The following is a 228,883-nucleotide window of genomic DNA, read 5'->3' as shown; positions in this document are numbered from 1 at the left end:
ACGTGCAACGGCTGCGCCAGCAGGTGGAAGCGCTGGACGATCAGATCCAGAGTCCGGCCGACCTGCTGCGGATCCCGCAGTTCCAACAAGGGGTGACGCTGCTGGCAAGCCTGGAGTTCTCCGACCAGGCGGTGATCGAAGCGCTCGGCAGCCCGGGCTACGCGCTGCCGTCGATGGCCGCGGTGGCCCTGCCACGCCGCCGCCGCAGCGATCCGGACGCGGTGCTGGAACTGCTGCCGCATCTGGGCTCGTATCCGCTCAACTTCGTGCTCGACTACCTGCAGGCGCTGCCGGACGCGGACCATCTGCATGTCCTGCTGCGCCAGGCGCGCGACTGGTGGTGGGGCTTCGTGCCGTTCCGGCAGCGCCTGCGCGACTACCTGCACTGGGCCGCGGGCAAGGCGCCGGCGGACCGCGCGGTGGAGTTCGATGGACTGGACGACGATGCGCTGGCCAAGCTGGCCGACACCCTGGGCCAGTTCAAGGAACCGGTGCTGGAGCCGTTCCTGCAACGCTTGCAGGACGCGCGCCGCGCGCACCGCGAGCAGCGCGTGCTGGGCGGTTTCGGCCGGGTCGTCGCCACGCTGCCGCCGCGCCTGCGCCTGCGCCATCCCGCGCTGGACGCAGCGCTGCAGCGCGCCTACGAACAGCTGGTGGCCACGCCGCCGCAACCGGTGCTGCTGGTCGGCGAACACGGCGTCGGCAAGAGCGTGCTGATCGATCTGCTCAGCGAACGCCTGCTGGCTGAGGGCTGGCGCGTGTTCGAGGCGTCGGCGGCCGAGATCCTCGCCGGGCAGAGCTACATCGGCGAACTGGAAGGACGTATCCGCGAGATGCTGGCAGTGCTGCATCGCGAACGCGCGCTGTGGCGCGCGCCGGATTTCTACGACCTGCTGCACAAGGGTTCGCACTCGCGCGACCCGCGCGGCATTCTCGACCTGGTGCTGCCGGCGCTGGAGCGCGGCGAACTGCGCCTGATCGGCGAGATCACACCGCGGCAACTGGCGCAGTTGCAGGTGGCGCGGCCGGCGACGCGCTCGCGCTTCGAAGTGGTCACGCTGGCGCCGGCCGCGCCCGCCGCGCTGGCGCAGATCGGCCAACAGTGGGCGCAGGCGCAGCGGCAGGCGCTGCAGGCGGAAGTGATCGATGCGCGCGCGCTGGCCGAGGCCGAACGCATGGCCGCGCAGTATTTCCCCGAGCAACACGAGCCGGGGCGGCTGCTGCAGCTGCTGGACGAGACCCTGCAGGCCGCCACAGGCGGCGAGGCGCCGCGCCTGCCGCTCGACGACGATGCCTTGCTGCAGGCCGTGGCCAAGCGCAGCGGCCTGCCGCTGGAGGTGATCGACGATCGCCAGCGGCTGGAACTGGACGCGCTGCGCCGCTTCTTCCGCCAGCGCGTGCTCGGCCAGGACGAGGCGGTGGAGACCCTGGTCGACCGCATTGCCATGCTCAAGGCCGGGCTGATCGACAGCCATCGCCCGATCGGCGTGTTCCTGTTCGCCGGCCCCACCGGCACCGGCAAGACCGAACTGGCCAAGGCGCTGGGCGAGCTGCTGTTCGGCACCCCCGAGCGCCTGCTGCGCCTGGACATGAGCGAATTCCAGGGCGAGGACGCGCTGGCGCGGCTCACCGGCGACGACAGCGCCGGTCAGCGCACGCTGATCGCGCGGATCCGCGAACAGCCGTTCTCGGTGGTGCTGCTGGACGAGTTCGAGAAGGCCCACCCCAAGGTCTGGGACCTGTTCCTGCAGGTGTTCGACGACGCGCGGCTGAGCGACCGCAACGGCAACACCGCCGACTTCCGCCACAGCATCATCATCCTGACCAGCAACGTCGGCGCTACCCTCGCCCGCGGCGCGGGTCCCGGCTTCGCCACCGTCGCCGGCGGCTATTCGCGCAGCGCGGTGGAGAAAGCGGTATACGAAACCTTCCGCCGCGAGTTCATCAACCGCCTCGACCGCGTGGTGCTGTTCAACCCGCTGGACCGCGCGCTGATGCGCGAGATCCTGCACAAGGAACTGGACCGCACGCTGACCCGGCGCGGCCTGCGCAACCGCGCCTGGGCGGTGGAATGGGAACCGTCGGCGATCGAATTCCTGCTCGACCGCGGCTTCACCCCGGACCTGGGCGCGCGCCCGCTGCGCCGCGCGATCGAACAGCATCTGCTCGCGCCGCTGGCGCGCAGCATCGTCGAACAGCGCGCGCCGGAAGGCGACCAGTTCCTGTTCGTGCGCGGCGCCGGCGATCGCCTGGACGTGCGTTTCATCGCCCCCGACGCACCCGTGCCGGCACTCGCACCGGGCGCCGACGCCGATCCGGCAGCGCCGGCGGACCTGCGCGACATCGTCTATGCGTCCAGCGCCAGCGACGCGGTGCTGCCGCGCCTGGATGCGGCCCTGCACCTCCTGCACCAGACGCATGCCGCGAGCGCGTGGCGGCTGGCGCGGGAGGCGGACTTCGCCGGCATGGGCGAAGCCGACTTCTGGTCGCAGCCCGGCCGCTTCCAGGTGCTGGACCGGATCGAACGCCGCGACCGCATCGAGAGCGCGCTGGACAGCGCCGTGCGCATGCGCGCGCGACTGCACGGCGCGCAGCGCGACGGCGAGTTCGTCGCGCGCCTGGCGCAACTGCTGTGGCTGCTGCAACTGGCCAGCGATGCGCTGCAGGAACAACGCGCGCAGGACGCGCTGTTGGACCTGCGCATCGGCGCCAGCGAATTGCACCGCCATCCCGCCGACGCGCGGCGCTGGTGGCAGCAACTGCTGCAGATGTATCTGGCCTGGGCCACGCAACGCAACATGCGGGTGGAAGTACTGCTGCAGGATCCCGAACAGGGCCGGGCCTGGCTAGCGATCGCCGGCTTCGGCGCGCTGGACCTGCTGCTGCCGGAAACCGGCCTGCACGTGCAGGAACAGGATGCCGACGAACCGGCGCTGCGCCGGCTCACGGCGCAGGTTCGGGTCGTGCCTGACCTGCCCGGACAGGCCCGGCGGGCACCGGCCGTCGACGAGGAACTGCGCGTGTGCCGACGCTATCGCATCGCCCCGGCACCGCTGGTGCGCGACAGCGTGCGCGGTTGGCGCAGCGGCCGGCTGGAGCGCGTGCTGGGCGGCGATTTCGATGTGATGCCCAACGCCTGAACCGCGCGGTCGTAGCTGCGCACGCCCTTCCCAGACAGCGTGCGCGGCATGCCGCACGCTCGGCACGACGCCGGGCTTCCGATTGCCACACGCTATCGGATCGGTTCAATCAATCAATTTTATAAAGAAAGCGGCGGTCGATAGTCTGCACCTACTGAACCCCAGACCGGGCCACACCCCAGCGCGACGCTTGCCTGTCCTGCCTGCGCCGACACCCACAGCCGCAAACCGCTTTCCACATCCATCTCCATCCCGGCACCGCCCGCCCCACCGGGTGTGCCCCTTGCGCACGTACGAAGGTCCAGACCGATGAACACCGAAGCCAAATGCCCGTTCCACAGCGCCGCCAGCAGCGGCACCACCAACAAGGATTGGTGGCCGCAGCAATTGCGCGTGGACCTGCTCAGCCAGCATTCGTCCAAATCCAACCCGCTGGGCGAGGCGTTCGATTACGCCAAGGCCTTCAACGGTCTCGACCTGCAGGCGCTGAAGCAGGACCTGCATGCGCTGATGACCGAGTCGCAGGACTGGTGGCCGGCCGACTTCGGCCACTACGGCCCGCTGTTCGTGCGCATGGCCTGGCATAGCGCCGGCACCTACCGCACCGGCGACGGCCGTGGCGGCGGCGGTCGCGGCCAGCAACGCTTCGCCCCGCTCAACAGCTGGCCGGACAACGTGAGCCTGGACAAGGCGCGGCGCCTGCTGTGGCCGATCAAGCAGAAGTACGGGCAGGCCATCTCCTGGGCCGACCTGCTGATCCTCACCGGCAACGTCGCGCTGGAATCGATGGGCTTCAAGACCTTCGGTTTCGCCGGCGGCCGCGAAGACACCTGGGAGCCGGACCAGGACGTGTACTGGGGCCGCGAGACCACCTGGCTGGGCGGCGACGTGCGCTATGCGCACGGCTCCGAAGGCGTGGAGAAGGCCGGCGGCGTGCTGGTGTCCGACGACGACGCCGATGGCGACGTGCACACGCGCAACCTGGAAAACCCGCTGGCCGCGGTGCAGATGGGGCTGATCTACGTCAATCCGGAAGGCCCGGACGGCAATCCCGATCCGCTGCTCGCCGCCAAGGACATCCGCGACACCTTCGCGCGCATGGCGATGAACGACGAGGAGACGGTCGCGCTGATCGCCGGCGGCCATACCTTCGGCAAGACCCATGGCGCCGGCCCGGCCGACCACGTCGGCGCCGAGCCGGAGGGCAGCGACCTGGAAGCGCAGGGCCTGGGCTGGCACAACAGCTTCGGCAGCGGCAAGGGCGGCGACACCATCACCAGCGGCCTGGAGGTCACCTGGACCACCACGCCGGCGCAGTGGGGCCACGATTTCTTCGAGCACCTGTTCAAGTTCGAGTGGGAGCTGAGCAAGAGCCCGGCCGGCGCGCACCAGTGGGTGGCGAAGAACGCGCAGGCGCTGATCCCGGACGCGCACGATCCGTCGAAGACGCACCTGCCGACCATGCTCACCACCGACCTGGCGCTGCGCTTCGATCCGGCCTACGCCGCGATCTCGCGCCGTTTCCTGGAGCACCCGGAGCAGTTCGCCGACGCCTTCGCCCGCGCCTGGTTCAAGCTGACCCACCGCGACATGGGCCCGCGCGCGCGCTACCTCGGCCCGGACGTGCCGGCCGAAGTGCTGCTCTGGCAGGACCCGATTCCCGCGCTGGACCATCCGCTGGTCGATGCGCAGGACATCGCCGCGCTCAAGCAACGCATTCTCGACTCCGGTTTGAGCGTCGCGCAGTTGGTGTCGACCGCGTGGGCGTCGGCCTCCACCTTCCGCGGCTCGGACAAGCGCGGCGGCGCCAACGGCGCGCGCATCCGCCTGGCGCCGCAGAAGGACTGGGAAGCGAACCAGCCCGAGCAGCTGGCGCAGGTGCTGGCCACGCTGGAGGACATCCAGGCGCAGTTCAACCGCGCCCAGACCGGCGGCAAGAAGATCTCGCTGGCCGACCTGATCGTGCTGGGCGGCGCCGCCGCGGTCGAGCAGGCGGCGAAGAACGCCGGGCAGACGCTGAGCGTGCCGTTCGCGCCCGGACGCATGGACGCGGCGCAGGAACAGACCGACGTCGACGCGTTCGCGGTGCTGGAACCGGTGGCCGACGGCTTCCGCAACTACCGCAAGCGCCGCTACGCGGTGCCGGCCGAGGCGCTGCTGATCGACAAGGCGCAGTTGCTGACCCTGACCGCGCCGGAGATGACCGTGCTGGTCGGCGGGCTGCGCGTGCTCGGAGCCAACGTCGGGCAATCGGCGCATGGCGTGTTCACCCAACGCCGGGACACGTTGAGCAACGACTTCTTCGTCCATCTGCTGGACATGCGCACGGCATGGACGGCCACGTCCCCGGCCCGCGACGTATTCGAAGGCCGCGACCGCGCCACCGGCGCGCTGCTGTGGACCGCCACCCGCGCCGACCTGGTGTTCGGCTCCAACGCGATCTTGCGTGCGCTGGCCGAGGTGTATGCGGGCGCAGACGCGCAGCAGAAGTTCGTGCAGGACTTCGTCGCCGCGTGGAGCAAGGTGATGGAGCTGGACCGCTTCGATCTGGCGGCGTGAGGTCGATGGCCTGCCCAGTGCATTGGGCAGACTGCTGATCGGTCGAGCCTGCCCAGATGATCTGGGGCAGGTCGGCAGAGACTGCTTCTGCGCTTTGTGACACGCGAAAAACGCCCTGGCTTGCCGGGGCGTTTTTGCGTGAGCGTCGTGGCAGGGATATCCCGACGGTAAGACTGATGCGAAGCTGGATTGTGGAAGTGATTCGGGATGGCCTCAAACCACCTGTCCCGACACTCTCCGATCCCGATCGGTTCACCGCTTCGTTCGTCGCGGCTGAAGCCGCTCCTACAGGGTCTTGCGCGTGCTGGCTGGGTGCATGGTAAGAAGGACTTCAGTTCCGACACGTTCCAACGCCGACAGTCTCACTGCTTCGTCGTCGCGACTGAAGTCGCTCCCACAGGGGATTTGCGATGCACCGACTGGATGCACTGCAGGAGGGGCTTCAGCCCCGACTCTGCCCAAAGCCATTACTCCACCGCCTCGCTTTCCGCGCCCGAAGTCACTTCCATGGCGCAACCGGCGAGCGAAGAGCACCTGGCTTGTTGTGGGAGGAACTGCAGTCCCGACTGCATGCTGATCGGAAGCCCATCGCTTCGCTCGTCGCGACTGAAGTCGCTTCTACCGAGGCGCTCCTGCACGACGGAGCTGCGCGGCTTTTTGTGGGAGGGACTTCAGTCCCGACTGCAGGGTGGCGCTGCGTGCGCCTACAGCGCGTCCAGATCGCCCAGGGCGCGGATCAGGCGCCGCGCGCGCTTGTCCGGTTTGCCGTCGGGGGCCTGGTAGCCGTTGCGTTCGGCGCTGCGTTGCGCGCGCTGTTGCGCGCGCCGTTCGCGCGAGGCCTCGCTTTCCTGATACAGCGTCTGCGCGACGCTGGCCGGGCCGCGGTTGTCGCTGAGCGCCAGCACCTGGATCTCGAACACCTCTTCGCCGCGCTCCACGCGCAACTGCTCGCCCACGCGCACCGCGCGCGAGGATTTCGGGCGCTGCCCAGCCACGTCGACCTTGCCGGTTTCCACCGCCTGCTTGGCCAGGCTGCGGGTCTTGAAGAAGCGTGCGGCCCACAGCCAGACGTCCAGCCTGACCACACTCGGTTGCGCTAGCGGTTCATTCATCGTGCTTACGGGCATCCATCTGTATCTGTCGTTCGTCGGGTCGCTCGCCGGATCACTGCAGCGACGGCGGCGGATGGCAGTGCTGCGGCGCTGGCTGGCCGCCAGGCCGTCGGCGCGCGACGCGAGTGCGCTGGCATCCTCGCCGACCAGGCAATCCAGGCGTTCGCCCGGCCGCAGGTCGGCTTCGTCCCAACGCGCGTTGTCGGCGCACCGGCCAATGCCAATGCCAACGCGCTGCATCCGATTCACTGCAGATTGCGGCGCGGGGGTCGCATTGCAAGCCTCCGAGACGCGGTCGGTGTCGACGGCACCTGCGCCCAGCCTGCACATCCACCACCAGTCCAGGGATCTGCATCCACGCCTACCAGTCTAAGATCTTCGCGGCCGCGCCACATCTGCCACGCGTCGCCTCCCCCAGCCTCGTGCGCAAGTGCTAGTGTGCGCGGCTTCCCGCCCCCTGCAGGCATGCGATGCCCAAGTCCGCCGCGCTCACCGAAGGCCCGATCGGCCGGCAGTTGCTGCTGTTCGCGCTGCCGATCCTGGCCGGCAACATCGCGCAGTCGCTCAATGGCTCGGTCAATGCGATCTGGGTCGGGCGCTACCTCGGCGAGGCGGCGGCGACCGCGGCGGCCAACGCCAACAGCATCATGTTCTTCCTGATCGGCTCGGTGTTCGGCATCGGCATGGCCGCCACCATCCTGATCGGCCAGGCGATGGGCCGCGGCGACGTGGTCCAGGCGCGGCGGGTGCTGGGCACCAGCGCGACCTTCTTCATCGGCATCTCGGTGCTGATCGCGGCCAGCGGCTGGTGGCTGGCGCGGCACCTGCTGGCGGCGATGGGCACGCCTGCCGCCTCGTTGCCGCTGGCCGAGGCCTACCTGCGGGTGATCTTCCTGGCGATGCCGCTGCTGTACGCGTTCGCGTTCCTGTCGGCGGCGCTGCGCGGCGCCGGCGACTCGCGCACGCCGTTCCGCTTCCTGCTGCTGGCGGTGGTGCTGGACATCGGCTTCAATCCGCTGCTGCTGTTCGGATTGGGGCCGTTTCCGAAGCTGGGCATCGCCGGCGCCGCCTGGGCCACGCTGATCGCCCAGGCCATCGCCCTGGCCGGCCTGCTGCTGTACCTGCGGCACAAGCGCCATGTGCTGTGGCTGGGCCGGCAGGACGCGCGGCTGTTCCGCATCGACCCGACCATCCTGCGCGCGCTGGTGGTCAAGGGCGTGCCGATGGGCCTGCAGATGGTGCTGATCTCGCTGGCGATGATCGTGATGATCTCGATGGTCAACGGCTACGGCACCGATACCGCGGCCGCCTACGGCGCGGCGATGCAGCTGTGGACCTACGTGCAGATGCCGGCGATGGCGATCGGCGCGGCCTGTTCGTCGATGGCCGCGCAGAACGTCGGCGCGCAGCGCTGGGACCGGGTCGCGGCGACCGCGCGCCAGGGCGTGCTGTTCAACTTCCTGCTGACCGGCGCGCTGATCGCGCCGCTGATCCTGCTCGACCGCTGGACCCTGGCGCTGTTCCTGCCGCCGCTCAGCCCCGCGCTGGAGATCGCGCGCCACCTCAACCACATCGCGGTGTGGTCGTTCCTGTTCTTCGGCGTGACCTTCGTGATCTCCGGCGTGGTCCGCGCCACCGGCGCGGTGCTCCCGCCGCTGCTGATCCTGGCGCTGGCGCTGTGGGGCATCCGCGTGCCGTTCGCGCAGCTGCTGCAACCGCAATTCGGCGCCGATGCGGTGTGGTGGAGCTTCCCGACCAGTTCGATCTGCGCGATGGCGTTGTCGCTGGCCTATTACCGCTGGGGCAACTGGCGCAAGGCGCAGATGCTGAGCCAGCCGCGCCCGGAGGAAATGGCCCACCCCGCGGAAGTGCCCGCGGCGCCGCCGGCGGCGGTCGCCGATGTGCCGATCGCGCAGGATCCGGCGCGCTGAGCGCTGGCAGTCGCGTTTCGGTCCAGGCGACATCGCCTGTGGATGCATCTTCAGTCGCGGCAGGCCTTCTCGGTAAAGCACGTCGCGACTGAAGTCGCTCCCACATACAGCCTGCGGCAACTCCGGGAAAGCGCTCTCGCTCGCCTCGACCGAAGCGGCATCGAAGAATGCGGTCGGCGCTGGAGCTCGACGCTCTAGCCGCGCGGATGGGTCCGCGGCTTCGCTCGGTCGCGGTTGAAACCGCTCCTACAGGGACTTGCGGCGAGCTGGCTGGGGGCACTGTAGGAGGGGCTTCAGCCCCGACCGGAACCTCCAGCACACATAATGTCCAGCGCAAGCACGGCACATCGAGCGCGCCGCAGCCACCGCGAAATCACCGCATCCGGTCCCACAAACGCAAACGGCCGCCCGAAGGCGGCCGTTGCGGCAGCGACCGAAGTCGCCGGAGTGTTACTCGGCCTTGGCGGCGGCCGCAGCGGCCTGGCGCGCGACCTTGGCCTGCGCAGCGGCGGCCAGATCTTCCTTGATGCGGGCGGCCTTGCCTTCCAGGCCACGCAGGTAGTACAGCTTGCCGGCGCGGACCTTGCCGCGGCGCTTCACTTCGACCGAGTCGATGATGGCGCTGTGGCTCTGGAACACGCGCTCCACGCCGAAGCCGTGGGAGATCTTGCGCACGGTGAACGAGGAGTTCAGGCCGGCGTTCTTGGTGCCGATCACCACGCCTTCGTAGGCCTGGACGCGCTCGCGGTTGCCTTCCTTCACCTTGACGTTGACGACGATGGTGTCGCCCTGGTTGAACTCCGGCAGCTTGCGCTGGATCTGGGCGGCTTCGAAGTCGGCCAGGATGGTCTTGTTGAGCTTGCTCATGGTGGGCACCGCTTGTGTCTGGTGAGGTGGTCCGGCAGTCGCCGCACGGCGATTGCGCGATATACGGATGGGCCGAGCGCAGATGGCTAGGCCGGAAAGCCGGGCATTTTAACCCAGTCGTGCCGCCGTGGCTAGGGCTTGGACGGATTTTCCTGCACGGGCGCCGGATCGGCCTGCAGGCCCTGGCGGAACTCCTCCAGCAGGCGGCGGTCGGCCGTGCTCAGCGCCGCCTCGTCCAGCAGCTCCGGGCGCCGCAGCCAGGTCCGGCCCAGCGCCTGCATGCGCCGCCAGCGCGCGATCGCGGCGTGGTTGCCGGAGCGCAGGATGGCCGGCACCTCGCCCAGCGCGTGCTCGCGCGGATGGGTGTAGTGCGGGCAGTCGAGCAGGCCGTCCGGGCCTTCGAAGCTGTCCTGGGCGGCGGACTCGGCGTCGTTCAGCGCGCCCTCCTGCAGCCGGGTGACCGCATCGACCAGCACCGCCGCGGCCAGCTCGCCGCCGGACAGCACGTAGTCGCCGATCGAGATCTCCTCGTCCACCGCGGCGGCGACGAAGCGCTCGTCCACGCCCTCGTAGCGCCCGCACAGCAGCACCAGCCGCGGCAGCGCCGCCAGCTGACGGGCCTTGGCCTGGGTCAGCGGCACGCCCTGCGGGCTCAGGTAGATCACCGGCGCCGGCTGCGGATCGGCGTCGCGCACCGCCTGCAGGCAGGCCTGCAGCGGCTCGATCATCATCACCATGCCCGGGCCGCCGCCGAACGGGCGGTCGTCCACCTTGCGGTAGCCGCCCGTGGCGTAATCGCGCGGGTTCCAGCCGTGCAGGGCCAGCAGCGCGCGCTCCTGCGCACGGCCGACCACGCCGAACGCGGCGCACTGGGCGACGAATTCGGGGAACAGGCTGATGACGTCGATGCGCATGGTTGGATCGGGACTCGGGACTCGGGACTCGGAGAGCCTAGGCGGCGGTCGGGCCGGCGCAAGCCCCCGGCACCCTCAGAATTCCGGGTCCCAGTCGACCACGATCAGGTTGGCGTCGAAATCCACCGACTTGACGTAGTCCGGCTGCACGAACGGCAGCAGCCGCTCGCGGTCGCCGCGCACCACCAGCACGTCGTTGGCGCCGTTGGAGAACAGGTGCGAGACCTGCCCCAGGGCCACGCCGTCGACAGTGCGCACGTCCAGGCCTTCCAGGTCCACCCAGTAGTATTCGTCGGGCTTGGGCGGCGGCAGGGTGTCGCGCGCCACGTAGATCTCGGTGCCGCGCAGCGCCTCGACCGCATCGCGATCGGTGACGTCGGGCAAGGTGACGACGAGATGCTTGCTGGATTCGCGGCCGCGCACGCCGCTGAGGCTGCTTTCGCTGCCGTCGGGCTTGCGCACGATCCAGGGCTGATAGCGAAAAATGGCGAGGCGCGGCTCGGTCCACGACTCGAGCTTGGCCTCGCCACGTACGCCGAAGGCGCCCAGGATCCTGCCCAGCAGGATACGGCGCTGGCTGTCTTTCATAGGTGCAGAAAACCGAAGGGCCGCGCCGGAGGCGCGGCCCGCAGGATCAGGCCGCGGTGGCCTGGGCCTTGGTCGCTTCGCGGTACAGGTTGCGCACCTTGTCGGTCAGCTGCGCGCCGTTGGAGACCCAATGGTCCACGCGCGGCAGGTCGAGCACGATGCGCGGCTCGGCACCCTGCGCGACCGGGTTGTAGTAGCCCAGGCGCTCGATGTTGCGGCCGTCGCGCGCGCTGCGCACGTCGGTGACGATGATGTGGTAGAAGGGGCGCTTCTTGGCGCCGCCACGGGTAAGGCGAATCTTGACCATGGTTGAGTTTCCGGTGTTGCCCAGTCGCCAGGATGGCGCGGTAAGCCGGCGATTATAGCGGGCGTCCGGAACGCTGCCAAGTCGTCCCTTGTCCCATCAGATCGCTTGCCAGGGCTGCGTCTCGGCGGCTTCGTTCAGCATCCGCAACAACTCGGCGGCCGGCCGCAGCGCCTGCCCGTCGATGGCGGCCAGGGCCTGCTGGCCGCGCGAATTGCAGGCGAATACGGCGTAGTCCCCGGCCAGCAATTCCTGCAGGTGCAGCGGCCGCAGCCGTTGCGCGACGCCGAGCGCGGCCAGGCCGGCCTGCAGCAGCCGCTCCTGGGTGCCGCGCAAGGCCGGCGCCTGCGGCCACACCACGCCCTGCCCGTCCCATGCGCCCAGGTTCCAGATCGAGCCCTCGGCGACCAGGCCCTGCGCGTCGACGAACAGCGCATCGTCGAAGCCGGCCTGCAAGGCCAGCCGTCGCTGATGGAACAGGGCGAAGCTGCCGGCGTGCTTGATCTGCGGCAGCTCGCGCGCGAACGCCACGCTGCGCACCCGCAGCGGCACGGCGTCCGGCAGCGCGGGCGCGGCCAGCGATACCAGCAGCTCCGGCGTACACGCCGCATCGGCGCGACGGACATCGAAATCGCGCGCGAACACGCTGGCCCGCAACGAGGCATCGCCGCTGCCGAACGCGGCCAGCGCCGCGCGTAGCTCGGCACGCACGCGCTCTGCCGGCAGTTCGCTGCCGAACAGCGTGCGCGTGGCGGCGTCGAGCCGCTGCAGATGCAGGTCGAACCCGCGCACCGCGCCGGCGCGGACCTGCATCGTGCTGAAGTGGCCGTAGTTGACCAGCGCCGGCACGGCCAGCGTGGCGGCGCTCGCCGGCCGGCCGTCGCAGAACAGCTGCGCGCTCACAGCAGCGCCTGCGCCTGATCCCACCACGCCCCGACCAATGCCGCCGCCGGCTGCGCCGGCGCCATCCACGCCGACTGCCCGGCCCAGGCCTGCATCGCCGCCAGCCGGTCTTCGCGCACGGCGGCCTGACGCATCGGCGCGGTCAGCCCGCGCTGTACCGGGTACGGGCGCGGTGGCGGCGCGGTCGGTGCGGCCGCGGCGCGCACGTAGTCGGTGGCCAGCCCGCGACCGAGGCGGCCGGAGAAGGCGCGGGTCAACACAGTCTGCTCCGGCTCGGTGCGCGCCAGCGCGTCGGCCCAGGCCGGCGCGAGCGCGGCCTCCGGCGTGCGCAGGAACGCGGTGCCGATCTGCACCGCGCTGGCGCCCAGGGTCAACGCGGCGGCGATGCCGCGGCCATCGGCGATGCCGCCGGCGGCGATCACCGGCACCTCGAGCCGGTCGGCCAGCCGCGGCAGCAGCGCGAACAGGCCGGTCAGCTGCCGCTCGGCACGGGAGGCATCGAACGCGCCGCGGTGGCCGCCGGCCTCCGCGCCCTGCGCGACCACCGCATCGGCGCCGGCCGCCTGCGCCGCCAGCGCCTCGTCCAGGGTGGTGGCGCAGGCGAACCAGGCGATGCCGACCTGCTGCAACTGCGCGACGAAGGCCGGCGGGAACAGGCCCATGATCGACGAGGCCACCGCCGGGCGCGCGGCGAGCACGGCGGCGCATTGCGCGGCGAAATCGGCCGGACCGGCGTCGCCGGCGGCGGCGTCGACCGGCGGCCCCCACTGCGCCAGAAAATCGCGCGTGGCGGCCTCGCCCGCGGCATCGCGCAGCGGCGGCGGATCGGGCACCCACAGGTTGACCTGCGCCGGCCCGGGACTGCCCTGACGGAACGCGTCCATCCAGTCGCCGATGTCCGCGGCCGCCGACAGCACCGCGCCCATCGCGCCCATGCCGCCGGCCTGCGCGACCGCCACCGACAGCGGCACCGGGCAGGCGCCGGCCATCGGCGCCAGCAGGATCGGCGCGCGCAGGCCGAAGCGCTGGCAGAAGTCCGATGCCCGCGCGCGTGTCGCCGAGGACTCCACCGAGCGCCTCACGTCAGGCCACCTGTTGCAGCAGTTGCATGATCCGCGGCCACTGCATCTGCTGCGCCAGGTCCAGCGCCGTGCGTCCCAGCGGGTTGCGCAGCGACGGGTCCGCGCCGTGCTGCAACAGCATCGCCACCGGCTGATAGTTGCCGGCCAGCGCGTCGCGCTGCAGCAGCGTCCAGCCCTGCTCGTCGAGCACGTGCACCGCATCGGGACGGCCGCGCAGGTCTTCGTCGATGCGCGGACCCATGTTCTCGCTCATCGGGTGCTCGCGCAGCGACAGCGCTGCGGCATCGTCCCCGTCGCCGTCGTTGCGGCCGAGCATGCCGGCGAACAGCCCGCGCTTGGGCGCCGGCACCAGCCGCACCTGCCCAGGCGTGCCGAATTCCAGGCCCCAGGCGGCGTCGTGCTCGGCGCGCTCGGCCGCCGACATGCCGCGACGCATCGCGTCGATGGTATAGCCGCCATAGACCTTGCCATCGATGACGTACATCCAGTCCTCCAGCTCCGCGACCGGCGCGGCGACCGCGGCGCCGGCCTGCAACGCAGCGATGTGGTCCGGATCGTTGAGCAGCGTGCCGGAGACGGTGTCCCCGTCGAACTGCACGTCGCCGACCCACATGTGTTCGACCGGCGGCGCGTCGTGGCCGGCGGCATCGGTCGCGAACGCCAGCTTCACCGCCGCCATGTCCAGTCCCGGCACGATGCGCCGGTATTCCCAGGACATCTCGCGCCAGAAGAACTTGAAGGTACCGCGCGCGGCGACGTACGCCGCCTGCATCGCGGCGTCTTCGCCGCCCACGAAATAGGCCGAATCCTCACTCATCGCACTGGTTTCCTCGTTGAGAACAGATCGCCGTCGACGCGGTCGCGGCGCAGCAACGGTTCGCCACGACGCGCCGGGCGCGGGAGCGCAAGGCGCGCAAGGCGCGACCGGGGGCGGAGCGCTGCGCGCATGCGCGCAGCAGGCCAGGCTCAGCGGAACGGCAGGCCGCCGCGGCCGCCCATGCCACCCATCATGCCCTTCATGCCGCGCATCAGGCCCTTCATGCCGCCGCCGGCCATCTTCGACATCATCTTTTCCATTTGCTGGTACTGCTTCATCAGCTTGTTGACGTCGGCCGGCTGGGTGCCGGAGCCGCGCGCGATGCGGGCGCGGCGCGAGCCGTTGAGCAGGGTCGGGTTGCGCCGCTCCTTCTTGGTCATCGAACCGATGATCGCGATCATCCGCGGCACGTCCTTGTTGCCGGCGACCTGCTGCTTGAGGTGCTCGGGGATCTGGCCCATGCCCGGCAGCTTGTCCATCAGCCCGGAAATGCCGCCCATGTTCTGCATCTGCTCGAGCTGGTCGCGCATGTCGTTGAGGTCGAACTTCTTGCCCTTGGCGACCTTCTCGGCGAGCTTCTGCGCCTTGTCCTTGTCGACCTGGTGTTCGACCTGCTCGACCAGCGACAGCACGTCGCCCATGTCCAGGATGCGGCTGGCCAGGCGGTCGGGATGGAACACGTCCAGGCCGTCGGGCTTCTCGCCCACGCCGATGAACTTGATCGGCTTGCCGGTGATGTAGCGCACGCTCAGCGCGGCGCCGCCGCGGGCGTCGCCGTCGGTCTTGGTCAGCACCACGCCGGTCAGCGGCAGCGCTTCGCTGAACGCCTTGGCGGTGTTGGCCGCGTCCTGGCCGGTCATCGCATCGACCACGAACAGGGTTTCGGCCGGATTGATCGCGGCGTGCAGCGCCTTGATCTCGGTCATCATCGCTGCGTCGATGGCGAGGCGGCCGGCGGTGTCGACCAGCAGCACGTCGACGAAGGACTTGCGCGCATCGGCGATTGCGGCACGGACGATGTCCACCGGCTGCTGCGAGGCCTCGGACGGGAAGAACAGCACCCCGACCTGCTCGGCCAGGGTCTTCAGCTGCTCGATCGCCGCCGGACGGTAGACGTCGGCCGAGACCACCATCACTTTCTTCTTGCGCTTTTCCTTCAGGTGCTTGGCCAGCTTGCCGACCGTGGTGGTCTTGCCCGCGCCCTGCAGGCCGGCCATCAGCACGATCGCCGGCGCCGGCACGTTGAGGTTGAGGTCGCTGGCGGCCGAGCCCATCACCGTGGTCAGCTCGTCGCGCACGACCTTGATCAGCGCCTGGCCCGGGGTCAGGCTCTTGAGCACTTCCTGGCCGACCGCGCGCACCTTGATGCGCTCGATCAGCGCCTGCACCACCGGCAGCGCGACGTCGGCCTCGAGCAGCGCGATGCGCACTTCGCGGGTGGCTTCGCGGATGTTCTCCTCGGTCAGGCGGCCGCGGCCGCGCAGGCGCTGCATGGTGCCGGAGAGGCGTTGGGTGAGGGATTCGAACATGCGGGCGGGTCGCAGACGGGAAACGGTCGTCGATTATAGCCGCGCCGGCCGGCGATCCCGGAGACGGCGGCCCGCCCCGGCGCCGGCGCGCCAGGCCGGCGCCCGACCTGGCGCCACTGGCCGAAGGCGCCCTCTTCGTGACGCCGATGCCGCAGGCGCGCAGCGCACGCCGTGGACGCGGCGCCGGCAGGCGCGTCCAGCCAACCGGCCGCAAACACCAGCCCTGGCCCGATATGCGAAACTGGCGCGATGCTCCTGGTCCTCGTCGCCACCCTGCTGTACCTCACCGCCACCGGCCTGCTGGTCGGCTCGGTGGTGCGCGATCGGGTCGAGCGCAGCCGCGGCTGGCTGTGGGCGGCGTTGCCGGCGGTGGCGCTGCATGCCGGCTACCACGTGCAGGTGGCGCTGCACACCGCTGGCGGGCCGGACATGCACTTCTTCGCCGCGCTGTCGCTGGTCAGCCTGGGCATGGCGCTGATGACCGCGCTGGTCGGCGCCAGCGGACGCATGGCGGCACTGGGCGTGGTGGTGTTCCCGCTGTCGGCGGCGCTGCTGCTGGCCTACCACTCGCACGGCCACGAACCGGCGCCGATGCTGGACTGGCGGCTGCAGCTGCATGCGTGGATGGCGCTGCTGGCCTACGCCACGCTGGGCATCGCCGCGCTGCTGGCGGTGATGCTGTGGCTGCAGGAGCGCGCGCTGCGGCGACGCGACTTCCACCCGTGGCTGCGCGCGCTGCCGCCGCTAACCGCGCTGGAGACGCTGCTGTTCCGTACCATCGTGGTCGGCTTCATCCTGCTGACCCTGACCCTGCTGACCGGGGTGCTGTTCGTGCAGGATTTCCTGGCACAGCGGCTGGTGCAGAAGACCGTGCTCAGCGTGCTGTCGTGGATCGTGTTCGGCGCGCTGCTGTTCGGCCGCTGGCGCTACGGCTGGCGCGGGATCAAGGCGGTGCACTGGACCCTGGCGGCGATGCTGTTGCTGCTGCTGGCGTTCTTCGGCAGCAAGTTCGTGATCGAACTGGTGCTCGGGCATCCGCAGTAACGATTGCGGGTTGGCCTTCGCGATGCCAATGCATCCCCTGTAGGAGCGGCTTCAGCCGCGACACCGGCGCCGAGGAAATGTCGGCTGCGGAAACACTCTGTCGCGGCTGAAGCCGCTCCTACAGGAATCGCGATTCTGCCGGAGCCCTGTATCGCTCAATCGGCCAGCGCCGCCTCCACCGCGTCCCAGTCGGCATCCGCGCCGACCTCGGCGAAGCGGTATTCGATGCGGTGCCGGTAGACCTGCCCGGGACGCAGGATGGTGTCGGGGAAGCCGGGCTGGTTCGGTGCGTCCGGATAGCCTTGCGGCTCCAGGCACACGCCGCGGCCCAGGCCCGGATGCTGGCGGTCCAGCCAGTGCCCTTCGTACAGCTGCAGCGCAGGCATCGCACTGGCGATGCGCATGGCCACGCCGCTGTGCGGCGAATACAGCACGGCGCTGCAGTCGCGCGGCTCGGCCAGCACCAGACAATGGTCGTAGCCGCCGCTCAGGCGCAGCTGCGGATCGGCCGCGTTGTCCTTGTCGGCGACCGCGCGCGGCGCGCGGAAGTCGAACGGCGTGCCGGCCACGCTGGCGATCTCGCCGCTCGGCAGCAGCGCCGCGTCGCTCACCGGCAGGTAGCGATCCGCCGGCACCCGCAGCCGCTGTGCGGCGGCAGCCACGCCGCGGTCGCCGGCCAGGTTGAAGTACGGATGGTGGGTGAGATTGAGCGGGGTCGGCGCGTCGGTCTGCGCGGCGAACTGCAGCTCCAGGGTGCGGCCGTGCAGGGTGAACTCGGCGCTGACCCGCACGGTGCCCGGATAGCCCTCCTCGCCGGCCGGCGAGTCGTACCCCAGCTGCAGGCTGTTCTCAGACTGCGCCTGGACCGACCACACCCGGCGCCCGAATCCGAGCGCGCCGCCATGCAGGTGGTTGGCGCCCTCGTTGGCGGTGACCGCGTAGCGCTGGCCGTCGACGTTGAACGCCGACCCGGCGATGCGGTTGCCGAAGCGGCCGACCAGCACCCCCAGGTAGGCCGGATCGTGCAGGTAGGCGTCCAGCGTCGGCAGCCCGAGCACCAGTTCGGTGCGGCCTTGCGCGGTGTCCAGGCTGAGGCTGCGCAGCACGCCGCCGTAGGTCAGCAATTCCGCGCGCAGGCCTTCGCCGCTGTCCAGGACCAGGCGGTGGATGGCGGTACCGTCGGGAAGCTGGCCGAAGATCGATGACATGCGGGAAGTCCTGGTTGGGTGCGGTGGGCGGATGCGTTTTTCGCACGGGCCGCGCAGCATAACCAGCGCAGCCGGTCGCAAGCCATCGCCGCGAAGCACCGCAGCGATGCACTACCAAGCCACGCTGCGCTCACGATTGCACGATGCCGCGAAGAGCGTGCCGTGCAACACAGAATGCCTGGATCTGCGGCATCGCATCATTGCAATCCCCGTATCGATTCGCCCATTTAAATCATTGGTCGGCCATCCGCCCCTCCCCTATCTTCGATCTGCGCATCGGGGAGCGCCACGGCAGCAGCAATGCGCATCGGCTATAGCAGCGAGGATTTACGTCATTGGTCGTACCGCACCGGCCCGCCTATGCTCGAACCGATACCGGGACCCGCGATCGGCCGCCGTGCCACTGCATCCCCACCGATCACAAGGACTGCGATCTGCGCCGATACCGCCACCTGCCGCGCCCCGCTACCGGCGATGCCGCTGGTGGCCATGTTCGTACCACCTTGCGACGTCCCGCCGCCGCATGCGGTCATGCTCGCTCCCACCGACACGGTGCCTGTACCCGCGCCGTCATCCCATCCGCCTAGGAGACCCTCGATGCTCTCGACCCGCTCACTGAAGAACGCCGCACTGCGCTGGCGGCACCGCCTGCCGCTGGCAGTCGCCGTGGCCGCGCTGACGCTCGGCGCCGGCCTGGCGCAGGCCGCCGACGTCGAGGTGCGGGGCACGCTGCGTGCCGACCAGCCGGGCCCGCAAGTCTCGCGCAACCTGTTCGGCCAGTTCGCCGAACACCTGGGCACCGGCATCTACGGCGGCGTATGGGTCGGGCCGGACTCGAAGATCCCCAACACCCGCGGCTACCGCAACGACGTGGTCGCGGCGCTGAAGGCGCTGGAGGTACCCAACATCCGCTGGCCCGGCGGCTGCTTCGCCGACGAATACCACTGGCGCGACGGCATCGGCCCGCGCGCCAAGCGCCCGATCAGCATCAACAGCCACTGGGGCGGCGTCGAGGAGCCCAACAGCTTCGGCACCCACGAATTCATGGACTTCACCGAGCTGGTCGGCACCCAGGCCTACGTGGCCGGCAACGTCGGCGACGCCGCGCCGGACGAAATGGCGCAGTGGGTCGAGTACATGACCGCGCCGACCAAGTCCACGCTGGCCAACCAGCGCCGCGGCAACGGCCGCGATGCGCCGTGGAAGGTGCCGTTCTTCGGCGTCGGCAACGAACTGTGGGGCTGCGGCGGCAACATGCGCGTGGAATACGCCGCCGACGTGTATCGCCGCTACCAGACCTTCGTCAAGGCGCCGGCCGGGCAGAAGATCATGAAGATCGCGCCCGGCCCCAGCGATGCCGACTACCACTGGACCGAGGTGATGATGCGCGAGGCCACCAAGTTCATGGACGGGCTGAGCATGCACTACTACACCATCCCCGGCGGCTGGCCGCCGCGCGCCTCCTCCACCGATTTCGACGAGACCGCGTGGATCGAGACGCTGTCGCGCACGCTGCTGATGGACGAACTGATCAGCAAGCACAGCGCGATCATGGACAAGTACGACCCGGACAAGAGGGTCGCGCTGGTGGTCGACGAATGGGGCACTTGGTACAGCGGCCTGCCCAACGTCAACCCGGGCTTCCTGCGCCAGCAGAACACGCTGCGCGACGCGCTGGTGGCCTCGCTCAACCTGGACATCTTCGTCCAGCACGCCGAGCGCGTGCGCATGGCCAACATCGCGCAGATGATCAACGTGCTGCAGGCGATGATCCTCACCGACGGCGACAAGATGCTGCTGACCCCGACCTACCACGTGTTCGCGATGTACAAGCCGTACCAGGACGCGACCGCGCTGCCACTGCAGATCAAGACGCCCGACTACAAGCACGGCGAGTACACGGTGCCGTCGGTGCACGGCTCGGCGGTCAAGGCGAAGGACGGCCACGTCTACGTGGCGCTGACCAACCTCGATCCGAGCCGCGCCGCGGACGTCGAGGTCAAGGTGGATGGCGTCCAGGCTGGCAGCGTCAGCGGCCATATCCTCACCGCGCCGAAGATCACCGCGCTCAACACCTTCGAACAGCCGCAGGCGGTGAAGCCGGCCGCGTTCGGCGGCGCCAGCCTGCAGGGCGGCACGCTGAAGGTGGCGCTGCCGGCCAAGGCGATCGTGATGCTGAAACTGCAATAGTCGGCGGACGCCGTCGCGCCATCCCCTCCCGCTGCAGGCGCGGGCAGGTCGTCCGCACCACGCCGACGCAGGTCGGCGTGGTTTTTTTGCGCCTGCGCCCGCTAGTCCCGCGCTTCGGACAGCAGCGCGAACAGCGAGTCGCCGTCCGGCGAGATCAGGTCGCTGACCGCCCAGCAGCCGTTGCCGCGGCGCCGCAGTTCGATCTTCAGCGAACCCGGCTCGCTAGCCGCGCCCAGTGCCAGCCGGTAGTCCACGCGGACCTCGAGCACGGTGGCCAGCGAGCCGCCGGACACCAGGGTGAAGCGCGGCTTGCCCTGGATGTCGCCGTCCTGCGCATTGGTCCAGGGGTCGTAGTCCAGGCGGCAGATGCCCTCGCGCTCGGCGCAGGCGATCTCGGCCTTGACCGCGTGGGCGAAGGCCGGCGTCAGCAACCCGTCGAGGTTCTGCGGCCGCCAATAGAAATCGCGTGCCTGGTACAGCCGCTCGGCCACCTGCAGCGGCGTCGCGCACGGCGGCGCCTGCGCCGCGGCGAGCGCCGGCAGCACGGCGAGAATGGCAACGGCAACGAGTCGGCGCATGCACGATTCCTGGATCGGAGGGCGCCTATGAAGCCCGGATCGCGGCCCGCGCGCAAGCGCCGGGCAAAAAAAAGGAGCCGGCGAACCGGCTCCTCGATCACGTGCAATGCCTTCCGCTGGCGGGCGGTCTACGCCGCCCTGACCGCTTCGTAGCCGTCGAAGGTCATGCTCGCCGACGCGCGTCCCTGGGTCAGCGAACGCAACGCGGTGGTGTAGGCCTGCAACTGCGCCAGCGGCGCATGCGCAACCACGTCCGCGCGCGTGCCGTGCTCGGCGATCGCCACGACGCGTCCGTCGCGCCGCTGCAGGTCGCCGAGCACGTCGCCGACGCTGGCCGCCGGGGTGTCGATCGCCAGCGCCATCACCGGCTCCAGCAGCAGCGTGCCGGCCTGCGCCAGCGCCGCCTTCACCGCCTCCGACGCCGCGCGCTGGAACGCCATGTCCGACGAGTCCACCGCATGCGCCTGGCCATCGACCAGCGCGACCTCCACGCCGACCACCGGGTAGCCGAGCGGGCCTTGCGCCAGCGCCGCGCGCACGCCCTTCTCGGTCGCGGCGACGAAGGCCTTCGGCACCACGCCGCCGCGGCTGCGGTCCACGAACACGACCTCGCCGTCCGCGCGCGGCACCAGGTCCAGCACCACCTGCGCGAACTGGCCATGGCCGCCGTTCTGCTTGGACAGCCGCCCGACCACGCCGGCCGCCGCCGCACGCAGCGTTTCCTGGTAGGCGACGCGCGGCGCGCCGGTGCGCACGTCCACGTGCCACTCGCTGCGCAGGCGCTCCACCATCACCTCCAGGTGCAGCTCGCCCATGCCCCAGACCAGGGTTTCGCCGGTCTCGGCATCGCTGTCGACGCGGAACGAGGGATCCTCCTGCGCCAGCCGCGCCAGTCCCTGCCCCATCCGCACCAGTTCCGCGGCATTGGTCGCGCCCAGCCGCCACGCCAGCACCGGCGGCTGCGTGCGGATGCTTTCCAGCACCCAGCGCGCATCGCCGCCGCTGAGCGTTTCGCCGCTGGCCGCGTCCTTCCAGCCGAGGATGGCCACGATCTCGCCGGCAACCGCCTGCGTCACGTCGTGGGTGCGCTGCGCCTGCACCACCGCCAGCCGCCCGACCCGGCGCATGCGCCGCGCCTGCGACGTCCACACCGTGTCGCCGACGCGCAAGCTGCCCGCATACACGCGCACGAACGCCAGCGGCCCCTGCGCGGTATGCGCGACCTTGAACACCAGCGCCGCCAGCGGGCCGGACGGATCCGGCGCCAGTTGCGTGGCGTGCGCGGCATCCGTGCCACTGGCGTCGTCGATGTCGCGCGTCGCCGGCACCGGCGGGCGGTCCAGCGGCGACGGCAGCCAGTCGACGATCGCGTCCAGCAACGGCTCGATGCCCTTGCTCTTGAACGCCGAGCCGGCCAGTACCGGCACGCCGGCACCGGCCAGGGTGGCGCGACGCAGCGCGGCGCGCAGCGTGTCGTCGTCGATCGCCTGCTCTTCCAGATAGGCCTGGGCCAGCGCGTCGTCGTGGTCGGCGACCGCGGCGATCAACTGCTCGCGCGCCTCGGCGAACGCGGCAGCGTCGTCCGTCGTCCACGCACGCGCGGACATGCGTCCATCGCCGTCCCACACCAGCACGCGGCGGCCGACCAGGTCGACCCAGCCGTCGAGGCCGGACTCGCCCGGCAGCGGCACGCCGACCGCCCACACCGTGGCGTCGAGCTTGCTGCGCAGTTGTGCCAGCACGCCCTCGAACGAGGCACCGGCGCGGTCCATCTTGTTGACGAACGCGAGCAGCGGCACGCCGTGCCGGCGCGCCTGGCGCCACACGGTTTCCGATTGCGGCTGCACGCCGTCGACCGCGGAGAACACCGCGACCGCGCCGTCGAGCACGCGCAGCGAGCGTTCCACCTCGATCGCGAAATCGATGTGCCCGGGGGTGTCGATCAGGGTCAACCGATGCGCCGGCTGCCCGCGCGCGGACCACTGCGCCTGCACCGCGGCCGCGCCGATGGTGATGCCGCGGGCGCGTTCGATGTCGGAGAAGTCGGTGGTGGCGGCACCGTCGTGGACTTCGCCGACGCGATGGATCGCGCCGGTGGCCCACAGCAGGCGTTCGGTGAGGGTGGTCTTGCCGGCGTCGATGTGGGCGATGATGCCGAGGTTGCGCCAGCGGGAAAGGGTTTGGGTGTTCATGAGATGTTCCAGTGCCAACAAGGGGGAGGCCGCATGCCCCGGTTGGCGCGTGGGCATGCGGCTAGGGTTTCGGTTCGGCGGCGTAGTGCATGGCACGTTCTCCTTCGCGTTTCGGAGGTGGGACAGCTGGAAAAAGGCAATAAAAAAGCACCCATCGGGTGCTTGTCTGCGCGGATCGGCGGCGGCGGAGCGCTACGGCTCGGCGTTGTCCATCCCATCAGGCAGGCGCACCCGGCCTGCGCTGGTGCGCAGGGCGTTGGTCGGCAATATCAGCAGCGGCGCGTGCGACATGGGAGGGCGGGCGATACGGTGGATGAGGGCGCAAGTCTGGACCTGCACCGCAGGCGGGTCAATGCATTCGGCGCCACGCCGCTGGAACACTCCGGCGCGGCGCGTGCAACGACGCGCCTGCCGCTTGCCAGTATTGCCGCGGCGCGCGTCAGGCGGCCATGATCGGCCGGCTGCGCTGGCGGCGGTCCTCGATCAGAACGCAGCATGTCGATGTCCATCCCCGCCCTTGTCGGCCAACGCGCATGTCGCGGTCGCGCTTGCTGCCCGGATGCGCGAACACCGCGCTGCAGCCGGCATGGGCGACAGCCGTAAGGGAAAGAGTTCCGGCCCCTTGCTTCCCTTCTTGGCAGAAAATGAAGGAAGATCGACCTTTAAGCCAAGCGTGAATCCCGAGACAGTGGGACCCCGACCACACCGGATCTCACCATGTCGCAACATCCCCGTCTCCGCTTCGGCATCGCCCTTCTCGCCGTCGCCGGCCTCTTCGCTGTGTGCGGGTCGATTGCCGCCGCCGGTTCCCCGGCGACACCGCAGCCAGAGAATGCTCGGGTGACGGGCTTGCCTATCGTCCACATCCGCAAGCATCCGGACGCGCTCCCCGTGGTGGCCGTGGTCGCCCAGGACACGACCGTGCTGTCGGACTTCGTCGTGCCATACGGCGTGCTCGCGCAATCCGGCGCGGCAACCGTGATCGCCCTGAACATGACGGACCACCCGTTGAAGGCTGGCCCGCTCACGCTGTTGCCCGACATGACCGTTGCCGCGTTCGACAAGGCCTACCCCGAGGGCGCCGACTACGTGATCGTACCGGCGACAGCGGACAAGCACGCCGAGGAAACGATCTGGTTGCGGGCGCAACGCACGCACGGCGCCGCATTGGTGTCGATCTGCGACGGCGTCGAGCTGCTGGCGGAGATCGGCGCGCTCGACGGTCGCCACGCCACGGGCCACTGGGCCTCGCTGGGCGATCGTCGCAAGCATTACCCGCAGGTCACCTGGCTGACGAACCTGCGCTATGTGGCCGACGGCGACGTCGCCTCGAGCGCCGGGGTCTCTGCCGCGCTGCCGATCAGCCTTGCGCTGGTCGAGACGATCGCGGGGCCGCAAACGGCGCGCGCGACCGCCGACCGCCTGGGCGTTGCGTCATGGGAAGCCGCACACGACAGCGACATGTTCAAGGTTCTGCCGACGGACCGGGCGACGCACCGCGCCAACATGCGCGTCAAGCGCGAAGATGTGGTGGCGCTGCAGGTGCGAGACGGTGACGACGAGGTGGCGCTGTCGCTGCACGCCGAGGCATGGTCGCGCACGATGCGCAACGAAGTAAGCCTTGTCTCAGACACGGCCGGCACGGTACAGCTGCGCGGCGGCCTGCGCGTGCAGGCACAGGCGACGTCGTCCTCGACTCCGGACGTGCGCATCGTAGTGGCCGAGGCTGCCTCTGCCGGCACCGCGCTCCCTGCCGCGTTTGATCTGATCGCCCAGCGCTATGGCAGCGGCACCGCGCGTCTGTCCGCGCTCGGCATGGAGTATCCGTGGGGCGACCTGAAGGCAGCACGGTGACCTTCGCGCTCCCCTCCCTTGGCGCTATCCAGTCCAGGGCACACAGTGGCCAAATGCCGCGATCGGACGATAGCCCATGACCTCTTTGCCAGCTCGGTGTGTTCCAGCTTCCCTGGATGGAAAGCCCATCGGCATCGATCGCGCGCGACAGCCGCCGGGACCGCTGTGCGTGGTGCTTCTGGCCTACGACGGAATGAACCTGCTTGACCTCGCTGGTCCGTTGCAGGCGCTGGCCACGGCCAACCGGAGCGCGGAACCGGGGGCACCGGCACGGTATGACCCGATCGTGGCATCGGCACAGGGCGGCCCGATCGTCACCGGGTCGGGCTTGCCCGTGGTCACCGTCGCGGTCTCCGCGCTGGCGAACGTCGCGATCGACACGTTGATCGCACCGGGCGGCTGTGCGGGCGAGGAGTTCGAGGTCACGCCCGCGTTACGCGATTTCATCGCCGCGCGCGCCGGATCGGTGCGCAGGCTCTGCTCCGTCTGTACGGGCGCGTTCCTTCTGGCAGCCGCCGGCCAGCTCGACGGCCGGCGCGTGGCGACGCACTGGGCCTGGCTCGATAAATTGAAGCGCCGGCATCCCGAACTGGACGTAGATCCGGACAGCATCTTCATCCGCGATGGCAATCTCTGGACCTCGGCCGGGGTGAGTTCGGGAATCGATCTCGCATTGGCGCTGATAGAGCAGGACTATGGCCCGCGTGTCGCGATCGATGCGGCCAGGCACCTGGTGGTGTTCATGAAGCGCGCAGGCGGGCAATCGCAGTTCAGCGTGCCGTTGGCGGCGCAGACGCGGGATCATGCCTTCGTCGAGCTGCACGCGTGGATGGCTGCGAATCTGGGCGCGGACCTGTCGGTCCCGCGGCTCGCCGAGCATGCAAACATGGCGCCGCGAACCTTCGCGCGCATCTACGCTGCCAAGGTAGGGCGCACACCTGCCAAGACGGTCGAGCTGATGCGACTGGAGGCGGCGTGCCGCATGCTGGAGGAAACCGAGCTGCCCTTGAAGAGCATCGCCTTGCACGTGGGCTATGGCGACGAACAGAAGCTGCGACGCGCGTTTCGACGCCAGTTCGGCACCAATCCAGGCACGCATCGCTCGCGCTTCTCAACGCATCTCGTCGGCATCGCAGCGGAGGAACGCGGCAGTTCTGAGGAACGGTGAAAGCAGGCAAGAAAGCCTGAAAGACGGCACATGCCTAGCAGCGCGCGTCAGGCCACCCAGATCTCGCCGAACACCCGGTCGAAGTTCAGCCCCAGCACCTTCTCGGCCACCCGTGCGCCGTAGCCATGGCGCAGCAGCGCATCGGCCACGCGTTCGAGCTTGCGCGGGGTGTTGACGTCGGGCAGGTACGGCGTGCGGTTCTCGCCCGGCGCGCCGACGCCGTCGCGGCGGCGCTGCTGCATCAGCAGGTCCATGTCGCGCACGTCCTGCGCGGTGACCGGGAAGAACAGCGAATCGGTGCCGATGCCGACGTGATCCTCGCCGCACACGTCCAGCGCATGCCGCATGTGCTGGATGTAGTCGGCCAGCTGCGGCTGGCGGCGCTCCTCGGTCAGGAACGGCAGCATGTAGATGCCCATCACCCCGCCCTTGTCGGCGAGCGCGCGCATGTCGCGGTCGCGCTTGTTGCGCGGATGCGCGAACACCGCGCTGCAGCCGGCGTGGGTGATCACCGGCGGGCGCTGCGACAGCGCGATCCCATCGCGGGTGGTCTGCGCATTGGCGTGGCTCAGGTCCAGTGCCACGCCGAGCCGGTTCATCCGCGCGATCGCCTCGCGCCCGAGCGCGGTGACGCCGCCGGTATCGCCGTCCAGGCAGCCGGTGCCGAACGGCGAGGCGCGGTTGTAGGACAGCTGCATCACGCGCACGCCGAGCTGGCGGAAAAGGTCGATGCGCTCGGGCTTGTCCTCCAGCATCGATGCCGATTCGAAGGAAAAGATCAGCGCGATCCGGCCCTCGCGCTTGGCCCGCTGCAGGTCGTTGTGCTGCACCACCTTCAGGAAGTGCTGCGGCTGGTTCTCGACCAGCGCCTGCGCGGCGGCGATGTCGCGCACTGCCGCCTCGAAGTCGCCGTCGGCGTCGCCCAGCGTGGTCTTCAGCGCGCTCACCCCGGACTCGCGCAACTGGCGCAGCCGCGCGGCGTCGTCCGCGTTGCCGAACACCTGGCCGATCGAAGCCAGGGTATTGGCGTCGAGCACCAGCGCGCGCCGGTACAGCGCCGCGGCCTCGCTCGCGTCCTCGTCCTTCGCCGCGGGTGGCGCGGCCGAGGCCGCAACCCGGCCCGCCGGCGCCGTGCCGGGCAGCAACCCGGCGAGCAAGGCGCTGCCGGAGAGCCCCAACCATCGCCGCCGCGTCCATGCCTCGCTCATCGCTCTCTCCTGCAATCGGGGGGTGGGTGAGTCGCCCTGCGGCCGCCACGGCCGGATGCGCCTGCGCGCATAGCACTGCATCCGACGCGCCGCGATCAGTGCCGAAAGTACCGCCGCCGCCCGCCTGGACGCCCGCGCCGGCCCGCGGCCGCGCCAGCCGGCGTGCGGAGGGGGGCCGGCATGCGTGGATTTCCTGGCGCCGCGCTCCTATCATCCGCCGACCTATCAAGGATGTGCGCCCATGACCACCCCGCAGATGTCGGTGTATTTCTTTCTGCAGGCGGCGGCGATCCTGCTGGTGTGCCGGCTGGTGGGGCTGCTCGCCAAGCGCGTGGGCCAGCCGCAGGTGGTGGGCGAGATGATCGCCGGCGTGGCCCTGGGGCCGTCGCTGTTCGGCCTGGTGCTGCCGGACGTGCAGCAGGCCCTGTTCCCCAAACAGACCCTGGACATGCTGTACGTGGCCGCGCAACTTGGCGTGGGCCTGTACATGTTCCTGGTCGGCACCGACTTCCGCGGCGACCATTTCCGCGCCCGCTACCGCAGCGCGATGACCGTATCGCTGGCCGGCATCGCGGTGCCGTTCGTGCTCGCGTTCGCGCTGGTGCCGTGGCTGCTGCACACCCCCGGCCTGTTCTCGGCCAAGGCCAAGGTCCTGGAAGCCTCGCTGTTCCTGGGCGCGGCCATCGCCATCACCGCCTTCCCGATGCTGGCGCGGATCATCCACGAGCGCGGCCTCACCGGCAGTCCGCTCGGCACCCTGGCGCTCACCGCCGGCGCGGTCGACGACGCCGCGGCCTGGTGCATCCTGGCCATCGTGCTGGCTAGCTTCGGCGGCAGCTGGAACAGCGCCTATCTGGCGATCGGCGGCGGCGTGGGCTACGCGCTGTTCATGATGCTGGTCGGCCGCCACTGGCTGCGGCGCCTGGCCGACCACGTGCGTCCCGACCAGCCGCTCAGCGCCAGCGTGCTGGCGGTGGTGCTGATGCTGTTCTGCCTCAGCGCCTGGGCGATGGACGCGATCGGCATCCACGCGGTGTTCGGCGGCTTCCTGCTCGGCGCCTGCCTGCCCAAGGGCGCGCTGACCGAGAAACTGCGCGAACAGCTGCAGCCGTTCGTGGTGGTGTTCCTGCTGCCGATGTTCTTCACTTTCTCCGGGCTCAAGACCCAGCTCAGCGTACTGCTGGACCCGCAGATCCTGATCGCGGCGGTGGCGATCCTGCTGGCCTCGTTCCTGGGCAAGGGCATCGCCTGCTGGGCCGCGGCGCGCGCCAGCGGCGAGAACAACCGCGACGCGATGGCGATCGGCGCGCTGATGAACGCACGCGGGCTGATGGAGCTGATCATCATCAACATCGGCCTGCAGGCCGGGGTCATCGAACAGGGCCTGTTCTCGATCCTGGTGCTGATGGCGATCGTGTCCACGCTGATGGCCACACCGCTGTTCAACTGGGTGATGCGCCGCGCCGCGGCGCGCGAGGCGGCCACCGCCGTGGCCGGCACACCGGGATAAGCGGCACCCAGCGCCGTCCTTGGAGGACGAAGAGTTGCGGGCGCGGCAACCCAGCCGCCGATGCTCCCGAACGCCGGCTAGCGGCCCGAACAACAGTTGCCCGGACCCTCCGCTTCGCTGCGACGTCGGCGCAGGAAATCAGCTCAACGCAAACGTGCGACGGCACGGCCGGGGCACCATTTCACTTCCTTTGAAACACCGAAATGTAGATCGTGCCATTGGCATCGCCCCCGAGTACCGTGTGGGCGTCCGAAAAACTGTCCCTGAACCAGGCATCGCCATACGCCGAGGTGACAAGCGTCTGCCAGTCGGCATTGGCGGCCTTGGGCGACACGCCAGGCTTCACCACGGCGCTCATGTAGCACAAGGTCTTGCTGCAGTTCGGCGCCGATACCTCCAGCCCGCCATATGCGGCTGCCTTCGACCGCAAATGGGTGTCGAGATTCGCTTCGACACGGGACGACCAGTCCTCGTCGCGCCCTTCCATCTCATGGAGCGCGTGGAGGTCCTTGAACAGCGACTCGCCCGTGCCCAGGTCGGCCTGCATCGCGCTAACGCGCTTCATGTTGGCTTCGCTGATGGCCGACATGGTCGGAGAACCGCGCACCGTCGCCGGGTCGGCCGGCAGGTGCAGCGCGTCTCCACTCTGTATCATCGGCACGGTGCCGCGGACGCCACCCGCCACGCCAGCGGAGGCTCCCGCACTCCCGGGCGCGACCGCCACGGAAACCGCATTTGCCGCAGGCCGCGCATTCGCAGCGCCGGAGCGGGCGTCGGCGTGCGGCGGCTGCCCGAAGTAGAGATATCCGCCGGCCAACGCCGCAACGATCAAGATTCCAGTGACTGCGAGCAGTGGTTTGCGCATGGAAACTCCCTTGGAACGGAGCATCGGATCTCAACGCCCCATCGGCTCGATTCGATACGACAGCCAGAATTCGGCTGCGCCGCGATGGATCGCAACGTTCGCCGCCTGCTCCACTCGGCCGCGAAGTTGCCTGGATCGGCACCATCGTAATGGCTTTGGCGGCCGCATGTCCGACACGGGCAGAGGCCACGCCAACCCTACGCGCCCCGATCGGTTTCCATGGACAGATCGCGCCCAACAGGGAGTACAACGGCAACGCGCCCAGTCACGGCGGCCGCCGGCCTGCTCATCCAGCGCTCGCCACGCGCCATGCCGGCGGCAGGCCGGCGACGATGTGGTCCTGCAAGGCACGCACCTTGGGAGTGAAATCGCGGCGATCGGCGACGCACAGGTACAGCCGCATCGGCTCGGGCGCGGCGTTGACCGCGCCGGCGGCGTCGTACTCGAACAGGGCGCGCAGCGCGCCGCGCTGCAGGTAGGGCTGCGCCACGAACGCGGCCAGCCGGGTGATGCCGCCGCCGGCCGCGGCCATGCCGGCGAGCGCGTCGATGTCGTCGCCGACCAGCGCCGGCGTCACCTCCGCGTCGAACCGCACGCCGTCGCGGACGAAGCCCCAGCGCAGGTAGCGGCCGTCCACCGCCCAGCGCAGCAGCAGGCAGGCGTGGCCCTTCAGTTGCTCCGGCGTCGTCGGCGTGCCGGCGCGCGCCAGATAGTCGGGCGCGGCGCAGAACACGAACGGCACCGCCGCGATGCAGCGCGCGACCAGGCCATCCTGCAGCTGCGGCGCGATGCGGATGCTGACGTCCACGCCTTCCTGCGCATGGTCGACGCGGTGATCGGCGCTCAGCAGCTCGATCGACAGGCGCGGATGGCGCGCCGCCAGCGCCGGCAACAGCGGCGCCAGCACATGCCGGCCGAACGCGGCGGTGCTGGCCACGCGCAGGCGCCCTTCCGGCTCGGCATGCGGGTCGGCGACCGATTGCCGCGCGCGCTCCAGATCCTGCTCCACCTGCCTGACCTGCTCCAGGTACAGCGCGCCGCGCTCGGTCAGCGCCAGGCTGCGCGTGCTGCGGTTGAGCAGGCGCACGCCCAGGTGCGCCTCCAGCCGCGCGATGTTCTGGCTTACCGCCGCCGCGCTCACGCCCAGCGTCTTGGCGCCGCCGGCGACGCTGCCGGCCTCCACGGTGTGGATGAAGCTGCGGATGGACTGAAGAAGATTCACTGCGAGAGCCGATATACGCGATGCATTCGTAAGTTGCAGTTTACAAAGTCGCAAGCCGCCCTCGCCTACTGGCGCTGCGATCGGCTTGCTAACGTGCCGCCTCCCGAGCCGTTCGGCCGCAACGACCACCGAGGTATCGCCCATGCAGGATGTCGACATCGCCGCGCCACGCCGCCCGAAACTGGGCGTGCGCACCACCCCGTTCGTGTTCGCGTTCTACATGGCCACGATCATGGCCATGCTGATGTGCCTGGTGATCACCGCGGCCAACGCCGGGCTGGGCGATGGCTATCTGCAGCGCGTGCTCGGCGCGTACCGCCTGGCGATGCCGACTGCGTTCTGCTGCATCCTGGTGGTGCGGCCGCTGGTGATGCGGCTGGTGGCGGCGACGGTGCATCCGCCACGCTGAGGGTTTCGGGTGCTATAGCGCGTGATGCAGCAATGGTGGCGCTGGGCTCCCTGTCGCGGCTGAAGCCGCTCCTACAGGAGGGCGTGTGCACGGAGGCGAAGGCGCCGGCTCACAACGGCGTCAGCCGCCATAGCCCGTAGGGATTGGCGAACAGGTCGCCGGGTTGGAACTGGGCGCTGGGTTCGGCCTCGAGCCGATAGCGCGGCGCATCCTCCGCGACGGCGAAGGTGTGGCCCTCGCGTATCGGAGGCGCTTCGGTGAACAGATACCAGGTGAAGGTGTGCAGCAGCGCCACCGGGTCGTCTGCCGCCTGCGCAGCGACGATCGCGTCCTTCATGCCGAAATGGTGCATGCCGCAGGAATGCACCTGCTCGCCGGTGAGGTTCAACACATAGGCACGATGGGCGCTGAAAAAGCCAAGGTCCGCGCACAGCTGGCGCCATGCCCCTGGGCCGTGCGCGACGCCGCTGCTCTCGACCTTCACTCCGAGGCCGCCGGCGTCCAGCAGCGCCGCGGCCGCCAGCATCATCGCCTCGGCGCGCACCCTGGAACCGCCATCGCCGATCAGGTACACCACCGAGACATGCGCGTGGATGCGCGCCATCTCCTCGGAATCGAGCCAATGCGGCCCGGCGGCGACGAACGCCGCGGCCATGCGCGGGTCGTGCGGCTCGTATTGCAGCTCGAACGCGTCGCCGCTTTGCGTATGCAGCAGGACCCGCCCGGCGAACAGATACCCGCCGCTGTCGCGGACGATGCGCGCGACCAGATCCGAGCGGTCCTGCCACGGACCGGGAATGCACAACACGATTTTCGGGGTTTCGATCAAGCTGGCGGCTCCTTGCCGTCGGATGTCGGGAGTGCGCGACCGGAACGGCCGCCGCCGCGAACACGGCGCGGCGCGGCGGCCGCGGACGAGGCCATGCTCAGGTCAGCGGCGTCATCACGCCCTTGCGGTAGGCCGCACGCTGTTGCAGGCGCGCGTACCAGTCCTGCAGATGCGGCAGCGCGGGCCGCTCGATCGGCATCTCGAACCAGGCGTAGACGAAACTGCCCAGCGGAATGTCGCCCATCGCGAACTGCGCGCCCGACAGCCACGGCTGCTGCGCCAGCGCCGCATCGGCGAGCGCCAGCAGTTCGCCCGAGCGCGCCAATGCGGCGGCGATCCTGGCTTCGTCGCGCGCTTCGGGCGCGGTGCGCAGCGTGCCCCAGAACAGATCGCGGAACGGGCCGGCGAAGGTCGAGGTGGTCCAGTCCATCCATCTGTCGCCGAGCGCGCGCGCGGCCGGATCGCCGGGGTACAGCGTGCCCGAGGCATAGCGCGCGGCCAGGTAGCGCACGATGGCGTTGGATTCCCACAGCGCCAGGCCGTCGTCCTCGATCGCCGGCACCAGGCCGTTGGGATTCATCGCGCGGTAGTGCGGATCGTCGGTCCCGCCGAACGCGCCGCCGACCTGGATCGACTCATAGGGCACCCCGGCTTCCTCGGCGCACCACAGCACCTTGCGCACGTTGCTCGAATTGTGTCGTCCCCAGATCTTCAGCATGGCAGCGCTCCTGTCACGAGCGCCAATTCTATGCTGCCGCCTGCGCGCAGCGACGCCGATGCGTGCGATTGCGGCTGCGGCTGCGATGGCGCCAGCGCAACGGCGCCGATCCAGTCCGGGACCGGGCCGCATCGACAGCGGGCATCCCTATCGGCAGCGCCAGGCGCCATTGCCGCCGTGCCCGCACGCAGATCGCCGGAGATTCCGGAATGCGCCGCTGCCGTGCACGGCAGCGGCGTGCACGCTCAGTCGAACTGCAGCACGAAGCCGCCGCGCGCGGGCAACTGCAGTTCGACGGTCTGCGCCGGCGGCAGTTCGATGCGACGACTGATCAGGCCCAGCGGGCCGTCGCCATCGACGATCAGGCGTGCGCCGCGGCCGGCCACGCCCAGCTCCGCCAGGTTCAGGCGCAACGTGCGCGGTTGCGCGTCGGCATTGATGCCGGCCACGTACCAGCGCGCGCCACCGCGCCGCGCGAACACCGCGAAGCGCCCGGGGTAGCCGTCCACATAGCGGCTGTCGTCCCACACCGACGGCAGTTCGCGCAGCAGCGCGCGCACCTCCGGCGCCGCCTTTTGCAGATTCTCAGGCGTCTCGGCGTAATGCTGGATGCCGGACACGAACAGCACCGTCTCGGCCAGTTCGAAGCCCGGCGTGGTGCGGCGCTGCACCTTGTCGTTGAGCTTGACCAGCGCCAGCGGGGTGAAGTCCATCGGGTCGAACACGTTGCGCGCGAACGGCAGCATCGCCGCATGCGCCGGCACCTGGTCGGCATTGGATTGCTCGAAGGTGGCGAATTCCAGGCCGCGCACCGCCTCCATCGTCATCAGGTCCGGCCAGGTGCGCTGCCAGCCGCGCGGCAAGGTGGCGCCGTGGAAGTTGAGCATCAGCCCGTATGGCGCGGCGTCTTCCATGATGTCCAGGTAATAGCCGATCATCGACTCCCCGTCGCCGCCGAAGAAGTCGATCTTCATGCCGGCCACGCCCATGGCCTTGAGCCGCGCGAACTCGCGCACACGGCTGGCGTGGGTCAGCATGCGGTCGCGCGGGGTCTGCGGCGCTTCGTTCCAGCTGCCGGCCGAGTTGTACCAGAGCAGGATCGCGACCTGCTTGCCGCGCGCGTAGGCGATCAGTTCGCGCAGCTTGTCCTCGCCGATCTGCGTGTCCCACAGGGCGTCGATCAGGGTGTAGCGCCAGCCCATGCGCGCGGCGAAGTCGATGTAGCGCTTCTGCACCTCGAAGGTGGTGGCGCCGTCGCCGAGCAGCGGCCAGCTCCACGACGCCTTGCCCGGTTGCGGCGGCGCGATGGGCGGCGCCGCGGGCGGATCGGCCAGGTCGGTGCCGATCGTGGACTCGGCGATGGTCTTCAGGCTGCCGACCGCGACGATGCGCCACGGCGAGCGCCACGGCAGCGCGAAGCGCGGATTGGCGGCGCCGCCGGGCAGCACCTCGCGCGGATCGGGCATGCCGATCGCGTACGCGCCGGGCGCGTCGGCGACATCGCGCAGGCGGCTGCCGGCGTGGCCGCGGCCGAGCGAGCCCTCGCTGAGCAGGACCCAGTCCGCCTCATGGCGGAACAGGGCCGGATACACCCAGCCGGCCGCGAGCGGCGACGGCGTGCCGACGCCGATGTCCTGCAGGTAGTACTCCTCGTACGAAGGATTGGTCCTGCCGAAGCCAGTCTTCGCCGGCGACATCGGCTGCAGCCAGGCGCGCGTGGCGGCGGCGAAGTGGAACGTGGTGGCGTCCTCGCGCAGCTCGCGGATTTTAGGGTCGCGCTGCGGGAAGTCGTAGCGGAACGCGACGCCGTCGTCGGAGACCTGGAATTCGATCTGCAGGCGTTCGCCGTTGGCGCCGCGCCAGGAGAACACGCGGCGGTTGGCGCGGTAGTCGTTGATGCGCCGCTTGCCGGTCAGCAGCTCGTAGCGATCGTGCACCGGCTCGACCGGCGACACCGCGAGCAGGCGCAGGCCCTTGGAGAAATCGGCATCGTCGCGGACCAGGCCCAGCCGCGAGGGCAGCAGTACCTCGCGGCCTTCGCGCAGCACGCGGTAGTGGGCGGTGCCGGCCGCGTCCACGCTCACTTGCGCGCGCAGCGTGGCGTCCGGGCTGAGCACTTCGCCGACCATGCGCTCGGCGGCCAACGTCGGCAGCGCGCACAGCAGCAGCACGCACGCTGCCGCGATTGCGGCCGACGACAGGCGCCAGCGGCTCAGAACTGCGGGTTCTTTTCCCATACCGGCCTCGCTCGGCAATAGACCGCGTAGCGCTCGTGGGCGATGCGGTAGAACGGCAGCAGGGTGATCGGGCCCTGGATGCCATCGGCCTCGAACACCTGCTCCTGGCCCTGGCCCTCGCGCTTGCGCGCCCACAGCTGGTCCGGCGCGAAGTAGACCGCCGGCAACTGGCGGCCGACGATCCGGTTCAACGACGGCCGCTGATCGGACACGTGCAGCTGCGCCGGATCGATGCCGTCGCTGCCCAGCTGCGCGGCCAGCACCAGCGGGCCGTACATCATCGCCTGCAGGCTGGGTTCGTCGGGCAGCGGCGCGGCGTGCAGCGCCATCGGCAGGTCCAGTTCGATGCGGTCGCCGTCGGCGAAGCGGCGCTCCAACACCAGGTAGCTGCCCGGCGTCGCCTCCACCGCCTGCGCCTTGCCGTTGATGCGCAGGCGCACGCCCTGCGTGGCCCAGTATGGGATGCGCAGGCGCAGCGTCATCTGCTGCGTGCGCTTGCACTGGAACTCCAGCGCGGTGCCTTCCTGTTGCGGGAACCGTGTGCGCTGCACGACGCGCAGGCCGCGCTCGGGCCAGTCCAGCTGCGAGGCGATGAACAGGTTGACGGTAAGGCCGGCATCGTCGCGGAAGTAGATGCTGTCGTTGCTCTTGGCGAACTCCTCCACGCCGGTGCCGGTGCAGCACCAGAACGAGGCGAACGGGGTGTTGTAGAGCTTCCAGTAGCCGGCATCCATCGGCACGAAGTACATCAGCATGCCGGCTTCGTCCTGGGTGCCCAGGCGCGCGTTGAACAGCACGCGCTCGTAGTAGTCCATCAGCGCCGCGTTCGGCTGCCAGGTGTACAGGTGCCGGGTCAGCTTGAGCATGTTGTAGCTGCAGCAGCACTCGTGGCTGTGCCCGCTCAGGCGCCCGGCGAAGTGGTCCGGCTTGCCGAACAGTTCGAAATCGCTGGTGCCGCCGGTGCAGTAGGCGTGGTGGCCGCTGACCGTGCGCCAGAAGAATTCGGCGACCTGGCGCTGGCGCGGCTCGCCGTCGATCTCGTAGGCGCGCGCGGCGGCGACGATCTTGGGGATCTGGGTATTGGCATGTAGCCCGGCCAGCGCGTCGCGGCCCTGCGCCAGCGGCTCGAGCAGCGAGGCCTGTTCGTAGCGCGCGGCCCAGCGCCGGTATTTGGCGTCGCCGCTGAGCAGGTACAGCTCCAGCAGCGACTCGTGCACGCCGCCGAACTCCACGCCGAGGATGCGCTGCCACTGCGCGTCGTCGAAACCGTCCATCCACGCGCCCAGCCAGTCGGCGAAGCGCTGCGCGGTGCGCAGCGCCTGCGCGTTGCCGGCATGGCGGGCCATGTCCAGGTGCCCGGCCAGGATCTTGTGCGCGGTGTAGATCGGCACCCACACCTCCTCGCGGCGGCCGAGCCGGTCGTAGAACGAGGACGGGTACGCGCCGATGTAGCCGTCCGCGCGCTGGCAGCGCGCCAGGTCGGCGACCAGCGCATCGGCCTTGTCCTTCAGCGCGGCGTCGCCGGTAGCTGCGTACAGCAGCGCGCAGGCGGACAGGTAGTGGCCGCCGGCGAAATGCCCGCGAATCTCGCAGTGCGGCGACTCCCAGCCGCCCAGCGGCTCGGCCTGCGAATCCAAGCCCGCGGTGAGCCGGAAACTGTGCAGCAGGCGCGCGTTGGGAATCGACATCAGGTAACGGCGGTCGCGCTCGCGCGCCTGCAGGAATGGGCCGTCGAGCAATTGCACCTGGCCCAGCGCGAACGGCTGCTCGCGCAGTTGCACGGACGGCAGCCGTCTCGCGGCCGCTGCTACCGCCGCAGGTGGCGCGGCCAGCGCCTCGCCCTGCGCCAGCACACCCAGCGCGGCCAGCGAGGCGCCGCCGTACTGGAGGAAATCGCGGCGTGTGCAGGCCAGGCCTGGATCTTCATGTTCCATCATGCGTCCGCTCCCGATTCCGGCAGGCGCCGGGTCAACAGGCGCTGCAGCAGGCAGAACACCAGCAGCAGCGCGCCGATCACGATGCGTGTCCACCACGAGCTGAGCGTGCCGTCGAACACGATCAGGGTCTGGATCACGCCCAGGATCAGCACGCCGAACAGCGTGCCGATCACGTAGCCGCTGCCGCCGGCCAGCAGCGTGCCGCCGATCACCACCGCGGCGATCGCGTCCAGCTCCAGGCCCAGCGCATGCAGGCTGTAGCCGGACAGCATGTAGAACGTGCACACCACCCCGGCCAGCGCCGAGCAGAACCCGCTGAAGGCATAGACCTTGACATGGGTGGCGGCCACCGGCAGGCCCATCAGCCGCGCCGAGGCTTCGCTGCCGCCCAGCGCGTACACGCAACGGCCGAAGCGCGTGCTGTGCGCCAGCCACATGCCCAGCGCCACCGTCACCAGTGCGATCAGCGCGCCGATCGACAGCGAGGCGCCGGCGCCGATCGGCACCCGCACCTGGGCGATGGCCACGTACAGCGCATCGTCGATCGGAATCGAATCGACGCTGATCAGGTAGCTGGCGCCGCGCGCCAGGAACATGCCGGCCAGGGTCACCACGAACGGCTGCAGCCGGTAGCGCTGGATCAGCATGCCCATGAACGCACCGAACAGCGCACCGAGCAGCAGCACCAGCGGGATCGCCGCCAGCGGCGACCAGCCGTGGCGCTGCACCAGCGAGGCCGACAGCACCGTGGTGAAGGCGATCACCGCGCCCACCGACAGGTCGATGCCGCCGCTGAGGATCACGAACGTCATGCCGACCGCGGCGATGCACAGGAAGGCGTTGTCGATCAGCAGATTGGCGAACACCTGCGGCGACAGGAAGCCGTCGTAGAGTACACCGCCGGCGCCGGCCATGGCCACGAACAGGGCCACGGTGATCGCCAGCGGCAGGCGCGCGCCGTGCAGCAGCGCGCCGGCGCGGCGCAGGCCGCGCGCGTTCTGGATCGGCACGCCGGCCGCGCTCATCGTCCCGCTCCCGGATCCGGGCGCCGCACCCAGCCGCGCACGCTGGCGCGGAACTGCGGCGATTGCAGCAGCATCACCGCGAACACCAGCAGCGCCTTGATCAGCATGTTGACCTGCGCCGGCACGCCGATCGCATAGATCGTCGCGGTCAGGGTCTGGATGATCAGCGCGCCGATCAGGCTGCCGGCCAGGCTGAAGCGTCCGCCGTCGAGCAGCGTGCCGCCGAGGGTCACCGCCAGGATCGCGTCCAGTTCCATCAGCTGGCCGGCGTTGTTGGCGTCGGCGCTCTTGACGTTGGAGCTGATCAACAGCCCGGCCAGGCCGGCGCTGAACGCGCAGAACACGTACAGCAGCACCGCGATCAGCCGCGCCTTGACCCCGGCCACGCGCGCCGCGCGCGGGTTGTGCCCGATCGCGCGCACGAACAGGCCCAGCGCGGTGCGCCCGAGCAGCAGCTGCAATACCACGAACACCGCCGCGACCACGAACAGCGCGAACGGCAGGCCGAGCAGGAAGCCGTTGCCCAGATAGAAATACGGCGGGTAGTAGATGGTCAGGATCTGGCCGTCGCCGATCAGCTGCGCGACGCCGCGCCCGGCCACCATCAGGATCAGCGTGGCGATGATCGGCTGCATGCCGACCTTGACCACCAGCAGCCCATTCCACAACCCGCACGCGGCGGCGACCAGCAACGGCGCCACGATCACCGCCCACAGCGGGAAGCGGCTGTGCTCGCCGCCGCCGATCATCCACGCCGCCACGGTCGCGGCGATCGCCACCACCGCGCCGACCGAGATGTCCAGGCCGCGCACCGCGATCACCAGGGTCATGCCCATTGCGACCAGCGCCAACGGCGCGGCGCGGTTGCCGATGTCGACCAGGTTGCCGTACAGATGCCCGTCGCGCCATTGCAGCGCCAGGAAGCCGGGATTCCATAGGCCGTTGCCGAGCAGCAGCAGCGCCAGCGTCGCCAGCGGCCAGAACAGCGGGTGGGCGACGATGCGCGCCGGCAGCCGCGGCGCGGTCGAAGACGGCGTGGCCGCCGCGCTCATGCCGCCGCACTCCCGGCGATCAGTTCGAACACCGCGCGCTCGCCGCATCCACCCGGCAGTTCGCCGACCAGGCGGCGTTCGCGCAGCACCGCGATGCGGTCGGCGATGCGCTCGATCTCGGCGACCTCGGCGGAAATGAACAACACCGCCATGCCCTCGCGGGCCAGCGCCAGAATCCGGGTCATGATGTCCTGCTTGGCGGCGATGTCGATGCCGCGGGTGGGTTCGTCGAGGATCAGCAGCCGCGGCCGCGTCGCCAGCCAGCGCGCCAGCACCACTTTCTGCTGGTTGCCGCCGGACAGCAGGCCGACCGGCGTTTCCACGCTGGCGGTCTTGATGCCCAGCACGTCCACGTAGCCCTGCGCGATGCGCAGCTGCTCGGCCAGCGGCAGGAAGCGGCGCAGGCCCATGCGCGCCTGCAGCGCCAGCACGATGTTCTCGCGCACCGACAGCTCGGCGACGATGCCGTCGGTCTTGCGCTCTTCCGGGCACAGCGCCAGGCCGTGGCGGATCGCGTCGGGCGGGCCGCGCAGCGCGATCTCGTGGCCGTCGATGGACACATGGCCGCAATCGGCGCGGTCCAGGCCGAACAGCAGCCGCGCCAGCTCGGTGCGGCCGGCGCCGAGCAGGCCGGCCAGGCCCAGCACCTGGCCGCGGCGCAACTGCAGGTCGACCGGATGCAGCTGGCCGCGGCGGCCCAGGCCCTGCGCCTGCAGCAGCACCGGCGCGTGTTCCGGCGCCGCGACGTGCACCGCGGCGGCCGCGGCCGCGGCCACGTCCAGTTCGCGCCCGACCATCGCCGCGATCAGTCGCGGCGCCGGCAACTCCGCCGCCAGGTATTCGCCGACCAGGCGCCCGTTACGCAGCACGCTGATGCGGTCGGAGACCGCGTACACCTGGTCGAGGAAGTGGGTCACGAACAGGATCGCCATGCCCTGCTCGCGCAGCGCGCGCATGACCCGGAACAGTTCGGCGACCTCGCCCTCGTCGAGGCTGGAGGTCGGCTCGTCGAGGATCAGCACCCGCGCCGACACGCTCAGCGCGCGCGCGATCGCCACCATCTGCTGCACCGCCACCGGGTAGCTGGACAGCGCGCGGCGCACGTCGATGTCCACCCCCAGGCGCTGCAGGCCCTCGTGCGCCTCGCGCTCGACGCGGCGCCAGTCGATGCGCCGCGGCCAACCCTTCAACGGATAGCGGCCGGCGAAGATGTTCTCGGCCACCGACAGGTTCGGGCACAGGTTCACTTCCTGGTACACCGTGCTGATGCCCAGCTGCTGCGCCTGCAACGGCGAGCTCGGCGCGATCGCGTCGCCGCCTAGCGCCATGCGCCCGGCATCGGCCGCGACCACGCCGGTCAGCAGCTTGATCAGGGTCGACTTGCCGGCGCCGTTCTGGCCCATCAGCGCATGGATCTCGCCGCGGCGCAGGCACAGCGCCACGTCGTCCAGCGCGGCGACGCCGGCGTAGGCCTTGCTCAGGCCCTGCGCGTGCAGCACGACCGGGTTCATCGGCGGCGCTCCGTCAGTACTTGCGATTGGGCAGCTCGGCGGCGGCCTGCTCCTGGGTGTACACCGATTCCTCGACCACGATGCGCTTGGGCAACGGCTTGCCGGCCTTGACGTCGCGGATCGCCTGCACCAGCTGCGGGCCGAGCAGCGGATTGCATTCGACGGTGACGTTGAGCTTGCCGGCCTGCATCGCCTCGAACGCGCCCTTCACCCCGTCGATCGAGATCACCAGGATGTCCTTGCCGGGCTTCAGCCCGGCTTCCTCGATCGCCTGGATCGCGCCGATCGCCATGTCGTCGTTGTGCGCGTAGAGCACGTCGATGTTGCGCCCCTCCGACTTCAGGAACGCCTCCATCACTTCCTTGCCCTTGGCGCGGGTGAAGTCGCCGCTCTGCGAGCGCACCACCTGGAAGCGCGGGTTGGCGGCGATGATCTCCTTGAAGCCTTTCATGCGGTCGATCGCCGGCGCCGAGCCGACGGTGCCCTGCAGCTCGACGATGCGCACCGGCGTGTCGCCGTCCTTCAGCGGCGACTGCTCGAGCAGCCAACGCCCGGCCTTGCGCCCTTCCTCGACGAAGTCCGAGCCGATCAGCGTGGTGTACAGCGTATCGTCGGAGACCTTGACCGCGCGGTCGGTCAGCACCACCGGGATGTTCGCCGCCTTGGCCTCGCGCAGTACGGTTTCCCAGCCGGATTCGACCACCGGCGAGAACGCGATCACGTCCACGCGCTGGGCGATGAACGAGCGCAGCGCCTTGATCTGGTTCTCCTGCTTCTGCTGCGCATCGGAGAACTTCAGTTTCATCCCCGCCTGCTCGATCGCCTGCTTGACCGAGGCGGTGTTGGCGGTGCGCCACTCGCTCTCGGCGCCGACCTGGCTGAAACCCACCGTGATCTGGCCCGGCTTGCCGGCCGCGTCCTTGCCGCCGCCGGAACACGCGCTCAACGCCGCGCCCAGCAGCACCGCCATCCCCAGTACCGCCGCACGCACTGCCGACTTCTGCATAACCCTTCCTCGTTCGTTGCACGCTGGCGGTCGCGCGGCGCTCTGGCCGCGGCGGCCGCCCACCCTCCCAGGCAGGCGCGCGAGTGGATCGATCAGTTCATCCCGCGAATGTATAGGCCGTCTTGACCGTCGTATAGAACTCCACCGCATAGCGGCCCTGCTCGCGCGGGCCGTAGCTGGAGGCCTTGCGCCCGCCGAACGGCACGTGCGGATCGACCCCGGCGGTGGGCAGGTTGACCATCACCATGCCGGCCTGCGCATGCCGCTTGAAATGCGTGGCGTGCTTCAGCGAGCGCGTGGCGATGCCGGCGCACAGGCCGAATTCGGTGTCGTTGGCCAGCGCCAGCGCATGCTCGTAGTCGTCGGCGGGCATCACCGCCGCGACCGGCCCGAACACTTCCTCGCGCGCGATGCGGTGCTGCGGCTGCGCGGCGATCAGTGCCGGACGCATGTAGTGGCCCTGGTGCTCGCATTCCAGCGCGTCGCCGCCGTACACCAGCTCGGCGCCCTCTTCCTGCGCGATGCGCACGTAGTCGCGGTCCTGTTCGAACTGGCTGGCGCTGGCGACCGGGCCGATGTCGATGCCCGGGGTCAGCGCATGGCCGATCTTCAGCGTGGCCAGGCGCTTGCTGACCCGCGCGACGAACTCGTCGTACACCGCACGCTCGACGATCAGCCTGCTGGAGGCGGTGCAGCGCTGGCCGGTGGAGAAGTACGCGCCATTGACTGCGATCTCCACCGCCAGGTCCAGGTCCGCATCGGCCAGCACCACCAGCGGATTCTTGCCACCCATTTCCAGCTGGATCTTCAGCCCGCGCGCGGCGGCCTGCTTGAGCAGATGGTTGCCGGTAGGCACCGAGCCGGTGAAGCTCAGCGCATCGATGCCACGGTCCTCGACCAGCGCCTGGCCGACGCTGCGGCCGCTGCCGATCACCAGGTTGAACGCGCCGCTGGGCAGGCCGGCGCGGCTGAGGATCTCGGCCAGCGCCCAGGCGCAGCCGGGCACGATCTCGGCCGGCTTGAACACCACGGTGTTGCCGTAAGCCAGCGCCGGGGCGATCTTCCACGCCGGGATCGCCAGCGGGAAATTCCACGGCGCGATGATGCCGACCGTGCCGACCGGCTCGCGGGTGATCTCCACGTCCACGCCGGGACGGGTGGAGGCGAGTTTCTCGCCGGGAATGCGCAGCGCCTCGCCGGCGAAGAACTTGAAGATCTGCCCGGCGCGCGCGGCCTCGCCGATGCTCTCCGGCAGGGTCTTGCCTTCTTCGGAAGCCAGCAGCGTGCCCAGCTCCTGCTTGCGCGCCAGGATCTCGCTGCCGACGAAGTCCAGCGCGTCGGCGCGCTGCTGCGGCGTGCTCGCCGCCCACTTGGCCTGCGCCGCGTTGGCCGCGGCGATCGCGCCGCGCACCGCGTCGGCATCGACGCTGCCGACCTCGCCCACCGGTGCGGACAGGTCGGACGGATTCTCGTCCGGCGCGATGTCGCTGCCGGCCACCCACTGGCCGTCGATATAGCTCTGGAAACGCTGGCTCATGTCGTCCTCCTGTTCGGTTACAGCGCGCGCACGCCGCCCAGTGCGAACCCGGCCGACACCCGCTGCAGCGGATTGACCAGGGCCGCGCCCAGCTCCGGCAGTTCGATCTCGAAACGGTCGCCCGGCTCGGCCTGCACGCCGTCGGCGAAGCTCAGCGTGGCGGTGCCGAAGAAGTGCAGGTGCACGTCGCCGGGCACGCGATGCGCAGCGTACTTGAAGTGGTGGTATTCCAGATTGGCCAGCGAGTGGCACATGTTGGCCTCGCCGGTGACGAACGGCTTCTCCCAGATCACCGCCTCGCCGCGGCGGATGCGGCTGCTGCCGCGCAGGTCGCGCGGCAGCTCGCCGCTACGCAACTCCGGGCCGACCGCGCAGGCGCGCAGCTTGGAATGGGCCAGGTACAGGTAGTTCTGGCGCTCGGTGACGTGGTCGGAGAACTCGTTGCCGAGCGCGAAGCCGAGCCGGTACGGCACGCCGTCGGCGCCGATCACGTACAGCCCGACCAGCTCCGGCTCCTCGCCGCCGTCCAGCGCGAAGTCCGGCGACGGCAGCGGCGCGCCCGGCGCGACCAGGATGCTGCCATCGCCCTTGTAGAACCATTCCGGCTGCGCACCGGGCTGGCCGTCGCACGGAATGCCGCCTTCCACGCCGAGCTGGAAGATCTTCATCGAATCGGTGAGCGTGCCCTGGTCGGCCTGCTGCTGCAGGTTCTGGTGCATCGCGTCGCGGGTGGCGGCGCTGCCCAGGTGGGTCAGGCCGGTGCCGGTGACGCGGCAATGCGCCGGGTCCGGATGGGTCAGCGGCGACAGCACGCGGCCGTTCGCCAGCAGCTCGGCGTAGTCGAGCACGATGTCGCCGAGTTGATGCGTGGCGTAGTCGTCCAGCGTGGTGCCGGCGGCGAGCGCGGCGTTGGCCAGCGCATAGGTCGAGTCGACTTCGCGCAGCAGGCGCACCTGGGTGCCGGCCACGTCCACCACGCCCACGCTGGGGTTGCCGGACTCGTCGAGCAGTTGGATCAATCGCATGAATCGGTCGCCTGTCGGAATACGAAACAGCGGCGCGGCGGCAGGGAACGCCGACGCGGCGAATGCGGGTTCCATTCTGGCCGGGCGACCCATATGCAACAAATATCGTTTTTGGCTTAATGTATACGAACATTCATATGCATTGGGCCGCCATGCCTGCCGCCACGCCCTGGTTCGTCCGCGCCCGCCTGAAGACCCGGCAATTGATGCTGCTGCTGGCGATCGAGGAGGAAGGCAACATCCACCGCGCCGCCGAGACCTTGAACATGTCGCAGCCGGCGGCGTCGAAGCTGCTCAAGGACCTGGAGGACATGATGGCGGTGCCGCTGTTCGAGCGCCTGCCGCGCGGCATGCGCCCGACCTGGTACGGCGAGGCGATGATCCGCCATGCGCGCATCGCCCTGTCCAGCCTGGGCGAGGCCGGCGCCGAGATCGAGGCGCTGAAGGCCGGCTATTTCGGCAGCGTCAGCGTCGGCGCGATCGCCGGGCCGGCGATGACCCTGCTGCCGGCCGCGCTGGCCCAGGTCACCGAGCAGCATCCGCTGCTGCGCGTGGCCTTGCGCGTGGACGGCAGCGACGTGCTGCTGGAGCATCTGGCGCAGAACAAGCTGGACATCGTGGTGGCGCGGCTGTTCGCGCGCCACGACAAGCGCAACCTGCACTACCAGGCGCTGGCCGAGGAAGAGGTGTGCGCGATCGCCCGCCCCGGCCACCCGCTGCTGGCGATGCCGCGACCGGCACTGCGCGAACTGGCCGCCGCCGGCTGGATCGTGCCGCCGGACGGCAGCGTGCTGCGCCATCGCTTCGAACTGATGTTCCAGAACGCAGGATTGGAGCCGCCGAAGCGGGTGGTGGAGACCTCGGCGCTGGTGGTGCTGCCGCAGCTGCTGCGCCACGGCGACTACCTGGCGGTGGTGCCGGTGGACGTGGCCCGGCATTTCGCCGACCACGGCAGCGTGGCGATCGTGCCGGTGGAACTGTCGTGCCGGATGGACGCGTTCGGCATCGTCACCCGCACCGACTGGCTGCTGTCGCCGGGCGCCCGGATCATGCTGCAGGCGCTGCGCGATGCGGCCGGCCCGGCGTACGGCTATGTCGCACCGGCCGAGGAAGCGCTGGCGCCGGCGGATGCGCAAACCGAAGGATGAGGTCGGGGCTGAAGCCGCGACCGAACGCAGCGACAAACGTTCCGTCTTCGGACACCACTGGCGCTGATGCCCCACCCAAAGTGCACCCAGCCAGGCAACCGCAAGCCCCTTGTAGGAGCGGCTTCAGCCGCGACCGAACGCAGCGATGCGGTTGCTGACACTGGATACAGTCGGCGCTGAAGCCTCCCACAAGAGCATCCGGACAACTCGCCGTAAGTCCCTGTGGGAGCGACTTCAGTCGCGACGAGCGAAGCCGCGAGCCACGCACACGGCCAAAGCATCGGCGCCCAAACCCTCCTGCATATCAGCGCCGCACCCGCCGCTCACGTCCACCCCGCATCCACCACAAATTCCTGCGCCGTGATCGCGCGCGCCTCGTCCGAGGCCAGGAACAGCGCCATGCGCGCGATGTCCTCGGGCATCACCTTGTCCGGCAGGCACTGGTTGCGCGCCAGCTCGCGCTCACCGGCCTCGTCCAGCCACAGCGTGACCTGGCGTTCGGTCATCACCCAGCCCGGGGTCAGCACGTTGACCCGGATCCGCGCCGCGCCCAGTTCGCGCGCCAGGCCGCGGGTCAGCCCGTTCACCGACGACTTGGCGGTGGCGTAGACCGGGTAGCCGCCGGTCTTGCTCTGCCAACCGGTGGAGCCGAGGTTGACGATCGCACCGCCGCCAAGCCGCTTCATGCCCGGCACCACCGCCTGGATGGCGAAGAACGCGGCGCGCTGGTTGATCGCCACGCAGCGCTCCCAGTATTCAGGGGTCACCGCATCCAGCGCATGCCGGTCGTCGCTGCCGACGTTGTTCAGCAGCACGTGGAAATCGCCCAGCTCGGCGGCGGCCTCGCCCAGCGCCGCCTGCAGCGCGGCCACGTCGGTGACGTCGCAGCGGCGCCACCACGGCCTGGCCAGGCCGGCCGCGGCCAAGCGCTCGGCCAGCGCCGCGCTGGCCTCGGCCGCCACGTCGACGAAAGCGACCTGCGCGCCCTGCCCGGCGAACGCCTCGACCAGGGCCGCTCCGATGCCCGACCCGCCGCCGGTGATGAAGACGCGGCGCCCGTGCAGGCTGCCGTAGGTTGCGTTGCCGGTATTCGGAGCCGCCGCGCTTGCCGTGTTGTCCATGCCGTTTCGCTCTAGGTGGATGAGATTTTGATATATGAAAACAAATATCCATAGTCAGATATTTGTTATTTTTCATGTATCAATATGCCCGCTAGCATCGCCGACGTAAAGCACCCGGGCGACGCCGCGCAGGCACCGCTCCGGGCCGATCAGGTCTCGAGGATTCCGCCAGCATGGGCTCACCCACCAAACCGGTCCGCCGCAGCCAGGCGTGGTTCGGTCGCGAAGGCAAGCAGGGTTTCTACTACCGCAGCTGGCTCAAGAGCGCGGGCCACCCGCACGACATGTTCGACGGACGCCCGGTGATCGGCATCTGCAACACCTGGTCGGAACTGACCCCGTGCAACGGCCACCTGCGCGAACTGGCCGAGCACGTCAAACGCGGCGTCTACGAGGCCGGCGGCTTCCCGCTGGAATTCCCGGTGATGTCGCTGGGCGAGACGCAGATGCTGCCTACCGCGATGCTGTTCCGCAATCTGGCCAGCATGGACGTGGAGGAGTCGATCCGCGCCAATCCGCTGGACGGCGTGGTGCTGCTGATGGGCTGCGACAAGACCACCCCGTCGCTGCTGATGGGCGCGGCCAGCGTGGACCTGCCGACCATCGGCCTGTCCGGCGGCCCATCGCTGTCGGGCAACTGGCGCGGGCAGCCGCTGGGCTCGGGCACCGGCGTGATCCAGATGTCGGAGATGGTCCGCGCCGGTACCTTGAGCCAGGACGAGTTCGTCGAGGCCGAGGCCTGCATGCAGCGCTCCAAGGGCAGCTGCATGACCATGGGCACCGCCTCGACGATGGCCAGCATGGTCGAGGCGCTGGGCATCTCGCTGCCGGAGAACGCCGCGATTCCGGCCGTCGATGCGCGCCGCGCGCGGCTGGCGCGGCTCAGCGGCCGGCGCATCGTGCAGATGGTCGAGGAAGACCTGCGCATGTCGCAGGTGCTGACCCGGCACGCGTTCGAGAACGCGATCAAGGTCAACGCGGCGATCGGCGGCTCCACCAACGCGGTGATCCACCTGCTCGCCATCGCCGGGCGCCTGGGCGTGCAACTGAGCCTGGACGACTGGGACCAACTGGGCTCGCGGCTGCCGTGCCTGGTCAACCTGAAACCGTCCGGCCAGTACCTGATGGAAGACTTCTACTACGCCGGCGGACTGCCGGCGGTGATGCGCGAACTCGGCGAGGAGCTGAACCTGGACGCCCTCACCGTCAATGGCCGCACCCTCGGCGAGAACGTGGCCGATGCGCCGTGCTGGAACCGCGAGGTGATCCACGCGCTGGACACGCCGTTCCGCGAGCAAGCCGGCATCGCCGTGCTGCGCGGCAACCTGGCGCCGGACGGCGCGGTGATCAAGCCGTCCGCCGCCTCGCCGCACCTGCTGCGGCATCGCGGCCGCGCGGTGGTGTTCGAAAGCATCGAGGACATGAAGGCGCGCATCGACGACGAAGCCCTGGACATCGACGCCGACTGCATCATGGTGCTGAAGAACTGCGGTCCGCGCGGCTACCCGGGCATGGCCGAGGTCGGCAACATGCCGCTGCCGCCGAAACTGCTGCGCGCCGGCGTCACCGACATGGTGCGCATCTCCGATGCGCGCATGAGCGGCACCGCCTACGGCACCGTGGTCCTGCACGCCTCGCCCGAGGCCGCCACCGGCGGCACCCTGGCGCTGGTGCGCGACGGCGACATCATCGAACTGGACGTGCCCGGGCGCTCGCTGCACCTGGAGGTCAGCGACGAGGAACTGCTGCGCCGGCGCAGCGAATGGACCCCGCTGCCGACCCCGCTGCGCGGCTGGAGCAAGCTGTACGTGGAACACGTGCAGCAGGCGCACCTGGGCGCGGACCTGGATTTCCTGGTCGGCGGCAGCGGCGCCGACGTGGCGCGCGACTCGCACTGAGCGTCTTCCACTCGGCAAACCACCAAGCGCCGCTGCAAAACCTCCCTGTAGGAGCGACTTCAGTCGCGACGAACGAAGCGGTGAGCTCAACGGCCTCGGACAGCGTCGGGACTGAAGTCCCTCCCACAATGCACCCAGCCAGCTCGCCGCAAGCCCACTGTGGGAACGACTTCAGTCGCGACGAACGAAGTGGTGAATTCAACGGCTTCGGACAGCGTCGGGACTGAAGTCCCTCCCACAATGCACCCAGCCAACTCGCCGCAAGCCCCCTGTGGGAGCGACTTCAGTCGCGACGAACGAAGCGGTGAGCTCCACGGCTCGGGCAGCGTCGGGACTGAGTCCTTCCCACAGTGCACCCAGCCAGCTCGCCGCAAGCCCACTGTGGGAACGACTTCAGTCGCGACGAGCGAAGTGGTGAACTCAACGGCTTCGGACAAGTGCGAGACCGAAATCCCCCCGCAGTGCACCCAGCCAGCTCGCCGCAAGCCCACTGTGGGAGCGACTTCAGTCGCGACGAGCGAAGCGGTGAGCTCAACGGCTTCGGACAAGTGCGAGACCGAAATCCCCCGCAGTGCACTCAGCCAACTCGCCGCCAGCCCCCTGTGGGAGCGACTTCGGTCGCGACGAACGAAGCGGCGAGCTCAACGGCTCGGGCAGCGTCGGGATTGAAGCTTTCCGCGATGCGCCAGTTAGCAAGCCGCAAAAGCCCTGCATTTCCGCGCGCAGGCGCAAAAACGGCGCTCATGCAAGGAGCGCCGTCTAGGCCATCCGGGTTGCCTGGCCCCTGCACGGCGCCAGCTTGCGCGCCGATGCGTCGGCAGCAGCCGGGCACGGGGCCCGGCTGCTGCACATTCGGATCGCGCCTCAGACCTGCTTCGGATCCGGACCGTAGGCGTTGGCGCCCCTGGTGCCTTCCATGAACATGAAGACCAGGATCACGACGCCACCGAGCCAGGGAATCAGGCCCAGCAGCACATACCAGCCGGACTTGCCCTGGTCGTGGAAGCGGCGCACCTGCACCGCGATCGACGGCACCAGCACCGCCAGCGAGTACAGGCCCAGCAGCACGACCGCCACCAGCGACAGCGTCCCGGTGCCGTTCTGGCCGCCGACGCCGCCGCCGACACCCATCAACACCATCAGCACGGTGATCACCACGATGTTCAACAGCGTGAACATCCAGTACTCCTTGCGCCGCGAACGCCCGGAAAAATCCGCGTAGCGCTTGAGCGGCATCAACATCCATTCCATTGTGTTTCCCTTTTTTCTTGAACCGCTGCCTCACTGCAGCGGGCGGCATGGTGGCATAAACGCCGCCGCATGGAAACGCTTACATGCACACCTGCCGGCGGTCGTGGAGCGGTTATGCGCTCGCCGCCTCCAGCGCCTGCGCCAGGCGCTCCACCGCGATCACTTCCATGCCCTTGACCACGCCGGTCTTGGGCGCATTGGCCTTGGGCACGATGGCGCGCTTGAAGCCATGCGTGGCCGCCTCGCGCAGCCGGTCCTCGCCGTTGGGCACCGGCCGGATCTCGCCGGACAGGCCGACCTCGCCGAAGGCGATGGTCTTCTCCGCCAGCGGCCGGTCGCGCAGCGAGGACAGCACCGCCAGCAGCACCGGCAGGTCGGCCGCGGTCTCCTGCACGCGGATGCCACCGACCACGTTGACGAACACGTCCTGGTCGCCGACCACGATGCCGCCGTGCCGGTGCAGCACCGCCAGCAGCATCGCCAGCCGGTTCTGCTCCAGGCCCACCGCCACCCGCCGCGGATTGGACAGCGGCGAAGCATCGACCAGCGCCTGCACCTCCACCATCAGCGGCCGCGTGCCCTCGCGCGTGACCATCACGCAGCTGCCGGGCTGGTTGGCGCTGCTGCCGGACAGGAAGATCGCCGACGGATTGGACACTTCCTTCAGCCCCTTCTCGCCCATCGCGAACACGCCCAGTTCGTTGACCGCGCCGAAGCGGTTCTTGAACGCGCGCAGCAGGCGGAAGCGGCTGCCGCTCTCGCCTTCGAAATACAGCACCGCATCGACCATGTGCTCGAGCACGCGCGGGCCGGCGATGCCGCCTTCCTTGGTCACGTGGCCGACCAGGAACACCGCGGTACCGGTCTCCTTGGCGTAGCGCACCAGCCGCGCCGCGCTCTCGCGCACCTGACTCACCGAGCCGGGCGCGGCGGTCAGCGACTCGGTCCACAGGGTCTGCACCGAATCGGCCACGATTAGCTTGGGCCGCGCCGCGCTGGCGTGCTGCAGGATCTGCTCGATGCCGGTCTCGGCCAGCGCGTTGAGGCCCTCCAGCGGCAGGTCCAGTCGCACCGCGCGGCCGGCGACCTGGGCCAGCGATTCCTCGCCGGTCACGTACAGCACCGGCAGCGTGCCGGCCATCTTCGCCAGCGCCTGCAGCAGCAGGGTCGACTTGCCGATGCCCGGGTCGCCGCCGATCAGCACCACCGCGCCTTCGACCAGGCCGCCGCCGAGCACCCGGTCGAACTCGCCGATGCCGGTGGACACGCGCGCCTGGTCGCGATGCTCCACGTCCTTGAGCGCGGTGATCTTCGGCGTCTCGGCCTTGCCGGCCCAGCCGCTGCGCCGCGCCGCGGCCGGCGCCTTGGCCGCCGACGCGCTTTCCAGCACGATCTCGCTCAGCGAATTCCATGCCCCGCACTCGGTGCACTGGCCTTGCCACTTGGTGTATTCGGCGCCGCAGTCGCCGCACACATAGGCCGTTCTCGCCTTCGCCATCTCGCTGTTTCCGCTTGCCAGGATGCGCCAGCATAGTGGCTGGCGGTCTCAGGTTGCGCGACAGGGTGCGGCTGCGGCCAACATTGCCCGCAGCGACGCGCGCACAGCGGCAGGCCAAGCCCGCTTTTGATGCCGACGCGGCTTGGCATCCCGATGCCGCAACGACACCCGGCCTGCGAAGGCGGCGAATGCGGCGCGCCCGCGCGTCCGGCGCAGCGCGCCTGACGCCTCGCGGCACCGGCTGCAAGGGCGCAGGCGGCATCGGCCTTATCGATCGGCGCAGAAATCGCATCGGACGCGCCCCAGGATGCCCTGCCCCGCACCGCGATCCGCATGTCCTCGGCAACCGTTGCGTCGATAGCGCTCTTTCACGCGACGCTGAACCCACCGCTTTAGCATCGGCCCTGGATCGGTGGTGACGTCACTGGATCGTGTCGGCATCGGCGCAAGGCACTGCCGCTCCGCTTCGCTCGCGTACCGTGAGCGCTGCATCGCACCTACCCCAACGGACGAGGCCACCCATGCGATATCCCACTCTGATGCTGTTCACCTTGCTCGCGCTCTGCTACGCGGGCGCCGCGCGTGCGGACGGGTGCGGCGGCAATCTCATCGATCACAAGCCAGTCCGCATCGGCGGCGAGAAAGTCGGCGAGTTGCAGCTGTACTACAACAGCGGCAACGGCAAGAACTGCGCGGTGTTCGCGCACGCCGGCCCGACCTGGGGCAAGGCCCTGACCACCAGCGTGGAGGTCTACGTCTGCAAGCCCAACAAGAACAACTGCGGCGTGTGGCAATGGGCTCCGTGGTGGGCCCGCGACGACGACACGTACTCCTATCAGGCCGGCCCGGTGCGCATCGATGGCCGCAACAAATGCGTGCAGTCGATCGGCTACATCGACTACAAGGGCCAGACCGGCATCGCCGTGTCGGATGTGCATTGCCGCTAGCGGGCTTCCCGAATACTGGACCGTTCGCGCCCCCTGTAGGAGCGGCTTCAGCCGCGACGTGCGTTACCGATAGTGCCTGTCGCGGCTGAAGCCGCTCCTACAAAAAAAGCAGTGCGCGCACATCAGCGCTTTTTTTCTCGCCACGTTTGAGCGGCGGCTGCGCGTTGCGATCGCGCGCAGCCGCTGCAGCCACGACGGCTCAACGCGCCTTGTACAGCTCGCTCAGCTGGTCCGGCTTGCCGGCGATGCGCTCCAGGTGCGGATACTGCAGGCCGCCGTGGTAGTCGATGCGCAGCGTGTCGTAGCGGTTGCCGCGCTTGACCAGCAGTTCGATCGGCGCGGTGCCGCCCTTCGCCGCGGTGATCGCGTCCTTGATGACGTCGGCGCTGTATTCGCGACCGTTGACCGCGACGATGCTGTTGCCGGCGATGATGCCGGCGGCGAACGCCGCGCCGTCCCACAGCACGTCCTGCACCGCGCCCTTGTCGTCCAGGCTCAGGCCCAGCGAATAGGTCAGGCCGACGCCCTTCTTGGTCGCCTCGTAGGCCTTGATCGCCTCGTTCGGCTGGTCGCTGTAGACCAGCTTCCAGCCGCTGGCCTCGATGCCGCCGACCAGCGGCCCGTGGCCGTCGACGCGGCTGCGCAGGAAGCTCGCCCAGTCGTACTTGGCGACGCCGTCGAGCGTGGCGACGATGTCGTCGAAGGTGTAGGGATTCACGTCCCAGGCGCCGTCGTGCATGCCGAAGAAGGCCTTGGCGAAGTCGTCGATCGAACGCTTGTTGCCGCTGAGCTCGCGCAGCTTGGCATCGGTCTCCAGCCACAGCATCTGCCCGCCGGAATAGTAGTCCTCGCTCATCTGGTAGCTGCGGTAGGCCCGCGGCCGGCGCATCGACATGGTCGGATCGTTGGTGGTGTCCTGCAGCGTGCGCCAGACCATGCCGGGGCGGCCGCGCTGGTAGGTCGCGGCGACCTCGGCGAGCATGTCGCGCGCCTGTACCTGGGTCCACAGACCCGAACGCGCGGCCAGCACTTCGCCGAAGAACTGGGTCTGGCCTTCGTACAGCCACAGCAGGCTGTCGCCCATCGGCACGTTGAAGCTCGGCGTGGCCAGGTCGGCGCCGCGGCGGTACTTGCCGTTCCAGGAATGATTGAACTCGTGCGCGAGCAGGTCGCGTCCCGCCCAGCTCTTGTCCCACTCGGTGAAGTAGTTGGGCGGGCCGCTGTTCTCGCTGGAACGGTGATGCTCCAGGCCGATGCCGCCGAGCTTCTCGGTCAACGCCAGCAGGAACTCGTAGTGGTCGAAATGGCGCGCGCCGTACAGCTTGTCCATCTGCTGCACCAGCGCCGCATGCGCCTTGATCTGCTCGGGCTTGGCCTCCAGCGACTTGGCCTCGTCGGCGAACACGTTCAAATACACCGGCGCCTTGCCGCCGGCATCCAGCGCGACGCGCTTGTAGTACTTGCCCGCGAACATCGGCGAATCGACCAGGTCGTCGAAATCGATCGGCTTGAACGTCACCGTGTCGCCGACCCGGCCGGCGGTCTCCAGCGCGGTGGCGTAGCTCCAGCCCGGCGGCAAGGTCACGCTGGCCTGGGCCTTGATGTTGCGCGCGTAGTAGCCGGCCGGATACAGCGCGGCGGTGTTCCACTGCAGGTTGAGCATCTCTGGGGTCATCATCACCCGGCCCTGGCCGTCGCCCTGCGAGGACAGGAACTGGTACTCGGCGACGATCTCGCTCGCGCCTTGCGGCACCTCGACCTTGAACGCGAACACGTCGAACTGGTCGCGCGTCCACGGCAGCACCTGGCCGTTGGCCTTGACCACCAGCCCGGCCAGCTTGTCGATCGGCCCGGTCGGCGAATGGTTGCCGGGAATCCACTGCGGATACAGCAGGGTCATCGGCCCGGGCGTGGCCGGGATCGTGGTGCGCACGCGGAAGATGCGGCGCGCCAGGTCGGTCGCGTCGACATCGATCTTCAGCGTGCCGGCGAACGGCACGTCCTGCGGCGGCGCGGTCTGTGCCGTGGCCTGGAAGGCGGCGACCAGCAACAACGGCGCCATCCAGGCGGTGGACTTGTTCATGGGGTCTCCAGTGGGGGATACGGCGAGCGAGCAAACGTCGATGCTATGCCCACCACGCCGCAGCGCTCTATGCCATTGGTCATGCTCCGGCGCCGGGCGCGCCGATGCCTGCGCGCCCTGCAGAAGCGGTGCATGTTTCAGCGCCGGGAGCGGCCAGCTACCGCAGCACGTAGCGCCACGCCGGTGCTGCCAGCAGCCGGCGATCCCTCCGCATGCGGATCACGCGCTGCGGACAAGGGCACAGACCATCCCGAGCCGCCCGCAGACGCCGCCTCGGACACGCGGCGGCAAATCAGCGGTTCCCTCGCGCGCGCTCGGCGGCGCTTCAAGGGCGATTGAACTTCCTGAGCAGGCCGACCAGCTGCGCCAGTTCGGCGGCGTCCCAATGCGCCAGGCGCGCGAGGAAGGCCTCGGTCTTGACCGCATCGGCGGCCTGCAGGCGCCGGCTGCCGGCATCGGTCAGGCGGTATACGGTTCCCCGTCCGTCGTCGGGATCGGCCGCAGCCTCCACCAACCGCTGCTCGATCAGCGACTTCGCCAGCCTGCTGACGGCGCTCTTGTCCATGCCGAGCGTCTCGGCCAGGTGCCCGGTCTTGCTGGGGCCATGGCGCGCGAGCGCGGCGGCGACCTGATACGCGGCAGGCTGCAGATCGGGGTGGAAACGCGCGGCCGACGCGGCCATGACCGCGCGCGACGCCGCCAGCAAGGCACCCAGTTCGCTACCCAGTTTCCCGACAAGTGCCGCACGACGTCTGCCCATGTGTTCTCCGCCTGTCTCCAAAGTACGCATGGACAGCGCGCGGCATTCGTGATTTAGTTGATATATATCAACTAAATCACTGCCTGCGCCATGCCCACTCCTCCCACCATCCTCATCACCGGCGCGACCGACGGCATCGGCCAGCTGGCGGCCCTGGCGCTGGCGCGCCGCGGGGCACGCCTGGTGCTCACCGCGCGCAGCCAGACCAAGGCGGACCAGACCCGCGCCGCCATCCTGGTCGCCGCTCCGGCCACGCGGATCGATGTGCATTATGTGGATTTTTCGGACCTTTCGGCGGTCGCCGCGACCGGCCGGGCCATCGCCAGGCAGCATCCGCGCATCGACGTGCTGATCAACAACGCCGGCCTGCATGCCTTCCGACAGCGCGTCAGCACGGACGGCTACGCGGAAATGATCGCGGTCAACTACTTCGCCCCGTGGCTGCTGACCCATGTCCTGCAGGCGACGCTGCTCCGTTCCGCTCCGTCGCGCATCGTCACCGTCGGCTCGCAAGCCTCGCGCCAAAGCGGAGGCCTGGCCATCGCAGACGACCTGCGCGATGTCGCCCCTTTCAGCGCGCGCGGATCGTCGCGGATCTACGGCCGCAGCAAGCTGCTGGACATCATGTTTTCGCTGGAACTGGCGCGCCGGCTCGGCGGCAGCGGGGTTTCGGCCAACTGCCTGTGCCCCGGCTTCAACGTCACCGGCCTCGGCCGGGAACTGGGCTTCGCGCGTCCCCTCGCCCGGCTGCTGCAGGGGCTGGACATCGGCAACCCGCAGCGCGGCGCCGACGGCATCGTGCGGCTTGCGGTCGACTCGGTGTTCGGCAGCCAGACCGGCGCCTACGTGACGGCGAATGCGCACCCGCTGGTTCCGTGGGGACCGGCGAACAACGACGCTGCGCGGCGACAACTGTGGGATGCGACGGCCGAGATCCTCTCCCGGTTCATCGCACCCGCTCCAGCGAACTGAAGCCTATGACTATGATCGATGTTGCGCGATCGACGCCGGCCTCGGCGCCGCAGGCTCGCGAACGAATGCGGGCAGGTGCGCAACAGGAAAGCCACCCGCAGGTGGCCTTCGCGAGTGTTTGCTCGTGCCAGGGGCCGGCGGCAGTTTCGTCCGTGTGCCGGCTTACCTACTCTTCATGCCGGGACGTTCGCGACCCACCCGCGAAACGAAAAGGCGGCATAGAACAGGGCGACATCCACGAAGCCGGCTTCGCGCAGCAGCGCTTCCTCCTCGGCCGGCGTCAGCAGCGGCAGGCGTTCGAGCAGCATCGCGGCGGTGGCCATCGCCTTGGCGGGTCCCGCGTCGGTGCGATCGCCGAAGGCCGCCGAGCGCGCCATCCAGCGCGCACGGTCGTCGCCGGGCGGCGCATGCTGCGCCAGCACGATGCGTGCGCCCGGGACGAGACGGCGGCGAATTTCCCGCAGCGTGCGCAGCCGCTCGCTTCGATCGAGAAAATGCAGGGTGAGCAGGCAGGTCGCGCCGTCGAACGGGCCGGCCGGCGCCTGGTCGATCGTCCCTGCGCGCAGATCGACGCGCCCGGCGAAAGGCAAGACCGCCTGCCGCGCCAGCTCGAGCATGGGCGGCGCCGGATCGACGCCGGTGAAGCGCCAGTGCGGCCGCGCCTCGGCCATGGCCTTCAGTTCCAGCCCGCCGCCGGCGCCGACCACGAGGATGTGGGCCGCGCCGGCCGCGTACTCGTCGAGCAGCAGCGTCGCCATGCGATGCAGGTCGGCCAGGCCCGGTACCCTGCGCAGCGCGTCCGCCGCATAGGAAGCGACGGCAGCCGGGTCGGCGAACGGGGATGGCGTGTGCTGCATCATGGGTGTGCTCCGAACAACGCAGCGCGATGTGCTACTGCCGCGTCCGTTGCGTTCAGGCGGAACGGCAAAGGAGGCAGCGGTCGCATGCCGCAGGCGACGCCAGCGTGGCAAAGCAGGAGCATCGGCATGAAGCCCTCGGACGTGGAGCGGATCGAGCGACATCGCAGGATGCGACTCATGTAACTTCAAATGTTACGAATAGCGACCCAACCTGTCAACGCGGCCGGATCCTGGCCCGCGCGGCAAGTCAGACTGGCGGGATACTCACCCTTGCGCCCATCTGCATCGCCTTGATCCGCTCCAACGGCTGACAGCGGCACCAGAAACCAGGCAACGACGATCTGCCACCTCGGCGGCATCCGCGCCAATCGCGAGCGCAAACGAAAAAGGCCGCCCGAAGGCGGCCTCTCTCTCGGGCGCGGCAGACCGCGCCCTGCCTCAATGCATCATGTTGACGTTGAGGTTGTGCATGACCCACAGCGAGCCGATCACCACGATGCCGATGATCAGCAGCGAGAACAGGCCCACGTGCACGTTGGAGCGCTGCTCGGCGGAGCGGTCCATGTGCAGGAAGTAGATCAGGTGCACCAGCATCTGCACCGCGGCCAGCACCGCGATGACGATGACGGTCACGCCCTTCGGGAACGCGCCGCTCATGACCATGCCGAACGGGATCACGGTGAGGATCACCGCCATCACGAAGCCGATCAGGTACGACTTCAGGCCGCCGCCGTGCGAGGCCTCGGCGTGTGCGTCGGAAGAATGGTGGTTGGCCATTACAGCGCTCCCAGCAGGTAGACGATGGTGAACACGCCGATCCAGATCACGTCCAGGAAGTGCCAGAACAGGCTCAGGCACGCCAGGCGCGTGGCGTTGCGCGGGGTCAGGCCGTTCTTGGCGATCTGGATCACCAGCACCGCCATCCACAGCAGGCCCGAGGCCACGTGCAGGCCGTGGGTGCCGACCAGGGTGAAGAACGCGGACAGGAACGCGCTGCGGCCGGGACCGGCACCTTCGTGGATCAGGTGGTGGAACTCGTAGATTTCCATGCCCAGGAAGCCCAGGCCGAGCGCGGCGGTGACCGCCAGCCAGCCGTACAGGCCGCCCAGGTTGCGCTTGTGCGCGGAGATCATCGCCAGGCCGAAGCTCAGGCTGCTGAACAGCAGCAGGAAGGTTTCCACCAGCACGAACTTCAGGTCGAACAGTTCCTTGGCGGTCGGGCCGTCCACCGTCGCGCCGGCCAGCACCGCGTAGGTCGCGAACAGGCCGGCGAAGATGAGGCAGTCGCTCATCAGGTAGACCCAGAACCCGAACACGGTGTTGCCGCCGCTGTCGTGGTGCGCGTGGTCGTCGTGGCCGTCCGCGTGGACGGCGTGGTTCTCAATGGTCGTGGTGGACATGGTTCAGACCGCCTTTGCGGCATGCGCCGCCTGTTGCTGCTCCAGCAGGGCGAAACGCGCGTTCTCGATGCGCTCCACTTCCTCCGCCGGGACCCAGTAGTCGACGTCGTCGTCGAACGAACGCGCGATGAAGCTGCCGATCATGCCGACCAGGCCGATGATCGCCATCCACCAGATGTGCCAGATCAGGCCGAAACCCAGGACCACGCTGAACGCGCCGATCCAGAACCCGGCCGCGGTGTTGCGCGGCATGTGGATCGCTTCGTACTTGGCCGGACGCGGCCAGCCCTTGCCCTTGAGCTTGTCTTCCCAGAACTGGTCGCGGTCGTCGACGTGCGGCAGCACGGCGAAGTTGTAGAACGGCGGCGGCGAGGACGTGGCCCACTCCAGCGTACGGCCGTCCCACGGGTCGCCGGTCAGGTCCAGGTTGTCCTTGCGCTTCCAGATGCTGTAGCCGATCTGCACCAGGTTCAGGAAGATGCCGATGCCGATGATCGCCGCACCCACCGCGGCCACCATCAGCCACGGCGCCCACTCCGGGTGGTTGTAGCTGTTCATGCGCCGGGTCATGCCCATGAAGCCGAGCACGTACAGCGGCATGAAGGCGACGAAGAAGCCGATGATCCAGCACCAGAACGAGGCCTTGCCCAGCGTCTCGTTGAGCTTGAAGCCGAACGCCTTCGGGAACCAGTAGGTCAGACCGGCCAGGTAGCCGAACACCACGCCGCCGATGATCACGTTGTGGAAGTGCGCGATCAGGAACAGGCTGTTATGCAGCACGAAGTCCACCGCCGGGATCGCCAGCATCACCCCGGTCATGCCGCCGATGGTGAAGGTGATGATGAAGCCGATCGTCCACAGCACCGGCGAGGTCATGTGCACGCGGCCGCGGAACATGGTGAACAGCCAGTTGAAGATCTTCACCCCGGTGGGGATGGAGATGATCATCGTGGTGATGCCGAAGAACGCGTTGACGTTGGCGCCCGAGCCCATGGTGAAGAAGTGGTGCAGCCACACGATGAACGACAGCACGCCGATGCACGAGGTGGCGTAGACCATCGAGGTGTAGCCGAACAGGCGCTTGCGGCTGTACGTGGCGATCAGCTCGGAGAAGATGCCGAACGCCGGCAGGATCAGGATGTAGACCTCCGGATGGCCCCAGATCCAGATCAGGTTGACGTACATCATGGCGTTGCCGCCACCGTCGTTGGTGAAGAAGTGCGTGCCCAGGTAGCGGTCGGCGCCCAGCAGCGCCAGCGCCACGGTCAGGATCGGGAACGCGGCGATGATCAGGATGTTGGTGATCAGCGCGGTCCAGGTGAAGATCGGCATGCGCATCAGGGTCATGCCCGGCGTGCGCATGCGCATGATCGTCACGAAGAAGTTGATGCCGGTCAGCAAGGTGCCCAGGCCGGATATCTGTAGCGCCCAGATGTAGTAGTCGACGCCCACCCCGGGACTGTATTCGAGCCCCGACAACGGCGGATACGCCAGCCAGCCGGTCTGCGCGAACTCGCCCACGCCCAGCGAGATGTTGATCAGCGCCGCGCCGGCCACGAACAGCCAGAAGCTCAGCGAGTTCAGGAACGGGAACGCCACGTCGCGCGCGCCGATCTGCAGCGGCACGATCAGGTTCAGCAGGCCGGTCATGAACGGCATGGCCATGAAGAAGATCATGATCACGCCGTGCGCGGTGAAGATCTGGTCGTAGTGGTGCGGCGGCAGGATGCCCTCGCTGCCGCCGTGCGCGATGGCCTGCTGGGTGCGCATCATCGCCGCGTCGGCGAAGCCGCGCAGCAGCATCACCAGCGCCACGACGATGTACATCACGCCGATGCGCTTGTGGTCGACCGAGGTCAGCCACTCGTGCCACAGGTAGCCCCACTTCTTGTACTTGGTGATCGCCGCCATGATCAGCAGGCCGATCAGGCCGGCGCCGGCCAGCGCGCCCATGACGATCGGCTCGTGGTACGGAATCGCCTCGAGCGTGAGTTTGCCTAGCATCACTTGTCTCCAGAAGTGCACATGGCGACCGGCTCAGCAGCCGATGCCGGATGGTCGTCGTGGCCTTGCATGTGGTGGCCCTTGCCCATCATGTATTTGTCGACCAACGACTTGAACATGCCGTCCTGCACCGACGAGTAGTAGGTCACCGGGTACTGCGCCTTGTCGTTGCGGTTCGCCGCCAGGACCTGGAACTCGGCCTGGTCCAGCGCCTTCGGCGCGGCCTTGACCTTGGCCACCCAGGCATCGAAGCCGGCCTGGTCGGTGGCGTGCGCGGTGAAGGCCATCTTCGAGAAGCCATGGCCGCTGTAGTTCGCCGACAGGCCGAAGTAGTCGCCCGGCTCGTTGGCGATCAGGTGCAGCTTGGTCTCCATGCCGGCCATCGCGTAGATCTGCGTGCCCAGGTGCGGGATGAAGAACGAGTTCATCACCGTGTCGGAGGTGATCTTGAAGTTCAGCGGCGTATCCACCGGGAACGCGATCTCGTTGACCGTGGCGATGCCCTGCTCCGGATAGATGAACATCCACTTCCAGTCCAGCGCCACCGCCTCGATGGTGATCGGCTTGACGTCCGACTCCAGCGGCTTGTACGGGTCCAGCGCGTGCGAGGAGCGCCAGGTCAGCACCGCCAGCACCAGGATGATCATGCACGGGATCGACCACACCACCACCTCGATCGCGGTGGAGTGCGACCAATTCGGCTCGTAGCGGGCCTTGGTGTTGGACGCGCGATAGCGCCAGGCGAAGGCCAGGGTCATCACGATGACCGGGATCACCACCAGCAGCATCAGCACCACCGAGGTGATCAGCAACGTCTTTTCGTCGTGGCCGATCTGTCCCTTGGGGTTGAGGATGGCCGAGTCGCACCCGGCCAGCAGCAACGCGGGCAGGAGCAACAGACCGGAGCGCAGCGAGCGCCGGAGTTGTTTCAACGGAATCATCGAACGATCCAATTGCGTAGGGGATGCGGACCGCGCAGTGGCGAACGGGGGGCGGCGCAGACGGGCCTTTCCACGTTTCCTGCGGCATCCTGGCCGGCATGCGCGATCGACCACGCATTTTATGCTGCCGTGCGGCATCTCCGAAAGCCATTGACAAGGCCGAGCGTGCGCACGGGCGTGTTTTTGTGTGCGACACATTGCCGCACCTGCGTGCGACGGATCGCCGCAGCCGGCCTGCCGCGCGCGGAACACGCCCCTGGCTCGCCGTCATTGGGATGTAACGGAGAGGCGGGCCGCTGTCGACGGGACCTGCGCAACAGCCGGACGACACGCCCCTGGCGAGCGGCGACATCGCGCGCGGCAGGGGGCCGACAGGCCCCTGCGCTACCGCGCCGCCGCCTTCTTCTGCTTGATCTGCTCGATGTAGTTGTAGATGGTGAAGCGGCTGACCCCCAGGGCCGCCGCCACCTGCTCCACGCTGTTGCGGATCAGGAACAGGCCGCGATGCATCATCGCCTCCACCGCGTACATCTTCTCTTCCTTGTTCATCAGCGCCGGCGGCTTCATGAAGCGCTTGACCGCATCGTCGATGATCTCCTGCATCATCGCCTCCAGGCCGACCTCGCCGGCCGGCGCCTCGCTGCGCGGCGGCTTGGGCTTGCGGTGCAGCATCTGTTCCAGCCAGCCGTGGGCCATCTCGAACACGGTCATGTCGGCATTGAGGCACAGCGCGGCCACCGGCTGGCCGGCGCCGTCGCGGAACAGCAAGGTCGCCGAGCGCAGGTGGCGGCCGGCGGCATTGGTGGTCTGGTACTCGTCGACGATCGACCAGCTGATCGCGCCGGTGCCCTCGACGTCGCGGTAGAGCTCGCTGAAGCCGGCGTCCTCGCGCGGGCCGCTGAGGATCGGGTCGCCGAGATTGCGCCCGGACACATGGCCGTTGGCGATCGCCCGCACCGACGCATCGGGCGCGGACAGGTCGTGCAGCACCACCTCGATGTTCTCGCCGATCACCGCGCCGAGCAGGGTCACCACCGGCTCGAGCAGCGCGAACAGGTCGCGCACCTGCACCCCCGCCCCCAGTCCTTGCGCAGGTGCCGCCTGGCCGCGCTTGCGCTTGGCGGCGGGCGCCGCGCCCTTTTTCGCTGTTGCCATTGAATCGTCCGTCCGAGGAAAGCCTGGCGAATGCGCACCGGCCATCTTGCCGGCTGCGCCCGCGGGCGTCGAGACAGCGGCGCATCGACGCAGACCGGCGCACAGGATCGTGACGCGGCCTTGACATACAAATTATTTTTCTATATCAACAAACTGTTGAAGCGACATCGCGCCGCGGCCAGGGGGGCCGCCGCCGCCCATGCATCGGGCGCCCAACCACGCGTCACCAGGGGAAAACCGAACTGCCATGCCGACGTCCATGCCGTCCGCCAGATCGTGCTGTCGCGCCACTGCCTGGCTGCGCCCGTTCGGGGCCGCGGCGGCGCTGTGGTTGGCCGCCGTCGCCGGCGCGCCGGCGGCGGCGCCGGTGCATGCCGACGTGCAGGTGCATTCGGCCGGCAGCGTCGCCGTCGCAGGCCATGGCACGCTCCGCTACGCCGCCGAGGCCGGGCTGCTGCCGATCCACGACGATCCGACCGGGCGGCTGATGGCGTCGGTGTTCTTCGTCGGCTACAGCGCCGCGGCCAATGCCGGCGCCGCGCGGCCGCTGACCTTCCTGTGGAACGGCGGCCCCGGCTCCAACTCGGCGCAACTGCACCTGGGTGTCGGCCCGCGCCGTCTGGACACCGCCGATCGCCTGCCGGACTGGATCGTGGCGCAGAGCGAGCGGCCGCTGGTCGACAACGCCGACAGCTGGCTGGGCGCCAGCGATCTGGTGTTCGTCGATCCGCTGGGCACCGGCTACAGCCGCGCGGTCGAGGCCAAGGACCTGCCGACGCTGTACACCGCGCATGGCGATGCGGAAACCATCGCCGAAGCGATCCGGGTCTACCTGACCCGCCACGACGCCTGGGACCGCCCGCTGTACCTGGCCGGCGAAAGCTACGGCGTGACCCGCGCGATGCTGGTCGCCGCGGCGCTGCAGCGGCGCGGCATGCCGGTGCGCGGCGTGGTGCTGGTGTCCTACGACTTCGACCTGGGCACGCCGCCGGCGGCGTACCCGGAAGACGCGTTGAACCTGCCGCAGTTCACCGCCGCGGCGCACTACCACCGGCGCCTGGACGCGGCGCTGCAAGCACTCGACGAAACGGCGGCGGTGGCCCAAGCGCAGGCGTGGATGCAGCAGGACTACCTGCCGTTCCTGGCCTCCCCCGCGACGCAGACGCCGCAATCGCGGCGCCGGATCCTGGCCGGGCTGGCGCGCTTCAGCGGCCTGCGCGAGCAGGACATCGATGCCAAGCAACTGACTATTTCCACCGCCGATTTCGCCGATCGCCTGCTGGCCGCGCAGGGCCTGGAACTGGGCCGCTACGACCTGCGCATGACCGCGCCGCGTCGCGCCAAGGACGTTCCCTGGATGCCGGGGATCGACCCGAGCCTGAAGCCGATGGCCGGCCTGATGAACGGCACCTCGCGCGTGTTCAACCGCTATCTGCGCCAGCAGCTCGGCTTCGAGAGCGACCTGCTGTATCGCGGCCCGTTCGGCAACGCCTTCCATCCATCGCCGCGCTACACCGACCCGAAGACCGGCATGCCGGACGACTGGATGGCGCAACTGTGGGATTTCTCGCAGAAGGTTCCCGAAGGCGCCGATGCGCCGCTGCGCAAGGCGATGGACCAGGACCCGCAGCTGCGCGTGCTGAGCCTGCGCGGCCGCTACGACGGCTGGCCCTGCGAAAGCTCGGTGGAGACCGCCCGCGCCGCCGGCCCGCGCTACGCCGTGCGGGTGACCACCCTGTGCCTGCAGGGCGGGCACATGTGGTACTCCGAACGCGCCAGCCGTGCCCAGGGCCGCCGCGCATTCGAGGCCTTCCTCGCCGCCGCTTCCTCTCTTCCCAGCACGGACTAGCCCATGCGCTCCACGACCGCACGTCCCGGCCCCGTGCCGCCGAAGACCCGATTGTTGCAGCCGCTGCTGGCACTGGCCCTGGCGACGGCATTGCCCGCCGGCAGCATGCACGCCGCGGAGCTGGGCTTCGTCGATCCGGCCACGCTGGACCAGGTGACGCTGCCGACGCCGGTGACCACGCAACACCGCGGCGTGTTCAACGGCCAGCGCATCGACTACGCCGCGACGGTGGAGACCTACGCCACCAGTGGCGCCGACGGGCGCCCGGCCGCGCGGCTGGTCGCCACCGCCTACGTCGCCACGTCCGCCGACAGCGCCCGCCCGCTGATCTTCGCCTTCAACGGCGGCCCGATCGCCGCCAGCACGCCGCTGCATTTCGGCCTGCTCGGCCCGCAGCGGCTGGCCGTGCCCGACGACCTGCACGCCAACGCCGCCGGCTTCAAGCTGGTGGACAACCGCTACTCGCCGCTGGACGCAGCCGACATCGTCATCTTCGATCCGGCCAGCACCGGCTACAGCCGCGTCGCCGACGGCGTGGCGCCGGCCAGCCAGTTCTCCACCCGCGCCGATGCGCGCCAGCTCGCGCAGCTGGTGGCGGCGTGGCTGGACCGGCACGGCCGCCGCGGCTCGCCGGTGTACCTGCTGGGCGAGAGCTACGGCACCTTGCGCGCACCGGAAGCGGCCACGCAACTGAAGGCTGCCGGCATCGCGGTGGACGGCATCGTCCTGCTCGGCCAGGCCGCCAACATCCTCGAATACGCGCAGCGGCGCGACAACATCGTCAGCTACGCCGTATCGCTGCCGACCCTGGCCGCGCTCGGCTGGTACCACGGCAAGGTCGATCGCAAGGGCCGCAGCCTGGCGCAATTCGTCGACGACGCCTCCGCCTACGGCCGCGACCGTTATCTGACCACGCTGTTCCTCGGCAACCGCGCCAGCGCGCAGCAACGCGAGGAGGTGGCGCAGGCGCTGCAGGGTTTCACCGGCCTGCCGGCGCAGGCCTGGCTGAAGGCCGACCTGAAGGTCTCCAAGGTCGCCTACGCGCGGCAGCTGTTCTCCGGGCAGATCCTGTCGGCCAGCGACGGCCGCTACCTGCTCGATGCGCAGGGCAACTCGCGCAGCATGCCCGACTACAACGCCGTGGCCGAACGCTATTACCGGCAGGTACTGAAGGTACCCGCGCAGGCCGGCCGCTACTCCACCGCGCTGCCGACCTCCGGCGATTTCAACGCCTGGGACTGGGACGCGAACAAGTCGCCGTTCGGCGACTACCCGTGGGTCGGGCAGCTGCGCGAACTGCTGGTCTCCAACCCGCGCTGCCGGCTGCTGGTCGGCAACGGCTACTACGACAGCCAGACCACGATCGGCGCGATGGACTATCTCGCCGCGCAGTCCGGCTTGCCGATGGACCAGGTGCGCACCCGCTACTACGAGGGCGGACACATGATGTACACGGTCGAGCGCAGCGCCGCCGACCTCGCCCAGGACATCCGCCAGATGGTCCGCCGCACCTGGTGACAGTTCGCACTTCCCGCAGCACCCGCCGTTCGCGCTCCACCCACCCCACCCCGCCCACGCCAGCCAGCGAGTCCCGCCCATGTCATCCGTTGCCCGCAACCGTCTTTCCCAGGTCATTTCGCGCGTGCTGTGCTGCCCGGCCAGCGCGTTGTTGCTGTTGCCGTCCATCGCCCTCGCCCAGCAGGACGACGGCGCCACCGCCGCCAAGCAGCTGGACACCATCACCGTGACCGCGCAGAAGCGCAGCGAGCGCCTGCAGGACGTGCCGATGTCGGTGCAGGTGCTCAACACCGAGAAGATGAGCAGCGAAGGCAACTACAAGCTGGCCGACTACTTCGCCCAGTTGCCCGGCCTGTCCTACATCCAGTCGCCGATGAGCAGCAACATCGTGCTGCGCGGCATCGCCACCGACTCCGGCCTCGGCAGCCGCCCGACCTCGGGCATCGTCATCGACGACGTGCCGTACGGTTCGGCGCTCAGCACCGGCGCGATTCCCGACCTGGATCCGTCCGACCTGCAGCAGATCGAAGTGCTGCGCGGCCCGCAGGGCACGCTGTACGGCGCCAGCAGCATGGGCGGGCTGATCAAGTACGTGATGGCCGATGCCGACACCGGCGCGACCTTCGGCCACGTCGAGGCCGGCGGCTCCAGCGCCGCGCACGGCGGCTCCGGCTACAACGCGCGCACCTCGGTGAACCTGCCGTTCTCCGAGCGCTTCGCGCTGCGGCTCAGCGTGTTCCAGCGCCAGGACCCGGACTTCATCCACAACACCAACGGCGGCGACGAGAACGACAGCCAGGTGCGCGGCGGCCGCGTCTCGGCGCTGTGGAACGTCACCGACACGGTGACGGTGCGCTCCTCGGCGCTGTTCCAGGACACCGAGACCGGCTCCAGCTCGGTGGTCGACACCGATCCCGAGCTGCATCCGCTGTTCGGCCAGTACAGCCACGACCGCATCCGCGGCGGCGATACCTTCAAGGGCCAGGTGCGCTTCTACACCACCAAGGTCAGCTGGGACCTGGGCTGGGCCACGCTGGACAGCATCAGCGGCTACGCCCAGCACCGCAGCCGCGCCTATCAGGACGTGGGCTACACCAGCATCGGCCGGCTCGCGCCGGTGTTCGCCGGCCTCTTCGGCCTGGACAGCGACAACCCCAGCTCGCTGATCGACAACCGCTACAACACCGACCGCACCACCCAGGAAGTGCGGCTGGTCTCGCAGGGCGAACGCGCGCTGGACTGGCAGGCCGGCGCGTTCTACAGCGACGAGGAAGCCAAGAGCACGCAGAACTTCTACATCGCCGACAAGACCAGCGGCACCATCTATCGCGACTTCCCGCTGCTGGTCTCGCTGGGCGACAGCAGCTACCGCGAAAAGGCCGTGTACGCCGATGCCACCTACCACTTCACCCCGCAGTTCGACATCCAGTTCGGCGCCCGCTACGCGCGCAACAGCCTGCGCGAGAACAGCGACACCGGCGGCCTGCTGCAGGATCCGAACCAGAGCTTCGACAGCAACAAGGACAGCGCCACCACCTACCTGTTCTCGCCGCGCTACCGCTTCAACGACGAGCTGATGGCCTACCTGCGCGTGGCCTCCGGCTACCGCGCCGGCGGCAGCAACGGCACGCTGGTGGCCAACATCCCGTTCTCCTACGACTCCGACAGCCTGTGGAGCTACGAGCTGGGCCTGAAGACGCAACTGCTGGACCGCTCGCTCAGCCTGGACGCGGCGCTGTTCTACATCGACTGGAGCGACCTGCAGATCTCGCAGGTCGAACCGACCCTGGGCAGCAGCTACACCACCAACGCCGGCAAGGCGACCAGCCAGGGCCTGGAGCTGTCCGCCACCTGGGTGCCGTCGGCCGACTGGAAACTCACCGCCAGCTACGCCTACACCGACGCCACCCTGGCCGAGGACATCCCCGGCTACACCGAGGGTTCCTCCGCCTACGGCAAGGACGGCAATCGCCTGCCGTACTCGGCGCGCAACAGCGCTTCGGCCTCGCTCAAGCGCTATGTCGCGCTGGGCAACGACCTGGAAGGCTTCGTCGGGGCCGACGTGGCCTACATGGGCGCGCGCGACATGGAGTTCACCACCTCGGCCAGCATCCCGCGCATCCACCTGCCCAGCTACACCACGCTCGGCCTCAGCGCCGGCGTGCAGGGCCAGGCCTGGAGCGCCACGCTGTACGTGCGCAACCTCACCGACGAGGTCGGCTACATCAACGCCAACCGCCGCGGTTCGCTGGCCAGCTCGACGCTCGGCGCCACGCTGATCCAGCCGCGCACGGTCGGCCTGACCCTGGCCTGGGACTATTGATGTGCGCTGCCGGCCGCCGCACGGCGGCCGGCCCTTGCCCCCGTTGCGGAATGTCCCGATGAACTGGATGCATGGCCTGGCCCTGCTGCTGGCGGTGGCGCTGCCGTTCGCCGCGGCCGCCGACGACGCGGCGCCGCTCGCCCACCCGACCTTGCTGTCCAGCCCGAAGCAGGCCCGTATCGGCGAGCAGCGGCTACGCTATCGGGTCGGCTTCGACCAGCTCGATCTGGTCGGCGCCGACGGCGAACCGGACGCCTCGATCAGCGCCATCGGCTATCTGGCCGAGCGCGCCGACGCCGCCGCGCGCCCGGTGCTGTTCGCCTTCAATGGTGGACCTGGCGCATCGTCGGTGCTGCAGGTCGAAGGCCTCGGCCCGCTGCTGCGCGTGCGCAACGGCACGCGGCAGACCCTGGTCGTCAATCCGCACAGCATTCTCGACGCCGCCGACCTGGTGTTCCTCGATCCGCCCGGCACCGGCTTCAGCCGGGCGCCTGCCGATGCCGCCGCACGCGAGCGCTATTGGTCCGACCATGGCGACGCCAAGGCGGTGGCGGCGATGATCCGGCACTGGCTCAAGACCCACCGGCGCGAACGCGCGCCGCTGTACATCGCCGGCGAAAGCTACGGCGGCTACCGTCTCGCGCTGCTCGCCGCAGACATCGGCGACCTGCGTCCGGCCGGGGTGCTGCTGGTGTCGCCGCTGCTCGATGCCACCAGCAGCGACGACAGCGCCGGCAACGATCTGCGCGCGGTGTTCGACCTGCCCTCGCTGATCGTCGCCGCCGCCGCCCACGGCAAGGGCGAACTGGCCGGGCAACCGGTCGAACAGGTCTATGCGCAGGCGCGGGCGTTCGCGCTCGGCGACTACGCGCAGGCACTGTTGCAGGGCAGCGCGCTGCCGGCCGACGCACGCAATCGCATGGCCGCGCGCCTGGCCGCGCTGCTGGGCCTGCCGCCGCAAGCGCTGCTGGCGGCCGACCTGCGTCCGGATGTCGAAACCTTCCGGCTCGGCGTGCTGGCCGCCGATGGCCAGCAGATGGGCCGGCTCGACAGCCGCATCGTCGCGCCGCTGCCGCCACCACACGCGGATGACAACGGCCGGCCCTCGGCCGCCAACGATCCGGCGCTTGGGCTCGGCCGCAGCAACCGGATCAACTCCGCGGTGATGGCCGACTACCTGCACGGCCTGTTCGGCGCTGTGTTGCCGCAGGACTACGTGAGCCTGGACATCGACATCGCCATGGCCTGGCGCTTCGCCGCCGACGATGGCGCCGGCCCGCGCCCGGTCGGCAGCGCGATGCGCTTCAATCCCACGCCGAACCTGGCAAGGCTGGCGCAGGCCAATCCCCGCTTCCGGGTGCTGGCGCTCAACGGCTATTACGACCTCGCCGTGCCCGCGCTCGGGCCCTGGTATGCGCTGCACCACAGCGGCTTGGATCCGGCGCGCATCGATTTCCGCATCCTGCCCGGCGGCCATGCCGTGTTCGCCGAAGAGGCGCTGCGGCCGCAGCTGCACACCCTGCTGAAGGACTTCCTGAAATGACCCGCACCCTGCTGCTGGCCACTGCCCTGGCCGCTGCCTGCGCGTTCGCCGGCCACGCCGCGCCCGCCGCGACCCCGCCGCAATCGCTGGTGCTGATCGCCAACGGCGAGAACGTCGGTTACCTGAAGGCATCCGCCAACGGCGACACCTACGAGGTCGACTACCACGTCGACAACAACGGCCGCGGCCCCAAACACCACGAGACCATCGTGCTCGGCGAGCACGCGCTGCCGCTGGCCTGGTCGGTCGCCGGCACCTCGCTGATGGGCGGCCAGGTCGCCGAGCGCTACCAGTGGCGCGACGGCGTCGCCGAATGGAGCAGCCAGGCCGACAGCGGACGCAAGCAGCTGCCGCAACCGAAGCTGTACATCACCAACGACAGCAGCCCGTGGGCGATGTGGACCTACGCCAAGGCCTTGCTGGCCGCACCCGACCATGCCCTGGACGTGCTGCCCAGCGGCCGCATGCGCTTGGAACTGGTCGGCACGCTGGCGCTAGACGGCCAGGCCGGCGCGCCGCCGCTGCAGGCGCGGCTGCTGCGGCTGTCCGGGCTGGACCTGGAACCGCACTACCTCGCCGTCGATGCCGACGACGCCCTGCTGGCCGACCTCGACGACGACGCCGTGGCGATCCGCGAGGGCTACCAGGCGCAGGTGGCGAAGCTGACCGATGCGGTGAAGGCGCAGCAGTTCGCGCATGCGCAGGCCTTGCAGCGCCAGCTCGCGCATCCGCTGGAGCGCGACCTGTGGCTGCGCAACGTGCATGTGTTCGATCCGGTCAACGGGCTGCGCAGCGACGCGGTGAACCTGCACGTCGCCGACGGGCACATCGTCTCGATGGACGCGCAATGGCGGCCGGCGCCCGGCGACCGCGTCTACGACGGCAATGGCGGCACGGTGATCCCCGGCCTGCACGACATGCATTCGCACAGCACCCTGTCTTCGGGGCTGTGGTACCTGGCCGCGGGCGTCACCAACACCCGCGACATGGGCAACGACAACGCGTTCCTGCTCGACCTCGTCGCGCGCATCGACCGCGGCGAGATCGCCGGCCCGCGCATCGTGTACAACGGCTTCCTCGAAGGCCGCAGCGCGTTTTCGGCGCGCAACGGCTTCGTCGTCGACACGCTCGACGAGGCGCTGAAGGACGTCGCCTGGTACAAGGACCACGGCTACTGGCAGATCAAGCTGTACAACTCGATGAACCCGGCCTGGGTGGCGCCGATCGCCGAACGCGCGCATGCGCTGGGCATGGGCGTCACCGGCCACATCCCGGCCTTCACCAACGCCGACGCGATGATCGCCGCCGGCTACGACGAGATCACCCACATCAACCAGCTGATGCTCGGCTGGGTGCTGGCCCCCGAAGAGGACACGCGCACGCCGCTGCGGCTGACCGCGATGCAGCGTGTGGCCGATCTCGACCTGGACGCGCCGCAGGTGCGCCGCACGCTGGAGCTGATGCGCCAGCGCGACATCGCCCTGGACACCACCGAGGTGATCCTGGAGCGGCTGATGCTGAGCCGCGCCGGCAGCGTGCTGCCGGCCGATGCGCCGTACCTGTCGCACATGCCGATCGCCTACCAACGCTACCGCCAGCGCACCTTCGTGCCCGACCTCAACCCGCAGGCCGACGCCCGCTACCGCCAGGCGCTGGACAAGACCCTGCAACTGATCGGCCGCCTGCACCGGCAGGGCACCGTGCTGCTGCCCGGCACCGACGACACAACCGGCTTCACCGTGCACCGCGAACTGGAGCTGTACGTCGCCGCCGGGCTGACCCCGCAGCAGGCGCTGAGCGCCGGCACCTGGCAGAGCGAGCAACATTTCGGCCGCACCGATCGCCTCGGCAGCGTGCACCCGGGCAAGCAGGCCGACTTCGTGCTGCTGCCCGGCGATCCGACCACCGACATCGCCGCGATCCGCCAGCCCTCGCTGGTGGTCAAGGACCGCCAGCTGTACCTGCCCGCCGAGATCTATCGCGCCCTGGGCGTGACCCCGTTCGCGCCGGCCCCCAAGAGCCTTCAATGAACCCGATCCCCCATCCCATGCAGACCCCGCACGTCCTCCCCTCCGACACCGTGAGCGCGCGCCTGCGTGCGCTCGGCCTGGTGTTGCCGCCGCCGCTGCGCGTGCCCGACGGGGTGATCCTGCCGTTCGCCCCGGTGCACGTGATCGGCACCCGCGTGCTGATCTCCGGCCACGGCCCGCAACACCCGGACGGCAGCATGGCCGCCGGCGGCCGCATCGGCGACGACCTGGACGAGGCGCAGGGCTACGCCGCCGCGCGGCAGACGGCGCTGTCGATGCTGGCCAGCCTGGAACGCAGCCTGGGCAGCCTGGACCGCGTCAAGCGTTGGGTGCGCGTGTTCGGCATGGTCCGCTGCGCGCCCGGCTTCCAGCGCCTGCCGAACGTGATCAACGGCTGCTCGGACCTGCTGCTGGCGCTGTGGGGGCCGGAACTGGGCCAACATGCGCGCAGCGCGGTCGGCATGGCCGAGCTTCCATTCGGCATCCCGGTCGAGATCGAAGCCGAAGCCGAACTGCACTGAACCGACCGTCGCCTGCCGGAACGCTCCCATGGACACTCGCTCGCCCCGTTTCGATCCCACCCGCCGGCAACTGCTGGCGGCGGCCGGCGCACTGCCGCTGTCCGCCGCGCTGTCTGGCCTCGCCGGCGCCACCAACGCTGCCACGGCCGCCACGTCCACGCCCGCACGCGGCCTGCAAGGCCTCGGCAGTGCCTTCGAGATCGCCGGCTGCTATCTCAACGGCGCCTACATGCATCCGATCGCCCGCGCCGCCGCGCAGGCGCAGCGCGGCTTCCTCGACGCGCGGCTGATGAACGGCAACGCCGACAAGGTCGACATGGGCGGCGACCGCGAGCGCGCGATGGCCGCGCTGGGCCGGCTGCTGCATGCCGACCGCGACGAACTGGCGTGGATTCCCAGCACCATGTTCGGCGAGAACCTGGTGTTGAACGGCCTCGGCATCCCGCACAGCCGCCAGCGCGTGGTCACCGACGCCTACCACTTCAACGGCTCACTGTTCATGTACATGGAACTGGCCAAGCGCGGCCTCGACGTGCAGGTGGTGCGCCCGCACGACAACCGCATCCGCCTGGAGGACCTGGACAAGGCGATCACCCCGGGCACGCGCCTGGTCGCACTGACCCTGGTGTCCAGCGTCAACGGCTTCCAGCACGACCTCAAGGCGGTCTGCGAGCTGGCCCACAGCCGCGGCGCGCTGGTCTACGCCGACCTGATCCAGGCTGCCGGCAACACCCCGATCGACCTGCACGGCAGCGGCGTGGATTTCGCCGCCAGCTCCACCTACAAGTGGCTGATGGGCGACTTCGGCCTGGGCGTGCTGTACGCGCGCCGCGCCAGCCAGGAGGCGCTGCGGCAGACCGTGTGGGGCTACCGCCAGGAAGGCGAGACGGTCTCGCACATCCTGCCGTTCGACCCGCCCGGTGAACCGCCGCTGGAGACGCAGGCGATCGGCGGCCTGGCCGGCAAGATCGAAGTCGGCACGCTCAACAACGCGGCGGCGGCCGCGCTGGCGACGTCGCTGGAACTGATCGAACGCATCGGCGTCGATGCCATCGCGCAATGGCGGCAACCGCTGCTGGCGCGCCTGCACGACGCGATCCCGCGGCTGGGCTTCGAACCGATGACCCCGCCCGACTCCCGCTCCGCGCTGGTGTCCTTCGCCCAGCGCGACGTCGGCAAGCGCCTGGCGCCGAAGCTGAAGGCCGCCGGCGTCGCCGTCACCCTGTACCGCAACTACGTTCGCGTCTCGCCGTCGTTCTACAACGACAGCGACGATGTCGAACGCCTGATCGAGGCCCTGTCATGAAACGACTCCCGCTGCTGCTGTGCGCCCTGCTGCCGTGGACCGCGCAGGCCGCACCCGCGCCGCTGCGCCACTACGGCACCGCACCCGGCGCGCCGTTCTCGGCCGCGGTGCGCGCCGGCGACACGCTCTACGTCTCCGGCCAGATCGGCAGCGCCGCAAAGGGCGGGTTGCCCGAGGAATTCAGCGCCCAGGCCAACAACGCGCTGGACAATGTCGCCAGTGCGCTGGCCCTGGCCGGTGCCGGCATGGACGACATCGCCAAGTGCACGGTGATGCTGACCGACATGGCGCAATGGCCCGCGTTCAACGCCCTGTACATGCGCCGCTTCAAACCAGGCCACCTGCCCGCGCGCAGTGCTTTCGGCGCCAGCGCCCTGGCACTGGGCGCCAAGGTGGAAATCGAATGCATCGCCTACCTGCCCCAGGCCCGACCATGAGCGCACGCACCTCCCGCTGGTTGCACTTCGTCCAGTTCCCCCTCGCCCTGCTCCTGGCACCGGCCTGCGCCGCGCTCGCCGCCGAACCAGCTGCCGCTCCGGTCCCGCTGGACGTGGTGCTCACGCCCAAGGCCCACGCCGGCCGGATCGACACGCTGCAGGTGCACCTGCACCTGCCCGCGCCCAAGGTCGCTGCCGGCGCGCCGTTGCTGCGCATGCCGGTGGAACTGGTGTCCACCCCGACCGCCGCCTACAGCGCCGAACAGATCAACGTGCGCGACGCGCGCGGCGCCTTGCCGCTGCGCGCCGTCGACGAAGCGCCGGACCCGTCCGGCAAGTACCGCAACTACCTCGCCACTCGCGCCAGCGTCGGCGACGTCGACGTGGACTACGCCACGCCGCCGCGCGCGGTGGATGCCGACACCCGCAACGGCCCGCTGTTCGACCTGCGCGCGCAGGACGGCGGCCTGATGGGCGCCGGCGTCTACTTCATGGCGCTGCCGCCGGGGGAAGCGCCGCGCCAGATCCACCTGCGCTGGGACCTCAGCGCGCTGCCGGCCGGCGCGCGCGGCGTGTGGAGCGTCGGCGAAGGCGAGCAGCGCACCACCGCGCCGAGCGACCTGTTGCGCTTCTCCTACTACGCCGTCGGCACGATGCAGCGCGTGCCGGAAAACGACGACGACGTCTTCCACTTCTACTGGATGGACACCCCACCGTTCGACGCGCAGCTGCTGGCCACGCAGACTGGCCAGCTGTACCGCTACATGGCGCGCTTCTTCGGCGACGACGGCTCGGCCTATCGCGCCTTCGCCCGCCGCAACCCGTATCCGGCCGGCGGCGGCACCGGCCTGGCGCACTCCTTCATGTTCGGCTACGGGCCGCAGGGCCAGACCATCGCCGAGGGCCCGCAGGCACTGCTGGCGCACGAGATGGCCCACACCTGGCCCAAGCTCGACGGCGAACAGCACGCGCTCACCGCCTGGTACACCGAAGGCACGGCCGAGTTCTACTCGCTGCTGCTGTCGCTGCGCGCCGGCGTCTATGACAAGAACGCCTTCCTGCAGGCGATCAACCATCGCGCCGACGGCTACTACGACAACCCGTTCCGCGCGCTCGACAACGCCGCCGCCGGCGAACGCTTCTGGAAGGACGCGCGCGCTCAGCGCGTGCCGTACGGCCGCGGCTTCATGTACCTGGTGAGCGTCGATGCGCAGCTGCGCCAGCATGGCCGGCAGGCGCATTCGGTGGACGCCCTGGTGCTGGAAGTGCTCAAGCGCCAGCGCGCCGGCGAAACCATCGGCGTATCCGAATGGCGCGCGATGGTGGTGCGCGAACTGGGCGCCGCCGCCGGCAGCGACTTCGACGCGATGGTCGCCGGCAAGCTGATCGTGCCGCCCGCGCCGGCGTTCGGCTGCTACCGCGTGGTACCCGCGCCGCACCAGCCGTTCGAACTCGGCTTCGATCGCATGCGCATGGGCGTGGTCAAGAACCTGCTGCCCGACTCCGCCGCCGCCCGTGCCGGCGTGCAGGAAAACGACCGCATCGTCGAATACACACCGCTGGAACGAGCCATGGCCGACGAACACACCCGCATGCAGCTGAAACTGGAGCGCGACGGCAAGCCGGTGCAGGTGGAGTACCTGCCGCGCAGCGCGCGCGTGGACGCCTGGCGCTTCGCCGTCGACCCGGCCCTGGCCGCACGCTGCTCGCCCTGACCTCCTACCCTGCCGCGCCCCATGCCGATGAAAATGCCACGCCACCTCCCGCTGTTCCTGGCCCTCGCCGCGTCCCCGGCCCTGGCCGCGACCGATACGCCGTACGCGATCACCATCCACGCGCAGGCGAACGCTGCCGATAGCCGGATCGAGGCGCTGCTGGTGGACGAAACGATCCCGCTGCAGCCCACGCCGGCCGGCAGCGTCCTGCTGGCGATGCCGCACGTGACCAGCAACGTGCCCACCATCGCCGCCAGCGTCGGCGAACTGGCCGCGCGCGACGACCGCGGTCCCGTGCAGCTGCGCTATCGCGACCAGGGCGAAGGCCCGGCCCGGCAGCGCGAATGGTTCGCCGACCGCGCCGTCGCCGGCACCCTGGGTTTTTCCTATCGCGCGACGATGACCGAAGCGCTGGCCGCGCGCGGCGCCGCGCCGCCGATCGAACTGCGCAGCGAGGAAGGCGCCTTCTCCGGCGCCGGCGCCACCTTCCTGCTGCATCCGCCCAGCGGCCGCCACGACATCGCCCTGCAATGGGACCTGTCCGCGCTGGGCGCAGGCGCGCATGCCGTGAGCAGCCTGCAGGACCGCAACGCCCATGACGTGGACATGGAAGCGCTGGACAGCAGCTACTTCATGGCCGGCAAGATCGGCCTGTACCCGCCCGCGCCCGACGCCACCGGCTTCTTCTCCGCCTGGCAGGGCCACACCCCGTTCGACGCGGAAAAGCTGCTGGCCTGGACCCGGCAACTGCGCCAGCACTACCAGGCGTTCTTCGCCGTGCCGGCCACACCGTACGGCGTGTTCCTGCGCCGCAACCGGGTCAACCCCGGCGGCGGCATGGGCATGTACAACTCCTTCGTCGTCACCTACGACGACGACCGCGGCAACGACCCGGAACAGCTGGAACTCACCCTCGCCCACGAGATGTTCCACACCTTCCAGCCGCGCATGAGCGCGCAGTACGACGGCGAAACCCTGGCCGACGCCTGGTTCAACGAAGGCATGGCCGTGTTCTACCAGGCGCGCCTGCCGTTCCGCTACGGCATGATCGACGCCGACGCGTTCCTGAAGGACCTCAACTACACCGCCGCCCGCTACTACACCAACCTCCTCGGCAACGCCCCGAACAGCGACGTGCCGGCGAAGTTCTGGCAGGACACCCGCATCCGCACCCTGCCCTACGACCGCGGCTTCCTGTACTTCGTCACCGTCGACGACGCCATGCGCAAGGCCAGCCACGGCCGCAAATCCCTGGACGACCTGATGCTGGCGATGCTGCAACGCCAGCAACGCAACAAACAGCTCGGCATCGCCGACTGGGAAGCGGTGCTGCGCGACACCCTCGGCGAAGACGCGATCCAGCAACTGCACGCCATGCTCGACGGCGCCACGCCCCTGCCCGCCAGCGACGCCTTCGGCCCCTGCTTCGAACGCACCTCGCAACCCATGCGCCGCTACGAACTCGGCTTCGCCCCCGCCGTCCTGACCGAATCCCCACGCATCGTCCGTGACGTGATCCCCGGCTCGGCCGCCGCCAAGGCCGGCGTGCAAAAAGGCGACGAAATCACCCGCCCGGTCGGCCAGGATCAGCTGCAGGGAGAGCAGGACGGCGTGCTCACGCTGCAGCTGCTGCGCGACGGCAAGCCGCTGACGGTCTCGTACAAGCCGCGCGGCGAGACCGTGGCGACGTGGCAGTGGAAGCGCAAGCAAGGGGGCGCGAAGACGGCCTGTTCGCTGCCCGCCACCGCGCACGCGCAATGACCGACTGGCTCCGCCCGGGCCAGGCGCCTGACGCAGTTGTAGCCGTCTGCGCAGGCGGAATTGACTTCACGCGAGCGCGGATTGCGGGTTTTCTACCTCGGCCTCGAACCGGCTGCGCAAGCAGCGTCGGGGGCCTCCTGCGCATCGTGAGGGACGGCAAGCCGCTGACCATCGCCTACAAACCGCGCGGGGAGACCATAGCGATATCGCAGTGGAAGCACAGGCAGAGCGTTCATAGCTTTACCGCACCAAACGTTTCCCACTAAGGATAAGCGGCGCAAAGTGCTTCTCTATGTTCTTCGCTCATTCGATCTTCAATGTCATCTAGCCATGTGTGGAATTCTTCAAGATTCGACAAGCTAAAGACTTTGACCCCGAACCTCGCCTCTAAATCAATCCTCGGATCACCCATCATTTCCGCCATCGGCCTATCCATCGCTATCGCGTCGCAGTACGGCGCATAGTGAGCTATATGATCTAGGTCATAAAAGAATCCGCCAACCGCCTCAATGGCCCGTTCTCTGTTTGCGTAAGCACCGTTTCTGACCTTGTGCTTGAGAAGCGCACAAGCGCGCGAATGAATGTATTGATACGGCAACGAAGCAAAATTTGGCGCAGCGAAGAACTCCGCACACCTCCTAAGCTGCTCTATAACATCCATATCCGTTGGAAGATAGTGACGCATTCGATCTATGATCATAGAGAAAATCGGGGCAGTGAACATCGCTTCGATATCGCCACCACCAACTCTAACCAGGTAATCCGCATAGGAGTCCCGGTAAATTTTGGCCACAGCCGCCAGTTCTGCTTCTACGTCTTGTTCATATGTGGATCGTGATTGGCGCCAGTCGTCAAAACAGGTCACTAAAGCTTGGGTTGACTGCTCCTTTCTCTCTCGGAGTTCGTTTCCATCACCAAGTGGACGACGAATGTCCACGAACATATAGTTATCCCAGTTGTGGACTTCCGCGGTCAACGCCTCCTTTTGTTCGGGAGCATAGTCCGGCCTAGCCCCTTCAAGCCATGCCTTAAAACCCCTCATTATTTGAGTTTGTTCGACGTCATAGCCCTGCTTGAACTGGTGGCCTCTACTCGTGTGCTTTATGAACGCGACTAGCTCCGCACCTCGCGCCCACTGAACAGCTTCGGCTTCGTGCGCGAACGATCTTGGTGAAGTAAGAATCTGGGAGGCGGAAAGCCTTTGGATCTTCGCGGCCAACTCGACAAAGCGCGGGTCACCGCCGCGAAAGGCTCCGCTGAAAAAGGGCTGGTCCAGATACACGACCCGCTTCCGCGTCAGCGGGAGCGGAATGCGGACTGAGTAGTCACACCGGCCACATCCGCGAAGAATGAAGTTCGGGAGGACCATGACGTTCCCGAAGCGTTCGTATCCGCACTCAGGACAATTGCCGAGCACATGGGTAACTATCATTCTGCATCCTCCGATGCACCCACATCGACTCACAAGTTAACGCACCCTGGTAGCTACGGCGATAGTTGCGGGGAACGCCAAGTGCATAAGCAAAAAAAGGCCGCCCTTTCGGGGCGGCCTTTTTGCTGCTGCATCTGGTGCCGGAAATAGGAATCGAACCTACGACCTACGCATTACGAATGCGCCGCTCTACCAACTGAGCTATTCCGGCTGAACCGCAAATTCTAGGGGGCCGCGGGCGTCCGGTCAATTGACCAGGCGCAGGCGCAGTTCCTTGGGCAGGGCGAACACCATCGACTCCGGTTCGCCGGCCAGTTCGCCGACGCCATCGGCGCCCAGCTCGCGCAGCCGCGCGATCACGCCGTCCACCAGCACCTGTGGGGCGGAGGCGCCGGCGGTCAGGCCGATGCGGCGCTTGCCGATGACCCAGGCCGGGTCGATCTCCTCGGCGCCGTCGATCAGGTAGGACTCCACCCCGTCGCGCCGCGCCAGCTCGCTGAGCCGGTTGGAATTGGAGCTGTTCGGCGAGCCGACCACCAGCACCAGGTCGCACTGCTTGGCCAGGTCGCGCACCGCGTCCTGGCGGTTCTGGGTGGCGTAGCAGATGTCGTCGTTCTTCGGCCCCTGCATCGCCGGGTAGCGCGTGCGCAGCGCGTCGATGATGCCGCGGGTGTCGTCCACCGACAGCGTGGTCTGGGTGGTGTAGGCCAGGTTTTCCGGCTGCTGGATGTCCAGCGTGGCGACCTGCTCGATGTCCTCGACCAGATAGATGCGCCCGGCGCCGCGTTCGCGGTTCCACTGGCCCATCGTGCCCTCCACTTCCGGGTGGCCGGCGTGGCCGATCAGCACCACGTCGCGGCCGGCGCGGCAGTGCCGGGCCACTTCGAAATGGACCTTGGTGACCAGCGGGCAGGTCGCGTCGAACACCTTCAGCCCGCGCCGCTCGGCCTCCTGGCGCACCGCCTGGGACACGCCGTGGGCGCTGAAGATGACCGTGTTGCCGTCGGGCACCTCGTCCAGCTCCTCGACGAAGATCGCGCCGCGCTGCTTCAGGTCGTCGACCACGAAGCGGTTGTGCACCACCTCGTGGCGCACGTAGATCGGCGCGCCGAGGGTCTCGATGGCGCGCTTGACGATCTCGATCGCGCGGTCGACACCGGCGCAGAAACCACGGGGATTGGCGAGCAGGACGTCCATGGTTCCAATTATCCCGCTTTTCGCTTCGACTTGCCGTCGAACACGCCGAACAGGGCGATGCCCACGGCGCCGGCGACGATCGCCGAGTCGGCGATGTTGAACGAGGGCCAGTAGTGCTCGCCCACGTACCACTGGATGAAATCGACCACGTGGCCGTGCATCAGCCGGTCGATCACGTTGCCGATCGCGCCGCCGATGACCAGGGCGTACGGCATCGCGCTGCGCCAGTCGCGGCGCGGCGTGCGCGCCAGCCACCAGGCCAGCAGGCCGCTGATGCCCACCGCCAGCGCGGTGAAGAACCACAGCTGCCAGCCGCCGGCCTGGCTCAGGAAACTGAACGCGGCGCCGGTGTTGTAGGTGCGGTACCAGTTCCAGAAGCCGGGGATCACCGGCACCGCGGTGAACTCGGGCAGGCTGGACAGCACCCAGGCCTTGCTCCACTGGTCCAGGCCGATCACCAGCGCGGACAGCAGCAGCCAGATCAGGGCGGAGGGTTTGGGTCGTACGGTCATGCGCGGGGTCCGCCTTGGGCGAAGAAAGGTTGGGTAGGACAGCGACGTGCGCGGCGCGGCGGCGACGCCGGACGCGCCGCCGCCGCGCAGGGGCGGATCAGAACCAGCTGCGCTCCTCGCCCGGCCCGGCGATGTTGCTGACGCAGCGGCCGCACAGTTCCGGGTGTGCCGGGTCCACGCCGATGTCGGCGCGGTGGTGCCAGCAGCGCACGCACTTCTGCTTGGTGGTGGCCTGCGCGCTGACGAAGATCTCGTCGGTGCTGGCCTCGCGCACCACCACGTCGCCGCTGATGAACAGGAAGCGCAGTTCCTCCTGCAGCGGCTGCAGCCTGGCGGCGGTCGCGGCATCGGCGGCGACGGTGATCTCCGCCTCCAGCGCGGCGCCGATCACGCCGTTACCGCGCATCGGCTCCAGCACCTTGGCCACCTGCTCGCGCAGCGCCAGCAACTGGTCGAAATCGGCCGCGCTCAGCGCCGCGTCCTCCGGCAGCGGCGCCAGGCCTTCGTACCAGGTCGCAAACAGCACGTTGCCGACGTGCGCGCCGGGCAGGTAGCCCCACAGTTCGTCGGCGGTGAAGCTCAGGATCGGCGCGATCCAGCGCACGAACGCCTCGGCGACATGGAACATCGCGCTCTGCGCCGAACGCCGGCCGCGCGAGTCCTCGGCCATCGTGTACAGCCGGTCCTTGGTCACATCCAGGTACAGCGACCCCAGGTCCACGCTGCAGAAGTTCAGCAGCGCCTGCACGATCGCGGCGAAGTCGTAGCGCTCGTAGGCTGCCTTGATCTGCTCCTGCAGCTCGTAGGCGCGATGCACGATCCAGCGGTCCAGCGCCACCATCTCCGCCAGCGGCAGCAGGTGCGTGCCCGGCGCGAAGCCGTGCAGGTTGCCGAGCAGGAAGCGCGCGGTGTTGCGCAGCCGCCGGTAGGCGTCGGCGTTGCGCTTGAGGATCTCCTGCGACAGCGACATCTCGTTGCTGTAGTCGGCCGCGGCGATCCACAGGCGCAGGATGTCCGCGCCCAGCGTCTTCATGATGTCCTGCGGCTCGATGCCGTTGCCCAGCGACTTGGACATCTTGCGGCCGTGCTCGTCCACGGTGAAGCCGTGGGTCAGGCACTGCCGGTACGGCGCCGCGTGGTCCAGCGCCACGCCGGTCAGCAGCGAGGACTGGAACCAGCCGCGGTGCTGGTCCGAGCCTTCCAGGTACAGGTCGGCCGGCTTGGGAATGCCGCGCTCGGCCAGCACCGCCTCGTGGGTGATGCCCGAGTCGAACCAGACGTCGAGGATGTCGGTGATCTTGTCGTAGTCGGCGGCCTCTTCGCCGAGCAGTTCGGCGGCGTCGAGCGTGTACCACACGTCCACCCCGCCCTCCTCGACCAGGTCGGCGACCTGGCGCATCAGCTCGGTGCTGCGCGGATGCGGCTCGCCGGTCTCGCGGTGCACGAACAGCGCGATCGGCACGCCCCAGGTGCGCTGCCGGGAGATGGTCCAGTCCGGACGCCCGGCGACCATGCCGGCGATGCGCGCCTGGCCCCAGGACGGATACCAGTGCACGCCCTCGATCGCCTTCAGCGCGTCGGCGCGCAGGTTGGCCTGCTCCATCGAGATGAACCACTGCGGGGTGGCGCGGAACGCGATCGGGGTCTTGTGCCGCCAGCAGTGCGGGTAGCTGTGGGTCATCGTCGCGTGCGCCAGCAGCGCGCCGCGCGCGGCCAGCACCTCGGCGATGGTGTCGTTGGCCTTCCAGATGTGCAGCCCGGCCAGCACCACGCCATCGGCCGGCGGGGTCGACGGCAGGTACACGCCGCGGCCGTCGATCGGGTTGATCTGCGCGGCGGTGTAGCGATCGATCAGGCCGTACTGCTTGGCCGCCACGTAGTCTTCCTGGCCGTGCCCGGGCGCGGTGTGCACCGCGCCGGTGCCGTCCTCGTCGGAGACGTGGCTGCCCAGGATCAGCGGGATGTCGCGCTCGTCGTAGAACGGATGCGCCAGCAGCTGGTTCTCCAGCGCCGCACCGGCGACGCGGCCGTGCACCACCACCTCGGTCACGCCGTAGCGCTGCAGCGCGCGCTCGGCCAGCGCATCGGCCAGCACCAGCCAGCGTCGGCGGCCATCGTGCGCCGGGCCTTCGACCAGGGCGTAGCTCAGGTCCGGCCCCAGCGACACCGCCAGCGACGCCGGCAGCGTCCACGGCGTGGTGGTCCAGATCGGCACCGCGACCTCGACATCCTCCGGCAGCTCCACCCCGAACGCCGCAGCCAGCGCCGCGCCATCGCGCGCGGTGTAGGCCACGTCCACGGTCGGCGACTGCTTGTCGGCGTACTCGATCTCGGCCTCGGCCAGCGCCGAGCCGCAATCGAAGCACCAGTGCACCGGCTTCACGCCGCGGGTCAGGTGGCCGTTGTCGACGATCCGCGCCAGCGCGCGGATCTCGTTGGCCTCGAAATGGAAGTCGAGCGTGCGATACGGGTTGTCCCAGTCGCCGATCACGCCCAGGCGCTTGAAATCGCGGCGCTGGATGTCGATCTGCTCGTTGGCGTACTCGCGGCACTTCTGCCGGAACTGCGCCGCATCCAGCTTGACCCCGACCTTGCCGAACTTCTTCTCGATCGCGATCTCGATCGGCAGGCCATGGCAGTCCCAACCCGGGATGTACGGCGCATCGAAGCCGGCCAGGTATTTGGACTTGACGATGATGTCCTTGAGGATCTTGTTGACCGCATGGCCGAGGTGGATCGCACCGTTGGCGTACGGCGGGCCGTCGTGCAGCACGAACAGCGGCCGGCCCTGGGCGTTGTCGCGCAGCTGCGCGTACAGCCCCTCGCTCTCCCAGCGGGCCAGCGTGTCCGGCTCGCGCTTGGGCAGATCGCCGCGCATCGGGAAGTCCGTCGCCGGCAGGTGGAGGGTGGCTTTGTAGTCCTGGGTCACGGGGATTTACCGGTCGGTGGTCTTCATGGGGGAGTCCGCGCGGGAATGCGCGGGCTGGTGCGCGCGACTGGCGCCATCGGCGTCCGCGCGCGGCGGTGCGGAGTCCTGCGCGGACGCGAGCAGGCGGCGGGCCAGTGCGGCGTCGCGGTGCATCTGTTCGGTCAGCGCCGCCAGATCGGAAAACTTTTCTTCGTCGCGCAACTTGGCGACGAATTCCACTTCGATGTGGCGCCCGTACAGGTCGCCCTGGAAATCGAACAGGTGCGCTTCCAGCAGCGGCTCCACGCCCTGCACCGTCGGCCGCGTGCCGAAGCTGGACACCGACGGCCACGGCTGCTCGGTCACGCCGTGCACCCAGGTGGCATAGATGCCCGACAGCGCCGGGGTGCGGTTGAAGCGCAGGTTCGCGGTGGGATAGCCGAGAGTGCGCCCGAGCTGCTTGCCGCGCACCACGCGGCCGTCGATCGCGTACGGACGGCCGAGCAGTTCTGCGGCGTGGACGAATTCGCCGGCCACCAGCAGTTCGCGGATACGGGTGCTGGAAATGCGTTCTTCGCGCAGGTGCACCGGCTCGATCTCGCCGGCGGCGAAGCCGAGCTGCGCGCCCATCTCGCGCAGCAGCGCGATGTCGCCGCCGCGCTTGTGGCCGAAGCGGAACGCCGGCCCGATCCACACCTCGCGCGCCTGCAGCCGCTCGACCAGGGTGCGCTGCACGAACTCCTGCGCGCTCATCGACGACAGGCGCAGGTCGAAACGCAGCAGGCCCACGCTGTCCACGCCGAGCGCGTGCAGGCCTTCGATCTTGGCCCGCGCCAGGGTCAGCCGCGGCGGCGGCGCGGCCGGCGCGAAGAACTCGCGCGGCAGCGGCTCGAAGCTCAACGCCACCGCCGGCACGCCCAGCGCGCGGGCACGCGCCAGCGCATGGCGCACCAGCGCACGGTGGCCCAGATGCAGGCCATCGAAGGCGCCGATGCAGACCACGCTTCCCTGCGGGAACAAAGTCCCGCCCTCGACGTCTCTAAACAGCCTGCTCATTCCTCGGTCCGAAGCGCCGGCGCTGGAGTGCGCCGGCCGATGATGCGTAACCGTCGAGTATAGCTTGGGTGGCTCGGGACTCGGGACTCGGGACTCGGGACTGGGGACTCGGGACTCGTAAAAGCAGAGGCTAATCACGCCAATTCAGCCCAGCAACCTTTGGATCCGGCTCACTCACCCATGAGACCCGTCCCGAGCCCCGAGCCCCGAGCCCCGAGCCCCGAGCCCCGAGCCCCGAGTCCCGAGTCCCGAGTCCCGGCCTCAATGCTCCCGCAAATCCCGCGGCCGGAACCCCAGCGCCAGCAGCGCCAGCAGATACACCGCGCCGCCGCCGCCGACCAGCGCCAGCAGGCTGCCGATGCGGTGCCACTTGTCCATCGTGGTGAAGCCCGGCAGCCAGTGCAGGCCCAGCGCCAGCACCGCGGCCATCGCCGCGCAGGCCAGGCCCAGCCGCAGCAGATACCCGGCCCAGCCCGGCCGCGGCCGGTACACCTCGGCGCGGCGCAGCCAGCGCCACAGCAGCGACAGGTTGATGTAGCTGGCCACCGCGCTGGCCAGGCCAAGCGCCAGGTGCAGGCCCGGCACCGCCTCCAATGCCGCGCGCACGCCCTGCGCGCGCAGCTCGGCCGGCACCCACAGCTGGTACAGGATCGCCAGGAACAGCAGGTTCAGCACCATGTTGGCGACCAGCGCGACCACGCCGGCACGCACCGGGGTGCGCGTGTCCTGGCGCGAGTAGAACGCCGGCAGCAGCACCTTCAGCAGCGCGAACGCGGGCAGCCCGAAACTCAGCCCGAACACCGACATCGCCGCCATGCGCGTGTCGAACGCGGTGAACTTGCCGTACTGGAACAGCGTGGCCACCAGCGGCTGGCTCAGCAGCATCAGCCCCAGCATCGCCGGCACCGCGATCAGCAGCGTGGTGCGCAGGCCCCAGTCCAGCGCATTGGAGAAGCCAGCATGGTCGGTCTTGACGTGGTGCCGCGACAGCGCCGGCAGGATCACCGTGCCCAGCGCCACGCCGAACACGCCCAGCGGCAGCTCCAGGAAGCGGTCGGCCTGCGACAGCCAGCTCTGCGAGCCGGCGAACAGGAACGAGGCGATCACCGTGTCCAGCAGCAGGTTGATCTGCGCGATCGACGAACCGAACAGGGTCGGCACCATCAGCGTCAGCACCCGGCGCACGTCCGGGTGGCGCCAGCCCCAGCGCGGCAGGGTCAGCAGGTCGATGCCGCGCAGCGCCGGCAGCTGGAACAGCAGCTGCAGCAGGCCGGCGACCAGCACCGCCCAGCCCATCGCCAGGATCGGCACCTCCAGCTTCGGCGCCAGCCACAGCGCACCGGCGATCATGCACAGGTTGAGGATCACCGGGGTCAGCGCCGGCAGGCCGAAGCGGTTGAAACTGTTCAGCGCACCGCCGGCCAGCGCGGTCAGCGACACGAACAGCAGAAACGGGAAGGTCAGCCGCAGCAGATCGACGATCAGCCCGAACTTGGCCGGGTCGTCGCTGGCGCCGGGATTGAACAGCAGCGCCACCTGCGGGGTGAAGATCAGCCCCAGCGCGGTGACCAGCAGCAGGATCCCGCCCAGGGTGCCGGACACCCGCGACATCAGCGCACGCAGGTCCGCATGCGGCCGGGTTTCCTTGACCTCGGTGAACACCGGCACGAACGCGGTGGCGAACGAGCCTTCGGCGAACAGCCGGCGCAGGAAGTTGGGAATGCGGAACGCGACCCAGAAAGCGTCGGTGGTCGCGTTGGCGCCGAACGAAATGGTGATAGCCTGATCGCGTACCAGCCCCAGCACGCGCGAGACCATGGTCATGCTGCTGAACGAGAGTAGCCCGCGGAGCATGCGCGGCGTGCTCATGCAGCGACCCTCTTGACAATTGGCTTGACGCAGTTGTTTAGAACCTTCATACTCTCCCGCTTGTTTTTATCCACCACACAGCTTTCCAGGAAACCACCACCGTGGCCAATATCAAGTCCGCCAAGAAGCGCGCCAAGCAGACCGTCGTGCGCAACGCGCGCAACACGGCTCAGCGTTCGATGCTGCGCACCGCCGTCAAGAAGGTCATCAAGGCCCTGGACGCCAACGACGCCGCCGGCGCCGAAGCCGCTTTCGCCGTTGCCCAGCCGATCCTCGACCGTTTCAGCTCGCGCGGTCTGATCCACAAGAACAAGGCTGCGCGCCACAAGAGCCGCCTGACCGCCCGCATCAAGGCGATCAAGACCGCCGCCTGACCGGCTGCGGTTGTTGCCGGAGGCGCCAACGCTTCCGGCACTACGAAAAAGCCCGGCCTCGGCCGGGTTTTTCGTGTGCGTGCGATACGCTGCGGACCGCAGCGCGCCGGACCGGCCGCTGCGCTCAGAGCGCATCGGCATCGGGCGCATTGGCGGCCGCTTCCAGCGCATCCTCGCGCTGGCGATCGAAGAACGCCATCACGTCCTTCATGATCGGCCAGGTACCGTCGCGACCAAGCGCCGACACCAGGTACCACGGCTGGGTCCAGCCGAGTTCGGCGACCACCTGCTCGGCCAGCGTGCGCGCCTCGTCCTCGAACATCAGGTCGGCCTTGTTCAGCACCAGCCAGCGCGGCTTGGCCAACAGCTCGGGATCGTGCTTCTCCAGCTCGCGCTCGATCGCGCGCACCTGCTCGATCGGCGCCACGCCATCCACGCCGCCTTCCATCGGCGCCAGATCCACCAGGTGCAGCAGCAGACGCGTGCGCTGCAGGTGGCGCAGGAACTGCGCGCCCAGGCCGGCGCCGTCGGCCGCGCCCTCGATCAGGCCCGGGATGTCGGCGATCACGAAGCTGCGGTAGGCCTCGACGCTGACCACGCCCAGGTTCGGATACAGCGTGGTGAACGGATAGTCGGCGACCTTCGGCGTGGCTGCGGACACTGCACGGATGAAGGTGCTCTTGCCGGCGTTGGGGAAACCCAGCAGGCCGACGTCGGCGAGCAGCTTCAGCTCCAGCTTCAGCGTGCGCTCCTCGCCCTCTTCGCCCGGGGTTGCCTTGCGCGGCGCGCGCGTCACCGAGCTCTTGAAATGCATGTTGCCCAGGCCGCCCTTGCCGCCCTGCGCGACCAGCAGCCTGTCGCCATGCGCGACCAGGTCGCCGATGGTCTCGTCGGTGTCGACGTTGATGACCACGGTGCCGACCGGCACGGTGATGACCAGGTCTTCGCCAGCCTTGCCGTACATCTGCCGGCCCATGCCGTTCTCGCCGCGCTGCGCGCGGAACGAACGCTGGTGGCGGAAGTCGACCAGGGTGTTGAGGTTCTCGTCGGCGACCAGCCACACGCTGCCGCCGTTGCCGCCATCGCCGCCGTCCGGCCCACCGAGCGGGATGAACTTCTCGCGGCGGAAGCCGATGCAGCCGTTGCCGCCATTGCCGGCACCGACCTGGATTTCTGCTTCGTCTACCAACTTCATGATTTGAGATTCGCGATTCGGGATTCGGGATTGGAAAAACACCGGCCACCGCAGTTTAGCGGCCCCGATAGACCGAGGTGACGGCAAGGACTTGAAGCGATCCGCCGTTGCGAATCCCCAATCCCCAATCCCGCCATCCCGGCCCTCCAACGAAAAACCCCGCCGAAGCGGGGCTCTCGTCAGCAAGCCCGCGCCATCGGCGCAGGCCCTGGAGGCGAAACGCTTACGCCTCGACGGCGGCCGCTTCGGCAACCACGCTCACGGTGCGACGCTTCTTGGCGCCCTTCACCGAGAACTCGACCTTGCCGTCGACCAGCGCGAACAAGGTGTGGTCGCGGCCCAGGCCGACGCCCGAACCCGGGTGGAACTGGGTGCCGCGCTGACGCACGATGATGTTGCCGGCCTCGATCGCCTGGCCGCCGAACATCTTCACGCCCAGGTATTTCGGGTTGGAGTCGCGGCCGTTGCGCGAGGAACCTACGCCTTTTTTGTGTGCCATGACTGCTGCTCCTTACTTCTTGTCGCCACCGGCAATGCCGGTGATCTCGATTTCGGTGTAATGCTGACGATGTCCCTGACGCTTCATGTGGTGCTTGCGGCGACGGAACTTGATGATGCGCACCTTGTCGGCGCGGCCATGGGCCACGACCTTCGCGGTGACGGTGGCGCCCTTCAGCGCGTCACCGAGCTTGATACCGTCGCTGTCGCCCAGCATCAGGATGTTGTCGAACTTGATCTCGTTGCCGGCTTCGACTTCGAGCTTTTCCACGCGGAGCGTTTCGCCCTGCGCGACGCGGTATTGCTTACCGCCGGTTACCAGTACTGCGTACATGACCAGACTTCCTCTGTAGTTATTGTGGTCGCCCCTGCCGTGCCTCTTCGGGCAGACAGGAGCGGAATTGTAATGGCTTCAGCGGGTTAGGGTCAAGTCCCCACCCCGGCGCGGCTGCGGCCCCGGCGCCGCGCCGCGATTGGCTGAACCGGCCAGCCGCGCGCCCGCCCGGATCCTGGCAAATCCGGCAATTGCCCCCACCTGACAAGCTGGGTACGCTGATCGATTGCCGTCCCCTCTCCGCCCCCACGCTGGCCCTGGGCTGTCGCCCGGCCGGCACAACACGGACTCCTCATGGCGATGGATTTCATCCGCATCCGCGGCGCGCGGACGCACAACCTCAAGAACCTCGACCTCGACCTGCCGCGCGACAAGCTGATCGTGATCACCGGCCTGTCCGGCTCGGGCAAGTCGTCGCTGGCGTTCGACACCATCTACGCCGAAGGCCAGCGCCGCTACGTGGAGTCGCTGTCGGCGTACGCGCGGCAGTTCCTCAGCGTGATGGAAAAGCCCGACATCGACCACATCGAAGGCCTGTCGCCGGCGATCGCGATCGAGCAGAAGTCGACCTCGCACAACCCGCGCTCCACGGTCGGCACCATCACCGAGATCTACGACTACCTGCGCCTGCTGTACGCGCGCGTCGGCCAGCCGCGCTGCCCGGAACACGGCTATCCGCTGGAAGCGCAGACGGTCAGCCAGATGGTCGACCACATCCTGACCCTGGACCCGGAACAGCGCTACATGCTGCTGGCGCCGGTGATCCGCGAGCGCAAGGGCGAGCACGCGCAGGTGTTCGAGCAACTGCGCGCGCAGGGCTTCGTGCGCGTGCGCGTGGACGGCGAGCTGTACGAGATCGACGCGGTGCCGGCGCTGGCGCTGCGCCAGAAGCACACCATCGAGGCGGTGATCGACCGCTTCCGCCCGCGCGAGGACATCAAGCAGCGCCTGGCCGAGAGCTTCGAAACCGCGCTGAAGCTGGCCGACGGCATGGTCTCGGTGCAGTCGCTGGACGACACCGCGGCCGCGCCGCACCTGTTCTCGTCCAAGTACAGCTGCCCGGTCTGCGACTACTCGCTGCCGGAGCTGGAGCCGCGGCTGTTCTCGTTCAACGCGCCGATGGGCGCCTGCCCGAGCTGCGACGGCCTGGGCGTGGCCGAGTTCTTCGATCCCGAGCGCGTGGTGGTGCATCCGGAGCTGTCGCTGTCGGCCGGCGCGGTGCGCGGCTGGGACCGGCGCAACGCCTACTACTTCCAGCTGATCGCCTCGCTGGCCAAGCACTACAAGTTCGACGTGGACGCGCCGTGGCAGTCGCTGCCGGCGAGCGTGCGCCAGGCGGTGCTGTACGGCAGCGGCGACGAGACCATCACCTTCACCTACTTCACCGACGCCGGCGGCCGTACCCAGCGCAAGCACCGCTTCGAAGGCATCATCCCCAACCTGGAGCGCCGCTACCGCGAGACCGAATCGCCGGCGGTGCGCGAGGAACTGGCCAAGTACATCAGCCAGCGGCCGTGCCCGGAGTGCAAGGGCGCGCGCCTGAACAAGGCCGCGCGCAACGTGTTCGTCGCCGATCGCCCGCTGCCGGACCTGGTGGTGCTGCCGATCGACGACGCGCTGCGCTTCTTCCGCCAGCTCGACCTGCCCGGCTGGCGCGGCGAGATCGCCACCAAGATCGTCAAGGAGATCGCCGAGCGGCTCGGCTTCCTGGTCGACGTCGGCCTGGATTACCTGACCCTGGAACGCAAGGCCGACACCCTGTCCGGCGGCGAGGCGCAGCGCATCCGCCTGGCCAGCCAGATCGGCGCCGGCCTGGTCGGAGTGATGTACGTGCTCGACGAACCGTCGATCGGCCTGCACCAGCGCGACAACGAGCGCCTGCTCGGCACGCTCACCCGGCTGCGCGACCTGGGCAACACGGTGATCGTGGTCGAGCACGACGAGGACGCGATCCGCCTGGCCGACTACGTGCTGGACATCGGCCCCGGCGCCGGCGTGCACGGCGGCGAGATCGTCGGCCAGGGCACGGTGCAGGACCTGCTGAAGGCGCCGCGCTCGCTGACCGGCCAGTACCTGTCGGGCAAGCGCCGCATCGAGATCCCGGCCAAGCGCCACAAGGCCAACCCGAAGATGACCCTGCACCTGCGCGGGGCCACCGGCAACAACCTCAAGAACGTGGACCTGGACATCCCGGCCGGGCTGCTGACCTGCGTCACCGGCGTGTCCGGCTCGGGCAAGTCGACGCTGATCAACGACACCCTGTTCACCCTGGCCGCCAACGAGATCAACGGCGCCTCGCATGCGGTGGCGCCGTACCGCGAGATCGAGCACCTGGACCTGTTCGACAAGGTGGTGGACATCGACCAGTCGCCGATCGGCCGCACCCCGCGCTCCAATCCGGCCACCTACACCGGCCTGTTCACGCCGCTGCGCGAGCTGTTCGCGCAGGTGCCCGAGTCGCGTGCGCGCGGCTATTCGCCGGGCCGTTTCAGCTTCAACGTGCGCGGCGGCCGCTGCGAGGCGTGCCAGGGCGACGGCCTGATCAAGGTCGAGATGCATTTCCTGCCCGACGTGTACGTGCCCTGCGACGTGTGCCACGGCAAGCGCTACAACCGCGAGACGCTGGAGATCCTGTACAAGGGCTTCAACATCAACGACGTGCTGCAGATGACCGTCGAGGATGCGCTGCGCCTGTTCGAGCCGGTGCCGACCATCGCGCGCAAGCTGGAGACGCTGGTCGACGTGGGCCTGAGCTACATCAAGCTGGGGCAGAGCGCGACCACGCTGTCCGGCGGCGAGGCGCAACGCGTCAAGCTGTCCAAGGAACTGTCGCGCCGCGACACCGGCCGCACCCTGTACATCCTCGACGAGCCGACCACCGGCCTGCACTTCCACGACATCGAGGCGCTGCTGGGCGTGCTGCACAAGCTGCGCGACGAGGGCAACACCGTGGTCGTGATCGAGCACAACCTGGACGTGATCAAGACCGCGGACTGGGTGGTGGACCTGGGTCCGGAAGGCGGCCATCGCGGCGGCACCATCCTGGCCACCGGCACGCCGGAGGAGATCGCCGCGCATCCGGATTCCTACACCGGCCAGTTCCTGGCCAAGCTGCTGCCCGTCGGCACCGTGGCCAAGCCGACCAAGCCGGCGGCGATGGCCAACAAGCCCGACGCGCTGCCGCCGCGCAAGAGCAAAGCCGAGAAGGCCGCCGCCAAGAAGGCGGCCAAGAAGACCACGACCAAGAAGGCCGCACGATGAGCGCAACCCCCGCCGATTCCGCCTCCCCCTCGCACAAGCCGCTGGCGCGCGTGCCGATCAGCGTGCGCTGGCGCGACATGGACAGCATGGGCCACGTCAACAACGCCAAGTACATCTCCTACCTGGAGGAGGCGCGCGTGCGCTGGCTGCTGAACGTGGAGGGCTTCTCGATGCGCAACCGCATCGCCCCGGTAGTGGCCGCGACCAACGTCAACTACCGGCGCCCGATCGTGTGGCCGAACGACATCGTGGTCGAGCTGTTCGTCGAACGCATGGGCAGCAGCAGCATCACCGTCGGCCACCGCATCGTCGACCAGAAGGACGAGGGCGTGCTGCACTCCGACGGCAACGTCGTGGTGGTGTGGATCGACACCCAGACCGGCAAGAGCGCGCCGCTACCGGACGAGATCCGCGCTGCGTGTAGCTGATTGAAAGAAAAGCCGGGATTGGGGATGACCAGCCGTTCGGCTGTGGAAAGCCGGAATTCGGGATTGGCAGACCCAATCCTACGCAGGCTCGCTTTCCCCGAATCCCCAATCCCAAATCCCGAATCCCAGCCCTTGTAGGAGCGACTTCAGCCGCGACCGACACCGTCCGAAAGTCCCCGACACCGAAACCACCGGGGCGCTGAAGCCATCCTGCAGCGCCGCATTGCGCCGGCCGCACGACGTGTGGGAGCGACTTCAGTCGCGACGCGCAGAATCCCCAGGCTGCAGGCAATGCGGCCCCGGGCGCCAACACGGCCAGACACGCCAGCCCGCTGACCAGCCCCGTACGCATGCGGATGGTTTGAGCTTCGTGGCTCTATGATAGCCATCCCGCACCGCGCCTCCGGACGTTCCGCATGACCTCGCTGATCCAGGTTCTCGACCACGGCCCCATCCGCCAGCTGCGCCTGGCGCGCGCGCCGGTCAACGCGCTGGACACCGCCCTGTGCGCCGAACTGGCCGCGGCGATCGCGCAGGCGCAGGCCGACGCGGTGCACGCGCTGGTGCTGTCCGGCAGCGAGCGCATCTTTTCCGCCGGTATGGACGTGCCGCACCTGCTCGGGCACGGCAGCGACCGCGCCAAGCTGCTCGACAGCTGGCAGCAGTTCTTCGGCGCGGCGCGCGCGCTGGCCGACAGCGCCATCCCGGTGGTGGCGGCGCTGACCGGCCATGCGCCGGCCGGCGGCTGCGTGCTGGCGCTGTGCTGCGATTATCGGGTGATGGCGCGCAGTCCGGAGCCGGCGCATCCGATCAGCATCGGCCTCAACGAGACCCAGGTCGGCCTGGTCGCGCCGGAAGGGATCCAGCGCCTGCTGCGGCGCGTGGTCGGCGCGCACCGCGCCGAGCGGCTGCTGGTCGGCGGCGAACTGGTCAGCGCCGAACGCGCGCTGGAGATCGGCCTGGTCGACGAACTGGCCGACGCCGAACTGGTCGTCGCGCGCGCGGTGGCGTGGCTGCAGGACCTGCTGCAGCGGCCGCGGCAGCCGATGCTGCAGACCCGTGCGATCGCCCGCGCCGACCTGCGCGCGGCGCTGGCCGACGAGCACATCCAGCTCGAGCGCTTCGTCGATGGCTGGCAGGCGCCGGACACCCAGGCCGCGCTGCACGCGCTGGTGGCGCGGCTGGGCAAGCGCTGAGCGGGGCAGGCACACAGGCCGGCGCAGGCGGCCCGGTATAATCGTGGACACCCCTCGCCCAGGCCCCGCCTCTTGTCCGCCAAGCCGCCCGCCCCCGTCGTGTCCGAACTGATCGAACTGCTGTCGCTGGAACGGCTGGAGGACAACCTGTTCCGTGGCCAGAGCCGCGACATCGGCACCAAGTACGTGTTCGGCGGGCAGGTGCTGGGCCAGGCGCTGTCGGCGGCGCAGGCGACGGTGGACAACGGGCGCCGCGTGCATTCGCTGCACGCCTATTTCCTGCGCGCCGGCGACATCGACCATCCCATCGTCTACGACGTGGACCGCACCCGCGACGGCGGCAGCTTCTCGGTGCGCCGGGTCACCGCGGTCCAGCACGGCAAGGTGATCTTCTTCTGCGCCGCCTCGTTCCAGGAGCAGGAAGACGGCGCCACCCACCAGCTGAAGATGCCGGAAGTGCCGCAGCCGGAAGACATCGAGCCGACCCCGGCCGCGCGTCCGGAGGTGCTGGCGACGCTGCCGACCAAGGTGCAGCGCTGGCTCTCGCGCGGCGGCCCGTTCGAGTTCCGCCACGTGTATCCGCGCGACGAACTGAGCCCGCCCAAGCGCCCGCCGTTCCAGCAGATGTGGTTGCGCCTGAGCGAGCCGGTCGGCGACGCGCCGGAACTGCACCAGGCGCTGCTCGCCTACGCCTCGGATTTCCACCTGCTCGGCACCGCGACCTTTCCGCACGGCATCAGCTACTACACGCCGAACGTGCAGATGGCTTCGCTCGACCACGCGCTGTGGTTCCATCGCCCGTTCCGCGCCGACGACTGGCTGCTGTATTCGCTGGACAGCCCCAGCGCGCAGGGGTCGCGCGGCCTGGCGCGCGGCCAGTTCTTCACCCGCGACGGGGTGCTGGTCGCCAGTACCGCGCAGGAAGGCCTGATCCGCGTGGTGCCCGAGGCCGGCGCCACAGCGCAGGTCCCGGCCAAGTACTGAGACGACGACGATGCGGCAGATCTTCAGCAGTCAGCGCGTGGAAACCGCCGAAGGCGTGGCCAAGCTGCTGCGCGAGCACGGCATCGAGGTACGGCTCAGCAACGGCCGCTCCTACCGCAGCCGGCGCAGCGGCCAGTTCAGCTACATCGAGCCGATGGCGACGCAGGTGCAACCCACGGTGTGGGTGGTGCACGCCGACGACCAGCCGCGCGCGCGCGCCTTGCTGCGCGAGTCAGGCCTGATCGACAGCACCCGCCAGGACCCGGCACAGACGCTGCCGTACCTGAGCGAATTCCGCTCGCAGGCGGTGCCGGACACCGGCAAGCGCTGGGCGTGGCGCATCCGCGTCGCGCTGCTGCTGGCGATCGGCGCGGTGGCGCTGGTGACGGTGTTGCGCCATCGCGGCAACCAGGCTGCGGTGCCCGCAGCGGCGCCGGTCGCAGCGCCGGCCAACGCGGCGGCGCCGCAGCCCGCGCCGAGCGCCGACGACGACGAAGTGCGGGTGCGGGTGCAACCGGCGCAGCGCGGGAACTGAGTCGTCATCGGCACGGCATCGTGTTTCTTGCAGGGTTTGGGTGTGGCCGTTGACGATCGACGGCCGTCGAAGCCGGCGATTTCGCCACCGCGCCTGTGGCGGTTGAAGCCGCTCGCGATCGACTGACTGGCGGCACTGCTGGCTGCACTGTAGGAGGGGCTTCAGCCCCCGACAGGCTGCCGAAGTTCGCCACTGGGCCAATGGGCCTGTCGCGATTGAAACCGCCTGCGATTGGCTGGCTGGATGCACTGTAGGAGGGGTTTCAGCCCCGACAGGCCGCCGAAGCTCGTCACTTCGCCAATGTACCTGTCGCGGTTGATGGCCCGAGGCCACCCGGAACCGCTCCTACAGGAGCATGGCGATTGAACCGGTGTGCTGCGGTAGCGCTGCGCGGACAAACAAAAAACGCCCCTGCGCATCGCTGCGCAGGGGCGGGTGTCGATCGGCGCCTTGTTGCTTGTTACTTGCTTGTTGCGGAGTGGACGGTCAGTTCGCGTCGGACGCGGCCGGCGCCGGCTTCGGCCCCTGCTTCTGACCGGGCTTCTGGCCAGGCTTGTGCATCCACATCGACTGCGCCGCATCGAACTCGGCGCGACTGAGCATGCCGTCCTTGTTGGTGTCGGCCTTGGCGAACCAGGCGTCGCGATGCTCCTTGCCACGCAGCTCGAAGTCGGCGCGATCGACGAAGCCGTCCTTGTTCGCGTCCATCTTGTCGAAGCGCGCGGCGAACTTCGGATCGGCCTTGGCCTCGTCGCGGCTGATGCGGCCGTCCTTGTTGGTGTCCAGCTTGGCCAGCATCGCGCCATGCTCGCCGCGTCCGCCGCGCTCGCCGTGACGGCCATGGCGCGGGAACTCGTCGGGAGTCAGCTTGCCGTCGTGGTTCTTGTCGAGCGCATCGAAATGCTCGGCCAGGCGCGGGTTGGCCGCGGCCTCGCTGCGATCGACGACGCCGTCGCCGTTCTTGTCGAGCTTGGCGAAGCCGCCGGCATCGGCCGGCGCGGCGGGATCCGACGGCGGCGGCGGGTTGGCGGCGTAGGCGCCGGCGGACAGCACGGCGAGCACAGCCAGGGCGAGCAGCGGATTGCGGTAATTCATGGAAAAACTCCCTGAGGGAAAAGGAAGGAACCGTGCCGACGCGACATGCGCGTACGGCAGTCACCAGCGCAGAACGGACGGACCGCGGAGCGGGCCGGCGCATCGGCGCCTTCACTGCAATCAACGCCCCGGCGCCGGCGCGGTTGACCCGCGCAGGGGCGCATTCATGCGGCGGACAGTCGCGGCCGCTGCGATCGCGAAGCGCTATGCTGACCGCATGGCCATCCATACCGACGTCAGCGACGACCTGCGGCTGTTCCAGACCGGTCAGCACGCGTGCGGCTATTGGCCCGAACGGCAGGCGCGCGACCTGGTGCTGGACCCGCACGACCCGCGCCTGGGCGCGCTGTATCCGCTGGCGCTGAGCTGGGGCTTCCGCCGTTCCGGCGATCTGGTCTACCGGCCGCATTGCGACCACTGCCGCGCCTGCGTGGCGGTGCGCATCCCGGTCGCCGAGTTCGTGCCCGACCGCAGCCAGCGCCGCTGCCTGGCGCGCAACGCCGACATCGACGTGCGCATCGTCGCCGCCGAACGCAGCGAGGAGCAGCTGGCGCTGTACCAGCGCTACCTGCGCATGCGCCATCCCGGCGGCGGCATGGACCAACACGGCGCGCACGAGTTCGACCAGTTCCTGATCGGCCGCTGGTCGCACGGGCGCTTCCTGGAGATGCGCCAGAAGACGGCGGACGGTGCGCGCGGGCCGCTGCTCGGCGTGGCGGTGACGGACATCGCCGAACAGGCGCTGTCGGCGGTCTACACTTTCTACGATCCCGACGCCGCCGGACGCGGCCTTGGCACGCTGGCGATCCTGCACCAGATCGAATGGGCCAGGCGCGAAGGCCTGAGCTACCTGTACCTGGGCTACTGGATCCGCGGCCACCAGAAGATGGACTACAAGCGCCGCTTCCGGCCATTGCAGGCCTACGACGGGCGCAGCTGGCGCGCGTTCGACGAGGACGCCGGCCGCCCCGGCGACTGAGCGCGGCGGCGTTCGCGCGCGCCGCGCCCGCACCTGCTGCCTGCGCCGACCCGGGCACCGCGCTCCAGCTTCCGCAAGCGGTGATCCGCGCGCCGCCGCGGCGCCATCGTTCGGACATGCGCCGCGTGCCAAACTGCGCGCATGAACCCACGCGCCCTGTTGCTTGCCCTGACCCTGCTGTGCGGCGCCTGCGCGCACACCGGCCCCGCCCAAACCGCCGCCACGCCCGCCGCACCCGCGGCCGCGCCGCTGCGCCTGGCCACCTACAACACCTCGCTGTACTCGGACGAGGACGGCGGCCTGATCGCCGAACTGCAGGGCGACAGCGCGCACGCGCGCAAGATCGCCGCGGTGCTGCAGCAGGTGCGCCCGGACCTGGTGCTGCTCAACGAGTTCGACTACGACGACGCGCACCGTGCCGCCGACCTGTTCCAGCAGCGCTATCTGGACGTGGCACAACCCGGCGGCGGCGCCGCGCTGCGCTATCCGTACCGCTACCTGGCGCCGGTGAACACCGGCGTGCCCAGCGGCCTGGACCTGGACAACGACGGCCACGCCGGCGGCCAGGGCCGCGCGCGCGGCAACGACGCCTGGGGCTACGGCCTGCATCCGGGCCAGTACGGCATGCTGCTGCTGTCCAGGTACCCGATCGACACCGATGCGGTGCGCAGCTTCCGCCTGCTCAAGTGGAGCGCGATGCCCGGCGCGCTGCGGCCGACCGATCCGGCCAGCGGCCGCACGTTCTACAGCGACGCGGTGTGGGCGCAGCTGCGGCTGTCGTCGAAGTCGCATTGGGACGTGCCGGTGCGCACCCCGCTGGGCGTGGTGCACGCGCTGGTCGCGCACCCCACGCCGCCGGTGTTCGACGGCGCGGAGAAGCGCAATGCGGCGCGCAACCACGACGAGCTGCGGCTGTGGCGCGAGTACCTCGGCGGCACCGGCAGCGCGTCCTGGCTGTGCGACGACGCCGGCCGTTGCGGCGGCCTGGGCGCCGACGCGCGCTTCGTGATCCTCGGCGATCTCAACAACGATCCGGTCGACGGCGATGGCCGCCACGACGCCATCGTCGAACTGATCGAACATCCGCGCGTGCTGCGCTACCCGACCCCGCGCAGCGCCGGTGGCGAGGAAACCGCGCGCGCCTACGCCGCGCAGGGCATCGTCCGGCGCGGTTCGCCGGCGCAGGTCACCGGCGACTTCGGGCCCAAGTCCGGCGCGATGCGGCTGGACTACGTGCTGCCGTCGGTCGGTTTCCGTTACCTGGACAGCGGCGTGTTCTGGCCGGCCTCCAGCGCCCCGACCGCGGCGATCGCCGACGGCAGCGACCATCACCTGGTGTGGGTGGATGTGGCTGGGGAGCCGGGATTGGGGAGTCGGGATTAGGGATTCGTAGCGCTGGCGGTCGCCGGCGACTGAGCTGATCCGGACTTTGGGGGTCGCCGCGCCGCGGCCTTGATCCAGATCAAGGGCAACGGCGCGCAAACGCTATCCAATGCATTCCGCACCCCGTCGGGATGCGTCAACGGATAGCGAGCATGCGAACGCAACAGCTGCAACAGGCGCTGGAGGGACTCAACGGCGCCACCGCCGACATCGAGGCCTCGGCGCTGATCTCCCTGGATGGACTGACCATCGCCTCGGCGATGCCGCAGGGCATGGACGAAGATCGCGTCGGCGCGATGTCCGCCGCGCTGCTGGCGCTGGGCGAGCGCAGCGCGCGCGAGCTGGCGCGCGGGCCGCTGGAACGGGTGCTGATCCAGGGCGAACTCGGCTACGTGATCATGAGCGCGGCCGGGCGCGAAGCGGTGCTGACCGTGCTGGCCAAGCCCAGCGCCAAGCTCGGCCTGGTGTTCCTGGACATCAAGCGCGCCGCCCAGGCGCTGCAGCAGATCCTCTAGGAGCGCCGCCATGCCGCTGCCGCCGATGGATCCGCCGCACGAACCGCACCGCAGCGCCGAGCTGCGCTATCACGACGGCAGCCGCCGCCTGGTGTACTGGAGCGAACGCGAAGTGGCCTACCCCGACGGGCGCCTGATCGTGTCGCGCACCGACCTGGACGGCGTTATCACCCATGCCAACGACGCCTTCGTCGAACTCAGCGGCTGGCCGCGGGCGACGCTGATCGGCGCGCCGCACTGCATCCTGCGCCATCCGGACATGCCCAGGCGCGCATTCGCCGACCTGTGGGACACGGTGCTGGGCGGCGAGAAGTGGCACGGCTACGTCAAGAACCTGCGCCGCGACGGCGCCTGCTACTGGGTCTACGCCACCGCGCTGCCGAACGTGCGCGACGGCCAGGTGGTCGGCTTCACTTCCGTGCGGCGCAAGCCCTCGCGGCGGCGCATCGACGCGCTGCAACCGCTGTACGCGCAGTGGCTGCAGGACGAACGCGCGCAGGCGCCGGCATGAGCCTCGACTTCCTGGTCGCGCCGGATTTCGCGCCGGAGCACTTCGGCGGCTGGTACCTGCTCAGCACCGTGCTGCAGCGCCGCGCCGGCGTCGGCCTGCACCTGCTGATGCCGGCCGATGCCGCCGAGCAGAAGCAGGTGCTGGACGCCAGCGTGGTCGACCTGGTGTACGCCAGCCCGTTCGATGCCAGCGCGCTGATCCGCACGCGCGGCTACCTGCCGGTCGCACGTCCGCGCGGGCATGCCGACGAGGTGGTGATCGCCGCGGCCATGGACGCGCCGGCGCGCTGCGTCGAAGACCTGTCCTACGGCTGCCGCATCGCGCTGACCGACAACCACGACGTGCGCCTGATCGCGCTGCGCCTGCTGGAGCCGGCCGACCTCGACCCGGAGCGCATCGCCTGGCGCCCGGCCAGCAGCTACGCCGCGGTGGCGCGGCTGCTGCTGGAAGGCGAAGCCGATGCCGGCCTGTTCCTGGCCGATGCCTATCGCCGCCTGTCGCGGCTGACCCGGGAACGGCTGCGGCCGCTGGTGGAAAGCGCGTTGTGCGACATCGGCCACGTGCTGCTGGCGCATCCGCGCATCGCCGCGCAGCTGCCTGCGTTGCAGGCGGCGTTGCTGGCGCTGGGCGACGCCGCGCACCGCGAGGACCAGGGCGTGCTCGACGCGCTGGGCCTGGAACAGGGCTTCGAAGCGATGGGTATGGAGGACGCGCAATTCATGATCGACCTGATCGACACCCTGCTGGACTGAGCGCATCGCCATGGCCACCCGCCCCGCTCCCGATCCGGCCCGCCTGGTGATGCGCACGCATGCGCGCGCGCTGCTGCGCGATCCGCGCGACGCCGCCGCACACCTGGCGCGCCTGCATGCGGCGCTGCAGCTGCACGACAACGAGCCGGCGCAAGGCGTGCTCGCCGACCTGTTCGTGGCGCTGCCGCGGCACGACACGGCGTTGCGCCAGGTCGCGTTGCAGATGGCCGCCGCGCACCTGCCGCCGCACGTGGCCGAGGCCTTCCAGCGCCACAGCCATGGCCACGCGTTGCTGCCGATCAACGCCCTGGCCACGCGCTGGAGCGTGCTGGCGCGACCATCGGCGGACGTGCCGGCGCGGGTCCGCCGGGCCAGCCCCGACCATTCGCGACGCATGGTGCGCGAGGTGGTCGAGGCGCTGTGCGAAGGCGCGCCGCTGACCGCGGCGCGCTGCGAGCGCGAGTTCCTCGACTACTGCATCAGTTGCCAGGACAAGCTCGCCTTCATGCTCGCCAGCCGCGAGCTGCGCCGCCATGCGCTGGCGCTGGGCGATCGCTGGGACCGCACCGCACGCTGGCTGCAGCAGCGCGACCTGCTCGGCGGCCGCAGCGTCGCCGCCGACTTCCCCCTTTCCATCGCAGAGCATCGGCCATGAACGACCAAGACCCGACCTGGCTGATGCCGACGCCGCACGGCGTACTGCACGGTTTTGCCAGCGCCGCGCCGAACCGCATGCAGCGCGCGCTGCAACTGCTGCTCAGCGCGCACGGCGCGCTGTCGCTGCCGGAATGGCGCACGCGCGTGGACGGCGATGCGCAGCGCCTGCTGACCGAGGCGCGCGAGCGGCAATGGATCCAGCTGCTGCGGCGCCCGCTGCCCGGCCCGGAGATCCGCCTGGACGATTTCGCCCAGCACGTGATCGCGCCGCTGTCGGCCGAACGCCGCGCCGTGCTCGCCTCCGACGGCGGCTTCCGCCTGGGCCATGCCGGGCTGAGCCAGGACGAGGCCGACACGCTGAGCGTGGCCGCAGCCGACTTCTCCGGCTTCGCCCAGCGGCAGAGCGCGCGTGGCTGGAGCGGCGCGCAGCGCTACGTGTCGTTCTACAGCGAACCGCAGCTGTTGCTGCCGGACTGGTCGTTCGTGCCGTTCTGGGTCGACGGCGCCGGCTACTGGCTGGTGCTCGGCGGCGAGGCGCTGCTCAACAACCTGGCGATGGTGGAACTGGTGTGGAGCATCCGCCTGGCGGCGGCGCGGTTCGCGCCGCCGGGTTGAGGAGTGGCCGGGATTTGGGATTCGGGATTCGGGATTGGGAACGGCGTGACTAGCGCGTCACTTTTCCGTGCCGTCAGGCCTTCAGTTCGATGGTCAGGGCCGCTGCCGCGTCGCGGGCGGTCTGGCGCGCTTCGTCGATGCTGGCGCCGCGCGCCAGGGTCACGCCGACGCGGCGGTGGCCGTGCACGCTGGGCTTGCCGAACAGGCGCAGCGCGGTGTCCGGGGCCTGCAGCGCGGCGGCCACGTTGCCGAACAGCGGCACGCCTTCGCCGTGCGCCAGCAGCGCGCACGAGGCCGACGGCCCGCTCTGGCGGATGACCGGAATCGGCAGGCCCAGGATCGCGCGCGCATGCAGCGCGAACTCGCTCAGTTCCTGCGAGACCAGCGTGACCAGGCCGGTGTCGTGCGGCCGCGGCGAGACTTCGCTGAACCACACCTCGTCGCCCTTGACGAACAGTTCCACGCCGAACAGGCCCCAGCCGCCGAGGTCGTCGGTGACCGCGCGCGCGATTTCCTGCGCCCGCTGCAGCGCCAGCGCCGACATCGGCTGCGGCTGCCAGCTCTCGCGGTAGTCGCCATCCTTCTGCCAGTGCCCGATCGGATCGCAGAACGCGGTACCGGCGGCATGGCGCACGGTCAGCAGGGTGATCTCGTAGTCGAAGTCGATGAAGCCCTCGACGATGCAGCGGCCGGCGCCGGCCCGGCCGCCGGTCTGCGCGTATTCCCAGGCGGCGTCGATTTCGGCTTCGCTGCGCAGCGTGCTCTGGCCCTTGCCCGAGGACGACATCACCGGCTTGACCACGCACGGCAGGCCGACCGCGGCGATGGCCTCGCGGTATTCCTGCGGCGTGTCGACGAAGCGGTACGGCGAGGTCGGCAGGCCCAGGGTCTCGGCGGCCAGGCGGCGGATGCCCTCGCGGTCCATGGTCAGCCGCGCCGCGCGCGCGGTCGGGATCACCCGCTGGCCGTGGTCGCGCTCCAGCGCCACCAGCGTCTCGGTATGGATCGCCTCGATCTCCGGCACGATCAGATCGGGCTGTTCGCGTGCGATCAGCTCGCGCAACGCCATCGCATCGAGCATGTCCAGCACGTGCGAACGGTGCGCGACCTGCATCGCCGGCGCATCGGCATAGCGATCGGCGGCGATCACCTCCACGCCGAAGCGCTGCAGCTCGATCGCCACTTCCTTGCCCAGTTCGCCCGAGCCCAGCAGCAGCACGCGGGTGGCGGAAGCGGACAGCGGGGTTCCCAGGGTGGTCATGGCGGCGGTGCCTGCGCGGAAAGAGGGGCGCCATTCTAACGGCCGGCGCGCCCGCCCCACCGCGAACGGCCCGAACACCCCTCTTGCAAACAGATATCAAAGTGATATCGTTTGTTCACACACCTGGGGGAATACCGCAATGAAAGAACGCACGCTTCGCTCGCTCTCCGGCATCCCGGCCCTGCTCGGCCTCCTGGCGCTGGCAGGCGTGGCGCTGTGGCTGTTCGTGATCGGCATCATCAAGGACCCGGTCGGCGGCGGTCCGACCTCGCTGCCGCTGGTGCTGTTGGGGCTGCTGATCGGCGCCGCGACCCTGCTCGGCCTGTGCGGGCTGTACACGGTGCAGCCGAACCAGGCCGCGGTGCTGAGCCTGTTCGGCAAGTACGTGGGCACGGTCAAGGACAACGGCCTGCGCTGGAACAACCCCTTCTATTCGAAGAAGAAGGTCAGCCAGCGCGTGCGCAACTTCGAGAGCGGCCGGCTCAAGGTCAACGAGCTGGACGGCAGCCCGATCGAGATCGCTGCGGTGATCGTGTGGCAGGTGATCGATGCGTCCGAGGCGGTGTACAACGTCGACGACTACGAGAGCTTCGTGCACATCCAGTCCGAATCGGCGCTGCGCGCGATGGCCACCAGCTATCCGTACGACCAGCACGAGGACAGCCAGATCTCGCTGCGCAGCCATCCGGCCGAGATCAGCGAACAGCTCAAGCGCCACCTCGACGAGCGCCTGACCCAGGCCGGCGTGGACGTGATCGAAGCGCGCATCAGCCACCTCGCCTACGCGCCGGAAATCGCCCAGGCGATGCTGCAGCGGCAGCAGGCCAACGCGGTGATCGCCGCACGCACGCGCATCGTCGCCGGTGCCGTGGGCATGGTCGAGATGGCGCTGGCCGAACTGCAGAAGAGCGGCGTGGTGCAGCTGGACGAGGAGCGCAAGGCGCACATGGTCAGCAACCTGCTGACCGTGCTGTGCTCGGACCGCGGCGCCCAGCCGATCGTCAACGCCGGTTCGCTGTACTGATGCGCGAGCCCCGCCACCTCCGTGCGGCAGCGGCCGCACGGATGCATATGAGCCGTTCCGCATGAGCGAGAAGAAGGCCTATCCGCTGCGCATCAACGCCGACGTGCTGGCGGCGGTGCAGCGCTGGGCCGACGACGAACTGCGCAGCCTCAACGCGCAGATCGAATACGTGTTGCGCGACGCGCTGCGCAAGGCCGGCCGGCTGCCCAAGCCCGGCGACGACAAGGCGCCGGAATCATGAGCAAACGCTGGGAATATCTCACCGTCGAAGCCAAGACCAATCTGATGCTGGGCCTGAAGATGGAGGAACTGCAGGCCGAACTGAGCAAGCAAGGCAAGCTGGGCTGGGAACTGGTCAACGTCCTCACCCTGCCGGGCACCAAACCGCTGCTGATGTTCAAGCGGGAGCTCTGACATGCGCCTGCGCAGCGCGTGGCGCCTCGCGCTGCCGTTGTTGCTGGCGTGCTCCTGCGCGCTGGCGGCCACGCCGCGACAGGCCGCCGACACGCTGTTGGACCGCCTGCAGGCCGGCGACATCGCCGCGGCCGAACGCGACTTCACGCCAGCGATGGCGCAGGCGGTGCCGGCCGAGAAGCTGGCCGAGGTCTGGCGCTCGATTTCCGCGCAGATGGGCGCGTTGCAGCAGCGCGGCGCGGCCACCGAACGCCAGCAGCAGGGCCTGAGCCTGATCGAGCGACGCCTGCAGTTCGAACGCGGTGCGCTGCTGGCGCACGTCTCGGTGGACGCCGACGGCAAGATCGCAGGCCTGCTGCTGACCCCGGCGCCGCCACCGGCTCCGCCGCCGCCCGCCGCCGATGCCGGCTTCGCCGAACAGGCATTCGCGGTCGGTCCGCTGCCCGGCACCCTGGCGCTGCCGGCGGGCAAGGGACCGTTCCCGGCGGTGGTGCTGGTGCAGGGCTCCGGCCCGCTCGACCGCGACGAGACCATCGGCCCGAACCGGCCGTTCCTGGACGTCGCGCGCGGCCTGGCCGCGCAGGGCATCGCGGTGTTGCGCTACGACAAGCGCACCTACGCGTCGCCCGAGAGCTTCGCTGGAAACGCGAACTTCACCATGGACGACGAGACCACCGACGATGCGGTCGCCGCGGTCGCGGCGCTGGCGCGCACGCCGCGCATCGATCCCAAGCGCATCTTCGTGATGGGCCACAGCCAGGGCGGCATGCTCGCCGCCCGCATCGCGCGCCGCTCCGGCAAGACCGCCGGGATCGTGCTGTGGGCGGCGCCGGCGCGCTCGCTGCTGGACCTGCTGCTCGAGCAGAACCGCTATCTGCTCGGCCTGCACGGCACGCCGTCCGCCGAGGGCGAGGCGCGCGTGGCCGAGATCGAGCGGCGCGTGGCCAAGATCCGCGGCGACGGCGCGGTGGCGCGGACCGATTCGCCGCAGGACTTGCCGGCCGCGTACTGGCGCGCGTTCGACCAGGTGGATCCGGTCGCCGACGTGCGGGCGCTCGGACAGCCGGTGCTGTGGCTGCAGGGCGAGCGCGACTTCCAGGTCACCGCGCCGGACTGGCAACGTTGGCAGCAGGCGCTGGGCGACGCTCCGTGGGCGACGCTGCACCGCTATGCGCAGCTCAACCACCTCGGCATCGCCGGCAGCGGCGCGCCGTCGCCGGCCGAGTACGCGCAACCCGGCCATGTCGCCGCGCAGCTGATCGACGCTACCGCGCAGTGGATCCGCGCGCAGCGATGAACGGCATGCAGCGCCCTTCCCGCCCGCTGCCCGCCGCGCGCGACTACAACGTCGCCGCGCCCGGCGGCCTGCCGCTGCTGGCGCTGTGGCTGCCGCTGCTGGGCGTGGCCGGCGCGATCGTCGCCGTCATCCTGGCCGACTCGGGCCCCGCGCACGCCGCGCATTGGATCGGCCCGTGCGTCCTGGCCGCGACCGGCGCGGTCATGCACGCGCTGTACCTGCGGCGCGGCATCCGCCTGCAGGGCAGCGCGCTGCGGATCCGCTCGAGCATGTTCAACGCCCGCACCGAGATCGCATCGATCGACCTGGCGCATGCGCGCGTGGTCGACCTGGCCGAGCACACCGAACTGGCGCCAGGACGCAAGTTGTTCGGCTACGGCCTGCCCGGCTTCAAGTCCGGGCATTTCCGCATGCGCAACGGCCAGCGCGCGTTCTGCCTGCTCACCGACGCCAGCCGCGTGCTGGCGCTGCCGCTGCGCGACGGGCGCTGGCTGCTGCTGAGCCCGGAGCAGCCGCGGCAACTGCTGCAGGACCTGCAACGGCTGGCCGCGCGCAGCGCTTAGCCCTACCCTGTGCGGATGCGCCCCGCTCCCGCCCTGCTGCTCAACACCGAATGCATCGAACTGCTGCCGGCCGCGCTGCTGCGCGCGCGCGGCAACGCCGATGCGCGCCTGCTGGCCCATGCGACCTGGCTGCTGCGGCGCAAGCGCGACGGCCGCTACCTCGCCGCCGCCTCCGCGCAGGGGCTGTCCGCGCTGCTGCCGCGGCTGATGCACGAACCCGGCATCGACGCGGCACTGGATCGTCTCGACGCCCTGCCCGTACGCCGCCAGCCGGACGACGATGCACTGCTGCCGCTGAGCGCGTTGCACGAACGCCTGGCCAGCCTCGGCCTGGACGCCGCGGACTACGCGCGCAGCACCGGCCTGCCGCTCCAGGCCGAACCGGCGACCCTGCGCGGTGCCGGCCGCGATCGCTACCGGCGCCCGCTGTGGCTGACCGCCGGCGCCGCACGCGCCTGGCAGGCGCTGCAGCGCGCCGCCATGCGCGACGGCGTGGTGCTGGAGGCGATCTCCGGCTATCGCAGCCACGATTACCAACTGGGCATCTTCGCGCGCAAGTTCGCGCGCGGGCAGACCCTGCAGCAGATCCTGCAGGTCAATGCCGCGCCCGGCTACAGCGAGCATCACAGCGGCGAGGCGCTGGACATCGGCACGCCCGGCGAGGCGCCAGCCGAGGAGAGCTTCGAGCGCACGCCGGCCTTCGCCTGGCTGCGTGCGCACGCCGCCGGCTTCGGCTACCGGATGAGCTATCCGCGCGGCAATCCGCACGGCATCGTCTACGAACCCTGGCATTGGCGCTGGCATGCGGGAACGTCGGCATGAGGCAGCGCGTCGCGGGCGTGTCGCGCGGCAGCCTGGCGGGTTGCGCCCTGGGCCTGCTGGCGCTGTCGTTTGCCGCCTGCGCACAGTGGCACGACCGCCAGGGCACGCCAGTCGCCGACAGCGCCGAGCGCGCGCACGACAAGCACTTCGCGGCGACGGTCCACGTCGCCGACGAGGCCGCGTTCGCGCGTTTCGGCAAAGAGTGGACCGAGACCGACAGCCGCCACGGCCCGAAACTGCGCACGACCGAGCGCGTGCGCCGCGGCGAGCCGATCCGGGTGGTCGTGCTGTATTCGGGCTGCGCGCCCAGCCCCAACAACGACGGCGCCTGCGACGCGCAACTGCGCTTGCGCATGCTCGGGCCGGATGGCCATGTCGCGCTGCAGGAACCTGCGCGGCCGCTGACCACCGGCGGCAAACCGGCCGCGCCAGGCATGCTGGAACTGGCGCCGCTGTCGCTGCAGATCCGCTTCGAGCCGGCGGATCCGCTCGGCACCTACACCCTGCATGCCACGCTCAACGATCCCAGCCAGGACGCCTGGGTGCGCGTGCAGACCCAGGTGGAATTGGTCGCCGATTGACGCGCTGTCGATGATCTGCAACCGCCACCACCACTGAGAGCACCGCGCTTATGGACGAGCACATCGACACCCGGCGTCGCGCCGCAACCGCCGCCCTGTTCGGCGCGGGCGCCGCATTGGCGCTGCCGGGATGCCGGCGCGACAGCGCCGACACGCCGCAGGTCAGCGACATCGCCGGCATCGACCGCACCGCGGTCGCGCGCATCGCGCGGCCGCGCAGCGTGGCCGAGGTCGCCGCGCTGCTGCGCGACAGCCAGGGCGCGGTCTCGATCGGCGGCGCGCGCTACAGCATGGGCGGGCAGATCGGCGCCGCCGGCTCGCTGCACCTGGACCTGCGCGAACTCGTCGGCCTGGTGAAGCTGGATCCGGCCGCGCAGCGCATCCGTGTGCGCAGCGGCATGCGCTGGCGCGACCTGCAGGACCTCATCGACCCGCACGATCTGGCGATCGCGGTGATGCAGAGCTACAGCAACTTCAGCGTCGGCGGCTCGGTCGCGGTCAACTGCCATGGCCGCTACCTGCATGCCGGGCCGATCGCACATACCGTGCAGGCGCTGCAGCTGGTCGATGCGCAAGGCCAGGTGCACGAACTCGACCGCGAGCGCGACGCCGAGCTGTTTTCGGCGGCGATCGGCGGCTACGGCGGGCTGGGCGTGGTCACCGAAGTGGAACTGGCGCTGGCCCGCAACGACATGCTGGAGCGGCATGCGCAGCACGTGGCGCTGGCGGACTATCCGGCGTTCTTCGCCGAACGCATCGCCGCCGACCCGCGCGCGGTGCTGCACAACGCCGACCTGCTGCCGCCGCGGTTCGACCGCCCGCTGGCGGTGACCTGGCTGCGCAGCGACGCGGCGCCCACCGACACGCGCCGGCTGGTGCCGCGCGGACAGGACTACGCGCGCGAACAGAACCTGATCTGGGCGGCCTCGGAATTGCCGCTGGGCGAATCGCTTCGCGAGCGCTACCAGACCGCACCGCTGCTGCACACGCCGTCGGTGATGCGCCGCAACTGCCAGGCCAGCCTGGATGCGCGCTCGCTGGAACCGCGCACGCGGCGCATGTCCACCTATCTGCTGCAGGAGTACTTCCTGCCGCTGCCGGCGTTCGCCGCCTTTGCGCGCGAGATGAGCGCGATCCTGCGCCGCCACGACGTCAACGCGCTCAACATCTCGATCCGCCACTCGCCTGCCGACACCGTGTCGTTGCTGCGCTGGGCGCCGCAGCCGGTGTTCTCCTTCGTGCTGTACTACAAGCAGCGCAGCGGCGCCGCCCCGGACCGGGCCGCGGAGGTGTGGACCCGGCAGCTGATCGACGCGGCGCTGGCGCACGGTGGCCGCTACTACCTGCCGTACCGGCTGCATGCCACCCCGCACCAATTCGCCGCGGCCTATCCCGAAGCCGAGGCGTTCGCGCGGATCAAGCGCCGCATCGATCCGCAGCACCGCTTCCGCAACCGGCTGTGGGACAAGTACCTGCCGGCGTGAGGCCGGGGGCGATGGCGCTTGCGGCGAGCATCCGCGGCGGCCAGGCGCTCAAGTTGCCGCGCTTGCAACCGATATCGCGGCGTCACCTCCAGGAAAATTTACGCTGATGGAACAGAACCCCTACTCGGCGCCGGCCGCCGACGTGCAGGCCAGCCCCGCCGCGCCGCTGGGCAAGGCACCGGACGATGTGCTGCGCAGGATCACGGTCGGCTGGATCGTGGCCGCGTTGTGCGCGGCGCTCAGCCTGTTCCTCGGGCTGGCGGCGCTCAAGAACGGCAACACCGTGGCCGGTATCGCCGGCGTGATCGAAGCCGTGTTCATCGCAGCGCTGGCCTACGGCTTGCAGCGCAAACACCGGGTGGCGGCCTGCGTGCTGCTGGCCTATTACGCCCTCATCCGCATCACGTTCCTGCTCACCGGAAATCTCAAGGGTGCGGCCCTCGGCGTGATCGTGATCCTGGTCTATTTGAGCGCGGCGCGTGCCACCTTCCAGTACCACCGTTGGCTGCAGCAGGAACGGCGCTTTCCGTCCTCGCAGCGGCCGCGATTGAGCGACGATCCGCTGTTCCGGACGCCGCCGCCGCCGGCTACATCGGCAGTGGACGGGCTACTGCACGAGCAGACCGCTTCGCCGTCGCCCTGACCGCCGCCGCTCGGCACGCGGCAGCGCGGCGTCGGCTCGCCTACTCCTGCGAGCGCGGCGTCGGCGTCTTGGTCATCGCCGCCAGCTCCACGTGGGCGATGCGCCACAGATAGAAGCTGGCGTAGCTGCGGTACGGCGCCCAACGCTCGCCGCGGGCCAGCAGGGCCTTCGGGGTCGGCGGCAATTCCAGCTTATCCACGCGCTGGGCGCCCTTGCGGATGGCCAGGTCGTCCACCGGCAGCAGGTCGGGGCGGCCGAGGCGGAACATCAGCATCATCTCGATCGTCCAGCGGCCGATGCCGCGGATCGGCAGCAGCGCCGCCACGATCGCGTCCTGGTGCATCGTCGCCATCTGCCGCAGGCCGGGAATCTCGCCGGCCGCCTCGCGCCGCGCCAGGTCGCGCAGCGCCAGCGCCTTGTTGCCGGACACGCCGCAGGCGCGCAGGCCAGGATCGTCGATCCGCGCCAGCGTGTCGGCGTGCAGCCGGGCACTGCCGATCGCCGCCTCGACGCGGCTGACGATGCTTGCCGCGGCCTTGCCGCTGAGCTGCTGGAACAGGATCGCGCGCGCCAGCGCATCGACCGGATCGAAGCGCTTGGACCAGCCCGGTTGCGGCGCGATCGGGCCGATCCGGCGCATCCACGCGCCGAGCTTGCGGTCGCGCCGGCTCAGGTGCTCGTAGGCGGCCTGGGTATCGAACCCGCGCGGATAGCTGGGCACCGCGCTACCGCCTCAGCGCATCCAGCGCCCACAGCACCCAGCCCAGCATCAGCGTCGTCCCGCCAATCGGGGCCAGCTTGGTCGGCCATTGCGCCAACGCGTTGCCGGCCAGGCTGCCGGAAAACAGCAGCGTGCCCAGCAGCAACAGCGCCAACGCGGCGCGGCCGAGCAGGCGTTCGCTGCTGCGGGCCAGTGCCGCCAGCGCCAGGCCATGGCCGAACGCGTACAGCGCCGCGGTCTGCAGGTGCGACTGTGCCAGCGGCTCGGCCACGCCGTGCGAGGCGTAGGCGGACAGGCCGATCGCGGCAGCCGCCAGCAGGCCGCCGGCGCAGGCCAGCCAGGAGCGTTTGCGCGCACGACGATCGAAATTCAGCATGACGATGCTCCGTTGCGGCCGGGTTTCCGGCACCCCATAAACGAAACGCGCCGCAAGATGCGGCGCGTTTCGTGGTCACTCATCATCCAGGCGACTGGCTTACTTGATCGCCCAGTAGATGTCGTACGTGCCTTCCGGCGTGAACGACTTGTCCACGCCGCCCTTCCAGGCCTCGTACGGACGGTCGGTCACGTCGTAGCCGCTGGTCGCGGCCCAGGCGCGGACCGCATTGCGCGCCGCATCCAGGCCCGCCATGTGGCCGGCGTAGCCGGCGAACGCGGAGCGGTGCGCTTCGGTACGCAGGTAGGTGACCGGCGCGCCCTGCGGGATGGTCAGCTTCAGCGGCTCGCCGCTGGCGGCGACCGGGGTCGCGTCGACCGGGGCCGCAGGAGCCGCCGCCGCCGCGTCGTCCTTCTTCTCTTCCGGCTTGGCCGCCGCGTCCGGCTTCGGCGCGCCACCGGCACGCTTGCGCACCGGCTGGCTGACGTCAAAGGCGTACTTGTCGGAACCGAAGTCGGTGGTGACGATGCGCACCGGACCGGCCGCTTCCAGGCCGTTGGCGTCCATCACCCGCTTGATCCACTCCTGGTTGTCCTTGATGGACTTCTTGATGGCCTCGTTGTCGCGGTCGATGTTGCCGGCGTTGACCACCAGCAGATCCTCGGCCGGGACGTCGACGATCTTCAGGTCCTTCAACGGGGTTTCCTCGGCGCGGTAGTCGACGTTCGGCACGGTGGCCAGCACGTTGCTCAGCCGCGACAGGCCCAGCTTGATGTCGTCGCCGACATGGCGGCTCACGTACAGGCCGGCGTAGCGACCGAACAGGTCCCAACCGTACTTGACCGTGTAGTCCTGGGTGATCTTGACGTTGCGGCCGCTCTTGCCGGTCGGCTCGAGCTTGAACGACGTGGACTTGTCGGTGCCCTTGCTCTCGTCTTCGATGCCGATGACGACCTGCTTGTTCTTCTCGGTCGAGGTGATGGTCCAGCTGCCCTTGCCGATGTAGCCCTCGTTGGAGGCGTAGTCGAGACGGGCGCCGACGCCAGCTTCGGGGCCGGAAAGCTTCAGTTGGATACGCGGATCGCGCAGCACCAGAGGGTTCCAGTCCTTGAACCGACGCAGGCTGTTAACCGTGTCATAGACGATGGTCATGCGCCGGTTGGTCTCGACGCTCTCGGACATGTGACGCTCCGAGGGCAACACCAGGCCAACGAGGACGAACAGGCCAGCCACGATCCCCAGTGCGATCAGGAATTCGATAATACGGGTCATTCAGGAGGTCTCCGGGGCCGATCCCACGGCCGGGTTAATGAAGCGAAGCGGCCATCCTAGCAGGCTTCGCGGTTCGTGGTCATGCAGATCGCGGCGCGGAATTCGGCACAGTGGCCAATTCCTCGCGAAGGCGCCGTGCATAGCGCCGCCGCGCTGAGCTGCGGGCGACCATACCATTGTCGCCGGGGCAGCGGCGGACAGGCCTGGAGCGAGGTCGCAGCGCTGCAAGCGGGCCAGTTTCGGCGAGGCGTTTGCGCCTGTGCGCGGGCCGTGCCGCCGGGCTGGGCGGCCAGACCAATGCATCCGTAGCAGTGTAGCGCCGGGCCAGCGGTTCGCACCCTCTCCAGTGCTTGGCAGGCCTGCCGCTTCGTTCGTCGCGACTGAAGTCGCTCCCACAAAGGGGCCGGCCACTGGCTCGCGCGCCCGCGAACGCCCGGCGCGCTGCGCCGGGCCGGGCATCCTGTCCCGTCAGACCAACTGCAGCTCGAACGCCTTCAGTACCGCCCGGGTGCGGTCGCGCACGCCCAACTTCGACAGGGTGAGCGGGCGCCGCTTGCGAGCCACTGGCTCGCGCGCCCGCGAACGCCCGGCGCGCTGCGCCGGGCCGGGCATCCTGTCCCGTCAGACCAACTGCAGCTCGAACGCCTTCAATACCGCCCGGGTGCGGTCGCGCACGCCCAACTTCGACAGGATGTTGGACACGTGGTTCTTGATCGTGCCCTCGGCCACGCCCAGCGAGTTGGCAATCTCCTTGTTGGAGAAGCCGCTGGCCATCAACCGCAGGATCTCGGTCTCGCGGTCGGTCAACGGGTCCGGCCGGTCCAGGCTGACGAAGTCGTTGCGCATGTGTTCCAGGCCCGACAGCAGGCGCTGGGTCACCGCCGGCTGCACCAGCGAGCCGCCGGCGGCCACCGCGCGGATCGCGCCGACCAGCTGTTCCAGCGACACGTCCTTGAGCAGGTAGCCCTTGGCCCCGGCCTTGAGCCCGGCCAGCACCAGTTGGTCGTCGTCGAAGGTGGTCAGGATGATGGTCGGCGGCAGCGTGCCGTTGCGCGACAGCATCTGCAGCGCCTCCAGCCCGGACATCGCCGGCATGCGCATGTCCATCAGCACCACGTCCGGCTTCACCTGCGGGATCAGCTCCACCGCCTGGCGGCCGTCATTGGCTTCGGCGATCACCTCGATCCCGCCGTCCAGCGCCAGCAGCGAGCGGATTCCCTGCCGCACTAGGGTTTGATCGTCGACCAGGCAGACACGGATCATCACAGCACTCCTTGTGGAACGGCGGACGGCAGCAACGCGGCCGCGCTCGGAACCGCGGCACGCAGGCGAAAGCCCGCGCCCTGCGGCGCATCGATCTCCAGGCTGCCACCATACTGGCTCAGCCGCTCGCGCATGCCGCGCAGGCCGTTGCCCGGCAGCAGGGCCTCGCAGCCGCGGCCGTCGTCGTGGGCCTGGATCACCACCAGCGGGCCGTCGCGGCGCACCTGGATCCACAGGTTGTCGGCGTGGGCGTGGCGCACCGTGTTGGTGATGATTTCCTGGGTGCAGCGCAGCAAGACATGCGCGCGCTCCGGGTCCTCGACGGTCAGCGGCTCGTCCACCTGCAGGTGGATCTGCAGCGACGGCACCCGCTCGGCCAGCGGCCGCAGGGCGGCGGCCAGGTCGATCGCGCCGCTGTCGCGCAGCTGGCTGACCGCTTCGCGCACGTCGGTGAGCAACAGCTTGGCCAGGGTATGCGCCTGGTGCACGTGCTCCTGGGCGCGGCCCTCGGTGATGTGGCCGGCCACTTCCAGGTTCAGGCTCAGCGCGGTCAGGTGGTGGCCGAGCAGGTCGTGCAGCTCGCGCGAGATGCGGGTGCGCTCGTTGATGCGGGCGCTTTCGGCCAGCAGCGCGCGGGTGGCGCGCAGCTCGGCATTGAGTTGGCGCTGCTCCTCGCGGGCCTGGACCTGCTGCCGCGCGACCAGGCTGGTGACGAAGATGAACATCGAGAAGCCGCCGTACAGCAGCGACTGCATCAGCGCCTCGAACACCGGGAAGCCCATCACCAGGTACACCGGCAGCACCGCCAGTTGGCTCAGCAGCAGCCAGGCCACGCCGGCGCGCACCGGCAGCAGCCACGGGATGACCCCGGCCGCCACCATCATCAGGATGCTGCCCAGCCCGGAACGGTGCAGATAGCCGACCGCCAGCGCGCACACGGTCAGCAGCACCAGCACGCCGCGGCCGTACCAGCGCGCGCCGGCGCCGCTGTGCAGGCGCCAGGTCAGCAGGAAGTAGCCCAGGCCGAAGCCCAGGTAGCTGGCCAGCAGCAGCCACACCTCGCCGCTGGGCATCCGGCTCGACTCCTCGACCGGTTCCCAGTACAGGTAGAGCAACGGCATGCAGATGACGGCCCAGGTGAACAGGCCGGCATAGCGCAGGACGCGGGCATGGCTGAGAGACTCCAACATGCACGCATCTTAGGATGAACGGCGCGCATTGCACTCCCACGGAAGTCATGCATGCGCGGCTCGCCGCCCCGGGTCCCGCGTGCGATAATCCCGCAGGCGGTCCGCATCTGGCCGCGCGCGCATCAGCAACGGAGTCCCAATGTCGATCGTCATCCGCGACGTGCGCGAGCACGAGCTCGATTCGGTCCTGGCCCTGAACAACAACGCCGGACTGGCGATCCTGCCGCTGGATTCGGCCAAGCTGCACCGCTTCTACGAGACCGCAGAATACTTCCGCGTCGCCGAGCGCGACGGCAACCTGGCCGGCTTCCTGGTCGGCTTCGGCGGCGACGGCGATCACGACAGCAGCAATTTCGCCTGGTTCCGCGAACGCTACCCGGCGTTCTTCTACATCGACCGCATCGTGGTGGCCAGCCGCCGCCGCGGCGGCGGTGTCGGCCGGGCGTTCTATGCCGACGTGCAGAGCTATGCCGAACTGCGCTACCCGCAGCTGGCCTGCGAGGTCTTCCTGGACCATGGCGCGGATGCGGCGCTGCTGTTCCATGGCAGCTTCGGTTTCCGCGAAGTGGGCCAGAACACGATGAACGAGGTGGAGGTGCGTGCCAGCATGCTGTTGAAAGATCTGTGCAGTTACGCCTGGGTCCGCGAGACCTACGGCGAGCAGTTGCCCGACCTGCCCTGGGTCGGCCATGCCCGCCGCCTGCAACGGGCCCAGCGCCCGACCGGGACCTGAGCGTGTCGTCGGTGACGCTGGATTTCGAGCAGGCGGGCGAACTGAAGATCGGCCAGGTCGGCATCGCCAACCTGCGCATCCGCACCCTGGACGTGGCGCGCCTGACCCAGGAGATGCGCGAGCGCGTGCAGCGCGCGCCCAAGCTGTTCGGCCGCGCCGCGGTGATCATCGATTTCGGCGGCCTGGCGCAGGCGCCGGACACCGCCACCGCGCGCGCGCTGCTGGAAGGCCTGCGCGAGGCTGGCGTGCTGCCGGTGGCGCTGGCCTACGGCACCCGCGAGATCGAGCAGCTGTCCGAAGCGCTGGGCCTGCCGCTGCTGGCCAAGTTCCGCGCCCAGTACGAACGCATCGACGGCGGCGCCCCTGCCGCCGCGCCCGCCCCGGCCGCGCCGCCCCCGCCGCCGCCCGCCCCTGCGGCGCGCCCGCAGCCGGGCCGCATGCAGAAGACCGCGGTGCGCTCGGGCCAGCAGCTGTATGCGGAGAACTGCGACCTGACCGTGGTGGCCACGGTCGGCGCCGGCGCCGAGGTGATCTCCGACGGCAGCATCCACATCTACGGCAGCCTGCGCGGACGCGCGCTGGCCGGCGCCCAGGGCAACACCGAGGCGCGGATCTTCTGCCGCGATTTCCACGCCGAACTGGTCGCCATTGCCGGCCATTACAAGGTGCTGGACGATATTCCCAAGGAACTGCGCGGCAAGGCCGTACAGGTCTGGCTGGAGCAGGACCAGATCAAGATCGCCGCGCAAGACTGACGCGGCCCTATCACTGAACATCAGGAGACATTCCTTTGGCTGAAATTATCGTAGTCACCTCCGGCAAGGGCGGCGTCGGCAAGACCACCACCAGCGCGAGCCTGGCCTGCGGGTTGGCGCGACGCGGCAAGAAGGTCGCGGTGATCGACTTCGACGTGGGCCTGCGCAACCTCGACCTGATCATGGGCTGCGAGCGCCGGGTGGTGTACGACTTCGTCAACGTGGTGCACGGCGAGGCCACGCTCAAGCAGTCGCTGATCAAGGACAAGCGCTTCGACAACCTGTACGTGCTGGCCGCCTCGCAGACCCGCGACAAGGACGCGCTGACCCAGGAAGGCGTGGAGAAGGTGCTCAAGGACCTGGTCGCAGAGGGCTTCGAATACATCGTCTGCGATTCGCCGGCCGGCATCGAGAAGGGCGCGTTCCTGGCGATGTACTTCGCCGACCGCGCGGTGGTCGTGGTCAACCCGGAAGTGTCCTCGGTGCGCGACTCCGACCGCATCATCGGCCTGCTCGATTCCAAGACCCGCAAGGCCGAGGAAGGCCAGACCGTGCCGGCATTCCTGCTGCTGACCCGCTACAGCCCGGGACGGGTGGAAGGCGGCGAGATGCTCAGCATCACCGACGTGGAAGAAGTGCTGGGCCTGAAGGCGATCGGCGTGATCCCCGAGTCCGGCGACGTGCTCAACGCCTCCAACAAGGGCGAGCCGGTGATCCTCGACGGCGAATCCCCGGCCGGACAGGCCTACGACGACGCCGTGGCCCGGATCATGGGCGAAGAGCGCCCGATGCGCTTCATCTCCGTGGAGAAGAAGGGCTTCTTCACCAAGTTGTTCGGAGGGTGAGCATGGGACTATTCGACTTCCTCAAGGCCAAGAAGACCACTGCCGAGACCGCCAAGAACCGCCTGCAGATCATCATCGCGCAGGAACGCAACCACCGCGGCGGCCCGGATTACCTGCCGCTGCTGCAGCGCGAGCTGCTGGAAGTGATCAAGAAGTACGTCAACATCGACGCCGACGCGGTCAAGGTGGACCTGGTCAAGGACGGCGAACACGACGTGCTCGACATCTCGGTGGCGCTGCCGGAAGGCCCGACGCCGTAAGCGGTGCGGCGCGCTACGGTCGCTGACGGCGGCCGCGACGCGCAGGCTGCCGCATGCGCCGCATCGCGGCGTGGTGCGGCGCAAGATCCTGGCGAGGATGCAATGCGGCGCCTGCGATTCGTAGGGCGACGTGCACGACGCCAGCTGCGCCCATCGAACGCACGATCTTCAGCGGCGCGATGGTCGCGCCATCCGCAGCACAACCGCCATCCAACGCGTTGCCGATCGCGTCACACGCCGCTCCTCCTTCCCGACCTCCCGATGCAGACCGACGATTCCCGCTCCGCACCCGCTGCCGAGGTACTGACTGTCGGCGCCATAGGCCTGGACGCGCCGCGGGCGCTGCTGGCCCGCCACGGGCTGGCCCTGCACAGGGTCGCCGACGGCGCCAGCATTCCCGGCAGCTACTGGGGCGAGCCGGAAGCCGGCGTGATCGCCAGCGACGTGTACGTGCGCGACGACACGCCGGTGCATTCGCTGCTGCACGAGGCCTGCCACCTGATCGTGCTGCCGCCGCAACGGCGCGCGCTGGTGCACACCGACGCCACCGACTCGGTCGAGGAAGAGGACGCCACCTGCTACCTGCAGATCGTGCTGGCCGACGCGCTGCCCGGCGTCGGCAGCGCACGGCTGATGGCCGACATGGATGCATGGGGCTACACCTACCGGCTCGGCTCCACCCGCGCATGGTTCGAACAGGATGCCGAGGACGCGCGCGCTTGGTTGCTGCAGCGCGGCTTGTTGCCGCAATGACGCCGCCTCAACTACCGAAAAGCGCATGCGCCATGGACGCATCGGACGGCGCTGCGCAATAACGAGATGAGATGTCGAACGGCCGTGATGACCTCGCATCCGCGGAAATCCGCGGTCCCGCAGCACAGGCGGTCGCCGATGGGATCGGCGGCGACAAGACGGCCTAAGGGCTCAGATTGACGAAGGTCACGGGGACCCGGGGTTGATCTGGAGTCGGGAATGCGCAGGGGAGACGTTCGCGCGCCCGCCTTTGAAAGAAGCCGAAAATCCGGCCCTTTGGATATGGAGAAGCCATCATGGACAACGAAGACTCCCTGCTTTTCACCTGCGGCCTGGTCGTAAAGGCGGGCACGATCGTTGCTCCTGCGCAGTACAGCTCCCTGCCGGGCGAACGCATGTCCAGGGTCGCCTTTTGCTTCGATGGACACTGGGTCTACCACGATGTGGACGACGATGTCATAGGAGCCATCTGCTTCAGGCGCAGCGACAACAGCCTGTGGATGCTCGGACGACATGGCCACCTGCGTCATGTGACGTCCGGCGCGGAGGACTTCACCCTGGCCAATATCCGCGGAAGGTTCCAGGACCACCGCATCGAAACGGACCGGCTTGGCGAGCTGCTGTGCATACGGGAAATCGGAAACGACCTGTACGTCTGCGGTCAGTCGTCCCAGGTCCATCGTCACTCCGACGGCGCCTGGAGCAACATGAGCCCGCCCGGAGCGCAACTGGGCTCCCCGACCTTGGAAAGCCTGGATGGCCTGGCCCACGACGATATATATGCCGTGGGCGAAAAGGGGCTCATCCTGCACCATGACGGCTCGCGCTGGAGCACCCTGAACTCCCCGAGCGATCGGCCACTGTCCTGCGTTCTGTGCAAGAGCGAAGACGAGGTCTACGCATGCGGCAATGATGGCTTGTTGCTGGTCGGCAACCGCAATGAATGGCATGCAATCGACACCGGCAGAACCATGAATTTCTGGGACATGGCGCTGTACGACGGACATCTGTACATTTCCCATGCGAATGGCCTCGTTCGATACGACGGGCAAGACGTCTTCGACATCGACACGGGCATCGCCCCCGCGCCTGGCGCCCATAGGCTTGATGCCCGCGATGGCCTGCTTTACTCCTTTGGCGTGGACGACATGCTCGAGTTCGATGGCAGTCGGTGGGAGCGATTGATATGCCCACACAACACGTGAGCTTGCCCGCTACACAACCGCGATGAGAAGCGGTGGGCCTGGCGGCTTCGGATACCGTCGGGGCTGAAGCCCCTCCTACAGTGCACCCAGCCAGCTCGCCGAAAGCCCTGTGGGAGCGACTTCAGTCGCGACGCGAAGGCGGATGGTTTCCAGGCTTCGGATACCGTCGGGGCTGAAGCCCTTCCCACAGTGCACCCAGCGCACTCGCCGCTAGCCCCTGTAGGAGCGACTTCAGTCGCGACGAACGAAGACGGATGGTTTCCAGGCTTCGGATACCGTCGAGGGCTGATGCCCCTCCCACAATGCACCCAGCACGCTCGCCGCAAGTCTCTGTGGGAGCGACTTCAGTCGCGACGCGCGAAGACGGATGGCTTCCTGGCTTCGGACGCAGTCGCGGCTGAAGCCGCTCCTACAGTGCACAGTCGGGCCCTTCACCACTTCTGCGCAGCAGCGGCGCGTCGCAGCAACGCGCGTTACACCGCGCCGCCGTCCTTCAATGCCGGGCTCAGGTCCAATGTCGCCCGCGTGCCCTGGCCCGCGTCCGAATCCAGTTGCAGCGACCACCCCAGGTGCTCGCACAGGCGCGCGATCAGATCCAGGCCGATGCCGCTGCCCTCGCGACCGCCGCCGCCGCGGGCCATGCGCATGTAGATCGCGCTGATCTCCTCCGGCGCCATGCCGTGGCCGGGGTCGTCGATGCGCACCACGCCCGGCGCCGGCATCGCGATCTGGATGACGCCCTGGTCGCTGTTCTCGATCGCGTTGCGCAGCAGGTTGCCGATCGCCGCCTGCACGATCGTCAGCGGCGCCAGCACTTCGCACGGCGGTAACGGCGCCAGCACCAGTTGCAGGCGCTTGTCGGCGCACAGGTGGCGATGGTCCTCGACGATGTCCGGCAGCAGCTGATCCAGCCGCACCAGGTCGCTGCCGCGCGCCAGCCGCGCCGGGTCCTTGGCCAGCACCAGCAGCAGCGAGATCAGCTGGCCGACGCCGCTGGCGGTGCGGCGGATGCGCAGCAACTGGTTGCGCGCACTGGGCGGAATGTCGGGCTGCTCCAGCGCCAGTTCGGCGGCGCCGCCGATCACCGCCACCGGCGTGCGCAGTTCATGGCTGGCACTGTCGATGAAGGCGCGCTCGCGCTCGACGAACAGGTCGTTGCGCAGCAGGTAGTCGTTCAACGCATCGGCGATCACCACCTGCTCGGCGCTGGCGCGCGGATGCACCTCGATGCGCTGGCCCGGCCGGTCCGGACGCAGACTGCCGATGCGCTGCGCCATGTCGGTGAGCGGCTGCACCACGCGGCCCAGGCCCCAGGCCACCAGCGCGCCGAGCAGCAGCACCGCGATCACGTTGGACAGCAGCATCCACAGCGCCAGGTTCTCTTCGTGCTTCTGCAGTTCGGTGATGTCCAGCGACAGCGCCAAGCGGCGGCCGTGCACGTCCTGCACCAGCACCACCTTGTCGCGGCCTTCCAGCGGCACGTCGTCGTGCAGGCCCGGCGCCAGGGCCGCCACCGTCGGCGGTAGCGGCTCGCCGCCTTCGTCGCCGTACAGGCTCACGGTGCGGGTGTCGATCCAGCGGTAGTCCGGATCGACCGCGCTGCGCGCCAGGAAATGCTCCAGTTCCGAGCTCAGCAGCGAGCGCCAGGTCAGCTGCTCGGCCTGGTCGTTGACGATGTAGCCGTGCACGAACACCGCCAGCGACAGCAGCGCCGCATAGCCGACCAGCCACAGGGTGATGCGCTGCCGCAGCCCGGTCCTACGCGGCATGCGCGTCCTCGTGCGGCCCCACCACCGCGAGCCGGTAGCCGATGCGCGGCAGGGTGTGGATCAGCTTGTCGGCGAACGGGCCGTCGACGCTGCGCCGCAGGTCGTAGATATGCGAGCGCAGCATGTCCCCGTCCGGCGGCTCGTCGCCCCACAGCGCATGTTCCAGCCGATCGCGGGTGACCGCGGCCGGGCTGGCCTGCATCAGCACTTCCAGCAGCTTGCGGCAGGCCGGGTACAGGTGCAGCGTGCGGCCGCCGCGGGTCGCCTCCAGCGTGCCCAGGTCCAGTTGCAGGTCGCCCACGCGCAGCAGCTTGCTGTGGCCGCGGCCGTTGGCGCGCAGCAGCAGCGCCTCCAGCCGCACTTCCAGTTCCGGCAGCGCGAACGGCTTGGTCAGGTAGTCGTCGGCGCCGGCGCGGAAACCAGCGATCTTGTCCGGCAGCTCGTCGCGCGCGGTCAGCATGATCACCGGCACTTCGGCGTGATGCTGCTCGCGCAGCGCGCGCAGCACCTGCGGCCCGTCCAGGCGCGGCAGCATCCAGTCCAGCACCACCGCGTCGTAGCGCTGGGTGGTGGCCAGGTGCAGACCGGTGACGCCGTCCGGCGCCGCATCCAGGGTGTGGCCGCGAACCTCGAAGTAATCGAACAGGTTCGCGACCAGGTTCTGGTTGTCTTCTATGACCAACAGCCGCATGGCGCTCGCATTCCGGGACGACGGGATGCCGCCCATGCTAGCGGATGCGCGTCGGAGCGCGGTCGGAACGCTGCGTCTTGACCGAATCTCGATGGAACCTGGACGCAATCCGAAAACGGTGCCGGCAACCTGGGCTGAAGCGCGCGCATCCGGTGCGGCGAAATCCGACCAGTCTCCGACACACCGCGCAACACCATGACATTCGCCACCGTCCGCACGCCTCGACCGACCGCGCCCATGCACAGCCCGTCCCTGCCCCTGCCCGCCGTCTCCGCCCTGCCCGTGCCGGCGGCCTTCTACCGTGGGCACCTGTGGCTGCCGCTGGCCGCGGCCCTGCTGGCCAGCGGCGTGCTGATGGGCCTAGGCGGGGATTTCTGGTTCGCCGACCTGCTGTACCGCTGGGAAGGCGGCCACTGGGCGCTGAAGAACGCGGCGCTGACCCGCGGCCTGATCCATCACGACGGCAAGCTGCTCAGCACCGTGGCCTGGGTGGTGACGGCCGGCCTGGCGCTCTGGGCCTGGCGCCGCGCCGATGGCCGGCGCTACCGGCTGCCGCTGCTGTACCTGGCGCTGGCGGTGGCGTTGAGCACCGGGGTGGTGTCGCTGCTGAAGTCGCTGACCCACATGGACTGCCCATGGGACCTGAGCCGCTACGGCGGCCACCTGCCCTACATCGGCCTGTTCGAGCCGCGCCCGGCGGAGATGCCGCATGCCGCGTGCTTCCCGGCCGGGCATTCCAGCGCCGGCTACGCCTGGGTCGCGCTGTACTTCTTCGCGCTGGCGCTGAAGCCGTCCTGGCGCTGGCCGGCGCTGGCGGTCGGACTCGGCGCCGGGCTGCTGTTCGGCCTCGGCCAGCAGCTGCGCGGCGCGCACTTCCTGTCCCACGACCTGTGGACGCTGGCGCTGAGCTGGGGCGTGGCCCTGGGCCTGTACCGCGCTTTGCTGTGGCGGCCGCAGGTTTCGGCCCGGTCCATGCATGCCCCAGTAGTTATCGTGAAGGAACGTCGCGCATGAGCGTTTCGCTGCCGCAACCCCGCACTCGCTCCAAGGCCGGCTGGTGGCGCTACCGCCCGCTGCTGAGCAACGAGACCCTCGCGCTGGCGGCCAGCGCGTTCTTCGCCCTCGTCTGCAACGGCATGTTCTGGCGCAGCGCGATGAGCGGCCACCCGGGCGACCTGCGGCTGGCGTTGTCGCTGTTCCTGCTGCTGCTGTCGGTGCACGGGCTGCTGCTGGGCCTGCTGCTGTGGCGCGGCGTGGCCAAGCCGCTGCTGGCCGTGCTGCTGCTCACCACCGCGTTCGCCGCGCACTACATGAACAGCTACAGCGTCTACCTGGACGCGGACATGCTGCGCAACGTGCTGGCCACCGACCACAAGGAATCGCGCGAACTGATGACCCCGGCGCTGATCGCGCCGCTGCTGTTCTACGCCGCGCTGCCGATCCTGGCGCTGTGGCGGCTGCGGCTGGTCCGGCGCCCGCCGGGCCGGGCGCTGGCGATCCGCGCGGGCTTCCTGCTGGCGATGCTGGCGCTGGGCGGCGTCGGCGCGATGCTGTCGTTCCAGGACCTGTCGGCGATGATGCGCAACCATCGCGAGATCCGCTACCTGGCCACGCCGATCAACTACATCGTCGCCCTGCGGCAAACCCTCAAGTCCGACAACCCCGCGCGCAAGGCGCCGAAGCTGCCGCTGGAACACGACGCCCTCGCCACGCCGCGCGCGCCGGGCAGCAAGCCGCGCTTGCTGGTGGTGGTGCTGGGCGAGACCGCGCGCGCGCAGAACTTCGGCCTGAACGGCTACTTCCGCCAGACCACCCCGCAGCTGGCGCAACTGGGCGTGATCAACTTCCCCGACATGCACTCGTGCGGCACCAGCACCGAGGTCTCGGTGCCGTGCATGTTCTCCCCGTTCGGCCGCCACGACTACAACGAGGACAACATCCGCAGGCACCAGTCGCTGCTGCACGTGCTTGAGCACGCCGGCATCGCCACGCTGTGGCGCGACAACCAGTCCGGCTGCAAGGGCGTGTGCGACGGCCTGCCGATCCAGCGCCTGGACGACGCCAAGGATCCGCAACTGTGCAAGGACGGGCGCTGCATGGACGAGATCCTGCTGCAGGACCTGGCCGCGCAGGTGCGCGCCAAGCCCGGCGACCGCGTGGTCGTGCTGCACCAGCTGGGCAGCCACGGTCCCAGCTATTTCGAGCGTTATCCGGCCGGCTTCCGCCGCTTCACCCCGACCTGCGACACCGCCGACCTGGGCGACTGCGACCGCGAGCGGATCGCCAACGCCTACGACAATTCGCTGCTGTACACCGACCACCTGCTGGCGCGCACCGTGTCCACGCTGGAGGCGATGCCCGACTACGACACGGCGATGATCTACCTGTCCGACCACGGCGAGTCGCTGGGCGAGAAGGGCCTGTACCTGCACGGCGTGCCGTACGCGATCGCGCCGCAGGAACAGACCCACGTGCCGATGCTGATGTGGTTCTCGCCCGGTTTCGCCAGCGACCGCGGCCTGGACCTGTCGTGCCTGCGTGCGCGTTCGCACCAGTACGCCGACCAGGACAACCTGTTCCCGTCGGTGCTGGGGCTGATGCAGGTCAAGACCGGGGTCTACGAGCGTTCGCGCGACCTGTTCGCGCAGTGCGCGCCGATGAGCGGCGCCGCGACCGCCGCCGGCGCCGCAAACCGGTAGCCGCTCGCAGGCGCCGTCGCGCCTGCCCGGCACCGCGGCGGACGGCCCTTGCGGCCGGCGGGGCGGACCACTAGCCTTCGTCGCATTCGCCACCGAAGGATCCGCCGTGAACCACCGCCCCCTGCTGCTTGCGCTGTGCATCGGCGCGAGCGTGCTTGCGCTGTCCGCGTGCCGCAAGGAAGCCAACCCCGAGACCGCCGCCGCGCCGGCACCGGCCGCGCCCGGCGAGAGCGCCGACCAGTTCGTCGCCCGCATCAACGAGGAGTACCGCGCGCTGCTGCCGGAGCTGACCTCGGCGCAGTGGCTGTCGATCACCTACATCAACGGCGATTCCGAACGGCTGGCGTCCAAGGCCAACGAGCGCTGGCTGACCACGCTCAACGGCTGGATCGCGCAGGCCAAGCGCTACGAAGGCAAGCCGATGTCCGCCGACAGCGCGCGTGCGCTGCAACTGCTGAAGCTGATGACCGCGATGCCGGCGCCGCGCGATGCGGCCAAGCTGGCCGAGCTCGCGTCGCTGGCCTCGAAGATGGAAGGCGCCTACGGCGCGGCCACCTATTGCACCGGCGAGGGCGACGCGCGCCGCTGCCGGCAGCTGGGCGAACTGGAGGACGTGCTGCGCCGCAGCCGCGACTACGACCAGCAGCTCGACGCCTGGCAGGGCTGGCACGGCACCGCGCAGCCGCTGCGCCAGGACTACCAGCGCTTCGTCGAACTGGTCAACGAAGGCGCGCGCGACATGGGCTACGCCGACACCGGCGCGATGTGGCGCAGCGGCTACGACATGCCGCCGGCGCAGATCGCCGCCGAGACCGACCGGCTGTGGACCCAGGTCAAGCCGCTGTACGAGCAACTGCACTGCTACACCCGCGGCAAGCTCGACGCCGAGTACGGCAAGGACAAGGGCGAGGTCGCCGGCGGCCTGCTGCCGGCGCACCTGCTCGGCAACATGTGGCAGCAGGACTGGAGCAACCTGTGGGACCTGCTGCAGCCCTACCCCGGCGCCGGCAGCCTGGACATCACCGACACCCTGGAAAAGCAGTACCAGAGCAACCTGGGCGCGGCGCTGGCGCGGCGCAATGGCGACACCTCGCCGGAAGCGCGGTTCATGGCCCAGCGCGAGGCGCAGCTGCAGAGCGCCAAGCAGATGACCGAGCGCGCGCAGGATTTCTACACCTCGCTGGCGATGCCCAAGCTGCCGGACAGCTACTGGGCGCGCAGCCAGTTCATCAAGCCGCTGGAGCGCAACGTCGTGTGCCACGCCAGCGCCTGGGACATGGACATGGCCGGCGACGTGCGTACCAAGATGTGCATCAAGCCGAACGAGGAAGACTTCACCACCATCTACCACGAGCTCGGCCACATCTATTACGACCTCGCCTACAACCCGTTGCCGCCGCTGTTCCAGGGCGGTGCCAACGACGGTTTCCACGAGGCGATCGGCGACACCATCGTGCTGGCGATGACCCCGCAGTACCTGCATTCGATCGGCCTGGTCGAGGCGCCGCAGCTCAGCCGCGAGGCGCTGATCAACGCGCAGATGCGCATGGCGCTGGCCAAGGTGTCGTTCCTGCCGTTCGGGCTGATGATCGACCGCTGGCGCTGGGGCGTGTTCGATGGCTCGATCGCGCCGGACCACTACAACCAGGCATGGTGGGAGCTGAAGGCCAAGTACCAGGGCGTGGCCCCGCCCACCCCGCGCGGCGAGGACTTCTTCGACCCCGGCGCCAAGTACCACGTGCCCGGCAACACCCCGTACACGCGCTATTTCCTGTCGCACATCCTGCAGTTCCAGTTCTACAAGGGCCTGTGCGACGCGGCAGGCTACAAGGGCCCGCTGTACGAGTGCACCTTCTACGGCAACAAGGAGGCCGGACAGAAATTCTGGTCGATGCTGCAGCGTGGCGGCAGCCAGCCCTGGCAGCAAACGTTGAAAGAGCTGACCGGCAACGACAAGCTCGACGCCGCGCCGCTGCTGGAATACTTCGCGCCGATGCAGGAATGGCTCACGCAGCAGAACCAGGGGCAGATGTGCGGGTGGGAGGTGCCGAAGGCGACGCAGGCAGCCGCCACGACAGCTCCCGCCACGCCTGCGCCCAGGCCACAGTAAGCGCCGCGGCGCGGCAGCGTGGCCGCCGACTCAATCGTCGGCCAGCCGCGCCCAACGCTCATGATCGCGCCAGATGCCACCGATGCGCAGATAGCGCGGCGAATAGCCTTCGTGGCGGAACCCGGCGCGTTTGACCAGCGCCAGCGAGCGCGCGTTGTCCGGCTGGATGTTGGCCTCCACCCGGTGCAGGCCCAGCTCGGAGAACGCATAGGCCACGCACAGCCGCAGCGCGTGGGTCATCAGCCCGCGGCCTTCGCAGCCGGCCATCGCGTGGTAGCCCAGGTAGGCGCTCTGGAAGCAGCCGCCGACGATCTGGCTGAAGGTGAACAGGCCGGCGACCTCGCCACTGTCGCGTGCGCGCGCCAGCAGCGCGACGTTGCTGCCGTCCAGGGTCTGCGCGTACCAGGCGTTGAAGCCGGGCACGTCGGTGAACGGATACGCCCACGGATGATGCAGGTCGACGCTGGCGCGGTGCGCCTGGATCAGCGCCAGGCCGTCGCGGCGCCGCACCCGCGCCAGCGACACGGCGGCGTCGGCGGCCTGGCTCGCGCTCTGGCCCATGGCTCAGCCCGGCAGCGCCGCGCTGTCGCCGCGCTGCATGACCTGCGCGTGGCGGTCCTTGAACTCGTCGAAGCTCAGCCCCTGCGCCAGCGCATCGGCGTGCGCGGCGTCCTTCAGCGCATCCGAATACACCAGCCGCACCGGCGTGCCGGCGCGTTCGTGCATTTCCGCCGCCTGCATGATCAGCGACAGCACCTGCGCGGCGCTCTCGCTCTGCCCGGCGATGCGCCCGTCCATGCCCAGCACCCACTCGCCGTCGCGGCGCACGATGCCGGCCAGCAGCGTGCGTTGCTGGTCGCGCAGTTCGGCGTGCGGTTCGATCGAGGTGGCCGCCGCGGCGGCGGCCTCGCTGCGGTGGCGCAGGCGTTCTGCAAGCTTCTTGCGCACGTCGCGGCGCTGCTTGGACTGGATGGACATGCGGTTTCCTCAACGATGACGCGACGACGATAGCCCAAGCGCGCAGCCGATGCTCATACCGGATCGGCCGGTTCCAGCTGCGGCACCTGCGAGCCCGGGCGCGGCAGGCGCCGGCCGCTGCGCCGCTCCCAGCGCCAGAACGCCCAGCCGAGCAGGAAGAACGCGCCCGAGCCCAGCGCCAGGTGGATCGGGCGGCCGCTGAGCAGCGGCGACAGTACCCCGGCCACCACCGCGTTGACCATCAGTTGGGTGAAGGCCTGCAGCGACGAGGCCAGCCCGCGCTGGCGCGGGTACATGTCCAGCACCGCCAGCGCCAGGATCGGGAAGATCAGCGCCATGCCCACCCCGGCGACGAAGATCGGCAGCACCGCCCACGGCAGCGCGATCTGCGGCGCGAGCGCGGTGTAGGCGATGTTGCCGACCATCGACACGCCGCAGCAGATGAAGCCGATGCGCACCTGTCGCGTCGGCCCGATGCGCCCGGCCATGCGCCCGGACAGGAACGAGCCCAGGGTCATGCCGCCGATGGTGGGGATGAACAGCCAGGCGAAGTCGCGCTCGGTCAGGTGCAGCAGGTCGATGACGAACACCGGCGCCGAGGCGATGTACAGGAACACGCCGCCGAAGTTGAACGCGCCGGCGGCGGCCAGGCGCTGGAAGCGCGCGTTGAACGCGATGGCGATGTAGTCGCGCAGCAGCGTGCGCGGCGCCAGCGGAGTGCGCGCCTGCGGCGGGTGCGTCTCCGGCATCCAGCGCAAGGTGGCGACCAGCAGCAACAGCGAGAACCCGACCAGGAACCAGAAGATCAGCGGCCAGCCGGCGCCGGTGGCCAGCAGCCAGCCGCCGATGATCGGTGCGATCGCCGGGGCGATGCCGAAGATCATCGACACCTGGCTCATCAGCCGCTGCGCGTCGTGGCCGTGGTACAGGTCGCGGATCACCGCGCGGCCGACGATCATGCCCACGCCGGCGGAGAAGCCCTGCAGCGCGCGGAACGCCAGCAGCGTGTCCAGATCGCGCGACAGCGCGCAGCCGGCCGAGGCCAGGATGAACACCACCAGCCCGCCGACGATCACCCGCTTGCGCCCCCAGGCATCGGACATCGGCCCATGCGCCAGGCCCATCAGCGCGTAGGCCAGCAGGTACACGCTGACCGTCTGCTGGATCGCCACCGGATCGGCGCGCAGGCGCTGCGCCAGCTGCGGGAACGCCGGGAAGATGGTGTCGATCGAGAACGGGCCGAACATCGCCAGCCCGGCCAGCAGCAGTGCCAGGCGGCGGGTCGAGATCGTCGGGAGCGTCATGCGGGGATCCTGGAAGGCCGGTCGCGACAGGCGGCGAACGCGCGACGGCACCGCCCGACGGTGGGCGGCGCTTGGGGAAAAAGGAGAGTGCCCATGATAAGCCCTGGCGGACGCCGCGTTAAGCGCCGCACCGGCCTGCCCATGCCCATGCGCCGGATGACCGCCATCGCGTTCAGCAAGCCGCGGCGGACGCCCCGCCCAGGCATGCGCGCGCCGCCGCCGTGGCCGCCGCCGGCCACGCTATAATCGCCGGGCAGCATGGTGGGAGAAGCGGGGCGACCCGCTGCCGAAGGCGCAAACGCCCGTAATCGCTCAGGCCCGATACCACCCGCACCAAGACTCTGGAGAGACCGGTCCAACCCGGCGCCGAAGGGGCACGAAGCGCAGCGCACCCGCCGCCGCTTCCAAACTCTCAGGCAAAAGGACAGAGGGGCAGTGGGAAGACATGTGGCTTCCCGTCGGTCGTGTCCGCAGTTGCGGCCGACGGCGGCATCCGTGCGTCCTCCGCCCTTCGTGCCCTCCTCTGCCGGACGACCGCCATGTCTAAGACCCCCTCGCTGCGCGACCTCGAACACCACTCGGCCTTCGTCGAGCGCCACATCGGCCCGAACGACGCCGAGATCGCGCACATGCTGCGCGCCGTCGGCCACGACTCGCTGGAGGCGCTGACCGACGCCATCGTCCCCGCCAAGATCAAGTCGCCGCTGCCGCTGGCGCTGCCCGAGGCGATCACCGAAGAAGAGGCGCTGGCCAAGATCCGCGCCATCGCCGAGCGCAACCAGGTGCTGCGCAGCTTCATCGGCCAGGGCTACTACGGCACCCACACGCCGAAGGTGATCCTGCGCAACATCCTCGAGAACCCGGCCTGGTACACCGCCTACACCCCGTACCAGGCGGAGATCTCGCAGGGCCGCATGGAAGCGCTGATCAACTTCCAGACCATGTGCGCGGACCTGACCGGCATGGAGATCGCCAACGCCTCGCTGCTGGACGAGGCGACCGCCGCGGCCGAGGCGATGACCCTGGCCAAGCGCTCGGCCAAGGCCAAGTCCGACACCTTCTTCGTGCACGACGCGGTGCATCCGCAGACCCTGGAACTGCTGCGCACCCGCGCCGAGCCGCTGGGCATCGTGCTGCGCGTGGGCACGCCGGAAGAGGCGCTGCAGGCCGAGTGCTTCGGCGTGCTGCTGCAGTACCCCGACAGCTTCGGCCATATCGGTGATCACAAGGCGCTGGCCGACGCGGTGCACGCGCGCGGCGGCCTGGTCGCGGTGGCCACCGACCTGCTGGCGCTGACCCTGATCGCCGCGCCCGGCGAATGGGGCGCGGACATCGTGGTCGGCAACTCGCAGCGCTTCGGCGTGCCGTTCGGCTTCGGCGGTCCGCACGCCGCGTTCATGGCCTGCCGCGACGCCTACAAGCGCTCGATGCCGGGCCGCCTGATCGGCGTGTCGATCGACGCCGCCGGCAATCCCGCCTACCGCCTCACCCTGCAGACCCGCGAGCAGCACATCCGCCGCGAGAAGGCGACGTCCAACATCTGCACCGCGCAGGTGCTGCTGGCGGTGATGGCCTCGATGTACGCGGTCTACCACGGCCCCGACGGCCTGACCCGCATCGCCCGGCGCACCCACCGCCTGGCCGCGATCCTGGCCGCGGCATTGCGCAGCGCCGGCGTCGCGGTCGGCGAGCGCTTCTTCGACACGCTGCACGTCAAGGCGATCGACGCCGAGGCGATCCACGCCAAGGCGCGCGCGGCCGGCATCAATCTGCGCGCGATCGACAGCGAAGCGGTCGGCATCAGCCTGGACGAGACCAGCACCCGCGCCGACGTGATCGCGCTGGCGCAGCTGTTCGGCGCGCAGGCGGATATCGAGGCGCTCGACGCCGCCACCGCCGATGCGCTGCCGCAAGGCCTGCTGCGCAGCAGCGCGTTCCTGCAGCACCCGGTGTTCAACACCCACCACAGCGAGCACGAACTGCTGCGCTACATGCGCGCGCTGGCCGACAAGGACCTGGCGATGGATCGCACCATGATCCCGCTGGGCAGCTGCACGATGAAGCTCAACGCCACCGCCGAGATGATCCCGGTGACCTGGCCGGAATTCGGCGCGATCCATCCGTTGGCCCCGGCCGAGCAGTCCGTCGGCTACAAGCAGCTGATCGACGAACTGGAAGCGATGCTGGTCGAATGCACCGGCTACGACGCGGTGAGCCTGCAGCCCAACTCCGGCGCGCAGGGCGAATACGCCGGCCTGCTGGCGATCCGCGCCTACCACCGCGCGCGCGGCGAAGCGCATCGCGACATCTGCCTGATCCCCGAATCGGCGCACGGCACCAACCCGGCCTCGGCGCAGATGTGCGGCATGAAGGTCGTGGTCACCAAGTGCGACGCCAACGGCAACGTCGATGTCGACGACATCCGCGCCCAGGCCGAGAAGTACAGCGATCGCCTGGCCGCGCTGATGATCACCTACCCGTCCACCCACGGCGTGTTCGAGGAAGACGTGGTGGCGATCTGCGAGGCGGTGCATGCGCACGGCGGCCAGGTCTACACCGACGGCGCCAACATGAACGCCCTGGTCGGCGTGGCCAGGCCCGGCAAGTGGGGCTCGGACGTGTCGCACCTGAACCTGCACAAGACCTTCTGCATCCCACACGGCGGCGGCGGCCCGGGCGTAGGCCCGTGCGCGGTGAAGTCGCATCTGGCGCCCTACCTGCCGAAGACCCTGGGCGGCGAAGGCGACGTCGGCATGGTCAGCGCGGCCAGCTTCGGCAGCGCCTCGATCCTGCCGATCAGCTGGATGTACATCACCATGATGGGCAACGCCGGGCTGCGCAAGGCGACCCAGGTCGCGCTGCTCAACGCCAACTACATCGCCAAGCGCCTGGCCCCGCACTACAAGACCCTGTACACCGGCCGCAACGGCCTGGTCGCGCACGAGTGCATCCTCGACGTGCGCCCGCTGGAGAAGACCACCGGCATCGGCGCCGAGGACGTGGCCAAGCGCCTGATCGACTTCGGCTTCCACGCGCCGACGCTGAGCTTCCCGGTCGCCGGCACGCTGATGGTCGAGCCGACCGAGAGCGAATCGCTGCACGAACTGGACCGTTTCATCGACGCGATGATCCAGATCCGCGAGGAGATCGCCGCGATCGAGGACGGCCGCCTGGATCGCGAAGACAATCCGCTCAAGCACGCCCCGCACACCGCCGCGCAGGTCACCGCCGGCGAGTGGACGCATGCCTATCCGCGCGAACTGGCCGCGTTCCCGCTGCCCACGCTCAAGCAGGCCAAGTACTGGCCGCCGGTGGCGCGCGTGGACAACGTCTACGGCGACAAGAACGTGATGTGCGCCTGCATCCCGGTGGACGCGTACAAGGACGACGTGGTGGCGTAACGCTCCGCGTCGCTGCGCCGTTACTACCAAAGCCGGCCGCGCACGTCGCGGCCGGCTTTTTTTTGACGCGTATAGCCCGGCACTTGCCGGACGCGGCGCAAGCCCGATACGGAAAGCAGTCTCGAAGACTCGCGGGCATCCACCCTGTGGGGGCTTTCCGAACTCGGCGCGATCGGCCCGCACGCTGTTTTCCATGCGGCGCACGAGCATCCTGATGGCCTTCAGCGCGGCGGGAGGCGCCTGGCTTGGCGCTTGAGCACCGCCGGGGACGCCGCGCCTTGCTGCAACCGGCCTGCGGCAGCGGCCTTGAGCAGCCGCTGGAAGGTCGGGCATTGCGCATGATGGACGGCAGGGCATGCCGCGGCATGGCGCAGTCCCTGGCTCATCGTGCGGAGACGTTTGATGGTCGCGTCGATGTCGTCGGCCTTCGCCGACAGCAGCGTTCTGTCCACCTGCAGCGCGCCGCCGGAACCGAGCATGGCGTGGATGTCGTCCAGCGACAGCCCCCCGGCCTGCCCCAGCGCGATCAGCGCCAACTGGTCGAGCGCGTTCGGCGCGAAGTGCCGCCGGCCACCCGCCGCGCGGCTTGCCGGGAGCAGCCCCTTCTTCTCGTAGAACCGCAGCGTGGAGGCCGGCACGCCGGTGCGCTTGGCGACTTCGGCAATGTCCATCGCACACCTCTTGACTTGAAGTTGACTTCAACTTCTACCATGCCATTGAAGCTCCACTGGAGCAATCGACAAAGGAACAGGCATGGCGTGGATGGATGCGGTACGGGTGATGCTGGTCGGGATCGGCGCCACCGCCGTCATGGATGCATGGCTGCTGGCCCTCAGGCGCGTGGGCATGCCCACGCTCGACTACGCCTTGGTCGGGCGCTGGGCGGGGCACCTGCGTCGCGGCATGTTCGCGCATGCCCGTATCGGGGAGGCTGCGCCGATACCGGGCGAGCGGGCGCTCGGCTGGGCGATCCACTATGCCGTCGGCATCGCCTTCGCGGCGCTGATGGTGGCCGTGCAGGGTCTTGCCTGGTTGCGCGAACCCGCCTTGTTGCCTGCCGTGGCGATGGGCATGGCGACCGTCGTGGTGCCGCTGTTGGTCATGCAGCCCGCCATGGGCGCGGGATTCGCAGCGTCGAAGACGCCCACGCCATTGAGGAACTGCCTGCGCAGCCTGGCGACACACGCGGTATTCGGGGCAGGGCTGTTTCTTTCGGCCGCGTTGATCGAACTGTCGGGAGCCTGACATGAAGACCGATCAGATCCATTTCCACGATGGCGCGGCATATGAGCGGTACATGGGAACGTGGAGCCGGCTTGCGGGGAACACGTTCCTCGACTGGCTCGCACCGCAACCGGACCAGCGCTGGCTGGACGTCGGCTGTGGCAATGGCGCCTTCACCGAAATGCTCGTCGCGCGCTGTCGCCCGGCCTCGGTACAGGGGGTGGACACTTCCGAGGAGCAGCTTGCCTACGCGCGCATGCGGCCTGGGCTTCGCGCCGCGCAGTTCCGCCGAGGGGACGCGATGGCGCTGCCTTGCCCCGACAGCGCGTTCGATGTCGCCGTCATGCCCTTGGTGGTGTTCTTCGTTCCCGATCCGGCCAAGGGCATTGCCGAAATGGAACGCGTGGTGCGCCCTGGCGGCACCGTTGCCGCTTACGCCTGGGACATGCCGGGCGGCGGCTTTCCGTATGAAGCGCTACTGGCGGAAATCCGCCGGCTTGGCATCGCGGTTCCGGCACCGCCGAGTCCCGAGGCGTCACGGATGGAGGTCATGCGGGAGTTGTGGGCTGGCGCTGGTCTGGATGCGATTGATACGCGGGAAATCGACGTGCGCCGCACGTTCGCCGGCTTCGACGACTTCTGGGCGACGGTCCTGGGAGCGCCGAGCGTGGGAGCGACGCTCGCGACGATGGCGACCGAGGACCTGGCCGTTCTCAAGGCACGCCTACGGGCGCGCCTGCCAGCGGAAATTTCCGGCCGTCTCACCTGCAGCGCCCGCGCCAATGCGGTGACGGGGCGTGTTCCGCAATAGCCCTGCCCTGGCCTGGAAGAACAGCTCATCCGTGCCGGCGACACCGTAAATGGACAAGCGCCTGAGCGTGTCGGCGTGATGCGCGACCGGCGAGCGGACGCACGTCTACCCGCGCGAACTGGCTGCATTCCGGTGGATGTGTACAAGGACGACGTGGTGGCGTCGCTCTCCCTGCCACGCACCGAAGAAGACGCCAGCCATGTACGCGGCGCTGGCGTGCTTTTGCGAAGCGCACCGCGCTCAGTCGCGCGCCACGCCGGGATCGAAGGCGAAGCCGTCGCCGACCTGCTGCAGGCAGCGCAGCGGCTGCTTGGACAGCTGGCGCCAGTGCGTGCGCAGTGCGCTGTCCTCGATGCTGCCACCACTCAGCTTGGCCTTGCCGGTCAGGTAGTTCACGCTGATCTCCGTGACCTCGCCGCTACCGCGGTGCACGCCGCGCATGTCGTAGCCGATCAGTTGGAAACAGTCCTGCCGGTAGCGGAACAGGAAGGTCGTCTCGGAGGTGTTCCAGCTTCCGGCGCTGGAGAACTGGTGCAGGTTGACCGAGAACGCGCCCCGCGCAATGGCGGGTTCGCCGCCATCGAGATAGTCCTCCATGTTCGGCGCGTCCGGCCGCGGGATCAGCGTGTGGTCGCGCAGCGCCAGCCGGTAGCCGTCGCCCTCGGCGAAGGCCGCCGCCAGCATGCGCGGGTTGGTGTCGAAGCGGTCCGGGCCGAAGCCGCCGTTGTCCAGCACGTTGCGCGGATCGGCCATCTTCAGCACCAGCAACAGGTCGGCGCGGCCATCGCCGTTCAAATCGCCGCGGCGCTCGAACTCCAGCGTCCAACCCGACGGCACGAACGCGGCGGCATCGCGGCCGTGCGCGGGCAGCGGCGGATAGGTGACCGCGGGCGGTTCCAGCGCCTGCGCGGCGGCGGACGCGGCAAGCAGCAGGGGCAGACACGACCACGCGAACCTGGGCGCCATCGCACTCTCGAACATGCAGGAAGGAGCCGTCATGGTGGCACGAATGCCGGCCGCCACGCCTCAGCCCGGCGCGGCCAGGCCCGGCGCGTCCGCCGCCGCATCCTGCGCGTGCGCGCAGCAATTGCGGCCGTTGCGCTTGGCGCGGTACAGCGCGGCGTCGGCGTGGTGCAGCAACTCGATTGCCGCATCGGCGGTGGCCGGACGGGTGGCGATGCCGATGCTGACCGTGACCACCCCCATCGGGCTGGCCGGATGCGGGATCTGCCGCTGCGCGATCGCCGCCAGCAGGCGCTGCGCGATCGCGTCGGCGGCGTCGGCCGCGGTGTCCGGCAGCACCACCGCGAATTCCTCGCCGCCGTAGCGCGCCACCGTGGCGGTATGCGCGGGCAAGGCTTCGGCCAGCGCGGTGGCCACCTCGACCAGGCAGGCGTCGCCGACCACGTGGCCGTGGCTGTCGTTGAACTGCTTGAAGAAGTCGATGTCGATCATCAGCAGCGAGCAGTCCATGCCGCTGTCCAGGTCGCGCAAGCGCGCCGCCAGGCCGACCCGGTTGGCGATGCCGGTCAGCGGATCGCGCGCCACCTGCTGCTGCAGACGACGCGTGCTCAAGCGGCTCATGCGTTGGATTTCCAGGTGCTCGCTGTGCAGGAACGCCACGTGCACCCCGTACACCATCACCGCCAGCGTGGCCGCGGCCATGCCCCAGACGAAGCTCACCCGCGCCACGCTGATCGCCAGCAACAGCACCGCCAGCGAGAACACGATCGGCGCGAACGCGGCGATCAGTTCCGCGCCGCGCAAGGTCGGCCGCGCGCGGCGCAACCAGCGTCCGCGCGGCAACGACGCGACCAGCACCAGCACCGCGCCGGGCAGGTCGATCAGCAGCCCGCCCCACCACGGCAGCCCGCCCAGCTCGATGCGGTTGTACAGCGCCGCCACCGCGCCATTGACCCACAGATAGGCGCTGGCGGTGAAATAGAAATGGCGGCGGCTGCAACCGCCAGCGCCGAGCAGCCGCAGCGTCGCCATAGACGCCAGCAGCAGACCCATCGCATCGCCATGGTTGATGATCAGGCTGACGTCCGGTTCGGAGAAGCCATCGCTGGAGGACAGCGCCAGATCGATCAGCAGATACAGCAGGCCGGCACCGGCCAGCGCCAGCAACGCGTCCAGCGCCACGATCAGCCGCGGCTGCGGCCGGTTGAACGAGCGCGCGATCAGGAACAGCGCCGGCAGCATCGACGAGCCGGAGAACATCACCCCCAGCTTCTGCAGCGCCGGGCCGTGCTGCGGCAACAGCAGCGCCAGCAGGTTGCAGCCGGTCCACAGCATCTGCACGCCGACCATGCACGCCAGCAGCCGCCACGGCATCCGGTCCACCACCGACGCATGCCGCAGCCGGCGCAGCACCGCCAGCACCGCCATGGCCTGCACCGCCAGGCCGCACCAGTGCGCCGCGGGCGTGCCGGTGCCGCCGCCATGCGCGACCACGGCATGGGCGAGCAACAATCCGATGACGACGATAGGCAACACTACGTTCGGTCTCCGTCACACGATAGGCCGGCGGCGCACTGCATCGCAGCCGCTGCCGATGTTCGCCCCTCCCACGCGGGGGCGCGTCGATGGAGCCAGACTCAACGCACTATCGGCGCCGCGCCGCGATTCTGTAGCGCCAGCTCGGCGGAGACGCCCGCTCCGCCACTCGAACCCTCGATCGTAGTGCCTGCACCGTTGCGCAAACCGGACCCCCATCGCAGCTGGCCACACCCGGCGCAGCGGCAAGCCACCAGGTGCGCCCTGCTCGCGCCGCGTCGCGACCTGCAGCGCCTCGCATGGCGAGCGGAAGGTGCACGGACCGTTCACGCCCCGCGGCACAGCATCGAGCGGATGCTCCATCGCTTTTCCTGCAGCACGTGCGTTTCCTGCCGCACGCGCTGCCTTCTGCCGTTTCGCCCCATCCCCCGGAGCATCATCCCATGGCCAGCCCGCCGCGCAAGCCCAGCAAGTCCAGCACTCCCGTCGATACCAGCGCCGTCGCCGACCGGCGCGGCCATGGCGACGAACTGCACCAGAGCGCCGGCGGCACGCATCCGCCGCTGACCACCAACCAGGGCATCCCGGTCGCCGACAACCAGAACTCGCTCCGCGCCACCCCGCGCGGGCCGACGTTGCTGGAAGACTTCATCCTGCGCGAGAAGATCACCCACTTCGACCACGAACGCATCCCCGAGCGCATCGTGCACGCGCGCGGCAGCGCCGCGCACGGCCATTTCGAGCTGACCGCCTCGCTGGACCAGTACACCACCGCCAAGATCCTCACCGAGGTCGGGGTGAAGACGCCGGTGTTCACCCGCTTTTCCACCGTCGCCGGCGGTGCCGGTTCGGTGGACACGCCGCGCGACGTGCGCGGCTTCGCGGTCAAGTTCTATACCAAGGAAGGCAACTGGGACCTGGTCGGCAACAACATCCCGGTGTTCTTCATCCAGGATGCGATCAAGTTCCCGGACCTGATCCACGCGGTGAAGATGGAGCCGGACCGCGGCTTCCCGCAGGCGGCCAGCGCGCACGACACGTTCTGGGACTTCGTCTCGCTGACCCCCGAATCGCTGCACATGATCATGTGGGCGATGAGCGACCGCACCATCCCGCGCTCGCTGCGCATGATCGAAGGCTTCGGCATCCACAGCTTCCGTCTGCTCGATGGCAACGGCAACAGCACCTTCGTCAAGTTCCACTGGCGGCCCAAGCTGGGCCTGCAATCCACGGTCTGGGACGAGGCGGTGAAGCTGGCCGGCGCCGATCCGGACTTCCATCGCCGCGATCTGTTCGAGGCGATCCAGCACGGCGATTTCCCGGAATGGGAACTGGGCGTGCAGCTGTTCACCGAGGAAGAGGCCGACAAGTTCCCGTTCGACCATCTCGATTCCACCAAGCTGATTCCCGAGGAACTGGTGCCGCTGAAGATCGTCGGACGCATGGTGCTGGACCGCTGGCCGGACAACTTCTTCGCCGAGACCGAGCAGGTGGCCTACTGCCCGGCCAACATCGCGCCGGGCATCGACTTCTCCAACGATCCGCTGCTGCAGGGCCGCCTGTTCTCCTACCTGGACACCCAGCTCAGCCGCCTGGGCGGGCCGAACTTCCACCAGATCCCGATCAATGCGCCGAAGTGCCCGTTCGCCAACCTGCAACGCGACGGCCAGATGCAGATGAGCGTGCCCAAGGGCCGCGTCGCCTACGAACCGAGTTCGCTGCAGGACGACACCCCGCGCGAGAGCGCGCGTGGCTTCCCCAGCCACGCCACGCCGGGCGAGCACGGCAGCAAGGGCCGGGGGCGCGCGGCGAGCTTCGCCGACCACTACAGCCAGGCGCGCATGTTCTTCCGCAGCCAGAGCAAGCCCGAGCAGGCGCACATGGCCTCGGCGCTGGTGTTCGAGCTGTCCAAGGTGGAGACCGCGCATGTGCGTGAGGCGGTGGTCGGGCATCTGCGCCACGTCGATCCGGCGCTGGCGCAGCGCGTGGCCGACGGCCTGGGCATGGCGGCGCTGCCGCCGGCACCGCCCGCAGCGGTAGCGCCGCAGGACATGCCGCCGTCGCCGGCGCTGCAACTGATCGGCAAGATGAAGCACACCCTGCAGGGACGCGCGATCGGCATCCTGATCCACGACGGCTCCGACGCGGCGACGGTGCAGAGCCTGCAGAAAGCGGCGCGCGATGCCGGCGCCACGGTCAAGATCGTGGCGCCGAAGCTGGGCGGCGCCACGCTCAGCAACGGCAAGAAACTGGCCGCGGACGGGCAACTGGCCGGCACCCCGTCGTTCGTGTTCGACGCGGTGGCGGTGGTGCTGTCGGCCGAGGCCGGCAAGCAGCTGAGCAAGGACGCGGCGGCGGTCGATTTCGTCAGCAACGCCTTCGCGCACCTGAAGGCGATCGCCGCCGATGCCGGGGCGCAGCCGCTGCTGAAGGCCGGCAACGTGGCCAAGGACGCCGGCGTGCTGGAAGCCGGCAACGGCAAGGGCTTCATCGAGGCTGCCAAGACCCGCCAGTGGGACCGCGAACCGAAGCTGCGCATGCTCGCCTGAGCCTGCGCCGCGCGCGGCACGTTGAACCCGACCGCGCCATGCTTCCGCATGGCGCGGTCTTGGTTTGGGCCACGGGTGGCTAGGTGGCGGGCGTGGCGCTGGCTGGGGGGGCGGACCAGCGGATCGGCGGATCGGCCGGAGCCGCCGGCCCGGCCGCGTCTTCGCCATCGCGGCCGGAGGCGATGGTCCTCGCCAGTGGGGCCGAACCGGCATCGCCGGCATTCCGCGCCGGTGGCGGAGACGGTCCGAACTTCGCCCTGTCTAATTTTTCGCCACGTCTCTTGACAGTCTTGTGGCACGTGGCCGCGACGGGCTTATCCACACCCTTATGCAGAAGTCATCCACACCCCTTGTGGACAACGTCGCTGCTTACGGCGCAGCAGACGCCAAGCACCAAGTTATTGAAAAACAAGAAAATTCAACAACACCCTCTTGACAATTGCCGATCTGCGCCGGGACCCGCTGCTGTCTCGCAGCAGAGCCGGGACAAAACTTATCCCGAGGCTTGGCCGCCTTGCGCATCATTCTGCGTTCATCGCTGAATGCGCGTTGCCCCGGCGCTGGCGGCCTCCTGCGCAGGCCGCGGATCGTTGCCGTCATGAGACGGACATGGCCGTCAATCCGGCGCTTGTTCGCCGGGCGCGTGGCCAACGTCGGCGAGACGCTTTCGCGCCGACCCTCACCCCAACCCCTCTCCCGGAGGGAGAGGGGCTAGGCTTCTCCTTCTCCCCTCGGGAGAAGGTGCCCCGAAGGGGCGGATGAGGGTACGGGCGAAGCCTCGTGCACCCAAACCCATCGGGTCGCTTCGCGCCGGACCCTCACCCCAACCCCTCTCCCGGGGGGGAGAGGGGCTATGTCTCGGCTGTCAGAGCGGTCATGGGAGCCGCCGCACAGGCTCAGGCAAGAAGAGGCACGCTCAGGCCAGAACAGCGTTCTTCGGGCGCAGCACAGCCCTCGCTCGCGCGGCGCAGCGAGCGCGGCACGGCCCGGTTCACGGGGTCAGGATGACCTTGCGGCAGTCCTGTTCCTTCTTGTCGAAGATCGCGTAGCCTTCGGCCGCCTGCGCCAGGCGCATGCGGTGGGTGATGATCTCGTTCGGCTTCAGCCGGCCTTCGCCGATGTGCTCCAGCAGCTCCGGCATGAAGCGCTGCACGTGGGTCTGGCCCATCTTGAAGCTCAGTCCCTTGTCGAAGGCGTCGCCGAACAGGAAGCCGTGGATGAAGCCGGCATACACGCCGGGCACGCTGACCGTGCCGCCGCGGCGGGTGGCGGCGATGCACTGGCGCAACGCGGTGCCGCTGCTGCCTTCCAACTTCAGCGTGGCCATCACCGTCTCCACGGTGCTGCCCTTGGCCTCGAAGCCGACCGCGTCGATGCTCGCATCCACGCCGCGGCCGTCGGTCTGGCCGACGATGATGTCGGCCGGATCGTCGATCTCCTCGAAATTGAGCGGGATCACGCCGTAGGTCTTCTGTGCGAAATCCAGCCGGTACGGATAGCGGTCGACCATGAAGATGCGCTCGGCGCCGAGCATGCGGCAGCACGCGGCGGTCATCAGCCCGACCGGGCCGGCGCCGAAGATCGCCACGGTGCTGCCCTGGCGCACGCCGCCATTGAGCGCGGCCTGGTAGCCGGTGGGCAGGATGTCGGACAGGAACAGCACCTGCTCGTCGTGCAGCACATCCGGCACCACCAGCGGGCCGACGTTGGCCTTGGGCACGCGCACGTACTCGGCCTGGCCGCCGGCCACGCCGCCGTACAGATGGCTGTAGCCGAACAGCGCCGCCGGCGGGCGGATGCCCTTCTGGTTCAGCGCCGCGCCCTTGCCGGTGTTGGTGGTCTCGCAGGCGGCGTATTCGGTCAGGCGGCAATGGAAGCATTCGCCGCAGGCGATCACGAACGGGATCACCACGCGGTCGCCCCGCTTCAGCCGCTGCACGCCCGGGCCGACCTCTTCGACCACGCCCATGAATTCGTGGCCGAGCACGTCGCCGTCGTGCATGTCGGGGATCTTGCCGCGGTACAGGTGCAGGTCCGAGCCGCAGATCGCGGTCGCGGTGACGCGCAGCACGATGTCGTCGGCATCGACCAGTACCGGATCGGGAACGGTTTCGACGCGCACGTCTTTGGTGCCGTGATAGGTGAGGGCTTGCATAGGAGGGGGTCCTGTTGCGACGGCGTGGACTGCAGTGTGGCCGCGGGCGGCGTGCAACCCGGGTGACCATGCCGTGAGCCCTGCGTCGCGGCACGGCGCCAATCCGTTCAGCGCGACATTCAGGGAGGCAGCAGATGCGCGTCGATGGCGTATTCGGCGAGCATCGCCGCCAGCGCCTGCCGCGCCCGCGCGCGATCGCATGGCGCGGCCGCATCCAGCAGTTCCTGCGCGAGCACGCCGAACTGCGGCCAGAATTCGGCCGGATCGCGCAGATGCGCGATCCATTCCGGCAGCATCGTCGCCAGATGCGCCAGCGCCGCCTGCGTCTGCGCGTGCGTGTTCACGACGGCGCGCGCGGCTGCCGCCATTGCACGCGGTGCACCGCGCCGTCGTCGGCCAGCGCGATGCGCGCGTCCGGCTGGCGCAGGCCGTCCACGAACAGGCCTGCGCCGTCGGTGGCGTCGCCTGCCTGGCCGGCGGCGTGCTGCAGCAGTTCGATGTGGTACGTGCTGCTGCCGTGGCGGTACTGCAGTTCGCAGCGCTCCCAGTCGGCCGGCAGGCACGGCCGCAGTTGCAGGCTGTCGCCTTCGCGCTGCAGGCCCAGCAGCGATTCGACCAGCAGCCGGTACATCCACCCGGCCGAACCGGTGTACCAGGTCCAGCCGCCGCGGCCCACGTGCGGGGCCACGCCGTAGACGTCGGCGGCCAGCACGTAGGGTTCGACCTTGTAGCGCTCGCTGGCCGCCGCATCCAGGCTGTGCCGGATCGGATTGATCATCCGCGCCAGTTCCCAGGCGCGTTCGCCATCGCCGAGCCGGGCGAAGGCCATCGCCGCCCACACCGCCGCGTGGGTGTACTGCCCGCCGTTCTCGCGCACGCCCGGCACGTAGCCGCGGATGTAGCCGGGATCGTGCTCGATGCGGTCGAACGGCGGCTCCAGCAACTGGATCAGCCCGGCATCGCGCTTGACCAGGTGCCGATCCAGCGCGGCCATCGCCTGCCGCGCGCGCGCCGGCTCGGCCGCGCCGGACAGCACCGACCAGCTCTGCGAGATCGAGTCGATGCGGCATTCGGCGTTGTGCGCCGAGCCCAGCGCGGTGCCGTCGTCGAACCAGGCGCGCCGGTACCAGTCGCCGTCCCAGGCATGCGCCTCCAGGTTGCCGCGCAGCGCATGCGCCGCCGCGTCGCATTCTTCGGCGAAGGCGGCGTCGTCGCGGCCGCGCGCCAGCGCCGAGAACTGCTGCAGCACGTGGAACAGGAAGAAGCCCAGCCACACACTCTCGCCCTTGCCGCCCTCGCCCACCCGGTTCATGCCGTCGTTCCAGTCGCCGGTGCCGATCAGCGGCAGGCCGCGCTCGCCGAGCAGCGCCATGCCGCGGCGCAGCGCCTGCACGCAGTGCGCGTACAGCGGCGCGCGCTGGGCCGACGGCGCCGGCAGGTCGTAGTACGACTCCTCGTCGGCGCCGACGTTGCGGCCCTCGATGTAGCGCACCTCTTCGTCGAGCACGCCGCGGTCGCCGGTGACCTGCAGGTAGCGGCACGCCGCCAGCGGCAGCCACAGGTAATCGTCAGAGCAGCGCGTGCGCACGCCGCGGTCCTGCGGCGGATGCCACCAGTGCAGCACGTCGCCCTGCGGGAACTGGTGCGCGGCGCTGGCCAGCAGATGTTCGCGCGCCAACTCCGGCGTGGCATGGACCAGCGCCATCATGTCCTGCAGCTGGTCGCGGAAACCGAACGCGCCGCCGGACTGGTAATAGCCGCTGCGCGCCAGGTAGCGGCAGGCCAGGGTCTGGTACGGCAGCCAGCCGTTGACCAGCAGATCCACGCTGGGATCGGGGGTCTTCACCTGCAGCCCGCCGAGCAGGTGGCGCCAATGGATGCGCACCGCGTCCAGCGCGTCGTGCGCGGCATCGCGGCCGCGCATGCGCCGCGCCAGTTCCACCGCGGCGGCATGGTCGGCGCCGGCGCCGAGCCGGAACACGATCTCGCACTCGGCGCCGGCGGCCAGGGTCAGCGGCACCTGCAGCGCCGCGCACGGGTCCATCCCGGCCCCGAGGCGCCCGGACAGGCGTTCGCGGCGCAGCGCCTGCGGATCGGCCATGTCGCCGTTGCGGCCGAGGAATTCGGTGCGGTCGCCGGTGCAGCTGCGCGTCGCCGCGTCCACGTCGAAGAACGCGGTGCGCGCGGCGAACTCGGCGTTGTACGGATTGCGCGCCAGCAGCGCGCCCTGCACGCCGTCCTGCTCGCTGACCACATGCATCTGCGACTTCACCCGCAGGTCGCCCAGCACCCACTCCACGTAGCCGGTGGCCGACAGGCGACGGCTGCGGCCGGTCAGGTTGCGCAGCTTCAGCACCGAGAACTTCACCGCCTCGTGCAGCGCCACGTACACCCACAGCTCGCTGGCGATGCCGTCCTGCACGTGCTCGTAGACGCTGTAGCCGAAGCCGTGGCGGGTGCGGTAGTCGCCTTCGCCGCGGCGCGGCAGCGCCTGTGGCGACCACACCCGGCCGCTGTCCTCGTCGCGCAGGTAGAACGCTTCGCCGCAGGCGTCGGCGACCGGATCGTTGTGCCACGGCGACAGGCGGAACTCGTGCGCGTTCTCGAACCAGGTGTAGCCGGCCGCGCTCTCGCTGAGCACGGTGCCCAGTTGCGCGTTGGCCAGCACGTTGGACCACGGCGCCGGGGTCGGCGCGCCCTCGCGCAGCGCGATCAGGTATTCGCGGCCGTCGGCGGCGAAGGCGCCGGTGCCGTTGTCGAACAGCGCCTGGCCATGCGCCGGCGCGAACGGCCACGGATCCTCGTGCGCCTCGTCGCCGGCGGCCGCGGCCGGCAGGTGCTCCTGCGCCTCCGCCAGCGCGGCGGCCGGCAACGGCACCAGTTCGGGCATGCCGCGTGGCGGCGGCAGATGCCGGCCGATCTGCGCGGCCAGGGTGCCGCGCTGGTCGCTGACGATGACCCGCGCCACCACCTGCAGCAGGATGCGGTCTTCCTGCGAGATGTTCTGCACCGGGCGCACGAAGATGCCGCCGGGGCGCTCCAGCACGCTGACGTCCGGATCGGCCGCGATCATGCCCAGGATCTGCTCCTGCAGCTGTTGCCGGTAGCCGCTCTGGCTCTCGTTCCAGATCACCAGGTCCGCATGCAGCCCCTTGAGCCGCCAGTACGCGTGCGCCTGCACCATCTGCCGCACCAGTTCGATGTTGTCGGCATCGCCGATCTGCAGCAGCGCGATCGGCAGGTCGCCGGAGATCGCATGGCCCCACAGTCCGGACTGGCCGCGCCGGTTCTGCAGCAGTAGTTCGCTGTCGGCGCGCAGCGCCGGATGCACGTACACCATCAGCCCGGCCAGGCGTTCGTACAGCTGCGCGTCGGCCTGCGAGGCGTTGATCTGGCGGCGCACCACCTGGCTGTGGGTCCAGGCCAGGTCGAACACGCGATCGGCCAGGCGCCGGTCGCGGTATTTGTCGATCAGCGCCGTGCACGCGTCGCGGTCGCCGCCGACGCCGTAGACGATGTCGATCATCGCGGTCTGCTCCGGCGCCAGCACGATCCGGCAGCGGATCGCCACCACCGGGTCGAGCACCGAGCCGGCGGTGTCGGACAGTGCCGCATCGTGGCTCAGCGCGCGCGGATTGCGCGCCGTATTGCCGCGACCGAGGAAGCGCGCGCGGTCGGTCTCGTAGGAAATCGCGTCGACATGCGCATCGTGCACCGCCACCAGGTGGAACATCCACGGCGCGACCTCGTCGTGCGTGCGGGTGCGCCGCGTGCACAGCAGCGCCTGCCGGTCGCGGGCGATCTCGGTCTGCACGAACAGGTTGCTGAAGGCCGGGTGCAGTTCGTCGGCGATGGCCGGCGCCAGCACCACTTCGGCATAGGTGGTGATCTCGATGGTGCGCGGCTGCCGCGAGCGGTTGCTGATCCGCAGCCGGCGCAGCTCGATGTCGTCCTCGGCGGAGATCGCCACTTCCATGTGCGTGTCGAAGCCGCGCTTGCGGCCGCGGAATTCGGCCTTGGCGTCGGAGAAGATCGCCTCGTAGTGGTCCACCGCCACCGCGGTGGGCTGGTAGGCGGCCGACCAGTAGTCGCCGCTGTCCACGTCGCGCAGGTAGCAGAAGCTGCCCCAGTGGTCGCGGGTGCCGTCCTCGCGCCAGCGGGTGATGGCCATGTCGCGCATGCGGCTGTAGCCGCCGCCGGCGCTGGTCAGCAGGCCGTGGTAGCGGCCGTTGGAAAGCAGCTGCACCGCCGGCCGCGGTGCGCCCGGATCGCGGAACACGCGCAGCTGGGTCTCGTCCTCGCGCTCGTCCTGGGCATTGCGTACGGCGCCGTCGGCTTCCTGCGGATGGAACACGCCCACGCGCGGAATCCGCTCCTGCAGCAGCAGCAAGGTCGCCTGGAACTCGGCATCGGCGGCGAAGCGCTTCTGCATCGGCTGCTCGCGCAGCAGGTGGTCCAGCGCCAGCAGCCCCATGCCCTGGTGATGCGCCATGTACGAGCGGATCAGTGCGTAGTCCTGGCCGGGCGGCACCCGGCTGGGGGTGTAGTCGATCGCCTCGTGCAGGCCGAAGCGGCCGCCGAAGCCGGCCTCGGCCAGCCGCTGCAGGTTGGCGCAGGCCGCTTCCGGTGCCACCATCAGCGCCATCATGCTCGCGTACGGCGCGATCACCAGGTCGTCGCCGAGCCCGCGCTTGAGGCCCAGCCCGGGCACGCCGAACGCGCGGTACTGGTAGTTCATCCGCGCATCGACCGCGTTGTAGCCGGACTCGGACACGCCCCACGGCACCGCGTGCCGCGCGCCGTGCGCGATCTGCGCATTGACCGCATGCACGGCGGTCTGGTCGAGCAAGGTGTCGGCATAGCTGGGCATCACCAGCTGCGGCATCAGGTATTCGAACATCGAACCGCTCCACGACAGCAGCGTCGCTTCGCCGTCGACCTCGGTGAGCTGGCGCCCGAGCGCGAACCAGCTTTCCTGCGGCAGCTGGCCCTGGGCGATGGCGACGAAGCTGCACAGCCGCGCCTCCGAGGCCAGCAGGTCGTAATAGCCCTGGTCCAGGCGCCGCTCGTCGACGTTGTAGCCGATCGCCAGCAGGCGCCGCGCCGGGTCGTAGAGGAACGCGTATTCCATCAGCGACAGCTGCCCGGCGATGTGCGCCAGGCGCTCGAGCTGGTGGATGCGCGCGCGGGCGCGCTCGGCGGCCGCGGCATCGTGGGTCTGCGCGGCCAGCGCGCGCAGCGTCGGCAGCGGCGCCTCGGTCGCGGCGATGGAGGCCGCGTCGCCGTCGGCCGCCGTCGCCCACGGTGCGAACTCGCGCAGTTCCTGCTGCGCCGCGCCGCACGCATCCAGCAGCACCTGCGGCCAATGCGGTGCCAACGCGTCGGCGGAGTGCTCGGCGGTGGGCGCAGGCGCAGGCCAGCGCGCGGCAATGGCCTCCGCCTGCACAGCCAGCGCGCACAGCGCGTGCCAGGCCTGCGCCAGCGTCTGCGGCGGGGTCGCGCGCAGCGCCTGCAGGCGCAGCTCGACGTCCTGCAGCGCCGGCTGCAGCGCGGCCGCTGCGGCCGGGTCGGCGGCTGCAGTCTCGCGCAGCACGCCGAGCGTGTCGGCCAGTCCGTCGAAGGTGGCCGCCGCCAGCAGCGGCGCATCGCACAGCGCCAGCAGGCCCTGGCGCAGGGTCAACAAGTGCCCGGCCAGGTTGCCGCTGTCCACCGTCGACAGGTAGGCCGGCGGCAATGGTTGCAGGGTCTCGGTGTCGTACCAGTTGTAGAAATGGCCGCGATGCCGCGGCAGCGTCTCCATCGTCGTCAGGGTCAGCCGGGTGCGCTCGATCACCCCGCCCGGCTGCAGGTAGCCCAGGTCGTAGGCGGCCAGGTTGCCGAGCAGGGCCAGACCGATGTTGGTCGGCGAGGTGCGCCGCGCCACCACCAGCTGCGGATGCTCCTGCACGTTGTCCGGCGGCAGCCAATGGTCCTGCGCGCGCATGTGCACTTCGAAGAAGGCCCAGGTACGCCGCGACAGCCGGCCGAGGAACGCGCGTTGCGGCGGCGCCAGCTGCGCGCGGCGTGGCGCGTCGGCATGCCCCATCCACGCCATCAGCGCCGGGGCGACGATCCACAGCGCCAGGATCGGCGCGGCGACCCACAGCGCATGCGGCTGCCACCACGCCAGCGCGGCCAGCAGCGCCAGCGCGAGCAGCGCCGCCGGCGCCATGCCACCCAGTTCGGCCGCGTTGCCGTGGCCGAGGCTGCGCGCCACGTCGCTGGATGCATGCCACTGCAGCAGGCGCCGGCGGCTGACCAGCATGCGCCACAGCGTGCGCGCGATCGCCAGCGCGGCGTAGCCGGCTTCGTACGGCAGGCAGGCCAGCGCCACCAGCGCGCGTTGCAGTTGCGTCGCCAAGGCCTTGGCCAGCGTGCCCAGGTGCATGCGCCAGGCCATGTCCAGCGGCTTGGCGACCAGATCGTGCAGCGCCGGCACCACGATCGGCAACACCAACAGGCCCAGCAGCCAGGCGGTCCATGCCGCCGGCCGCGGCAGCCACAGCCAGCCGATCGCCAGCAACGCGGTGACCGCGATCGGCACCAGGCTGCGGCGCAGGTTGTCCAGCAGCTTGCCGCGCGACAGGATCGACAGCGGATTGCGCCGGTAGCGCCCGGCGGCGTCCGGCACCCACGGCAACAGCCACGGCAGCAGCTGCCAGTCGCCGCGGATCCAGCGCGCGCGGCGCTTCACGTCGGCGGCGTAGCGCGCCGGGTAGTCCTCGAACAGGCGCACGTCGCTGACCAGGCCGGCACGCGCGTAGCAGCCTTCCAGCAGGTCGTGGCTGAGGATGCGGTTGTCGGGCAGGCGCCCGTCCAGCGCCTGTTCGAACGCGTCCACGTCGTAGATGCCCTTGCCGACGAACGAGCCTTCGCCGAACAGGTCCTGGTACACGTCGGACACGGTGCGCGTGTACGGATCGATCCCCGGCTCGCTGCCGAACAGGCGCGCGTAGCGGGTGATGCGGTGGCCGCTCATGCTGCTGCCCACGCTCGGCTGCAGGATGCCGTAGCCGCGGGTCACCCGGCCCAGGGCGGGATCGATGCGCGCGCGGTTCAGCGGATGCGCCAGGGTCGCGACGAACTCGCGCGCCGCATCGCGCGGCAGCCGCGTGTCCGCGTCCAGGGTGATCACGTAGCGCACCTGCGCCAGCAGCGCGGTCGCGCCGATCACCGCGCTGAAATCGGCATCGGCCGCGCCGCCGCGCAGCAGCCGGTTCAGCGCCGCCAGCTTGCCGCGCTTGCGCTCGTGGCCGATCCAGGCGCGTTCGCCGGCGCTCCACAGGCGCGGGCGGTGCAGCAGGAAGAAGCGGTCGCCGCGTTCGGGCGCGTAGCGTTGGTTGAGGCTGGCGATGTGCTGCGTCGCATGCTCGAGCAGCACCGCGTCGCCGGGCAGCGTCGCCTGCGCGGCGTCCAGGAAATCGGTCAGCAGCGCGAAATGCAGCTGCACGTCGCGATTGGCCAGGAACCGCACTTCCAGCGCCTCGGCCAGTTCGTCGATCGTGGCCGTGCCGCTGAGCATGCTCGGCACCACCACCAGGGTGCGCGCGCCGGTCGGAATGCCCTTGGAAAAGTCCATCCGCGGCAGCGTGCGCGGCGCCACCAGCAGCGTCGCCGCCCAGTTGACCAGCGCCACGCCCAGCTCGCTGAACGCCAACGCGCCCAGCAGCGCGGTCGTCGCCCACAACCATGCCGGCACCGCGGCCAACGCATGCAACTGCTCGAGCAGCGTCCAGGCCCCGAAGGCGGCGATCGCCGCGATCGGCAGCAGATACGCGGGCAGCGGCAGCGTGCGCCGGGCCACGTGGGGCCGCCGGCGCGCGCGCGGCAGGGCGGCGATCGCCGCGGGCAGGTCGCGCTGGCCGTCGTCGACCAGGTAATAGCCGACATGGCGCCGGTCGTCCGCGGACGCGGCGTGCGCCAGCTGCAGCACGCACTCGGCCACCGCCTCTTCGCTGGCGCCGCTGCGCCGCGCCAGCAGCTCGACGCTGTGCCGGTAGCTGTCGCGGGTCTGGAAATCCATCTGCGCATAGGTACCTTGCGGATCGCGGCGCAGATGCGCTTCGACCACGCTCAGGTCCTCGACGAAATCGCGCCAGTCCATCGTCGCCAGAAAACGCAGGCTGGCGATGCTGTTGCTGATCGAGACCTGGTCGGCGGCCTGCTGCTGGCTTTCCGCGTGCACCATCTGGTCGATGCGCTGGCCGCCGTCGGCCAGCCACTGCTCGACCCAGGTGACCGGCATCGCCAGCACCCCGCCGCGCCCATGCAGCCCGCGCACCAGCTCGGCGACGAAGGCGCCGGACAGCGGCGGCTGCGAACGCGCCATGTCCGCGACCACCAGCACCACACTCTTGGGATCCTCCGTGGCGCTGGTATTGAGCCGGTCGGCCCAGTCGCTGGCCAGGCGGTGGTCGATGCCGTCGCGCATCACCCGCGCCGCGACCCGGCGCAGGTTCTCCAGCAGGCCCAGGCGCAGCATGATCGGGATCGCCCACAGCTCGCCCAGCATCAGCGGCGTCACCGTCTGGTAGGCGGCGATGAAGCGGCTGGCCATGTCGGCATCGATGCGGCCGTCGCCGTGGGCGATCGCATCCATCGACAAGGCGTACACGCGCGGCAATCCGGCCGAGACGCCCTGCGCCAGCGCCGGCAGCTGGCGGCTGTAGCCGGCCGGCAGATGGCGCCGCGCGATCAGGATCTGTTCTTCGACCAGGTAGAAGTTGTCCAGCAACCACTCGCCGGCCGGGGTGACGCGGATACCGTCGCGGACCATCGCCGCAAGCATCGCCAGCGCATCGCGCAGGACGTCCTCGTTCTGCTTCAGCCGCGCCAGCAGCACCTCGGGGCTGCGCCCGCCGCGCACCCGGTGGCTGCGGGCCAGGGCTTCGCCGTGCGCCGCCATCTGTTCGGCGCTGAGCAGCTGCGCGCGCAGCGGCTCTTCGGCCGGCGGCGGCTTGCGGCCGCGTTGCAGGAACCGCGCGCGCATGCCGGAAAGGCCGCGCCGATAAGGAAGCAGCCGTCTACGCAACGCACGCCAGGGGGACGCCATGATGATCCAGAGGGGCCACAGAGCCCGCTTGGCGCCATGCTTAACAGGCGCCAGCAGCGCCAGGCGTGAATGCGGGCAGCACGCTGCGCGCGATTGCCGAGCGCGTTCGCCACGTCGCACCAGGCGCCGCCGCACTGCGGTTGACGCTGCGGCCTGCGCACAGCGCGGCAAGTGCGTTCAGGCGCCGATGCGCGCGGTGTCGCCGGCGGGCGCAACTCGCCGCGATTGCGGCGCGACTGCGCAGAATGCAGGCGCCGCAAAACCAGGCGCACGCGCCGACGATGGCCACTATGGCGAAGGCAAAGGACACGCAGCGCGCTTCCGCCTGCGCGCATGGCGCCGCAGCGCCGACGGGTGCACTACGCCAGCAGCGACGCCCGGCTCAGATCCGCGTGGTCGCCAGAAAGCGCTCGCGGTCCTGCTGGGTGCGGCGGCGGATCTCGGCCAGGGCCTGGCTTTCGGTGGCTTCCAGCATCGATTCGAACAGGCGCTGGAAGTGATTGCGCATCGCGTTGCGCGAAGCCGCCGGATCGCGCGTCTTCAGCGCTTCCAGGATCGCGGCGTGCTCGTCGGTGCGGGTGGCATCGTCCTGGTGGCAGACGTGCGCGTACACCTGGCGCACCCGCGGCAGTTCGTTGCGCATGCGCCAGATCAAGTGGATGCAGTATTCCACCACCGGATTGCCGGACAGGCGCGCGATGGTCAGATGGAAGCGGCGGTCGTATTCGCCGGCCATTTCCTCGGTGGTGGTCGGATCGGACATCGCCGTCACCAGGGTCTGCAGTTCCTCGATGTCGGCATCGGTCAGGCGTCCGGCGGCCAGCGCCGCGGCTTCGGCCTCGATCACCGTGCGCGCGGCGGTGAGGTCGAACGCGGTGACGTCGGGCAGTGCGCCCTGCGCATCGATCGGGCGCGGCCGCACGTATACGCCCGAGCCGGTCTTGATCGCGATCCAGCCCTGCGCTTCCAGCGCGATCTCCGCCTCGCGAATGGTCACCCGGCTCACCCCGAAGCGCTCGGCCAGATCGCGCTCGCCCGGCAGCCGCGAACCGGTCGGGAACTCGCCCGATTCGATCAGCGACAGGATCTTCGCGGCAATGGACTGGTAGAGGCGACTTTCGGACATTCGAGCTAGGGATCCGTCTGGTGAATTCCACAGCGGCGCCGGGACGACGTGCCCGCGCCTGCTGCGGCTCGAAAAACGGCGCGGCTCGGGAGCCGCGCCGCTGCGTTCAGAACTTGTATCGTACACCGAAATATGCGCGCCGCCCGTAGCTCACGTACTCGCGGAAGTTGCCGTAGACAGGCTGGGATGCGACCCGCGGTTCGTTGGTCAGGTTCATCAGCTCCAGCGACAGCGACAGGTTCTTGCTGACCCGGTAGCGGGCGCGGAAATCCACGCTGGTGTTGTCGTCGTAGTAGCGGTTCTGCTGCGCGGTGTTGCCGGTGAAGTCCTGGTAGTACTTGGAGCGGTACTTGCCGATCGCCTGCATGTCGAAGCGGCCCAGTTCCCAGTACAGCGAGCCGGACAGCACGTGCCGCGAGAAGCCGCTGAGCCCGGCCGGGCCCACGATCGCCGGGATCACCGTGCCGGTGACCGCATCGACCTGCTCGCCCAGGCGCGGGTCCTGGGTTTCGTAGTCGGTGTCGGCGTAGTTGTAGCTGAGCTTGAAGCCGAGCCCGTCCAGCGGCTTGGGCAGGTAGGAAAAGCGGTGCGCGGCGCTGAGTTCGAAGCCGGTCAGCGTGCTCTTCTTGTCGGTGGTCACCTGCCGCGGCACCGACACCGTGGCGCTGCGCCCGTCGACCACGAAGGTCTCGTCGAACAGCGCGGTCTCGGTGCCGCCGTTGAACTGCTTCCAGTACACCGCGCCGGCCAGCATGCTGTCCTCGTTCGGGTACCACTCCAGCGACACGTCGCCGTTCCACGACATCAGCGGCTTGGTCTCGGGGTTGCCGGTGGCGGTGATGCCGGCCAGCGCTTCCTCCAGGCTGGTGAAGTTCTCGGTGCCGGTGAGGTTGACGTTGCGGCCCGACCCCAGCGCGGCGATGTCCGGACGCGACATCGCGCGGTAGCCGGCCAACCGCAGCAGCAGGTTGTCGCGCAGTTCGAAAGAAGCGTTGGCGCTGGGCAGCAGCTTGTCGTTGCCGGCCTTGGCGACCAGGGTCTGGTAGGTGCCGGTCGGTTGCAGGCGCAAGGTGCCGGCGCCGTTGTCGATCAGGTCCAGGTCGGCGCGCACGCCTTCCGAGCGCACGTCGGTCTTGACCCAGCGCACGCCCATGTTGCCCGACACCGGCAAACCGAACAGCTCGCTGCGGAAGTCGGCCATCAGGAACAGCGCCTTGGTCTTCTCCACCACGTCGACGTTGTTGGGATCGCGGTAGTTCGGATCCACGCCGGTGTCGCTGCTGCCGCGGAACGCTTCGTACAGGCAGGACGGATCGAAGTAGGCCCAGCTGGAGATGGTGTTGCCGCTGGCATCGTCGAGGAAATCGTCCTGCGGGAACGGCGCGCGGCAGGCGCGGTTGGCGGCGATGATCTGGGTGCGCCCGGCGCCGCTGGCGGCGATGTCGGTGGTGATGGTGTTGTCGAAGTAGCTGTAGTCGGCCTGGCTGGCGCGCAGGCCGAAGGTGATCTTGGTCAGCAGGCCATCCTCGGGCAGGTAGCTGACGTCGAAGCGGCCGGCCCGGATGCGGTGGTCGTTCTTCTCCTCTTCGGAGGTGACCCGCGCCGCGCCGGTGTAGGCGTCCCAGTTGTTGACGTCGAACGCCGGGTCGAGCGCGATGCTCGGCACGTCGCCGATGTTGTCCCAGTCGTAGTTGACGTAGCCGGTGGCGCCGCTGCTGATGCCCGGCACCACCGCGTTGTTCACGTCGCGGGCGTTGGCGCGCAGGCGGGTCATGCGCTGGGTGTCCTGGCGCACGGTGTGCGAATAGGACAGGTCGGTGGCGATCTCCCAGGCCACGCTGGGGCGCAGGATGATGTTGAGGCCGCCGCCGGTGTATTCCTCGTTGCGGTCGTAGCGGGTCGATGTGGAATCGATCGAGGTGTTGCCGGAATAGCTGCGCAGCACGCCGTTGGCGTCGACGTCGCGATTGACGATGCCGCGGCGGGTGTTGGACAGGCTCAGGTCCGAGCGATTCTCGTGCCAGTTGCGGTCGGTGTGTTCGTAGTCGACGTTGACCTCGAGCAGGTCGTTGGGCTTCCACTGCACCGCGGCGAACTCGGACTGGCGGTCGTTGCGCTCCTGCTTGAGCCGGTAGATGCGGCTGCTCGGCACCAGGTAGTACGGCGCGCCGTTGGCGATGGCATTGGCGCCGACCTCGGCGCAGTTGGCGTTGCGCACGTTCTGGGTGCCGTCGCAGGCGTACCAGGTCGAGCCGCTGGTCATGCTCTCTTCCGGATCGGTGCCGTCCAGCGCCTGCAGGCCGATCGACACGCCGAGCTTGCCGCCGTTGGCGAACTCGAACTGGTCGATGTAGCTGGCGGTGCCGCGCCAGCCGATGCCGTCCTTGTCGCGGTACTTGCTGTCGTACTCGGCCCAGCTGCCGCGGCCGTCGATCTGGATCGCGCGCTTGCCGTAGTCCAGCGGCTTGACCGTCTCCAGGCCGATGGTGCCGGCGACGCCGCCTTCGATCAGGTCGGCGCGCTGGGTCTTGTAGATGGCCACGGTGTTGATCAGTTCGGCCGGGAACATGTTGAAGTTCACCGAGCGGTCGCCGCTGCCGTTGGTGATCTCGCGGCCGTTGAACTGGGTGCTGCTGAGGAACGCGCCGAGGCCGCGGATGGAGATCTCCGAGGCGCCGGTCTTGTCGCGGGTGGACGCCGCGCCGGTCAGGGTCTCGATCGCGTCGGCCAGCGACGGCGCCGGCAGGTCGCCGATGTCCTCGGCCGACAGCACATCGGAGATCACCGTGTCGTCGCGCTTCTTGTTGATCGAGGACTGGATCGAGCCGCGGATGCCGGTGACCTGGACCTGGTCCAGCGTGGTCGCCCCGCTCGCCGGGGTGGCCGGAGCGTCGGCCGCGGTGGCCGCGACCGGCGCAGCCGGCGCCTCCTGCGCCCAGGCCATGCCGCTGGTCAACGATGCCGCGATGGCGCAGGCCAGGGCGCTGCGCAGTGCGCGCGCGCCGGCGCGTCTGGCGGACGGGGCCGTATAGGGGTGCCGCATGATCTCTCCTCCCGAGTGAACGCCGTAAAGGACGACGACTGGGAGCGGAGCCTTTCACCCGTCACCGACCAATGTCAACAAATTGGTAGAAATATCCGTACAGGCCAATTGGTACGTACGATTGATCATCATTTATGTGCGTTTGCAGCACGATTTATGCGCCAAAATACCTTTCCAGATAAATGATTTTTGGTATGCAAATCTGGTTGACGAGTGTTCGACCTCTGCTACCATCCGGGCCACGGCGGCGCCGCCTCGGCGCGCATCGAGGGAGCAAACCATGGCACCGATCGCTTCGCGCAACCGCTTCGCGCTGCTGTTCCTCGCGCTCGCCGCCGGCCAGGCCGCGGCCGCCGACATCCTGGTGAGCACCCCGGCCGAATACCGCGCCGCCACCGGCGCCCTGCAGCCCGGCGACCACGTGATCCTGGCCAACGGCGAGTGGCGCGACTTCCAGATCGTGTTCACCGGCAAGGGCACCGCCGCGCAGCCGATCCGGCTGAGCGCGCAGACCCCGGGCCAGGTGATCGTCACCGGCCAGTCCAACCTGCGCATGGCCGGCGAGTATTTGGTGGTGAGCGACCTGGTGTTCCGCGACGGCTACAGCCCGACCGAGGCGGTGCTGTCCTACCGCGTCTCCAGCAAGGAGCGCGCGCGCCACAGCCGCATCACCCGGGTCGTGGTCGACCGCTTCAACCAGCCCGAGCGCAGCCGCTCGGACAACTGGGTGGCCATGTACGACAGCCACAACCGCTTCGACCACAACCAGCTGGTCGGCAAGAACAACGCCGGCCCGACCATGGTCGTGGTCCGCGACACCGTGCAGGGCCTGGACAACCGTCACCGCATCGACCACAACTGGTTCGGCCCGCGCCCCAACCTGGGCGCCAACGGCGGCGAGACCCTGCGCATCGGCACCAGCAACGACGCCACCTCCGATTCCAATTCGCTGGTCGAGAACAACTGGTTCGAAGGCTGCGACGGCGAAGTGGAGGTGGTCTCCAACAAGTCCGGCGGCAACACCTACCGCGGCAACGTGTTCAAGCGCTCGCGCGGCGCGCTGGTGCTGCGCCATGGCGACGGCAACCTGGTCGAGAACAACGTGTTCTTCGGCGACGGCAAGGACGACACCGGCGGCATCCGCGTCATCAACCGCCGCCAGACGGTGCGCAACAACTACCTGGAAGGCCTGGCGGGCGACGGTTATTCCTCGGCGTTGAGCATCATGTACGGCGTGCCCAACTCGCCGGCCAACCGCTACGTGCAGGTGCAGCAAGCGCTGATCGAGCACAACACCTTCGTCGCCAGCAAGCAGCTGTTCTTCGGCGCCGGCAAGGACGACGAACGCACCGCCGCACCGATCGACAGCGACTTCGCCGACAACCTGATCGTCGCCGAGCGCGACCCGGTGCGCGTGCTCGGCGACCTGTCCGGCATCGCCTTCGCCGGCAACCTGCAGAGCCCGGCCGCCTCGCCGCTGCTGCCCGGCGGCGTGACCGGCCGCACGCTGACGATGACGCGCGCGGCGACCGGCCTGCTGGTCGCGACCGATGCCGGCGGCGCCGGCGCCGATCCGGCGCTGACCTACGTGCCGCGCGACGACGTCGGCGTGGCCTGGTACGCCAAGGAGACCGTGCCGGTCGCGCTGGACAGCGGCCGCCGCCAGCGCGTGCGGCCGGGCAACGACACCCTGGCCGACGCGGTGGCCGCCGCCGGCGCCGGCGATCGCCTGCAACTGGACGCCGGCCGCTACCAGGTGAACCAGGTGCTGGCGCTGCGCCACCCGCTCAGCGTCGAAGGCCCGGCGCGCGGCCAGGCGCAGATCGCGTTCTCGCGCTCCACCCTGTTCCAGATCGACGCCGGCGGCGCGCTGAAGCTGGCGCGGCTGCAGATCGACGGCAGCGCCGCGCCGGACGAAGTGGGCAATGCGGTGATCCGCACCGCCGCCGGTTCCAATGCCGCCAACTACGAGCTGATCGTCGAGGACAGCCGCATCCACGGCCTCACCGTCAACCGCGGCTTCGACGTGATCGCGCTGGGCAAGGGCACCCTGGCCGAGCGCATCGCGCTGCGCCGGGTGGTGGTGGAAGACGTCTCCGGCGCGGTGCTGTCGGCGCATGCGGAGACCGACGACCGCGGCACCTACAACGCCGAGCGCGTGGAGATCGCCGATTCGCAGTTCCGCCGCGTCGGCGGGCCGGCGGTCGACCTGTACCGCGGCGGCCGCGACGAAAGCACCTTCGGCCCGGTGCTGACGGTCAGCGGCTCGCGCTTCGAGCGCGTCGGCGGCGCCGAGGCGCCGTCGCTGCGCCTGCACGGCGTGCAGCGCGCCTTCCTGCACGACAACCAGTTCGTCGACAGCGCCGCGGTCAGCAGCGTCCGCACCACCGGCACGCCGCAGCTGATCGCCACCCGCAACCAATTCCTCGGCACCCCGGCCCTGCCGGCCGATGCCGGCGCGGAGCCTTTGCTATGACCCGATCCAATCGCCTGATGCTGCTGGTGCTGGCCGTCGCCGGCAGCGCGCCCGCCGCCTGGGCAGCGCCCGCCGCGAACCCCGCGGCCCCGGCCGCCAGCAGCAGCACCGTCGCCAGCGATGCCGCACCGGTGCTGGTCACCGCGGCGCAATGGCGGCAGATGGCCAGCGAGGGCGCGCGCCACCCGCTGTTCGCGCGCGAACAGGCGCGTGCCGAAGCCAGCCTGCGCAAGGCGATGCGCGCCGGCATCGACGTGCCGCTGCCGAAGGACCCCGGCGGCGGCGCCAGCCACGAGCAGCACAAACGCAACTACCAGGCGATCCAGGCCGCCGGTGCGCTGTACCGGCTCACCGGCGAGCGCGTCTACGCCGACTACGCGCGCGACCTGCTGCTGGCCTACGCCAAGCTGTACCCGACCCTGGGCGCGCATCCGGCCGGGCGTGGACAGGTGCCGGGCCGGCTGTTCTGGCAATCGCTCAACGACTCGGTGTGGCTGGTCTACGCCGCGCAGGGCTACGACGCGATCCGCGACAGCCTCAGCCCCGCCGAGCGCGCCACCATCGACGCGCAGGTGTTCCGGCGCATGGCGCATTTCCTGTGCGACGAAAGCCCGGACAACTTCGACAAGATCCACAACCACGCCACCTGGGCGGTGGCCGCGGTCGGCATGACCGGCTACGTGCTGCGCGACCAGACCCTGGTCGACAAGGCGCTGCGCGGTAGCAAGCAGGACGGCAACGCCGGCTTCCTCAAGCAGATCGACCAGCTGTTCTCGCCCGACGGCTACTACGCCGAAGGCCCCTACTACCAGCGCTACGCGCTGGCGCCGTTCGTGCTGTTCGCCAATGCGATCGAACGCAACCAGCCGCAGCAGAAGATCTTCCAGCGCCGTGACGGCGTGCTGCTGAAGGCGGTGGATACGCTGGTGCAGAGCAGCTACGCCGGCTACTTCTTCCCGATCAACGACGCCATTCTGGACAAGGGCCTGGACACCGAGGAACTGGTCGCCGGCCTCGGCATCGCCTACGCGCAGACCCACGACGCGCGGCTGCTGTCGATCGCCCAGCGCCAGCAGCGCGTGCTGCTGACTCCCGAGGGCCTGGGCGTGGCCGCGGCGTTGGCGCAGGACAAGGCCAAGCCGTTCGCGTTCCGCTCCGCGCTGCTGCGCGACGGCGCCGACGGCGATCACGGCGCGCTGGCGATCCTGCGCGCCGGCGGCGAGGACGGCCAGACCCTGGTGATGAAGAACACCTCGCAGGGCATGGGCCACGGCCACTTCGACAAACTGAACTGGCTGTTCTACGACAACGGCCAGCGCGTGGTCACCGACTACGGCGCGGCGCGCTTTCTCAACGTGGAGGCCAAGTCCGGCGGCATCTACCTGCCCGAGAACACCAGTTGGGCCAAGACCACGGTGGCGCACAACACGCTGGTGGTGAACGAGCGCAGCCACTTCGACGGCGACTGGCGCGTGGGCGAGGAACATGCGCCTACGCCATTGCTGTTCGCCCACGACGACGCCACCCAGATCGTCTCCGCGCGCATGGACCAGGCCTATGAGGGCGTCAGCTTCACCCGCACCCAGGCGCTGTTGAGCCATCCGGAGCTGGGGCTGCCGATCGTGATCGACCTGCTGCGCGTGCACGGCGCCAAGCCGGCGCGCTACGACCTGCCGCTGCATTTCAACGGCCACATCATGCAGGTCGGCTTCGACGCCAAGCGCGCCGTGGCCGAACGCCCGGTGCTGGGCAAGGCCAACGGCTATCAGCACCTGTGGGTGGACGCCAGCAGCGACGCGTCGACGGCGCCGCGCAGCCTGAGCTGGCTGCTGGACGGGCGCTTCTACAGCTACCGCTTCGGCAGCAGCGCGCCGTCGCGCGCGATCCTGGCCGAGAGCGGCGCCAACGATCCGGACTTCAACCTGCGCCGCGAACCGATGCTGCTGCAGCGCGTGGACGGCCAGGCCGACGTCAGCTTCTTCGGCGTGCTGGAACCGCACGGCGAATACAACGGCACCGCCGAATACGTGCACGGCGCCGACAGCCGCATCCGTGCCATCGCCCGCGTGCGCGGCGACGACGCCGAGGTGATCGTGCTGACCCTGGCCTCGGGCAAGACCCTGGCGCTGGCGGTGGCCGACGATGCCGCCGACGGCCGCGAGCACAGCGTGCAGGCGCAAGGCCAACGCTATGCCTGGCGCGGCGGCTATGCGCGCTTCGACCGCGCGGCGGGTGGCAAATGAGCGCGCCCGCCTCCGCCAAGCCGGGCAAGCCGACCAAACGCAGCGCGGTGCGCTGGATGATCGTGGGCCTGATCGCGGTGGCCACGGTGATCAACTACATCGACCGCAACGCGCTGGCGGTGATGTGGCCGGCGATCTCGCAGGACATCGGCGCGACCAAGGAAGACTACGCGCTGCTGGTGACCATCTTCATGCTGTTCTACGCGGCCGGGCAGTTCGTGTTCGGGCGCCTGTTCGACATCATCGGCACGCGCATGGGCTTCGCGCTGTCGATCGCGGTGTGGTCGATCTCGATCGCCCTGCACGCGGTGACCCATTCGATCACCTCCTTCAGCGTCGTGCGGGCGATGCTCGGCATCAGCGAGGCCGGCGCCTGGCCGGGCGCGGTCAAGGCCAACGCCGAATGGTTCCCCGCGCGCGAACGTGCATTGGCGCAAGGCATCTTCAACGCCGGTGCCTCGATCGGCGCGATCGTGTCGGCGCCGCTGATCGCGCTGCTGTTCCTGTGGCTGGGCTGGAAAGGCACCTTCGTGCTGGTCGGCGCGCTCGGCTTCGTGTGGCTGCTGCCGTGGCTGGTGATCTACCGCGCCGGCCCGGACAAGCATCCGTGGGTGGATGCCGCCGAGCGCGCGCTGATCCTGGACGCGCCGGCCGACGGCAGCGTGTCGGACAAGCCCGCCTACCTGCCGAGCCTGCGCCAGATCATGTCGCACCGGCAGAGCTGGGGCATCGTGCTGTCGCGCTTCTTCATCGACCCGATCTGGTGGCTGTTCGTGTCGTGGCTGCCGATCTACCTGGCCGAGACCTTCCATTTCGACATCAAGCAGATCGGCGCGTTCGCCTGGGTGCCGTTCGTCGGCGCGATGCTCGGCAGCCTGTCCGGCGGCTGGCTGTCGGGACGGCTGATCGCGGCCGGCTGGAGCGTGGACCGCGCACGCAAATGGACCATCACCCTGGGCGGGGCGATCATGGCCCCAGCCCTGCTCGGCGCGGTGCTCGCCGCCGATCCGACCATCGCGGTGCTGACCATCGCCGCGGTGCTGTTCGGTTTCCAGATCGCGATCGGCAACATCCAGACCCTGCCCGGCGACCTGTTCGACGGCAAGTCGGTCGGCTCGCTGGCCGGCATCGGCGGCATGGCCGCGGTCGCCGGCACCCTGATCACCACCTGGCTGGTGCCGGTGATGACCGCCGACTCCTACGCGCCGATGTTCATCCTGGTCGCCGCGCTGGTGCCGGCCTCGCTGGCCGCGCTGTGGCTGGTCACCGGCCGCATCCACAAGCTCGACGCTCACCCCACGCGCGACTGATCGCGCTCCTCGTTCGTTCCCCCTCGCAAAGGACTCATCGCTCATGCAATTCAAAGACAAGGTGGCCATCGTCACCGGTGGCGGCCGCGACATCGGCCGCGAAGTTTCGCTGAAGCTGGCCGCGGCCGGTGCCAAGGTGTGCATCAACTACGCCAACGACGCGGCCAGCGCCGAGGCGACGTTGCAGCAGATCCTCGCCGCCGGCGGCCAGGCCATCGTGCACCGCGCCGATGCCGCCGATGCGCAGGCCGTGACCGGCATGGTCGCCGCGACGCAGCAGGCATTCGGCCAGCGCATCGACATCCTGGTCAACGTCGCCGGCGGCATGGTCGCGCGCAAGCCGCTGGCCGACATCGACGAAGTCTTCTTCCACCAGGTGATGGACCTCAACCTGAAGTCGGTGTACCTGACCACGCAGGCGGTGGCCCCGCACATGGCCGAAGGCGGCGCGATCGTCAATTTCGCCTCGCTGGCAGGTCGCGACGGCGGCGGCCCGGGCGCGGCGATCTACGCCACCGCCAAGGCCGCGGTGATGACCTTCTCGCGGGCGATGGCCAAGGAACTGGGCCCGCGCGGCATCCGCGTCAACGCGCTGTGCTGCGGCATGATCGCCACCCGCTTCCACGACGATTTCACCAAGCCGGAAGTGCGCGCGTTCGTCGCCAACGCCACCCCGTTGCGCCGCGAAGGTCGTGCCGCCGAAGCCGCCGACGCGGCGGTGTACCTGGCCTCGGACGCGGCCAGCTTCATCAACGGCGCCAACCTCGACGTCAACGGCGGCGTGTTCTTTTCCTGATCCAACCGCATAGGAGCACGCTCATGTTCTGGCGATCCCTGCCCTGCCCGCCGCCGTTGCGGCGGCATCCGTTGTGGCGCCGCGCGGCGGCCGTCGCGTTCGCGCTGTGCATGGCGCTGCCGGCGGCGGCACAGGAGGGCACGCGCTGGGTGCCGGCCTGGATCGCCTCGCCCACGCCGGACCGGCTCGACGGTCCGGCCGGCACCTCGCTGCAGTTCGAGCGCCAGAGCGTGCGCCAGGACATGCGCCTGGGCGCCGCCGCGCAGGCGCTGCGCTTTCGCATCAGCAACGAACTGGGCACCGCGCCGCTGAAGATCGGCACGGCCTCGGTGCGCCTGGCCGGCGCCACGCAGCCGGCGCAACCGGTGCTGTTCGACGGCCGCGGCGAGATCGTGCTGGCGCCGGGCAGCGTGCTGCTCAGCGATCCGGTGGCGCTGCGCGTCCCGGCCCTGGCCGAGGTCGCGTTGACCGTGTATTTCCCCGACGCCGCACGGCCGGCGGTGCGCCGCACCGCGGTGCGCATTGCCGACGGCAAGGTCGACGTCGCCGATGCCACCGCGCTGAGCTACCGGCAGAACGTGGTCTCGGCGGTGTATGCGCAGACCACCGCGTCGCCGCGGGTGGTGGTGGCGCTGGGCGATTCGATCACCGAAGGCGCCACCGCCAGCCGCGGCCGCCACGGCGACTGGCCGGCGCTGCTGGCCAAGCGCCTGGAGCAGGCCTGCCCGGGCCAGGTGGTGGTGCTCAACGCCGGCATCAGCGGCAACAAGCTGCTGGACGCCGGCCGCAGCCCCAGCGCGCTCGCGCGCCTGGACCGCGACGTGCTGGCGCTGCCCGGCGTCGACCAGGTCGTGCTGTTCGAAGGCATCAACGACATCCGCCACAGCGGGCCGCCGGCGCTGGCGCCCGGGCGCAATGCCGCGGACATGATGCTGGGCTACCGGCAGGTGGTCGAACGCCTGCGCCAGCACGGCATCGCCACCATCGGCGCGACGCTGACCCCGTTCGGCGCCTCGGAACGCTACGAACCGGTTTCCGCCGCCACTCGCCAGGCGTTGAACGACTTCATCCGCAACGGCAAGGCGTTCTCCGCGGTGATCGACTTCGACGCGATCCTGCGCATGCCCGACAACCCCGAATCGCTGCCGGCCGCCATCACCCGCGACCACCTGCACCCCAACGACGCAGGCTACGCACGCATGGCCGAGGCCATCGACCTGTCGCTGTTCGGCTGCAAGGCGCGATGAGCGCAGCGCCGGCCGATCCGGCCTTCGCCGCCCTGCCCGCCCCGCGCCGCTGGGACTGCGCGGCGCTGGGCGAAGTGATGCTGCGCCTGGATCCGGGCGAGGAGCGCATCCGCGCCACGCGCCAGTTCCGGGTGTGGGAAGGCGGCGGCGAATACAACGTCGCCCGCGGCCTGCGCAAGACCTTCGGCCGTCCGACCGTGGCGCTGACCGCGCTGCCGCGCAACGAACTCGGCCTGCTCGCCGAGGATCTGATCCTGCAGGGCGGCTGCGACACCCGGCACCTGGTGTGGCGCGACTACGACGGCATCGGCCGCAACACGCGCATGGGCCTGAACTTCACCGAGCGCGGCTTCGGCGTGCGCGCGGCGCTGGGCGTCTCCGATCGCGCCTATTCGGCCACCGCGCAGTTGCGGCCGGAGGAATTCGACTGGCCGGCGCTGTTCGGCGACGACGGCGCACGCTGGCTGCACACCGGCGGCATCTTCGCCGCGCTGTCCGAGTCCACCGCGCAGACCGCGATCGCCGCGGTGCAGGCCGCGCGCCGCCACGGCGCGCTGGTGTCCTACGATCTGAACTACCGCGCCAGCCTGTGGAACAGCCATCCCGATCCGGACGCGGCGCGCCACGTCAACCAGCGCATCGTCGCCGAATGCGACCTGCTGATCGGCGACGAATATTCCTTCGCCGGCTGCCTGGGCCTGGACATGCGCGGCGTCGGCCAACGCAGCACGCCGATGGACCCGGCCCCGGCCGAGGCCGCCGCGCGGCTGGCGCTGCAGCGCTATCCACAGCTCCAGGCAGTGGCATTCCCGCTGCGCGATGCGCACTCGGCCTCGCGCAACCACTGGGCCGGGGTGCTGCACACGCGCCAGGGCAGCTACCGCTCGGTCGCGCGCGAGCTGGACATCCTCGACCGCGTTGGCGGCGGCGATGCGTTCGTGTCCGGCCTGATCCACGGCCTGCTGTGCGGCGCCGGCCCGCAGGCGGCGATCGACTACGCCGCCGCACACGGCGCGCTGGCGATGACCACCCCGGGCGACAACGCGATGGTCGCGCAGGCCGAGGTCGAAGCGCTGATGCGCGGCGAAGGCGCGGCGGCGCGGCGCTGAACCCCCGGCGCCGTGCGGGCGAAGTGGCGCAGCTACTCCAGTTCCCAGCGCGGCACGACCGCGAACGCCACCGGCGACGCCAGTTCCAGCGAAGCCAGCTGCGCCTGCTGCACGGCTTGCGGGATCAGCGCGTCGACGGTTTCCGGACGCGCCTTCGGGCTGCTGCGATAGTCCAGCGACTGCACCGGCAACCGGCTCTGCTCGCGCAGCAGCTCGCGCAGCGGCGCCTCCATCGCCTCGGTGCAACGCGCCACGTCCTGCTGCACGAACTGCGCCACCTGCGCCGCGTCCAGGCCCTCGACCGGGACCGCGCCCAGGTCGGCGAACACGTGGGTGAAGCGGGCGGCGACGAACGCATCGAACGACGCGTATTGCAACGTGCTGTCGTCCGCGTCGTGCCACACGCAGGCCACGCCGTGGCGCTGGTCGGGCAGACGCACCAGGCAATAGGCATCGCCGGCACCCGACTGCGCGAACGGGAAGAAGGCGATGCCCTGCTGCGCCTGCGGGTTCAACCATTCGTCGATGGTCTGGCGGCAGGCCGGCGGATCCAGCCACTCGATGTCGTAGTCGCTGCCCAGCGCCGGCACCGCATCGACGGCGGGCGTGGTCAGGCCGCGGCGGTACCAGTCGGCCAGCAACGGCGGCAGCGCGAAACCGGAATCGGCCGCGATCGATTCGAATGCGTCGAGCATGAATGTGTGACTCTTCGAAGTGGCTGCCGATTGTAGTCGCGGCGCTTTCCTTCTCCCACGGGGGCATGCCGCCCTTTTCTGGGGAAGGTGCCGCGCAGCGACGGATGAGGTGTGGGGCGAAGCCTGTGCGATCTCAGCCGTCTTGGTTCCGGATCCGGCACACATGGGATTGGGATTGGGATTGGAGATTCGGGATCGGCAACTGCGGCGTGGTCCTACCAGCGCATCTACGGCCTTACGCTGCGCTTGTCCACATTCCGTCGCCGTTGTTCGCGTGCGGATGCCGAATCCCGACTGCAGCATCGACCACGCCCCGCTACGATGTCGCCACCGCAACCATGCACCCACATCGATGAGCCCGCACTATTTCCAGACTTTCCGCTGCGCGATCGCGAGGCGACTACGCGTTCCGCATTGTCTCGTACGACGCGTGGGTAGCGACTGCAACGCGACCGGAATCGGCGAACGGGCCGTGCAGCGATGACCGGGATCGTGTTGAACGTGCTGGACCATGCGCCGCACGACTGGTATCTACTGCAATCGGCCGAGGACTATTTCCTCGACGTGAACTGCAGCGCATCGTGGCTGGGCTATTCGCTGCTGATCCGGCTCGACGCCGCCGAGCGCGCCAACGTAATGGCCGGCGGCCGCGGCGCCTGCGACACGCTGGCCGAACGCGTGCGCGACACTGCCTCGCCAAGCCACCCGCGCGATCTTTCCCGCGACTACGGCGACGCCGTGCGCGACGCCATTGCCCGCTGGCGCAAGGACGCCGAGGGGTGATCCCGCACCGGCGCGTGCTGCGGCGATGATCGGTGGCTGCCGCATCCAGACGAACGCCGACGTGCCAGATAGGCAGACCGCTGCTGCCCCTGCGGATGCGGATGCGGATGCGGATGCGGTGCGCGAAATACAGGAAACCAGCATCGTCGGCGCGCGCCCCACGCCGCATGTCGCGACAACCGTGATGCGGCGGCCCCGACATACACGGTTAGCGATCCGCGCCAGGCCGCTGTCCCCTTGCATTAGCATACGAAGTCCCGCTCCCGGAACCGCTCATGCCCGACAGCCTCCACGACCTGCAAGCCGCCCAGCGCGCGTTCGCCGACGAACGCGAGTGGGGCCAGTTCCACTCGCCGCGCAACCTGGCCGCGGCGCTGTCGGTCGAGGCGTCGGAACTGCTGGAGCACTTCCAATGGCTCGACGACGCGCAGAGCCGGCAACTGTCGGACGACAAGAAGGCCCAGGTCGGCAGCGAAGTGGCCGACGTGCTGCTGTACCTGCTTCAGCTCTGCGACAAGCTGGGCATCGATCCGATCGAGGCCGCGCGGCAGAAGATGCAGGTCAACGCGAACAAGTATCCGGTCGAGCGCGCCAAGGGGCGCATCACCAAATACACCGAGCTCTGAGCGGCCGCCCGCACTAGCGGATCGCGGGATCGCGGCGCGCTACAGGGTCACGCTGCGTCGCAGGCGACCGCTGCTGCGGCCGCCGGTGACGCGGCGAGGCGACGACCCAGCGCAGGTGCGCGAGGCGGCGACGACGCAAGATGCCAACGCGCCGACCTGGGGTGGTGACCTGAAGCAGATCCAGCGCCCGGTGCGCGCGATGAAGCTCCGCAGACTCAGCTTCCGCTCTTCCTGGAGGCGCGCTTGCCGCCAGCCGATTTCCTGGCCGTGCTCTTCTTCGCGGCGGACTTCCTGGCAGTGGTCTTCTTCGTTGCTGCCTTCTTGGTGGCCGTCTTCTTCGATGCTGTCTTCTTGGTGGCAGTCTTCTTGGTGGCTGTCTTCTTCGCCGCCGTCTTCCTGGCCGAAGACTTCTTCGCGGTCTTCTTGGTCGTGGCGCCACGGGTCGCTGCCGCCTTCTTGGCCGCGGCCTTGCGCACGGCAGGTCCCTTGGTCTGCGCGGCTTTTTTCGCCGCGGCCGAACGGCTGGAGGCGGTGCGCTTGCCGGCCGCCTTCTTGGTCTGCGACGACAGCGCCTTCTTGCCCACCGTCTGCGTGGCGGTCTTGCCCTTGCTCGCGGTCTTGAGCGCCTTCTTGGCGCCGCGCGACCGCGTCGGCGACGGCTTCTTCTTGCTGGCGCCCTTGCTCTCTTCCTTGGCCACCTTTTTCTTGGTCGCCTTGGACGCGGTCTTCGACGCCCCGGTCTTGACCCCGGCGCGGCGCGCCTTCGACAGGCCGATGGCGATCGCCTGCTTGGTCGATTTCACCTCGGTCTTGCCTTCGCGCACCCGGTCGATCTCCTCGCGGACGAATTCGCCGGCCTGGGTACTGCCCGCCTTGCCCTCGCGCTTGTCGCGCTTGGCACGTGCAGTGGTGGATTGCTCTGGCATGACGTTCTCCTGCAACCGGCCGGAAATGGCCATCGCAACAGGTGTAACAGCCAAAAAGTAAAGAACCGGCATAAGCCGTGCGAAGCCGATGTGCACTGCGCGCGTTTGTCTCGCTCGCCTGCCGCCTGTCAGCCGCGCAAGGCCGTCAGCGCATACAAGCCATCAGCGTGTGCAGACAACGGACGCGCGCGCTTCTCGACATTCCGCGGCGGAGCGGACAACGAGCCCGTCCTTGATCGATTGGATCGCTCGGGCAGCGTCGGCCGGATGGCACGTTGGACCGCTCGCACCGTCGCTGCGCGATCAGGTCCGCTCGGCCACGACGCGCACGCGCCGCGTTGTCAGATGCCGTGCTGCCGCGTCCATCGGATCGCGCGCACCGCGCAGCCGAGCCGCTGCGCACACTGCTCGCCCCGCACGGCCTACTGGCGACGCGCCTGCCGGGTTGGCGCAGCGTCGGCGGCGTTCGCCGCGCCGGCCGGTGCCGGTTCCCAACCAAACACGCTGCGCCCGCCATAGCCGTGCGACGCGCGACGCTCCTCGGCGATCAGCGCCTCCACCGACGGCCCGCGCGCATGCGGCTCGAGCAGGCGCGCCTGCGCATCCAGCCGGCGGATCGCCTCCAGCTTTTCCTCGCGCCCCAGCTTGGCCTGGGTCACCGCGGTCTTCAGCACGCCGATGGTATGGTCGTAGACGCGCGTTGGCACCGGAAACGGATGCCGGTCCTTGCCGCCGTGCGCCATCGAGAACCGCGCCGGATCGGTGAAGCGGCACGGCGCGCCGTGCAGCACCTCGGCCACCAACGCCAGCGCGCGCACGGTGCGCGCGCCGACGCCCGGGACCTGCAGCAGTTCGGTGAAATCCTGCGGCCCGCATTCGGCCGCCGCGGCCAGGTTGGCGTGCAGGCGCCGGGTCACGATGTCGCTGCCGCGCACGTCGTGGTGGTCGGGCAGCGACAGGTGCGGCAGACCGGCCGGCATGCGCGCCGGCGGCGCAGCGGGCGCGGCAGCGAACAGGTCGCCGCTCGGCGCGAACAGCGCATCGGCTGCCGGAGCGCGTGCGCCCGGCGCCGCACGCGTGCCGGCCATGGTGCCTTGCGACGCCTTTGCGCTTGCGGCGGCATGCGGCGCGGACGCCGCAGCGTTCGCCGAAGACGCATGCAATGCGCCGTATTCCTGCGCGATCCGATCCGGCCCCAGCGCCTGCAGCAGTTCCACCTGCGCCGCGCGCGAGGCGGCGGCACGATGGTCGGCGAGATTGACGATGCGGCCCTGCCCCGGCCCATCGATCGCCGCATGCGGCGCGTCGACGAAGCTGGTCAGCCCTTCGGACAGCCAGTGATAGCGCCGCGCCTGCTTGCTGGCCCCGTTCATGCCCTGCTGCACCACCACCCACTGCCCGTCGTCGCTGACGATGAAGCCGTGCAGGTACAGATCGAAGCCATCCTGTACCGCCGCACTGTCCACTTTCGCCACCAGCCGGCTGGCGCGCGCCAGGCCGGCGCCGTCCAGCCCGGTGCGTTCGCCCACCGCGCACAACTCGTCGGGCGTGGCGCGCGAATGCCGTCCGCGCCCGCCGCAGACGTGGATGCCCAGTTCGCCAGACAGCGGCGTCAGCCCGCGCTTCAGCGCGCCGAGCACGCTGGTGGTGATGCCGGACGAATGCCAGTCCATGCCCATCACCGCGCCGAACGACTGGAACCAGAACGGATGCGCCAGGCGCCGCAGCAATTCGTCGCGGCCATAGCTGTGCACGATGGCCTGGCACATCACCGCACCGAGCCGAGTCATGCGCTCGCCTAGCCAATGCGGCACGCGGCCACCATGCAGGGGCAGATCGGCGCTGCCGGAACGTCGGCTCATGCGTGGGACTCCGGAGAAAAAATACGGACGCCAGCGTAGCCAGCCCGCGTCTCACCGCGCGACCCGATGCCCGCGGCAAGACTGAGCGATTCAGCGAAGAAGCTGCGCGATCTCCACCGCTCTGCAGTCGGGGCTGAAGCCCCTCCCACAATGCACCCAGCCAACCTGCCGCAAGCCCCCTGTGGGAGCGACTTCAGTCGCGACGAGCGAAGCCATGCACCTGCGGCATCGGACAGCGTCGGGGCTGAAGCCCCTCCTACAGTGCACCCAGCCAGTTCGCCACAAGTCCCTGTAGGAGCGGCTTCAGCCGCGACGAACGAAGCATTGAACTGTGGGCTCCAGACAGCATCGGGACCGATGACCGCAGTCATTCGGAACTCCCGCACAGCGCAAGCCGGCAAACCTCGCGACTGCCGCCCTCATGCAGTCGGGGCTGAAGCCCCTCCCACAAATCACCCAGCCAACCTGCCGCAAGCCCCCTGTGGGAGCGACTTCAGTCGCGACGAGCGAAGCCGTGCATCTTCGGCTTCGGGCAGCGTCCGTCGGGGCTGAAGCCCCTCCTACAGTGAACGCAGCCAGCTCGCCACAAGTCCCTGTAGGAGCGGCTTCAGCCGCGACGAACGAAGCGGCGCATTGGGGGCTTGGGACAGGATCGGCGCAGAAGCCCTTGCTTGAAGAAAAATCCGCAGCGCAGATCGCGATGATCTGACGCTCCACCGGCTCAGCCGCTACCGCGCTTCCGCTTCGCCGCCGCCGCTGCGACAACCGGTTTGTCCACCCCCACCCCCTCACCCTCACCCGCACGCACCGTCGCCAACGTCATCGCGATCAGTCCGCCGATCAGGCGCCGCAGGTCGGCCTCGTTGTCGGCCGACGCCTTCAGGCTGGTGGTGGCCAGGCGCAGGATGTAGGCGATGTCCGCCGCCGACAGCGCCGCTGGCGCGCGCACCTCCGGCTGCAGCGTCGCCACCAGTTGCGCCTCCAGCGCCGCGTACAGGTCGGCCAGGGCCTGCGGCGCATAGTCGCCGCACCTGGCCAGCAGTTCGATGCCGTTCTCCGACCCGATCACCGACGCCGTGGGCTCCAGTACCCAGATGTCGAACAGATGCCGCAGCCGCGTCGCCAGGTCCTGTCCGGGCCGCACCCGCGCGCCGGAGTCGGCCAGGCAACGGTCGCGCTGGCGCAGCACCATCGCCGCGAAGATCGCCTCCTTGTTCGGGAACGAGGCGTATAGCGACGGCCGCGACATCTGCGCGGCCTCGGCGATGTCGCCGATGCTGACCTTGCGATAGCCATGGCGCAGGAACAGCTGGAAGGCCGCATCCATGATGCGCTCCTCCTTGCTCGGCAACGTCGGGGCACTGGTTGGCGATTTTACACTTGACATAATTTGTAAAGTTGTCAATCTTACATTCCCAGCCAAATTGTAAAGCACCGGAGCCCTAATGAACGCCATCGCCCAGCCGGCCCAGTCCCGTCCCACCCGCGCCTACGCCGCCATGGAAAAAAACGGCGCCATGGTGCCCTGGCAGTTCGAACGCCGCGCGGTGCGCGCGCACGACGTGGCGGTGAAGGTGCTGTATTCCGGCGTGTGCCACTCCGACATCCACTCGGTGAATCACTGGGGCGGCGAATTCCCACTGGTACCCGGCCACGAGATCGTCGGCGAAGTGGTGGAGGTGGGCGCAGGGGTCCGCGACTTCGCCATCGGCCAGCGGGTGATGATCGGCACCATCGTCGATTCCTGCCGCGTGTGCGAACCGTGCCGCGCGCAGATGGAGGTGTACTGCCGCGAGTTCCCGACCACCACCTTCGACGGCATCGATCGCGTCGACGGCAGCCGCACCCGCGGCGGCTATGCCGAGTACTACGTGGCCGACGCGCATTTCGTCTATCCGCTGCCCGAGGGCCTGGACCCGGCCGCGGCGGCGCCGCTGCTATGCGCCGGCGTCACCACCTATTCGCCGCTGCGGCACTGGAACGTCGGCCCCGGCAGCACCGTGGGCATCGTCGGCATCGGCGGCCTGGGCCACCTGGCGGTGAAATTCGCGCGCGCGCTGGGCGCGCACGTGGTGGCCTTCACCACGTCGCCGAAGAAGGCGGCCGAGGCGCAGCGTCTGGGCGCGCACGAGGTGGTGCTGTCCACCGATCCCGCGCAGATGCAGGCGCAGGCCTACCGCTTCGACTTCATTCTCGACACGGTATCCTCGACCTATCCGCTGGACCCGATGCTGCAGGCGCTCAAACTCGACGGCACGCTGTGCTCATTGGGCCTGCCGGACAAACTGGATTTCGCTCCAATGACGCTGGCGATGGGCCGCCGCCGCATCGCCAGCTCCGGCGCCGGCGGCACCGCCGACACCCACGAGATGCTGGCGTTCTGCCAGCGGCACGGCATCGTCGCCGACGTGGAGGTGATCGCGATGGAGCAGATCAACGAGGCCTTCGCGCGCCTGGAAAAAGGCGACGTGCACTACCGCTTCGTGATCGACATGGCGCGCTCGGCGCTGTAGCCGGCGCTGGCCGGCTCGGGCGACCGCTTCCGCGGCGTGGGCGGCTTGACTGCCCCAGGCGGGCAGGCGATGCTCGATGGACGCCGGCTATCGCCATGCCCTGCCGGCCTGCAGCCGTGGCCCGATGGGCCGCGCGATCATCCTGGACCAGGCAAAGGGAGAGCAAGCATGTCCATCGGCAAGAGCGTAACGCCCGCTGCCCTGTTGTTCTGCGCCAGCAGTCTGTTTGTGGTTCTTGGCCTGCTTGCCAATCCGCTTTACTTCAGCGCGGCATTCGCGTGCCTCGCCGCCGGTGCGGCGATGCGCGGCGACGCCCTCCAGCGCAGCGTGTTCGGCGCGCTCTCGCTCCTCTTCGTGCTCGTCGTCCTCGGTTACGGCATCGGCAAGGATCTGGCGCAACGCGACAACCTGCGCGATGCGCAGGCCGTGGCCAGCACCGACCGACAGTAACGATCGCGACCGCGGCAATCCGCAGCTGACGTCGATGCAAACGCCGCTGATAGCGCTGGTGCTGGCATTGGCCGGCACACCGCAGCAACAGCCTGCTCCCGAGCATGCAACGCCGCCGGAACCCTTGTCCGCTACGCCGCTGCGGATGCCCACCGACTTTTGCTTCGGCGCTTCCGCTATGGACAAGCGCTGCACTGTCACGGTGGCATTCGAAATCCTCGACAGCGGCGCCGTCGGCAAGCTCGATATCGTCCGCTCGTCCATAGACCGTGTCTGCGATCGGGCAGTGATGGAATCCGTCCGCAGTCGCCGCTATCCAGCCGGCAAGCCGTTCGTTGCCGTCCATGAGACGCTGCTCACTCCGAGTTGCAAGACGGACGGGCTGGAGCGCTAGTTCACCGCCCGCAGGCGCGCGCGTATAGCGACCGGTCGCGCATAGCGTCCGGTAGGTAAGACCGAACGCGTTCGGCACGACAGCTGACCATGGGGCGACAACCAGGTCGCTCAGCGTGCGACTGTCAGCCGCTGGTTCGTGCGTGTGTGGCAATGCGCAGAGGCGCGCGACATTTGCCTGCTTCGCACGTACAGTGCCGAGCACATTGATTGCCGCAGGGACGCCCATGCACTACGCCGCACTTCGCACGCTGCTCGAATCCTGGGGCGAGCTACGCCCGCAGCCGGCGTCCGACTGGCAGGGCACGATCCCGCTGCCGGCGGCGCTCGCCGATTTCTATGCGCAGGTCGGGCCGTGGGGCGAGACCTTGCATGCGCAGGTAGGTCCAACCGGCGTGTCGCTCGACATCGGCGGCAACCCGGTCGACATTCCGCCGCTGCACAAGCTTTGGCAGCGCCAGGCAGGCTACCGCTGGAACGCGGTCAGCGGCGAGCGCATTGCGGACTGGAACGAGCACTGGCTGGTGGTCGCGGACCAGGGCGCGGACCCGTTCATCCTGGACACCGCCAGCGGCGAAATCCTCCTCGCGTTCCACGGCGCCGGTGCGTGGCAACCGAAGCGGCTGGCCGCCAGCCTGGACAGCGCATTCGGCGGCCTGGCGACCATCGCCAACGCCATGGCGGAGCTGGGCGACGACGCGTTCGACGACACCGACGAACTGCTCGCCACGGCGCGAACCGCGGTCGCGACGGCCCTGGCGTCGTACCTGGGCAGCGCTGCCCAGGCTGCGCAATTCCTGGATGTCCTGGAGTGGTACCAAGCCTGAGCGCGGCCGGACGCGATGGCGGATCGGTTTTCGTCCCATCGCTGGTGGCGCCCGGTCCCGGCGCGGCTCCGCTGCCGGGATCGCTCGGCTGCTCTCGGTGAAAGGCGACCTGCGCTGGTGGTCGCAGTAGCTCCGGCAGCCGTCCGGCCGCGCCCAGCCTCGCGCGTCAGAGCATCGCCCCGCTCGCAGCGCATCGTGCACCGCATCACAGCTTTTCCTCGGCGATCCGTTAGCGTTTGCGCCTGGACCGACGGGGGCTCCACATATGGCGTTTCGTACCACGCGGCGTGGGCTGTTGCTCGGCGCCGGTTCGTTCGCGTTGCTGTCGCAGGTGCCGATGGGGTTCGCGCTGCCGCGCGGCGCGGCCAGGACGCCGGCTTTCATCGACGCGTTGATCGCGCGCATGAGCGTGGAGGAGAAGGCCGGGCAGCTGACCCTGTCCAGCTCGGCGCAACTGACCGATGCCGCGGCGGCGGCCAATCCGGTCAACGTACGGCCCACCGCCGAAGGCCAGCTGGCCGCGGCGCGCGCCGGGCGCCTGACCGGCATCTTCAACGGCTCCAACGTGCGCTGGCATCAGCAGCTGCAGCAGGCGGCGCTGCAGAGTCGGTTGCAGATCCCGTTGCTGTTCGCCGCCGACGTGATCCACGGCTTCACCACCGTGTTCCCGGTGCCGCTGGCCGAGGCCGCCAGCTTCGAGCCGGAACTGGCGCGGCGCACCGCGCGCGCGGCGGCGATGGAAGCCAGCGCGGTCGGCATCGACTGGACCTTCGCGCCGATGGTCGATATCGCCCGCGATGCGCGCTGGGGCCGCGGCGTGGAGGGCAGCGGCGAGGACGTGCTGCTCGCCCGCCGCTTCGCGCAGGCGCGGGTGCGCGGCTTCCAGGGCGAGGGCATCGGCCACGCCGACGCGCTGGCCGCCTGCCCCAAGCACTTCGCCGCCTATGGCGCGGCCGAGGCCGGGCTCGACTACAACACCGTCGACATCTCCGAACGCACCCTGCGCGAGGTGTATTTCCCGCCGTTCCAGGCCGCGTTCGACGCCGGCGCGATGACCACCATGGCCGCGTTCAACGAGATCGCCGGCATTCCGGCCACCGCCAACAGCTGGCTGCTGCGCGACGTGCTGCGCGGCGAATGGGACTACCGCGGGCTGGTGGTGTCCGACTACACCGGCGACCAGGAACTGATCGCGCACGGCGTCGCCACCGACGCGCGCGACGCGGCGCGGCTGGCGTTCCTGGCCGGCGTGGACATCAGCATGCAGAGCGGACTGTACCTGCAGCACCTGCCCGGCCTGGTCGCCGATGGCGCGGTGACGATGGCGCAACTCGACGCCTCGGTGCGCCGTGTGCTGCAGTTCAAGGCCGACCTGGGCCTGTTCGACGACCCGTTCCTGCGCATCGTGCCCGAGCGCGCGCAGGCGCGGCAGCGACGCCCGGAGACGCTGGCGCTGGCGCGCGAGGCGGCGCGCAAGTCGGTGGTGCTGCTGAAGAACGACGGCGAACTGCTGCCGCTCAAGCGTCGCGGCCAGCGCATCGCGCTGATCGGGCCGATGGCCGCCAACTGGGTGGACAGCGCCGGCCCGTGGACGCTGTTCGGCGGCGACGACAGCGGCAACGACCTGGCCACCGCGATGCGCGCGCAACTGGCCGACCGCGACGCGCTCCAGGTGGTGGAAGGCTGCGGCTTCGACCACAGCCTGCCCGGCGGGGTGCAGGCCGCGGTCGCCGCCGCGGCCGGCGCCGATGTGGCGGTGCTGGCGATCGGCGAGCCGTTGCGCTATTCCGGCGAAGCGCAGTCGCGTACCGAGATCGTCATTCCGGCGGCGCAACAGTCGCTGCTGGCCGCGGTGGCGGCGACCGGCACGCCGGTGGTGGTGGTGCTGAGCAATGGCCGCGCGCTGGTGCTCGACGGCGCGGTGCTGGAGGCGCCGGCGATCCTGGTCAGCTGGTTCCTGGGCTCGGCGTCCGGCGCGGCGCTGGCCGACATCCTGCTCGGCGCGCACGCTCCGTCCGGGCGCCTGCCGGTGAGTTTCCCGCACGAATCCGGGCAGGTGCCGTACAGCTACGCGCACAAGCCCAGCGGCCGCCCCGACCCGCGCCCGGACGCGCTGCAGCCGTACAAGACCCACTACCGCACCGTGCCAAACGCCGCGCTGTTCCCGTTCGGCCACGGCCTGACCTACGGCCGCATCGAATACGGCGAACTGGCACTGAGCGATGCGCGGCTGGCCGCCGGCGGCACGCTGCGGATCGGCGCGCGCATCCACAACCGCGGCACGCGCGACGCGGAGGAAGTGGTGCAGCTGTACGTGCGCGACCGCAGCGCCAGCGTCACCCGGCCGGTGCGCGAGCTGAAGGATTTCCGCAAGGTCGCGGTGCCGGCCGGCGGCAGCGTCGCGGTGGAATTCGCGCTGCGCCGCGAGGACCTGCTGTTCGTCGGCCAGGCGCTGACGCCGACCGTGGAGCCGGGCGTGTTCGATGTGTGGGTGGCGCCATCGGCCGAAGCTGCGGGCGTCTCCGCCAGTTTCGAATTGACGGGCTGAGACGCGGGAGCCTTTCGCAACAGCGAGCCCTGTAGGAGCGGCTTCAGCCGCGACAGACACCATCAGTAAGCCGGGGTCGCGGCCGAACCCGCTCCTACAGGACGCAACGCGCTATCACTGCAGCACCTACCTCGGGAACCGCGCAGTTGTGGGTGGCGCCTTCGACAAGGCCGCCGGCGTGTCCACCAGCTTCGAACCGCTGGCAGAGCGCCGGCGCGCCACACTCGGCCGTTCGCCCTCGGCGCCACGCGCATCCCACGCGCACAACCGGTTCGCTTCACGTCGGCAGCACCTCGCACTCACGCCGCGGTGCCGGGCGCGGCGCTGAGATGGCGCTGCCCGACGTTCGTCCGCATGCGCCCCGCCGCTGCCCGCAGCGCTGCCGGACCTGGCGGACGACGCCGAACGGGCGGGCGCGACGGCAATGCCCGCGCCGCCGCATCTTCCCCCACCGAGGAGCCGCGCCATGAGCGATCACGATCCCAACCACTCCGCCAGCCGCCGCCGCGCGCTCGGCGTCCTGGGCAGCAGCCTGGCCGCCAGCGGCGCGCTGGCGATGTCCGGCAGCGCCGGCGCGCAGGCCGCGGCGGCCGGCACCGGCGCCGCCGGCAGCAGGCCGCCGATGCAGGACCCGCGCACCCAGTATCCGCGCCCGCCGTTCGATACGCCCAAGCAGGAATGGCCGGGCCTGGCGTCGAAGATGGTGCCGATGCCGGACCACGGCGAGTCCAGCTACGTCGGGTCCGGCCGCCTGGCCGGGCGCAAGGCGCTGATCACCGGCGGCGATTCGGGCATCGGCCGCGCCGCGGCGATCGCCTTCGCGCGCGAGGGCGCGGACGTGGCGATCAACTACCTGCCGCAGGAGGAGTCGGACGCGCGCGAGGTGGTCGCGCTGATCCGCGCGGCCGGGCGCAAGGCGGTGGCCATCCCCGGCGATCTGCGCGGCGCCGCGTTCTGCAGGCAGTTGATCGATCAGGCCGTGCGCCAGCTCGGCGGGCTGGACATCCTGGTCAACAACGCCGCGCGCCAGACCGCGCAGCAGTCGATCCTGGACATCGACGACCAGCAGTTCGACGACACCCTCAAGACCAACCTCTACGCGCTGTTCTGGGTGACCCGCGCCGCGTTGCCGCACCTCAAGCCCGGCGCCTCGATCATCAGCACCACCTCGATCGTGGCCGACGATCCGCCCGAAGCGCTGCTCGACTACGCCACCACCAAGGGCGGCATCGTCAGCTTCACCAAGTGCCTGGCCAAGCAGCTGGCGCCCAAGGGCATCCGCGTCAACGCAGTCGCGCCCGGCCCGTACTGGACGCCGCTGCAGCCCAGCGGCGGGCAGTTCATGGACAAGTTGAAGACCTTCGGCGCCGACGGTCCCACCGGCAGGCCCGGCCAGCCGGCCGAGATCGCGCCGATCTACGTGCTGCTGGCCTCGCAGGAATCCAGCTTCACCACCGGCAGCATCTTCAGCAGCGTCGGCGGCCGCGGCAACGTCGGTTGAGCGCGGCGGTTCCCGCGCCGGCATCGGCTGGCGCGGGAACGCCGCATTGCGCTGCACCGCAATCGATGCATAGAGCGCAAGGCTGCTGCGTATCCGCGCCTGCGGCAACGTCCTTGCACGCGGGCGGTTCCACTTGCGGCAGTTGCGTTGCCACTGAAACGTAGAAAACGCGCAGCTCTGCACGTCTCCGCGAGGATGGCGCGCTGCGGTTGCTTGCCGCACCGCCCCTTCGCAGCGCCTCAGCCCTGCAGCGCCTCCGCCAGGAAAGGTGCGGTGCGGCTGCCGGCATGTCGCGCCACCGCCTGCGGCTCGCCGGCGACGACGACCTCACCGCCTTCATCGCCGGCACCTGGCCCCATGTCGATGATCCAGTCGCTGGCCGCGGCCACGCGCATGTCGTGCTCCACCGCGACCACGCTATTGCCGGCCTCCACCAGGCCGTGCAGCTGGCGCAGCAGCGTGTCCACGTCGGCCGGATGCAGGCCGGTGGTGGGCTCGTCGAGCACGTAGACGGTGTCGCGGCGCTGCGCGCGTTGCAGCTCGGTGGCCAGCTTGATCCGCTGCGCCTCACCGCCGGACAGTTCGGTAGCGGGCTGGCCCAGCCGCAGATAGCCCAGTCCCACCTCGCCCAGCACCTGCAGCGGACGCGCGATCGCCGCATCGTCGGCGAAGAACTCCGCCGCCTGCGCCACGGTCATGCGCAACACCTGCGCGATATTGTGCCCGCGCAGTTCGATCTCCAGCGTCTTGGCGTTGTAGCGCGCGCCATGGCAGGTCGGGCACGGCGCGTATACGCTGGGCATGAACAGCAATTCCACGAACACCGCGCCCTCGCCCTCGCAGGTCTCGCAGCGGCCCTTGGCGACGTTGAACGAGAAGCGGCCGGCGTCGTACTTGCGCTTGCGCGCGGCCGGCGTGGCGGCGAAGCGCTTGCGCACATGGTCGAACAGGCCGGTGTAGGTCGCCAGGTTGGAACGCGGGGTGCGGCCGATCGGTTTCTGGTCCACCTGCACCAGGCGCCGCACGTGCTGCAGGCCGTCGGCGACGCGTCCGTCGGTCGCCACCTGCGTACCGCGCTCCAACGGGTCCACGCCTTCTTCCGGATCGACGCGCTCCTGGCCAAGATGCGCGCCCAGCAGTTCCACCAGCGCCTGGCTGACCAGCGACGACTTGCCCGAGCCGGACACGCCGGTGACCGTGGTGAACACGCCCAGCGGAATATCCACGTCCAGCGCGGTGACGTTGTTGCGGGTGATCCCGCGCAGTTGCAGCCACGCGCTCGGCGCGCGCGGCGCATGCGCGATCGGCGCCTGTTCGGCGAACAGGTAGCGGCGCGTGGACGAGGCGGCGACCTGCGCCAGCCCGGCCGGCGGACCGCTGTACAGCACCTGCCCGCCCTGCTCGCCCGCACCGGGACCGACATCGACGATCCAGTCGGCATGGCGGATCACGTCGATTTCGTGTTCGACCACGAACAGCGAATTGCCCGCGGCCTTGAGCTGGTCCAGCGCGGCCAGCAGCGCCTGCGCATCGGCCGGATGCAGGCCGGCGGACGGCTCGTCCATCACGTAGACCACGCCGAACAGCTGCGAGCGGATCTGCGTGGCCAGGCGCAGCCGCTGCAGTTCGCCCGGCGACAGCGTCGGCGTGCTGCGTTCCAGGGTGAGATAGCCCAGGCCCAGCTCCTGCAGGATCTGGATCCGCGCCAGCAGATCCTGGGCGATGCGCTGCGCGGCGATGGCCTGCTCGGGATGGCGCTTGGCATCGCGCGTACGGCCCGCCGCGGCCGGGCGCAGCAGCTCGGCCACCTGCGTGAGCGGACGCTGCGACAAGGCGCCGATATCGAGCCCGGCGAAGGTCACCGACAACGCCTCGCGGCGCAGGCGCTTGCCGTCGCAGGTCGGGCATGGCGTGCTCAGCAGATACTGCGACACGCGCTTCTTGATCAGCGCGCTCTGCGTGCTGGCGAAGGTATGCAGCACGTAGCGGCGCGCGCTGCTGAAGGTACCCATGTAGGCCGGCTCCTGCTTGCGCCGCAGCGCGCGCTGGGTCTCGATCAGGCTGAAGCCGGGATACACCGGCACCGTCGGCTGCTCGTCGGTGTACAGGATCCAGTCGCGGGTCTTCTTGGGCAGCTTCGCCCACGGCACGTCGACGTCGTGGCCCAGCGTGGTGAGGATGTCGCGCAGGTTCTGCCCGTGCCAGGCCGGCGGCCACGCGGCCACAGCGCGCTCGCGGATGCTCAGCGAACGGTCCGGCACCATCGACGCCTCGGTGGCGTCGTAGATGCGGCCCAGGCCATGGCACGTCGGGCATGCGCCGGCCGGCGTGTTCGGCGAGAAGCCGTCGGCGTAGATGATGGCCTGCCCCGGCGGATAGTCGCCGGCGCGCGAATACAGCATGCGCAGCGAATTGGAGATGGTGGTGACGCTGCCGACCGACGAGCGCGTACTGGGCGCACCGCGATGCTGCTGCAGCGCCACCGCCGGCGGCAGGCCTTCGATGGCATCCACGTCCGGCACCCCGGCCTGGTCGATCAGACGCCGCGCGTAAGGCGAGATCGAATCCAGATAGCGACGCTGCGCCTCGGCGAACAGCGTGCCGAACGCCAGCGACGACTTGCCGGAGCCGGAGACGCCGGTGAACACCACCAGCGCATCGCGCGGCAGTTCGACGTCCACGTCCTTGAGATTGTGTTCGCGGGCGCCGCGGACGCGGACGAAGCCGGAGGCGGTGGAAACGGGGGACTTGGGCATTGGGTGAGAGCGGTCGGCAGGAACTGACGCAAGCTTAGCGGGTCGGCTCGATGCGCCGTGTACAGGTCATGCGCGATGGGCAGGATTCGCTGTGGGAGGGACTTCGGTTCCGACGCTGTCCGCAGTCCTTGGCTCCACGCTTCGCTCGTCGCGACTGAAGTCGCTCCCACAGGGACTTGCGGCGAGCTGGCTGGGTGCTCTGTAGGAGGGGCTTCAGCCCCGACCGGATCTTGATGTGCAGGAATGTCTGGCAGTGTCTGTCGCGGCTGAAGCCGCTCCTACAGGGGCTTGCGGCAAACCGCCTGGGTGCACTGTGGGAGGGACTTCAGTCCCGACGCTGTCCGAAGCTCAACATGCCAAACGCGTGGCCAGATTGCGCTGCAGCGGCGCGAGCGGCCTCACGCTACACGTAACGCGGAATCGGCCCCAACTGCGGCGTCTGGTCCGGCAGTTCCACTTCGGTCTCGTCCACGTAGCACCAGCCCCAGCCTTCGGGCGGGTCGTAGCCTTCGATGATCGGGTGCGCGGTCTGGTGGAAATGCTTGGTCGCGTGACGATTGGGCGAATCGTCGCAACAACCGACGTGGCCGCAGCTGCGGCACAGGCGCAAATGCACCCAGGGGCTGCCGATCTTCAAGCACTCCTCGCAGCCGCGCGCGCTCGGCGTGACCTCGGCAATGGTGGCAAGGTGGGAACAACGCGCTGTCATCGGCTGCCTCTCTCGGTTGCGGCGGGCGCACTGCGCCGTGCCAGGAATTGATGGATCTGCGCGACCACCGCGGCGCCCTCGCCGACCGCCGCGGCCACCCGCTTGACCGAACCGGCGCGCACGTCGCCGATCGCGAACACGCCCGGGCGGTCGGTCTCCAACGGCAGCGCCGGCACCTGGCCCAGTTCCGGCTCGGCGCCGGTGACGACGAAGCCGGCGTGATCCAGCCGCACGCAGCCGTCGACCCAGGCGCTGTTGGGATCGGCGCCGACGAACAGGAACAGGTGATGCAGATCGCAGCGATGGGTGGCGCCGGTGGCGCGGTCGCGGAACTCCGCGCTCGCCAGGCGCTGCGACGCGTCGGCCTGCAGCGACACCACTTCGGTGCCGGTGTGCAGCTCGACGTTCGGCAACGCGGCGATGCGCTCGATCAGGTAGCGCGACATCGACGCCTCCAGCCCGGCGCCGCGCACGATCAGGTGCAGGCGCTTCACCTTCGGCGCCAGGAACACCACCGCCTGGCCCGCGGAATTGCCGCCGCCGACCAAGGCCACCTCCTCGCCTTCGCACAAGCGCGCCTCCACCGGCGAGGCCCAGTACGACACGCCGTTGCCTTCGAACGCGGCCAGGTTGGCGATGTCCGGGCGCCGGTAGCGCGCGCCCGAGGCGATCACCACGGTGCGCGCCTGCACGCGCAGGCCATCGCGCATCTGCAATTGCAACGGCGCGGCGCTGCAGTCCTCGGCGGTGGCCGCATCGCAATGCAGCTGCGCCACTTCCAGCGGCAACGCCAGCTCGGCGCCGAACTTCAGCGCCTGGTTGTAGGCGCGTCCGGCCAGCGCCTGGCCGGAGATGCCGGTGGGAAACCCGAGGTAGTTCTCGATCCGTGCCGAGGCACCGGCCTGGCCGCCGATCGCACGCTGGTCCAGCACCAGCACCGACAGGCCTTCGGAGGCGGCGTACACCGCAGTCGCCAGGCCGGCCGGGCCGGCGCCGACGATGGCCACGTCATAGCGTTTTTGCGGATCCAGCTCCGGGGTCATGCCCAGGCAATGCGCGGCCTCGGCCTCGCTGGGACGCCGCAGCACGGTGCCGCTGGGGCAGACCATCAACGGCAGTTCGTCGTGATGGATGCCCAGGCGCTCGACGAGCGCGCGGCCCTCGTCGTCGTTGGCCGCATCCAGGAAGGTGTTGGGATAGCCGTTGCGGGTCAGGAAGCCCTGCAACCGGGTCAGCCGCGCCTCGCCCGGCTCGCCGATCAGCACCGAACCGGCGGTATCGCCTTCGATCAATCCGACCCGGCGCAGGATTAGCGCGCGCATCACGATCTCGCCGACGTCGGCCGAGCTGATCATCAGCGAGCGCAGGTGCGCCGCGTCGAACGGCACCGCGACGCAGCCTTGGGCGCCGGCGCGGCCGCCGGCCAACGAGGCGCGGCCGGCCAGCTGGCTGACCTCGCCGCTGAACTGCCCTGCGGTGTGTTCGGTGACCGGCTTCTCGTGGCCCAGCCCGTCGCGGCGCACCACCGCGATCGTGCCCTGCAGCACCAGCCACACCGGCGCCGGATGGTCGCCGACGGCGAAGACTTCCTCGTCCGGAGCGAACGTGCGCGGCGCGCCGCTGGCGAAGCGACGCGCGGTCTCCACCTGTGCGGGCTCCAGCACCGGAAACATCTGATGGCGACGGGTATCGGCCAGGCTCATCGGCATCCTTGTGGGTAACGGGTATTGACGCCACACAGCATGCGATGCGGCAGCGCTGCGGGCAATCACCCATTCTGGGAGGCCGCGCCTGCGGCAGCGGCGCACTCAACGTTTGCGGCCGGGGACGACAGGCTCGCCTCGCACAGTCGATCAACGGGACGCTTCGCGCCGTACCCTCACCCCAACCCCTCTCCCGGTGGGAGAGGGGCTAAAGCGCTGCGACTGTTCCTTGTCCCATCTGGGCCATGGCTCCCTTTCGGGAATGGTGGGCTGGATGAGGGCAGACAAAATTCCGCAATCAACGGACGCGACCGCCCTTCGTCGCCGCGCAGCGGCGCCATCCTGCTGCCAGTACGCGCGGGTATGGAACGCACCGCACCCGCCGCGACGAGGGTCGCCCTTGTGTTCGATCCGCAACGCCCCATCCAAGTGGTGCTGCGCCGTCGCCGGCCTGCGCCCGGCCCCTATCGTCTTCAAGGAAACCGCTCATGTCCGTCTCGATGTATCGCCTTTCCGTTCCGGTGTTCCTGCGTGGCCTGGACGTGCTGCAGCACTATGTCGCGCTGGCCGAACGCCACGCGCAGGAGAACGGCCAGGATCCACAGGCGCTGGTCGACGCACGCCTGGCGCCGGACATGTTCGGCTTCGCCGCGCAGATCCAGCGCGCGTCGGACACTGCGAAGAACACCATCGGCCGCCTCAGCGACGTCGTGCCGCCGAAGATGGCGGACGAGGAAACCACCCTGGCGCAGTTGGGCGAGCGTATCGCCGCCACGCAGCGCTTCCTGCACAGCGTGGATGCGGCTGCCCTCGACGGCGCCCAGGACCGCGCGGTGTCGCTGAGCGCCGGCAAATTGAAAGCCGACTTCAACGGCAGCGACTACCTGCTGACCTTCGCCCTGCCGAATTTCTTCTTCCACGTCGCCACCGCCCACGCGATCCTGCGCCAGCAAGGCGTGGCGGTGGGCAAGCTCGACTATCTGGGGTCGTTCGAGCAATTCCTGCCATCCTGAGCAGCGCGATCAGAAAACACCTTCGCCTCCGACGCTGCATCGACGGCCGCGCATGCTGGACATCTCCTACCTATCCGACGACGAAGGCGTGCGGCCGTCGTTCGCGATCGCCGATTCGGAGCTGGCCCTGTTCGAGCGCGCGTTCGGCGAACTCAGGAACCGGACCGGCCTGCATATCGATCCCTACGGGACGTGCAGGATCTATCCGACCCATCAGAGGACGTTGGCGACGCTGCTTTCCGGCAGCCGGCAGGAGCGCGTCGTGGAGTTCGTGGAGTTCCTGGAGGCATCGACCGGGGCGGACGAAGTACTCATTGCCGACGGCGAATGAGCGCAAGCGCGCTGCGATTCACAGCCTACGGTGAAGTCGATGCCGGAAGCACCCGCGACAGTGGGCACGCGGACGCAAAGCGAAGGCCGGCATCTCCGTACGCATACGGCCGACGCGCGCGAGGCTGCGCACGGTGGCGCACCCGCGATCCGCCATCGGCAGCTAAGCGAACGCCACCCCGGCCAACGCATGCATCCGCTTCACGCTGGACGCGAACGGGCGCAGGATCGGCGTACCGCGCGCGGTGAACACCTCCAGCAGCGCGGCGTAGTACCACAAGGTGCCGTCGCGCCCGGCGGTGAAGCGCTCGAACACGTCGGTGCCGGTCGCCGGGTCTTCCAGGTCGGCGACGATGCTGCGCGCGTTGTAAAGCTTGTCGCAGGCCGAGACCAGCAGCGTCGCACCCGGCGCGTCGTGCAGGTGCGCCAGATAGGCCTGCTTGCGGGTGCGCCAGTCGCGGCGCCTGGCCGGCACGTCCTCCGGTTCCGCCTTGCGCTCGGCGCTGGCGTCGGTGCAGCCCATCACGATCGCCGCGACCTGGTCGCCGAACTGCGCGCGGATCACCGCCTCGTGGCCGGCGCCGCAATCCTCGACCACATCGTGCAGCAATGCGGCGATCGCCTGGTCCTCGTCGCCGCCGGCTTCCAGCACCAGCGTCGACACGCCCAGCACATGGCTGAAATACGGCACCGTGCCGCCCTTGCGGAACTGCCCGGCGTGGGCGATGCGGGCGTAGTCGACGGCGCGCGCGTAGCGTTCGGTGAGAGCGGTCATGCGGCCTTCCTGACGGGAACAGGCCTGCATTATGCGGAATCGGCGGCGCCATCGGCGGGCGCTCCGTCCATCGGCCGCACCCGGAACACCACGCTCATCCGCGGCGCCACCGGCCGCACCGTCTTCGGGATGCCGTGCTCGTGGGTGAGCTGGGAGGCATGGCTCATCGCCAGCAGGCTGCCCGGCGCCAGTTCCACCGCGATGCTGCGGCGGTCGCCGGCCTTGGCGCGGATGTTCATGCGCCGCGGCGCGCCCAGCGACACCAGCGCGATCGGATGCGGCGCCACCAGCGTGTGCAGCTTGTCGTTGTGCATCGCCACGCTGTCGCGGCCGTCGCGGTACAGGTTCAAGCCCACCGCCGAGTACGGCGCCGGCACCCGCGCCTGCACCGCGGCATGCAGGTCGCGCAGCGGCAGGGTCTCGGGCAGCGCCTGCAGGCGATACGACGCCAGCAGCCGCGGCACGTCCACCACCCGGTCGTACATCGGCCGGCGCAGGCATTGCCAGGCCGCCCCGTCGCGCAGCGCCTCGAACCAGGCCTGCGCCAGCGCCGGCTCGATCAGCTGCGGCCAGTAGCGGATGCCGCCCTCGGCATCGGCCACCAGGCAATGCGGGAGGTCGTCGGTGGAAGCGAACAGGTCCATGTGCGGAAGATGGGGATGCGGCCGAAGGAGTGCCATCCCAGCATCTGAACGGCTCAGCGGCTGCGACGCACCGCCGCGACGCCGCGCCTGTCACGGGGATTCTTACTTTTCGCCCGCGCCGCGTTAACGTCCGGCTTGGGAGCATGCGGTCTCTCCCCCCGACGGCACAGGCGATACGCACGCATGACGACAGCGCGCAGGACCACAGCAGGCACGACCCGGGCGCAGCGCCCCCACGTGGTGATCACCGGCGCATCCAGCGGCATCGGCCAGGCCACCGCCGAGGCGCTGGCGGCGCAAGGCGCCAAGCTGGTCCTGGCCGCACGCGGCGTGGAGGCGCTGGAACAGGTCGCGCAGATCTGCCGCCGCCATGGCGCCAAGGTGCTGGTGGTGCCCACCGACGTCAAGGACGCCGACGCGGTGCGTGCGCTGGCCGAACAGGCGCAGGCGTTCCTCGGCCATGTCGATCTGTGGTTCAGCAACGTCGGCGTGGGTGCGGTCGGCAAGTTCCAGGACGTGCCGATCGAGGCCAGCGACGCGGTGGTCCAGGCCAACCTGCTCGGGCACATGCACGATGCGCACGCGGCGGTACAGATCTTCCTGGCGCAGGAGCGCGGCATCCTGGTCAACATGATCTCGATGGGCGGATTCGCCGCCACCCCGTACGCCGCCGCCTACAGCGCCAGCAAATACGGACAGCGCGGGTTTTCCGAAGCGCTGCGCGCCGAACTGGCGGAGCATCCGCACATCCACGTGTGCGACGTCTATCCGTACTTCGTCGACTCCCCAGGGCTGGCGCATGGCGCCAACTACACCGGCCGCCGCATCGACGGGCCACCGCCGATGCTCGATCCGCGCCGCGTCGCGCGCGCGGTGGTCAGGCTGCTGCGGCGCCCGCGCAACACCGTGGTGATCGGCCCGGCGGTCGGTGCGATGCGCGTGGTGCATGCGCTGGCGCCCAATGCGTTCGCCGCGGGCATGGGCCGTTTCTTCGGCCGCTATCTGGCGCGTGCGCCACGCGCGGCGGTGGCGCCGGGCAACGTGTTCCAGCCGCCGCTGTCGCCCGGCGGCGTGGACGGCGGCCTGCGCCGGCGCGCGCAGCGCACCGAGCTGGCGACGCAGGTGGCCGCGGTCGGCGCGGTGGCCGCATTGGCCACGGTCGCAGTGATCGCCTGGCGTCGCAGCCGCCGCTAGAGCGCACCGCAGGCGTCGCACACGCATATCGCTCGGTCGTACCGCACGCCGCATCCGTGATGCGACGCGTGCGGTTGCGTCTGCATGTCTGCAGGCAAGCCGTGCCGTGCGGGTATCGCACTTTCACGTGCCCTGTCCATTTCGTTCACCCCACCGCATCCGCGCGATTTTCATACTTGCGTCCGTTGGCCGGCCGAGTGCGTCCACCTCGGCATCGCGCCACGCCCTCCCCCATCGCAAGGAGATCGTGCATGTCTGGCAGCAAGAACCAGTTCACGATGCAGAACCCGCTCACCCAATTCCCGCAACCCGAGTTCCCCGAGCAGAGCCAGACCCCGCCGGGCACCGTGCATGCGCTGCAACCGGCCGCCGACCATGGCGAGCACACCTATCGCGGCTTCGGCCGCCTGGCCGGGCGCAAGGCGCTGATCACCGGCGCCGATTCTGGCATCGGCCGCGCCACCGCCATCGCCTACGCGCGCGAAGGCGCCGACATCGTCCTCAACTACCTGCCAGAGGAGGCGGAGGACGCCGCCGAGGTGGTCGCGCTGATCGAGGCCGAAGGCCGCAAGGCGGTGTGCCTGCCCGGCGACCTGCAGGACGAGGCGTTCTGCCAGCAGTTGGTGACCAAGAGCGTGGAGGCGCTGGGCGGACTGGACATCCTGGTCAACGTGGCCGGCAAGCAGACCGCGGTGAAGGACATCGCCGAGCTGAGCACCGAGCAGTTCGAGGCCACCTTCCGCACCAACGTGTTCGCGATGTTCTGGCTGTGCAAGGCCGCGGTGCCGCACCTGCCGCCGGGCGCGACCATCATCAACACCACCTCGATCCAGGCCTACCAGCCTTCGCCGATGCTGATCGACTACGCGCCGACCAAGGCGGCCATCGCCAACTTCACCCAGGCGCTGGCGCAGCAGTTGGCCGACAAGGGCATCCGCGTCAATGCGGTGGCGCCGGGGCCGGTGTGGACCCCGCTGCAGCCCAGCGGCGGGCAGCCGCCGGAGAAGATCCCCGCGTTCGGCTCGGAAACCCCGCTCAAGCGCGCCGGCCAGCCGGTGGAGATGGCGCCGCTGTACGTGCTGCTGGCCTCGCAGGAATCGAGCTACATCACCGGCGAGATCATCGGCGCCACCGGCGGCCTGCTGCTGTCTTGAGTACGCCGGCCGTGCCTGTCCGCGCGCCACGCCTGCAACGCGATGCCGACGGCACCGCGCCGATCGAGAGCTATGCCGCACTGGGCGACGGCCGCTCGGTGGCGCTGGTCGCCGCCGACGGCAGCATCGACTGGTGGTGCGTGCCGACGATGGACGCGCCACCGCTGTTCGACCGCCTGCTCGACGCGCGCGACGGCGGCCGCTTCGCCATCACCCCGGTCGGCGCCACCGACGTGCAGCGCCGTTACCGCGACGACAGCAACGTACTGGAAACCACATTCCGCACCGCCAGCGGCAGCGCGCGCCTGACCGAATCGCTCAACAGCGGCGAAGCCGGGCGCCTGCCGTGGTCGGAGCTGGCACGGCGGCTGGAAGGCCTGGACGGCGAAGTGGAGTTCGAGATCTGCTTCCGGCCCGGCACCCGCGCCGGCACGTCCGCACCGTGGATGAGCGACACGCCCAACGGCCGCGTGTTCCACATCGGCCCGGTGATGGCGCTGCTGCGCCATTCGCAGGCGCTCACCGTCTCCGACTACGACGACCGCGGCGTTCACGCTCGGCTGCGCCTGCACGCCGGGCAGCGCGAACTGCTCGCCGTGCTCGCCACGCAGGACGAAGCGCTGCCGGTGCCGCCATTGGAGGACATCGATGAACGCATCGAGCGCAGCGACCGGGAATGGCGCGAGTGGACCGGCAACCTGCACTACGACGGCAACTACCCGCAGGCGGTGTTGCGCTCGGCGCTGGCGCTGAAGTTCCTGTGGTATTCGCCCACCGGCGCCATCGCCGCCGCGGCCACCACCTCGCTGCCCGAGGGCATCGGCGGCAACGGCAACTGGGACTACCGCTACGCCTGGGTGCGCGATGCCGCCTACACCACAAAAGCATTCCTGCGCGTGGGCGCCCTGCCCGACGCCAAGGCCGCGTTCGCCTGGCTGCTCGGCACCATCGCCAAGCACCGGCCCTGGATCCGCCCCTGCTACACCCTGCATGGCGACCTGGTCCCGGACGAGCGGGAGATCGACATCGCCGGCTACCGCCACACGCGCCCGGTGCGCGTGGGCAACACCGCCACCGACCAGCTGCAGCTGTGCCTGTACGGCGACGTGTTCGAGATGACCGCGCGCTTCGTCGACCACGGCCACATCCTCGACCCGCACACCGCGCAGCAACTGTTCGAACTCGGCAACGAATGCGCCGAGGCGTGGATGCGCAAGGACGCCGGATTCTGGGAACTGGAGGACGCGCAGCACTACACCATGTCCAAGGTCGAGTGCTGGATGGCGCTGCGCCGTGCCAGCGAACTGGCCAAAGCCGGCCACCTGTCCAAGGCCATGCTGCCGCGCTGGCAGCGCGAACAGGCGCGCATCCTCGACTGGATCGACGCGCACTGCTGGTCCGAGCACAAGCAGGCCTACACCCTGTACGCCGGCAGCGACGCGCTCGACGCCGGACTGATGCTGGCCTCGCGCTTCGGCCTGGGCGAAGTGCGCCGCGAGCGCATGCTAGCCACCCGCGAGGCGATCCGCCGCGAACTCGGCAGCGGCGACGCGCGCACCCTGCTGCACCGCTACAGCGGCATGCAGGAGCGCGAAGGCGCGTTCATCGCCTGCAGCTTCTGGATGGTGGAAGCCTACGGCCTGCTCGACGAACGCGACGAAGCCAGACGCCTGTTCGAGCATCTGCTCGACACCGTCGGCAACGACGTCGGCCTGCTGCCGGAACTGGTCGACCCGCACAGCGGCGCCGCGCTCGGCAACATGCCGCAGGGCCTGAGCCACCTGGCGCTGATCCACGCCGCCCTCGCGGTGGGCGGCGAATAGCAGCGGCATCGCATCGGCGCCCTAGCGCACCGCCCCTGTAGGAGCGACTTCAGTCGCGACAGACACCACCACAACACGTGCCGCACCCGCCAGCCCGTAACTCACCAACGCAGCTCCCGCAACGCCGCACAACCCCGAAAAGAACTACTTCCCCATCGACACCGCAAACCGCATCGAAGCATCCACCTCCCTGCGCGGCAGCGCCCGGATCCGCACCAGCACGTTGCGGCACACGTCCAGGTCGCGGTACACCAGCGTGCGCCCGTCGCTGAACCCGAAACGCACGTCGTAGCGGCAGCCCGCGCCGGCGATGCCGATGGTGGCCGAGTCGCCGCCGCCGCGCAGCGGGTCGGCGGCGATGGCGCGGAACGTCGTGCTGCCGGCATCGGCGACCGCCACCGCGGTCACGCTGTCGTGCGCACGGTTGACCAGGGTCAGGTAATGCTGGCGGCTCTCGCCCTGCGCATGGGCGGTGGCCGCGGCGGCGAGCAGCACACTGGCGAGGCAGGCGGTACGGAAGGGATGCATGGCGACGTCTCCGGCAGGAAGGGATGCCGCCTCGTGCGCCTGGCGCAGCGGGAGCGGTGCGCCTATCTGGCGCGCCTGCCATGGCCGCCGCCCAGCGATCCGGGACGAATCGTCGTGCCGGCGTGACCAATCGTCGCCATTGGCCGCCGCGCTTCTCAGCGCACGCGGGCGCGCTTAGGATCGGCGCATCCCGTCCGAGCGCCGCCCGATGAACATCCGCCTGGGTTCCACGGAAATCGGCCTGATCCGATACCTGAGCTTGTGGACGGCCGTGGTCGTGGCCTTCGCCGTGCAAGGCTATCTGTACGACGTGTTCAACAGCGGCGACCATCGCTGGGCGATCGGCGACTACCTGCGCTGGTCGATGACCCAGTGGTACACCTGGGCGGCGCTGGCGCCGCTGGTGTTCCGGCTGGGGCAGCGCTTCCCGATTCCCACCCCGTTGCAGCTGCGCGCGCTGGGGCCGCAATGCGCCGCCAGCGTCGGCGTCACCGCGCTGGCGATGATCATCGGCGCCTTCTTCTCGCAAGGGCCGTTCTCCGAGCAACTCGGGCAGTTCATCAGCAAGCACTTCGCCATCGGCCTGCTGACCTACTGGGGCCTGCTGGCGATCCAGCAGGCGCTGCACTACCGCAGCGAGAGCGACCGCCGCGAACTGGAAGCCGGGCGCCTGGCCACGCAACTGGCGCAGTCGCGGCTGCAGGCACTGAAGACCCAGCTGCAGCCGCACTTCCTGTTCAACACGCTGCACGCCATCGTGACCCTGCTCGAAGAGGACGCCGCCTCGGCCGAGGACATGCTGCTGCGCCTGAGCGAACTGCTGCGCGCGCTGCTGGAGGAATTCGACGGCCAGGAAATCACCCTGCGCCACGAACTCACCCTGCTCGATCTGTACCTGGGCATCCAGCGCAAACGCTTCGGCGACCGCCTGACCACGCGCCTGTACATCGACCCGGCCACCCTGGACTGCGCAGTGCCGAGCCTGATGCTGCAGCCGATCGTGGAGAACGCCATCCAGCACGGCATCGGCCGCCACGCCGGCGCCGACCAGGTGGAGATCGAGAGCCGGCACGAGGATGGCCAGCTGCGCATCGAGGTGCGCAACCGCAACAGCACACTCGGCGACAGCAGCGACGCCGCCGGCCACGGCATCGGCCTGTCGAACACCCGGCTGCGGCTGAAGGAGCTGTACGGCGACACCGCCGAGATCCGCCTGGACATGATCTGGCCGCAAGGCGTGGTGTGCCGCATCCGCATGCCGTTCCGCGAACTGGAGGACGCCGCAGACGCGCCGGAGCACGTGCCCGCATGACCATCACCGCGCTGGTCATCGACGACGAACCGATCGCCCGCCACGCCGTCGTGCGCCTGTTGCGCGAACACGCCGACATCGCCCTGCTCGGCGAATGCGGCGACGGCGCCGCGGCGGTGGCGGCGATCCGCGAGCACTCGCCGGACCTGGTGTTCCTCGACATCCAGATGCCGGAAATGACCGGCATGGACGTGGTCGCGCGGATCGGCGCCGAGCGCATGCCCGCCACCGTGTTCGTCACCGCCTACGAGCAATACGCGGTGCGCGCCTTCGAAGCCAACGCGCTGGACTACCTGGTCAAGCCGTTCAGCCGCGAGCGCTTCGCCGCCACCCTGCAGCGCGCCAAGGCGCGGCTGGGCGGCACCGGCAGCAATCCCGCGCAGCTCCTGCAGGCGCTGGACGCCCTGCGCCAGCGCGATGCCTACCTGCAACGCATCGCCGTGCGCGTGGACGAACACGTGGTGTTCGTCGCCGTCGACGACATCGTCTGGATCAAGGCCAACCGCAACACCGTGCAGCTGCATGTCGCCGGCGCCGTGCACGAACTGCGCGAGACCATGGCCGCGCTCGCCGCGCGCCTGGACCCGCGCCACTTCGCCCGCGTGCACCGCTCGGCGATCATCAACGTGCGCCGGGTCAAGGCCATCCATCCCTGGTTCAACGGCCACCACGTGGTGACCATGGACAACGGCCAGCAACTGCGCATGAGCCGCTATCAGCACGAGGTTTTCCTGCGCCTGGTGACCAACGGCGGCGGAGAATAGGCGAGCGCGGCGGCAGCCCGCGCAGATCGCATCCATGTTCCGCGCCAGGCTCTAACGCGGCGCCCGGCACCGGCCCGCTTGCGGCCCAGGCGCCGAATCGACAGGCGCAGCCGGCGCAATTACAGTGGGCCTCTCGCCTCGCCGCAGCCGCAGTGCGACCTGCCGGGCCGCACACCAGGAGAAGCACATGAAGCCGTGGCTCGTCGCCGCCCAGATCGCAGGCCTGTTGGTCGCCGCGGGCGCATGCAGCATGTCCGCCGCCGCGAAGAAGACCCCGATGGCCTCCGACGTCCTGGTCGTGCCCGCCGACCTGCCGACCCAGCGCCTGTTCGCCTGCGCCGAGACCAGCATTGCCAAGCTGTCCGAGACCAGCAGCTCCTGGCCCAAGGTCACGCGCAAGGACGACGCCAAGGGCGTGCTGGAATCGGGCAACTTCGAAGAAGCCAACCGCAGCGGCTTCCGCATGCGCATCGAGCGCCCACAAGGCGCCAGCCAGGCCAGGATCGCCCTCAAGGGCGCCGGCGCCTACTTCGTCGACCTGGGCGTGGAGCAGGCGATGAAGGACCTCAAGGCCTCGCTGGACCGCTGCGTGGCCGCGCAACCACACTAGCCCCGATCACCAAGGAAGGAGAACCACATGCCCGATTATTCGATTGAAGCAAGATCGCTCGGCGTGGCCGGCGTCGCCGGCCACGACTACTGGGTGCTGCGCGACGAGCACGGCACCGCGCTGGCCGAACTGCACGGCCTGGCCACCGACCGCCAGACCGGCGAAGCCATCCCGATCGGCACCGACGAGAGCAAGCACTCGCTGCGCGCCTGGCACTACCCGCACGACGCCGGCTATGCCAACGCCATCGGCGCCAAGCCCGACAGCACCAGCTACATCCAGGAAGGCCAGCCGGCGCGCACCGTCGCCACCGGCGACAAGGACCAGATCCTGGCGCGTTGGAACACCGCGGTCAGCGCCGTGCCCGAACTCAACGCCCAGGACCTGAACTACCCCAACTACGGCTTCAAGGTGTTCGGCGAGACCGTCAACAGCAACTCCGCCTACCGCACCTTCGGCGAACTGATGGACGTGCCGGTCAACGATTTCCCCGGCCGCATCGAACCGGGCATCGGCAACCGCATGCTGTCGCAGGAACGCACCGAGACACTGCGCTACCGCGAGCAACCGGACCAGGACCGTCAGCGCGCACCCGCGCCGGCCGACCCGACGCGCCTGGAGCCCCAGGATCAGGCCATGCTGCAGCAGATCCGCGGCAAGGTCGAAGGCTTGAACGGTGCCGGGCAACTGGACCCGGCCGACAACGACCGCGTCAGCGCCAGCCTGTACGCGCTGGCCAAGCAGCACAATTTCGGCAGCGTCGACCAAGTCTCCCTCAGCCAGCAGACCAAGACCGCCGCGGCCGGCGAGAACATCTTCATCGTGCAAGGCGCCGCCGGCGACCCGGCCAAGCTGCGCGCGCATATGCCCACCGCCGAAGCGGCGCAGACCCCGGTCGAGCAATCGTTCGACAAGGCGCAAGCGCAGCAGCCCGACCCGCCAGTGCACGAGCGCGAACACCAGCAGGCACAGAACCAGGTGCAGGCACAGGAAGCGCAGCAGCGGCCGATGGTGCAGGCGCTGTAGCGTCGCGCTGGCGACCGCGCTTGCGCCGCCCTGCGCGCGCGAGGCGCGAAGTGCGGTAATGCGGAATGCCGCCAGCATCCGCACATGGCCGGCGCCACTGCGGCGCCGGCTTGGCCGCCGGCCCGATCGCCTCGCGCCAACGGCCCGTGCTAACGTTGGCGCGTCCATCAGGAGAAGGCCTTTGTCCACCGTCATCGCAGCTCGGACCACACCGGTCGCGACGGTGGGGACACGGCGCCGCTAGCGGCCCTCCGCGGCTTCGCCCGCATCCCCGCGTCTCGACCCGCCTGCCCGCCAGGGCACTGACGCAACGTCGAGAACACCATGATCATCGAAGCCACCCCAAGCGACTTCGCCGCGCTGCTGCGCGCGTGCGCGCCACGCCACTACCGCCTCGTCCCCGACAGCCCCATCGCCGAACCCGACGTCCTACGCATGCTGAGCGACCTCGCCCACGCCATCGGCCAACGCTTCGCCCCATCGGCCTGGCTCATCGTCGAACACGACGAAGTGATCGGCCTGTGCTCCGTCACCCGCCTGCCCACGCAGGGCAGCGTGGACATCGGCTACGGCATCGCCGCCGCCCGCCGGGGCAAGGGCGCCGCCACGCGCGCGGTCGCCGCCGTCGCCCAGTGGGCACGCCACGACCCGCGCGTGCACCGGCTCACCGCCGACACCGCCGTGGACAACCGCGCCTCGCAGCGCGTGCTGGAGCGCAACGGCTTCCGCCGCAGCGGCGAGCGCGTGGACCCGGAAGACGGGCCGCTGCTGTGCTGGGAACTGGACGTGCGCTAGCGCGGCACGTCGCTCGCCGGGAGCGCGCGTGGCGTTCCCTGCGAGCGATCGCTTCGGCGTGGCCTGCCGACCATCGGCGTTCGCTGCTGGCCGCGCATCAGCCGCCCGCCAAGCCACCACCCGCACGGCCCGGCAGCGCGCCCTCGTCGTCCACCGCATCGGGGTTTTCCAGGTCGCCCACCTCGCGGTCGATACCGGCCTGCGGATCCGGCCGCGGCGGCGCCTGCCGTGGATCGGCCGGCGCGGTATCGGAGCCCTTGCCACCGGGCGTGCCATGCGACGCATTCTCGTCGTGCTTGCTCATGTCGAACCCTCCTCATGGATGGCCCGAGCCTACGATCCAAGCCGTGAAGGCTGCTGCTGCGTGGTGTCATGGCGATGAGGGCATTTGATGCGGCATCGCACGCGCGATGGCGAGCGCTCCCGCTTAGTGGCGCACACCGCCACTTTCCTGCGAGCACCTACGCAGCGCAGCGGACGTGCGCTTCATTTGCCCGGTTGCGCCGCCGCAGCGGCATTCTTCTTCTTCGGGGCCTCCACCCTGCTCCAACTCAGCACCTGACTCGCCGGAATCAGGAAGCGCGGCTTGTGTTCATCGCTGAGCCCACCGGGCGGCGCCACATAGAAGTCCGAACCCAACCGCGTCAACACGTCCACCGAGCGCAACACATACACGTTCGACGCCGGCTGCGCCCGGTCGCACTGCGCCGCCGGCCACGCCGCCTTGACGATCTGACAGCCCTGCTCGGTCACCTGCAGCTGCACGCCCGGCAGCATGCCGATGCCGAGCTTGCGCACGGTGACGTCCACTGTACCCAGCAGCGCGCCGCTGTATGCCAAAACCATCAGCACCGCGGCACCTAGAACGCGGAAGCGTTTGGAAAACGGCACTCGATGCGTCGCATACACAAGCCAATGAAAGAACACGACGATGAAGACTACAACTGTAAGATAAAACCAGTCTGACCCTTTAGTCGGAGGTGCCACATAGCCCACGGCAAATGCAGCGAGCGGCCAGAATGCCAAGTACACCAGCAGCATCAACGAGAGAGTGCCGCGAGGCCTACGTAGTACGGGCCAGTACCGCCGCACTCGATCCACGTCCCAGACTACAGTCAGTAGCGCCAGAGCGAGCGCACCAAGGCCAAACCCGGCAATAACTCCATAGGCCGCGAACCGAACGAATCCCCAGTGCTCGCAAAGCAGCAAAAATGCATAGTACATAGCGCTAAGCAGAGCCGCTCCCGCGAACAGCCATAGGCTACCGAACACGCGTTCCCTCCGCCGACCCAATGCAAGCTGCGTGCGGCGGTAGTAAGACTTCAACCCTCTACGCGGGGCATCGTCCTGTCTCGGCCGCAACGGGACAACCAGTAGATGCTGATCGACCAGTAGCCCCATCACCCACGCCGGCAATGCAAGCACCGCCAGGAAGGCAATCAAGGCGATTCCACCGAACAGCGCCACCGCGCTCAGCACCACGCCAAGATCGCCCAGCGACAGCGACGGCACGTAGCCGATGCGCAGGAAGTGCGCCAGCACCATGCCGCCGCCCCAACACGGCACCAGCCATTTCAGGTCCACCCCGAACGTCTGCCGCAACATGCGCCACAGCGGCGCGGCCGGCGCGTTGCGCTTCTCCGGCCGCTCGCCGACCTCGCCGCCGCTTACTACGTCCCCCTTACTCTGCTGCATCATGGCTCCTTAGCGTCTGACGCCTCGCTCCCTGACCGGCGAGCATAATGGCGCGGCTGCACCCGCGATCACGTTGCCGGCGAAGTCACGGCGCCTCCATACCGTTGCCATCCCTCTGCGCTCGACTCTAATACTGGCGTCGCGCCGGCCACGACACCTCCCGCAGCACCAAGTCCACCTGTTCCGCGAGCAGTTCCATGCATATCGCCAGCTCGCCCGCACGCACCTTCGGTGCTGCTTCGCGCTCTTCGTCCACAGTGCGTGGCTGCGCCAGTCGCGCTAGGAACCGCATGTGATCGCGCAGTTGCTGCAGGCGGTACTGCGCTTCTTCTGGCAGGTAATAGCCAGGATCCGAATCGGGATGACGGGCGGCCTCGGTCATAGCATCTCTCGCCAAACGGCATGAAGATCCACCCGTTCTCGGAGGTGGTAGCCCGCTGTACGAGGAGTTCCTAGGCTCCGTGTAGCAATCCTGCTATCGCTGGCGCGACGCGTCAAGTCGGCTCATCAATTGGGTCTTGCATGCTGCAAGCGATGATTAGCGTGCGCCAGTTTTGTATACGAATTACTCCAAAGCACCCTCAGTATTGCGAACCGATGGCACGCGCCAATGTAAAGACTTGTCAGCCACTGCGCATCGGTTCAAAGTTCGAGCGAGCAACGGAAGGCATTCAGGGGGAACGCCGAGCGTGATCGTTTATCAGTCGACCCGTGCCGCGTTCCTGCAAGACTCGGAACAGCAGGCAATCGAGGACATCATCTCCACCGCCTTCCTCAAGAAGACGGGCCGATACGCACCGGAGAGCGAGTTCCGCGCCTGGCGGCATTCGCTTACCCAGATGGCCGACGTCCTCAGCGACGACAGCCTGCCTGCAGACATAGGCGTCGGCATCGAGTTCGGCATCCCGCAGACCGCCAAGCGCATCGATTTCATCCTGAGCGGGCTCGGCGAAGCAGAAGAACCACGGGCGATCATTGTCGAGCTCAAGCAATGGTCCACGTCCGCCGTCACCGACAAGGACGGCATCGTCAGGGCGCAACGCGGCGGACCGACCGAGACCGAAGGCCCGCACCCGTCCTACCAAGCTTGGTCATATGCGGCCCTGCTGCAGGGCTTCAACGAGGCAGTACACGAGGGCGGCGTCCAGCTACGGCCTTGCGCCTATCTGCACAACCACTTCCGCGACGGCACCATCGACGATCCGCGCTACAACGCATACACCGACAAGGCGCCGCTGTTCCTGCGCGGCGTGGAAGAGAAGCGCAAGCTGCGCGACTTCATCCGCCAGCACGTGCGCCAGGGCGACAACGGCGATTTGCTCTACAAGATCGAACACGGCCGCATCCGCCCTTCCAAAATGCTTGCCGACAGCGTGGTCGGCATGCTCAAGGGCAACCAGGAGTTCGTGCTGATCGACGAACAGAAGCTGGTCTACGAAACCTGTCTGGCGCGCGCCGCGCAGGCCAGGGCCGAACGCAAGCAAGTGGTGATCGTCAAAGGCGGCCCGGGCACTGGCAAATCAGTGGTGGCGGTGAACCTGCTGGTCGAGCTGACCAAGCGCGGCACCACCACCAAGTACGTCTCCAAGAACGCGGCGCCGCGTGCCGTATACGCGCAGAAGCTGGCCGGGCACATCCGCAAGGTCGAGATCGGCAACCTGTTCTCCGGCTCGGGCAACTTCCACCAGACCGAGCCGAACGTGTTCGGCACACTGGTGGTGGACGAGGCCCACCGCCTCAACGAGAAAAGCGGCCTGTACAGCAACCTCGGCCAGAATCAGGTGATGGAGCTGATCCGCAGCGCCCACTGCACCGTCTTCTTCGTCGACGACGAGCAGATCGTCACCCTCTCCGACATCGGCCACACCGGAGAGCTACGTCACTGGGCCGCACAGCTCGGTGCCGAAGTGACCGAGCTGGAACTGGCCTCGCAGTTCCGCTGCGCCGGTTCGGATGGCTATATGGCCTGGCTGGACAATTTCCTCGGCATCCGCGAGACCGCCAACACCGATTTCGACCGCGACGCCTTCGACTTCCGCATCATCGACTCGCCGGTGGAACTGCACGACCTGATCCGCGAGAAGAACAAGCTCAACAACAAGTCCCGTGTGGTGGCTGGCTATTGCTGGGACTGGAAGAGCAAGAACAATCCGGATGCCTGGGACATCGAGATTCCGGAACACGACTATCGCGCGCAGTGGAACCTGGGAAGCGACGGCAGCTTGTGGGCCGTCGCCGAGAACTCCGTCGAGCAGGTCGGATGCATCCACACCTGCCAGGGGCTGGAATTGGACTATGTGGGCGTCATCATCGGGCCGGACCTGGTATGTCGCGACAGACGTGTGGCCACAGATCCAAGCAAGCGCTCAAAGCAGGATCGCTCGATCCGCGGATACAAATCGCAGTCCAAAGGAAATCCTGATGTCCACGACCGCGTGGACCGGATCATTCGGAATACGTACAAGACCTTGATGAGCCGAGGCATGAGGGGCTGTTATGTCTATATCAGCGACCTGGGATCTAGAGCCGCAATGCAAAATTGACTATTGCCTCGACATAGCCGCCCGATCCAGCGGGCCTTGTCGCGGGACGCCAACGCGCGCGCGACGAACGCTTCCTGCTGCTCACGCGGCGACATCTCGCCAAGCACGGACTGCCCCGCAAAGCTGGAGGCCGCGTTGCCTTTCTGCGACACGGCCTCGGCCACTTCGCACACCGCGGGACCAGGCATGCACCGGGGAGGGGACGTAGACGTCATGGCGCTCGCCTGCATCGGCAGACAGAGCAGTGCGCCTCGGGCTCACCGAAGCCCACCCTGCGGCACATCAGCCCATCCCTCGCTGCCTGGCCCCCTCCTGCTGCGCCAGCGCTTGTTCCTGCGCCTGGCTCTGGACCTGCGCCATCGACTGTGTTTCTAGCGCTTGTAGCCGTGCCAGCGATTGCTCCACAGGCGTATTGACCGCAACGTCCGTAGGCATGCCGGCACGCAGGTGCGCCGGGTTGCTCGGCTCGCCCTGCACGACGAACACGGTGGCGCCCGCCGCAGCACGCGGCGTTTGGTTGCTCAGCAGCACATGATCGATGCGCTCCAGTCCATGTTCCTTCGCCAACAGCGCGAGGCTGGCACTCATGCTCGCGCTGTGTTCGTCGCTGCTCCTGCCTATGCTGGCGTCCAACTGCCCCATCCGGGTGCTCGCCTGGGCGTACAGAGGGTGCGGCTCTGCCTGCTGCGCGGGCTCGATCTCCGCCCGGCGCTGCCCGCCGTGCGGCGGCTCTGCCGGCCGGCCTTCGGGGCGATGATGTTCCTGCGGCGCTCGCCCGTCCTGCCGGGCTGGTCCTGGCCTGGCGCCTTCCTGTTGCTGTCCTTGGTCCCGCTGCTGCTCTCGCACCGGCCCGGGCGTGGTGCTGGTCAGGACGTATTGCCAACGGGTCTGCGCTGGATTGCCTTGCACCGCGTTGATGAAGCCCTGGTATTCCGTAGGATGAATCGTCTGGCAGCCCGCGGAATCGGTGCTTCCACCGGAACCGCGGTGGATTTTGAAGGTGTCGTTGAGGTCCTGCACTCCGTTGACGTCGGCCTGGTCGAACCAACCATCCGCGTTGGTATCGCGTTGGACCGCACCGTGGCCGGCGGCAACCGCCGTCTGGCTGGGCCGCAGGGCGTTATCCATGGTGCCTGGTCGAGTCGGATTCGGATGCTGTCCCATCTGCATCTCGATGGTGCCATCGCTCAGCCGCCCCAGATCCCGGATGCCGTCGGCGTTGACGTCGTCGCCTTCGATCTTCCTCGGCCTTGCGATGCTTTCGTAGCCAGGGGAAGGAGCGAACGTTCGATTCTCCACACCACCTTCGGCACGGGGCCGATGCCCGGTATTGCCGGCATGGTGGTCGTACTGCGCCGTCGGCTCCGTATTTGCCTTCTCGGCGACCTGCACATGGCGCGTGCCATCGGCGTCCTTCCACAACACAACAAGCCGATCGTTGTAGACCCCGGTGCCGGCCTGCGCCTCGTTGACATGGGGCGTGGCGGGGTCATCATTGCGGACCGTCGCGGAATGCTGCCGATCTTCCATTGTGGCAAGCGTCGAATTTTCCTGACGCAGGCCCAGCACGACCCGTTCGTTGGCACGTGACAATGCATCGTGCGCGGCATCGTTGCCCCTCACCTGCACGATGCTGGCGTAGACATCGTAGGTTTGCGCATCGCTCAACGTGGCTATCTGGGTTTGCGCAGGAAAGCGTGGCTGCGCGGTTGCCGCAGTCTGCAGGCGCTGCAGCGCCGCCGTGGCGGCAGGATCGACGGCCCCGTGCAAGTGGGTCGCAATGCTGGCGCTCGCGCCCACGCCCACGTAGCGGTCCAGCGCGTCCTGCACGGCCTCGGGCTGGTTTTGCCGTCGCTCTTCCAACAGTGCCAAGGCTTCTGCCGAACGGTTGGCATTGAACAATGTGGTGATCCGATCTGCGCTGGACCGGATATCGAGGTCGTTGGATCTGGCCATTGCGATGCTCCTTGCGGAATGGTGCGTGTTGGTTACTTGGCGACGAAGCGGTCCTCAGCGTCATCCGGATAATCCGAGCACTCTAGTTCGCCCGAAAGTACCTGGCGGCATGGCCACTGCGATCTGGTGACGCGATCGACACGTTCGAAGCGCTCGCCGGTCCATCGTACGAAGCCGAAGTGGGCATAGCCCCCCGCCCTGCGGGGATCGTCTGCCGCCAGTGGTTGGTCGGGATCGAACTCCATCAGCCAGCGCATCGTCGCTGCATAGGGCAATTTATCGTCGAACAGGAACAATTCGCTGCCGCCGTGGCTCTGCTGGCGCGCGCGATCTTCGGCGCTCAACTGTGGATCGCGCGGCAGTACTTCCGCACTGACATCGTGCGCCATGCCGTCGGCACCGAGACGATAGGCCTTGCGCCCCTTGCCCGCGCGGCAGTCCATGCTTGCCCCGCTCGCGTCGCATTTCACTGGCCAGACCAGGTACACCGTCTTTTGCGGATCGGGGCTTTCGAAGGAGCGGACGGTGACGACGCCGGCAACCAACGTGAAATCTGGACGCTGGCCCAGCCCCGGTGCAGCAAGGTAGATCGCACTGCGCAAGTCCGCCATGCGCGTGGCCGGACTTTCGGCAAGCGCATCGTGAGGAATGGCCAACAACGCGCGTGCCATATGCTCGGGTGCGGGGCCGCGACAATAGGCATCTTGCAGGATCTGCGCGGGCGAAGCGCCATGCGATTGGTCGCGATCCACGCACACCGCTCCCAGTTCTCGCTCCACCTTGAAGGGGACCCAGGGACGCGGCGCGGCCGATTGCACCTTCGGAAAACCGGCGGTGTGGTCCGCATCGCTTGCCGCTGTAGCACTGGGCGGCGTGGCGCGAGGCTCGACCTGTCCCTGAGCGCGCTGCTGCATGCACCCGAGCGTAGCCAGAGACAGCATCCATGCCAGCGTCGTGCGAATTTTGAAATTCTTCACACCGCCCCTCCATTTCAAGTAAAAAAATCGGTCGTTCGATCCTAGTGCTCGAGATCCGGCACCGACTGCGATCCAATCTACCAGCAGCCGCCGACCGCTCTATTTTGCACCTACAGCCCCCCCACCCGCACGCACCTCCCAGCCCGCCGCATACCCATAATGGGCACGTTGCTGCCCAATTTGGGTACTGCAAGGCTGGTGGCGATCAGGTCGCGGGTCTTTCAAGCAGCCCTGATCGCGCGTAGTGCGGAATGGCGCTTGGTGACGGACCCTCACCCCAACCCCTCTCCCGATGGGAGAGGGGCTTATGCCGCTGGGCGTTTCTTTTCGGTGTGCCTTCCGTTGTCCGCGGGGCTTGGCGGACCGCTTACGACGCGCCTGCCCCGCCGCCTACACCGGCGTCAACTGCCGCAACTGCGCCTCGCTCGGAAAGCTACGCACACGAAAGCGCGGCGGGTAGAAGCCAGGTTCCGGCTCCATCAGGTCGCCAACCACGGCCACGGCCTTGTCCCAGTCCACGAACACCATGTCCGCGTCCTCCCCTTCCTTCGGCGAAACGAAGGCGATGCGCTCGGCCTGGGGCAGCGAGGTGTCCACGCCCTGGGTCCACGTGGCCAGCGAGAATTGATGCCCGCTGCCGTCGTTCTCCTCGAACACGCGGTAGGAGGCGACGAAGACGTCCTCCTGGTTGGCTTCGTGGATCTTTTCCAGGAACTCCTTCTGCATGGAATAGGTGGAGGCATCCATCAACCGCCGCAGGTCGCCCTGGCGGCGCCGGTGCTCGGGCTGCGGCAACGCGAAGGGGACGATGCGGCGGTCGTCGTCGTAGGCGAATGCCAGCGAGGAGATGCAGCGGCCGTTCGCGGCCGCTTCCAGGCTCAGTTCCAGCATGCCGGCCATCGCCGTTTCGTCGCGGTCGCCCACCACCAGCAGGCAATCGCGCGTGGGCAGCATGAACACCGGCCGCCCCTTCACCGGGACGCGTTGCAGCACGTCCGGCAGCAAGACGCGGCTGGTGTCGTAGGAATCCTGCCAGGCGCCGCGGAAGACGCCTGCAGCGACCTCCACGAAGCGGTCCGGCGTGACGTCGCGCAGGTTGTCGCGGGCGATGGCCAGGCCGTCCTCGAAGGTGATGCCCCACGCGTCTTCCGGCCCCTGGGTCAGGGTCGAGGTCGATTCGGGGCGGTCGATCGCCAGCAGTTCGACGCAGTCCTCGGCCACCTCGCGGCAGACGACCGTGAAGGGCGCCTCCCAACCGTGCTGGCGGACATGGTCCAGGCGCATTTCCTCGAACATGCCGCGGTGGCGAATCACCGGCATCAGCGTCGGCCGCACCTGCTCGAAGGTCTTGGTCTCGTTTTCTTCGTTGTGACCTTCCACGAAGGCCGCGACATAGCTGCGCAGCACTTCGACCCGGCCTTGGCGATCGGCCTTGGTATACGCGTGATAGGCGTTGTGCAGGTTGATGATGCGCCCGCGCTGGTCGGCAAGGCGGAACTCGTCCGGCCGGTAGGTCAGCTCGTCCGGGTAGCCCTGCGCGCGCAGCGCATCTCCGAACAGCTTGGCGAACGCATCCGGGCTCGGCTTGCGATTGAACAGCTTGTCGAACAGTGCTGCGAACATCAGCGGTCTTCCTTGTCGAGGGGCGTCATGCGGACGCCGCGCGGAACGCTATCACAGCTTTGGAGGTGGCCCGAGGCGGGGCTTGGGCCACGTCGCGCTGGTGGCCCGCGTCGCGGGTACGCGAGGCGTCATCGCCCAGGACAGGGGGTGCGTGCGCGATAGGCCAGCCGGCCGCCCCTATGGCGCCCTGGCGCATGGACCGATACATGCCGGCACGGTGGTGCGTTCGGCCGCGGCGTCGCGCGCGGCGATGCTAGTCGCCGGTGCGCTCGGTGGCCGCGGCCGGCTGCTCCACCGCCCCGCCGCTCTGCAGCAGCAGGCCCTGCGCCTGCAGCATCTCGAGCGGCAGGTCCGGGCCGGCCTCGGCCAACGCCGGGGCCGCATCGCTCAGGGTGAGCGCCACCCAACGGTCGCGGCCGCCTTGCTTGGCGCGGTACAGCGCGGCATCGGCGATGCGCAGGCTCAGCGACCAGTCGCCACCGGGCTGCGCGGGGAACAGGCTCACGCCCATCGACACGGTGAGCGCGACGGTGCCGGTAGGCCGCACCAGCGGCTCGGCATGCAGGCGTTCGCGCAGGCGGCGGAACAGCACCGGCGCATCGGCCAGGGTGCCGCCCGGGCAGATCCACAGGAACTCCTCGCCGCCCCAGCGCGCGATGACGTCGGAGACGCGCGCGCACTCGCGCAGGATGTCGCTCAGGTGCATCAGCGCATGGTCGCCGCCTTCGTGGCCGTGCAGGTCGTTGACGCGCTTGAAGTGGTCGATGTCCAGCACCGCGACCAGCAGCGGCTCGCGCTCTTGCGCCGGTGCCGGAGTGTCGCGCGCCTGCAGCCAGCCGGTGACGTAGCGGCGGTTGCGCAGGCCGGTCAGCGCGTCCTCTTCGCTCTGGCGGCGGATCACCGCGGTGAGCTGCTCCAGTTCGCGGTGCTGGGCCTGGATCTCGTCGTTCTTGCGCGCCAGTTCGGCGTTGATGCGCCGGCGCGCACGCGCCTCGCGCACCTTCCAGGCGACGAACGCGACCAGCGCCAATACAGCGGCGAGCAGGCCGTAGACCATCGCCCGCTGGCGCTGCTCGCGCGCCTGCAGTTGCGCATAGGCGGCCTGTTCGGCGGCGCGCGCGCGGCCGACCGCGGCCAGTTCGGTGTTCTTGCGCGCCAGGTCCACCGCCGATTCGAGTTCGGCGATGCGGGTCTTGGATTCGACGTTCACCGCCTCGTCGTTGACCGTCTTGTACTCGCGCATCAGCGCCAGCGCCTCGCGGGTGCGGCCGAGTGCGTCGAGGTTGTCGATCATGCGCGGGTACAGTTCCAGGCGCCGCGGCACGTTGTCCGATTGCGCGAACAGGGCGCGCGAGCGTTCGAACTCGGTGGCGGCCGCCTCGCGCTGCCCGAGATCGACCAGCGTCAGGCCGATGTTGGAATAGACGATGGCGGCCTCGCCGTAGTCGCCGTGCTCGCCGTTGCTGCCAGCGTCGATCAGCGCGGCGGCCTCGCGCAGCAGCGGCAGCGCCTCGCGCGGGCGGTGCAGGCGGCGCAGCACGTTGGCCAGGTTGTTCAGTGGACCGCTGAGCGAAGCGTCGCCCGCGGTGCGCGCGCTGGCCAGGGCCTGCCGGTAGAGCGCCTCGGCGCGCTGCAACTGGTCGGCGCCTTCGTAGGCCGAGCCCAGGTTGTTGAGCACGTCCGCGCGCGCCAGCCCTTTGCGCGGGTTGGCGTCGTAGGCGGCCAGCGCGCGCTGGCCGTAGTCGATCGCCTTGGGCCATTCGTGGGCATACACGAACACGCCGGTGGCGTTGTGCAGCAGCGCCGGATCGGCCGGCTTGCCCAATGCCTTGCCGACGCGTTCGACCTCGAGCAGCGCGGCGATGGCATCGGGCAAGCGCCCCTGCTGTGCGGACACGACGAAGACGATCTGGTTGGCGTTGTAGTCGACCAGGTCCGGGTGCTTGCGGACCTTGGACAGCGCCAGCCGCGCCACGCGCAGCGCATCGTCCTGCGCGCCCATCTTGTAGTAGGACGCGGCCAGCTGCCGCCACAGCTCGGCCAAGCTGGGCTCGTCCGGCAGCAGGCGCTCGAAGCGCGTCATCTCGGCTTCGAGCTCGGCGATGCGGGCGGCATCGCGCGTCTGCCACATGGCGCCGTTGAGCCGCTTGAGCAGGCGCAGCCGCCGCTGCGGCGACAGGTCGGTCTGCTGGCGCAGCACCGAGCCGATGGCGACGATGCGCTCGGGACGATTCGCCGCGGAGGCCGCGTCGACCAGTTCCAGGCCCAGCGCGGTGCGGTCGCGCGCGTCGCCGCCGGCCTCCCAGGCGGGCTCGCCCAGTTGCAGCGCCGCGGCCGGATCCTGCTCGCGCAGCTCCGCCACGCACGCGCTCAACGCCTGCGTGCACGGCGCCGCCACCGCCGCTGCCGGCAACCCGAGCACGGCCCACCACAGCAGCGCACCGAGCGGCTGCCAACCAAAGCGACTGCGCACTGCCGTTCTCCCCATGATCCTGCGGCGCACGCCCCGGCGCCCATGCCATCGCGCCGTTGGCGCGCGACCTCTTGCGCGTGCCGCCGCCATCGGGCAGCACACCGCGTCGTGGCTCGATATCGGCGCGCATGCGGGGTTCTTGAGTCGCTGGCTGGGGCGGGCGGGATGGCGGTCGCGCGGTCTCTATCGGCAGGCGGGTCGCCGCTGGCACGCGGTGCACGCCACGCGCCTAGCGAAGGTGCCTGCCGCAGCGCACACACGCAAGAACATGCATGTCCAGATCATTCCACTCCAGATCATTCCACAGCATCAATCTCCAACGTGCGTGAAGGCCATCAGCAACAGGAAATTCAAGGAGTGAATGGGATGACAAACGCTAACGTACAGTTACAGGCCCACGCTGGCCCGATCTTCCGTCCAACCAAAAGTGGCCGCCGATCAAGAAGCAGAACTGTATCCACCCAGCGCCGCAGGCCAGGATCTTGAGCGACGATCCCGCCGGGAAGCACCAACTGGCATCTAGTCGGTCGTGGCCTTGGCCTACGATAACGGCCGAGGACACGGCCAGGCCAGATCAGTTCGCGATGAACCTGAGCGCCCTCCGCCACGCCCCAGCCCGCATCGCGCAGCACGTGGGGCCGATGCGGTTGGCGCGAGTGTCGGCCTTGGTTTCATGCATCGCGTGCATAGCCCGCCTCCCGCTGTGCGCGAAGCGCCATCACGATCACCGTGTCGGTCACATCCACATAGCGATACAACGCCACGTCACCGTGCGAACCGCGGCTCATCACCAGTTCGCGGCTGTCTCCATGGACCGGGCAGCCGATCAACGGATTGCCTGCCAGCACGTCGAACGCGCTGACGATCTCCTCGGCTCTCTCTTCTGCGTGCTCGCTCTCGTGGTCGCGCAAATACGCGGCGATCCGCTCCAGGTCCTCGACCACGCCGGGAGCGAAGCGGATGCGCGTCACCTCAGCCTTCCAGCTTGCGCGCCGCTGGCCGCTTCGCAGGCTTTCCTGCAACCCGGGCTCTGAAGTAGGTGCGCGCCTCGTCCCACGGGATGGTCTCACCCGTCTCCAGGAACTCGGCCCAGCGCTGATCGGCCTGGGCGTGGAAGTCGGCGCGCCGCTCGGCCAGCTCGGCCTTCTCGGCGATGGCTTCCAGGATGAAATTGTGCGCCGTGGTGCCGGCCGCTTCCGCCGCCTTGGCGATGCGGGCCTTGAGCGCGTCCGGCAGGCGGATGGTGGTGGTGCTCATGCGGGGCTCCCGGCGATGGGTTCGAGGCAATGTAGCACATGTGTGGTACAGCTGCAGGCCGGCCGGGTTGGGTCAGCTCAGCTGACCAAAGAAAGCGGCTTTAAGCAGAGATTGGCGGATGGCGGCGATGGCGGCGAGCTGTTCTAGGTAGACATTCTCGGCTTTGCTTGCAACGAGCCACCAGCTCCAGGCGACTCAACGAAAAAGCCCCGCCGGAGCGGGGCTTTTCGTATTCCGAGCAACTGCCTCAACTCACGCAAACGGATCCTGCAGCACCATCGTGTGGTCGCGGTCCGGGCCGGTGGACACGATCGAGATCGGGCAGCCGGCCAGTTCCTCCAGCGCGCGCAGGTAGGCGCGGGCGGCGGCGGGCAGCTTGTCCCACTCGGTGATGCCGTGGGTGTTCTCGGTCCAGCCGGGGAACTCCAGGTACACCGGGGTGCACTCTTCCCAGCCTTGCGCGTCCAGCGGGGCGTACTCGGTGCGCTTGCCGCGGTATTCGTAGGCGATGCAGATCTTCAGCTTCTCCATGCCGTCGAGCACGTCGAGCTTGGTGATGCACAGGCCAGAGATGCCGTTGATGGCGACGGCGCGCTTGAGCGCGACGATGTCCATCCAGCCGCAGCGGCGCGGGCGGCCGGTGGAGGCGCCGTACTCGGCGCCGCGGTCGCGGATGCCCTGGCCCACTTCGTCGTCCAGTTCGGTCGGGAACGGGCCGCCGCCGACGCGGGTGGCGTAGGCCTTGGCGATGCCCAGCACGTAGTCGATGGCATCGGCGCCGACGCCGGTGCCGGCCAGTGCGCCGCCGACGGTGGTGTTGGAGCTGGTGACGTACGGGTAGGTGCCGTGGTCGATGTCCAGCAGCGCGCCCTGCGCGCCTTCGAACAGCACGCGCTTGCCTTGCTTGCGCAGGTCGTGAAGGATGCCGGCCACGTCGTACTTCATCGGCTGCACGTATTCGCCGAAGGCCAGGGCTTCGTCGAAGGTCTTCTGGAAATCGACCGCGTCCACGCCCAGGTACTTGGTCAGCACGAAGTTGTGGTAGTCCAGCGCGGTGCGCAGCAGTTCTTCCAGCTGCGGCGGGTAATGCAGGTCGGCGATGCGGATGCCGCGGCGCGCCACCTTGTCTTCGTACGCCGGGCCGATGCCGCGGCCGGTGGTGCCGATGGCCTTGCCGCCGGCGGCCTTCTCGCGGGCCTGATCCAGGGCGATGTGGTACGGCATGATCAGCGGCGCCGCCGGGGAGATCTTCAGGCGCGAACGCACTTCCACGCCTGCTCCCTCCAGCTCGCTGATTTCCTTGATCAATGCGGCCGGGGAGATCACCACACCGTTACCGATCAGGCACAGCGCGTCTTCGCGCAGGATGCCGGACGGGATCAGGTGCAGGACGGTCTTCTTGCCGTTGATGACGAGGGTGTGGCCGGCGTTGTGGCCGCCCTGGAAGCGCACGACGGCACCGATTTCCTCGGTGAGCAGATCGACGATCTTGCCTTTGCCTTCATCGCCCCACTGGGCGCCGAGCACGACAACTGACTGACCCATGGCTGGGTAACTCCTGGTTTGCTGCGCGGCCGTCGGGGCCGCACGGGTGTGGTGGCCATGCAGGGGTCTTGCCGGCGCCGGTACGGCCGCTCCATCGGGGAGCGTCCAGGCGGCGGCAGGCCCATACACGGAAAAAGCCGGTCGAGGCGCTCTTGTGGAGCGAGCCCGGCCGGCTTTTGTGCATTATCCGGGTTTTGGGTGACCGTCACCACCCCCTCGGTCAGCGCGTTCAGCGGACGCGGGGACGGCGCCGCTCAGCCGCGGACCCACCACAGGGCGAGCAACCCCACCGCCAGGGCGACGCCGCCGGCGATCCGCAGCTGCGCCGCCGGCATGGCCAACATCTGCTGCACCAGGCGCTTCCAGGCGTCCGGCGCCACCAGCAGAACCAGACCCTCGAAGACGATCATCAGGCACACCGCAGCGATCAGATCGTGCATGGGGTTCTCGGCAAGGGGCGGATGGGTAAGCGCATAAGCGCCGGCGCGCCATGGAACTTGTGGGAGCGACTTCAGTCGCGACGGGCTTTACCGGGAAGGCCCGTCGCGACTGAAGTCGCTCCCACAACAGTCCGCAAGCTGGGACTGCCCGAGTCGGCCGGGACCAACTGCACCGACAGTGCTCCAGAGAGTACGACACACGGCGTGCGCGGCAACGAAACGGCGGCAACCCGGCACACCACCAGCCCAAGGGACCCGCTTACGAGTCCCGAGTCCCGAGTCCCCAGTCCCGGCCTCTCAGCGCTCGCTCTTGAGGTACTGCAAGAACGGATCGTTCTTGTCCAGCACGATCACCGCGTTGCCGTCGGCCATGGCGCCGCGATAGGCCTCCAGGCTGCGGTAGAACGCATAGAACGACGGGTCGGCGGAGCCGGCCTTGCCGTAGATGCTGGCGGCCTGCGCGTCGCCTTCGCCGCGCAGTTTCTGCGCGTCGCGCTCGGCCTCGGCGACCAGCACCGTGCTCTCGCGGTCGGCCTGCGCGCGGATGGTCAGCGCCTGCTCCTCGCCCTCGGCGCGCAGCTTGCTGGCTTCCTGCTTGCGCTGGGCGCGCATGCGCTCGTACACGTCGGTGATCACCTGGCTGTCGGTCGGCAGGTCGATCTGCTTGATGCGCAGGTCGGTGATCTGCATGCCCAGGGTCTTGCCGGCGGCGTTGATCGCGCTGAGCTGCTGCGCGATCAGTTCGCTGCGGTCGCCGGAGACCAGCTGCTGCAGCGTGCGCGCGTTGATCTGGTTGCGCAGCGAATCGATGATGATCGGCGCCAGGCGCGCATTGGCCACCTTCTCGTCGCCGCCGGTGGCGCGGTAGAAGGCGCGCACGTCGGAGATGTAGCCGATGGCGAAGAAGTCGACGCTGACGTCCTTCTGCTCGGCGGTGAAGTAGCGCGCCGGCGGCGTGTCCAGCACCTGGAAACGGCGGTCGAACACGCGCGCGGTCTCCACCAGCGGCAGCTTGAAGTGCAGCCCCGGCTTGAGGTCGGCGCGGACCACGCGGCCCAGGTTGAGCACCATCGCGGTCTGGTCCTCGCGCACCACGAACACCGAGCTGAGCAGCGCGAACAGCGCCACGACCGCTACGCCCGCCCACAGGGAAATTCTCATCGCTGCACCTCCTCACGGCCGTTCGGGCGCGGCGTGCGCTCCGGACTGCGGATACTCTCGGCCGGGCTGCTGGACAGCGACGGCATCAGGACGTCCTGCGGCAGCGTCGGCACGCCGCCACTGCTGGAGGCCGGCGGCGCGGCGCTGGCGGCGCCCTTGCCGTCGGCCGGCATCGGCACGTAGATCAGCTGGCGGCCGTCGCCGCCGATGACCTTGCGGTTCTCCGACAGCACCTTCTGCACCGTCTCCAGCCACAGCCGCTTGCGGGTGACGTCGGGTGCGTTCTGGTACTGCTGCTGCAGCAGGGTGAAGCGCTCGGCGTCACCCTGCGCGCGGGCGATCGACGCTTCCTTGTAGCCTTCGGCGACGGTGCGGGTGCGCGCGGCCTGGCCGCGGGCTTCCGGCACCACCTTAGCGGCGTAGGCCTGGGCCTCGTTGATCAGCCGTTCCTTGACCTGCTGCGCGCCGTTGACCTCGTCGAAGGCCGGCTTCACTTCTTCCGGCGGACGCGCGTCGGGCAGGGTCAGCCCAGTCACGATCAGGCCGGTGCGGTAGGCGCTGAGCGCGGCCTGCAGCCGCTCGCGGGCGGCGGTGGCCATCGGCCCGCGGTTGTTGAGCACCACGTTGAGGTCGGCGCGGCCGACCTGCTCGCGCACCGCGCTCTGCGCGGCCTGCTCCAGCACCTGGTCAGCGTCGCGCGAGCCGAACACGTACATGCGCGGGTCGTCGATGCGGTACTGCACGTTGAGCGAGACGCTGACGATGTTCTCGTCGCGGGTCAGCACCGGCACCTGATTGCTGAAGGTCTTGATCTCGGTGGCGTTGACCTTGCGTACCGACTCGATCGGCCACGGCAGCTTGAAGTTCGGGCCGGGCTGCAGGATCCGCGAGAACTGGCCGAAGCGCAGCACCACGCCGCGCTGCTGCTCGCCGATCAGCTGGAAGCTGCTGAACAGCAGCAGCAGCACCGCCGCACCCAGCACCCAACGGCCGATGTTGCCGCCGTCACCGCCGAACAGATCCTTCAAGGGACCGGGCATCCCGCCCCACCTGCCGCCGCCATTGCCGCCACGCGGCTTCCAGGGATTGCGCCCGTTATTGTCCGGGCCGTCTGTGCCCTTGCCGCCGGGTGTGTTCCAGGCCATGCATGCTCCAAGAAGGAAAGGTGGCGGCGCGTCGGTCCGCGCCGGTCACCGTAAGTGAGTCGCCGATTCTACAAGATGGGGCAGATCCGACGTTTCGAAAGGGCTATCTTGGTGCATTCCGTCGTGCCGACCAAGGTTTTCGCCATGTCCGTCCCCGCCAGCTTCCCCGCCTTCCGCATCCACCAGGACGACGCCGGCTACCGCGCCGCGGTCGAGCCGGTGGCCCTGGACCAGCTCAGCCCGGGCGAAGTGGTGATCCGCGGCGCCTGGTCGTCGGTGAACTTCAAGGACGCGCTGGCCGGCACCGGCCAGGGCAAGATCCTGCGCCGCTTCCCGCTGGTCGGCGGCATCGACGTGGCCGGCCACGTGGTCGCCTCGACCGACCCGGGGTTCAAGGAGGGCGATGCGGTGCTGGTCACCGGCTGCGGCCTGAGCGAGACCCGCGACGGCGGCTACAGCCAGTACGCGCGGCTGGAGGCCAAGTGGGTGGTGCCGCTGCCGGCCGGGCTGAGCCTGCGCGAGAGCATGGTGCTGGGCACCGCCGGCTTCACCGCGGCGCTGGCGCTGCTGCGCCTGCTCGACAACCGGCAGACCCCGGAACACGGCCCGCTGTGCGTGACCGGCGCCACCGGCGGGGTCGGCTCGCTGGCGATCGACATCTTCAGCCGCGCCGGCTTCGAGGTGCACGCGGTCAGCGGCAAGGCCGACCGCGCCGAGCACCTGAAGGCGCTGGGCGCCAGCCAAGTGCTGGGCCGCGAGGCGCTGCAGAGCAAGCGCCCGCTGGAGTCGGTGCGCTTCGGCGGCGGCCTGGACAACGTCGGCGGGGCGATGCTGACCAGCCTGCTGGCGCAGACGGCGCCGTACGGCAACGTCGCCAGCGCCGGGCTGGCGGCGACCCCGGAGCTGGACATGACGGTGATGCCGTTCATCCTGCGCGGGGTGTCGCTGCTGGGCATCGGCTCGGCCGGGACCGCCCGCGACCTGCGCGACCTGATCTGGCAGCACCTGGGCAGCGACTGGAAACCGCGTCACCTGGACGCGATCTGCACTCGCGAGGTGGACCTGTCCGGGCTGCCCGAGGTGTTCGCGACGATGCTGGCCGGGCAGTCGTTCGGGCGCACCGTGGTGCGGCTGGATGCGGCCGCGTAGACGCCGCCGGGGGTTTGTGACGCGCAGCGCTTTCCGGCCGCGCGTCGCTGCCACTACACTCGGCTATCCAAGGGGGGACACATGGCACGCATCCTGATCGTCGACGATTCGCCGTCGCAGCTGCTCGGCATCCAGCGCATCGTCGAGAAGCTGGGCCACGAAACGATCACCGCCACCGACGGCGCCGCCGGCGTGGAGGCGGCCAAGGCGGCGCTGCCGGACCTGGTGCTGATGGACGTAGTGATGCCCAACCTCAACGGCTTCCAGGCCACCCGCACGTTGCGCCGTGAACCGAGCACGCAGAACATCCCGGTGATCCTGGTCACCACCAAGGACCAGGACACCGACCGCATGTGGGGCATGCGCCAGGGCGCCCGCGCCTACATCACCAAGCCGTTCTCCGAGGACGAGCTGTCCGAGGTGATCGAGCGGGTGTTCAGTGGGGAGGATGGGCCGAAGGGGTGAGGAGCCGGGATTGGGAATTCGGGATTGGGGATTGGATGCAGCCGAAGCGAGCATGCGCTTCGACCCAACGCTTTTGTAGGAGGGGCTTCAGCCCCGACGCATTAACAGTAAGGCGTCGGGACTGAAGCCCCTCCCATAGGAAGCAGACGCCGCGGCAGGCCTGGGAAACTGCCGAAGCGCTTCACAGCCGGCAGGCCGGTCATCCCCAATGCCGAATCCCGAATCCCGGCCTCACACTGCCTCGCCGAACGCCTTGGCCAGAGTGCGATACGCCTTGCGCTGCGCCTCGGTCTCCGGCGCCGGCGCCAGCACCTCCAGTTCGACGATCTGGTCGCCCGGCGTGGTGCCCGGCAGGCCGCGGCCGCGCAGGCGCAGCTTGCGCCCGGCGTCCGACTCCGGCGGGATCTTCAGCTCCACCGCACCGCCCAGGGTCGGCACGCTGATGCTGGTGCCCAGCGCCGCCTGCCACGGCGTCACCGGCAGGGTGTACAGGATGTTGAGCCCGTCCACCTCGAACTGCGGGTGCGCGGCGTACTCGATCTCCAGCAGCAGGTTGCTGCCGCCGTTGCCCTGCCCGCTCAGCCGGATCACCTGGCCGGGGCGCACGCCCTTGGGCACGCGCACGTCCAGCTGCTTGCCGTTGATGGTGATGCGCACGCTGTCGCCGCTGTAGACCGCTTCCAACGGCACCGCCAGCTTGGCGCGGGTGTCGCCACGCGGGGCGGCGCCCGGACCGGGACCGGCGCCGCCCTGGCGCGCGCGCTGCTGGCGCGCGAACAGGCTCTCGAAGAAATCGCTGAAGCCGCCGCCGGCGCCGCCGTTGCCGAACACTTCCTCGAACTCGTAGCCCTGCGCGCCGCCGTAGTTGGGCGGGGCCTGGAACTCTTCGCCGGGCCGGTAGCCCTGCGCGCGCAACTGGTCGTAGGCGGCGCGCTTGGGCGGATCGCGCAGCGCTTCGTAGGCCTCGTTGATGGCCTTGAACTTGTCCTCGGCGCCGGCCTCCTTGCTGACGTCGGGATGGTACTTGCGCGCCAGCCGCCGGTACGCGGTCTTGATCTCGGCGTCGCCCGCGCTGGGCTCCACGCCCAGGGTGGCGTAGTAATCCTTGAATTCCATCCATCACCTCAAAAAGAGTCGGCCCGCCGCCTTGCGGCAACGGGCCGGTTGCATGCTCTGCACCATCGCCCGGCCCATTCTACTGGCCGGCCGCGAAGGCGCGGCGTCGCCGTGGCGACGCCGGCGCGGGCGGGCGCTTACTGCACGATCGTGGCCCCGGTGTCGACCTGGATCCGGCGCGGCGTGCTCGCCGGGCGCTTGGGGATGCGCACTTCCAGCACGCCATGGTAGCCGGTGGCGGAAATGCCATCGGGGTCGGCGCTGTCGGGCAGCGCGAAGCGGCGGTGGAAGCTGCCGTAGCGGCGCTCGATGCGCGAGAAGCGCTCGCTGTCGGCGGCCGATTCGCTCTTGCGCTCGCCCTTGATCGACAGGATGCCCTTGTCCATCGACACCTCGATCTCGCTCGGGTCGATGCCCGGCAGGTCGGCGTACAGCACGAAGCGCTCCGGCTCCTCCTTGATGTCCACGCGCGGCACCCACTGCGCGGTGACGACGGCCGATTCGTCGGTGCCGCCGTTGGGGTCGAAGAAGCGGTCGAACACCTGCTTGATCTCGTTCTGGAATGCGGCCTGGGCCGGCCACTGGCGATAACGGACGATGCTCATCTCGTAGTCTCCTGCAACGTGAAAACGTGAATGGGATAGACCCTGACGGGTGGTTCGCGGCGCCGGGGCAGCCGGCCGCCATGCCAGCCAGATAGGAATGGGCCTGCGCTTTTCAAGGGCCTTGACGCTGCCTTTCCATGCCGATTTCTAGACTCGATTCATCCAAGGAGCCCACCCATGCCCATCCAGCCCGGCGAACGCATTCCCGAAGTGGTCCTGCAACGCATCCGCGAAGGCGTGGAGCAGGTGGACACCCGCACGCTGTTCGACGACCACCGCGTGCTGCTGTTCGCGGTGCCCGGCGCGTTCACCCCGACCTGTTCGGAGAAGCACCTGCCCGGCTATGTCGAGCACTTCGAGGAGTTCCGCAAGCGCGGCATCGAGGTGTACTGCATGGCGGTCAACGACCCGTTCGTGATGCAGGCCTGGGGCAAGAGCCAGCTGGTGCCCGACGGCCTGCAGATGCTGTCCGACGGCAACGGCGAGTTCGCCAAGGCGCTGGGCCTGGAGATGGACGCCAGCAGCTACGGCATGGGTGTGCGGGCGCGGCGCTTCGCGCTGTACGCCGAGCACGGCGTGGTGCGCGCGCTGTTCGTCGAGGCGCCGGGCGAATTCAAGGTCTCCGCCGCCGACTACGTGCTGCAGCATCTCCCCGACTGACTCCCCTTCTCCCACCACACAGGAACCGGCCAGCCATGTCCAACCAGCCAGCCAACGACGCCAAGCCGCTGCAGAACACCAGCGGCCTCACCGATACCGCCACGCTGCGCGCCAATGCCCGCCAGAGCATCGAGGACGGCGCGATCACCAAGAGCTACAGCGCCGACCGCGAGGCGGTGATCAAGCTGCTCAACGACGCGCTGGCCACTGAATACGTGTGCGTGCTGCGCTACTACCGCCACTACTTCATGGCCTCGGGCATGCTCGCCGACTCGGTCAAGGCCGAGTTCCTGGAGCACGCGCAGCAGGAGCAGGAACACGCGCACAAGCTGGCCGAGCGCATCGTGCAGCTGGGCGGCGAGCCGGACCTCAACCCCGACACCCTGACCGCGCGTTCGCACGCCGAGTACAAGGAAGGCGAGGACCTGCGCGACATGGTCAAGGAGAACCTGATCGCCGAGCGCATCGCCATCGACAGCTACCGCGAGATGATCAACTTCGTCGGCGACAAGGACACCACCACCAAGCGCATCCTGGAGCAGATTTTGGCCCAGGAAGAAGAGCATGCCGACGAGTTCTCGGACATGCTGGAAGGCTGGATCGGGAAGTAATCCGCCCGGCTGTCTGCACCGAAACCCCAGCGCCCGGCACCTGCCGGGCGCTTTTTTGCGTGCCGGACACCACCTTCCGCCCGCCGCCGCTACGTTCTTGTCTGCCGGCCCTGCCTCGCTGCCCAACGCCGCTTTTCTGTAGGAGCGGCGCTTTCTGTAGGAGCGGCTTCAGCCGCGACAGCATCCCTCCGCAGTACCTGTCGGGGCTGAAGCCGCTTCTATAGGGAGATGCATCTTCGGACGCCTTCTCCGTTCGCAAGGACGCCGCGACAAACATCGGCGGTCGTTCGCACGCCCCCGCCTTCGCAAGCAACCGGAGCCCCCCTGTGGGAGCGACTTCAGTCGCGACGCGCGGCAGCCAGGTGCCGCCCCCTGCCAGGCGCGCTTTTGTAGGAGCGGCTTCAGCCGCGACAGGATCCCTCCGCAGTGCCTGTCGCGGCTGAAGCCGCTCCTACAGGGGAGATGCGTCTCGGATGCCGCCTCCCCTCGCAAGCACGCCACGAACACATCGGCAACTTCGTAACCCCACCTTTCGCATACAACGACATCACCCTTGTGGGAGCGACTTCAGTCGCGACGGAGGGCTACCGGTAAAGCCCGTCGCGACTGAAGTCGCTCCCACAATGAGCCGCCGGCTGTGAATGGCACTGGCGAAGCCGCGTCTCCAGCGCTGCGCGCTTCACGCAGCAACGCCCTCAATGCAGCACCCGGAACCGCACCTGGGTCCAGGCGCCGTTGCTGGCCAGCGCAGTCAGGGTGTGGTCGCCGGCGTCGGCGAAGTCGCGCTGGAAGTTGCGTGCGCCCTCGGTGCGCGCGATCCAGCGTCCGTCCAGCAGCCAGTCCACCGGCGCGGTGGTGCCCAGCGCGCGCACCTGCAGGCGCACGCTGGGGCTGCCTGGCGCGCGCGCCAGGGTGGCGCGGTCGTTGAGCCCTTCGATGCGCAGCACGTCGTTGCCGCCGCGGCCGTCGTCGCGGCAGTCCGGCGCCAGGGCGGGCAGTTGTCCGGCCTGGCGTTCGCTGGCGTGCAGCCATGGCGTCAGCAGCGCCGGCCAGCGCGCGATCTCGCGCTGCACGGCCGCGTGCGGACGTGCGCAATCGGGCGACAGGCGCAGGCCGCTGCGCGCATCCACCTGCACCGTGTCGCGGCCGGCGCTCCACAGCCGCGCGTCGCGCTCGGCGAAGGTCGGCGGCACCGCGCCGTCCAGCGCATACGCCGGAAAGCGCCGCTGGCACAGCGCCGGCGGGGTCTGCTCGGCGGCGATGCCCAGCGGCCAGCACACGTCCAGCTGCTGCACGTTGCCCGGCATCGGCCGCGGCGCGTTGTCGCCGCGCGCGCGCGGCAGGCTGTCGATGGTCTCGAACATCAGCGGCAGCGCGGTCACCGCCCCGTACTGGCCGGGCAGCGGGGTGCCGTCCGGGCGCCCGACCCAGACCCCGACCGTGTAGCGGCGGGTGCTGCCGATCGCCCACGCATCGCGGTAGCCGTAGCTGGTGCCGGTCTTCCACGCCACCCGCGGGCGCGCGCCGACGTCGAACGTGCCGACGCCGTAGCCGGGTCGCGGATTGGCCTCGAGGATCTCGCGCACGATCCACGCCGCGCCCGGCGACATCAGCCGCCGATCGATGGTCTTGTCGGTCGGGGTATAGCGCACGTGCCCGGCGATGCCGTCGCGGTTCAGCGCGGCGAAGGCGCCGACCAGTTCCTCCAGCTGCGCGCCGGTGCCGCCGAGGATCAGCGCCAGGTTCGGGGTGCTGCCGCGCGGGAACTTCAGGCCGATGCCGGCGTTGTCCAGGCGCGCGGCGAAGCGCGCCGGCCCGACCCGCTCGAGCAAGTCCACCGCCGGCACGTTCAGCGACAGGCGCAAGGCGCTGGCCGCGCCGACCGGGCCGTTGAAGGCCTCGTCGAAGTTGCCCGGCCGGTAATCGCCGAAGCTCTGCGGCGCATCCACCAGCAGGCTTTCGGAATGGATCAGGCCGTCGTCCAGGGCCATGCCGTACAGGAACGGCTTGAGCGTGGAGCCGGGCGAGCGCCAGGCCTGCACCATGTCCACGTCGCCGAGCCGCTTGCGGTCGCCGAACACCACCGAGCCGATGTAGGCGCGCGCCTGCAGGTCGCGGTTGTCGACCACCAGCAGCGCGGCGGACGTGCGCTCCGGCAACTGCGAGAAATACGCGCTGACCCGGTCCTCCAGGGTGCGCTGCAGGTCGGCATCGATGGTGGAGACGATGTGCGCGGCGCGCGGCGATTGCCGGCGCAGGCGTTCGGCCAACAACGCGGCGTGCATCGGCGACTGCAGCGAGCGCGCCACCACCGGCTCGATGCGTGCGTCGTCGACCTGCTCGCGCGACCACACGTGCAGTTCGACCATGCGCTCGAGCACCTTGTCGCGCGCCGCGCGCGCGGCCTCCGGGTGCCGGTCCGGGCGCAGCCGGCTCGGCGCCTGCGGCAGCACCGCCAGCAGCGCCGCCTCGGCCTGCGACAGGCGCGCCGCCGGCTTGCCCAGGTAGGCCCAGCTCGCCGCGTCCACGCCTTCGATAGTGCCGCCGTAGGGCGCGCGCTCCAGGTACAGCTGCAGGATCTGGCGCTTGCTCAGGTGCACTTCCAGCTGCAGCGCGCGCAGCAGCTGCTGCAGCTTGCCCAGCGGCGTGCGCGTGCTGGCGTTGTCCGGCATCAGGATCCGCGCCACCTGCATGGTCAAGGTGGAACCGCCGGAGACGATGCGGCGCGAGAACAGCCACTGCTTGCCGGCGCGCAGCAGCGCCCACGGGTTGACCCCGGGGTGATGCCAGAACCAGCGGTCTTCGTAGTTCAGCAGTGCCTGCAGGTACAGCGGCGAGACGCTCTGCGGGGTGGCCGGATAGCGCCACACGCCGTTGCCGTCGGCGAAGGCGCGCAGCGGGGTGCCGTCGGCGGCCACCACCAGGGTCGAGGTGTCGCGCGATTTCGGCAGCGGCAGCGGAAACGCCAGGTCCAGCAGCAACAGCGTGGCCAGCAGCGCCACCGTGCCCCAGCGCAGCACGCGCCACTGCGTGCGGCCCCAATGCGGCCGCGGCAGCAGGCGCGTCCAGCGCCGGGTGCGCCGCGCGGGCGGCGTGGCGGCGGATACGTCCTGTGACATGCGGGCTCCCGGTGGAAGCGGCTATTTTGCCTGCTGCGCAGCGTCGTGTGGCGCAGCGGCGTGCGTCCTTCTTCGAGGCAGCGTGCCTGTCGGAGCGGCTGCGAATGGCGTCGGTCCATCGGTCGCGATGGGCTTTATCGGGAAGGCCCGTCGCGGCTGAAGTCGCGTGCATGCACAAGTACCTGCGATGGCTCAATGCCATTGCTCGAGACCAGGCGCCTTACGCTCCTCCGGAGATCGCTTCTGCATGACAGTTGACTCCTACAACTAGCTTCGACTGTCGAAGGTCATCCGCACGACCGCTCTGGCGCATTGCCGAAGAAATTCGGCGGCATCATGCCTCGTTGCCACCCAAGGCCAGCGGTAGGCGCAGCGTGGCGACGCTGCCGGCGGCGTCCGTACGCGGCGCCAGGCTGAGACTGCCGCCCTGCGCGTCCAGGATCTGCCGCGACAGCACCAGGCCGATGCCCGAGCCGCCGGGCTTGGTAGTGAAGAACGGCACGAACAGGTTGTCGCTGGGCGGCAGCCCGGCGCCGCCGTCGACCACGTCGATGCGCGCCATCGCGCCGTCGCGACGCGCGCGCAATGCCACCGGTGCGCTGCCGCCGGATTCCAGCGCGTTGCGCAGCAGGTTGATCAGCACCTGCTCGAGCTGGTCGGCGTCGGCGCGTAAGTACACCCCCGGCGGCACGTCGAGCTGCACCCGCGCATCGTCGAGCAGCCGCTGCACCCGCGCGCACAGCGGTGCCAGTTCCACGGAAGCCGGCACCGGCACCGGCAACCTGGCCAGGCGCGCATAGCCGCCGAGGAAGCGCTGCAAGGCCGCGCTGCGCTGCTCGATCACCACCAGGCCGTTGCGCAGGTCCTCGTGCAATTCGGCATCGAGCGTGGCCGGCGTGGCCGCCAGCAGGCGCCCGAGCGTATCGGCGATCGAGGCGATCGGGGCCAGCGAGTTGTTGATCTCGTGGCTGAGCACGCGCAATAAACGGCGGAACGCCTGCGCCTCTTCCTCGCGCAGCGCGCGCTCCATCGGCTGCACCAGCAGCAGTTGCCCGGCCTGGCTGCGGCTGCGCAACGCGGCATGGCCGATCTGCCAGCGACCTTGCTGGCCGGCGAAGGCATGCGCGTGGATGCTGCCCGACGGCAGCGCGAACAACCCGGCCAGGCCCAGCGCCTGCGCGGACTGCCCGATCAAGTGCTCGGCGGCGGCGCCGAGCAGGCGCTCGCCGGCCGGGTTGACCAGGCGCAGGCGCTGGTCCTGCTCGAACGCGAACACCGCCCCGTCCAGCGCCGCCAGGGTCTTGCTCAGCAGCTGCAGGCTTTCGTGCGAATCGCGCTGCTCGTCCTGCAGCCGCTGCGCCAACGCGTTGAACCGCTGCAACAGGCCATCGGTATCGCGATCGCGTGCATCCTGCGCCACGCGCACGCTGTAGTCGCCCTCGCGCAGCGCCTCGAGCAGGCCGCCCAGGGTGTGCAGGCGCTGGCCGGCATCGCGCTGCTGCCAGCGCCACACGGCTGCGGTCAGCAGCAGCACGCACAACATCAGCACGGCCGCCTCGGGCGGCCGCGGCGCGCCGAATGCGAGCACCAGGATCAGCGCCAGCAACGCCGGCGCCGCCAGCCACAGCGGGCGCCGGCGCTGCCGCTCAGGCACCGTCATCGCTGCGCAGGCCGTGCTTGCCCAGGCGCCGGTACAGGCTCTGGCGGGTGATGCCGAGTTGGTCGGCGGCGCGCTGCAGGTTGCCCTGCTGCTGCGCCAGCGCCTGCCGCAGCAGCAGCGCCTCGGCTTCTTCGAGGGTCAGCTGGGTCGACAAGGCCGGCGCGGCGTTCGCAACCGGCTGCAGGCGCAGGTCGTCGCTGCCCAGGATGGCGCCGTCGGCGAGCAGCGCGGCGCGTTCCATCGCGTGCGCCAGTTCGCGCACGTTGCCGGGCCAGGCGTAACCGAGCAAGGCGCGTTCGGCGTCGCGCGCCAGCGCCGGCAGCGGCCGCCGGTAGCGCGTGCAGGCGGCGGCCAGGTAGTGCCGCGCCAGCGGCAGGATGTCGGCGCCGCGCTCGCGCAGCGGCGGCACCCGCAGCTGGAAGGTATTGAGCCGGTACAGCAGGTCCTGGCGAAAATTGCCCGCCGCCACTTCCGCGTCCAGGTCGGCGTTGGTCGCCGCGACGATGCGTACGTCCACACGCTGCGTGCGCGAGGAGCCGAGCCGCTCGAATTCGCCATCCTCGATCGCGCGCAGCAGCTTGGGCTGCTGCTGCAGCGGCAGGTTGCCGATCTCGTCCAGGAACAGGGTGCCGCCGTCGGCCAGTTCGAAGCGGCCGGCGCGGTCCTGCCGCGCGTCGGTGTAGGCGCCGCGCACATTGCCGAACAGCTCGGCCTCGAACAGGGTCGGCGCCAGCCCGCCGATGTTGACCTTGACGAAGGCCTGCGCGCGGCGTGGCGACCACTGGTGCAACAACTGCGCGAGCAGGCTCTTGCCGGTGCCGTTCTCGCCCAGCAACAGCACGTTGGCGCCGCTGCCGGCGATGCGCAGCAGGTCCTCGACCAGGCGCTGCATCGGCGCCGATTCGGCGACGAACCCGGCCGCGCTGTCCTGCAGCAGCAGCGCTTGCGCCTCGCCCAGCCGCCGCGCCTCGCGGCGGCTGCGGTCCAGCGCGATGCGGCTGTCCAGCACCGCCAGCACGCGCGCGTTCTGCCACGGTTTCTCGATGAAATCCACCGCGCCATCGCGCATCGCCGCCACCGCCAGTTCGACGCTGGCCCAGGCGGTCATCGCGATCACCGGCAGCCCCGGCCACTGCGCGGCGATCTGCGCGATCAACGCCAGGCCTTCCGCGCCGGAGGTGGTGTCGCGGGCGTAGTTCATGTCCACCAGCACCGCGGCGAAATCGTCGCCGCGCAGGCAGGCCAGCGCCAGCTCCGGCGATTCGGCGCCGACCATGCCGTAGCCGGCGCTCTTAAGCAGCATGCGCAGCGCCTCGCGCACGTCGGCCTGGTCGTCGACGACGAGGATGCGTGGCGACGCATCGGCCAGCGCTTTCATCGCCAGGACTTCATGCGGGCGACACCCAGTTTTCCAGGCGCAGGCCGGCAACGCGCTCGAACTCGCGCACGTTGTTGGTGACCAGCACCGCATCGGCGGCCAAGGCATGCGCCGCGATCAACTGGTCCAGCGCACCGATCGGCGTGCCCTGGCGCTCCAGGCCGCTGCGCAACACGCCGTAGCGACGCATGGCCGCTTCGTCGAACGGCAGGATGTCCAGCGGAGCGAGAAACTTGTCCAGCGCCTGGCGATTGCGCGGCGATCCGCTCTTGTCCACGCCGTAGGCCAATTCGGCGCCGGTGATGCTGGAAATGGCGACCTGCCCGATGCGCAATGCGGCGAAACGATCGAGCACCTCGGGCGGACGCCGGTTGATGATGTAGATGCAGATGTTGGTATCGAGCAGATACAGCGGCTGACTCATACCGGCCATTCCTCGCGCACCTGCTGCTCGGGTTGCTCGCGCTGCAATTGAAAGCCGGGCTCGAACTCCTCCAGCGCCTCGCGCAGCAACTGCCAGGGCGCATCCAAGGGCAGCAGCAGCACGCCGTTGCCGAAACGCCGGGCGATCACCTCCTCCCCTTCGAAGCGCAGGGCCTTGGGCAGGCGGACGGCCTGGCTGCGCCCGGACTGAAACAGTTTCGCGGTCGTGGACATGGCGATCCTCCAACGGAATGCATTGATATACACCAATGATATATACCACCTTGGCAGTGTCAATGCCGCGCCCCACTCGCCTCGCCTGCCGAGGCTTCATTCCAGGCGCAACGCCTGCATCGGCGGCACCCGTGCCGCACGCCGCGCCGGCGCCAGCGCCGCCAGCAGGCCGGCCGCGGCGAGCACCAGCAGCACCGCGCCGATCGCCAGCGGATCGGCCACCCGCACCTCGAACAGGAAACGCTGCAGCACCCGCGACAGCGCCATCGCCACGCCCAGGCCCAGCAGCAGCCCTATGCCGATCTGCACGCCGGCCTCGCGCAGCACCTGCCGCCGCAGCCGCGCCGGCGGTGCGCCGAGCGCGGCGCGCACGCCGAACTCGTGCTGGCGCGCGGCCACCGCCACCGCCATCACCGCGTACAGGCCGACCGCGGCCAGCAGCAGCGCCAGCGCCGCGAACAGGCCCACCAGCAGCAGGTTGAGCTTCTGCTCGCCGGTGGTGGTGGCGACCAGGGCCTGCATCGGCTGCAGGTCGGCGATCGGCTGCTGCGGCGCCACTTCGTCGATCGCCGCGCGCAGCGCGCGCTCGTCGGCGCCCAGCGCGCCGGCACGCAGGCGCACCGCATAGGTCAACGCGCCGAACCCGCGCATGATCTGCCACATCGGTTCGCTCATCTGCGCCAGCGGTTGGTAGACCATCGGCTCCGGCCGCTCGGCCGGGCCTGCATGGCGCACGTCGCCGACCACGCCGACCACGCGCATCGGCAAACGGTTGTTGCCGCCGTCGTCGGGCACGGTAACGATCTTGCCGAGCGCATGGCCGTGCAGGTAGCGCTCGGCGAACGTGGCATTGACCAGGCAGACCTTTTCGGCACCGGCCACGTCGCCCTCGGAAATGCCGCGCCCGGCCAGCAACGGGATGCGGAATACCTGCAGGAAGTCCGGCGTGGCCAGGCGGTACTGGCTGTTGACGGACGGCATGCCCTCCACCTCCACGCTCCAGCTCAGCTGGGTGGTGGTCGGCGGATTGCTGGACACGCCGACGCGTTCGATGCCCGGCACCTGCTGCAGCCGCGCGACGATGCGCCGGGTCTGCTCGACCGCGTCTTGCACGGTCGCGTAGCGTTCCTTCACCGGCGCCAGGGTGAACACCACCGCCGAGCGGCTCTCGAACCCCATCGGCACGTCCGCCAGCTTCTGCAGCGTGCGCGTGAACAGCGCCGCGCCGATCAGCAGCACAACGGCGACGGCCACCTGCGCGATCACCAGGCTGCGGCCGAGGCGGCCGGCCTGCAGGCTCCAGCCGCCGCGCCCGCCGCCGGCCAGTTCCGTCACCAGGTTGCGGCGACGTCCGCGCACGATGCCCAGCGCCGCGGCTAGCACGGCAGTGGCGCCGCCAGCAAACACGGCGAACAGCACGCTGGCCCCGGTCAGGTGCGCAGACTCGCCACGCATCCACAACACCGGCACCCAGCTGCCGAGCAGGCGCAGCCCGAGCCAGGCCAAGAGCAGCCCGGCCAGGCTGCCGAGCGCGCCGACCAGCACGCCTTCGGCCAACGCCGGCAGGCTCAGGCGCAGCCATGGCGCGCCAAGCGCGGCGCGCACCGCGCTGTCGTGGCTGCGGCCGAGCGCGCGCAGCAGCATCAGGCTGGCCAGGTTGATCGCCGCGATCAACAGCACGCACGCCGCCGCGGCGAAGAACAGCCACAGCGTGTTGCCGCTGAAGGAGGTGTACAGGCTGTCCTGCAACGGCAAGGCGTTCGGCGGCTCGCGCTGCAGGCTCTGCCACCACGCTGCGTCCATGTGCGGGCTGTTGCGCAGCAAGCCCTTGATCACCACCGCGGTCTGCGCCGAGGCGGCGGTCACGCTGACGCCCGGCCGCAACCGCGCCACCACGATCTCGTTGGTGGACAGGTTGGTCGCGGTCAGGTCCGGCTGCATGTTGCGGAGCAGGTCGAACGGTTCGGCCCAGGGGAATTCCGCCGACAGCACGCCGACGATCTGCACCGGTTTGCCCTCCACCTGCAGCGTGCGTCCCACCGCCGCCGGATCGCCGCCGAAATAGCGCTGCCAGAAGCGATGCGTGAGGATCACCGCCTGCGGCCCGCCAGGTTGGCTTTCCTCGGCCGTGAAGTTGCGCCCTGCCGCCATCGGCAGGCCGAGCGTGCGCAGGAAGCCCACGTCTGCGCTGATCGCCCGGGCCACCTCGCTGGCGCCGCCGCGGGCGATGTTGGTCGGCACCGGAAACCCGCGCACGATGCCGACGACCTGCATGCTCGGCATGCGCCGCAACACCGGGTAATAGCCAGGCGCCGCGACATTGTGGCCGCCCGAGGGCAGCCCCAGGGTGACCAGACGCTGCGGCTGCGGGAACGGCAGCGGCTTGAGCAAGGCCTGGTCGAGCAGCGCGAACACCGCGGTGGTGGTGGCCACGCCCAGCGCCAGGGTCAGCACCGCCAGCAGCAGATAGCCCGGCCTGCGCGCCAGCGCGCGCCAGGATTGCCGCGTCTCGGTCCAGTACACCGCCGCGCTCATCGCGCCTGCTCCGCGGCGCGCGCCGGCAGCGCCACATCCTGCTCGTGGCGCAGCCGCTCGAAGGTGTCTTCATCGACGATGCGCCCGTCGAGCATGTGCACGATGCGCTGCGCGCGCCGCGCGAACGCCGGGTCGTGGGTGACCATGCACAGCGTGGTGCCGTTGTCGTGCAGTTGCTCCAGCAACTGCATCACCGCCTCGCCGTTGCGGCTGTCCAGGTTGCCGGTAGGCTCGTCGGCGAGCAGGATCGCCGGATTGCCGGCCAGCGCGCGCGCCACCGCCACGCGCTGCTGCTGGCCGCCGGACAGCTGCCCCGGATAGTGCTTGTGGCGATGGTGCATGCCGACCAGTTCCAGCACTTCGCGCACGCGCTGGCGGATCTGGCCGCGCTCGGCGCCGTCGCGGTAGGTCAGCGGCAGCGCCACGTTCTCTTCCACGGTGAGGTCGGCGATCAGGTTGAAGGCCTGGAAGATGAAGCCGATCTCGGCGTTGCGGATGCGCGCGCGGCCGACCGCGTCCAGTTCGGCGACGCTGCGGCCGTTGAGCCGGTAGGCGCCGCCACTGGGCGCGTCGAGCAGGCCGAGGATCGACAGCAGGGTCGATTTGCCGCAGCCGGACGGCCCGGTGATGGCGACGAAATCGCCACGCGCCACGTCCAAAGCGATCTCGGCCAGCGCATGGGTCTCCACTTCATCGGTATGGAATACCTTGCCCAGCCCGTGCAGGCGGATCAGCGGCTCGGCGGAAGGTGCGGGAACTGCGGTCATTCGGATATCTCCTGGTGAGGCTAGCGTAAGCGCAAGGTGTCGTAGGCATTCCACTGGCTGGTATCGGACAGCACGACCTGCTCGCCGGAATGCAGGCCGACGCGCACTTCGATGCGATCGCTGGAAGCGGCGCCGAAGCGCACGCGGATGCGTTGCGCGCGCGCGCCGCCGTCGCGCAGCACGAACAGGTTGCCGGCGGTGTTCGGTGCGGCCAGCGCCGGGCGCGGGATGCTGACCACGTCGCGCAGCGTGCCGAGCACGATGCGGCCGTCCACCGACAGGTCCGGGCGCACGCCCGGCGGCAACGGCGGCGCCAAGCGCACGTCGACCACCACGCTGCCGCTGCGCACCGCCGGATCGATCCGCGCCACCTGTCCGGCGACCACGCCGTTGTGCGTGTCCACGCTGACCGGCAGCGCATCGATCACGTCCTTGGCCAGCACCTCGGCCACCTGTAGCCGCGCCAGCAGATCGTCCGGGCGCGCGACCCGCGCCAGCTTGGCGCCGGCTTCGACGCGTTGGCCGGGTTCCACGTCCACCTGCTGCAGGATGCCGGCGCTGCCGGCGCGCACCTGCAGCGAGGCGGCCTGTTCCGCGGCGATGGCCAGTGCGCTGGCGGCCTGTGCGCGCCGCGCCTGGGCGGCGCGCAGCTGCGCGGCCATGTTCTGGCGGAAGGCCGCCACACGCTTGCCCTCGATGGTGGCGCGGCCATGCTGCTGCGCCTCGGTGATCTGGCTCTGGGTCAGGTCGATCGCCGAGATCGCACCACCGTCGTGGCCGCGCTGGTAGGCCTGCGCCTTGACCTGCGCGATGCGCCAGTCCGAATCGGCCTGCGCCTGCAGCGCTTGCTGGTCCAACAGTTGCGAGGCCAGCGCCGCGCGCAGCGCGGCCACGTCGGCATCGGCGCCGGCCAGCGCGGCACGGGCACGGTCCAGGCCGGCGTCCAGTTCGGGATTGGCCAGCTGCAGGATCAGCGTGTCCGCCTCTACCCGCGCGCCGGCATCGACCAGTTGCTGCTGCACGGTGGCGGTGGCGCCGGCGGTGATCCAGCGGATCTGCCGCGGCACCAGCACGCCGTTGGCGCGGATCTCGCGGCGCATCTCGCCGCGCGTGGCCGCATCGATCCACAACTCGCTGCGCGCCACGCGCGGGGCGGCCTTACCCAGGCTCAGCGCGGCCAGCAGCGCCAACAGCACCACGGCGATGACGATGGCGAGTGCGACGATGCGGCGGCGGCGGCGGTGAGCGACGGGTTGCTTGGCGATATCCATGCCATTACCGGAGCAGGCCGCGTGCCAACCGCCGCGTCATGGAAACATCGAGTGCAATCAATGCGTTGCGCATTCCGCTGCGCAGTTACGCTGTCCGTTTCCGGACAATGCAGACCGGTTGCGGACGGCACTGCTGCGTGCGTAGCGCCGCGGGTCGGCGACGCAGCCGTGTCCGGCTACGCCCGTTACCTGGATCTTCGTGCGCGGACGGCGGCGGCGCGCCACCGGCAACAGGTGGTTGCGCCGCGTGCGTCGGCCTCGCCCGCCGCGCGGCGCGCTACCCGGCGGCGTCGGCAGGTCCGGCGCGATGCACCTGCACCGCCTGCGCGGCGAAGGCCGCGAGCAGCCCGGCCGGCGCATCGTGCTCGACCACCAGGCGGTCGATCGCGTCCACGCCCACCACCTGGTGCGCCGCCAGCGCGCCGAGCTTGTCGGTGGTCACCACCGCGACGGTCTCGGCGCTGGCGTCGACCATCGCGCGCTTGAACAGGCTCTCCTCGCCGTCCACACCCCACAGGCCGCGCTCCGGATCGATCGCGCAGGCGCCCGGGAAACACACGTCGGCGCGCAACTGCTGCAGTTGCTGCAGCGCCTGCGCGCCGACCGCCGCACCGATGTGCGGGTCCAGCCGGCCGCCGATCAGCAGGATCTCGAAGCCGCCGCGCTGCAACAGCGTCTGCGCGACGTCCGGCGCGTTAGTGATCACGCTCAGCCCCTGCCCTGCCGGCAGCGCGGCGGCGATGGCACTGTTGGTGGAGCCGGCGTCGATCAGCAGGCGCTGCCCGGGCTGCAGCAGGGCGACCGCGGCCAGCGCCAGCGCGCGCTTGCGTTCGGCATGCTCGCCCAGGCGCTGCGGCAGCGGCGCGGTCACCGGCGTCGGCAGCAGCGCGCCACCGTAGACGCGCCGGCACAGGCCCTGCGCGGCGAGCTCGCGCAGGTCGCGGCGGATCGAATCCTCGGAGACGCCGAAGCGCGTCGCCAGTTCCGCCGCCACCACCCGGCCGTGCTCGCGCAGGCGCTGCAGGATCGCCTGCTGGCGCTCCTGCGGCAGCGTGTCCAGTTCGGTGCTCACGGCGTCTGCCCGGCGTCGCGCAGCGGCAGGCCCAGCGCGGCCAGGTCGCGGCGCAAGCCGGGCGCGTCGCGGAACTGCAGCGCATGCATGCCCATGCCCGCGGCGGCGTGCACGTTGCGCGGCGCATCGTCGATGAACACCGCGCGCGCCGGTTCGATCGCAAAGCGCTCGCACAGCAGCGCGAAGATCGCCGGGTCCGGCTTCACCAGCCGCTCCTCGCCGGAGACCAGCACGCCATCGAACCATTGCAGGAACGGGTAGCGTTCGCGCGCCACCGGGAAGGTCTCGTGCGACCAGTTGGTCAGCGCGTACAGCCGCAGGCCCTGCCCGCGCAGTTCCTCCAGCACCGCCACCGTCTCCTCCATCGCACCGCCGAGCATCTCCGGCCAGCGCGCGTGGTAGGCCGCGATCAGCGCCGCATGCGCCGGATGCAGCGCGCTGAGTTCGGCCACCGCCTCGCGCCACGGCCGTCCGGCGTCCTGGCGTTCGTTCCATTGCGGGCTGCAGACCTCGCTGAGGAACGCTTCCATCGCGGTTTCGTCGTCGAACAGGTGGCGGTACAGGTGGCGTGGATTCCAATCGATCAGCACGCCGCCGAGATCGAACACGACGGTGTCGATGCGGGGCGTGGACGGAGATGCGGACGCGGACATGACGGACTCCAGGGACAGGGGATTCAACGACGGACCAGGCGCGCGCCGGCGGCCACCAGCAGCAGCAGCGCCGCCACCGCCCACAGCGCCACCGGCAGGCTGCTGGCGTGGGCGAGGAAACCGATCAGCGCCGGCCCGGCGAGCAGGCCGGTATAGCCGAGCGTGGTCAATGTCGCCAGCGCCACCGCCGGCGAGGTGCCCGGCATGCGCCCGGCGGCGCCGAACATCACCGGCACCAGGTTGGATGCGCCCAGGCCGACCAGCACGCAGCCGAGCAGGCCGCTGCTGGCGGCGCTGCCGACACTGGCCAACAGCAGGCCGGCGGCAGCCAGCGCGGCGCCGATGCCGACGGTGCGCGACGGCCCCAGCCGCGCCACGATGCGGTCGCCGGTCAGCCGGCCCAATGCCATCGCCACCGAGAACGCGGCGTAGCCCATGCCCGCCGCGCCCGGCGTCATGCCGTGGTGCTCGCGCAGCAGCACCGCGCTCCAATCGAGCATCGCGCCCTCCGCCAGCAGGCAGATGAAGCACAGCGCGCCCAGCACCAGCACCGGCCCGCGCGGCAGCCGCAGCGGCACCGCCTCGGCCGACGGCGACGC

The 228,883-nt window shown here is 69.5% G+C and carries 187 protein-coding genes, 1 tRNA gene, 2 pseudogenes and 1 riboswitch (2 of these 191 running past the window's edge); of the genes and pseudogenes, 87 read left to right on the top strand and 103 right to left on the bottom strand.

What is annotated here, in order from left to right; all coding sequences use genetic code 11:
- Together J2Y70_RS01810 and katG are read left to right on the top strand one after the other, a co-directional pair.
- Window positions 1-3,140 carry the 3' portion of an AAA family ATPase gene (locus J2Y70_RS01810; protein WP_309912639.1) on the top strand. Its footprint begins 169 nt before the window's first position, so only the last 3,140 of its 3,309 coding nucleotides appear in the window; its start codon lies off the left edge, out of view; it ends in the stop codon at window positions 3,138-3,140.
- 309 nt (window positions 3,141-3,449) lie between these two features.
- Window positions 3,450-5,699 carry a catalase/peroxidase HPI gene (katG, locus tag J2Y70_RS01805; protein WP_309912637.1) on the top strand — a complete coding sequence of 750 codons (2,250 nt, stop codon included), beginning with the start codon at window positions 3,450-3,452 and terminating at the stop codon, window positions 5,697-5,699.
- A gap of 704 nt (window positions 5,700-6,403) precedes the next feature.
- On the opposite strand, the gene J2Y70_RS01800 is transcribed toward katG, so the two are convergent.
- Window positions 6,404-6,811 (bottom strand): RNA-binding S4 domain-containing protein, encoded by a 408-nt coding sequence (locus J2Y70_RS01800; RefSeq protein ID WP_309912635.1) that lies wholly within the window; start codon window positions 6,809-6,811, stop codon window positions 6,404-6,406.
- Window positions 6,812-7,281: 470 nt separating this feature from the next.
- Between J2Y70_RS01800 and J2Y70_RS01795 the strand changes: the two genes are divergently transcribed.
- Window positions 7,282-8,742, top strand: a complete 1,461-nt coding sequence (locus J2Y70_RS01795; RefSeq protein ID WP_309912633.1) for an MATE family efflux transporter — start codon at window positions 7,282-7,284, stop codon at window positions 8,740-8,742.
- Between the two features lie 450 nt (window positions 8,743-9,192).
- Here the strand turns inward: J2Y70_RS01795 and rplS are convergent, their stop codons facing one another.
- The 8 genes from rplS to ffh all read right to left on the bottom strand — a co-directional run bounded on the left by rplS (window position 9,193) and on the right by ffh (window position 15,746).
- A complete protein-coding gene (gene rplS, locus J2Y70_RS01790; RefSeq protein WP_003470862.1) occupies window positions 9,193-9,609 on the bottom strand; it encodes a 50S ribosomal protein L19 in 417 nt (138 codons plus the stop codon).
- Window positions 9,610-9,740: 131 nt separating this feature from the next.
- Window positions 9,741-10,523, bottom strand: a complete 783-nt coding sequence (gene trmD / locus J2Y70_RS01785; RefSeq protein WP_309912631.1) for a tRNA (guanosine(37)-N1)-methyltransferase TrmD — start codon at window positions 10,521-10,523, stop codon at window positions 9,741-9,743.
- A gap of 75 nt (window positions 10,524-10,598) precedes the next feature.
- Window positions 10,599-11,111: a ribosome maturation factor RimM gene (gene rimM, locus J2Y70_RS01780; RefSeq protein WP_185813458.1), complete on the bottom strand. Its 513-nt coding sequence runs from the start codon at window positions 11,109-11,111 to the stop codon at window positions 10,599-10,601.
- 46 nt (window positions 11,112-11,157) lie between these two features.
- Entirely contained in the window at window positions 11,158-11,418 is a 261-nt protein-coding gene (gene rpsP, locus J2Y70_RS01775) for a 30S ribosomal protein S16 (RefSeq protein WP_039005630.1), read from the bottom strand.
- Between the two features lie 96 nt (window positions 11,419-11,514).
- Entirely contained in the window at window positions 11,515-12,318 is an 804-nt protein-coding gene (locus J2Y70_RS01770) for an aminotransferase class IV family protein (RefSeq protein ID WP_309912627.1), read from the bottom strand.
- Window positions 12,315-13,388, bottom strand: coding sequence for a nitronate monooxygenase (locus tag J2Y70_RS01765; protein ID WP_309913234.1), 1,074 nt, complete (start codon window positions 13,386-13,388; stop codon window positions 12,315-12,317). The genes J2Y70_RS01770 and J2Y70_RS01765 overlap by 4 nt, the downstream gene beginning before the upstream one ends.
- A gap of 13 nt (window positions 13,389-13,401) precedes the next feature.
- A complete protein-coding gene (locus J2Y70_RS01760) occupies window positions 13,402-14,217 on the bottom strand; it encodes a DUF2314 domain-containing protein (RefSeq protein WP_309912625.1) in 816 nt (271 codons plus the stop codon).
- A gap of 149 nt (window positions 14,218-14,366) precedes the next feature.
- The gene (gene ffh, locus J2Y70_RS01755) at window positions 14,367-15,746 is read right to left on the bottom strand and encodes a signal recognition particle protein (RefSeq protein ID WP_185824037.1); all 1,380 of its coding nucleotides are present in this window, start codon (window positions 15,744-15,746) and stop codon (window positions 14,367-14,369) included.
- A gap of 249 nt (window positions 15,747-15,995) precedes the next feature.
- Between ffh and J2Y70_RS01750 the strand changes: the two genes are divergently transcribed.
- Window positions 15,996-16,790 carry an inner membrane protein YpjD gene (locus J2Y70_RS01750; protein WP_263397681.1) on the top strand — a complete coding sequence of 265 codons (795 nt, stop codon included), beginning with the start codon at window positions 15,996-15,998 and terminating at the stop codon, window positions 16,788-16,790.
- 155 nt (window positions 16,791-16,945) lie between these two features.
- Here the strand turns inward: J2Y70_RS01750 and J2Y70_RS01745 are convergent, their stop codons facing one another.
- Window positions 16,946-17,998: an aldose epimerase family protein gene (locus tag J2Y70_RS01745; protein ID WP_309912620.1), complete on the bottom strand. Its 1,053-nt coding sequence runs from the start codon at window positions 17,996-17,998 to the stop codon at window positions 16,946-16,948.
- Window positions 17,999-18,595: 597 nt separating this feature from the next.
- Here J2Y70_RS01745 and J2Y70_RS01740 point away from each other — a divergent pair.
- A complete protein-coding gene (locus J2Y70_RS01740; protein ID WP_309912618.1) occupies window positions 18,596-20,188 on the top strand; it encodes an alpha-L-arabinofuranosidase C-terminal domain-containing protein in 1,593 nt (530 codons plus the stop codon).
- Between the two features lie 101 nt (window positions 20,189-20,289).
- Here J2Y70_RS01740 and J2Y70_RS01735 read toward each other — a convergent pair whose 3' ends face one another.
- Both J2Y70_RS01735 and fusA read right to left on the bottom strand, forming a co-directional pair.
- Window positions 20,290-20,766, bottom strand: a complete 477-nt coding sequence (locus tag J2Y70_RS01735; protein WP_309912616.1) for a hypothetical protein — start codon at window positions 20,764-20,766, stop codon at window positions 20,290-20,292.
- 128 nt (window positions 20,767-20,894) lie between these two features.
- On the bottom strand, window positions 20,895-22,958 hold the full coding sequence (gene fusA, locus J2Y70_RS01730; RefSeq protein ID WP_309912614.1) for an elongation factor G: 2,064 nt from the start codon (window positions 22,956-22,958) through the stop codon (window positions 20,895-20,897).
- Window positions 22,959-23,675: 717 nt separating this feature from the next.
- On the opposite strand from fusA, the gene J2Y70_RS01725 reads away from it, so the two are divergent.
- Window positions 23,676-24,812, top strand: coding sequence for a DJ-1/PfpI family protein (locus J2Y70_RS01725; protein WP_309912612.1), 1,137 nt, complete (start codon window positions 23,676-23,678; stop codon window positions 24,810-24,812).
- Window positions 24,813-24,888: 76 nt separating this feature from the next.
- Window positions 24,889-25,980 (top strand): GlxA family transcriptional regulator, encoded by a 1,092-nt coding sequence (locus tag J2Y70_RS01720; protein ID WP_309912611.1) that lies wholly within the window; start codon window positions 24,889-24,891, stop codon window positions 25,978-25,980.
- Window positions 25,981-26,027: 47 nt separating this feature from the next.
- Here the strand turns inward: J2Y70_RS01720 and J2Y70_RS01715 are convergent, their stop codons facing one another.
- Complete coding sequence (locus tag J2Y70_RS01715; RefSeq protein ID WP_309912609.1) at window positions 26,028-27,188, bottom strand: membrane dipeptidase; 1,161 nt, start codon at window positions 27,186-27,188, stop codon at window positions 26,028-26,030.
- A gap of 241 nt (window positions 27,189-27,429) precedes the next feature.
- On the opposite strand from J2Y70_RS01715, the gene J2Y70_RS01710 reads away from it, so the two are divergent.
- Complete coding sequence (locus J2Y70_RS01710) at window positions 27,430-28,698, top strand: cation:proton antiporter (protein ID WP_309912607.1); 1,269 nt, start codon at window positions 27,430-27,432, stop codon at window positions 28,696-28,698.
- Window positions 28,699-28,879: 181 nt separating this feature from the next.
- Here J2Y70_RS01710 and J2Y70_RS01705 read toward each other — a convergent pair whose 3' ends face one another.
- A complete protein-coding gene (locus J2Y70_RS01705) occupies window positions 28,880-29,563 on the bottom strand; it encodes a hypothetical protein (protein ID WP_309912605.1) in 684 nt (227 codons plus the stop codon).
- A gap of 286 nt (window positions 29,564-29,849) precedes the next feature.
- A complete protein-coding gene (locus tag J2Y70_RS01700) occupies window positions 29,850-30,785 on the bottom strand; it encodes a LysR family transcriptional regulator (protein ID WP_309912603.1) in 936 nt (311 codons plus the stop codon).
- 142 nt (window positions 30,786-30,927) lie between these two features.
- Here J2Y70_RS01700 and J2Y70_RS01695 point away from each other — a divergent pair, with 142 nt between their 5' ends.
- Window positions 30,928-31,194 (top strand): DUF2798 domain-containing protein, encoded by a 267-nt coding sequence (locus J2Y70_RS01695; protein WP_309912601.1) that lies wholly within the window; start codon window positions 30,928-30,930, stop codon window positions 31,192-31,194.
- Window positions 31,195-31,303: 109 nt separating this feature from the next.
- On the opposite strand, the gene J2Y70_RS01690 is transcribed toward J2Y70_RS01695, so the two are convergent.
- The 10 genes from J2Y70_RS01690 to araD1 form a co-directional block, all read right to left on the bottom strand.
- Window positions 31,304-32,023: a hypothetical protein gene (locus tag J2Y70_RS01690; protein WP_309912599.1), complete on the bottom strand. Its 720-nt coding sequence runs from the start codon at window positions 32,021-32,023 to the stop codon at window positions 31,304-31,306.
- Between the two features lie 97 nt (window positions 32,024-32,120).
- Complete coding sequence (locus tag J2Y70_RS01685) at window positions 32,121-32,741, bottom strand: glutathione S-transferase family protein (RefSeq protein WP_309912598.1); 621 nt, start codon at window positions 32,739-32,741, stop codon at window positions 32,121-32,123.
- Window positions 32,742-32,986: 245 nt separating this feature from the next.
- Window positions 32,987-34,978, bottom strand: a complete 1,992-nt coding sequence (locus J2Y70_RS01680) for a glycoside hydrolase family 97 catalytic domain-containing protein (RefSeq protein WP_309912595.1) — start codon at window positions 34,976-34,978, stop codon at window positions 32,987-32,989.
- Window positions 34,954-36,915 carry a beta-L-arabinofuranosidase domain-containing protein gene (locus J2Y70_RS01675; RefSeq protein ID WP_309912593.1) on the bottom strand — a complete coding sequence of 654 codons (1,962 nt, stop codon included), beginning with the start codon at window positions 36,913-36,915 and terminating at the stop codon, window positions 34,954-34,956. The genes J2Y70_RS01680 and J2Y70_RS01675 overlap by 25 nt, the downstream gene beginning before the upstream one ends.
- Complete coding sequence (yjfF, locus tag J2Y70_RS01670) at window positions 36,912-37,940, bottom strand: galactofuranose ABC transporter, permease protein YjfF (protein WP_309912591.1); 1,029 nt, start codon at window positions 37,938-37,940, stop codon at window positions 36,912-36,914. Before yjfF ends, J2Y70_RS01675 begins: the two co-directional genes overlap by 4 nt.
- The gene (locus J2Y70_RS01665) at window positions 37,937-38,992 is read right to left on the bottom strand and encodes an ABC transporter permease (protein WP_309912589.1); all 1,056 of its coding nucleotides are present in this window, start codon (window positions 38,990-38,992) and stop codon (window positions 37,937-37,939) included. Before J2Y70_RS01665 ends, yjfF begins: the two co-directional genes overlap by 4 nt.
- Window positions 38,989-40,503, bottom strand: coding sequence for a sugar ABC transporter ATP-binding protein (locus J2Y70_RS01660; RefSeq protein ID WP_309912587.1), 1,515 nt, complete (start codon window positions 40,501-40,503; stop codon window positions 38,989-38,991). The genes J2Y70_RS01665 and J2Y70_RS01660 overlap by 4 nt, the downstream gene beginning before the upstream one ends.
- A gap of 13 nt (window positions 40,504-40,516) precedes the next feature.
- A complete protein-coding gene (locus J2Y70_RS01655; RefSeq protein WP_309912585.1) occupies window positions 40,517-41,509 on the bottom strand; it encodes an ABC transporter substrate-binding protein in 993 nt (330 codons plus the stop codon).
- A gap of 97 nt (window positions 41,510-41,606) precedes the next feature.
- The gene (locus J2Y70_RS01650; protein ID WP_309912583.1) at window positions 41,607-43,046 is read right to left on the bottom strand and encodes an aldehyde dehydrogenase family protein; all 1,440 of its coding nucleotides are present in this window, start codon (window positions 43,044-43,046) and stop codon (window positions 41,607-41,609) included.
- 17 nt (window positions 43,047-43,063) lie between these two features.
- Window positions 43,064-44,071, bottom strand: a complete 1,008-nt coding sequence (gene araD1, locus J2Y70_RS01645) for an AraD1 family protein (RefSeq protein WP_309912581.1) — start codon at window positions 44,069-44,071, stop codon at window positions 43,064-43,066.
- Between the two features lie 152 nt (window positions 44,072-44,223).
- On the opposite strand from araD1, the gene J2Y70_RS01640 reads away from it, so the two are divergent.
- Entirely contained in the window at window positions 44,224-45,219 is a 996-nt protein-coding gene (locus J2Y70_RS01640; RefSeq protein ID WP_309913231.1) for a LysR substrate-binding domain-containing protein, read from the top strand.
- Window positions 45,220-45,542: 323 nt separating this feature from the next.
- Here J2Y70_RS01640 and J2Y70_RS01635 read toward each other — a convergent pair whose 3' ends face one another.
- Window positions 45,543-46,340, bottom strand: a complete 798-nt coding sequence (locus J2Y70_RS01635) for an SDR family oxidoreductase (RefSeq protein WP_309912579.1) — start codon at window positions 46,338-46,340, stop codon at window positions 45,543-45,545.
- A 173-nt stretch (window positions 46,341-46,513) separates the two neighbouring features.
- Between J2Y70_RS01635 and J2Y70_RS01630 the strand changes: the two genes are divergently transcribed.
- Window positions 46,514-48,238, top strand: coding sequence for an IlvD/Edd family dehydratase (locus J2Y70_RS01630; RefSeq protein WP_309912577.1), 1,725 nt, complete (start codon window positions 46,514-46,516; stop codon window positions 48,236-48,238).
- A gap of 864 nt (window positions 48,239-49,102) precedes the next feature.
- Here J2Y70_RS01630 and J2Y70_RS01625 read toward each other — a convergent pair.
- Both J2Y70_RS01625 and radA read right to left on the bottom strand, forming a co-directional pair.
- On the bottom strand, window positions 49,103-49,489 hold the full coding sequence (locus tag J2Y70_RS01625; protein WP_309912575.1) for a DUF805 domain-containing protein: 387 nt from the start codon (window positions 49,487-49,489) through the stop codon (window positions 49,103-49,105).
- A 112-nt stretch (window positions 49,490-49,601) separates the two neighbouring features.
- Window positions 49,602-50,987 carry a DNA repair protein RadA gene (gene radA / locus J2Y70_RS01620; RefSeq protein ID WP_309912573.1) on the bottom strand — a complete coding sequence of 462 codons (1,386 nt, stop codon included), beginning with the start codon at window positions 50,985-50,987 and terminating at the stop codon, window positions 49,602-49,604.
- Between the two features lie 521 nt (window positions 50,988-51,508).
- Between radA and J2Y70_RS01615 the strand changes: the two genes are divergently transcribed.
- Window positions 51,509-51,934 carry a hypothetical protein gene (locus tag J2Y70_RS01615; protein WP_309912571.1) on the top strand — a complete coding sequence of 142 codons (426 nt, stop codon included), beginning with the start codon at window positions 51,509-51,511 and terminating at the stop codon, window positions 51,932-51,934.
- 199 nt (window positions 51,935-52,133) lie between these two features.
- On the opposite strand, the gene J2Y70_RS01610 is transcribed toward J2Y70_RS01615, so the two are convergent.
- Both J2Y70_RS01610 and J2Y70_RS01605 read right to left on the bottom strand, forming a co-directional pair.
- Window positions 52,134-54,017 carry a tetratricopeptide repeat protein gene (locus J2Y70_RS01610; RefSeq protein WP_309912569.1) on the bottom strand — a complete coding sequence of 628 codons (1,884 nt, stop codon included), beginning with the start codon at window positions 54,015-54,017 and terminating at the stop codon, window positions 52,134-52,136.
- A 325-nt stretch (window positions 54,018-54,342) separates the two neighbouring features.
- Window positions 54,343-54,807 (bottom strand): MarR family transcriptional regulator, encoded by a 465-nt coding sequence (locus J2Y70_RS01605; protein ID WP_309912567.1) that lies wholly within the window; start codon window positions 54,805-54,807, stop codon window positions 54,343-54,345.
- Window positions 54,808-54,867: 60 nt separating this feature from the next.
- Between J2Y70_RS01605 and J2Y70_RS01600 the strand changes: the two genes are divergently transcribed.
- The gene (locus J2Y70_RS01600; RefSeq protein ID WP_309912565.1) at window positions 54,868-55,749 is read left to right on the top strand and encodes an SDR family NAD(P)-dependent oxidoreductase; all 882 of its coding nucleotides are present in this window, start codon (window positions 54,868-54,870) and stop codon (window positions 55,747-55,749) included.
- Between the two features lie 173 nt (window positions 55,750-55,922).
- Here the strand turns inward: J2Y70_RS01600 and J2Y70_RS01595 are convergent, their stop codons facing one another.
- The 6 genes from J2Y70_RS01595 to J2Y70_RS01570 all read right to left on the bottom strand — a co-directional run bounded on the left by J2Y70_RS01595 (window position 55,923) and on the right by J2Y70_RS01570 (window position 62,109).
- Window positions 55,923-56,609 carry a class I SAM-dependent methyltransferase gene (locus J2Y70_RS01595; RefSeq protein ID WP_309912563.1) on the bottom strand — a complete coding sequence of 229 codons (687 nt, stop codon included), beginning with the start codon at window positions 56,607-56,609 and terminating at the stop codon, window positions 55,923-55,925.
- A gap of 438 nt (window positions 56,610-57,047) precedes the next feature.
- A complete protein-coding gene (gene cyoD / locus J2Y70_RS01590; protein ID WP_263397652.1) occupies window positions 57,048-57,386 on the bottom strand; it encodes a cytochrome o ubiquinol oxidase subunit IV in 339 nt (112 codons plus the stop codon).
- Entirely contained in the window at window positions 57,386-58,009 is a 624-nt protein-coding gene (gene cyoC, locus J2Y70_RS01585) for a cytochrome o ubiquinol oxidase subunit III (protein ID WP_309912561.1), read from the bottom strand. Before cyoC ends, cyoD begins: the two co-directional genes overlap by 1 nt.
- 3 nt (window positions 58,010-58,012) lie before the next feature.
- Window positions 58,013-60,013 carry a cytochrome o ubiquinol oxidase subunit I gene (cyoB, locus tag J2Y70_RS01580; RefSeq protein ID WP_309912559.1) on the bottom strand — a complete coding sequence of 667 codons (2,001 nt, stop codon included), beginning with the start codon at window positions 60,011-60,013 and terminating at the stop codon, window positions 58,013-58,015.
- Window positions 60,013-60,954, bottom strand: coding sequence for a ubiquinol oxidase subunit II (gene cyoA, locus J2Y70_RS01575; protein WP_309912557.1), 942 nt, complete (start codon window positions 60,952-60,954; stop codon window positions 60,013-60,015). Before cyoA ends, cyoB begins: the two co-directional genes overlap by 1 nt.
- A 384-nt stretch (window positions 60,955-61,338) precedes the next feature.
- Window positions 61,339-62,109, bottom strand: coding sequence for a PAS domain-containing protein (locus J2Y70_RS01570; protein WP_309912555.1), 771 nt, complete (start codon window positions 62,107-62,109; stop codon window positions 61,339-61,341).
- Between the two features lie 259 nt (window positions 62,110-62,368).
- Here J2Y70_RS01570 and J2Y70_RS01565 point away from each other — a divergent pair, with 259 nt between their 5' ends.
- The 10 genes from J2Y70_RS01565 to J2Y70_RS01520 all read left to right on the top strand — a co-directional run bounded on the left by J2Y70_RS01565 (window position 62,369) and on the right by J2Y70_RS01520 (window position 77,112).
- Window positions 62,369-63,958, top strand: coding sequence for a hypothetical protein (locus J2Y70_RS01565; RefSeq protein ID WP_309912553.1), 1,590 nt, complete (start codon window positions 62,369-62,371; stop codon window positions 63,956-63,958).
- A 3-nt stretch (window positions 63,959-63,961) separates the two neighbouring features.
- Window positions 63,962-65,476: a thioesterase domain-containing protein gene (locus J2Y70_RS01560; RefSeq protein ID WP_309912551.1), complete on the top strand. Its 1,515-nt coding sequence runs from the start codon at window positions 63,962-63,964 to the stop codon at window positions 65,474-65,476.
- A 79-nt stretch (window positions 65,477-65,555) separates the two neighbouring features.
- A complete protein-coding gene (locus J2Y70_RS01555) occupies window positions 65,556-67,799 on the top strand; it encodes a TonB-dependent receptor (protein ID WP_309912549.1) in 2,244 nt (747 codons plus the stop codon).
- A gap of 58 nt (window positions 67,800-67,857) precedes the next feature.
- Entirely contained in the window at window positions 67,858-69,342 is a 1,485-nt protein-coding gene (locus J2Y70_RS01550; RefSeq protein ID WP_309912547.1) for a hypothetical protein, read from the top strand.
- A complete protein-coding gene (locus tag J2Y70_RS01545) occupies window positions 69,339-71,372 on the top strand; it encodes an amidohydrolase family protein (protein ID WP_309912544.1) in 2,034 nt (677 codons plus the stop codon). Before J2Y70_RS01550 ends, J2Y70_RS01545 begins: the two co-directional genes overlap by 4 nt.
- A complete protein-coding gene (locus tag J2Y70_RS01540; RefSeq protein ID WP_309912543.1) occupies window positions 71,369-71,893 on the top strand; it encodes a RidA family protein in 525 nt (174 codons plus the stop codon). Before J2Y70_RS01545 ends, J2Y70_RS01540 begins: the two co-directional genes overlap by 4 nt.
- A 28-nt stretch (window positions 71,894-71,921) precedes the next feature.
- Window positions 71,922-73,199, top strand: a complete 1,278-nt coding sequence (locus J2Y70_RS01535; protein WP_309912541.1) for an aminotransferase class V-fold PLP-dependent enzyme — start codon at window positions 71,922-71,924, stop codon at window positions 73,197-73,199.
- Entirely contained in the window at window positions 73,196-73,636 is a 441-nt protein-coding gene (locus tag J2Y70_RS01530; protein WP_309912539.1) for a RidA family protein, read from the top strand. Before J2Y70_RS01535 ends, J2Y70_RS01530 begins: the two co-directional genes overlap by 4 nt.
- Entirely contained in the window at window positions 73,633-75,351 is a 1,719-nt protein-coding gene (locus J2Y70_RS01525; RefSeq protein ID WP_309912537.1) for a hypothetical protein, read from the top strand. The genes J2Y70_RS01530 and J2Y70_RS01525 overlap by 4 nt, the downstream gene beginning before the upstream one ends.
- 33 nt (window positions 75,352-75,384) lie before the next feature.
- Window positions 75,385-77,112, top strand: coding sequence for a peptidase M61 (locus J2Y70_RS01520; protein ID WP_309912535.1), 1,728 nt, complete (start codon window positions 75,385-75,387; stop codon window positions 77,110-77,112).
- Between the two features lie 262 nt (window positions 77,113-77,374).
- Here J2Y70_RS01520 and J2Y70_RS01515 read toward each other — a convergent pair whose 3' ends face one another.
- The 7 genes from J2Y70_RS01515 to murJ form a co-directional block, all read right to left on the bottom strand.
- Entirely contained in the window at window positions 77,375-78,544 is a 1,170-nt protein-coding gene (locus tag J2Y70_RS01515; protein WP_309912533.1) for a hypothetical protein, read from the bottom strand.
- 135 nt (window positions 78,545-78,679) lie between these two features.
- Window positions 78,680-78,755, bottom strand: a tRNA-Thr gene (locus J2Y70_RS01510).
- 35 nt (window positions 78,756-78,790) lie between these two features.
- On the bottom strand, window positions 78,791-79,741 hold the full coding sequence (gene ispH, locus J2Y70_RS01505; protein WP_309912531.1) for a 4-hydroxy-3-methylbut-2-enyl diphosphate reductase: 951 nt from the start codon (window positions 79,739-79,741) through the stop codon (window positions 78,791-78,793).
- Window positions 79,742-79,749: 8 nt separating this feature from the next.
- Window positions 79,750-80,253, bottom strand: coding sequence for a signal peptidase II (gene lspA, locus J2Y70_RS01500; RefSeq protein ID WP_263397634.1), 504 nt, complete (start codon window positions 80,251-80,253; stop codon window positions 79,750-79,752).
- 97 nt (window positions 80,254-80,350) lie between these two features.
- Window positions 80,351-83,182, bottom strand: a complete 2,832-nt coding sequence (gene ileS / locus J2Y70_RS01495; protein ID WP_309912529.1) for an isoleucine--tRNA ligase — start codon at window positions 83,180-83,182, stop codon at window positions 80,351-80,353.
- 6 nt (window positions 83,183-83,188) lie between these two features.
- A complete protein-coding gene (locus J2Y70_RS01490) occupies window positions 83,189-84,217 on the bottom strand; it encodes a bifunctional riboflavin kinase/FAD synthetase (RefSeq protein WP_309912527.1) in 1,029 nt (342 codons plus the stop codon).
- Between the two features lie 261 nt (window positions 84,218-84,478).
- Window positions 84,479-86,071, bottom strand: coding sequence for a murein biosynthesis integral membrane protein MurJ (gene murJ, locus J2Y70_RS01485; RefSeq protein ID WP_309913228.1), 1,593 nt, complete (start codon window positions 86,069-86,071; stop codon window positions 84,479-84,481).
- Window positions 86,072-86,187: 116 nt separating this feature from the next.
- Between murJ and rpsT the strand changes: the two genes are divergently transcribed.
- The gene (gene rpsT / locus J2Y70_RS01480; protein WP_003469619.1) at window positions 86,188-86,460 is read left to right on the top strand and encodes a 30S ribosomal protein S20; all 273 of its coding nucleotides are present in this window, start codon (window positions 86,188-86,190) and stop codon (window positions 86,458-86,460) included.
- 124 nt (window positions 86,461-86,584) lie between these two features.
- On the opposite strand, the gene cgtA is transcribed toward rpsT, so the two are convergent.
- The 3 genes from cgtA to rplU form a co-directional block, all read right to left on the bottom strand.
- Window positions 86,585-87,655: an Obg family GTPase CgtA gene (gene cgtA, locus J2Y70_RS01475; protein ID WP_309912525.1), complete on the bottom strand. Its 1,071-nt coding sequence runs from the start codon at window positions 87,653-87,655 to the stop codon at window positions 86,585-86,587.
- Window positions 87,656-87,878: 223 nt separating this feature from the next.
- Window positions 87,879-88,154 carry a 50S ribosomal protein L27 gene (rpmA, locus tag J2Y70_RS01470; RefSeq protein ID WP_263397630.1) on the bottom strand — a complete coding sequence of 92 codons (276 nt, stop codon included), beginning with the start codon at window positions 88,152-88,154 and terminating at the stop codon, window positions 87,879-87,881.
- 12 nt (window positions 88,155-88,166) lie between these two features.
- Entirely contained in the window at window positions 88,167-88,487 is a 321-nt protein-coding gene (gene rplU, locus J2Y70_RS01465) for a 50S ribosomal protein L21 (RefSeq protein WP_145701260.1), read from the bottom strand.
- A 294-nt stretch (window positions 88,488-88,781) separates the two neighbouring features.
- Between rplU and uvrA the strand changes: the two genes are divergently transcribed.
- From uvrA to J2Y70_RS01440, 5 genes are all read left to right on the top strand, one after another.
- Window positions 88,782-91,748: an excinuclease ABC subunit UvrA gene (uvrA, locus tag J2Y70_RS01460; RefSeq protein WP_309912523.1), complete on the top strand. Its 2,967-nt coding sequence runs from the start codon at window positions 88,782-88,784 to the stop codon at window positions 91,746-91,748.
- Entirely contained in the window at window positions 91,745-92,176 is a 432-nt protein-coding gene (locus tag J2Y70_RS01455; RefSeq protein WP_309912521.1) for a thioesterase family protein, read from the top strand. The genes uvrA and J2Y70_RS01455 overlap by 4 nt, the downstream gene beginning before the upstream one ends.
- Window positions 92,177-92,592: 416 nt before the next feature.
- A complete protein-coding gene (locus J2Y70_RS01450; protein ID WP_309912518.1) occupies window positions 92,593-93,372 on the top strand; it encodes an enoyl-CoA hydratase/isomerase family protein in 780 nt (259 codons plus the stop codon).
- 72 nt (window positions 93,373-93,444) lie between these two features.
- A complete protein-coding gene (tesB, locus tag J2Y70_RS01445) occupies window positions 93,445-94,356 on the top strand; it encodes an acyl-CoA thioesterase II (RefSeq protein WP_309912516.1) in 912 nt (303 codons plus the stop codon).
- 10 nt (window positions 94,357-94,366) lie between these two features.
- Entirely contained in the window at window positions 94,367-94,891 is a 525-nt protein-coding gene (locus tag J2Y70_RS01440) for a DUF2007 domain-containing protein (protein ID WP_263397625.1), read from the top strand.
- Between the two features lie 486 nt (window positions 94,892-95,377).
- On the opposite strand, the gene J2Y70_RS01435 is transcribed toward J2Y70_RS01440, so the two are convergent.
- A complete protein-coding gene (locus J2Y70_RS01435) occupies window positions 95,378-95,986 on the bottom strand; it encodes an EF-hand domain-containing protein (protein ID WP_309912514.1) in 609 nt (202 codons plus the stop codon).
- A gap of 217 nt (window positions 95,987-96,203) precedes the next feature.
- Between J2Y70_RS01435 and J2Y70_RS01430 the strand changes: the two genes are divergently transcribed.
- From J2Y70_RS01430 to J2Y70_RS01400, 7 genes are all read left to right on the top strand, one after another.
- A complete protein-coding gene (locus J2Y70_RS01430) occupies window positions 96,204-96,965 on the top strand; it encodes an arginyltransferase (protein WP_309912512.1) in 762 nt (253 codons plus the stop codon).
- A gap of 141 nt (window positions 96,966-97,106) precedes the next feature.
- Complete coding sequence (locus J2Y70_RS01425) at window positions 97,107-98,348, top strand: endonuclease/exonuclease/phosphatase family protein (protein ID WP_309912510.1); 1,242 nt, start codon at window positions 97,107-97,109, stop codon at window positions 98,346-98,348.
- A gap of 131 nt (window positions 98,349-98,479) precedes the next feature.
- Window positions 98,480-98,863 (top strand): roadblock/LC7 domain-containing protein, encoded by a 384-nt coding sequence (locus tag J2Y70_RS01420; RefSeq protein WP_309912508.1) that lies wholly within the window; start codon window positions 98,480-98,482, stop codon window positions 98,861-98,863.
- 10 nt (window positions 98,864-98,873) lie between these two features.
- On the top strand, window positions 98,874-99,374 hold the full coding sequence (locus J2Y70_RS01415; RefSeq protein WP_309912506.1) for a PAS domain-containing protein: 501 nt from the start codon (window positions 98,874-98,876) through the stop codon (window positions 99,372-99,374).
- Window positions 99,371-100,126, top strand: a complete 756-nt coding sequence (locus J2Y70_RS01410; protein ID WP_309912504.1) for a PhnD/SsuA/transferrin family substrate-binding protein — start codon at window positions 99,371-99,373, stop codon at window positions 100,124-100,126. The genes J2Y70_RS01415 and J2Y70_RS01410 overlap by 4 nt, the downstream gene beginning before the upstream one ends.
- A 10-nt stretch (window positions 100,127-100,136) precedes the next feature.
- Window positions 100,137-100,781, top strand: coding sequence for a hypothetical protein (locus tag J2Y70_RS01405; RefSeq protein WP_309912502.1), 645 nt, complete (start codon window positions 100,137-100,139; stop codon window positions 100,779-100,781).
- Complete coding sequence (locus J2Y70_RS01400; RefSeq protein ID WP_309912500.1) at window positions 100,778-101,398, top strand: hypothetical protein; 621 nt, start codon at window positions 100,778-100,780, stop codon at window positions 101,396-101,398. Before J2Y70_RS01405 ends, J2Y70_RS01400 begins: the two co-directional genes overlap by 4 nt.
- Before the next feature lie 73 nt (window positions 101,399-101,471).
- On the opposite strand, the gene purT is transcribed toward J2Y70_RS01400, so the two are convergent.
- Entirely contained in the window at window positions 101,472-102,659 is a 1,188-nt protein-coding gene (gene purT, locus J2Y70_RS01395; protein WP_263397617.1) for a formate-dependent phosphoribosylglycinamide formyltransferase, read from the bottom strand.
- A gap of 139 nt (window positions 102,660-102,798) precedes the next feature.
- Between purT and J2Y70_RS01390 the strand changes: the two genes are divergently transcribed.
- The 9 genes from J2Y70_RS01390 (at window position 102,799) to J2Y70_RS01350 (ending at window position 109,487) form a co-directional block, all read left to right on the top strand.
- Window positions 102,799-103,683, top strand: coding sequence for an SPFH domain-containing protein (locus tag J2Y70_RS01390; RefSeq protein WP_309912498.1), 885 nt, complete (start codon window positions 102,799-102,801; stop codon window positions 103,681-103,683).
- Between the two features lie 61 nt (window positions 103,684-103,744).
- Window positions 103,745-103,924, top strand: coding sequence for an Arc family DNA binding domain-containing protein (locus J2Y70_RS01385; RefSeq protein WP_263397615.1), 180 nt, complete (start codon window positions 103,745-103,747; stop codon window positions 103,922-103,924).
- On the top strand, window positions 103,921-104,097 hold the full coding sequence (locus J2Y70_RS01380) for a DUF4177 domain-containing protein (protein ID WP_263397614.1): 177 nt from the start codon (window positions 103,921-103,923) through the stop codon (window positions 104,095-104,097). Before J2Y70_RS01385 ends, J2Y70_RS01380 begins: the two co-directional genes overlap by 4 nt.
- 1 nt (window position 104,098) lies before the next feature.
- Complete coding sequence (locus J2Y70_RS01375) at window positions 104,099-105,394, top strand: alpha/beta fold hydrolase (protein WP_309912495.1); 1,296 nt, start codon at window positions 104,099-104,101, stop codon at window positions 105,392-105,394.
- A 5-nt stretch (window positions 105,395-105,399) separates the two neighbouring features.
- A complete protein-coding gene (locus tag J2Y70_RS01370; RefSeq protein WP_309912493.1) occupies window positions 105,400-105,957 on the top strand; it encodes a PH domain-containing protein in 558 nt (185 codons plus the stop codon).
- A 15-nt stretch (window positions 105,958-105,972) separates the two neighbouring features.
- Window positions 105,973-106,779, top strand: a complete 807-nt coding sequence (locus J2Y70_RS01365; protein WP_309912491.1) for a D-alanyl-D-alanine carboxypeptidase family protein — start codon at window positions 105,973-105,975, stop codon at window positions 106,777-106,779.
- On the top strand, window positions 106,776-107,360 hold the full coding sequence (locus J2Y70_RS01360) for a hypothetical protein (RefSeq protein ID WP_309912489.1): 585 nt from the start codon (window positions 106,776-106,778) through the stop codon (window positions 107,358-107,360). The genes J2Y70_RS01365 and J2Y70_RS01360 overlap by 4 nt, the downstream gene beginning before the upstream one ends.
- A 50-nt stretch (window positions 107,361-107,410) precedes the next feature.
- Window positions 107,411-108,844 carry an FAD-binding oxidoreductase gene (locus J2Y70_RS01355; RefSeq protein WP_309912487.1) on the top strand — a complete coding sequence of 478 codons (1,434 nt, stop codon included), beginning with the start codon at window positions 107,411-107,413 and terminating at the stop codon, window positions 108,842-108,844.
- A gap of 106 nt (window positions 108,845-108,950) precedes the next feature.
- On the top strand, window positions 108,951-109,487 hold the full coding sequence (locus tag J2Y70_RS01350) for a hypothetical protein (protein WP_309912485.1): 537 nt from the start codon (window positions 108,951-108,953) through the stop codon (window positions 109,485-109,487).
- A gap of 40 nt (window positions 109,488-109,527) precedes the next feature.
- Here the strand turns inward: J2Y70_RS01350 and J2Y70_RS01345 are convergent, their stop codons facing one another.
- The 6 genes and pseudogenes from J2Y70_RS01345 to J2Y70_RS01320 all read right to left on the bottom strand — a co-directional run bounded on the left by J2Y70_RS01345 (window position 109,528) and on the right by J2Y70_RS01320 (window position 114,309).
- Window positions 109,528-110,208: a DNA-3-methyladenine glycosylase gene (locus J2Y70_RS01345; protein ID WP_309912483.1), complete on the bottom strand. Its 681-nt coding sequence runs from the start codon at window positions 110,206-110,208 to the stop codon at window positions 109,528-109,530.
- A gap of 4 nt (window positions 110,209-110,212) precedes the next feature.
- The gene (locus J2Y70_RS01340) at window positions 110,213-110,584 is read right to left on the bottom strand and encodes a DUF423 domain-containing protein (protein WP_309912481.1); all 372 of its coding nucleotides are present in this window, start codon (window positions 110,582-110,584) and stop codon (window positions 110,213-110,215) included.
- Window positions 110,585-110,683: 99 nt separating this feature from the next.
- Entirely contained in the window at window positions 110,684-111,856 is a 1,173-nt protein-coding gene (locus J2Y70_RS01335; protein ID WP_263397604.1) for a polyketide cyclase, read from the bottom strand.
- A gap of 468 nt (window positions 111,857-112,324) precedes the next feature.
- Window positions 112,325-112,393 (bottom strand): annotated as a pseudogene (locus J2Y70_RS01330) (DNA-binding response regulator); the annotation flags it as partial.
- A gap of 84 nt (window positions 112,394-112,477) precedes the next feature.
- Window positions 112,478-113,119: a response regulator transcription factor gene (locus tag J2Y70_RS01325; RefSeq protein ID WP_003465620.1), complete on the bottom strand. Its 642-nt coding sequence runs from the start codon at window positions 113,117-113,119 to the stop codon at window positions 112,478-112,480.
- Window positions 113,119-114,309: a sensor histidine kinase gene (locus J2Y70_RS01320; protein WP_309912478.1), complete on the bottom strand. Its 1,191-nt coding sequence runs from the start codon at window positions 114,307-114,309 to the stop codon at window positions 113,119-113,121. The genes J2Y70_RS01325 and J2Y70_RS01320 overlap by 1 nt, the downstream gene beginning before the upstream one ends.
- 139 nt (window positions 114,310-114,448) lie before the next feature.
- On the opposite strand from J2Y70_RS01320, the gene J2Y70_RS01315 reads away from it, so the two are divergent.
- The 6 genes from J2Y70_RS01315 (at window position 114,449) to J2Y70_RS01290 (ending at window position 118,860) form a co-directional block, all read left to right on the top strand.
- A complete protein-coding gene (locus J2Y70_RS01315; RefSeq protein ID WP_263397602.1) occupies window positions 114,449-115,042 on the top strand; it encodes a GNAT family N-acetyltransferase in 594 nt (197 codons plus the stop codon).
- Between the two features lie 2 nt (window positions 115,043-115,044).
- The gene (minC, locus tag J2Y70_RS01310) at window positions 115,045-115,797 is read left to right on the top strand and encodes a septum site-determining protein MinC (RefSeq protein WP_309912475.1); all 753 of its coding nucleotides are present in this window, start codon (window positions 115,045-115,047) and stop codon (window positions 115,795-115,797) included.
- A 35-nt stretch (window positions 115,798-115,832) separates the two neighbouring features.
- Window positions 115,833-116,642, top strand: coding sequence for a septum site-determining protein MinD (minD, locus tag J2Y70_RS01305; RefSeq protein WP_185813539.1), 810 nt, complete (start codon window positions 115,833-115,835; stop codon window positions 116,640-116,642).
- Between the two features lie 2 nt (window positions 116,643-116,644).
- The gene (gene minE, locus J2Y70_RS01300; protein ID WP_263110481.1) at window positions 116,645-116,902 is read left to right on the top strand and encodes a cell division topological specificity factor MinE; all 258 of its coding nucleotides are present in this window, start codon (window positions 116,645-116,647) and stop codon (window positions 116,900-116,902) included.
- A 261-nt stretch (window positions 116,903-117,163) separates the two neighbouring features.
- A complete protein-coding gene (locus J2Y70_RS01295; RefSeq protein WP_309912472.1) occupies window positions 117,164-117,655 on the top strand; it encodes a hypothetical protein in 492 nt (163 codons plus the stop codon).
- Between the two features lie 296 nt (window positions 117,656-117,951).
- A complete protein-coding gene (locus J2Y70_RS01290; RefSeq protein WP_309912470.1) occupies window positions 117,952-118,860 on the top strand; it encodes a hypothetical protein in 909 nt (302 codons plus the stop codon).
- 473 nt (window positions 118,861-119,333) lie between these two features.
- On the opposite strand, the gene J2Y70_RS01285 is transcribed toward J2Y70_RS01290, so the two are convergent.
- Together J2Y70_RS01285 and J2Y70_RS01280 are read right to left on the bottom strand one after the other, a co-directional pair.
- Window positions 119,334-120,629 (bottom strand): HAMP domain-containing sensor histidine kinase, encoded by a 1,296-nt coding sequence (locus J2Y70_RS01285; protein ID WP_309912468.1) that lies wholly within the window; start codon window positions 120,627-120,629, stop codon window positions 119,334-119,336.
- A complete protein-coding gene (locus J2Y70_RS01280) occupies window positions 120,619-121,320 on the bottom strand; it encodes a response regulator transcription factor (RefSeq protein WP_263397598.1) in 702 nt (233 codons plus the stop codon). Before J2Y70_RS01280 ends, J2Y70_RS01285 begins: the two co-directional genes overlap by 11 nt.
- A 237-nt stretch (window positions 121,321-121,557) precedes the next feature.
- Here J2Y70_RS01280 and J2Y70_RS01275 point away from each other — a divergent pair, with 237 nt between their 5' ends.
- The 3 genes from J2Y70_RS01275 to J2Y70_RS01265 all read left to right on the top strand — a co-directional run bounded on the left by J2Y70_RS01275 (window position 121,558) and on the right by J2Y70_RS01265 (window position 126,129).
- Window positions 121,558-122,334 carry a phosphatase PAP2 family protein gene (locus J2Y70_RS01275; RefSeq protein WP_309912466.1) on the top strand — a complete coding sequence of 259 codons (777 nt, stop codon included), beginning with the start codon at window positions 121,558-121,560 and terminating at the stop codon, window positions 122,332-122,334.
- Entirely contained in the window at window positions 122,331-124,019 is a 1,689-nt protein-coding gene (locus tag J2Y70_RS01270) for a phosphoethanolamine--lipid A transferase (protein ID WP_309912464.1), read from the top strand. Before J2Y70_RS01275 ends, J2Y70_RS01270 begins: the two co-directional genes overlap by 4 nt.
- A gap of 106 nt (window positions 124,020-124,125) precedes the next feature.
- Window positions 124,126-126,129 (top strand): M2 family metallopeptidase, encoded by a 2,004-nt coding sequence (locus J2Y70_RS01265; protein ID WP_309912462.1) that lies wholly within the window; start codon window positions 124,126-124,128, stop codon window positions 126,127-126,129.
- A gap of 30 nt (window positions 126,130-126,159) precedes the next feature.
- On the opposite strand, the gene J2Y70_RS01260 is transcribed toward J2Y70_RS01265, so the two are convergent.
- The 3 genes from J2Y70_RS01260 to J2Y70_RS01250 are packed head-to-tail and all read right to left on the bottom strand — an operon-like array spanning window position 126,160 to window position 128,411.
- Window positions 126,160-126,690, bottom strand: coding sequence for a GNAT family N-acetyltransferase (locus J2Y70_RS01260; protein WP_309912460.1), 531 nt, complete (start codon window positions 126,688-126,690; stop codon window positions 126,160-126,162).
- A gap of 3 nt (window positions 126,691-126,693) precedes the next feature.
- The gene (locus J2Y70_RS01255) at window positions 126,694-127,107 is read right to left on the bottom strand and encodes a hypothetical protein (protein ID WP_263397592.1); all 414 of its coding nucleotides are present in this window, start codon (window positions 127,105-127,107) and stop codon (window positions 126,694-126,696) included.
- A gap of 53 nt (window positions 127,108-127,160) precedes the next feature.
- Entirely contained in the window at window positions 127,161-128,411 is a 1,251-nt protein-coding gene (locus J2Y70_RS01250) for a multidrug effflux MFS transporter (protein WP_309912457.1), read from the bottom strand.
- Between the two features lie 331 nt (window positions 128,412-128,742).
- Window positions 128,743-128,849, top strand: a riboswitch (glycine riboswitch).
- 101 nt (window positions 128,850-128,950) lie between these two features.
- Here J2Y70_RS01250 and gcvP point away from each other — a divergent pair.
- Window positions 128,951-131,812 (top strand): aminomethyl-transferring glycine dehydrogenase, encoded by a 2,862-nt coding sequence (gene gcvP / locus J2Y70_RS01245; RefSeq protein WP_309912456.1) that lies wholly within the window; start codon window positions 128,951-128,953, stop codon window positions 131,810-131,812.
- A gap of 221 nt (window positions 131,813-132,033) precedes the next feature.
- Here the strand turns inward: gcvP and J2Y70_RS01240 are convergent, their stop codons facing one another.
- On the bottom strand, window positions 132,034-132,483 hold the full coding sequence (locus J2Y70_RS01240) for a helix-turn-helix domain-containing protein (protein ID WP_263397589.1): 450 nt from the start codon (window positions 132,481-132,483) through the stop codon (window positions 132,034-132,036).
- A gap of 82 nt (window positions 132,484-132,565) precedes the next feature.
- Here J2Y70_RS01240 and J2Y70_RS01235 point away from each other — a divergent pair, with 82 nt between their 5' ends.
- On the top strand, window positions 132,566-133,057 hold the full coding sequence (locus tag J2Y70_RS01235; protein WP_309912453.1) for a DUF2938 domain-containing protein: 492 nt from the start codon (window positions 132,566-132,568) through the stop codon (window positions 133,055-133,057).
- A 1-nt stretch (window position 133,058) separates the two neighbouring features.
- Window positions 133,059-133,847, top strand: a complete 789-nt coding sequence (locus J2Y70_RS01230) for a methyltransferase domain-containing protein (RefSeq protein ID WP_309912451.1) — start codon at window positions 133,059-133,061, stop codon at window positions 133,845-133,847.
- Window positions 133,848-134,087: 240 nt separating this feature from the next.
- On the opposite strand, the gene J2Y70_RS01225 is transcribed toward J2Y70_RS01230, so the two are convergent.
- Window positions 134,088-134,813 carry a hypothetical protein gene (locus J2Y70_RS01225; protein WP_309912449.1) on the bottom strand — a complete coding sequence of 242 codons (726 nt, stop codon included), beginning with the start codon at window positions 134,811-134,813 and terminating at the stop codon, window positions 134,088-134,090.
- Window positions 134,814-134,873: 60 nt separating this feature from the next.
- Entirely contained in the window at window positions 134,874-136,343 is a 1,470-nt protein-coding gene (locus tag J2Y70_RS01220; protein WP_309912447.1) for a GGDEF domain-containing protein, read from the bottom strand.
- A 446-nt stretch (window positions 136,344-136,789) separates the two neighbouring features.
- Between J2Y70_RS01220 and J2Y70_RS01215 the strand changes: the two genes are divergently transcribed.
- Window positions 136,790-138,895 (top strand): catalase, encoded by a 2,106-nt coding sequence (locus J2Y70_RS01215; protein WP_309912445.1) that lies wholly within the window; start codon window positions 136,790-136,792, stop codon window positions 138,893-138,895.
- Window positions 138,896-139,886: 991 nt separating this feature from the next.
- On the opposite strand, the gene J2Y70_RS01210 is transcribed toward J2Y70_RS01215, so the two are convergent.
- The 5 genes from J2Y70_RS01210 to J2Y70_RS01190 form a co-directional block, all read right to left on the bottom strand.
- Window positions 139,887-141,050 (bottom strand): zinc-dependent alcohol dehydrogenase, encoded by a 1,164-nt coding sequence (locus J2Y70_RS01210; RefSeq protein WP_309912443.1) that lies wholly within the window; start codon window positions 141,048-141,050, stop codon window positions 139,887-139,889.
- Between the two features lie 119 nt (window positions 141,051-141,169).
- On the bottom strand, window positions 141,170-141,394 hold the full coding sequence (locus J2Y70_RS01205; RefSeq protein ID WP_309912441.1) for a hypothetical protein: 225 nt from the start codon (window positions 141,392-141,394) through the stop codon (window positions 141,170-141,172).
- A complete protein-coding gene (locus tag J2Y70_RS01200; RefSeq protein WP_309912439.1) occupies window positions 141,391-150,078 on the bottom strand; it encodes a glucoamylase family protein in 8,688 nt (2,895 codons plus the stop codon). The genes J2Y70_RS01205 and J2Y70_RS01200 overlap by 4 nt, the downstream gene beginning before the upstream one ends.
- Before the next feature lie 445 nt (window positions 150,079-150,523).
- Complete coding sequence (locus tag J2Y70_RS01195) at window positions 150,524-151,267, bottom strand: FadR/GntR family transcriptional regulator (RefSeq protein WP_309912437.1); 744 nt, start codon at window positions 151,265-151,267, stop codon at window positions 150,524-150,526.
- 106 nt (window positions 151,268-151,373) lie between these two features.
- Complete coding sequence (locus J2Y70_RS01190; protein WP_309912435.1) at window positions 151,374-154,310, bottom strand: TonB-dependent receptor; 2,937 nt, start codon at window positions 154,308-154,310, stop codon at window positions 151,374-151,376.
- 280 nt (window positions 154,311-154,590) lie between these two features.
- On the opposite strand from J2Y70_RS01190, the gene J2Y70_RS01185 reads away from it, so the two are divergent.
- The 6 genes from J2Y70_RS01185 to J2Y70_RS01160 all read left to right on the top strand — a co-directional run bounded on the left by J2Y70_RS01185 (window position 154,591) and on the right by J2Y70_RS01160 (window position 163,491).
- Complete coding sequence (locus J2Y70_RS01185) at window positions 154,591-156,786, top strand: polysaccharide lyase 6 family protein (RefSeq protein WP_309912433.1); 2,196 nt, start codon at window positions 154,591-154,593, stop codon at window positions 156,784-156,786.
- On the top strand, window positions 156,783-159,029 hold the full coding sequence (locus J2Y70_RS01180) for an oligoalginate lyase (RefSeq protein ID WP_309912431.1): 2,247 nt from the start codon (window positions 156,783-156,785) through the stop codon (window positions 159,027-159,029). Before J2Y70_RS01185 ends, J2Y70_RS01180 begins: the two co-directional genes overlap by 4 nt.
- Entirely contained in the window at window positions 159,026-160,339 is a 1,314-nt protein-coding gene (locus tag J2Y70_RS01175) for an MFS transporter (RefSeq protein WP_309912429.1), read from the top strand. Before J2Y70_RS01180 ends, J2Y70_RS01175 begins: the two co-directional genes overlap by 4 nt.
- A 43-nt stretch (window positions 160,340-160,382) precedes the next feature.
- A complete protein-coding gene (locus tag J2Y70_RS01170) occupies window positions 160,383-161,135 on the top strand; it encodes a glucose 1-dehydrogenase (protein ID WP_309912427.1) in 753 nt (250 codons plus the stop codon).
- 110 nt (window positions 161,136-161,245) lie between these two features.
- Window positions 161,246-162,382, top strand: a complete 1,137-nt coding sequence (locus tag J2Y70_RS01165; protein ID WP_309913224.1) for an SGNH/GDSL hydrolase family protein — start codon at window positions 161,246-161,248, stop codon at window positions 162,380-162,382.
- The gene (locus tag J2Y70_RS01160; RefSeq protein WP_309912425.1) at window positions 162,379-163,491 is read left to right on the top strand and encodes a sugar kinase; all 1,113 of its coding nucleotides are present in this window, start codon (window positions 162,379-162,381) and stop codon (window positions 163,489-163,491) included. Before J2Y70_RS01165 ends, J2Y70_RS01160 begins: the two co-directional genes overlap by 4 nt.
- Window positions 163,492-163,523: 32 nt before the next feature.
- Here J2Y70_RS01160 and J2Y70_RS01155 read toward each other — a convergent pair whose 3' ends face one another.
- Window positions 163,524-164,186 (bottom strand): SMI1/KNR4 family protein, encoded by a 663-nt coding sequence (locus J2Y70_RS01155; RefSeq protein ID WP_309912423.1) that lies wholly within the window; start codon window positions 164,184-164,186, stop codon window positions 163,524-163,526.
- Window positions 164,187-164,666: 480 nt separating this feature from the next.
- Here J2Y70_RS01155 and J2Y70_RS01150 point away from each other — a divergent pair, with 480 nt between their 5' ends.
- Together J2Y70_RS01150 and J2Y70_RS01145 are read left to right on the top strand one after the other, a co-directional pair.
- Complete coding sequence (locus J2Y70_RS01150) at window positions 164,667-164,969, top strand: hypothetical protein (protein WP_309912421.1); 303 nt, start codon at window positions 164,667-164,669, stop codon at window positions 164,967-164,969.
- A 275-nt stretch (window positions 164,970-165,244) separates the two neighbouring features.
- Window positions 165,245-165,595 (top strand): nucleotide pyrophosphohydrolase, encoded by a 351-nt coding sequence (locus J2Y70_RS01145; protein WP_309912419.1) that lies wholly within the window; start codon window positions 165,245-165,247, stop codon window positions 165,593-165,595.
- Window positions 165,596-166,032: 437 nt separating this feature from the next.
- Here the strand turns inward: J2Y70_RS01145 and J2Y70_RS01140 are convergent.
- From J2Y70_RS01140 to J2Y70_RS01130, 3 genes and pseudogenes are all read right to left on the bottom strand, one after another.
- Window positions 166,033-166,521: pseudogene (locus J2Y70_RS01140) on the bottom strand (DUF6496 domain-containing protein); the annotation flags it as partial.
- A 422-nt stretch (window positions 166,522-166,943) separates the two neighbouring features.
- The gene (locus J2Y70_RS01135) at window positions 166,944-168,383 is read right to left on the bottom strand and encodes a DUF763 domain-containing protein (RefSeq protein WP_309912417.1); all 1,440 of its coding nucleotides are present in this window, start codon (window positions 168,381-168,383) and stop codon (window positions 166,944-166,946) included.
- A gap of 721 nt (window positions 168,384-169,104) precedes the next feature.
- Window positions 169,105-169,710: a helix-turn-helix domain-containing protein gene (locus J2Y70_RS01130; protein ID WP_309912415.1), complete on the bottom strand. Its 606-nt coding sequence runs from the start codon at window positions 169,708-169,710 to the stop codon at window positions 169,105-169,107.
- 172 nt (window positions 169,711-169,882) lie between these two features.
- Between J2Y70_RS01130 and J2Y70_RS01125 the strand changes: the two genes are divergently transcribed.
- From J2Y70_RS01125 to J2Y70_RS01100, 6 genes are all read left to right on the top strand, one after another.
- Window positions 169,883-170,896, top strand: a complete 1,014-nt coding sequence (locus J2Y70_RS01125) for an NAD(P)-dependent alcohol dehydrogenase (protein ID WP_309913221.1) — start codon at window positions 169,883-169,885, stop codon at window positions 170,894-170,896.
- 168 nt (window positions 170,897-171,064) lie between these two features.
- Window positions 171,065-171,346, top strand: coding sequence for a hypothetical protein (locus J2Y70_RS01120; RefSeq protein ID WP_309912413.1), 282 nt, complete (start codon window positions 171,065-171,067; stop codon window positions 171,344-171,346).
- Between the two features lie 34 nt (window positions 171,347-171,380).
- Window positions 171,381-171,740, top strand: a complete 360-nt coding sequence (locus J2Y70_RS01115; RefSeq protein WP_309912411.1) for a TonB family protein — start codon at window positions 171,381-171,383, stop codon at window positions 171,738-171,740.
- A 142-nt stretch (window positions 171,741-171,882) separates the two neighbouring features.
- Window positions 171,883-172,566: a hypothetical protein gene (locus J2Y70_RS01110; RefSeq protein WP_309912409.1), complete on the top strand. Its 684-nt coding sequence runs from the start codon at window positions 171,883-171,885 to the stop codon at window positions 172,564-172,566.
- Window positions 172,567-172,831: 265 nt separating this feature from the next.
- Entirely contained in the window at window positions 172,832-175,114 is a 2,283-nt protein-coding gene (locus J2Y70_RS01105) for a glycoside hydrolase family 3 N-terminal domain-containing protein (protein WP_309912407.1), read from the top strand.
- 556 nt (window positions 175,115-175,670) lie between these two features.
- Window positions 175,671-176,615 carry an SDR family oxidoreductase gene (locus J2Y70_RS01100; protein ID WP_369011073.1) on the top strand — a complete coding sequence of 315 codons (945 nt, stop codon included), beginning with the start codon at window positions 175,671-175,673 and terminating at the stop codon, window positions 176,613-176,615.
- Between the two features lie 239 nt (window positions 176,616-176,854).
- On the opposite strand, the gene J2Y70_RS01095 is transcribed toward J2Y70_RS01100, so the two are convergent.
- The 3 genes from J2Y70_RS01095 to J2Y70_RS01085 all read right to left on the bottom strand — a co-directional run bounded on the left by J2Y70_RS01095 (window position 176,855) and on the right by J2Y70_RS01085 (window position 181,783).
- A complete protein-coding gene (locus tag J2Y70_RS01095; protein WP_309912404.1) occupies window positions 176,855-179,371 on the bottom strand; it encodes an excinuclease ABC subunit UvrA in 2,517 nt (838 codons plus the stop codon).
- A 403-nt stretch (window positions 179,372-179,774) separates the two neighbouring features.
- On the bottom strand, window positions 179,775-180,080 hold the full coding sequence (locus tag J2Y70_RS01090; protein ID WP_309912402.1) for a UBP-type zinc finger domain-containing protein: 306 nt from the start codon (window positions 180,078-180,080) through the stop codon (window positions 179,775-179,777).
- The gene (locus tag J2Y70_RS01085; protein ID WP_309912400.1) at window positions 180,077-181,783 is read right to left on the bottom strand and encodes an FAD-dependent oxidoreductase; all 1,707 of its coding nucleotides are present in this window, start codon (window positions 181,781-181,783) and stop codon (window positions 180,077-180,079) included. Before J2Y70_RS01085 ends, J2Y70_RS01090 begins: the two co-directional genes overlap by 4 nt.
- A 488-nt stretch (window positions 181,784-182,271) precedes the next feature.
- Here J2Y70_RS01085 and J2Y70_RS01080 point away from each other — a divergent pair, with 488 nt between their 5' ends.
- Window positions 182,272-182,796 carry a DUF1993 domain-containing protein gene (locus J2Y70_RS01080; protein ID WP_309912397.1) on the top strand — a complete coding sequence of 175 codons (525 nt, stop codon included), beginning with the start codon at window positions 182,272-182,274 and terminating at the stop codon, window positions 182,794-182,796.
- A gap of 52 nt (window positions 182,797-182,848) precedes the next feature.
- Window positions 182,849-183,127 (top strand): hypothetical protein, encoded by a 279-nt coding sequence (locus tag J2Y70_RS01075; RefSeq protein WP_309912396.1) that lies wholly within the window; start codon window positions 182,849-182,851, stop codon window positions 183,125-183,127.
- Between the two features lie 162 nt (window positions 183,128-183,289).
- Here J2Y70_RS01075 and J2Y70_RS01070 read toward each other — a convergent pair whose 3' ends face one another.
- Together J2Y70_RS01070 and J2Y70_RS01065 are read right to left on the bottom strand one after the other, a co-directional pair.
- Complete coding sequence (locus tag J2Y70_RS01070; RefSeq protein ID WP_309912394.1) at window positions 183,290-183,901, bottom strand: HD domain-containing protein; 612 nt, start codon at window positions 183,899-183,901, stop codon at window positions 183,290-183,292.
- Window positions 183,902-183,930: 29 nt separating this feature from the next.
- Window positions 183,931-184,545 carry an alpha-ketoglutarate-dependent dioxygenase AlkB gene (locus J2Y70_RS01065; protein ID WP_309912392.1) on the bottom strand — a complete coding sequence of 205 codons (615 nt, stop codon included), beginning with the start codon at window positions 184,543-184,545 and terminating at the stop codon, window positions 183,931-183,933.
- Between the two features lie 183 nt (window positions 184,546-184,728).
- Between J2Y70_RS01065 and J2Y70_RS01060 the strand changes: the two genes are divergently transcribed.
- From J2Y70_RS01060 to J2Y70_RS01050, 3 genes are all read left to right on the top strand, one after another.
- Window positions 184,729-185,739: an SDR family oxidoreductase gene (locus J2Y70_RS01060; RefSeq protein WP_309912390.1), complete on the top strand. Its 1,011-nt coding sequence runs from the start codon at window positions 184,729-184,731 to the stop codon at window positions 185,737-185,739.
- A 251-nt stretch (window positions 185,740-185,990) separates the two neighbouring features.
- Complete coding sequence (locus tag J2Y70_RS01055) at window positions 185,991-186,893, top strand: SDR family oxidoreductase (protein WP_309912388.1); 903 nt, start codon at window positions 185,991-185,993, stop codon at window positions 186,891-186,893.
- Between the two features lie 11 nt (window positions 186,894-186,904).
- Entirely contained in the window at window positions 186,905-188,716 is a 1,812-nt protein-coding gene (locus J2Y70_RS01050; RefSeq protein ID WP_309913216.1) for a glycoside hydrolase family 15 protein, read from the top strand.
- Window positions 188,717-188,860: 144 nt separating this feature from the next.
- On the opposite strand, the gene J2Y70_RS01045 is transcribed toward J2Y70_RS01050, so the two are convergent.
- A complete protein-coding gene (locus tag J2Y70_RS01045; RefSeq protein WP_309912386.1) occupies window positions 188,861-189,244 on the bottom strand; it encodes a hypothetical protein in 384 nt (127 codons plus the stop codon).
- Between the two features lie 208 nt (window positions 189,245-189,452).
- Here J2Y70_RS01045 and J2Y70_RS01040 point away from each other — a divergent pair, with 208 nt between their 5' ends.
- From J2Y70_RS01040 to J2Y70_RS01020, 5 genes are all read left to right on the top strand, one after another.
- Window positions 189,453-190,556, top strand: coding sequence for a histidine kinase (locus tag J2Y70_RS01040; RefSeq protein WP_309912384.1), 1,104 nt, complete (start codon window positions 189,453-189,455; stop codon window positions 190,554-190,556).
- Window positions 190,553-191,320 (top strand): LytTR family DNA-binding domain-containing protein, encoded by a 768-nt coding sequence (locus J2Y70_RS01035; RefSeq protein ID WP_309912382.1) that lies wholly within the window; start codon window positions 190,553-190,555, stop codon window positions 191,318-191,320. Before J2Y70_RS01040 ends, J2Y70_RS01035 begins: the two co-directional genes overlap by 4 nt.
- 187 nt (window positions 191,321-191,507) lie before the next feature.
- Entirely contained in the window at window positions 191,508-191,930 is a 423-nt protein-coding gene (locus tag J2Y70_RS01030) for a hypothetical protein (protein WP_309912380.1), read from the top strand.
- Window positions 191,931-191,957: 27 nt separating this feature from the next.
- Window positions 191,958-192,956 carry an XVIPCD domain-containing protein gene (locus tag J2Y70_RS01025; RefSeq protein WP_309912378.1) on the top strand — a complete coding sequence of 333 codons (999 nt, stop codon included), beginning with the start codon at window positions 191,958-191,960 and terminating at the stop codon, window positions 192,954-192,956.
- A 324-nt stretch (window positions 192,957-193,280) separates the two neighbouring features.
- Window positions 193,281-193,751 (top strand): GNAT family N-acetyltransferase, encoded by a 471-nt coding sequence (locus J2Y70_RS01020; RefSeq protein ID WP_309912376.1) that lies wholly within the window; start codon window positions 193,281-193,283, stop codon window positions 193,749-193,751.
- A gap of 97 nt (window positions 193,752-193,848) precedes the next feature.
- On the opposite strand, the gene J2Y70_RS01015 is transcribed toward J2Y70_RS01020, so the two are convergent.
- The 3 genes from J2Y70_RS01015 to J2Y70_RS01005 form a co-directional block, all read right to left on the bottom strand.
- Window positions 193,849-194,055 carry a hypothetical protein gene (locus J2Y70_RS01015; protein WP_309912374.1) on the bottom strand — a complete coding sequence of 69 codons (207 nt, stop codon included), beginning with the start codon at window positions 194,053-194,055 and terminating at the stop codon, window positions 193,849-193,851.
- A gap of 182 nt (window positions 194,056-194,237) precedes the next feature.
- Window positions 194,238-195,446, bottom strand: coding sequence for a hypothetical protein (locus tag J2Y70_RS01010; protein ID WP_309912373.1), 1,209 nt, complete (start codon window positions 195,444-195,446; stop codon window positions 194,238-194,240).
- A 127-nt stretch (window positions 195,447-195,573) separates the two neighbouring features.
- Window positions 195,574-195,828, bottom strand: a complete 255-nt coding sequence (locus tag J2Y70_RS01005; protein ID WP_309912371.1) for an XAC0095 family protein — start codon at window positions 195,826-195,828, stop codon at window positions 195,574-195,576.
- Window positions 195,829-196,135: 307 nt separating this feature from the next.
- On the opposite strand from J2Y70_RS01005, the gene J2Y70_RS01000 reads away from it, so the two are divergent.
- On the top strand, window positions 196,136-197,989 hold the full coding sequence (locus J2Y70_RS01000) for a DUF2075 domain-containing protein (RefSeq protein ID WP_309912369.1): 1,854 nt from the start codon (window positions 196,136-196,138) through the stop codon (window positions 197,987-197,989).
- A gap of 282 nt (window positions 197,990-198,271) precedes the next feature.
- On the opposite strand, the gene J2Y70_RS00995 is transcribed toward J2Y70_RS01000, so the two are convergent.
- The 10 genes from J2Y70_RS00995 to hflK all read right to left on the bottom strand — a co-directional run bounded on the left by J2Y70_RS00995 (window position 198,272) and on the right by hflK (window position 210,566).
- Complete coding sequence (locus J2Y70_RS00995) at window positions 198,272-199,945, bottom strand: XVIPCD domain-containing protein (RefSeq protein WP_369011072.1); 1,674 nt, start codon at window positions 199,943-199,945, stop codon at window positions 198,272-198,274.
- Between the two features lie 32 nt (window positions 199,946-199,977).
- Complete coding sequence (locus J2Y70_RS00990; RefSeq protein WP_309913211.1) at window positions 199,978-200,616, bottom strand: hypothetical protein; 639 nt, start codon at window positions 200,614-200,616, stop codon at window positions 199,978-199,980.
- 696 nt (window positions 200,617-201,312) lie between these two features.
- Entirely contained in the window at window positions 201,313-202,545 is a 1,233-nt protein-coding gene (locus J2Y70_RS00985) for a DUF1444 family protein (RefSeq protein ID WP_309912367.1), read from the bottom strand.
- A gap of 253 nt (window positions 202,546-202,798) precedes the next feature.
- Window positions 202,799-205,018 (bottom strand): tetratricopeptide repeat-containing diguanylate cyclase, encoded by a 2,220-nt coding sequence (locus J2Y70_RS00980; RefSeq protein WP_309912365.1) that lies wholly within the window; start codon window positions 205,016-205,018, stop codon window positions 202,799-202,801.
- Between the two features lie 671 nt (window positions 205,019-205,689).
- Entirely contained in the window at window positions 205,690-205,989 is a 300-nt protein-coding gene (locus tag J2Y70_RS00975; protein ID WP_309912363.1) for a type II toxin-antitoxin system RelE/ParE family toxin, read from the bottom strand.
- A gap of 1 nt (window position 205,990) precedes the next feature.
- Window positions 205,991-206,275, bottom strand: a complete 285-nt coding sequence (locus tag J2Y70_RS00970) for a DUF1778 domain-containing protein (protein WP_309912361.1) — start codon at window positions 206,273-206,275, stop codon at window positions 205,991-205,993.
- A gap of 252 nt (window positions 206,276-206,527) precedes the next feature.
- Complete coding sequence (locus J2Y70_RS00965) at window positions 206,528-207,820, bottom strand: adenylosuccinate synthase (protein ID WP_309912354.1); 1,293 nt, start codon at window positions 207,818-207,820, stop codon at window positions 206,528-206,530.
- Between the two features lie 254 nt (window positions 207,821-208,074).
- Window positions 208,075-208,260 carry a DUF2065 family protein gene (locus J2Y70_RS00960; RefSeq protein WP_309912352.1) on the bottom strand — a complete coding sequence of 62 codons (186 nt, stop codon included), beginning with the start codon at window positions 208,258-208,260 and terminating at the stop codon, window positions 208,075-208,077.
- Window positions 208,261-208,557: 297 nt separating this feature from the next.
- A complete protein-coding gene (gene hflC, locus J2Y70_RS00955) occupies window positions 208,558-209,421 on the bottom strand; it encodes a protease modulator HflC (RefSeq protein ID WP_263397539.1) in 864 nt (287 codons plus the stop codon).
- Window positions 209,418-210,566: an FtsH protease activity modulator HflK gene (hflK, locus tag J2Y70_RS00950; protein ID WP_309912350.1), complete on the bottom strand. Its 1,149-nt coding sequence runs from the start codon at window positions 210,564-210,566 to the stop codon at window positions 209,418-209,420. The genes hflC and hflK overlap by 4 nt, the downstream gene beginning before the upstream one ends.
- Before the next feature lie 144 nt (window positions 210,567-210,710).
- Here hflK and J2Y70_RS00945 point away from each other — a divergent pair, with 144 nt between their 5' ends.
- Both J2Y70_RS00945 and pilH read left to right on the top strand, forming a co-directional pair.
- Window positions 210,711-211,715 (top strand): acryloyl-CoA reductase, encoded by a 1,005-nt coding sequence (locus J2Y70_RS00945; RefSeq protein WP_309912348.1) that lies wholly within the window; start codon window positions 210,711-210,713, stop codon window positions 211,713-211,715.
- 81 nt (window positions 211,716-211,796) lie between these two features.
- A complete protein-coding gene (gene pilH, locus J2Y70_RS00940) occupies window positions 211,797-212,180 on the top strand; it encodes a twitching motility response regulator PilH (protein ID WP_003479838.1) in 384 nt (127 codons plus the stop codon).
- A gap of 231 nt (window positions 212,181-212,411) precedes the next feature.
- On the opposite strand, the gene J2Y70_RS00935 is transcribed toward pilH, so the two are convergent.
- Both J2Y70_RS00935 and J2Y70_RS00930 read right to left on the bottom strand, forming a co-directional pair.
- Window positions 212,412-213,296, bottom strand: a complete 885-nt coding sequence (locus J2Y70_RS00935) for a DnaJ C-terminal domain-containing protein (RefSeq protein WP_309912347.1) — start codon at window positions 213,294-213,296, stop codon at window positions 212,412-212,414.
- Between the two features lie 137 nt (window positions 213,297-213,433).
- Window positions 213,434-213,901: an Hsp20/alpha crystallin family protein gene (locus tag J2Y70_RS00930; protein ID WP_160946351.1), complete on the bottom strand. Its 468-nt coding sequence runs from the start codon at window positions 213,899-213,901 to the stop codon at window positions 213,434-213,436.
- A gap of 177 nt (window positions 213,902-214,078) precedes the next feature.
- Between J2Y70_RS00930 and J2Y70_RS00925 the strand changes: the two genes are divergently transcribed.
- Both J2Y70_RS00925 and J2Y70_RS00920 read left to right on the top strand, forming a co-directional pair.
- Window positions 214,079-214,561, top strand: coding sequence for a peroxiredoxin (locus tag J2Y70_RS00925; RefSeq protein ID WP_263397534.1), 483 nt, complete (start codon window positions 214,079-214,081; stop codon window positions 214,559-214,561).
- A 35-nt stretch (window positions 214,562-214,596) separates the two neighbouring features.
- Window positions 214,597-215,172, top strand: a complete 576-nt coding sequence (locus J2Y70_RS00920) for a bacterioferritin (RefSeq protein ID WP_263397533.1) — start codon at window positions 214,597-214,599, stop codon at window positions 215,170-215,172.
- Window positions 215,173-215,867: 695 nt separating this feature from the next.
- Here J2Y70_RS00920 and pbpC read toward each other — a convergent pair.
- The 11 genes from pbpC to J2Y70_RS00865 form a co-directional block, all read right to left on the bottom strand.
- Window positions 215,868-218,291 (bottom strand): penicillin-binding protein 1C, encoded by a 2,424-nt coding sequence (pbpC, locus tag J2Y70_RS00915; RefSeq protein WP_309912343.1) that lies wholly within the window; start codon window positions 218,289-218,291, stop codon window positions 215,868-215,870.
- 334 nt (window positions 218,292-218,625) lie between these two features.
- Window positions 218,626-219,132, bottom strand: a complete 507-nt coding sequence (locus tag J2Y70_RS00910; protein ID WP_309913208.1) for a HAMP domain-containing sensor histidine kinase — start codon at window positions 219,130-219,132, stop codon at window positions 218,626-218,628.
- An 805-nt stretch (window positions 219,133-219,937) separates the two neighbouring features.
- Entirely contained in the window at window positions 219,938-221,329 is a 1,392-nt protein-coding gene (locus tag J2Y70_RS00905; RefSeq protein WP_309912341.1) for a sigma-54 dependent transcriptional regulator, read from the bottom strand.
- 10 nt (window positions 221,330-221,339) lie between these two features.
- On the bottom strand, window positions 221,340-221,753 hold the full coding sequence (locus J2Y70_RS00900; protein ID WP_309912340.1) for a type II toxin-antitoxin system VapC family toxin: 414 nt from the start codon (window positions 221,751-221,753) through the stop codon (window positions 221,340-221,342).
- Window positions 221,750-221,986, bottom strand: coding sequence for a type II toxin-antitoxin system VapB family antitoxin (locus J2Y70_RS00895; RefSeq protein WP_309912338.1), 237 nt, complete (start codon window positions 221,984-221,986; stop codon window positions 221,750-221,752). Before J2Y70_RS00895 ends, J2Y70_RS00900 begins: the two co-directional genes overlap by 4 nt.
- 96 nt (window positions 221,987-222,082) lie before the next feature.
- On the bottom strand, window positions 222,083-224,521 hold the full coding sequence (locus J2Y70_RS00890; RefSeq protein ID WP_309912336.1) for an ADOP family duplicated permease: 2,439 nt from the start codon (window positions 224,519-224,521) through the stop codon (window positions 222,083-222,085).
- Complete coding sequence (locus J2Y70_RS00885) at window positions 224,518-225,288, bottom strand: ABC transporter ATP-binding protein (protein ID WP_309912334.1); 771 nt, start codon at window positions 225,286-225,288, stop codon at window positions 224,518-224,520. Before J2Y70_RS00885 ends, J2Y70_RS00890 begins: the two co-directional genes overlap by 4 nt.
- Before the next feature lie 20 nt (window positions 225,289-225,308).
- Window positions 225,309-226,559, bottom strand: coding sequence for an HlyD family efflux transporter periplasmic adaptor subunit (locus J2Y70_RS00880; RefSeq protein WP_309912332.1), 1,251 nt, complete (start codon window positions 226,557-226,559; stop codon window positions 225,309-225,311).
- A 277-nt stretch (window positions 226,560-226,836) separates the two neighbouring features.
- A complete protein-coding gene (locus J2Y70_RS00875) occupies window positions 226,837-227,631 on the bottom strand; it encodes a DeoR/GlpR family DNA-binding transcription regulator (RefSeq protein WP_309912330.1) in 795 nt (264 codons plus the stop codon).
- Window positions 227,628-228,284: an HAD family phosphatase gene (locus J2Y70_RS00870; RefSeq protein ID WP_309912328.1), complete on the bottom strand. Its 657-nt coding sequence runs from the start codon at window positions 228,282-228,284 to the stop codon at window positions 227,628-227,630. Before J2Y70_RS00870 ends, J2Y70_RS00875 begins: the two co-directional genes overlap by 4 nt.
- 23 nt (window positions 228,285-228,307) lie before the next feature.
- Window positions 228,308-228,883, bottom strand: partial view of an MFS transporter gene (locus tag J2Y70_RS00865; protein ID WP_309912326.1) — the 3' end only. 591 nt of this gene lie beyond the right edge of the window; 576 of the gene's 1,167 nt are visible here — the last part of the coding sequence; the start codon falls outside the window, past its right edge — the gene reads right to left on this strand; its stop codon occupies window positions 228,308-228,310.

Origin of the sequence: Xanthomonas sp. 1678, from assembly GCF_031455575.1 — a bacterium.
Classification (GTDB): Bacteria; Pseudomonadota; Gammaproteobacteria; order Xanthomonadales; family Xanthomonadaceae; genus Xanthomonas_A.
The sequence above is the reverse complement of the archived record's forward strand: the minus strand, read 5'-3'. Positions and strand labels throughout refer to the sequence as shown.

What these genes read in the sequence shown, in the direction of transcription:
- J2Y70_RS01640 (WP_309913231.1), top strand. Translation starts at nt 44,224, where the DNA reads ATGCCTGCCGCCACGCCCTGGTTCGTCCGCGCCCGCCTGAAGACCCGG.
- J2Y70_RS01025 (WP_309912378.1), top strand. Translation starts at nt 191,958, where the DNA reads ATGCCCGATTATTCGATTGAAGCAAGATCGCTCGGCGTGGCCGGCGTC.
- J2Y70_RS01630 (WP_309912577.1), top strand. Translation starts at nt 46,514, where the DNA reads ATGGGCTCACCCACCAAACCGGTCCGCCGCAGCCAGGCGTGGTTCGGT.
- J2Y70_RS01040 (WP_309912384.1), top strand. Translation starts at nt 189,453, where the DNA reads ATGAACATCCGCCTGGGTTCCACGGAAATCGGCCTGATCCGATACCTG.
- J2Y70_RS01135 (WP_309912417.1), bottom strand. Translation starts at nt 168,383, where the DNA reads ATGAGCCGACGTTCCGGCAGCGCCGATCTGCCCCTGCATGGTGGCCGC.
- J2Y70_RS01685 (WP_309912598.1), bottom strand. Translation starts at nt 32,741, where the DNA reads ATGCTGAAGATCTGGGGACGACACAATTCGAGCAACGTGCGCAAGGTG.
- J2Y70_RS01060 (WP_309912390.1), top strand. Translation starts at nt 184,729, where the DNA reads ATGACGACAGCGCGCAGGACCACAGCAGGCACGACCCGGGCGCAGCGC.
- J2Y70_RS01235 (WP_309912453.1), top strand. Translation starts at nt 132,566, where the DNA reads ATGGCGTGGATGGATGCGGTACGGGTGATGCTGGTCGGGATCGGCGCC.
- katG (WP_309912637.1), top strand. Translation starts at nt 3,450, where the DNA reads ATGAACACCGAAGCCAAATGCCCGTTCCACAGCGCCGCCAGCAGCGGC.
- J2Y70_RS01540 (WP_309912543.1), top strand. Translation starts at nt 71,369, where the DNA reads ATGAACCCGATCCCCCATCCCATGCAGACCCCGCACGTCCTCCCCTCC.
- J2Y70_RS01020 (WP_309912376.1), top strand. Translation starts at nt 193,281, where the DNA reads ATGATCATCGAAGCCACCCCAAGCGACTTCGCCGCGCTGCTGCGCGCG.
- J2Y70_RS01740 (WP_309912618.1), top strand. Translation starts at nt 18,596, where the DNA reads ATGCTCTCGACCCGCTCACTGAAGAACGCCGCACTGCGCTGGCGGCAC.
- cyoC (WP_309912561.1), bottom strand. Translation starts at nt 58,009, where the DNA reads ATGTCCACCACGACCATTGAGAACCACGCCGTCCACGCGGACGGCCAC.
- J2Y70_RS00895 (WP_309912338.1), bottom strand. Translation starts at nt 221,986, where the DNA reads ATGTCCACGACCGCGAAACTGTTTCAGTCCGGGCGCAGCCAGGCCGTC.
- J2Y70_RS01695 (WP_309912601.1), top strand. Translation starts at nt 30,928, where the DNA reads ATGCAGGATGTCGACATCGCCGCGCCACGCCGCCCGAAACTGGGCGTG.
- J2Y70_RS01355 (WP_309912487.1), top strand. Translation starts at nt 107,411, where the DNA reads ATGGACGAGCACATCGACACCCGGCGTCGCGCCGCAACCGCCGCCCTG.
- J2Y70_RS01210 (WP_309912443.1), bottom strand. Translation starts at nt 141,050, where the DNA reads ATGCAAGCCCTCACCTATCACGGCACCAAAGACGTGCGCGTCGAAACC.
- J2Y70_RS00885 (WP_309912334.1), bottom strand. Translation starts at nt 225,288, where the DNA reads ATGACCGCAGTTCCCGCACCTTCCGCCGAGCCGCTGATCCGCCTGCAC.
- J2Y70_RS01650 (WP_309912583.1), bottom strand. Translation starts at nt 43,046, where the DNA reads ATGAGCCAGCGTTTCCAGAGCTATATCGACGGCCAGTGGGTGGCCGGC.
- J2Y70_RS01290 (WP_309912470.1), top strand. Translation starts at nt 117,952, where the DNA reads ATGGACAACGAAGACTCCCTGCTTTTCACCTGCGGCCTGGTCGTAAAG.
- J2Y70_RS01515 (WP_309912533.1), bottom strand. Translation starts at nt 78,544, where the DNA reads ATGATAGTTACCCATGTGCTCGGCAATTGTCCTGAGTGCGGATACGAA.
- J2Y70_RS01195 (WP_309912437.1), bottom strand. Translation starts at nt 151,267, where the DNA reads ATGTCCGAAAGTCGCCTCTACCAGTCCATTGCCGCGAAGATCCTGTCG.
- J2Y70_RS01570 (WP_309912555.1), bottom strand. Translation starts at nt 62,109, where the DNA reads ATGGCAACAGCGAAAAAGGGCGCGGCGCCCGCCGCCAAGCGCAAGCGC.
- J2Y70_RS01600 (WP_309912565.1), top strand. Translation starts at nt 54,868, where the DNA reads ATGCCCACTCCTCCCACCATCCTCATCACCGGCGCGACCGACGGCATC.
- J2Y70_RS01105 (WP_309912407.1), top strand. Translation starts at nt 172,832, where the DNA reads ATGGCGTTTCGTACCACGCGGCGTGGGCTGTTGCTCGGCGCCGGTTCG.
- J2Y70_RS01635 (WP_309912579.1), bottom strand. Translation starts at nt 46,340, where the DNA reads ATGGACAACACGGCAAGCGCGGCGGCTCCGAATACCGGCAACGCAACC.
- J2Y70_RS01625 (WP_309912575.1), bottom strand. Translation starts at nt 49,489, where the DNA reads ATGGAATGGATGTTGATGCCGCTCAAGCGCTACGCGGATTTTTCCGGG.
- J2Y70_RS00900 (WP_309912340.1), bottom strand. Translation starts at nt 221,753, where the DNA reads ATGAGTCAGCCGCTGTATCTGCTCGATACCAACATCTGCATCTACATC.
- J2Y70_RS01375 (WP_309912495.1), top strand. Translation starts at nt 104,099, where the DNA reads ATGCGCCTGCGCAGCGCGTGGCGCCTCGCGCTGCCGTTGTTGCTGGCG.
- J2Y70_RS01160 (WP_309912425.1), top strand. Translation starts at nt 162,379, where the DNA reads ATGAGCGCAGCGCCGGCCGATCCGGCCTTCGCCGCCCTGCCCGCCCCG.
- J2Y70_RS01550 (WP_309912547.1), top strand. Translation starts at nt 67,858, where the DNA reads ATGAACTGGATGCATGGCCTGGCCCTGCTGCTGGCGGTGGCGCTGCCG.
- J2Y70_RS00985 (WP_309912367.1), bottom strand. Translation starts at nt 202,545, where the DNA reads ATGTTCGCAGCACTGTTCGACAAGCTGTTCAATCGCAAGCCGAGCCCG.
- J2Y70_RS00960 (WP_309912352.1), bottom strand. Translation starts at nt 208,260, where the DNA reads ATGCACGATCTGATCGCTGCGGTGTGCCTGATGATCGTCTTCGAGGGT.
- J2Y70_RS01715 (WP_309912609.1), bottom strand. Translation starts at nt 27,188, where the DNA reads ATGAGCGAGGCATGGACGCGGCGGCGATGGTTGGGGCTCTCCGGCAGC.
- J2Y70_RS01280 (WP_263397598.1), bottom strand. Translation starts at nt 121,320, where the DNA reads ATGCGGCTGTTGGTCATAGAAGACAACCAGAACCTGGTCGCGAACCTG.
- J2Y70_RS01520 (WP_309912535.1), top strand. Translation starts at nt 75,385, where the DNA reads ATGCCACGCCACCTCCCGCTGTTCCTGGCCCTCGCCGCGTCCCCGGCC.
- J2Y70_RS01190 (WP_309912435.1), bottom strand. Translation starts at nt 154,310, where the DNA reads ATGCGGCACCCCTATACGGCCCCGTCCGCCAGACGCGCCGGCGCGCGC.
- J2Y70_RS01655 (WP_309912585.1), bottom strand. Translation starts at nt 41,509, where the DNA reads ATGCAGAAGTCGGCAGTGCGTGCGGCGGTACTGGGGATGGCGGTGCTG.
- J2Y70_RS01095 (WP_309912404.1), bottom strand. Translation starts at nt 179,371, where the DNA reads ATGCCCAAGTCCCCCGTTTCCACCGCCTCCGGCTTCGTCCGCGTCCGC.
- J2Y70_RS01545 (WP_309912544.1), top strand. Translation starts at nt 69,339, where the DNA reads ATGACCCGCACCCTGCTGCTGGCCACTGCCCTGGCCGCTGCCTGCGCG.
- J2Y70_RS01225 (WP_309912449.1), bottom strand. Translation starts at nt 134,813, where the DNA reads ATGGCGCCCAGGTTCGCGTGGTCGTGTCTGCCCCTGCTGCTTGCCGCG.
- J2Y70_RS01320 (WP_309912478.1), bottom strand. Translation starts at nt 114,309, where the DNA reads ATGTTGGAGTCTCTCAGCCATGCCCGCGTCCTGCGCTATGCCGGCCTG.
- J2Y70_RS01735 (WP_309912616.1), bottom strand. Translation starts at nt 20,766, where the DNA reads ATGCGCCGACTCGTTGCCGTTGCCATTCTCGCCGTGCTGCCGGCGCTC.
- J2Y70_RS01385 (WP_263397615.1), top strand. Translation starts at nt 103,745, where the DNA reads ATGAGCGAGAAGAAGGCCTATCCGCTGCGCATCAACGCCGACGTGCTG.
- J2Y70_RS01335 (WP_263397604.1), bottom strand. Translation starts at nt 111,856, where the DNA reads ATGACCCGTATTATCGAATTCCTGATCGCACTGGGGATCGTGGCTGGC.
- J2Y70_RS01760 (WP_309912625.1), bottom strand. Translation starts at nt 14,217, where the DNA reads ATGAGTGAGGATTCGGCCTATTTCGTGGGCGGCGAAGACGCCGCGATG.
- J2Y70_RS01370 (WP_309912493.1), top strand. Translation starts at nt 105,400, where the DNA reads ATGCAGCGCCCTTCCCGCCCGCTGCCCGCCGCGCGCGACTACAACGTC.
- J2Y70_RS01120 (WP_309912413.1), top strand. Translation starts at nt 171,065, where the DNA reads ATGTCCATCGGCAAGAGCGTAACGCCCGCTGCCCTGTTGTTCTGCGCC.
- J2Y70_RS01315 (WP_263397602.1), top strand. Translation starts at nt 114,449, where the DNA reads ATGTCGATCGTCATCCGCGACGTGCGCGAGCACGAGCTCGATTCGGTC.
- J2Y70_RS01175 (WP_309912429.1), top strand. Translation starts at nt 159,026, where the DNA reads ATGAGCGCGCCCGCCTCCGCCAAGCCGGGCAAGCCGACCAAACGCAGC.
- J2Y70_RS01065 (WP_309912392.1), bottom strand. Translation starts at nt 184,545, where the DNA reads ATGGACCTGTTCGCTTCCACCGACGACCTCCCGCATTGCCTGGTGGCC.
- cyoA (WP_309912557.1), bottom strand. Translation starts at nt 60,954, where the DNA reads ATGATTCCGTTGAAACAACTCCGGCGCTCGCTGCGCTCCGGTCTGTTG.
- araD1 (WP_309912581.1), bottom strand. Translation starts at nt 44,071, where the DNA reads ATGCGATTGATCCAACTGCTCGACGAGTCCGGCAACCCCAGCGTGGGC.
- J2Y70_RS01525 (WP_309912537.1), top strand. Translation starts at nt 73,633, where the DNA reads ATGAGCGCACGCACCTCCCGCTGGTTGCACTTCGTCCAGTTCCCCCTC.
- J2Y70_RS01665 (WP_309912589.1), bottom strand. Translation starts at nt 38,992, where the DNA reads ATGAGCGCGGCGGCCACGCCGTCTTCGACCGCGCCGCGGCTGCCGGCG.
- J2Y70_RS01795 (WP_309912633.1), top strand. Translation starts at nt 7,282, where the DNA reads ATGCCCAAGTCCGCCGCGCTCACCGAAGGCCCGATCGGCCGGCAGTTG.
- J2Y70_RS01440 (WP_263397625.1), top strand. Translation starts at nt 94,367, where the DNA reads ATGCGGCAGATCTTCAGCAGTCAGCGCGTGGAAACCGCCGAAGGCGTG.
- J2Y70_RS01270 (WP_309912464.1), top strand. Translation starts at nt 122,331, where the DNA reads ATGAGCGTTTCGCTGCCGCAACCCCGCACTCGCTCCAAGGCCGGCTGG.
- J2Y70_RS01560 (WP_309912551.1), top strand. Translation starts at nt 63,962, where the DNA reads ATGCGCTCCACGACCGCACGTCCCGGCCCCGTGCCGCCGAAGACCCGA.
- rimM (WP_185813458.1), bottom strand. Translation starts at nt 11,111, where the DNA reads ATGAAAGACAGCCAGCGCCGTATCCTGCTGGGCAGGATCCTGGGCGCC.
- J2Y70_RS01090 (WP_309912402.1), bottom strand. Translation starts at nt 180,080, where the DNA reads ATGACAGCGCGTTGTTCCCACCTTGCCACCATTGCCGAGGTCACGCCG.
- J2Y70_RS01240 (WP_263397589.1), bottom strand. Translation starts at nt 132,483, where the DNA reads ATGGACATTGCCGAAGTCGCCAAGCGCACCGGCGTGCCGGCCTCCACG.
- J2Y70_RS01255 (WP_263397592.1), bottom strand. Translation starts at nt 127,107, where the DNA reads ATGTCCATCCAGTCCAAGCAGCGCCGCGACGTGCGCAAGAAGCTTGCA.
- J2Y70_RS01285 (WP_309912468.1), bottom strand. Translation starts at nt 120,629, where the DNA reads ATGCCGCGTAGGACCGGGCTGCGGCAGCGCATCACCCTGTGGCTGGTC.
- cyoD (WP_263397652.1), bottom strand. Translation starts at nt 57,386, where the DNA reads ATGGCCAACCACCATTCTTCCGACGCACACGCCGAGGCCTCGCACGGC.
- J2Y70_RS01745 (WP_309912620.1), bottom strand. Translation starts at nt 17,998, where the DNA reads ATGTCATCGATCTTCGGCCAGCTTCCCGACGGTACCGCCATCCACCGC.
- J2Y70_RS01435 (WP_309912514.1), bottom strand. Translation starts at nt 95,986, where the DNA reads ATGAATTACCGCAATCCGCTGCTCGCCCTGGCTGTGCTCGCCGTGCTG.
- J2Y70_RS00970 (WP_309912361.1), bottom strand. Translation starts at nt 206,275, where the DNA reads ATGAGCACCACCACCATCCGCCTGCCGGACGCGCTCAAGGCCCGCATC.
- J2Y70_RS01170 (WP_309912427.1), top strand. Translation starts at nt 160,383, where the DNA reads ATGCAATTCAAAGACAAGGTGGCCATCGTCACCGGTGGCGGCCGCGAC.
- J2Y70_RS01430 (WP_309912512.1), top strand. Translation starts at nt 96,204, where the DNA reads ATGGCCATCCATACCGACGTCAGCGACGACCTGCGGCTGTTCCAGACC.
- J2Y70_RS01450 (WP_309912518.1), top strand. Translation starts at nt 92,593, where the DNA reads ATGACCTCGCTGATCCAGGTTCTCGACCACGGCCCCATCCGCCAGCTG.
- J2Y70_RS01155 (WP_309912423.1), bottom strand. Translation starts at nt 164,186, where the DNA reads ATGCTCGACGCATTCGAATCGATCGCGGCCGATTCCGGTTTCGCGCTG.
- J2Y70_RS01420 (WP_309912508.1), top strand. Translation starts at nt 98,480, where the DNA reads ATGCGTCAACGGATAGCGAGCATGCGAACGCAACAGCTGCAACAGGCG.
- J2Y70_RS01045 (WP_309912386.1), bottom strand. Translation starts at nt 189,244, where the DNA reads ATGCATCCCTTCCGTACCGCCTGCCTCGCCAGTGTGCTGCTCGCCGCC.
- ispH (WP_309912531.1), bottom strand. Translation starts at nt 79,741, where the DNA reads ATGGACGTCCTGCTCGCCAATCCCCGTGGTTTCTGCGCCGGTGTCGAC.
- J2Y70_RS01035 (WP_309912382.1), top strand. Translation starts at nt 190,553, where the DNA reads ATGACCATCACCGCGCTGGTCATCGACGACGAACCGATCGCCCGCCAC.
- J2Y70_RS01125 (WP_309913221.1), top strand. Translation starts at nt 169,883, where the DNA reads ATGGAAAAAAACGGCGCCATGGTGCCCTGGCAGTTCGAACGCCGCGCG.
- uvrA (WP_309912523.1), top strand. Translation starts at nt 88,782, where the DNA reads ATGGCGATGGATTTCATCCGCATCCGCGGCGCGCGGACGCACAACCTC.
- J2Y70_RS01215 (WP_309912445.1), top strand. Translation starts at nt 136,790, where the DNA reads ATGGCCAGCCCGCCGCGCAAGCCCAGCAAGTCCAGCACTCCCGTCGAT.
- J2Y70_RS01250 (WP_309912457.1), bottom strand. Translation starts at nt 128,411, where the DNA reads ATGACGCTCCCGACGATCTCGACCCGCCGCCTGGCACTGCTGCTGGCC.
- J2Y70_RS01075 (WP_309912396.1), top strand. Translation starts at nt 182,849, where the DNA reads ATGCTGGACATCTCCTACCTATCCGACGACGAAGGCGTGCGGCCGTCG.
- J2Y70_RS00880 (WP_309912332.1), bottom strand. Translation starts at nt 226,559, where the DNA reads ATGGATATCGCCAAGCAACCCGTCGCTCACCGCCGCCGCCGCCGCATC.
- J2Y70_RS01390 (WP_309912498.1), top strand. Translation starts at nt 102,799, where the DNA reads ATGAAAGAACGCACGCTTCGCTCGCTCTCCGGCATCCCGGCCCTGCTC.
- J2Y70_RS01800 (WP_309912635.1), bottom strand. Translation starts at nt 6,811, where the DNA reads ATGAATGAACCGCTAGCGCAACCGAGTGTGGTCAGGCTGGACGTCTGG.
- cgtA (WP_309912525.1), bottom strand. Translation starts at nt 87,655, where the DNA reads ATGAAGTTGGTAGACGAAGCAGAAATCCAGGTCGGTGCCGGCAATGGC.
- J2Y70_RS01725 (WP_309912612.1), top strand. Translation starts at nt 23,676, where the DNA reads ATGTCGCAACATCCCCGTCTCCGCTTCGGCATCGCCCTTCTCGCCGTC.
- J2Y70_RS01595 (WP_309912563.1), bottom strand. Translation starts at nt 56,609, where the DNA reads ATGATGCAGCACACGCCATCCCCGTTCGCCGACCCGGCTGCCGTCGCT.
- J2Y70_RS00935 (WP_309912347.1), bottom strand. Translation starts at nt 213,296, where the DNA reads ATGGAATTCAAGGATTACTACGCCACCCTGGGCGTGGAGCCCAGCGCG.
- J2Y70_RS01165 (WP_309913224.1), top strand. Translation starts at nt 161,246, where the DNA reads ATGGCGCTGCCGGCGGCGGCACAGGAGGGCACGCGCTGGGTGCCGGCC.
- J2Y70_RS01455 (WP_309912521.1), top strand. Translation starts at nt 91,745, where the DNA reads ATGAGCGCAACCCCCGCCGATTCCGCCTCCCCCTCGCACAAGCCGCTG.
- rpmA (WP_263397630.1), bottom strand. Translation starts at nt 88,154, where the DNA reads ATGGCACACAAAAAAGGCGTAGGTTCCTCGCGCAACGGCCGCGACTCC.
- J2Y70_RS01710 (WP_309912607.1), top strand. Translation starts at nt 27,430, where the DNA reads ATGACCACCCCGCAGATGTCGGTGTATTTCTTTCTGCAGGCGGCGGCG.
- J2Y70_RS01425 (WP_309912510.1), top strand. Translation starts at nt 97,107, where the DNA reads ATGAACCCACGCGCCCTGTTGCTTGCCCTGACCCTGCTGTGCGGCGCC.
- J2Y70_RS01410 (WP_309912504.1), top strand. Translation starts at nt 99,371, where the DNA reads ATGAGCCTCGACTTCCTGGTCGCGCCGGATTTCGCGCCGGAGCACTTC.
- J2Y70_RS01180 (WP_309912431.1), top strand. Translation starts at nt 156,783, where the DNA reads ATGACCCGATCCAATCGCCTGATGCTGCTGGTGCTGGCCGTCGCCGGC.
- J2Y70_RS01295 (WP_309912472.1), top strand. Translation starts at nt 117,164, where the DNA reads ATGCAGACCGACGATTCCCGCTCCGCACCCGCTGCCGAGGTACTGACT.
- J2Y70_RS00920 (WP_263397533.1), top strand. Translation starts at nt 214,597, where the DNA reads ATGTCCAACCAGCCAGCCAACGACGCCAAGCCGCTGCAGAACACCAGC.
- J2Y70_RS01055 (WP_309912388.1), top strand. Translation starts at nt 185,991, where the DNA reads ATGTCTGGCAGCAAGAACCAGTTCACGATGCAGAACCCGCTCACCCAA.
- rplS (WP_003470862.1), bottom strand. Translation starts at nt 9,609, where the DNA reads ATGAGCAAGCTCAACAAGACCATCCTGGCCGACTTCGAAGCCGCCCAG.
- J2Y70_RS01610 (WP_309912569.1), bottom strand. Translation starts at nt 54,017, where the DNA reads ATGAACAAGTCCACCGCCTGGATGGCGCCGTTGTTGCTGGTCGCCGCC.
- J2Y70_RS01340 (WP_309912481.1), bottom strand. Translation starts at nt 110,584, where the DNA reads ATGCTGAATTTCGATCGTCGTGCGCGCAAACGCTCCTGGCTGGCCTGC.
- hflK (WP_309912350.1), bottom strand. Translation starts at nt 210,566, where the DNA reads ATGGCCTGGAACACACCCGGCGGCAAGGGCACAGACGGCCCGGACAAT.
- J2Y70_RS01360 (WP_309912489.1), top strand. Translation starts at nt 106,776, where the DNA reads ATGAGGCAGCGCGTCGCGGGCGTGTCGCGCGGCAGCCTGGCGGGTTGC.
- J2Y70_RS01015 (WP_309912374.1), bottom strand. Translation starts at nt 194,055, where the DNA reads ATGAGCAAGCACGACGAGAATGCGTCGCATGGCACGCCCGGTGGCAAG.
- J2Y70_RS01100 (WP_369011073.1), top strand. Translation starts at nt 175,671, where the DNA reads ATGTCCGGCAGCGCCGGCGCGCAGGCCGCGGCGGCCGGCACCGGCGCC.
- J2Y70_RS00965 (WP_309912354.1), bottom strand. Translation starts at nt 207,820, where the DNA reads ATGGGTCAGTCAGTTGTCGTGCTCGGCGCCCAGTGGGGCGATGAAGGC.
- J2Y70_RS00995 (WP_369011072.1), bottom strand. Translation starts at nt 199,945, where the DNA reads ATGGCCAGATCCAACGACCTCGATATCCGGTCCAGCGCAGATCGGATC.
- J2Y70_RS01115 (WP_309912411.1), top strand. Translation starts at nt 171,381, where the DNA reads ATGCAAACGCCGCTGATAGCGCTGGTGCTGGCATTGGCCGGCACACCG.
- minE (WP_263110481.1), top strand. Translation starts at nt 116,645, where the DNA reads ATGGGACTATTCGACTTCCTCAAGGCCAAGAAGACCACTGCCGAGACC.
- J2Y70_RS01005 (WP_309912371.1), bottom strand. Translation starts at nt 195,828, where the DNA reads ATGACCGAGGCCGCCCGTCATCCCGATTCGGATCCTGGCTATTACCTG.
- J2Y70_RS01535 (WP_309912541.1), top strand. Translation starts at nt 71,922, where the DNA reads ATGGACACTCGCTCGCCCCGTTTCGATCCCACCCGCCGGCAACTGCTG.
- lspA (WP_263397634.1), bottom strand. Translation starts at nt 80,253, where the DNA reads ATGACCGTACGACCCAAACCCTCCGCCCTGATCTGGCTGCTGCTGTCC.
- hflC (WP_263397539.1), bottom strand. Translation starts at nt 209,421, where the DNA reads ATGAGAATTTCCCTGTGGGCGGGCGTAGCGGTCGTGGCGCTGTTCGCG.
- J2Y70_RS01200 (WP_309912439.1), bottom strand. Translation starts at nt 150,078, where the DNA reads ATGCGCGCGCGGTTCCTGCAACGCGGCCGCAAGCCGCCGCCGGCCGAA.
- J2Y70_RS01490 (WP_309912527.1), bottom strand. Translation starts at nt 84,217, where the DNA reads ATGAGCAGGCTGTTTAGAGACGTCGAGGGCGGGACTTTGTTCCCGCAG.
- J2Y70_RS00930 (WP_160946351.1), bottom strand. Translation starts at nt 213,901, where the DNA reads ATGAGCATCGTCCGTTATCGCCAGTGGCCGGCCCAGGCCGCATTCCAG.
- J2Y70_RS00890 (WP_309912336.1), bottom strand. Translation starts at nt 224,521, where the DNA reads ATGAGCGCGGCGGTGTACTGGACCGAGACGCGGCAATCCTGGCGCGCG.
- J2Y70_RS01675 (WP_309912593.1), bottom strand. Translation starts at nt 36,915, where the DNA reads ATGATGGAACATGAAGATCCAGGCCTGGCCTGCACACGCCGCGATTTC.
- J2Y70_RS01130 (WP_309912415.1), bottom strand. Translation starts at nt 169,710, where the DNA reads ATGGATGCGGCCTTCCAGCTGTTCCTGCGCCATGGCTATCGCAAGGTC.
- cyoB (WP_309912559.1), bottom strand. Translation starts at nt 60,013, where the DNA reads ATGCTAGGCAAACTCACGCTCGAGGCGATTCCGTACCACGAGCCGATC.
- J2Y70_RS01750 (WP_263397681.1), top strand. Translation starts at nt 15,996, where the DNA reads ATGCTCCTGGTCCTCGTCGCCACCCTGCTGTACCTCACCGCCACCGGC.
- J2Y70_RS01530 (WP_309912539.1), top strand. Translation starts at nt 73,196, where the DNA reads ATGAAACGACTCCCGCTGCTGCTGTGCGCCCTGCTGCCGTGGACCGCG.
- J2Y70_RS00905 (WP_309912341.1), bottom strand. Translation starts at nt 221,329, where the DNA reads ATGAAAGCGCTGGCCGATGCGTCGCCACGCATCCTCGTCGTCGACGAC.
- J2Y70_RS01365 (WP_309912491.1), top strand. Translation starts at nt 105,973, where the DNA reads ATGCGCCCCGCTCCCGCCCTGCTGCTCAACACCGAATGCATCGAACTG.
- J2Y70_RS01070 (WP_309912394.1), bottom strand. Translation starts at nt 183,901, where the DNA reads ATGACCGCTCTCACCGAACGCTACGCGCGCGCCGTCGACTACGCCCGC.
- J2Y70_RS00990 (WP_309913211.1), bottom strand. Translation starts at nt 200,616, where the DNA reads ATGGCACGCGCGTTGTTGGCCATTCCTCACGATGCGCTTGCCGAAAGT.
- J2Y70_RS01615 (WP_309912571.1), top strand. Translation starts at nt 51,509, where the DNA reads ATGCGATATCCCACTCTGATGCTGTTCACCTTGCTCGCGCTCTGCTAC.
- J2Y70_RS01275 (WP_309912466.1), top strand. Translation starts at nt 121,558, where the DNA reads ATGCACAGCCCGTCCCTGCCCCTGCCCGCCGTCTCCGCCCTGCCCGTG.
- J2Y70_RS01400 (WP_309912500.1), top strand. Translation starts at nt 100,778, where the DNA reads ATGAACGACCAAGACCCGACCTGGCTGATGCCGACGCCGCACGGCGTA.
- J2Y70_RS01350 (WP_309912485.1), top strand. Translation starts at nt 108,951, where the DNA reads ATGGAACAGAACCCCTACTCGGCGCCGGCCGCCGACGTGCAGGCCAGC.
- J2Y70_RS01145 (WP_309912419.1), top strand. Translation starts at nt 165,245, where the DNA reads ATGCCCGACAGCCTCCACGACCTGCAAGCCGCCCAGCGCGCGTTCGCC.
- J2Y70_RS01720 (WP_309912611.1), top strand. Translation starts at nt 24,889, where the DNA reads ATGACCTCTTTGCCAGCTCGGTGTGTTCCAGCTTCCCTGGATGGAAAG.
- radA (WP_309912573.1), bottom strand. Translation starts at nt 50,987, where the DNA reads ATGGCGAAGGCGAGAACGGCCTATGTGTGCGGCGACTGCGGCGCCGAA.
- J2Y70_RS01660 (WP_309912587.1), bottom strand. Translation starts at nt 40,503, where the DNA reads ATGAACCCGGTCGTGCTGCACGCGCAGGGCCTGAGCAAGGCCTACGCC.
- J2Y70_RS01260 (WP_309912460.1), bottom strand. Translation starts at nt 126,690, where the DNA reads ATGGGCCAGAGCGCGAGCCAGGCCGCCGACGCCGCCGTGTCGCTGGCG.
- J2Y70_RS01030 (WP_309912380.1), top strand. Translation starts at nt 191,508, where the DNA reads ATGAAGCCGTGGCTCGTCGCCGCCCAGATCGCAGGCCTGTTGGTCGCC.
- J2Y70_RS01380 (WP_263397614.1), top strand. Translation starts at nt 103,921, where the DNA reads ATGAGCAAACGCTGGGAATATCTCACCGTCGAAGCCAAGACCAATCTG.
- pilH (WP_003479838.1), top strand. Translation starts at nt 211,797, where the DNA reads ATGGCACGCATCCTGATCGTCGACGATTCGCCGTCGCAGCTGCTCGGC.
- J2Y70_RS01230 (WP_309912451.1), top strand. Translation starts at nt 133,059, where the DNA reads ATGAAGACCGATCAGATCCATTTCCACGATGGCGCGGCATATGAGCGG.
- purT (WP_263397617.1), bottom strand. Translation starts at nt 102,659, where the DNA reads ATGACCACCCTGGGAACCCCGCTGTCCGCTTCCGCCACCCGCGTGCTG.
- yjfF (WP_309912591.1), bottom strand. Translation starts at nt 37,940, where the DNA reads ATGAGCGCGGCCGGCGTGCCGATCCAGAACGCGCGCGGCCTGCGCCGC.
- ffh (WP_185824037.1), bottom strand. Translation starts at nt 15,746, where the DNA reads ATGTTCGAATCCCTCACCCAACGCCTCTCCGGCACCATGCAGCGCCTG.
- rpsP (WP_039005630.1), bottom strand. Translation starts at nt 11,418, where the DNA reads ATGGTCAAGATTCGCCTTACCCGTGGCGGCGCCAAGAAGCGCCCCTTC.
- J2Y70_RS01405 (WP_309912502.1), top strand. Translation starts at nt 100,137, where the DNA reads ATGGCCACCCGCCCCGCTCCCGATCCGGCCCGCCTGGTGATGCGCACG.
- fusA (WP_309912614.1), bottom strand. Translation starts at nt 22,958, where the DNA reads ATGAACACCCAAACCCTTTCCCGCTGGCGCAACCTCGGCATCATCGCC.
- rplU (WP_145701260.1), bottom strand. Translation starts at nt 88,487, where the DNA reads ATGTACGCAGTACTGGTAACCGGCGGTAAGCAATACCGCGTCGCGCAG.
- J2Y70_RS00945 (WP_309912348.1), top strand. Translation starts at nt 210,711, where the DNA reads ATGTCCGTCCCCGCCAGCTTCCCCGCCTTCCGCATCCACCAGGACGAC.
- J2Y70_RS01415 (WP_309912506.1), top strand. Translation starts at nt 98,874, where the DNA reads ATGCCGCTGCCGCCGATGGATCCGCCGCACGAACCGCACCGCAGCGCC.
- J2Y70_RS01565 (WP_309912553.1), top strand. Translation starts at nt 62,369, where the DNA reads ATGCCGTCCGCCAGATCGTGCTGTCGCGCCACTGCCTGGCTGCGCCCG.
- J2Y70_RS01080 (WP_309912397.1), top strand. Translation starts at nt 182,272, where the DNA reads ATGTCCGTCTCGATGTATCGCCTTTCCGTTCCGGTGTTCCTGCGTGGC.
- J2Y70_RS00925 (WP_263397534.1), top strand. Translation starts at nt 214,079, where the DNA reads ATGCCCATCCAGCCCGGCGAACGCATTCCCGAAGTGGTCCTGCAACGC.
- J2Y70_RS01010 (WP_309912373.1), bottom strand. Translation starts at nt 195,446, where the DNA reads ATGCAGCAGAGTAAGGGGGACGTAGTAAGCGGCGGCGAGGTCGGCGAG.
- J2Y70_RS01325 (WP_003465620.1), bottom strand. Translation starts at nt 113,119, where the DNA reads ATGATCCGTGTCTGCCTGGTCGACGATCAAACCCTAGTGCGGCAGGGA.
- pbpC (WP_309912343.1), bottom strand. Translation starts at nt 218,291, where the DNA reads ATGTCACAGGACGTATCCGCCGCCACGCCGCCCGCGCGGCGCACCCGG.
- trmD (WP_309912631.1), bottom strand. Translation starts at nt 10,523, where the DNA reads ATGCGCATCGACGTCATCAGCCTGTTCCCCGAATTCGTCGCCCAGTGC.
- J2Y70_RS00870 (WP_309912328.1), bottom strand. Translation starts at nt 228,284, where the DNA reads ATGTCCGCGTCCGCATCTCCGTCCACGCCCCGCATCGACACCGTCGTG.
- J2Y70_RS01605 (WP_309912567.1), bottom strand. Translation starts at nt 54,807, where the DNA reads ATGCGTACTTTGGAGACAGGCGGAGAACACATGGGCAGACGTCGTGCG.
- J2Y70_RS01680 (WP_309912595.1), bottom strand. Translation starts at nt 34,978, where the DNA reads ATGGGAAAAGAACCCGCAGTTCTGAGCCGCTGGCGCCTGTCGTCGGCC.
- J2Y70_RS01150 (WP_309912421.1), top strand. Translation starts at nt 164,667, where the DNA reads ATGACCGGGATCGTGTTGAACGTGCTGGACCATGCGCCGCACGACTGG.
- gcvP (WP_309912456.1), top strand. Translation starts at nt 128,951, where the DNA reads ATGTCTAAGACCCCCTCGCTGCGCGACCTCGAACACCACTCGGCCTTC.
- J2Y70_RS01085 (WP_309912400.1), bottom strand. Translation starts at nt 181,783, where the DNA reads ATGAGCCTGGCCGATACCCGTCGCCATCAGATGTTTCCGGTGCTGGAG.
- murJ (WP_309913228.1), bottom strand. Translation starts at nt 86,071, where the DNA reads ATGCTCCGCGGGCTACTCTCGTTCAGCAGCATGACCATGGTCTCGCGC.
- J2Y70_RS01555 (WP_309912549.1), top strand. Translation starts at nt 65,556, where the DNA reads ATGTCATCCGTTGCCCGCAACCGTCTTTCCCAGGTCATTTCGCGCGTG.
- J2Y70_RS01185 (WP_309912433.1), top strand. Translation starts at nt 154,591, where the DNA reads ATGGCACCGATCGCTTCGCGCAACCGCTTCGCGCTGCTGTTCCTCGCG.
- J2Y70_RS01705 (WP_309912605.1), bottom strand. Translation starts at nt 29,563, where the DNA reads ATGCGCAAACCACTGCTCGCAGTCACTGGAATCTTGATCGTTGCGGCG.